Origin of the sequence: Kribbella pratensis (assembly GCF_004365355.1) — a bacterium.
Classification (GTDB): Bacteria; Actinomycetota; Actinomycetes; order Propionibacteriales; family Kribbellaceae; genus Kribbella.
In genome coordinates, this window is the sequence record NZ_SODP01000003.1 from 1,059,603 (window position 1) to 1,286,780 (window position 227,178).

Consider the following 227,178-nt stretch of genomic DNA (forward strand, 5'->3'; position numbering starts at 1 on the left):
GTGTCGAGTACGACGTACTCGGCGTGCGTCTTCAGGGCGCGACCGAGCAGGACAGCCACTCCGACCACAGTCTGCGCTGGTGCTGACGTGTTGGGGCCGACGGCGTCCACGATGCCGGCGACGTCCCAGCCGAGACCGAACTGCTCGCGAGCAGCCGTGAGCCCGGCCTTCACCAGGACTCCGGTGCTGATGGCCACGTCCACCGGGTTGACCGCGGCAGCAGCGACCTTGATGCGGAGCTGGCCCTCGGCGGGCTCGGGTACGGCGGTCTCGATCAGCTCGATCGCGTCCGGCCCGTCGAGGCGGCGAGCGACTAGTGCGCGCATATCGTTTTCTCTCCTTGCGTATGGGTTCAGGACCCACTGTGGGAGAGTTACTCTCTATCGGGAAGTACGCACTTGAGGGTGCCTACCGTACGACGAGGAGAGTCATGCCCACCCGCACCGCAGCCGAGCTCCGCGAAGAGGCAGCCCGCGAGTACGACGCATTCCTCGCGACCTGCCCGGCCCGGCAACTCCTCGACCGCATCAGCGACAAGTGGGTGACGCTCATCCTCACCGCCCTCGCCGACGGCCCCCAGCGGTACTCCGACCTGTCCCGCCGCATCGCCGGCGTCAGCCAGAAGATGCTGACCCAAACGCTGCGCTCCCTCGAACGCGATGGCCTGCTCACCCGCTCGGTCACGCCGTCCGTCCCGGTCCGCGTCGACTACGAACTCACGCCCCTGGGCGGCACTCTGATGCCTCTCATCGCCTCCATCAAAACCTGGGCCGAAACCCACATGCCCGAGGTGCACGAGGCGCGCACCTGCTACGACAACGTGAGCACCCCAGCGTGACCGGCGACCGGCGGGTTGTCGTTGTCGTCGTACCGGCCGCAGGCACCTGGGCGCCGCCCGGCCGCGATCCTGAAGCGTGGCGGTTGGCGTTGGCCGAGGACACCTACGAGGTACTCGCGGGCCTGGATCGCGTCGAGGTAGCGGTGGCGGTCGCAGGCGGCGACGAGGAGGCGGTCGCCGAGGTCAGTGCGCTGACGTGGCCGGGCACACCGACGTACGCCGTGGATCCGGATCGCCCTGTCCTGCACGCGGTGGAGCTTGCCGCTCCGGCGGCCACCGTCGTTGCGGTGTCGCACGACGTACCGGATCTGCCCGGCCTGCTGATCGGCAAGCTGTTCCGCGCCCTCAGCACCGCCGACATCGCTGTCACTCCGGCCGAGGACGGCACCCTCGCGGCGATCGGCGTCAACGTGCCGACGGCCGGCTGGGTATCCGAAACCGCACCGACCTTCGACACCGCGCTGTCCGAACTCGAGGCCCGAAAGCCGCGGCGGCACGCTGTCGCGATCGGTCCCGGCTGGCATCGGCTGCGATCGGCTGCCGACATCGCGCGGCTGGATCCCGGTCTGGAGGGCTGGGACGCGACCAGGTCGCTGTTGCGCCGTTCCTGAGGCTTGTCGGTAGAACGACCGACAGCTGTCGGTCGGGTGGCCCGGGACGTCGGGCGTTCACCCGCTGTGACGCGGGGCTTGCAGAGGCGAGTCTTTGACGCGGCAGCAAGCATCATCCGGGGGGATGTGTGAGGCGGATCCGGCTGGATTTACAGGGGTCGAGCTGGGTCGTCGTTCGCGGCTGCCGCGCCCGGAAGACCCCGTCTCCGTCGCTTGCCGGAGCATCTGTAAGGGAAAGCAGCATGAACTACCCGCTCCGGGCCCTCGTCGCCCGAACAGTCCGGCGTGCCCGCAACCGCACGACTCAGACCCGCAGCAGAAACCAGTCCGGCTTCACCCTGCTCGAGCTGCTCGTGATCGGCATCCCGGGCGTGCTGTCCGGGGTCGTCGTCTTCGCGGTCTCCGTACGTCGAGCGGCTGTACGAGAAGCTCGAGGTGTCGAACCGGGCGCAGGCGATCGTGACGGCACTCCAGCGAGGGCTGATGAGCCGAAGTCGTGAGTCTTTCGAAACTTTTTCATGTCTGACCCGTCACCTTCTCGCCGGCGGCTCGTTTCACCATGCGGCGGGCGACTTCGGGGGAAGTCCAGCTGATAGCCGATGCCGTTCAGGGGCGGCACCCGACATCAGCCCACTGCCGGCCGCACCCGGGGGGATGCGGCCAGCCTCGGCAGTGGGAGCAGTACGACGGGGATCGCACGGGGGATGAACACAGCGGGACAAATCACGGGGACACAGGAAACAGCTGTATCCACCGGGTCCGGGGGGATCACGGGGAACAGCTGTGCCAGCGGGGGGCTCACGGGCCTGGGGACACGGGATACGACGGCTGTACCCACGGGTCCGGGGATCACGAAGAACAGCTGTATCAGCGGGGGACTCATGGGTCCGGGGGCACGGGGATCTGGGGGATCACGGGGGGACCGCAGCACAGGTGGACGCAGTACGGGCGGGGAAACCGGGATCGCAGTACAACGGGGGCATTGCGAACGGGGCGCAGTACCGAGGGGATCGCAGCACCAGCGGGGATCGCAGTGGCAACGGGGGATCGCAGTAGCAACGGGGGATCGCAGTACCAAACGCGGGACGGGGACTGGTGCACCGGCGGGGATTGCGGGGTTTGGTGCGAGGGATAGCTGGGCGGGGGGATGTTGATGCCCTGCTGTGGGGAGGTGGGCCGGCCACTCGGGTCGGCCCACGGGTTCTGCTGAGCTGATTGCGGATGCTTTGGTCCGTCAGGTGCGGGAGAGTTGGTGCCGGGCCCGGGCCGCGAGCTCCTGGACGGAATGATCCGTGTCCGCGGGGAGCTCATCGAGCGGGAACCACGCAAGATCATGCGATTCCTCGCTCACGACGTACTCCGTGCCGGCGGTCGCGGTCACAAGGAACTGCACGTCGAGGTGGTACGCACCCGCGCACCCGCCACCAAGCAGCAGATGCCGCGAGAGCTGGAGCGGCTCCCGACCGATCGTCAGACCCGGCAGACCTGACTCCTCCGTCGCCTCCCGCAGCGCCGCACCCGGCAACGTCGTGTCGCCGGGCTCGCAATGCCCGCCGAGCTGAAGCCACCGCCCAACGGTCTTGTGCAACGTCAGCAGCGTGTTCTGCCCCGCAGCGTCAACCACCAGCGCACTAGCCGTCACATGCTCAGGCCGGCAGCTCCGCCACATCCCATCCGGATGCGCCGCGACATGCCGCAGGTAGTGCGCCCGCAGCTCCTCCTGCTCCGCGTCGGGCGCACTCCAGCCCTCTAAGACCTCAACCGCATTCCCAAGAAGCACCCCGCAAGTCTCCCCGCGACCCGGGAAGGATCACTTGGTGGGGTTGTCGCCGTCGTCGTCCGAGGTGGAGTCCGTCGGCTTGTCTTCCTCGGTCAGGAAGTCGGAGATGTCGATGTTGGAGAGCTCGCCCGCGTGCTGCGCGAACCCGATCGGGTCATCAAGGTCAGCAGTGCTGGGCATCAGGTCAGGGTGGGACCACAGGTTGTCGCGACCGTCGACGCCGCGAGCGTCACGAACGGCCGCCCACAGGTTGGCGGCATCGCGCAGCCGGCGCGGCCGAAGCTGAAGACCGACCAGAGTCGCGAACGTCTGCTCGGCCGGACCGCCCGCCGCCCGACGGCGCCGTACAGTCTCAGAGAGCTGGACCGCCGACGGCATCCGGTCCTTCGTCGCCTCGCGTACGACGTCGTCCACCCAGCCCTCGACCAGCGCCAGTGTCGTCTCGAGCCGGACGAGCGCGGCCTTCTGCTGCTCGGAATCCTCGGGCTCGAACAGGCCGCCTGCGAGGGCCTCCTGCATGGCCTCCGGGTTCTGCGGGTCGATGTCGGCCATCGCACGCTCGATCTTGCCGGTGTCGACCTCGATGCCGGCCGCGTAGTCGGCGACCGCGGCCAGCAGGTGCTGCCGCAGCCACGGGACCCCGGCGTACAGCCGCTGGTGCGCCACCTCGCGCAGCGCCAGATACAGCCGAACGTCCTCGTCGGTCAGCCCGAGCCCTTCGGCGAACTTCGCGACGTTGTCGGGCAGCAGGATCGCCTGGCCGGTCGGGCCGAGCGGCAGTCCGATGTCGGACGAGCTCACGACCTCGCTGGCGAGCTCCCCGAGCCCCTGGCCGACCTGGGCTCCGAAGACAGAACCGCCCAACTGCCGCAGCATCCCGGCCATCGGGCCCGCGAACTGCTGGGCCTCGGCGGGCAGCGCATTGCCCATCGCGCCTGCGACGTGCTCGGCGACCGGGTCGACCACTGTCTGCCACACCGGCAGCGTGTTCTCGACCCACTCTGCGCGGCTCCAGGCCGCAGAGGTGGCGGACACCTCGGGCAGCGTGGTCGCCTCGTCCAGCCAGTGCTCGGCGAGCCGGACCGCGTCCGCGACACGGTCGCCGTCCGCGGTCGTCATCGACCGGTCCCCGGCCGTGGCGACGGTCTTGCGGGCGATGTCCTTGGCCAGGTCCCAGTTCACCGGCTTGCCGTCGGTCGAACCGCTCAGCAACTGCTGGACCTGGGCGAAGATCGCGTTCAGGTCCGGGGCGCCGCCCGCGCCGGCCGCACCGGAGAACTGCTGGAACATGGCCTCGAACGGCGTTCCCTTGAACGGGTTGTCCGGGTTGTCCGGTTCGTCGCTCATCGGAGGACCTTCCTGTGCGGGTGGGTCGTACAACTCCAACGTACTGGTTCCGTCCATGAGTTCCTCCACCGGCGAACGCATCACCGCTCGTGTTCGCCGGTAGGTGAGGAAGGCAACAGTCTCTCCGGGTGCGCGGCGCACCACGCACCGCAGCCCGCGGTACGCCGAAATGTAGGCCAGGAGGGGAGGGGATGTGTGGAGAGAGGCCTCGGGAGGGAGAATTGCGCGACGGGGGATGGGATGGTGTGCAAGTGAGCCCGAGGGACCGGCGGGAATGAGGGACGGATGAGCGACGCGATCAGGCTGCTGGACATACGGGAGAGCCCGTTGTCGAGCGACGAGGTGCTGGCTGCTGTTGCTGACCCGACGGCGGGTGGAACCGCGATCTTCATCGGCACTGTGCGCAACCACGACCACGAGAAGCCGGTCGACAAGCTGGCCTACGAGGCGCATCCCGACGCGCTGGAGCACCTGCGGAAGGTTGCGGAGCGTATCTGTGACGACCCCGCCGTGACCGCGCTGGCCGCCGTCCACCGGACCGGGGACCTGAAGATCGGTGACGCGGCCGTGATCGTCGCGGTGGCGGCGTCGCACCGAGACGTCGCCTTCGCCGCGTGCCGGCGGCTGATCGACGACCTCAAGGCCGAGGTCCCGATTTGGAAACACCAGCACTTCATCGACGGTGGCAGCGAGTGGGTCGGCGCTCACTGACCCGTACGCTGGGCGCATGAAGGTGGCCGGATGAAGGTTTTGGCGTGGCTGGCGTTCCCGCTGATCGCCACGCTGCTGGCGATGTGCTGGGCGGGCTGGCGTGGGTGGCGCAGCCGCGAGCGGCGCCGGTCCGGCGGCGCCTTCGCCTCGGTCGAGGACTTCCGCCGCTTCAACGCCGCAATCGCCGCGCCCGGTCCGCGGGCCACTCCGGAACGTCGCCGGGGCCTGGGTCGTCGTAATCATCAGCAGGCCTCCACCAAGATCGCAGGGCAGGGTTCGTGACACGTCGTACCGCCACATTGGTCACCTCGATCGTCGTGCTTCTCGTCTCGCTCGGGCTGGTGACCGCGTTCCCGGTGCCGTTCGTCTCGTTCAGCCCGGGTCCGGTCAAGGACACCCTGGGGTCGTCGAAGAACAAGCCCGTCATCGAGATCAGCGGGCACGAGACGTTCCCGACCACCGGGCAGCTCGACCTGACCACGGTGTCCGTCACGTCGCCCGACCGTCAGCTGACCCTGCCGCAGGCGATGCGCAACTGGCTCGACCCGCACCACGACCTGTTCCCGCGCGACATCATCTATCCGCCGGACCAGAGCGCCGACCAGGTCCAGCAGCAGAACACCGCCGAGATGACCGGCTCGCAGGACAGCGCGGTCGCGGCCGCGCTGCAGGCGGCGAAGGTCCCGTTCCACACAAAGGTGTCGACGGTCGCGGACAAGTCGCCGGCCCAGGGCAAGCTGAAGCCCGGCGACATCGTGCTGGCTGTCGACGGCCAGACGGTGACCCAGGTCCCGCAGGTTGGTGACTTCGTCCGCAAGCACAAGGTCGGCGAGAACGTCGTCTTCCTGATCCGCCGTGGCACCGAAGAGCAGACCGTCCAACTGAAGACCGCCGCGACTCCCGGTGACGCGACCCGCCCGATGGTCGGGATCACGATCGGCGTCGACTCGCAGGTCAAGGTCACGGTCAACCTCGGCCAGGACATCGGCGGCCCGAGCGCCGGCACGGCGTTCGCCCTGGCCATCTACGACAAGCTGACCCCGGGCCCTCTGCTGAACGGCAAGCACGTCGCCGGCACAGGCACGATCGACGCACTCGGCGAGGTCGGTGCGATCGGCGGCATCCAGCAGAAGATCGCCGGCGCCAGGAACGACGGCGCCACGGTCTTCCTGGTCCCGGCGCCGAACTGCGAAGCCGCGCTGCACGCCGATGTGAAGGACATCCGACTGGTGAAGATCAGCACCCTGACCGGTGCGATCAGCGCGCTGCAGGCAGTCGCCAGCGGCAAGGGAGATGTCCCGTCGTGCAGTTGATGAGCGAACCGTACGTCCCGGTGACCCGAAGGGAAGACCTGCCGGCATGGAATCCGTAGGCACGCTGCCTCCTGACGCGCTCAGCCGCGCGGTCATCGAGATCGAGAAGCACGTGAGCAGCGCGGGCTGGGACCAGCCCGCGCAGTTGTTCGCGCTGGTCCCGACCGAGGAACTGCTCCGCGCCGAACCGCAGTTGGCAGCGCAGCTCGGCGCCGACGACGCCTCCCAGCCGCTCACCCCGGTCGCCCAGGGTGAGCTTCCCGGCGGTCTCGAGGACGACAACCTGGCCGATGCGCTCGGCCGGATCGAATGGCCCGACGGAGTCGCCGGCTGCGCGCTGGCGATCGAGCGAATCGTGCTCCCGGCGTCGGCGGAGGCAGGTCTGTCCAGCGTCGAGTCCGACTCCCAACTGGCCCAGCTGGCCGGTAGCGACCCGCGCCGGCACGAGGTCCGGATGGTCGCAGCGGTGCTCCGGGACGGCGGGCGGTTCGGCGCCGTCCGGCTCCGTGAGCACGACGAGGACAGTGCGGTGCTTTCCGGCGTCGACTTGGTCCCCACGCTGTGCGAAGTACTGTCATTGACATTCGAGCCTTCGGTCGGCAGCCGGCCGGGCGATGGTTCCGAGGTCGACGGCATGAGTGACGACGAGGAGAAGCGACGATGAGCGACGGCGTCTACGACATGCCGGAGGAGCCGGCCCGCAGATCGCGGCGAACAGGCGGACGTCCCCGGGCCCTGCTGCCGACGATCGCGACCCTGATCGTCCTCTTGATCCTCTTCAGCGTCTTCACAGATGTCTGGACCCAACGGCTCTGGTACCGGTCGGTCGACCTCGGCTCGGTCTTCAGCACCGTGCTCGGGACCCGGGTGCTGCTGTTCGTGGTCGTCGGTCTGCTGATGGCCGGCGCCGTCGTCGCGAACATCATCGTCGCCTTCCGCACTCGTCCCCGCGTCGCGTTGGCACCGTCGCCCAGCCCCGGCTTCGAGCGGTACGGCGACCTGCTGCAGCAGCACGGGAAGATCGCGGTCGGCGTGGTCGCGACCCTCATGCTGGTCTTCGGTGGCTCGGCTGCGTCGGGGGAGTGGAAGGTCTTCCTGGCCTGGAAGAACCGCAGCCCCTTCGGCGTCACCGACAAACACTTCAACAAGGACATCGCATTCTTCGTCTTCGACTACCCGTGGCTGCGCGTCCTGCTCGGTTTCGGCTACTCGATCGTCCTGCTCTCGCTGGTCGCCGCGATCATCACGCACTACCTGTACGGCGGCTTCCGTCCGTCCGCGAAGGGGCAGAAGGCATCTGGCGCGGCGCAGGTGCAGTTCTCCGTCCTGCTCGGTCTGCTCGTGCTGCTCAAAGCCTTCAGCTACTGGCTGGACCGCTTCGGCCTGACAACCTCGGACAGCCGGCTCTTCACCGGTATCTCCTATACCGGTGACAACGCGATCCTGCCCAGCAAAGAGATTCTGGCTGTCATTGCGGTCCTGTGTGCCGGTCTGTTCTTCGCCAATGTGGTCCGCCGGACCTGGCTGCTGCCCGGTGTCGGCACGGTCGTGCTGATCCTGTCGGCGATCCTCCTCGGCGCTCTCTGGCCCGCCGCTCTCCAGCAGCTGCGGGTGCGGCCGAGCGAGCCGGTGAAGGAAGGGCCGTACATCACCAAGAACATCGAGGCCACGCGTGATGCCTACGGGCTCGCCGCGACCGAGATCACTGACTACCCGGCAAAGACGACGGCGACACCGGCCGAACTGGTGCAGGACACCGAAGTGCTGCCAGGTATTCGGCTGATCGATCCGAGCGTTGTCGGGCCGACCTTCGAGCAGCTCCAGCAGGTGCGTGGCTTCTACTCGTTCCCGACCGATCTCGACGTCGACCGGTACAAGATCGGTGGCAAGGTCAACGACACGGTCATCGCGGTCCGCGAGGTGCAGGTCGACCGGCTGCCGGCCGGCCAGCGCAACTGGAACAACGACCACACCGTCTACACCCACGGCTACGGCGTCGTCGCGGCGAATGGGAACCAGCGGGCCCCAGACGGTACGCCGGTCTGGACCGAGAAGGACCTGCCGCCGACCGGTCAGCTCGGAGACTACGAGCCACGGATCTACTTCGGCGAGCAGTCGCCGGACTACTCGATCGTCGGTGGCCCAGAAGGTGGACAGCCGGTCGAGCTCGACACGCCGGAAGGCAAGAGCGGCGGCGACCCGACGCTGAACACCTACCACGGCAAGGGTGGTGTCTCGATCGGGTCGTTCGGCAACAAGTTGCTCTACGCAACCAAATTCCGGGACGCGAACATCCTGCTGTCGAGCCGGGTGAACTCCGACTCGAAGATCCTCTACGACCGCACCCCGCGCGAGCGGGTCGAGAAGGCGGCCCCGTGGCTGACACCGGACGGTGACCCGTACCCGGCGATCGTCGACGGGCAGGTCGTCTGGATCGTCGACGGCTACACCACCTCGGACAACTACCCGTACTCCGAGAAGGTCGCCCTGGACGTCAGCACCCGTGACACCACCACTGGACGCGGCACGATCGCGCAGCAGCCGAGCGAGAAGATCAACTACATCCGCAACTCGGTCAAGGCCGTGGTCAACGCCTACGACGGCTCGGTCGAGCTGTACGCGTGGGACGAGAGCGACCCGGTCCTCAAGACCTGGATGAAGGCCTTCCCCAACACGGTCAAGCCGCGCTCGGCGATCTCGCCGGACCTGCTGTCGCACCTGCGGTACCCCGAGGACATGTTCAAGGTGCAGCGCGATCTGCTGGCGAAGTACCACGTCACCGACGCCACCACCTGGTACCAGAACAGCGACCTGTGGCGCGTCCCGGACGACCCGACCGCGGTCTCGTCCGGCGGCGACTCCACGACTCATATCAGCCAGCCTCCTTTCTATCTTTCGTTGCGGATGCCCGATCAGACCGATCCGAAGTTCTCGCTGACGTCGGTCTATGTCCCGAACGCCGAACGGGAGAACCTCACTGCCTTCATGGCCGTCGATTCCGAGGCGACGTCTCCGGACTACGGCAAGTTCCGAATACTGCGATTGCCCGGAAACCTGCAGATACCTGGGCCGGGGCAGGTCTACAACAAGTTCCAGACCGACGAAGGCATCAGACAGGCCTTGCTCCCGATCAACCAGCCGAGCAGTGGCGCCAGAGCGCAGTACGGCAACCTGCTGACGCTGCCACTCGGCGGTGGTCTGCTCTATGTCCAGCCGGTCTACTCGGTGCGGACAAGTGGGCCAGGTAGCTATCCCGTCCTGCGCTACGTCCTGGTGTCGTTCGGTGATCGCGTCGCCTACGGCTCCACGCTCCAGGAAGCCCTGGGCAAGGTCTTCAACACCAACGTCGACACGGGCGAGCAACCACCGGGCACGAAGACACCGCCGGCAAACCAGCCGAACCAGACCGTCAAGCAGGCGCTGGCCGACGCGCAGGCTGCGTACACCCGGGCGCAGGCTGCCCTGACGAAGGGTGATCTCGCGGGCTACCAGGACAACGTCAACCAGATGAAGGCGGCACTCGACAAGGCTGCGGCTGCTGCTGCAGCGACGACGAGCCCGACGCCGACACCCACCACGAAGCCGTCCGGGAGCCCGTCGACACCGGCGACTCCACCGGCATCGACACCAACAAGCCCACCGACTTCGCCGTCAGGCTGAGTCGCAGGGAGCTCCCCGGGGCGGCGACACCGACACCAAGTCGGCGTCGCCGCCCCGTTCCGTTGCTACCAGTTGCCTAGGGCATCAGGTTGTGGACTCCGGATGGAAGCCGGCCGCGGTGTCGAGCACGTCCTCGTCGGTGAAGCGGTCGTGGTCGATCGTCACTTCGGCCGCGACGCCCGGCGCGATGAAGTAGAACACCTCGTCGCCGGAGAACAGACCGTCGTACCCACCGACCTTGACCGGGGTCAGCTGCCACGATCCCGGTTCCTTCTCCTCGTACTCCACCAGGAAGTCGTGCAGGGCCTCGAGGTCGGTGAGCTTCTCGCCGCGGATCGTCTTGACGGTGAGATCGACCTTGTACGCCCCGTCCGGATCCGGGCCGGTCTCCCAGACCCGGCTGTGGAAGGACACGTCCTCCCACTCGTACTCGAAGTCGCTCGGCGTGCCGATGCCGTCGGGAAGGTTCTCGATCACGAAGCCGTCCAAGGTGCCAGCCCTCTGCTCGGTCGATGGAGATGACATGGAGTACGTCGAAGCTGCTGAGGCAGGAACGGTCGCCGAGAGCCCGAGTGAGGCCAGGACGACCGCGCTCCCGATCACGATACGACGGGCGGAAGGCGCGACTCGGGAACGAAGTGGTGAACGCGACATGACTGCCTCCTGGGGAAGGGGGCGCCTCGCCTGCTGCGAGACGCCTTACGCCCAAGAAGATGCAGCGATCGACCCGCGCCGGAACACGCGAATTCGATTCTGTGGACAACCAGGAATCAGTGACCGATCAGCCGGTGCAGCCGGTGGAACGTCTGCCGGAACCCGAGCCGAGGCCACGCCCGCGACGACAACAGGTTCGTCACCCGCCAGTCGGTCACGACCGAGGTGTAGCCGGTGTCGGCCGACCACTGCAGCACGGCCTCGCCCAGCGCGCGTCCGGCGCCGCGCCCCCGCGCCGACGGCAGCACAGCGGCGAACCCGAGGAAACCGGCGTTGTCCGGCTTGGCCAGCCCGTTGTGCGCGCTCGACTTGTCCAGAGAGCAACCGATCGCAGACCCGATGGCCTGACCGCTGTACTCGGCAACGAAGGTTACGTAGTCCTGGTCGTCGATCGACTCCTCCCAGTCCGCCACTGCTTCCTCGAGCGTGGGGATCCCCCCGGACGAGAACACCGGAGACAGGGCCTGATGCTGCGGCAGCACGAGATCAAGCTCCGCGAGCACAGGGATATCCGCGCGGGCGGCACGGCGTACGACGAGATCGCGTGCCGGGGGCAACGGAGTGTCGGGCACCGGGCGGACCGCGTGCGCGTGTTGCGAGCCGAAGGCCAGGCGGAACCAGGCGTCGATCAGCTCGGCGTCGTCGGGCACCAGCACGTAGTGCGCGATGCGGCCGTCCTCGACCCACTGGGCGGCGGCAGCGCCGTACAGGTCGCGGATGTGCTCTGGCTCACGAACTGCGTGGCCGGCTGCCTCGACCCAGATGTTCGGACCCCAGACCGCCGACGGCTTAGGCGCTGCGAGCAGATAGCCGGTGACTTCGCCACCCTCGACCATCACGGCGCCGGACGCACCCTCGGTCTCCCAGGCCCCGGTCACCTCGACCAGAGCAAGTCGCTCGTCCTCGTAGTCCGCCGGAAGCAAAGGGTGACGCTTGCGGTGCACCCGATGCCGCTGGGCGAGCAGACTGGCGGCGGCTGCCAGATCCGCCTCCTCGAACGGACGGATGACGTGTCGGGACATACTCGGAAGGTACGCCGATCCGCCTCCGACGAACACGGGATTTCGGCACTCCGGGAACCGATTTGGTTGCTCAGCCCGGATCCTCTAAACTAAAGACACAACGGCGCGGGGTGGAGCAGCTCGGTAGCTCGCTGGGCTCATAACCCAGAGGTCGCAGGTTCAAATCCTGCCCCCGCTACCACAGAAGGCCCGGACCATCAGGTCCGGGCCTTCGTTTTGTTGTGGGGGTTAGTGGGTGTTGGTGATGATGACCTTGAGGGCTTCTTGTTCGGAGGCGTTGGAGAACGTGTCGTAGGCCTCGTCGAACTGGTCGTAGGTGAATCGGTGGGTGACGAACTTCTCCGGGGCGATGGCTCCTGACTTGATGCTTTCGAGGAGTTCGGGGGCGGTGGTGGCGTTGACCAGGCCGGTGGTGATGGTGAGGTTGTTGATCCAGTGCCGCTCGATCGGGAACTCGACGCTCTCGCCGTGCACGCCGACGTTGGCCACATGACCGCCGGGGCGGACCGACTCCAGCGCGGTGCCGAAGGTTGTGGGCAGGCCGACCGCCTCGATGGCGACGTCGACGCCCAGCCCGTCGGGAGTGAGTTCTCGCAGCGCGGCCGCAACGTCCTGGCCGGAGCTCACCTCGAGAGTCTCGGTCGCCCCGAAATCACGCGACTGGTCGAGCCGGAACTTGTTGGTGTCGACGGCGATGACGGTCGCGGCGCCGGCCGTACGGGCGGTCATGATCGCGGCGAGCCCGACCGGTCCGGCGCCGATGACGGCGACGATGTCACCGCTCTTGACGGCGCCGTTCAGGACGCCGATCTCGTAGCCGGTGGGAAGGATGTCGCTCAGCATGGTTCCGGCTTCGGCGGAGACTCCCTCGGGCAGCGGGATCAGGCCGTTGTCGGCGTACGGCACGCGCACGTACTCGGCCTGGGTCCCGTCGATGAGGTGCCCGAAGATCCAGCCGATGCCGCCGAGCGTCTTGCAGTGTGAGGTCAGGCCGGCCTTGCAGTAGTCACATGTCCCGCACTTGCTGATGCAGGAGATGATCACCCGGTCGCCGACCTTCACGTTCTTGCAGTCGGGGCCGACCTCGGTGACCACACCGACGCCTTCGTGGCCGAGGATCCGGCCATCGGTCACGGCGGGAACGTCGCCCTTGAGGATGTGCAGGTCGGTACCGCAGATCGTGGTGGCCTCGACCTTCACGATCGCGTCGGTCGGGTCCTTGATGGTGGGGTTCGGGACCTCTTCCCATGCCTTCCGGCCAGGTCCGTGGTACACGAGAGCCTTCATCTGTACTCCCATTCTCGTCGGCCACGCGGGTGACTCGATCGGCACCGAGGAGCGCGCACCGGCACCTAACGGATCGTCACACCGCCGCAGGCCCGCGCGGATCTCATCTTGAGACGCCTCCGCTGAGCGCCGGGCGCGGTGCCTCCCGAGTTTCATCGTGGGATTGGTCGCGCTCGGTCTCGTACTCGTCGGCTACGTGCCCGCGGCGGTTACGGCATGCTCGTCCTGGGGCTGGCGCACAACTGCTTCGGCATCGTTGCTGCGGATGCCCTTCATACACAGGGCTTGTACCTGATCTCCCGGCTGGTGGTATCGGCACGCTGCAGCAATCGGCCGGCGTGCTGAAGGTGGCCGGCGTAGTCGTGTTCGTCTTCGCCGCGGTGGGTGTGTACCTGTTCTTCAGTTCGGGTTCGCAGGCGACCGGCGGCAAAGCAATTCCACTCGGTCACCCTACGCGGTCGAGACGCTACTTTACGGCGAGTTCGCCGAGCTCGGACCAATCGTCCTGGGGGACCTTGAAGTTGACGATTCGGGGCGTCTCGACCAGGTGGGGCGGGAGGTGTTCCTGGGCCGCTTTGAAGTGGGCCGAGGTGACGTGGTGGGTCGCCGCGTCGTCGTCGGCGAAGGCTTCCACCAGGACGTACTCGTTCGAGTCGTCCAGGGAGCGGGACCAGTCGAACCACAGGCAACCCGGCTCTGAGCGGGTCGCGGTGGTGAAGTCGGCGGTGATGGACGGCCAGTTGTCGGCGTGTTCAGGCTTCACCCGGAACTTGGCGGTGATGAAGATCATCAGGCTTCCTCCGCTGGATCGATGGGACCGGGACCGATGCTAGCGGTCGCGGTACCGGTGCGCGGTCGCAATCTGAGATCAGCGCAGCGTGAAGCCGGTTCCCAGCGGGTCGCGGGGATCGAGGGTGAAGGTGGCGGTCCCGGTGCGATAGGCGGACCCCGTGACCTCGGTGATGACGCCGGCCTCGGTCTGCTCCACGACCCGGCCCAGGAACGTGGTGCCGACGATGGAGTCATGGCGGAGAACCTGATCGGGGCCGAGGCGTCCGTCGTCGTGCAGGAGGGCCAGGCGGGCCGACGTACCTGAGCCGCAGGGCGAGCGGTCTGCCTCTCCGTCGGCGAAGACTGCGAGATTGCGCTGGTGTGGACCGCCGTCGACTGTCCCGAGATCGTCGTACAGGATCGTGCCGTACAGACCGCTCAGCCGAGGATCGTGAGGATGGACAGCGAGCGGGTCCAGCGCCCACTTGATCTCGCGGCCGACGGCGATCAGGTCCGCGTAGTACTCCGGCGTCACGGACAAGCCGACCGACGAGGCAGGCACGGAGGCATAGAACGCGCCGCCGTAGCTGATGTCCGCCAGCACATGCCCGCGAGAGGTCGACAGCGGCATTTCACGTTTCAGCACGTACGACGGAACGTTGCGGAAGGCAACTCCTGAATCATCCACGCGCGCAGTGACCCGCCCGGACGGCACATCGATGACAACGTCAGGCGCTTGGACCAGACCGGTGGCGACCGCCCACGTCGCCAGCGCGATCGTCCCGTGTCCGCATGCGGTCGAGTACCCGTCCTTGTGCCAGAACACCACGCCGAAGTCAGCGCCGTCGTCATCAGCCGGTACGACGAACCCGCCGTACATATCCGCATGCCCGCGCGGCTCGTTCACCAGCAACCGCCGTACTGCGTCGATCTCTTCGGACGACTGCGCCGCGACCCGGCGTTCGGCCACTGATGCGCCCGGAATCTCCACGGACGTCACGATCCGGAACGGCTCGCCGGCCGTGTGGTAGTCCACAACGCTGACATCATCCACGCGAACACCTTAAACACGAGAAAGCCGCCGTCCGCCCCGAACAGAGGGGCAGGCAGCGGCTCGAGCGGCCTGGGACAGGTGGTCAGGCTGCTTGCAGGGCGCGGTTCCGGGCGGCCCAGACGGCTCGCCGCAGCTGCGCTTTGTCCGGATAGCCGGCTTCTCGACCGACTGCGTAGACGTCGTGGTTGCGCATCTTGACCATGCCGGCGACGTACCAGACCGGGCTGCCCTCGGCCAGCATGTTGATGATCATGTTCCGGGTGTCGGTGGTGATGTTCATTCTGACCCTCTCCCTTGGTCGCTCTTACTGATACGTCGAGCCGGGAGGGACGGATTCGACACCGCCTCGGAGAAAAATCCGGAAAAACAAAGCGCCCCGATCAGTGATCGGGGCGCTCGTCCGTGTGGGTCCCGGGGGGAGTGGGACCACCACACGTTGGGGGGGACTTTGACGTTAACTCGCCCAAGGGGTCACGCTCGGCAGTTTCAACGCGCACCGTTCGCCGAACGGTACAAGTCCTGCGCTCAGCGGCTGTTGCGTCTGCGGTACAGCGAGGTCGCCAGGACCACCGAGAACAGGAGCAGACCAGAACACCACGCCAGAGCGATCCGACCGCTGTTGCCCATCGGTGTCCCGATCAACAGGCTGCGGATCGTTTCGATGACCGGAGTGACCGGTTGGTGCTCGCTGACCGGCTGCAGCCACGAGGGCATCGACTCCGGCGGTACGAACGCGCTACTCAGGTACGGCAGGAACAGCATGAAGAAGCTGAGAGTGCTGGCCGACTCCACCGACTTGGCGATCACACCGAGACCGGCAGCCAGCCAGGACAGAGCGACGACGTAGAGCAGCAGCAGGCCGGCAGCCGCGAGCCAGTCGACCACTCCGCCACCAGGGCGGAACCCCATAGCCAGCGAGGCGACGATGACGATCGCCGTCGACGCCGCATTGCGCGCCACACTCGCCACCACATGTCCGGTCAGTACGGCGAAGCTGTGGATCGGCAGTGATCGCAGCCGGTCGATCATCCCGCTGTTCATGTCGTCGGCGACCACCATCGCCGTCGACGCGGCGCCGTACCCGGTGGTGAGCAGCAGGATCCCCGGTACGACGTAGTTCACGTACTCCGTGCCGGTGTTGATCGCGCCGCCGAACACATAGACGAACAACGCCATCATCAGCAACGGCAGCAGGATCGAGGCGAACAACGTGTCGACGTTGCGCCGCGCCAGCCGCACGCTGCGATCGATCATGGTCGCGGCGTCCGAGCACGCGGCGACAACTCCCTGGTGTGACATCAGCAAACCCCTCAGGCCGTCAGAGCGAGAAACACGTCGTCGAGCGTCGGCCGGTGCGACGAGACCCGCTCCGGCTCGAGTCCGTTGTCGCGGAGTACGTCGAGCACGTGGTGCAGGTGCGCCGCCGTACCGTCGGACGGAACGTTCAGCACCAGCTCGTCGGCGACTCCGTCCAGTACTCCGGTCGCTTTCAGCAGCTGTACGTCGTCGGCGAAGCGCAACTCGATCCGCTCGCCGCCGATCTGGGCCTTCAGCGAATCAGCCGTACCGCTCGCGACGATCCGGCCGTGGTCGAGCAGCAGGATCCGGTCTGCCAGCCGGTCCGCCTCCTCCAGGTACTGCGTGGTGAGCAGGATCGTCGTACCGTCGCGGACCAGGTCGACGATCGCGTCCCACATCGCCGATCGGCTCGCCGGATCGAGTCCGGTCGTCGGCTCGTCCAGGAAGATCACCTGCGGCCGGGCGATCAGGCTCATCGCCAGATCGAGCTTCCGTCGCATGCCGCCCGAGTACGTCTTCACTCGCCGGTCCATCGCGTCAGTCAGCCCGAACTGCTCCAGGAACTCGGCCGTACGACGCTGCGCAGCACGCCGGCCCAGGTGCATCAGCCGTCCGACCATCACCAGGTTCTCCCGACCGGTCTGGTTCTCGTCGACCGCGGAGTACTGCCCGGTGAGACTGATCGCGCCACGGACCCGAGCCGGCTCGCGCAGTACGTCGTACCCGGCGACGGTCGCCGTACCGGAGTCGGGTCTGGTCAGTGTGGTCAGGATGCGTACCGCAGTGGTCTTGCCGGCGCCGTTCGGACCGAGCAGGGCGAGCACCGACCCCTCCTCGACGCTCAGGTCGACCCCGCTCAGTACGTCGTTCGCCCCGTACGACTTCCGAAGCCCGATTGCCTCGATGATCATCGTCCCCTCCTTACTGCGTATCCAGTACGCTAAATAGCGTAGCATCTACGCAGTGTCGCGCCGCAAGCTCTAAACTGACCCGGTGGAGAACGACGAGCTGCCGGCCGATGTCGCGGCGATGTGGCGGTTGCGGGAGACCCCGCGGCGCGGGCCGAAGCCGTCGCTGACGCTCGACGACATCGTCGGGGCCGCGATCGAGATCGCCGACGCGGAGGATCTGGCGGCTGTCTCCATGGCTCGCGTCGCGGACCGGCTCGGCAACTCGACGATGGCGCTCTACCGGCACGTGAAGAGCAAGGACGAACTGCTCGTGATCATGTCGGACGCGGCGCTCGAGCGTCCGGACCCGATGCCCGAGGGTGTCGACTGGCGGACCGGGCTGACGTTCTGGGCGGACGGCGTACTCACGGCGATCCGTCGGCACCGGTGGTACGCGAAGGTTCCGATCTCTGGGCCGCCGGCCGGTCCGAACAACCTCGCCTGGTTCGACTCCGCACTTGGTGTACTGAAGGACACCGGCCTGCCGGAGGAGGCGAAGGTCGGCGTGGTGATGGGGCTCATCACCTACGTGCAGGGCGAGATCCGGATGGCGTTCGACCTCGCTGCCGGGTACGCGGACAACCCTGATGCCTTTCAGCGGTTCGGCTCGACGTTGCGGCGGGTCGCGGATCCGCGGGTCTATCCGGCGGTCGCGCGAAGTGTCGAGGCCGGCGTGTTCGACGAGGTCGGGAGCTTCGAGGAGGACAACGAGGCCGACTTCGACTTCGGTCTGCAGCTCTACCTGGACGGTGTCGCCGCGTTCATCGACCGGGTGTGCGTCAAGGGTGAATGATCGCGTCGGCCGCTGATGCGGTCGCGGCGATCAGGTGGGCGTTGCGTTCGTCGGAGCCATGGGTTCGCTCGTGCGCTTCCTCGGGCGATCTGCCGAAGGCACGATGCCGGGCTTCGAGTCGCTCATGGCGCACCGGCTCGGGCACCTCGACGTACAAGCACTGATCGAGCAGCGTGCGGACGATCGTCCATGGCGGCTCGTCGAGGAGCAGGTAGTTGCCCTCGGTGAGAACGAGGGTGACTGAAGGTGCGACGCCGATGCTCGCGGCGATCGAGTCCTCGATACTGCGGTCGAAGCGCGGCGCCCAGATCTGCTCGTCCGGCGATTCCTTCAGTCTCTTCAGCAATGCGACGAAGCCGTAGCCGTCGAAGGTGTGCGGTGCGCCCTTCACGTCAGCGAGCCCAAGGTCTTCCAGCACCGACTGCGCGAGGTGGTAGCCGTCCATCGGCACCAGCGCGACCTGATGGCCGTCAGCGGCGAGTTTCGCGGCGAGTTGCTCGGCGTACGTCGATTTGCCGGCCCCCGGCGCCCCGGTGATCCCCAAAATCTGCCGCCGCCCCCGCGTCGCCAGCTCGACGGCACGATCGTAGGCGGCGGCTGAGTCCAAGGTCTGCACCCCGGGATCCTAAGCGAGGTCGGCCTACGGACAGGCGGGTCACCGACGAGACCGCGATCGACACCCTCACCGACCTGCTGCACCACGGGCTGGTAGGCGGCTGAGGCGCTGACGCACGGCGTACCGGATGTGCACAATGTGAGCATCTGGTGGGGGAGGAATCGTGGCCGAGATCGAATCCGCACGACGCAGAGTTCCGCTCGGCCGCAAGGTGCGCGCCGGACTGGGTGCGTTGCTGGCGCTGCTCGTGATGGTGACCGGGGTGGCGATCGCGCTCGTCGTCAATCTGAGCCAGGGCGAGGCCCGGGTGAAGGACGACGTGCCGTACTCCACCGCGATCGCCTCCGCGTCGCTGGACGCGAAGAGCGTGGCCAACGACCAACGCGGCTTCCTGCTGACCGGCGACGCGATGTACCTGCGAGAAGCCGACCAGCGTGTGGCCGCGGCACGCCTGGACTTTGCGGCCGCGGTACAGGCCGCCATCACGGACGAGGAACGCAGCGCGGCGAGTGACTCGAGTGCGGGCTTCGAGCGTTGGTGGACGGCGACGCGGCCGAGTTCGCGACGTACAAGGCGGGCGATAAGCAGGCGGCGATCGCGGCCTCGGTCGGCGCGGATCGGGCGCTGCGCAAACAGTACGAGGACTCGCTGCAGCAGACCCGGAGTCTTGGCCAGAGCTCACTGCAGTCCGCGACGAACTGGCTGCCCAGCTCGGCGACGCGGGCAGTGGCGATTCTGATCGGGTGTCTGCTGGTTGCACTGGCGGCCGGTGCGGTCATCGCGTACTGGCTGCTGCGGCAGATCACGCTGCCGATCTTCAAGCTGGCGGCGTTGCTGAGCGCGGAACCACTGTGACTGCTACTCGTCCTCCGGCGGCGCTTCGGCACCTTCCCGTTCGTCGCGTTCGGCCCACTCGATCAGGGTCTCTAGGGAGTAGACGTTGTCGTCGATCGTCGCATGCAGATCGCCGAGTTCGGCGTACCGTGCCGGGACGGTCTCGATGGTGAAGTCCTTCGGGTTCACGTCGTCGATCTCGTCCCAGCGGATCGGGGTCGACACGGTGCCTTCGGGGTTGCCGCGGACGGAGTACGCACTGGCGATCGTGTGGTCGCGGGCGTTCTGGTTGTAGTCGACGAAGAGCTTCTTCGGGTCGCGGTCCTTGCGCCACCAGGTCGTGGTCACGTCGTCCGGCGCACGCCGCTCGACCTCACGGGCGAACGCGAGCGCAGCACGCCGTACGTCGGAGAAGCCGTACGCCGGCTCGACGCGAACGTAGATGTGGATCCCCGAACCGCCGGACGTCTTCGGATAGCCGACTGCACCGAGCTCCTCGAGCACTTCGTGGGCGACGTGCGCGACCCGCCGCACCCGGTCGAAGGGGCAGTCGGGCATCGGGTCGAGGTCGATCCGCCACTCGTCGGGCTTCTCGGTGTCGGCGCGCCGAGAGTTCCACGGGTGGAACTCGACCGTGGACATCTGCACCGCCCAGACGACGTGCGCGATCTCGGTGACGCACAGCTCGTCGGCGGTCCGGTTGTACCGCGGGAACTTGACGCGGACCGTCTCCATCCAGGGCGGCGCACCGTGCGGCAGCCGCTTCTGGTGGACCTTCTCGCCTGCGACACCCTCCGGGAACCGGTGCATCATGCAGGGGCGCTCGCGGAGCGCGTTGACGATGCCGTCGCCGACGGACAGGTAGTACTTGACCAGGTCGAGCTTGGTCTCGCCACGGGCAGGGAAGTACACGCGGTCCGGGTTGGAGATCCGGACCGTCCGCTCGCCGACTTCGAGCTCGATCGCCGGAGACTTGCCCTTGGACTCGGCCATGGTGCCAACCTAACCGGCGCCGGGGACAAACGGCATCAAGCCAGGCGCGTGAGCCAGCCGCGGGTGTCGGGAGTGCGGCCGTACTGGAGGTCGAGCAGCGTGGACCGGATCTTCGCGGTGACGGGTCCGACGCCGTAGTCGACGGAGTGGTCGCCGATGGTCAGATCGCCCTCGGGCCACGCGACTCGGCCGATCGGGGTGATGACTGCGGCAGTGCCGGACGCGAAGACCTCGGTGATCTCGCCGTTCTGTACGCCGTCGCGCCACTCGTCGGCGGAGATGCGGCGCTCCTCGACCGGGTGGCCGAGGTCGGCGGCGAGCTCGATCACGGAAGCGCGGGTGACGCCTTCGAGGATCGAGCCGTTCAGCTCGGGCGTTGCGATGCGGCCATCGGCGTACACGAAGAACATGTTCATGCTGCCGATCTCTTCGAGCCACTTGTGCTCGACCGCATCGACGAACGCGACCTGCTCACAGCCGTTGGCCACTGCCTCGGCCAGACCGGCGAGGCTGGACGCGTAGTTGCCGCCGCACTTGGCCGCGCCCGTCCCGCCCGGCGTCGCGCGGATGGTGGAGGTCGTCAGCCAGATGGAGACCGGCTTGGGGCCGGTGTTGAAGTACGGGCCGGCTGGTGATGCGATGACGCCGAACAGCACCTCGTGCGACGGCCGGACGCTCAGTGCGGCCTCGGTGGCGATCATGTACGGCCGGAGATACAGACTGGTCTCGCTGGCTTCGGCTGACGGCACCCAGGCCTCGTCGACGGTCACCAGTGCGCGCAGTGCTGCGACGAACTCGTCCTCCGGCACCTGCGGCAACGCCAGCCGCTCAGCGCTCGCAGTGAACCGGGCTGCGTTGCGGTCGGGGCGGAAGGCCCAGACCGAGCCGTCCGGGTGCCGGTAGGCCTTGAGCCCCTCGAAGATCTCCTGCGAGTAGTGGAAGACGGCGGCTGCAGGGCTCAGCTTCAGCGGTGCGTACGCCGTCACCTTGGCGTCATGCCAGCCCTGATCCAGCGACCAGTTGGCAACCACCATGTGGTCGGTGAACGACTGCCCGAAGGCCGGATCCGCGAGCACGGCCGCCCGAGCCTCTGCGCCGGCTGGATCACTGCGCAGTTCGACTGCGAAGTCCCACTTGTCTGCCACTGCCGTTGTCCGCTGTTCACCTGTCACCCACCGCACGCTACCCCTGCGCTCACCTCCAGCTCGACCCACTGCCCACACTCCGGCCCTCGGTCCCCAGCAGTCTGCGCAGCTCGACTGCACCGCGCTCGCTCTCGGGCACGACGCGGAGCACGCGATCGGCAGCGTCGTGCACCCAGAGGTCGCGCCACTCGTCCGGCAGCTCGACCAGGACCCGCAGAGCCGTGGCCAGGCCGGCCGGGACCTCTCCGGCAACAGCCAGACTCTCGGCAAGGGCCAGGTCGATCTTGGCGCGTTCGCCGATCCAGCGCTCCGGGCAGAGCTGTCTCGCCCGCTCAAGCAGGATGCAGCCCGGTACGCCGAACCCCAGCCGCGCGCACACTCGTCCCTCGGCCCAATGCAGCTGGTAGGGCATCCAGTCCGCCGGCCGCGCGGCGAGGGTCTCTTCGCCGATGCCCACAAGCACTTGCAGCGACCGATGTGCCTCCTCGCTCCGCCCGAGCTCGGCGAGGACCAGCGCCCGCGCCGCATAGGACAGCGCGGTTGGTGACTGGTGCGCCAAGGCTTTGTCAGCCAGCTCCAGCAATGGCGCCAACGGACGCCGCTCGGCAAGACCGCTGATTGCCTCTCTCGCACACACCAGCGCCTCTCCGGCACCGACTGCCGATGCATGGGCGGCCAACCACCAGCGCCTCGCCGAACGTCGCTCGCCAAGCCCGGTGAGGGTCTCTGCGATCAGGATGCTCAGCCCGACCGTCTGCATCTCGTCACCGCCCCGGGCCTGCAGAAGCTGCAGCTCACTCACCAGATCGGGCAGCAGTGCACCCGGCGGCGTGCTGCGGAAGTCGTCGAGCGCGATCGCCTGGTCCGCAACACCGGCAGCTGCGATCAGGCCTTGCCGGGCCGGCTCCGACGGGTCGGCTGTTTGCCCCGGCCGCTCGGTGCGGGAGGGCCTTCGCTCGAAGGTGACAGTCAGCTGGTCGCCGGTGCCGAGCTCACGGTCGCAGAGCCGCGCCAAGTCCGCAGAGCCCGGCCGCTGTCCGCGCTCCACCTGCGACAGGTAGCTGTGGTCGTACCCGACGCGGGCTGCCAGTTGCCGCAGGCTCAGGCCGGCCGCCTGCCTGGACTGCCGCAAGTGCGTCCCGAAGGCACTGCTTGCCTCAGTAGTAGATGTCTCGGTCACAGGACCACCCCGTTCACGCTTCGAGCTCATGTGGTGCGTGCCGCGACGCTACAAGCCCTCGCCGACAAAAACCGTGAAAAACAAGGGCATGTGGGCTGTGGGCTGTTCCCACAGCCCACAGCCCACACCTGTTGTACGCAGCCCCCTCTGGGCAATCTGAAGAGGTGAACACACTGCAGCGACAGGCTCGCCTCTTCCACCTGGTCCACCAAACCACCACCCTCGCCGAAGGCGTCGAGTGGTCCGACGGCACGGCAGCCCTACGCTGGCGCGCCCCTCACCCAAGCACCTCCACCTGGGACGGCGGCGTCCAAGCACTACTGGAAGTCCACGCCACAGCCGACCACACGACCCTCCACTGGCTCACCACGACACCAGACGTCAGAAGATCATCCCCACCGCCACCAGCCGACCCGGTCAAGACAGTCTGGCTGCCGGTCTCCACCCCAGACGGCCTCTGCTCCCGCTGCGGCCAACTCTGGCCCTGCCTCAGCTGCGGTCCTTAGTGTCCTGAGTCGGACACCAGCTGTCCGGGCAGGTTCGTCGTGTTTGAGACAACGCTGTCAGGGATTACTTGACGCGGTTTAGTGTGAGGGGGTTTTGGTTGGGTTGGTGAGGGGTGATCCGGGTGGTGGTAGACCCGCTGGATGAGTTGGATGCTCAGGTGGCCCGGCTTCGGTCGGTGGCGGACGAGTTGCGGTTGGCCCGGGCGAATCCGGTGCTGAGTGGGGACCAGGTCGAGCTGATCGAGGACGGGCCGACGCTGCTGGCGGCGTACGAGGAGATGCAGCGGAGTTGCCGGGAGCAGATCCGGGCGCTCGACCGGGGACCGTACTCGGCGCCGCCGGCGTCGCAGCAGAAGCTGGAGCTGGAGCGGTTGGGCGACGGTCTGGTGTACCGGGCGATCTACGGGTTCGAGGTCTTCGAGTCCGAGGAGGTCATGTCGGTGCTGCCGGAGCTGCGGTCGGCGGGTGAGCAGAGCCGGGTGCTGCCGCAGATGCCGATGAAGATGGTGCTGGGCGACGACAACATGGCCCTGGTCGCGCTGACGAAGCGGGCGCCGGCGGAGTGCCATCTGCTGATCCGGTCGACCGGTCTGCTTGACGGTCTGATCGCGACGTTCGAGATGCTGTGGGGACTGGCTGTACCGATGCCGGAGCTCGACGCCGCCGGTGAAGTGGCGGCACTGCGAGCACCGGACCGGGACGTCCTGATGTTGCTGGCCGGCGGAGCGACCGACGACATGATCAGCCGGCGGTTGCGGATCAGTCCCCGGACGACCCAGCGCCGGGTCCGCGCGCTGATGGATGCCCTCGGCGCGCAGACCCGGTTCCAAGCGGGCGTTCAAGCCGCCCGCCGCCGCTGGATCTAGTTGATCGTCACCACCGTCCCGGCCCGGTTCGGGAACTCGACGAAGCCGGTGGAGCGCTTGTCGGTCGGCAGGCCCGACCAGGACGCGGTGACCTGGAAGGGCTTGAACGCGGCCGGAGCCACCGGAGGCGACACCTTGAGCGTGCTGCCCGACGACGCGGTCACGACGTTGGTCTGCATCGTGTACTCCGTCGTGTCCGCACCGGGCGGGTTCGACAGTGTGATCGCGAGAACACCCCAGACGCCGGGAGCAGGTGCAGGCACACTGGCAGACGCCTGGTTCGAGCCGTCACCGACGAACGACAGGAACTGCTTCTGGCCGTTCACGACCTTGTAGAGCACCAGCCAGATGCTGCCGGCCGGGTCCACGGTCTTGATGTTCCACTGCACCGCCTTCGTCTGCGCGGTCGCCGTCACCGGGTAGTCCGGCAGATCCGCGTCCGCAGCACCTGCAGGCACCGCACCGGCCACGAGAGGAGCCGACACCACGCCGTACGAGCGGATCGGTGCGCCGGATTTGCCGGAGGTGGCAGTGAACGACACCGAGCCGGCAGCGCCCGACCCGGACACTGCGGTCGGAGCGAGCACGGACGTCGGTACGGCGACGATCGGGCTGCGGACTGTCTTCCCAGCGCCCTGCCAGGTCAGCCAACCGTTGGTGGTCGTACCGGAGTCACCGGTGTCCAGAGTGAGCTTCACCTTGAAGGTCTTGGTCTGACCGGCCTCCGTGAAGTTCAGGATCGACGGGGTCACCACGGCCTTCATCCCGGGTACGGAGACCGTCGCCCGGTACAGGCCCGGAGTCACGGCGGTCACGCGCCGGGTGATGGTCTGAGTGCCCAGCAACTGGCCGACCGCGATCGACGGAGCGTTGTAGTCGCTCGGGTTGATCGCCGGGACGCCGGTGCCGGTGTTGACCCCACTGCCCTCCAGGTAGCCCAGCCAGTCCGCATCACCCGAGTCGTAGATCAGACCGGGGTCCAGCATCTTGGAGGGCTGCACCTCGCCGGCACCTGCATCGAAGGGGTTGGTGTCGACAGTTCCGCTAGCGGTGAGCACACTTCCAGCGGTGGTCATCAGGGCCGACTTGACTGCCATCGGCGACCAGTCCGGGTGCTTCGAAAGGTAGAGCGCTGCCAACCCCGCCACATGCGGTGCGGCCATCGACGTACCGGAGAGGAACGCGTAGCTCTGTCCGTTGTTGGTGGGCGGTGCGACCGCAGCCAGCACGTTCACGCCAGGTGCAGCGAGGTCGGGCTTCAACAGGTTGCCGTGGCTCGCCAGAGAAGGACCGCGCGAGGAGAAGTCAGCCATCTGGGGGTACGGCGTCTTGGTAGTAGTTGTGTTGCCCGGCACGAGTTCAGCTGTTGCACCAGCCTGCGCAGCGTAGGCCTTCACCGACAGCGCGTCCGGTGCGTTGAGGTGCACGGTCGGTACGGCGTGAGAGTCGCCGACCACGTCCTGCGGGAACAGGTTGAGCAGCACCATCCCGACACCACCCGCCCGCTTCACCTCGGTGGACTTGTCCACCCGGGCGTTGACGCCCCGCTCGCAGGCGACGATCTTCCCGGCCGTCTTGCTCGGGTCCAGAGTGTTCGCCATACAGAGCAGTGCGTCGGCGTCGCTGACGCCCGCGTTCTTGACCGCGGCAGGGCTGACCAGCGGCTTGCTGCCGGTCGGCATCGCCACCGTCGTGCTGAGGCCGGCGTACTTCTGGCCGTTGCCAAGCACGACGGTCCCTTCGTACGGCGCGACTGTGCTAGCGCCGACCGTGGTCACCCAAGGGGAGGTGTTGTCGAGCGTGGACGCGTCCGGACCGGAGTTGCCGGCGGCCGCGGAGACGAACACACCCGCCGACGCGGCGGACAGAAATGCCAGCTGGATCGGATCGGTGTGCTCGGACTCGAAGATCGAGCCGACCGAGTAGTTGATGACGTCGACGCCGTCCGCGACCGCCTGGTCGATGGCGGCGAGGATGTCGGAGGTGAGCCCGCCGGAGTTCTGTCCGTCCTTGCCGGACCAGAGCGCCTTGTACACAGCGATCTTCGCGGCCGGAGCGACACCTGTGACCGTGCCGAAGCCGACACCACCGACCGAGACGTCCACGTTGGCTCGGCCGGCCGCGGTGGTCGCAGTGTGGGTCCCGTGACCCTCACCGTCGCGCGGTGAGACGTAGTCGGCCCGCTGGTCCGGTGGGACCAGGTTGAGCCAGCCATCGCCGAAGTACTTCGCACTGATCAGCTTGGTGTTGCACTGGTCGGCGGTGAAGTCCTCGCCGGCCTCGCAGCTACCTGTGAAGGTGCTGCCGTCAGCCTTCTCCATGATCGTCGTCGTACCCGACAGGTACGGGCGGTACGGGTCTGCCGCGGTCGGCGGCTGCGTACCGAGCTTGGGGCCGGACAGCGAGGCACTTTCCGGCCAGATGCCGGTGTCGACGACGCCGACAACGACACCCTGGCCGGCGGTCGCCGTACCGCCGAGTGCGTTCCAGACGCCGGTCTGGCCGGATAGCTTGAGGAAGTCGGTCGGCTTGCGGTCGTCCAGAGCGACATGCAGCTGGTCAGGTACGACGGACACGACACCAGGCGTCTTGCTGAGCTCGTTGACCTGCTTGGAGGTCAGAGAAGCGGCGAAGCCGTTCAGAGTGGTCGAGTAGTCGTGGTCGACCTTGGCCCCGACCTCTGCAGCGACCTGTGCGTGCTTGCCGGTCAGGAAGGAGCGGTACGCCTTCGCGTTGCTGCTGTTGACCTCGACCTTGCGACCAGCCGCCGGCTTGGTGGCCTTGAGCCCGGTAACGCCACCCTGGTACGTCGCCAGCGGTTTGTCGGCCAGCGTCACGACGTACCGGCCGGGGGCGAAGCTCGACCGGCCCTGCGGCGTGGGGGGAGGTGTTGCCGATCCTGGTGGAGCCACCAAGGCGGTGGTGATCAGCGCGGCGCCTGCCAAGAGTGCGGCACGCCTGCGCAGGTTGGGATGGTTCACGTGATGCCTCCACGGCATGTTGTCCTGGCCGTGGGCTGTAGCCCCGGCCGCCCGCCCCCGAGCCCGGACGCGGAAGAGCCTGCCAATTGGCTGCTCCGACTACACCGTTTTGGCTCCAACTGGCCGCTGGCGAAAACCTGCCACTCAGCGGGTGGCTGTTGCGAGCAGGTACTGCGCTGGAAGGCGGACCTGACCGCTTGCGTCGGTCCAGTTATCGGCCAGGGTCTGCAGGAAGCGAGTGCGGACCTCGTCCAGGCGGCCTGCTCTCTCGAGGAGTGGGAAGGTCGTGACGCCTAGTGGGTGGTTCGCGATTCGCGTTTCCCAGTAGTGCTCCGGGGTGCTGGCGACGACGGAGAGTTCCAGGGTGGCTGTGGTGACCTGGTAGCCGTGTGGGGACAGTAGGGCGGACAGTGTGGCCGGGTCGTGCCAGTTGGTGGCGCCGTTCGCGGAGGTCTGGCCGGTGACTTCCTGGACTGCGCTGAGGACGACGCCGACGAGTTTGCCCATCACTCCGGGGAGCCAACTGGTGAGCAGGATGCGGCCGGTCGGGGCTGCGACGCGGGACAGCTCGGCGATTGCGGCGGCGGGGTCGGGCGCGAAGATCACAGCGAAGTTGGACAGGATCGCGTCGGCCGATCCGTCGGTCAGTGGGATCGACGCCGCCGTACCGTCGACGACGGTCAGGTCACGGGCGCCTGCGGTTTCCTGGATGACCTCACGGAGGCGGGCGGCCGGTTCGACGGCGGTGACGCGGGCGCCCAGGTCGGCGGCGAGCAGGGCGACGTTTCCGGTGCCGGCGCCGACGTCGACCACGTGTTCACCAGGTGATCCGCGCCGCGTCCACCAGTTCGCGGGCCGCCGGCCACAGGTCGGCCGCCGTCGCTTCGTACGTCCCCTGGCCCCAGTCGATGTCGCTCACCCGGGTCAGCCTAGGCCGGATCCCGACAGCGTCGGGTTCCCGCCGTGGGTGATGCATTGACGTGGATTTATGGAGGCTCTCTACTAAATCCATCCGTCAAGGAGGTTTCATGCGTGCACGGTGGCTTGCTGTGGTGGTTGGGGTGTTGCTGGCCGGGGTCACGGTGCCGGCGCAGGCGGCGAACATTCTGAGCAACCCGGGGTTCGAGACCGGGTCGTTGAGTGGGTGGAGCTGCTCGGGTGGATCGGTGGTCAGCAGTCCGACTCGCAGTGGTGGCTATGCGTTGAACGGCGCGGTGACGAGCTCCGACTACGCCCAGTGCAGTCAGACGGTGTCGGTGCAGCCCAACACGGCGTACACCTTGTCGGGCTGGGTGCGCGGCTCGTACGTGTACCTCGGGGTCACGGGTGGTTCGTCCACCTGGACGCCGTCGGCGGCGAGCTTCACGCAGCTGAGTCTCTCGTTCACGACTGGAGCGAGTCAGACGTCCGCACAGATCTACGTGCACGGCTGGTACGGGCAACCGGCGTACCAGGCGGATGACTTCAGTCTGGATGGTCCAGGCGGTACGCCGGGTGCCCCGAGCGCTCCTGGTACGCCGTCTGTCACCAGTGCGACCAACTCCGCCATCGCGTTGAGCTGGCCGGCTGCGACAGGCACGGTCACGGGCTACCGGGTCTATGAAGGCACCAGCGTCGTCCAGACCGTCACCGGAACTTCAGCCACCATCAGCGGGCTCCAGGCGTGCACTAGCCACAGCTACTCGGTGGCGGCATACAACAGCGTTGGTGAGTCGCCCCGGTCAGCAGCTACCAGCGGTACGACGGGCGGCTGCACCAGCACTGGTCTGGCGAAGCATGCGCTGATCGGCTACTTGCACGCGAGCTTTGCGAACGGATCCGGGTACGTGCGGATGGCCGACGTGCCGGACCAGTGGGACATCATCGATCTGGCCTTCGGAGAGCCGACCAGCGTTACCTCGGGAGACATCCGGTTCAACCGGTGCCCTGCAGCGGAGTGCCCGAACGTCGAGAGCGATGCGGAGTTCGTCAGCGCGATCCGGGCCAAGCAGGCCGCCGGGAAGAAGGTGCTGATCTCCCTCGGCGGTGCGAACGGACAGGTGCAACTCACCACCACAGCCGCCCGCGACGCGTTCGTCAGCTCTGTCAGCGCGATCATCGACCGCTACGGGCTGGACGGGCTCGACATCGACTTCGAAGGGCACTCGCTGTACCTCAATGCCGGTGACACCGACTTCCGCAACCCGACCACTCCGGTGATCGTCAACCTGATCTCGGCGTTGAAGACACTGAAGGCGAAGTACGGGTCCGGCTTCGTGCTGACGATGGCGCCGGAGACCTTCTTCGTGCAGGTCGGCTACCAGTTCTACGGCGGCGCCAGTGGCGGCGACAACCGGACCGGCTCGTACCTGCCGGTCATCCATGCGCTGCGGGACTCCCTGACCGTCCTGCACGTCCAGGACTACAACTCCGGTCCGGTGATGGGGCTGGACAACCAGTACCACACCATGGGCGGCGCCGACTTCCACATCGCCATGACCGACATGGTCAAGGCCGGTTTCCCGGTGGCGAACACCGGACAGACGTTTCCGGGACTGCGCGACGACCAGATCGGTATCGGGCTCCCGGCAGCAGTCAGCGCGGGTAACGGCTACACCGCCCCGGTAGCCGTGCACCAGGCGCTCGACTGTTTGGTGAAGGGCCAGAACTGCGGCGGCTACAGCCTCCGCGGCGGCGCTTCACCGGGCTTCCGCGGGCTGATGACGTGGTCGATCAACTGGGACCACTACTACAACTGGGAGTTCCAGAACAACCACGCGCCGTACCTCGACTCCCTCCCGTAGGCCGCCCCTCGCGCCCGGTTCGCGAATCAGCCCCTCGCGAACCGGGCGTGGGCCTGTGGATTACCGATCCCGATTTGTGGTCTTCCGCTGGTATGAAGGAGGCATGACAGCGTCAACGACCCGCGCGGTGATCCTCACCGTGGACGACGATCCCGGCGTTTCCCGGTCAATCGCCCGTGACCTCCGCCGTCGGTACGGCGAGGAGAACCGCATCGTCCGGGCGGAGAATCCGGCGCAGGCGCTGGACGCCCTGAAGGAGCTCAAGCTCCGCGGCGAGCCGGTCGCCCTGCTGCTGGCCGACTACCGGATGCCCCAGATGTCCGGCATCGAGTTCCTCGAGGCCGCGATGGACCTGTTCCCGCTCGCCCGCCGCGTGCTGCTGACGGCGTACGCCGACACCGATGCGGCGATCCAGGCCATCAACGTGGTCGACCTCGACCACTACCTGCTCAAGCCGTGGAACCCGCCGGAGGAGAAGCTGTATCCGGTGGTCGACGCGATGCTCGAGCTGTGGAAGTCGACCCCGGAGCCGTCCGGCGACGAGACGCGGGTGATCGGTCACCGCTGGTCGGCGCCGTCGTTCGCGGCCCGCGACTTCCTCGCCCGCAACGCGGTGCCGTACCGCTGGCTCAACGTCGACGACGAAGAGGCAAAGCGTCTCCTCGACGCGGCCGAGGTCGACGGCTCGACGCTGCCGGTCGTGATCACTCCGGACGGCACGGTGATGGTCGCGCCGTCCGAGACCGAGCTGGCCAACAAGGTCGGGCTGTCGACGGCGCCGGCCAAGGACTTCTACGACCTGGTCGTGGTCGGCGGCGGCCCGGCCGGCCTGGGAGCAGCTGTGTACGGCGCCAGCGAGGGCCTGCGGACTGTGCTGGTTGAGCAGTTGGCGACCGGTGGCCAGGCCGGGCAATCCAGCCGCATCGAGAACTACCTCGGCTTCCCGGACGGGGTGTCCGGTGCCCAGCTGACGGACCGGGCCCGGCGCCAGGCAGTCCGGTTCGGTGCGGAGCTGCTGACGACCCGTCAGGTCGTGGGGCTGGAGACGCTCGGCAACGCTCGGCGGCTGCGGTTCGCCGACGGCAGCGAGATCTCGGCGCACTCGGTGATCCTGGCGACCGGTGTCTCGTACCGGACGCTGCAGGCACCCGGGGTCGACGATCTGTGTGGCCGCGGCATCTACTACGGTTCGGCGACGACCGAGGGTCCGGCGTGTGCCGGCATGGACGTTTACATCATCGGCGGAGCCAACTCCGCCGGTCAGGCGGCGGTCTATTTCTCCAGGCATGCGAAACGCGTGCATATGCTGGTAAGAGGACCATCGCTCACCGCGACGATGTCGTCGTACCTCATCGACCAGATCGACGGGATCGACAACATCGAGGTGAACACCTGCACGCAGGTCGTTTCCTGTATGGGCTCGGAGCACCTGGAACATCTCACCTTGCTGAACAGCGAGACCGGGGAGAAGCGCGAGGTGGACACGGAATGGATGTTCGTGTTCATCGGCGCGGCCCCACGGACGGACTGGCTGCCCGGTGACCTGCTCCGCGACGATCGAGGCTTCGTCCTCACCGGACCGGACCTGCCCGGCAGACCGCCGGGCTGGCCGCTGGAGCGGGAGCCGTACCACCTGGAGACGAGCATGCCCGGCGTGTTCGCCGCGGGTGACGTGCGGGCCGAGTCGGTGAAGCGGGTCGCCTCGGCGGTCGGCGACGGAGCGATGGCCGTGACACTGGTGCACCGATACCTGGAGATGCTCTGATGACCGATCAAGCTGTGGAGCCGCGACGGCTGACTCCCGACGAGCTGCGCACGCTGTTCCTCTTCGAGAGCCTGACCGACGAGCAGCTTCAGTGGCTGTCCGAGGCCGGGTACGTCGAGAGCTGGCACGACGGGATCGTCTTCAACGAGGGTGACGAGGCGACCTGCTGCTACGTCCTGCTCTCCGGTGAGATCCGGCTCTGCAAGCTGTCGCACGGCGAACTGGTCGAGATCAACCGGACCAGCCAGCGCGGGGTGTACTCCGGGGCGTTCAACGCGTTCTTCGGTGCCGCCGACCACAAGTCCTACACGGCGACGATGCAGGTGACGCAGCCCGCGGAGTTCTTCGTCATCGGCGCGGACACGATGGCGACGATGATGAACACGTGGTTCCCGATGGCGGTGCACCTGATCGAGGGCTTCGTCATGGGCATGCGCCGGACCAACGAGACGCTGGGGGAGCGGGAGCGGTTGCTGGCCCTCGGTTCGTTGTCCGCCGGCCTGACTCACGAGCTGAACAACCCGGCCGCCGCTGCGGTCCGGGCCGCGGCCACGCTGCGGCAGCGGGTCTCCGGGATGCGGTCGAAGCTGGCGATGCTCGCCGACGGCACGCTCGACGCGACCAAGCTGCACCAGATCGTCGCTCTGCAGGACGACGCGGTCGAGCGGTTGGACAAGAACAAGGACAAAGACGTTCCGCCGATGGAGTTGTCCGACCGCGAGGACGCGCTGACGGACTGGCTGGACGACCACGACGTGCAGGCCAGCTGGGACATCGCACCGGTGCTGGCCGCCGCCGGGCTGGACGTGCCGTGGATGGAGAACGTGCTGACCGCCGTCGGGCCGAAGTACCTCGAGGGTGCGGTGCGGTGGTTGATGTACACGATCGACACCGAGTCGCTGATGAACGAGATCGACGACTCGGTCACCCGCATCTCGACACTTGTCGGCGCCGCCAAGCAGTACTCGCAGATCGACCGCGCGCCGTACCAGACCGTTGACCTGCGGGAGTTGCTGAAGTCGACGCTGGTGATGATGTCGGGCAAGCTGCAGGGCTACGAGGTCGTGAAGGACTTCGATCCCGAGCTGCCGCCGATCCCGGCGTACGCCGCGGAGCTCAATCAGGTGTGGACCAACATCATCGACAACGCGGTCAGCGCGATGGGTGGATCCGGGACGCTCACGCTCCGGACCCGCCGGGACGGCGCCTACGCGGTCGTCGAGATCGGCGACACCGGTCCGGGTATCCCGGAAGAGATCCGGCGCCGGATCTTCGAGCCGTTCTTCACCACCAAGCCGATCGGCGAGGGTACCGGCCTGGGGCTCGACATCTCGTGGCGCATCGTCGTGAAGAAGCACCACGGCGACCTCCGGGTCGAGTCCGAGCCCGGCCGGACGGTGTTCAAGATCGTGCTCCCACTCGACCCCGAACGCGAACTGGAGTCCGACCCGGCCCTGCTGTCCTGAGCCGCCGTCACCTGGTCTTCGTCACCTGGTTGCCGAGAGCAACCAGGTGACGATGGTGTCGACGGCCTCCGGATCCACGTGCCCCGGGACCGCGTAGTCGGCGATGCTCGACGGGCCGGAGCCGGCGATGAACACGTGGTTGTCGGCCTCGAGGATCTTGATCGTCGCGTCGGGAAGGCCGTCGCGCCACGCGGGTAGGTCGTCGGCGACAGTGGTCTGATAGTCGCGACCGCCTTGCAGGACGAGGAGCGGTACGTCGAGTTTCGCCGCGGTAGCGACCGCGTCATACTCGCGGAGATCCAGCCAGAACGACGCCGGCAGACCGAACGGAAGCTCCGTCGACGGGGTCTCCGCGGACAGACCGGGATCGTCGACGACCTCGGCCTGTTGCTGGAAGGCGGCGACTGTCTCAGGCGGAACCGCACCCGTCTCCGCGAGATAGCGCACGACGCGGACGGCGGAGTGGTGCATCGGCTGGGTGTCGCCGGCCATGATCACCAGGCCCGCAACCAACGGTTCTTCCGCGGCGATCTTCGGCGCGACCTTTCCGCCCATGCTGTGGCCGACGATGAAGACCTGGTCGACGTGTCGGGCGAGTGCGCGTACGGCGGCGATCGCGTGCGGCACGTACTCCGCGGTCATTGTGTAGCCGGGCGCTGCCATCACTTCGGGCCGATTCGCGGTGAGTTTGTCGAAGCGCACTACTGCGATGCCCTGTGTGGCCAGGCCCCAAGCGAGGTCCTTCAACGGCTTGTTCGGTCCAGCGGTCTCGTCGCGGTCGAACGGTCCGCCGCCGGCTAGCAGTACGACGCCGATCGAGGCCGCCTCGCTTGGGAGCGTGAGGGTGGCGGGCGCGGTCTGATCGGAGGCCTCGAGGACGAGGTCCTGCTCGGTGAAGGAGGTCGGGTCGGCGTACGGAGGGGGAGTCCAGGCGGTCATCCAGCTACCTTTCTCAATGTTTGAGAAAGGTAGCACGACGTGAGATCGTTACGCCATGGATCCGTTGGAGTTGCTCGGACATCCGGTGCGGTTGCGGATCGTCCATGCGCTGCGCGGCGGTCGGGAGCTGACGACCGGCGAGCTGGGGGAGCGGATCGCCGATGTTTCGAAGGCGACCCTGTACCGGCATGTCGAGCTGCTCGCCGAGGGCGGGATCCTCGAGGTCGCGGAGGAACGCCGGGTCCGCGGGGCGGTCGAGCGCCGGTTTCGGTTGCGCCAGGAGCGTGCGTCGATCACGCCGGAACAGATGGCGCAGTTGACGGTCGAGGATCACCGGCGTGGGTTTTCCGTCGCGATGGCCGCGCTGGTCGCCGAGTTCAACGCGTACCTCGAAAGCGAAGGGGCCGATCCGGTCGCGGACCTCGTCGGCTACCGCCAGCACGGCATCTGGCTGACCGAGGCCGAGCTGCACCAACTGATCGAGGGCATGCGAGCAGCAATCCTCCCGGTCCTCACGAACGAACCCACGCCCGGCCGATCGCGGTACTTGCTCAGCCCGATCCTGTTCCCGGTCGAGAACGACACCTGATCCCCCCGGACCGGCAATGATCAGGGGCCCGATCAGGATCCAGTGCCGGGGGATCAGGATCGGTAGAGCTCAGCCTCTAGCAGGGCGGGGTGATTGCGGGCCTCGATGGACTCGAGGGATTCGGTGCGGCGCCAGAGGGCGTGCGCGATTTCGGCGTACGGGCGGACCGCGGTCGGGGTCCAGGTGTCGGGTTTCCAGGTCCGCGACCGGGCGAACGACTTCGGGCAGTGGAAGAACGCCTCTTCGACGTGTACGACGAGCGCGAGCCGCGGGCGGTGGGAGCGCACAATCATGTCGTCGAAGAACGGGCCGTCGGTGACGATGCGGGCGCGGCCGTTGACGCGGAGGGTCTCGGGGCGTCCGGGGATGACGAAGAGCAGACCGGCGTGCGGGTTCTCGAGGATGTTGTGGAAGCCGTCCATCCGCCGGTTGCCCGAGCGTTCCGGGATGGCGAGCGTGACGTCGTCGAGGACCTTCACGAATCCGGGCGGGTCGCCCTTCGGTGAGACGTCGCAGCGACCGTCGAGCGAAGACGTTGCGACGAAGACCAGGGGCGTGCCCTCGATCCACTCCCGATGTGCGTCGCTCAGCCGCGGCTCGACCTTGTCGCGAGGGATCGGGTCCGGCGTACCGAACCCCTCGAGCTCGGCCACGCTGCGCACCTCGGGCAGCTCGTCCCACCTACTCACGTCATACCTCCCACTCGAACCAGTACGTCGGGACTAAGACGATCCGGCGCCTTCGGGCGTGACATGCAACTTGGCGGTGAGGAACGCCAGGATCTCGTCCCGGGCTCGGACCGTGGGGTGGCCGGCTTCGTCAACGAAGTGGGCCGTCACGACGCTGTGCGCGCACCCGACGACGTCCCGGAAGAACGGCGGTGGGTCCGGGTTCGCGGCCTCCGCGGGCAGGACGCGTCCGAGGAAGGCGTCACCCAGGAGTCGCTGGTACGCCGCGAATCGTTGCCCTGTGCACCAGCGGTCGCCCTGGAACCGGTACGCGAGCACCTGCAGGTCTTCGCGGCGGAACCGCTCCGCCAGCGCGTCCGCGTCGACAGCCGAGAGCTCGAGCTCGCCCGGGGCGTCCAGCGGAAGCGACGGGTGGTTGACGACAGGCGCGATCACCGCCGGCTCGAGAGCCATTGTCAGAGCGAAGTTGCCGGTGAAGCAGAGCCCGATCGCGCCCACACCCGGTCCACCGGCTTCGTCGAGCGCGACCCGGGCGAGACCGCGCAGCCATGCACTCACAGGACTCGTCCCACCGCCCGCGAACGCGCTGAACTCCGCGCTCACACAGGCTCTCCGGATGATCGCCTCGCCCTCCTCGGCGGTCGGGTAGGCGCCGTCCACGCCAAACAACGAAGGCACGAACACGGTGAAGCCGGCATCCCGCACCCACCGCGCAAGCCGCGCCACATCCGGGCTGATCCCCGGCATCTCCGGCATGACCACAACAGCCGGCCCGGAGCCGGTGACGTGGACCGTCTTCGCAACCCCACCAACCTCCACCACCCGATGCTCAAAGTCATCGAGAGAATCGTCCAGAGAGCTGCCGCCGGAGCGGTTGGGGGAGGTGGTGGTGGAGGCGCCTGTCGGCTGTTCGGATGAGGTGGGGAGGGAGGCGTCGGCCGGGTTGTCGCGGGTGTGGCGGGCTTGGCTCATGCTCGAGGATTTCGCCGCAAGCGTTGGATGACGACTGGCGGGATCGCCAAGGAGGTGGTTAATCTCGCCAGGTGGTCGCGCTTCGGGTCTCGGTGCTTGCTTATCCGGGGTGTTTTGCGTCCGAGGTGCATGGAGTTCCGGATCTGCTGACGATGGCCACGCGGGTCGCGCAGGTGCGTGGGACGCTCGAGCCGGCGTACGACGTGCGGATCGTGTCACCTCGGCGGCGGGTGCTTGCCTCCGGAGACGTGCGGATCGATGTCGGCCCGCTGCGGCCGTCGGACGTGCTGGTCGTGCCAGGGTTCGAGGTCGGACCGGCGGTCGATGTGGACTGCGTCCTGGCCCGTCTCGGCCCGGAGATCGCGGCCATCCGCGCCTTCGCGGCCGGTGGCGGCGCGGTCGTTTCGCTGTGCATCGGCGCCTTCCTGCTCGCTGAGGCAGGTGTGCTGCACGGCCGCAGCGCCACCACCTCCTGGCTGTACGCCGACCAGCTGGCGTGCCGCTATCCAGAGGTGGAGGTCCGAGCCGATCAACTGGTGGTCACCGATCAAGGTGTGACCACGACCGCCGCGTTCAGCGCGATGTACGACTTCGCCCTCACGCTGATCCGCCGTCACAGCGGGGAGTCCATCGCGCGGGCGACGGCCCGGATCGCGCTTGTAGACGACGCCCGGACCTCGCAGGCGCCGTACGTCGACCAGGCGATCCTTCCGGCCGCGGGCTCGACCTTCGCGGACGACGTGAAGCGCTGGCTGGACCAGCATCTCAACGCTGCCTACGACCTGGAGCAACTGGCCGGTCAGCTTCATGTCAGTTCCAGGACTCTGCTCCGCCGGTTCGGCGAGACCACAGGCACGACGCCGCTCGAGTATCTGCAGGCGGCTCGGATACGCCGAGCCGGGCGACTACTGGAGACGACCGGTCAGACCGTGGCCCGTATCGCCGGTGAGGTGGGGTACAAGGACCCCGCCTCGTTCAGCCGTCTGTTCCGGCGGCACACCGGGAAGGCGCCGGGCGAGTACCGCTCGCAGTTCCGCCGCTCTCCGGCAGACAGTGGGTGACCTCAGCGCAGGGCGGTGCCCTGGGAGTGGGCCAGGAGGCTGAGGTCTTCGCGGGTGGGGAGGGATTCCCAGTCGCCGTACGCAGTGACGCAGAAGGCGCCGGATGTGGTGGCTCGCTCGAGCCGGGATTCGGTGGAGAGGTTGTCGAGGGTGGCGGAGAGGTAGCCGGAGACGAAGGCGTCGCCGGCGCCGATGCTGTCGACCACGGTGACGGGGAGAGCGGGGCGGTGGATGGTGTGCACCTCGGCCGGCCCGGCGCTCTTGGTGTGGGCCCATGCGCCCTTCCCGCCGGCGGTGACTACGAGGGTTTCGACGGTCTTGAGGAGATCGGCGACCGGATTGCTCGCGTCGGTGAGGAGGTCGAGTTCGTCGTCAGACGTGAAGACGGTGTGGATGTGAGGCAGGAGCTCGCGGACCGCGACGGATGCCTCGGCGCGAGACCACAAGCGGGCCCGGTAGTTCACGTCCAATGAGACCTGGATGCCCGCCGCAGATGCCGTGCGTACAGCGGTCAACGTCGCGGCTCGCGCGGTCTCGGAGAGCGCCGGTGTGATGCCGGTGACGTGGAGCAGCCGCGGGTTTGCCGCAGTAAGAGCCGCGGTGATTTCCGAGGCGGTCAGCGTGGACGCGGCCGAACCGCGACGGTGGTAGCTGACCCGGGTGATGTCGTGCGACGGCTGGTCGAACGCGATGAAGCCGGTGAACAAGTCGTCCGAGAACCGCAGGTACGTCGTATCGACGTTCTCGGCACGCAAGGTCCGCTGGATCAGCCGACCCGGCTCATCGTTGCCTACGGCACTCAACCAGGCGGCATCGTGACCGAGCCGGGCGACCCCGATCGCCACGTTGCTCTCGGAGCCGGCGACGGACAGGTGCGCGTCGCCGCCGAGACACATCGGGCGAGCGGTCCGCACCGAGACCATCGTCTCGCCGAACGTGAGGAGGTCCGTCATCAAGTACTCCGCGAGGTCGGGTGGGCGTGAGTCGGTCAGACGTCGAGTCAGACGTCGAGTTCGGTCCGGAACGTGCTCGCGCGGATGGCGAGTTCGGCCAACGAGCCGCCAGTGCCCGCGTCGCCCAGCAGCGGAGAACCGACACCCACCGCAAGCGCTCCCGCAGCCAGATACCGGGGCGCGGACTGGGCGTCGACCCCGCCGACGGCGATCAGTGGCGCGTCGGGGAGCGGGGCGAGCAACTCGCTGAAGTACCCGGGACCGTGCAGCTTCGCCGGGAAGATCTTCACCGCGGTCGCACCGAGATCTAGCGCGGCGACGACCTCGGTCGGAGTGAGCGCGCCGCACAGCAGCGGCAGACCGAGCTCAACCGCGCGATGAGCGCCACGCGTGATCGCCGGAGTGACGACGAAGCCGGCGCGAGCCGCGGCGACCTCGTCGGCCTGAGCCGCGGTCACAACGGTGCCGGCCCCGATCAGGATGTGCGGGTCGTACTGCGAACGCGCCTTGGCGATCGCCTCCACACCGCCGGGCGTGGTGAGCGAGATCTCGAGCGCGGTGACCCCGGCCTCGACAAGCGTCTCGACGCAGGCGAGCGCGGTATCCGCCCCATCGGCGCGGATGATCGCGAGCAGCTTCCGGGTGCGGAGTTCGGCAAGCAGGTCCATGGTCTCCAACCTAGGTGACGACTTCAGGGATAGGACGTCCTATGAGCTCTAGTGAAGACGGCAGATCTGTGGCTAAATTACCAAGTGAACAACCGCCCCGTTGTTTACTTTCAGGAGGCATCCGCCATGCCCAAGCTCAAACTCGTGCTGCCGGCGCTGGCGCTGGTCGCGCTCAGCATCCCGACGACTCCAGCGCAGGCCGCCATCACCCAAACCGTGCTGTTCAACAAAGGGGACGCCGGCTACGGCTGCTACCGCATCCCCGCGATCGTGAAGACCAAGGCGGGCACGCTGCTTGCCTTCGCCGAAGCCCGGCGTACGTGGTGCGCGGACTCCCAGGAGATCGACCTCGTGCTGCGCCGCTCCGAGGACGACGGCCGGACCTGGTCGGCGACCCAGACCGTACTGTCCGGCACCGACTCTGATCCCGATGCCGTCGCCACCCGCGGCAACCCCGCCCCGATCGTGGACTACGAGACCGGCCGGATCGTGCTGCTGTCCACGATGGACCCCGGCACGACGAGCCGCCCGCGGACGCCGTACGTCCAATTCAGTGATGACGACGGGAAGACGTGGAGCAAGGCCGAGAACATCGGCGACCAGATCGACGACCCGGCCTGGGGCTGGTACGCGACCGGTCCGGTGCACGGCATCCAGCTCACCCGCGGCGCCCACGCCGGTCGGCTGGTCGCAGGCACCAACTACGACAACGGCGCCGGTCAGAACGCCGGCCAGCTCGTCTACAGCGACGACCACGGCCAGACCTGGCACAAGGGCGCGACCGATCTCCGGTCGGACGCGACACCGCAGGAGATCAGCGTGGTCGAGAAGGTCGACGGGGGCGTGTACGCCGGCGCCCGCAACAACGCCGGTACGTCGGGCGCGAGCCGGATGGCCGCGGTGAGCAACGACGGCGGGCAGACGTTCGCGGCGCCGTTTGCCACGATTGCGGGGCTGACGACGCCCGTCGTGCAGGGTTCGTTGCAGAGGATGCGAGCCGTCGATCAGGGCGACAAGTACAACCGGATCCTCTTCGCGGCCCCGGCGGATCCGGATCGCCGCCGGTACATGACGATCCGCTCCAGCTTCGACGAGGGAAAGACCTGGCAGACCGTTGCCCAGGGCACCCGAATTACCAGCGACTGGTCCGGGTACTCCGACATGGCCATCCTCGACACCGGCGAGATCGGCCTGCTGTACGAAGGCGGTACGGTCGACGCGCGCGACCAGATCCGCTTCGCCCGCTTCACCGAGAACGACATCGGCCACCCCGACGCACCGCTCGGCGCCACCACACCCGACATCAGCGGCCTGCACAACGACAGCTACCTGCGCGGCGGACCCACCACGACGACGGGCAAGTTCGGCCAGGCCAGAGACTTCGACGGCGTCGACGATGCGCTCCAGCTCCCGTACGCCGAGTCGCTCGCGGTCGGGGCGGGCGATTTCACCGCGATGGCCTGGATCAAGTACGGCGCCAGCACGACACCGCAGGCGATCTTCTGGGGCTACAACATCAACGAGTTCTCGCAGTTCTGGCTCCGGGCCGAACCTGCGGACGGGCGGATCCGCGGCCTGATCACGACGGGCGGCAACACCGCGGCCGTTCAGACGACGAAGGCCTACAACGACAACGCCTGGCATCATGTCGCGTTGCAACGCAAGACCGGCACGCTCTCGATCTGGGTCGACGGCACTCAGGCCGCGAGCGTCACCGCACCGAGCGGCTCGGTCAGCCCTGGCCGCCCGTTCAAGATGTACGTCGGTCAACGGCTGGACGGCGCCCATCATTTCGACGGCTCGCTCGACGAGGTCCGTCTCTACAAACGTGCCCTGACCGCGACGGAGATCAACAGCATCCGCACAACCAACAGCACGACGGTGCCGAACGTCGTACTCGATCTGCCGCTCGGGTGACATCACACTGGCCTGGCGGACAGCGTGAGCCGCCAGGCCAGCTCACCACTCGCCGGCACGACCACGGCGTCATCAGGCCCGGCCTCCGCGAGGTCGAACACTCGGCCGAGCATCGGCTCTACTCCGAGACTCCGGTACGGCGCATCGGCAGGGAAGCCGCCTTGGTTCCGCCACAACGCGGTGGAGACTGGTTGCCCCGGGCAACTCAACGTCACCGTGAGCTCGGCGCCGCGATCCCGCACCGAAACCGTTGGGCAGTCCACCAGAACCGCACCCACGGCGGTCCCGTCGGAGTCGCCGTAGACGGCCAGATCCAGCGGAGTCGGCCACACGGCTGTGACCCACGGTGCGTCGTCCGGCCAGGCCCATGGGAGCAGAGCAGCGGCCTCGGGGTACAGCCGGCATTCAGTCCCGGGCGGAGGCGAGATGAGTGCACCTGCGGCACAGTCGAGCAACGCGTGCGCGGCCCAGATGAACCGATAGCCCGGGACTGCTTCGAGGTGGTAGTCGACCGTGAGCGTGTCAGTTCCGGGAGTGAAGGCGCGAGTCAGCACCGCGCCGTCGTACTCGACGGAGCCGTCCCACGGCTGGTTCCACAGGGCGCCGTGGTCGGGTGTGCCGCGCACCGTGGGGAAGCATTCGTCGAGGCCGCCGGCGTCGATGAAGGTGGCCAGGCCGGCCCGCGATCCGGTCACGAGGCCGGGCCCGTGCCAGAGCCACTCCCGCCCAGCCAACTGTAGAGAGGTCCAACGACCACCGTCGGTCGGGTCGACGGTCACGAGCCGGCCGGCGGCGTACTCGGTCACCATTCGGCGAACGAGCCGTCTTCGTGGGTCCACACCGGGTTGCGCCAGGTGTGACCGATCTTGTCGGCGGCCCGCACGGCGGCCTCGTCGACCGTGATCCCCAAGCCGGGCAGGGGATTCCACTCCGCGTGCCCGTTCACCCAGGTGAACGGCGCCGGATCCACGACGTACGAGGTGAGGTCGTTCGACAGGTTGTAGTGGATACCGCGGCTCTGCTCCTGGATCAGGAAGTTCGGCGTTGCGAACGACACCTGCAACGAAGCCGCCAGTGAGATCGGCCCGAGCGGACAATGCGGCGCAAGCATCGCGCCATGCGCATCCGCGAGTACGGCGATCCGTCGCAACTCGGAGATCCCGCCCGCATGGGACACGTCCGGCTGTACGACGGCGACGCCCGCGTTCAAGGGCGCCATGAACTCGGCGCGGTGGTACAGCCGTTCTCCGAGCGCGACCGGGATCGTCGAGGTTTCCACCACCGAGGACAGATGTGCCATTTGCTCAGGCAGCACCGGCTCCTCGACGAACATCGGCTGCAGGCCCTCGACCGCGTGCAGGATCCGCCGCGCGCCGGCAACACCGACGCGACCGTGCAGATCGATGGCGACATCACGGGAATCGCCGAGCACCTCGCGTGCTGCGGCGAGCCGGGTGACGATGTCGTTGACCTCGGCAACCGATGGCGACGTCTGGATCTGACCGCTGGCATTCATCTTCACGGCCGTCATACCGGCCGCGACCTGCTCCGCGACGGCGTCACCGATAGAGGCCGGCTCGTCCCCGCCGACCCACGCGTACACGCGAACCCGATCACGGACCCGTCCCCCGAGCAGTGCCGCGACAGGAGCGCCGTACACCTTCCCGGCGATGTCCCACAGAGCATGGTCGAGGCCGGCGACCGCGCTGCTGAGCACCGGGCCGCCGCGATAGAACCCGCCTTTCGTCAGCACCTGCCAGTGCCGCTCGATCTGCAGCGGGTCCTGGCCGATCAGGTACTCCGCGAGCACGTCGATCGCGGCCCGCACAACTTCCGCGCGGCCCTCGACGACAGGCTCGCCCCAGCCGACGACGCCGTCGCTCGTCTCGACCCGGCAGAACAACCAGCGCGGCGGGACGAGGAACGTCTCGATCTTCTCGATCTTCACCGGCGCCGCCGACGGGTCGATCCGCGTACTTCGGTGAGGTCCTCGGCCGCCTTCGCCAGCAGCTCGCGCATCGCGAGCTCGGCGCCCTCGGGGTCGTGCGCGCGGATCGCGTCCACGACGAGCCGGTGGCTCGGGATCGGATCGTCCGACGGCTTCACCGTGTGCACCAGCCGGTCGCGGTCGGCGAGCCCGGTCTCCATGATCACTTCCATCTTCGTCAGCAGTTCGTTTCCGGTTGCTGCCAGCAACGCCCGGTGGAACGCGAGGTCCGCGGCCGCCGCGGCGAGGTTGTCGTCCGCCGATTCCATCCCCGCGAGTGCCTCGTCGAGTGCCGCGAGGTCAGAGTCGTCCGATCGCAGCGCGGCCAGCCGGGCCGCGGCAGGCTCGACGATCCCGCGGACCTCGTGCAGCTCCTCGAGCAGCTCTGGCCGGGAGTCGGCATCCTTGAAGTGCCAGCGGATCATGTCCGCGTCGAGCAGGTTCCAGTCCGACCGCGGCCGGACGAACGTGCCGCGCTTCTGCCGCGCGTCGACCAGGCCCTTCGCGGTCAGCACCTTCAACGCCTCACGGATCGCGGTCAGGCTGACGCCGAGGTCGGACTGCAGCTCGGTCACGTTGATGGTCGCGCCCTCCGGAATCTGCCCGGACAGGATGCGATCCGCCATCACTTCGACGATCTGCCCGTGCAAACCACGCGACACCCCACGCTGAATCCCCGTCACACCGCTCTCCCTCACGCCGAGTCCTTTACCGCGGACCATCCGCCGTCGACCAGCAGGCTGGCCGCTGTCACGAACGACGCCTCCGACGACAGCAGGAACGCCACCGCCTGAGCCACCTCGTCCGGCTGGCCGAGCCGCCCGAGTGCCGTCGCCTGCGCACTGCGCTCGCGCCCCTCGGCGTCGACGCGGTCCCACATCGCCGTCACGACCGGGCCCGGAAGCACGGTGTTCACCCGGATCGAGCGACCGTACTCGACGGCCAGCTGACGTCCGAGCGAGATCAGTGCGCCCTTCGTCGCGGCGTACGCCGGATGACCGGGTAGCCCCGCGATCGCGTGCACGGACGACACCAATACGACGGAGCCGGCGTTCGCGGCGAGGTCGTCGTACAGCGCCTGGAAGCCGAGGAAGGATGCGCTGAGGTTGACGTCGAGTTGGCGTTGCCACGACGCCGGGGACAGTTCGTGGGCCGGCTTCACGTCGACGACGACCGCGTTGCTGACCAAGCCGTCGATCGGGCCGAGTTCGTCGCGGCCGCGGGACCGGACCTCGGCCCAGGTGTCCGGCGACGCGACGTCGCCGACCACGCTGACGGCCTTGCCCGGCAGCTCCTTGCACGGGTGGATGTCCACCTGCACGACCTGCGCACCCTCGGTCAGCGCCCGTTCGACGCAGGCCGCGCCGATCCCCGACGCAGCCCCGGTCACCGCGATCACCCGTCCAGCCAGCCGCACCCGCGCCTCCTCACGTCACCCCTACCCAAGCACGCAGGCAGGCCCGTTCCAACGATGAACGAGCCATCAGTTGACCGTGACGCCGCTGTCCCGTCAAGCGATTTGCTCGTAATTTACGAATTAATATTGACACCTGGGATCGTCCGCCGCAAGATCGTCCGCAACACACCACTTACTCGACTGGCATCGCCGGTCGGGCAGAGCTCAGGAGTTTCGGCATGACGGGTCTGGCAGCAGATCGGCGGACGTTCCTCAAGGGACTCGGGCTACTCGGGGCGGCCACTCTGGTCCCCGGATGCGCGACCTCGACGAAGAGTCCGGGCAGCGGCAGCGCGGCGACTGGTGAGCTCTCGCTGCAGTCCAACCTCTCCAGCGAGCAGGCCAAGGCCGCGATGGAGAAACTCGTTGCCGCGTACAACAAAACCGGCGGGTCGCAGGTCAAGCTGAACACGGTCGCCGCGGAGATCTTCCGGACCCAGCTGCCGACGTACCTGACCTCGGCGAACCCGCCGGACGTCTACACCTGGTACGCCGGGTCGGTCGCGGACTCGTACGCGAAGAAGGACCTGCTGCTCGACGTGACCAGCGTCTGGGACAGCATGGGCAACTACTCCAAGGCGATGCAGTCGCTGTCGACGAGCAGCGCGGGGCAGAAGATCTTCGTGCCGACCAGCTACTACTGGTGGGGCATGTTCTACCGGAAGTCGAACTTCGCCAAGTGGGGCGTGACGCCGCCGAAGACCTGGGCCGAGTTCGTTGCCGTGTGCAAGACGATCCAGAGCAAGGGCATCCCGCCGATCGGGATCGGGCTCGGTGACACGCCGTGGGTCGCGTCGGCCTGGTTCGACTACCTGAACATCCGGATCAACGGCGCGCCGTTCCACCGCAAGCTGCTGGCCGGCGAGGGCGACTTCACCGATCCGAAGGTGAAGGCGGTCTTCACCAAGTGGCGCGAGGTGCTGCCGTACTTCGACCCGAAGGGCAAGTCGTTCCCGTTCCAGGAGGCGACGTCGGCGCTGCTCGCGGGCAAGACCGGGATGTTCCTGATCGGGACGTTCTTCGCCGACTCCGCTCCCAAGGACGCGCTGGACGACATCGACTTCTTCCAGTTCCCGATCATCGATCCCGCTGTGCCGGTTGCCGAGGAGGCGCCGACCGACGGCTACTTCGCCTCGAAGAAGGTGAAGGATCCGGAGGGTACGAAGAAGTTCCTCACCTGGCTGGCGACGCCGGAGGCGCAGAACATCTACGTGCAGAGCTCCTCCGGTACGGCGATTCCGGCCAACCCGGACGGGAAGTCCGCCGACACCGCGCTGGTGAAGAAGGGCAAGGCGATGATCGAGGGCGCCGCGGAGATCACGCAGTTCTTCAACCGCGACTCGAGCGACGCCCTCCAGCCCACGGCCGACGCCGCCCTCACCAAGTTCCTCGACAAGCCAGACCAGATCGACAAGATCCTCGCCGACTGGCAAGCCGCAGCCCAGAAGGTCTTCAAGGCGGGAGCATGATGTTGCTGGGCAAGAACTCCTGTGCGCTTGTTCCCGCCGCGCCCTGCCTCCGGCGGGGCGCGGCGGGAGATAAAGACGGAGCGAAGCCAAGGGGCGTTGGCCGCCGGGCTGGGAGCGGCTCGGGTGGAGCCGGATGCGCGGAGGTGGTCGGATGACGTCCACCGTGGCGGAGGCGGCGCAGCCGGTTGCCCGCTCCGGCGACCAGGCAGGCGGCGGAGCCCGCCGTCCTCGCCGGACTGGCCCACGACGAGTCTCGCCTCTCATCCTCGCCTTTGTTCTCGTCCCGTTTGTGATCGAAGCGGTGTGGGTGTTCTGGCCGGCGTTGCAGGGGTTCTGGTTGGCGTTGACGAGTTGGGACGGGTTGTCGGCGCCTCGGTTTGTGGGGTTCGGCAACTTTTCTGACATGGTGTCGGATCCGATCTTCCGGACCGCGTTGAAGAACACGGCGATCTGGCTGGTGTTGTTCGGTGGGTTGAGTGTGATCGGCGGGTTCGGGATGGCGTTGCTGTTGCAGCGCGAGCGTCGCGGGGTCGGGATCTACCGGGCCGCGCTGTTCACCCCGGTCGTGTTCTCGCTGGTCGTCACCGCGCTGATCTGGCGTGTCTTCTACCAGCCGGATGGACTTGTCGACACGGTGTTCCGGACCGTTGGCCTGGGCAACTTCGTCCGCCCGTGGCTCGCCGACCCCGACACCGCGCTGTACGCCGTGATCGTGCCGGCGCTCTGGCGACAGATCGGGTACGTGATGGTGCTGTACCTGGCCGGCCTGAAGGCGGTCGACCCCGCACTGTACGAAGCGGCGAAGGTCGACGGCGCATCGGCCTGGCAGCGCACGCGGTATGTGACGATCCCGCAGCTCAAGGGCGTGAACTCCGTCGTCCTGTCGGTGATCGTGATCGACTCGCTGCGATCCTTCGACATCGTCTGGTCGATGACGAGGGGCGGGCCGTACCACTCCTCCGAGCTGCTCAGCACGTACATGTACTCGACCGCGTTCCAGTCCACGCAGCTCGGCTACGCGTCGGCGCTCGCTGTGGTGATCTTCCTGCTCGCCCTGGCCGTGATCCTCGGCTACCTGATCCGCGCCTTCCGGGAGGAATCGTGATTCGCCGTACCGGGTACCACGTGGCGATGTCGATCGTGTCGTTCCTGTGGGTCGCGCCGATCCTGTGGGTGGTCGTGATCTCGTTCCGCAGCTTCGACGACGTCGCCGCGAACGGACTGGGATCGTTGCCGCATTCGTTCACGTTCTCGACGTACAAGTCGGCCTGGGAGGACGCGGACGAGTTCCGGGCGCTGATCAACAGTCTGCTCGTGACGATCCCGGCGGTGCTGCTGAGCCTCGGGCTGGCCTCGATCGCGGCGTACGGGCTGGCGCGCTACTCGATCCCGTTCCGGCGGACGATCCTGTTGCTGATGTTGATGGGCAACCTGTTGCCGCCGCAGATCCTGCTGATCCCGATCTCCCGGTTCGTGGAGTTGATCGGGTACTACGACACGCTCATCGCGCTGATCGCCGTCCATGTCGGGTTCGGGCTCGGGTTCTACACGTTCGTGCTGCACGGCTTCATGCGGGACCTGCCGCGCGAGATCCAGGAGGCGGCGACGATCGACGGCGCGGGACCGGGTCGCATCTACTCGAGTGTGATCCTGCCGTTGACGCGGCCGGCGCTGGCCGCGCTCGGTGCGCTGTCGTTCACGTGGATCTTCAACGATCTGCTGTGGTCGATCACGGTGATCCGCTCCGGCGAGAAGATGCCGGTCACACCGGCTCTGCTCGGTCTGCAAGGGCTGTTCGTATCGTCGTGGAACGTGATCGCCGCCGGCACCGTGATCGCGGCCGTGCCGACAGTGGCAGTGTTCCTTCGTTTCCAGAAGCACTTCGTGGGCGGGCTGGCGATCGGAGCCGTGAAGTGAGGACGTGGACGCTACGCGGTACGACGACGTCGTACGTCGTCGGCGTCCCCTCGCATGGTCAGTGGGCGCAGCTGGTTGCCTGGGGCCCGCATGAGGGTCTGGCACCCGTCGAGATCGTCGGCACGGAACACTTCGTCCCCCGCGCGGATGTCGAGCCGCTGGAGTACGCCGTCCGCGGGGTCAGGTACACGGCGCCGGTGGACCTGGTCGTGTCCACTCCTGGGGGAACGGACGAGTTCCGGCCTGTCTTCGTGGAGGCTCGTGAGGACGACCACCTCGAGCTCGAGTTCGTCGAGACCATCCGGCTCGTCCTGCATTACCGGATGGTCGGCGACGTGCTGGAGCGCTGGGTCTCGGTCCGCAACGACGGGACCGACGAGCTGACGCTTCATCGGCACGACTCGGCCGGGTTCGTGGTGCCCGGTGAGAACACGGTCAAGTACCTGTGGGGCGAGTGGAACAGCGAGTTCCGGCAGGCTTCGGTGACGTTGCCGCGGGGCCGGTTCACGATCGGAAGTGCGCAGGGGATCACCGGGCACTCGTACTCGCCGTTCCTGGCGACCGAGGGGGACGTCGCGTACGGCGTACAGCTCGCGTGGTCCGGATCGTGGGAGATGTCAGCCGACGTCGACACCACCGGACTGCTTCGAATCCAGGCAGGGCGCGTGTCGTCGAGCCAGGGGATCGCGCTCGCGCCGGGGGAGACGTGGGAGTCGCCGAAGGCTGTCGGGGCTTGTAGCGCGGAAGGCGCCGACGGACTCGCGCGCGCTTTCCACGACTACGAGCGCGCGGGGTCGCGGACGCGGATGCCGCATGTGTTGTACAACTCGTGGTTCGCGACCGAGTTCGACATCCGGGCAGAGCATCAGCTCGAGCTGGCACGGCGGGCGGCGAGTATCGGCGTCGAGACCTTCGTGGTGGACGACGGATGGTTCGTCGGGCGGTCGGACGACACAGGTGGGCTCGGTGACTGGGAGGTCGACCCGCAGAAGTTCCCCGAGGGGCTGGACGGTTTCATCACCCGACTGCGCGGGTTGGGTCTTGATTTCGGTTTGTGGATCGAGCCTGAATCGGTCAGCCCGAAGGCGCAGCTGGCCCAGGATCATCCAGAATGGATCCTGCGGACGGACGGCTTGGAGCCGGTGCTGGTGCGGAACCAGTTGCTGCTCGATCTGAGTCGGGACGATGTCCGCGAGTTCATCTGGAGCACGCTGGACCGCCTGTTGTCGACGTACGACATCAAGTACCTGAAGTGGGACGCGAATCGGCCGCGCTTGGACTCCGGCGATCAACGCCGCGATCTCGACGGCCGGGTAGTGGCGAATCTCTACGCGATCCTGGATCGGTTGAGGGACCGGCACCCGTCGGTGTACGTCGAGGGGTGTGCCGGCGGCGGGGCTCGGGTCGATCTGGGGATGGCCTCGCGCGTCGACACGTTGTGGCCGAGTGACAACACAGCCCCGCTGGATCGGCTCAGGATTCAGGAGGGTTTCCGGACCGGGTTCGCGCCGCACCTGATGAGCTCGTGGGTGACCGATGCCATCGGCACCCATGACGGTCGCGAGCGCTCGCTCGACTTCCGGTTCCATGTCGCGATGGCCGGCGTACTCGGGATCGGCGCTGACCTGTCCCGGTGGACCGACGAGCAGTTGAAGACGGCAACTCGTCATATCGAGCAGTACAAGGGCTTTCGAGAGTTGATTGCCAATAGCAAGGTCTATGGGCTGTCGGCCGGCGTGCAGTACGTCGGCACCGAGCTGTCCGTGGTGTTCCTGTGGGAGACCGGTGACGGCAATGTGCGTGGCACGCTGCCGACCCGGCCGCGGCGGGTGCCGCTGGCCGGGCTGGATCCGGCGAAGAACTACCGGGTGGGATCGGAGACCTACCCGGGCAGCTACCTGCTGCAGGTCGGGGTCGCGTTCGACGGCCCGGCCGACTCGCAGTGCCTGATCGTCGAGGCACTGGACTGACCCCCGTTCCGCTCAACGACAGTGCTTTCTCTTGAAGGGGACAACTGATGAGGCGATTCCTGGGTGGGGTGATCGCGGCGGCACTGGTGGCCGGCGCGTTCGCGGCCACCACGACCCCGGCTGTGGCGGCTCAGGCCACAGCTACAGCTACCGCGCCAGCCGCCGCACCAGCCACAGTGCTCAGCCCAACGCCGTACATGGGCTGGAACACGTACTACGGTCTCGGCGGCGACTTCACCGAGGACACGATCAAGTCCGTAGCGGACTCCCTCGTGAGCCGCGGTCTCGCGAAGGCCGGCTACGACATCGTCTGGCTGGACGGGGGCTGGCAGGCCGACCAGTCCCGCAGCGCGGCCGGTGACCTGGTCCCGAACCCGGCCAAGTTCCCGAACGGTCTGAAGCCGCTCGTCGACTACATCCACAGCAAGGGCCTGAAGGCCGGCATCTACACCGACGCCGGTCCGTACATCCCGGGCAAGTGCGGTCTCGGCAGCGGCGGCTACTACCAGCACGATGCCGACACCTTCGCGGCCTGGGGCTTCGACGCGGTCAAGGTCGACTATCTGTGCGGCATCGCGGCCCACCTGGACCCGAAGACGGTCTACACCGAGTTCGCCCAGGCGCTGCGGAACAACGCGAGCCACCGGCCGATGATCTTCAACCTCTGCAACCCGGTCACGTCGCCGGACTGGGGCAACTACCCCGAGTCCCAGCAGTCGATCAACTCCTGGTCGTACGCGCCGGCGATCGCGCAGTCGTGGCGCACGTACACCGATGTCGGCTTCCAGGGTGACATCAAGTTCAAGGACGTACTGCGCAACTACGACGCGAACGCGCGGCACCCGGAAGTCGTCAAGCCGGGCGCGTTCGGTGACCCGGACTACCTGGCTCCCGAGCTTGGGATGACCGACGAGGAGTTCCGGACGCAGCTCACGCTGTGGGCCGTTGCGGCTGCTCCGCTGGTCGTCGGCAGCGACATACGGAAGCTGTCCGCGACGACGATCGGGATGCTGACGGATCCTGACGTCGTCGCGATCAACCAGGACAAGGCCGCAGTACAGGCGGTCCGGGTCGGCGCGGCTGGCACGACGGAGACATGGGTCAAGCGGCTCGCTGATGGCGGTCGCGCTGTCGTACTGCTGAACCGGGGCGACAGCGCGAAGACGCTGACCACGACTGCGTCGGCAGTCGGTCTGCAGGGCTCGCGGTTCACGCTGAAGAACGCATGGACCGACAAGGTGACCGAGAGCGGCGGCGTGATCAGCGCGGCGGTCCCGGCGCACGGTACGGCGCTCTTCCGCGTCGAGCCGGCTCGCGGCGTACCGGGGGTGCCGCACGTGACGGCCGGGATTCCACAGGTGACGAAGGTCGGCACGGATGCTCAGCCGGCGGATGCTGCTCCGGTTGTTGCCGGTGGCGACGAGTTGACGGTTCAGGTCAATGTCCGCAATGACGGCGTACTGCCGGTATTCCAGCCGACCGTCACTGTTGCTGGCGGCAACGGGTGGACCGTCAAGCCGTTGTCCGAGGCACCCGCGGTCCTTGCTGGTGGCGAGCAGGCGAACTTCACCTTCACGGTCAAGCTGCCCGCCGGTGCGACTCCCGGCACGGCGAGCGTCACCGCGCTGACGGCATACCAAACGGTATTGTATGGAGCGCAAAAGCAGACGACCGCGCTGTCGTCAATCGTGATTGCGCCGGCGCCGCCGAGTGGGACCGTGCCGCTGTCGCACCACGACTGGATCACGGCGACCAGCGGTTGGATGTCGCCGACCATCGACCAGAGCGTCGGCGGCGGTAATCCGATCAAGCTCACCGGGACGACGTACCCGACCGGTATCGGCGTCGCCTCCCCGTCGCTCATTCGCTACTACCTCGGCAAGTCGTGTTCGCGGCTGACCGGTGTGGCGGGCATCGACGACGTGGTCAGCAACGTCGACACGGCGGGCGGCACGTCCACCTTCCAGGTTGTCGGCGACGGCAAGGTCCTGTTCGACAGCGGCACCGTCGACCGCTTCACCCCGAAGCAGTTCGACGTGGACCTCACCGGCGTACGCGTCCTCGACCTGGTCGTCGGCGACGCAGGCGACGGCGGCTACAACGACCGCGCCGACTGGGCCGCACCAACCGCAACCTGCTGATGAGGTGGGTGGACCGGCAACGGTCCACCCACGCCTCGGACGTGTGGCACTGACCAAAGTCCCTCTCACCCGCCCGCCCACGCTCAGCACGGGCCCGGCGACGGCCCACCGGCCGCGTTGGTCAGTGTCACAGATCCGCAGCTTCTCAGCGCCAGTCGACTTCGGTCGACCGGAGCCAGGTCCAGGTGCGGTTCCGCCAGGCCGGAGATTGTTGTGCGAGGCGTGCGGAGTACTCCGGCCAGTCGGTGGCGGTTTGGTGGGACCACGCCTTCTCGGCGGCGCCGGGGAGGCGGGGGAGGAGCATGAGTTCGAGGTCCTCCGGGCTGGTGATGCTTTCGCACCAGATTGCGGCCTCGACGCCGGCTATCTGGTCGGCGGAGTCGATGCCGGGCAGGCCGTCGACCGGATCCCACGAGACGCCGTGCTCGATCGAGGCGGCGCCGTAGAACTCCAGCCCGAGACGCTTGCGGGCCTCCTCCTGGTCCGGGTCCGAGGACGCGTCGGCGTGCGGACGGTCGAAGTACAGCCAGGTGACCGGGGAGACGATCAGCTTGGTGCCTTGCTCGAGCGCCTTCGGGGCGTCGTACTTCGCCTTGCGCAGACCCTCGACCAGGATCGGCAGCAGGTCCTCGGGCGGCGTCGGGAGGTCGGGGTTCTGCACCATCGAGTCGACGTCGAGGTCCAGCCAGTACTGCACGACGTCCGCGGAGTCGAGGTCGGCGCGGGCGATCTCCTGCCACCCGACGACCTTCTTCCCGCGGGCGCGGACAAGCGCGGCAGCCTTCTCGACGAACGCCACGTGGTCCTCGTCGGACATCCCCCACGTCTCGTCACCGCCGATGTGCACGTACGCACTCTGCGGGAACTGCGGGATGACAGCATCCAGCACGTCCTCGACGAACGCCCACGTCTCGTCGCGACCGGGGTCGAGCGTGTTCAGCTGCAGACTGTCGCCGTTCCCCAGGTCAACGCTACGAATCTCGTCGGGCCCGAGCTCCGGATAAGCCTTGAACACCGCAGAAGTGTGCCCCGGCATGTCGATCTCCGGTACGACGGTCACGTAGCGGTCAGCGGCGTACTGCACGAGCTCGGAAAGCTCTGCCCGCGTGTAGTAACCACCCGGCCGATCCCCGATCGCTCCAGCCGCTCCCACCTCGGTCAACAACGGCCGCGACGGCACCTCAACCCGCCACCCTTGATCGTCCGTCAGATGCAGGTGCAGCACGTTGAGCTTGTACAGCGCGAGCATGTCGATCACCCGCCGCACCTCGTCCGGCCCGTGAAAGGCCCGCACTACATCAAGCGACAACCCACGCCACGCGAACCTGGGCCCGTCGATGACGCGGGCGGCCGGCAACACCGCCGTACCGTCTGCGGCTGCGGTCGAGATGAGCTGGCGGAGCGAGGTGAGCCCACGGTGCACCGCCTCCGCCGTCGGGCCCCAGACGCGCACGCCTTCGCTGGTGATCTCGAGCCCGTAGCGTTCGTCGGCGCTCGCGTTGCCGTCGGCCCGAAGACCCGCGGCCGGGGCCAGGCCGTCGATGCCGTCGCTGTCGATCAGCACGGTGATGCCGGCCGATCCGGGGAACAGCGCGATACCGGCGTCGACCTGGACGTCGGCGACGAAGCGCTCGGCGAGCCCGGCGAGTTCAGGAGACTGGACAACGACGCCCAGACCGTCGGTCACGACGAAGGTGCCGTCGTGGGTGGTCGTCGTCGCGGGTGCCGGGATGAGCGGGAGGTTCATGAGACTCCTGACGGATGCGGGGTCAGGCGGATGTGTGTCCGCAGCGTACTTCGCGGCGCCGGCGGATTCTTTGCGGCCTTGACGCCGGCATCGCTCGACCGGGTGACGCAGGAAGGCAGACCCGTCATAGTCGATGTGTGGTGCTCGCGTTCGGCGGCGACCTGGAGTTCGACCCGGCCTTGTTCGAGGTACGCCGGGGCGGTGTTCCGGTGCCGCTGGAGCCGCAGGCCTTCGACGTGCTGGCCTATCTCGTCTCGCACCGTGATCGGGTGGTGTCGAAAGCGGAACTGATGGACGGGGTGTGGGGCAGCCGTTTCGTCAGCGAGACGGCCGTCACCAGCCGGATCAAGCAGATCCGGCGGGCGCTCGGCGACGACGGCCACAGTCAGCGGATGATCCGGACCCAGCACGGCCGGGGCTACCGGTTCGTCGCGCCGGTCGAGGCGCAGCCGGTACTCGGGGCGGGCGAGCCGATCCGCTACACCGTCAGCGACGGCCTGCACATCGCCTACCAGGTGACCGGTGGCGGCGAGCTCGACATCGTGCTGATCTCGGGGTTCGTGTCCCATCTCGAGCTGGACTGGGCCGACCCGCGGCACGCCCACTTCCTGGATCGGCTCGGGTCGTACGGCCGGTTGATCCGGTTCGACAAACGGGGCACGGGGATGTCGGACCGGCCGACCGGTATCCCGGACATCGAGACGCGGATGCACGACGTCCTGTCCGTGATGGATGCCGTGGGTTCGGAGCGGGCGGTGCTCGTCGGGTACTCCGAAGGCGGGCCGATGGCGATCCTGTGCGCGGCGGCCCACCCCGAACGCGTCGCCGGGCTCGTGCTGTACGGGACGTACGCCAAGCGAATGTGGTCGGAGGACTATCCCTGGGCGCTGAAACGGGAGTACTGGCAGGCCTACACCGAGGAGCTCGTCGGTCGCTGGGACTGGGAGGCGGACATGCTGATGCGCTGCCCTTCCGCCGACGAGCAGATGCAGCAGTGGTGGGGGCGACGCATGCGCGCTGCGGCGACGCCGTCGACCGTACGGGCGTTGATGGACATGAACGCGCTGGTAGACGTCCGGGACGCGCTGCCCGCGGTGCGGGTCCCGACGCTGGTGCTCCAGCGGCTCGGGGACGCGCTCGTCGATCCCGAGGGCGCCCGGTTCCTCGCGGACCGCATTCCGGGCGCCCGGCTGGAGTTGATCGAGGGAGAGGACCACTTCGTCTCCGGCGATCCCGATCAGATCCTCGATGCGATCGAGCCGTTCCTGCGCGGGCTGCCCGGACCGGAGCATCGCCCGTCGGCGCTTGCCGCCGTGGCGGCGCCGGCCGGGCCAGGAGCCGAGGAGGTGGCGGCGGGGCTGGTCGCGGCCGGTGGTCGTCCGTGCTCAGGTCCGGCCGGCCGGGTGGTGGTGCTGTTCGACGGACCCGCGACGGCCGTTCGCGCCGGACTCGCTCAGCTTCGGGGAGCCGCCCGACTCGGTGTGACCATCGCCGAGGTGCCGCGCGATGAAACCGAGCTCGACGCGTACGGCGTAGTGACCGCGATCGCACTGGCCGACCAGGCGGCGCCGGGCTCGTTGTGGCTGACATCGGCCGTGCGCGACCTGCTCGCCAGCTCCGGTGTCGTGACCGAGTTCGCCGGCGAGCAGGTGGTTGGTGGCGTGGAGCCGCAAGCGGTGTTCCGCGCCCTGTGATCAGGCGGTCGCGACGTCGATCGACACCGGGACGCCGTGGGTGATCACGTCGTACACGGCCGAGCGGTTCCTCGACTGCTCGACCAGGCCCTTCAGCTTCTCCGCCTCGGCGTCGCCCTTGACGTGGAAGACGACCCGGATCGCTTCGTACCCGTTGCGGACGTCCGGGTCGAGGCCAAGGATGCCGAGCAGGTTGATGTCGCCTTCGACGGTCGAGGTGACTTCCTCGAGATCGATGCCCCGGGCCGCGGCGATGTTCGCGAGACCGCTGGTGAGGCAGGCGGCCAGCGCGTGCAGCAGGTGCTCGGCCGGTGTCGGGCCGTTGTCGCCGCCGACCAGCACCGGCGGGTGGTCGGCGTCGAAGGTGAAGTCCGCCGGACGGGTGTTCTCCTGGCCCGCGCCGTAGAACGCGTTGATCGTGCCGCGGTTGTGCGTGCCGCTGATCCACCGGTTCGTGGCGCGGAACTGGAACCGGGCGATCTCCGGCTGGGCCTTGACGGCGTCGAGAGTTGCGAACAACGTAGCGGTGTCGACGCCGTTGCGGTGGCCGTCGGTCGTGGTTGCGGTCATGATGCTCGTCCTTTCAGGCAGCAAGGTTTGCTCTGGGGCCGGGAAATCCGGCGAGCTGGTCGGCCTCGCGCTCGAGTGCGTCGCTCAGCTCGAGCTGGAGTTCGACGAAGCGCGACGGTGGTGGAAAGGCGGTCAGCGCACGCGTCAGGTCGAACACCTCGCGCCCCATCGCGTCACGGCTTTCCTGGTACGACGTCAGTGCGGCCCGCTCACTCGTCGGCTCACGGAGACTCCGGTCGATCGCGGTCGCCAGCAGTTCCGCGTCCCGGAACGCGTCGGTGATGCCGTGACCGGTGATCGGGTCCCGGTGGTACCCGGCGTCACCGACGAGCGCCCATCCCGGGCCATGCGCCCGGCGACGGTAGTTCGGCAGATTCGCCGTACCGCGCAGCCGCGCGGTGATGCGGCCGGCGCGCACCCGGCGACCGAGGTCGGGGACCAGGAGCTCCAGCTGTTCAACGAAGACTGTCGAGCGCTCGGCGCCCGCGGTCCGGATCGGTTCCAGCAGCGGAGTCGGGCGGATCAACCAGACACACGCCTCGCCGTCGTTGGTCGGGAAGACCCCGGCGAAGGCGTCGGATGCGATGTGGAACTCATACGTGTCCCGGCGGAGACCGGTCACATACGTGTAGAAGACCGCACAGGGTGAGGTGAACCGCTCCAGCATCTCCGCACCGAGGAAGCCGGCCATGCGTGACCCGCGCCCATCTGCGCCGACGACCATCCGGGCGGGCAGTTCAATGTAATCGCCCCTCGTGGTGAGACCGGCGATTCCGTTGACTCTTCCGTCGTCTGTCCTCAGCACACCGATCGCGGTCACACCGCTCTGGAGTCGCGCGCCGGCTTCCCCCGCGGCGTCGGCGAGCAGGCTGTCGAGCACCCGGCGTCGCGGTGCGACCAGCATGTCCACACCGGCGCGCTGCTTGATTCGCCGTACCTTCGGATCGCCCTCGATGTCGAACAGGACCTGTGTGATCGGCGGCGCGCCACTGCCCAGGACGCGATCGAGCAGCCCCCACCGGGAGAGTTGGACGACGCCTCCGCGGATCAGACCGTGCGTCGACAGCGTGTCGCTCGGCAGCGGCGTCCTGTCGACCATGAGGACGTCGTGGCCCATCCCGGCCAGCAGTCTCCCGGTCGCCGCCCCGGCACACCGTGCCCCCACCACCACGACGTCGTACATTTCGGCCCCATCTCTCAGTTCTGATGGGACGACTCTGCGCGCGACGGTGGTCAGTTACTTGGAGACGGCATGGAGGACGGGTGGAGGCCGGATCTCCACGACTTCTCCACAGTCCCCGCTGAACTGGTTAGCGTAGTCGTAGGGCCATTCGGAGGTTGTCCATTCAGGACCGGCGAGGTAGCAATTTGACTGGATCAGAACGCGTCGTGTTCGAGGACGAGCGGGTTGTCGAGGTCTGGGAAGGTGGCGATCCTGCGGGGGCGCCGGTGGTGTTTCAGCCTGGGACGCCGTCTGGGCGGTTGCAGGGGGTGTTGGGGGATGCGGCTGCGAAGCGGTGTGGGGTTCGGTTGATCTCGGTTAGTCGGCCTGGGTACGGCGGGTCGACGTACACGTCGCCGAGTTTGGCGTCGGTTGGCCACGACACTCTGCTCGTTGCCGATGAGCTTGGTGTTGGTGAGTTCGCCGTACTCGGTGCTTCGGGTGGTGGGCCGTATGCGATCGCCACCGGATTGGCGGATCCTCAGCGTGTGAAGGCCGTTGGGCTTGCGGGTGCGGTCGGACCGTGGCGATTGATCGAGCCGCCGGACCCCGATGACCCGGACCTGCCGCTGCTCGCGTTGGTGGACGCGGGTGATGTCGCCGGCGCGTTGGACGGCTTCCGGCGGCAGGGTGCGCAGGCCTTCGACCGGATGCTCGCGCTCGACGACACCGCGATGATCGACACGTTCTTCGAGGGGGCGCCCAGCGAGGACCTCGGCTGGCTGGATGCGGAGGCTCGGGTGGTGTGGGCGGCCGATGCGCGGGAGGCGCTGGCGTCGTACGACGGTTATGCGCGCGACAACGTGGCGTGGGGAGGCGCGTGGGATGTGGATCCGACGCGCCTCACTGTGCCTACGTGGTTGTGGTACGGCGAGGCGGACCGGATGGTGCCGCCCTCACAAGCCCGTTGGCTGGCCCAACGGATCCCGCGCGCCACGCTGATCGTGCGGCCAGGCGAAGGCCACGGCCGCACGATCTTCGGGCATTGGGCCGAGATGTTCAGCGCGCTCGGTGCTGGGCCGCCAGCTCCTTGAGGTACGCCGCGCTGGCCTTAGGGATGCGTTTCTGCGTGTCGTAGTCGACTCGGACGATGCCGAAGCGTTTGACGTAGCCGTAGGCCCATTCGAAGTTGTCCAGCAGGGACCAGGCGAGGTAGCCACGGATGTCGGCGCCCTGGGCGATGGCGTCGGCGACGGCGGTGAGGTGGGACGTGAAGTACGCCGTACGGTCGGTGTCGTCGACGAAGCCGTTGGCGTCGGGGACGTCCTCGAAAGCCGAGCCGTTCTCGGTGATGACCATCGGGAGGCCGGGGTAGTCGCGGGCGATGCTCAGCAGCAGATCCGTGAAGCCCTCGGGGACGATCTCCCAGTCCATCGCGGTGCGCGGCTTGCCGAGCGGTACGTCGCGGCTGATGGGGAGACCGTTCGCGTCGACGGTGCTGCCGTCCTCGGCGTACCCGGTGAACTTCTGGCTGAAGTAGTAGTTCACCCCGAGCACATCGATCGGCGCCGAGATGATTTCCAGATCGCCGTCCACGATCGGCAACTCGACACCCTCGCGGGCGAGATCGGCCACCACATCGGCGGGGTAGTGGCCGTGCACCAGCGGATCGAGGTAGATCCGCCGGCCCATCCCGTCCGCACGGCGCGCCGCGTCGACGTCCGGCTGGGCGTCCGATGCCGGGTACGCCGTCGCGACGTTCAACGTGATGCCGAGATCCAGCGGTCGTGGCGCCGCCTCCCGCAGCTGCGACGTCGCGAGCCCGTGCCCGAGCAGCAGATGATGGACGGCGGCAATCGCGGCCGGGTACTCGCGCCGACCCGGGGCATGTGCGCCGTACGCATACCCGAGCATCGCCGAGCACCACGGCTCGTTCAGCGTGGTCCAGGTGCCGACCCGATCCTTCAACGCGTCGAACACCAGCATCGAGTACTCCGCGAACCGGTACGCCGTGTCGCGCACCGGCCAGCCGCCCGCGTCCTCGAGCTCCTGCGGCAGGTCCCAGTGGTACAGCGTCACCCACGGATCGATGCCCTGGGCAAGCAGCTCGTCGACCAGCCGGTCGTAGAAGCCGAGACCGGCCGGGTTCACCGGACCCTTGCCGTGCGGCTGCACCCGCGGCCACGCGACCGAGAAGCGGTACGTGTCGAGACCGAGATCCTTGATCAGGGCAACATCGGACGGCATCCGGTGATAGTGGTCGCAGGCAACATCCCCGGTGTCGCCGTTGTCGATCGCACCGGGAACCCGGCAGTACGTGTCCCAGATCGACGGCGTGCGGCCGTCCGCGGTGATCGCGCCCTCGATCTGGTACGCCGACGTCGCGACGCCCCAGCGGAATCCGGGCGGAAGTCCCGCGACCAGGCCGGCCGCCCCCGAGACAGACGTTGTGCTCATGTTCACCTTTCGACAGAGATCGGAACGCGGCCCGGAAGCCAGCAGGCGACGGATCGGTTGGAGTAGTTGCGTGCTGCCGGGATCCCGAGAACGGGAATCTCCGTGGAGCAGCGGTCGAAGGCCTGCGGACAGCGCGGATGGAACGAGCACCCGGAGGGCATTCCACGAAGGTCCGGCGGGGAGCCCGGGATTCCGGCGAGCTCCCGGCGTTCGCCGCGCAGCGCCGGGAACGACTTGAGCAGGCCTTCGCTGTACGGATGCAACGAGTCCTTGTACAGGTCGACGGAGCGAGCCTGCTCGACGATTCGGCCGCCGTACATGATCGCGATCCGGTCGGAGAACTCGACCAGCAGGGACAGGTCGTGAGTGATGAAGAGGATCGAGAAGCCGAGGCGTTCCCGCAGTTCCACCAGCTGCGCGAGGATCTGTCGCTGCATCACCACGTCGAGTGCGGTGGTCGGCTCGTCCATGATCACGACCTGGGGCTCGAGGACGAGCGCCATCCCGATCATCACGCGCTGCCGCATGCCGCCGGACAGCTGATGCGGGTACGCGTCCATCCGGTCGGCCGAGATCCCGACGAGCTTCAGCATCTCCTGCGCCCGGGCGACCCGTGCCGAAGGAGACAGTTGCGGCTCGTGGGCCTTGATCACGTCGATCATCTGGGTGGAGATCTTGTGCACCGGGTTCAGCGAGTTCATCGCGCCCTGGAACACGATCGACGTCTCGGCCCAGCGGAACTTCCGCAGCTCCGCGTCGGTCAGCGCCATCACGTCGTACGCGTCGCCGTTCGGCGGGTGGTAGATGACCGAACCGCCGCTGATCACGCCTGGCGGCGGCAGGAGCCGCGTCACGCCGTACGCCAGCGTCGACTTCCCGCTGCCGCTTTCGCCGGCCAGGCCGAGCACTTCGCCGCGGTGCAGCGTCAAAGTGACGTCGCGAACAGCCTGCACAGCTTCGGAGCCAAGGCCGTAGTCGACATGGAAGTTCTTGATCTCCAGCACGGGCGCCTTCACGCGACCTCCTCCTCAGCACGACGCCGTACGACGGGCGTCACCGGTTCGCGCGACGACGACAGAACCGGCGTGAACCCGACCCGCATCCGCACCGAGTGCCCGTCCTTCGTCTTCACCTTCGTGTGACCGCTCGACCGCAACCGCGGGCTGACGAACTCGTCGATCCCGAAGTTGATCAGCGACAGCGCCGTACCGAGGACCGCGATCGCGAGGCCGGCCGGAACGAACCACCACCACGCACCCTGGGCCAAGGCCTGCTGGGACTGCGCCCAGAACAAAATCGTGCCCCAGTTCCAATCGGAGATCGTCGAGATGCCGATGAACGCCAGCGTGATCTCGGACATCACCGCGAAGATCACCGTGCCGACGAAACCGGACGCAATGATCGCCGTCAGGTTCGGCATGATCTCGAACGTGATCAACCGCCACGTGCTCTCACCTGTCGCCCGCGCGGCCTCCACATAGTCCCGCCGTCGTAGCGACAACGTCTGCGCGCGAAGCACTCGCGCTCCCCAGGCCCACGAGGTGAAACCGATGACCAAGGCAACCATGAGGTCGCCGGCCGAAGGGATGGTCGAAGCAACGATGATGATCAGCGGCAGGGCCGGGATCACCAGGAAGACGTTCGACAAGGCGGACAGGCCGTCGTCCGCGGCGCCGCCGAGGAAGCCCGCGCTGACGCCGATCAGGATCGACAACGCGGTCGCGACCAGGCCGGCCAGCAGACCGACGAACATCACTCCGCGCGTGCCGACGAGCACCTGACTGAAGATGTCCTGGCCGAGGTGCGTCGTACCGAACCAGTGTTTGCCGGACGGCGGCTGGATCAGGTCACTGCTGCGAGCGGACGGATCGTACGGCGCGATCCACGGGCCGATGATCGCGATCAGACAGAAGAACGCGAGCACGACCAGGCCGGTGGCCGCCTTCGGGTTGGCGATGAACCGCAGCCGGCGGCGCTTGGCCGGAACACCTGGGTTGCTAGGGACCTCCGGCCCCTCCGGTGTGACCGCGGTGATGGTGCTGGTTGGTGCGGACACGTCAGCCCTCCTTCCGGGTACGCGGGTCGAGGAGCAGGTACGCGACATCGGCCAGCAGGTTGGCCACGAGGACCGAGAGCGTGATCACCAGGAAGACGCCCTGCATCAGCGGATAGTCCTTGGCGCCGACCGCCTGGAACAGGTTGTAGCCGATGCCCGGGTAGGAGAAGACGATCTCGACCAGCAGCGTGCCACCGACGATGAAGCCGAGCGACAGCGCGAAGCCGGACACGTTCGGCAGCAGGGCGTTGCGGGCGGCGTAGCTGACCATCACCCGTCGCTCGGACAGACCCTTCGCGTGCGCGACGGTGATGTAGTCCTCCGACGCCACCGTCACCATCATGTTCCGCATGGTCAGGATCCAGCCGCTGACCGACGAGATCAGGATCGTCAGCGCCGGCAGCAGACTGTGCTGGATCGCACTGCCGATGAACGACCCGGTCCAGCCGGGCACCAGGCCGGGCTCGTACCCGCCGGACGACGGGAAGAAGCTGTCCGGACCGGCCAGCAGCGTGATCGCCAGCAGACCGAGCCAGAAGTACGGGATCGACGACAGGAAGGTTGTCACCGGCAACAAGCCGTCCATGATCGAACCCCGACGCCAGCCGGCGACGACGCCGAGCGACGTACCGATCATGAAGCTGGCGAACGTCGTGATGCCGACCAGCGCGATCGTCCACGGCAGGCTCTGCTTGAGGATGTCCGCGACCGGAGTCGGGAAGAACGTGAACGACAACCCGAGGTCCCCGTGGAACACCTGGCCCCAGTAGTCGACGTACTGACTCCAGAGCGACGCGTTCTTGTCCAGGCCGAACAGCACGTACAGCGAGTTGATCGCCTCGGTGCTCATCTGGCCCTGGAACTTGTTGATCAGCGAGGTGACCGGGTCGCCCGGGATCAGGCGCGGGATGAAGAAGTTGATCGTCAGCGCGGCCCATGCCGTGAAGACGTAGAACGCCAGCCGTTGCAGAAGGAACTTCATCGAGCAGCCCCCTCCGTCCGATCAGGATTGGCCTCGTAGAGCCAGCACGCGGCCCAATGGCCTGGCACGGGCAGGTCGAAGCGGGGTGGCAGCTCGGTCGAACACTTCGCCATCGCGTGCACGCAGCGCGGGTGGAACCGGCAGCCGGTCGGCGGTGCGATCAGGCTGGGTGGTTCGCCGCCGGCCTGGTCCTCCGGCGTACTGAGCTCACCGAGTCGGTCGGGGTCAGGCGCGCTGTCGATCAGCAGTTGCGTGTACGGATGCGCCGGGTTCTGCGTGACAGTTTCCGATTCGCCGCCCTCGACCAGGCGGCCGGCGTACATCACCAAGGTCTCGTCGGCGAAGTAGCGCGCCGACGCGATGTCGTGGGTGATGTAGAGGATCGCGAGGTTGAGCCGTTCCTTCAGATCGCGCAGCAGGTTCAGTACGCCGAGTCGGATCGACACGTCGAGCATCGAGACGGGCTCGTCCGCGAGCAGCGCCTCGGGATCGGCGCCGAGCGCCCGGGCGATCGAAACCCGTTGCCGCTGGCCACCGGACAGCTCGTGCGGGAACTTGTCGAGGTAGCGCTCCGGGGGCGTCAGTTGCACCTGCTCCAGCAGGTTGCGCAGGTTCTGCTCAAGGTCGCCCTCGCGACCGTGAATGCGCAGCGACCGGGTCAGGTGGTACCGCACGGTGTGCGTCGGGTTCAGCGAGGCGAACGGGTCCTGGAAAATCATCTGGACGCGGCGCGCGTACGCCCGGAACTTGCGGCCGCCGCGCACCGTTACGGTCTCGCCGTGCAGCCGGATGTCGCCGGCCGTGCGCCCGTACAACTGGGCCATCAGCCGCGCGACCGTCGACTTCCCCGATCCGGACTCGCCGACCAGCGCGGTCACCCGGCCCCGGCGGAGCGTGAGCTTGATGTCGTCGACCGCGTGCACGACCTTGTGCTCGCGGGACAGCAGGTCGCGGACGCGCCGGCGTACCGGGAAGTGCTTGGTGAGGCCCTCGGCCTCCAGAACAACCTCGGTCTCCGTGACCGTCATAAGTCTCCCCTCAGGGGAACCGCGGCGCCGGCCGGAGCCGGCGCCGCGGTCCGTGAGTCACTGGCTGCCGGCGGGCTTCAGGTTGAGGATGATCTGCAGAGCGTTCTGCTGGGTCGGCTGCGCCGGCCCGTACTGGTTCTGCTCGTCGGGCCAGCCGACCCAGTTCTTCGTGCTGTAGAGACCGCCGACGTTGGACGCCGAGGTGGGGATGATCGGCATCTGCTCGACCATGATCTTCTGCAGCGTGTTCAGCGCGGTGGTCCGGGTCGCGTCGTCCGCGGCGTTGGCGTACTGGTCCAGCGCCTTGGTCGCCTCCGGGCTGTTGAACCGGCCGTAGTTGCCGCTCACGCCGCCCTTGCCGACCGGCTTCAGGATCTTGCCGTCCATGATGTTCTGGTAGATGTCGAACGGCGTCGCGCCGCCGTTGGTCCAGTGCATCGCGGCGTCGAAGTTGCCCTCGTCGATGTTCTTGAACCACGCGTCCTGGTTGGCCTTGTCGACCGTCGCCTTGATGCCGATCGTGGACAGGTTGTCCTTGATGATCTCCAGGTCGGTGATGTAGTCGGACCAGCCGGCCGGGTCGGTCAGCGTGATCGTCACCGGCTTGCCGGTCGGGTCCTTCAGCACGTCGCCCTCGAGCTTGAAGCCCGCGTCGGTGAGCTCCTTCTTCGCGCCGTCGACATCGACCGCGTGCTTCTTGTCCTTGTACTCCGGAGCGATGAACGAGTCACCGGCCGGTGTCGGGATCCCGGTGATCGACTCGACCTTCGGGTAGAAGTACCCGGCCTCGCCCTGGTTGAAGATGTCGTCGCGGTTGATCACCAGGTTCATCGCGCGCCGCAGGGCCGGGTTGTCGAACGGCTTCTTGGTGGTGTTGATCCACAGACCGTGGATACCGAGGTTCGCCGGGAACCAGAGCTTGTGGTTCTTCGGGTCCTTGTCCTGGTAGACGGCCTTCACGTTCGGGACGAAGACGAAGCTCCACTCCGACGAGCCGTTGGCCAGCGCGGTGGTCTGCGCGTTGTTGTCGTTGTACGACGTGTACCGCAGCTCCTTGACCTTCGGCAGGTCCTGCCAGTACGAGTCGCGCAGCGTCAGCGTGGTGGTCTGCGGGGTGAACGACTTGACCGTGTACGGGCCGGTGCCGATCGGGTTCTTCAGCGTGTCCTGGGTCGGGTCCTTGAGCGTGGACCACTGGTGCTTCGGGACCACGAAGACAGTCAGGATCTTGTTCTGGTTGGTGAACTGCGACCGGGTGAAGGTCAGGTCCACCTTGTTGCCGGAGGCGGTGATCGTGCCGTACGGGATCGCGTCCTGGTTCAGGCCGTCGTACTTCTTCCGCAGCTCGAACGAGTACGCGACGTCGTCGGCGGTCATCGGCTGGCCGTCGGAGAACTTCACGCCGTCCCGGATGGTCAGCGAGAGCTTGGTGTAGTTGGCGTCCCACTTCCACTCGGTCGCCAGCCACGGCTTGCCCGGCTCGGTCGGCTTGATCCCGTTGATCATCACCAGCGGCTCGAAGATCATCCAGCGGTAGCCCAAGGAGGCGCCGGCGGAGGAGCCGAGGAACGGGTTGTGGTTCTCGGTCTGCGGCCCGTTCGGCATGCCGATGTTCAGTACGGTCGCGCCGCTGCTCGACCCGCTGTTCTCGGTCTTCCCGTCCCCGTTACTGCAGGCAGCCAGCGTGGCTGCCGCGAGCAGGCCCGTGAGGGCCAGCGCGACGGTACGTCGTGCTCGCATCGGTTCCTCCTGTGTATCTGTTGGCGGATGCTCACGCCTGAGCCGCGTGAGCAGGTGCATCGTGGCGTGAGAACGCTCTCATGGGAAGAGCGGACGCCTTAACGGATAGATATCGGGGGAGTACGCCGGCGGCGGAACAGGGGCAGCTGCCCCGCCGCCGGAGCTTTCAGTGGGACCGGTGTTTCGGGGCGGGTCTGGTCCTTGATGTGACCTTCGGGGCGGTTGAGCTGCGGACGATCAGTGTCGTCGGCAGCACGTGCGGGGTATCCGGCAGCGGCGTACCGCCGAAGTACCCCATCAGCATCCGGGCCGCGGCCTGACCCATCTGGCGCATCGGCTGATGCACCGTGGTCAGCGGCGGCTCGGTGTGTTCGGCGTACGGGATGTCGTCGAACCCGACCACCGACACGTCGTTCGGCACGTTCCGCCCGGTCTCCCGGACGGCCTGGATGGCGCCACCGGCGGACAGGTCGTTGTGCGCGAAGACCGCGTCGAAGTCGAGTCGTTCGTCCAGTGCGTACTGGACGCCGCGGCGTCCGCTCTCATGGGTGAAATCGCCTTCGAACACGAGTCTCGGGTCGAGCTCGGTACCGGCGGCCGCGTAGGTGTCGCGGAAGCCGTCCAGGCGTTCGTGGGTGCAGCCGAAGCGCTCGACGCCGGTGATCACCAGTGGCCGGCGGCGACCGAGCTCCAGCAGGTGCCGGGCGGCGGACTCGCCGCCGGCGTAGTTCGTAGTGGCGACGGACGGGAACTGCGGGCGCTTGTCGCGGTCGTCGATCAGGACCACCGGCAGACCACGCGCATGGAGTTGCTCGATGAAGGTGAGTGTGCCCTCGGGCTCGATCACCAGCAGGCCGTCGAACGACTGCGACGAGACCTGGGAGGCGAACTGCTGCATGGATTCCGCACCCCGGTTGAAGGTGAACAGCAGCAGGCCGTACCCCTCGCTCTCGACCACGTCGACCGCGCCCTGCAGCACCTCGCCCATCCAGGGCCAGGTGAGCGACGGGACCAGCATTCCGACGATCCGGGTCCGGCCGCGGGCCAGGCCGACGGCACGGGCGCTCGGCACGTACCCGAGCTCCTCGATCACCTGCCGGACCCGCTCGGCCGTCCGCAGGTCCAGCTCGCCCTTGCCGTTGAGGACACGCGACACGGTGGTCTTGCTGACACCGGCGCGGGCCGCGACATCGGCGATGGTGATGGACACGCTGAATCTCCCCTCGGGCGGTCGGGGGTGCTGGGCGGATTTCCGGTCGGAACCGGTTTCGGAAGCGGTTCCGTAGATCAAAGCGGAGACCGCAAGTCACCGTCAATCACGGAGCGGTAACGAATCGAGTCTTAGTTCACGACCTGGAAGAAGGGAGCTCTTCCGTGCGCCGGGGCGGCATGATGGACTCGGACCGAATGGCCCGCCCGGGGCCGGGCAGGGTGAGGTAAGGATGGAAGTACGCCGGACCACGGTGCGTGACATGCGCCGGTCCAACCGCTCGGTGATCCTCACCAGCATCTACCGCGAGGGTCCGCTGAGCCGCCAGGAGCTGACCGTGCGGACCTCGCTCAGCGCCGCGAGCGTGAGCAACCTGGTCGCGGAGCTGATCGCCGAGGGCGTGGTCGAGGAGGCCGGCTCGGTCGAGTCCGAGGGCGGGCGGCCACGCGTTTTGTTGCGGGTCGCGCCGACGTTCCGGTACGTCGTAGGCGCCGAGGTCGGCGAGACGCGCGTCCGGGTGGAGCTGTTCGACCTGGCGATGAACGTGCTCGCCCGCGCCGACCATCCGACCAGCGCGCCAACCCCGGCAGAGGTCGTGAAGCACGTACTGGAAGGGCTTTCGAGCGTCATCACGGCATCCGGCGTGCAGCCCCAGCAGGTGCTCGGGCTGGGTGTCGCGGTCGCCGGTGTGGTCGAGGACAACGCGGTCGTCGACGCGCAGACGCTCGGCTGGGAAGCTGTTCCGCTCGCCGAGATGCTTGCTGAGGGCACCGATATTCCGGTGCACGTCGACAACGGTGCGAACATGCTCGGCCAGGCCGAGATGTACTTCGGCGCGGGCCGCGGAGCGACCGATGCGGTCGTGGCGCTGGTCGGCTCCGGTGTCGGCTCCGCCCTTGTCGCCGGTGGATCCAGCTACCGCGGCACCCGCAGCAGTGCAGGCGAGTGGGGCCACATGACCATCGTGTACGGCGGCCGCCAATGCCGCTGCGGCGCGCTCGGTTGCCTCGAGGCCTATGTCGGCGCGGAAGGCGTTCTCGATCGGTATCGCGAGGCCGGTGGGCTGGTCGAGGGGGACGAGGAGACCGCCTTCGTCGCGCTGCTCTCGTCGACTTCGGAGCCGGCGGCAACCATCATCGCGGACACGATCGGCTACCTGGCCGCGGGATTCGCGAACCTGGTCAACCTCGTGAACCCCGAACGGATCGTGCTCGGCGGCTGGGCCGGTCTGGCGCTCGGTGAGAAGCACTTGGACGAACTGCGCGCCGAGGTGGGCAAGCACGCTCTCCGGCGGCCGTACGCTCAGGTGTCCATCGTGCTGTGCGAGCTGGGCCGCGACGCCGTAGCACTCGGCGCCGCGACCCTTCCCGTGGTGCGTTTGCTGCGCGACGGCGGCGCGCTACCCAACCGGCGCTGACCGTCTGGTGGGTATACCCACGAGAAGGTGGGTTGGCCAACCGGAATCCGGTTGGCCAACCCCGGGTCTGGTGGGTATACCCACCAGACCCCGGGGACGCAAGGTTGGGGTTAGACGGTCCACTTCTGGTTTGCTCCGCCGGTGCAGGTCCAGATCTGCGTCGGTGTCGAGTTGGCGGAGTTGTTGCCGGTGACATCGAGGCACTTGTTCGCGTGTGGATTCACCAGGTCGTGCCCGCCTGTGTAGGTCCATTGCTGGGCCGCATTGCCGTTACACGTTGCCAGCTGGACTCTGGTGCCATCGGCAACGCCGGCGTTCGCGACGTCGAGGCATTTGCCCAGAGCCCGGATCGTGCCGTCACCAGGGCGGCTCCACTGCTGGGCGTTCGTGCCGTTGCAGTCGTACAGCTGGACTGTCGTACCGTCTGCGGAGTTCGCGCCGGCGACATCCAGGCACTTGCCGGCCAGGCCGGTGATCTGCGAGCCGCCGCCGCCGGAGCTGCCGAGCGTGGAGACGCGGACGTAGTCGACGGTCATGGTCTGCGGCATCACCGTGGAGCCGTCCGGGTTGCCCGGCCAGCCGCCGCCCACCGCGACGTTCATGATCATGAAGAACGGGTGGTTGAAGACCCAGGTGTTGCCGTTCAGGTCCGCCGGGGTCCGGCGCTCGTACTGGACGCCGTCGACGTACCAGGTGATCGAGTCCGGTGCCCAGTCGACGGTGAAGGTGTGGAAGTCGTCGGCGAACGACCAGCCGTTCGGATGGTTGTACGCGGCACCGATACCGCCGGCGCCGGAGTAGCCCGGTCCGTGGATCGTGCCGTGGACGGTGGCCGGCTCCTTGCCGATGTTCTCCATGATGTCGATCTCGCCGTCGTTCGGCCAGTTGCCGCCGCCGAGCATCCAGAAGGCCGGCCAGAGTCCTTGGCCGCGGGGGATCTTGATCCGCGCCTCGAACCGGCCGTACGTCTGGGTGAAGGTCTGCGCGGTGAGCAGCCGGGCCGAGGTGTACTGGCACGGGCCGTACCAGCACTGGAAGCCGCCGCTCTCCTTGCGGGCGGTGATGACCAGATTGCCGTTGCCGTCGAGCGCGGAGTTGCGAGTGCTGTTGGTGTAGTACTCGAGTTCGCTGTTGCCCCAGCCACCGCCGCCGGTGTCGTAACGCCACTTGTTGGGATCGGGGGCTTGGCCGGATGGTCCGTCGAAGTTGTCCTCCCAGACCGTCGCCGTGGTTGCGGCGGCGGCCTGCTGATGCGCTGTGGCAGCAGGCTGGAGGAGGGCGGTGCCGGCCAGTGCGGCACCGATCGCGAGGAACGCGAGCATGCGGGGACGCTTCATGAGTACCTCATTTCCGGGGGGCGTCTGAATGAGGGCAGGAATTGGACCGCAGCGTGCCGTGAGAACGCTCTCAGGTCAACCCCGGGACTAAATAAAAGATCTGAAAAAAGTCTCGGTTTCGGCGTTGACACCGGTGTGCACGGATGGTTACCTCTTGCTGACCACCTGTTGCGGCGCGGGCAGACGCCGGCAACTCCACCGCCCCAAACTCCTTTATACAAAGGGAGAACCGCCCCATGAAACGCTTCCTGCCGCTCGTGGTCGCTGCGCTCTGCGCGGCCGCCGCCGGCCTCGGCATCGGCACCGCTCCACCGGCGCAGGCCGCCGGCGAGCAGGTCAACATCTGGCTGACCACCACCAACGACAGCGCCGGCCAGAACGTCACCCGCGGTCTGCAGCAGCAGACCCCGGTCAGCTTCGGCCCGGCCGGCGGATCGGCCAACCAGACGATCACGGTCAACGAGAACACGACGTACCAGTCCTTCGAAGGCGGCGGCGCGTCGTTCGCCGACAGCTCCGCCTGGCTGCTGAACAGCAGCAACACGATCTCGGCCACGACCCGCAATCAGGTGATGAAGGACCTGTTCGACCCCGTCGACGGGATCGGCCTGGCCTTCATCCGCAACCCGATGGGCGCCTCCGACCTCGCCCGGTTCAACTACTCCTACGACGACACGTGCTGCGACCTGAACGACTTCAGCATCCAGCACGACCTGGCGGACGTCGTACCGCTGACCAAGCAGGCCCGGCAGCTCAACCCGGCCGTCAAGGTGATGGGCTCGCCGTGGAGTGCGCCGGCCTGGATGAAGGACAACAACGACTTCGTCCACCGCGGCTGGCTGAAGGCGCAGTACTACCCGATGTACGCGCAGTACTTCGTCAAGTACCTGCAGCAGAACGAGGCCCAGGGCAACCACATCGACTACGTCTCGGTGCAGAACGAGCCGACCTGTTGCGGCACGGACAGCACCGGGTACGCGTCGATGAACTGGAACGGCTCCGGGTTGCTGGAGTTCACCAAGAACAACCTGATGCCTGCGCTGCACGCCGCCGGGTTGACGACCAAGGTGCTGATCCTCGACTACAACTGGGGCAACTACAACGACCTCGGTTCGGTCCCGATCGCGGACGCGGCGCTGCGCAACGATCCGAACTTCGGCGGTATCGCCTGGCACGGGTACGGCGGTGACGTGAACCTGCAGACGCAGATCCACAACCAGTACCCGAACGTGAACGCGTACATGACCGAGCACTCGGGCGGCACCTGGATCGCGAACCAGCAGGTCGAGGACATGAACAACCTGATCGACTACACCCGCAACTGGGACAAGTCGTGGGTCAAGTGGGGTATCGCTCTGGACGAGGACCACCTGCCGTTCGTCGGCGCCGGCTGCAATGTCTGCACCGGACTCGTCACCGTGCACCGCAACGACAGCCTGCGCGGCCAGGTCACCAAGACCGTCGAGTACTACACGATGGGCCACCTGACCAAGTTCGTGAAGCCGGGCGCACTGCGGATCGACTCGACCGCGAACAGCTCGGTGAAGAACGTGGCCTGGAAGAACCCTGACGGTTCGAAGGCACTGATCGCGTTCAACACCACCGGTAGTTCGCAGTCGGTGCGGGTGAACTGGGGCTCGCAGTCCTTCACCTACACGCTGCCGACCAAGACCTCGGCGACCTTCACCTGGTCCGGCACGCAAAGTGGCGGCGGTGGCGGTGGCGGTCAGATCACCGGCCTGGCCGGTAAGTGCATGGACGTCGCCGGCGCGAACAGCGCGGACGGTACGGCGGTGCAGCTGTACGACTGCAACGGTACGACGGCACAGCAGTGGGACCGTCCCGGTGACGGGACGATCCGTGCCCTCGGCAAGTGCCTCGACGTCAACGCAGGCTCCGTCGCCAACGGGGCGAAGGTGCAGCTCTATTCGTGCAACGGCAGCGCCGCCCAGCAATGGACCTACACGAGCGGGAGAGATCTGGTGAATCCACAGGCGAACAAGTGTCTCGATGTCACGGGCAACAACTCGGCGAACGGTACGCCGCTGCAGCTTTGGAGCTGCACCGGTGCCGCGAACCAGAAGTGGACCGTGTCATGAAGCGCGTGGCGGCGGCAGCCGGGGCTCTGATGCTCGGTTCCGGTCTGTTGATCACGGCAACGCCCGCGCAGGCGGCGACCGGAGCGATCACCGGCTTGGCCGGTAAGTGCGTGGACGTGGCGGCTGCGAACAGTGCGGACGGTACGCCGGTCCAGCTGTACGACTGCAACGGAACCGGCGCGCAGCAGTGGAGCCGTTCGAGCGACGGCACAGTGCGTGCCCTCGGCAAGTGTCTCGATGTGTCGGGCGGCTCGGTGGCCAACGGCGCTCGCGTCCAGCTGTGGACCTGCAACGGGTCGGCCGCCCAGCAGTGGACGTATACCTCCGGCCGGGATCTCGTGAACCTGCAAGCGAACAAGTGTCTCGATGTCACCGGCAACAACTCCGCGAACGGTACGCCGCTGCAGTTGTGGAGCTGCACAGGAGCGGCGAACCAGAAGTGGAATGCCCCGGCCGCCGACGACGGGCCTCCGCCGACGGGTGGTGCGCCGATGGCGGCTGCGCCGTACCTGTATGAAGGCTGGGGCGACCCGCCGAACCCGGCGACCGTGATGAACGCGTCCGGGGTGAAGTGGTTCACGATGGCCTTCATCCTCTCCAACGGGTACTGCAACCCGCAGTGGGACGGCGGGCGTCCGCTGACCGGTGGCGTGGACCAGCAGGCGATCAACACGATCAGGTCGAACGGCGGTGACGTCGTGGTCTCGATCGGCGGCTGGTCGGGCAACAAGCTCGGTCAGAGCTGCGGGTCGGCGAGCGAGCTCGCGGCGGCGTACCAGAAGGTGATCAACGCGCTGTCGCTGAAGGCGATCGACATCGACATCGAGGACCAGGAGATCGCTCAGGCTGGTCCGCGGCAGAAGGTGATCGACGCGCTGAAGATCATCGAGCAGAACAATCCCGGGATCACGACGTACCTGACCTTCGGGACGACCACGTCCGGTCCGGACGGGAACGGTCAGGACCTGATCCGGCGCGGTGCGGCGTCCGGGCTGAACCTCGACGGCTGGGTGATCATGCCGTTCGACTTCGGCGGCGGCACCACCAACATGGGCTCGCTGATGGTGCAGGCGGCCGAGGGCCTGAAGAACCAGGTGAAGGCGGCGTACGGCCTGAGCGACGACGCGGCGTACCGGAAGATCGGCATCTCGTCGATGAACGGCATCACCGACAACGCCGAGCGGGTGAACGTCTCCGACTTCGAGACGATGCTGTCCTACGCGTCGCAGCACCACCTGGCGCGGTTCACCTTCTGGTCCGCGAACCGCGACCGCCCCTGCACCGGCGGCAGCGCCGACAGCTGCTCCGGCATCTCCCAAAACCCCTGGGACTTCACCAAGGTGATCGGCCGCTACCGGGGATAGCGGATCTCCAGGCCATCACAATCGGCCCGCGACGGCGCGCGTTGATGTGCGCTCGTCGCGGGCCGATGATTGTGATGGCCTGGAGATCCGGTTTGACCCTCCGGTTACCGGAGGGTGGAAGCTTGGGGCATGACGGCGACGGTGACGGTGGGGGAGTTTTCCCGCCTGACGCATCTGAGCGTGAAGACCCTGCACCACTACCACGAGATCGGCCTCCTCGCCCCGGTGTCGGTCGACGCTTCGTCGGGCTACCGGCGGTACAGCACTGCGCAGGTCGACACGGCCCAGTTGATCCGGCGGCTGCGCGAGCTGCGGATGCCGCTGGCCGACGTACAGGCAGTGGTCGATGCCGATGACGGAGCGGCGCGGGAGGAGCGGCTGCGGACGCATCTCGAGCGGATGGAGCAGGAGCTTCAGCACACGCGTGACGTGGTCGTGTCACTGCGCGAGCTGCTGACGCCCGGGCAGCCCGTGCTCGACGTCGAGTACCGCTTCATCCCGTCGTTCCGTGCGTACGCCGTCCGTGGTCAGGTCGTGCGCGACGAGATCGGGCCGTGGTGCGAGTTCGCCTTCGGCCGGCTGGACGAGGTGGCCGGCGACATCCGCGCGACCGCGGGAGCGACGTACAGCGACGAGTTCTTCACCGACGACGTGGGGGAGGTCGTCAGCTTCCTCCCGGTCGCGCCCGACCAGGCGCCCGCCGACGGGGTGGAGCTCGTCGACCTGCCCGGCGGGTACTTCGCGATCGCCGTCCACGCGGGCCCGATGACCGACTTCGACCGCACGTACGGCGGGCTCGGAAGCCACGTCGCGGAGTACTGCGAGGTCGCACCCGGCCCGATCCGTGAGTTGTACCCCATCGGCCCGGGCGACGTGCCCGATCCGGCCGACTACCGAACCGAAGTCTGCTGGCCGATCCAGCGGATCCCTGTGACCGGGGCGGTGGGGCGGGAAAAGAATCCAACACTGAAAGGCTGAAACGTGTCTATTTCCCTTGAGAACATCGCTTTCGACTGTTCCGACGCGGCGACCCTGGCGGCCTTCTGGGCCGGCGTGCTCTCCACCGAGGTCGATGCTGATGGCAACGAGTTCTTCGCGACCGTGAACCGCGCCGCGGACGGGCCGACGCTGATGTTCCTGCAGGTCCCCGAGCCGCGCAACGGCAAGAACCGCCTGCACGTCGACCTTGCCGCCACCGACTGGGCCGCCGAGGTCGACCGCCTGGTCGGGCTCGGCGCCAAGCGCGTCGACGAGCACACCGAGTACGGCACCCACTGGATCACCCTGGCCGACCCGGAAGGCAACGTCTTCGACGTAGCCGAGCACTAGGCCGGGGTCGAGTGACCCTCGGCTCCATCTCAGGGGTGGTTGAACGAGTACCGGGTGCCGTCAGATCTCGCCCGGCCGTTCTCGGCCAACTCGTCCAAGCGGGCTCGTGCGTGCGCAACGGGCCAGCGGAAGGCGCGGCCGAGCTCGCCTGGCGTGGTCTGCAGCATCGTGGCCAGGAACTGCTCGGTTGCGAGTGCGTGGTCGGTGCCGCCGCCGACCTCGAACTGCTCGCAGGTCAAGGCGATCAGCGCCGCGGGCCAGCCGGAACCGCTCTCGTGGACGCCGGCCGTGGTGACCAGCAGATTGCGCTGGAGCTCGGTGATCGCGCGCTGGTAGCGGCTCCGATCGCCGATCAGTGCTCGCAGCGTTGCGCTCGGCAATGGTTCGTCGGCGATGGCTTCGGCGATCTCATGGGCGGCCGGCGACAGCTCCAGCGACTGGTGGTCACCCGGGTGGCCCGCGGCCGGGTAGAGCGCGGTGAGAAGGTTCGGCGACAGGAACGTTCCACGCCCGCCGAGGTACGCGCCGTACCAGGCGAGGCCGCGGCGCGGCAGTTCGTCCTTCCAGGTCCAGACCCGTTGCTCGTTCTTCCCCATCCCCGAACGGAACGGCTCCTCGTCCTCGCCGGCGACCGCCTCCCACAGTGACGGTACGACGGCGCGCGGTGCCGGAAACAACAAGGCGAACCCGACATCGTCGATGAACGCGCCCGCCCGCTCGATCGACCCGATCCGTCGTCCCCGCACCCACCAGCGCGCGGCCCGCGCCCGCCCGAGTTCCGTCATCGGGACAGTCAATCACTGGCCCCTTGCGTCGGTGGCTCGGGCGGAGCAACGTGGAGTCCGACCGGTGGCGTCACCGGGGCGCCGCCCTGAGGCAAAGGGGGTGGATCGTGTACGCGCGTTCCACCACGATCAACGCCAGGCCGGAGTCGATCGACGCCGGCATCACGCAGCTGCGTGACGAGGTGATGCCCATGATCCTGGAGCTGGACGGCTGTATCGGCTTGTCCATGCTGGTCGACCGGGAATCCGGCCGTTGCATCGCCACCAGCGCCTGGCAGTCGGAGGAGGCGATGCGGGCCACCGACGAAGAGCTCCGTCCCGTCCGCGACCGGCTGGCGGATCAGATGGGCAGTGGCAGTCCCAAGGTGGAGGAGTGGGAGATCGCCGTACTGCACCGTGACCACCGCTCCGCCGAGGGTGCCTGTGTCCGCGCGACCTGGATGAAGGTCGACCCTGCGAACCTCGAGCGTGCCATCGACGTCTACAAGATGGCCGCACTGCCGAGGCTGGAGGACCTGGCCGGGTTCTGCAGCGCCAGCTTGCTGATCGACCGCGCCTCCGGCCGGTGTGTTTCCTCGGTGTCCTACGACAGTCTGGAGGCCATGGACAACAACCGCGAAGCCGCCGCCTCGATGCGCTCCGCCACCACCAAGGACGCAGGCGCCGAAGTTGTCGATGTGGGCGAGTTCGAGCTCGCTCTCGCCCATCTCCGCGTGCCCGAACTGACCTGACCCGCTGAAGCGATCAGCCCCAGGCCCTCCAGTGAGCGCGGGGCACCCCGCCGGTCGCGGGCTAGTCCATCTGGTCGAGGTGTGCCTCGAGGGCGTCGAGGCGGTTGCGCCACAGGTCGCGGTACGGCGCCAGCCAGGCGTCGACCTCGGCCAGTGGCGCCGGGCGGAGGCGGTACCAGCGGCGCTGGGCGTCGTGACGGACCTCCACCAGCCCGGCGTCGCGCAGTACCTTCAAATGCTTCGACACCGCAGGCTGGCTGAGGGACAGCGCGTCGACAAGCTCGCCCACGGGCCGCTCACCGGCGCGCAACAGATCGAGGATGTCCCGCCGCCGAGGCTCCGCCAACACCTCGAACGTAGTTGCCATACCAGGAATATAACCCGATCTCTCACTTTTCACGCGTGTCAGGGTGCGTGGCCGAAGACGGCCGTGAAGGCTTCGCGGTAAAGGTCCGGGAGGTCGGCGTCGCCGTTGTCGGCGGCCCAGCGGAGCAGGGCGGTGTGGGTTATTCCCAGGCAGGCGCTCGCGGCCGCGCGGGCGGCGTACTCGAGGGTCGGCTCGTCGGCGCAGATCGCTTGCACGAACGCCTCCTGCAGGCGGAACTGGCTGTCGAGGTGACGGGCCTGGAGGGCGGGGGTCGAGATCATCAGCCGGAGCCGGACGAGGAGCACGTCCGTGTTCGCGCGCTCGATGGTTGCCAGTACGGCGCGGCCGATGCGATCGGTGAGGGAACCGGTCGAGGGGAGTTCCGCGATCGACGCCGCGGCCTGCTGGTCGAAGTCGTCGTACAGGACGAGGTCTTCCTTGGTGGGGAAGTTCCGGTAGACCGTCATCGCCGAGACGCCGGCCGCGTCGGCGACCTCGTTGACCGTCGTCGCGTCGTACCCCTGGTCGGCGAACAGGCGGAGTGCCTGTCGCTGGATGCGTTGCCGGGTGTCGGCGCGCTGGCGGTCCCTCAAGCTCATGTGGTAGATACTACCAATATGATAGTTTCTAACATGAGCGATAGGGTCGCGCTGGTGACGGGCGCGTCGCGTGGCATCGGCCGGGCGATCGCGGAGCGGTTGGCCGCCGCGGGGGTCTCCGTGGCGGTGCACTACAACCAGGACAAGGCTGGGGCCGAGGAGACGCTCGAGCGGATCGGCGGTCGTGGGTTCGTGATCGGGGCCGAGCTCGGTGTGCCGGGTGATACCGGCGCGGTGGTCAGGCAGTTGACTGCGGCACTGGATGGCCGACGGCTGGAGGTGTTGGTGAACAACGCCGCGGCGCCGCCGGCCGGTCCGATCGGAACGGACTCGGAGGAGGCGTTCGACCGGTTGATGGCGGTGAACGTACGGGCGCCGTACTTCCTGATCCAGCGCCTGCTGCCGGTGCTCGCCGACGGCGGCCGGATCATTTCGGTCTCGTCGGTCGCGACCCGGATGGCCAACCCGGCGCAGACCTCGTTCGCGATGACCAAGGGCGCGGTCGAGACGATGACGCGCACGCTGGCACAGGAGCTCGGCCGGCGAAGCATCACGGTGAATGCGGTGGCGCCCGGCGCGACACGGACCGAGGCGAACGGCGCGATCTTCGAGACTCCGGGGCTGTCCGAGTTGGTCGTCGGTCACACCGCACTCGGCCGGCTGGGTACGGGGGAGGATGTCGCCGAGGTGGTCGCGTTCCTTGCCTCACCCCAGGCTCGGTGGATCACGGGGCAGGTCGTGGACGCCTCCGGCGGTCTACACCTCGGCGTCGGCTGATCCGGTGTCAGATGATTCCGTGTCCAGGAAGAGTTGTACGTCGGCGTGCGTGCGTAGCGCCGTGCCGGGATAGTCGGGGCTGATCGGTTGCGTGAGGGAGTCGCGGACGGCCTGTCGCTTGACTGAGCCGGGGACCGATCCGATCAGCGCATGCGCGTTGAGCAGGCGGGGGATCGTCACCGTGACGGCGTGGGTGGGTACGTCGTCCATCGCGGCGAAATTGCCTTCGTCGACCTGTTGGCGGCGGCTGGTTTCGTCCAGCGCGACGACCTTCACGGCGCGTGGGTCGTCGAAGTCGGCGGGCGGGTCGTTGAAGGCGAGGTGGCCGTTGACACCGAGGCCGAACAGGACGAGGTCGAACGGCTCGTCGCCCATCAGTTCCGCGTAGCTGTCCGGGCCTGCTTCGGGCGCCAGCGGGTGGAATGTTGCCTGAGGCACCTGATCGAGGAAGTTGCGGTGCAGCCAGTTCCGGAACGACTGCGGGGCGTCCGGCGACAGGTCGACGTACTCGTCCATGTGGAAGCACTCGACGCGGCTCCAGTCGAGGTCCGGCTCCACGGCGAGCGCGGCCAAGGTCGCGGCCTGGCTCGGTGCGGCGGCGAGCATGATCCGCGCACGTCCGGTGGTCGCGATCGCCTTGCGGATCTGCTCGGCGGCGGCGCCGGCCGCGGCCCGGCCGAGCTCCTCGCGCGACGGGTACGTGCTGGTCCGGGGGGCGTGCTCGACTGTCATCCAAAACCCCTTTCTATTGGTGGCAAATGCTCGCACAACGGGGTTTTCCCCCGGTCTGTACGGTGGGTGGCTCCAGTGTGTGGGGCATGTCCGCGGACCTAGCGTCGCACCCATGATGACGACGACGAATCAGGTGATGATGACCGCGCTGCAGGCGACGCAGGAGCCGACCGGCGGAGTGGCCGGGTGGGCGACCGATCTGATGGAGCGGATGGGTCCGGCGGGTGCGGGGCTGGCGGTCGCGCTGGAGAATCTGTTCCCGCCGTTGCCGAGCGAGGTGATCCTGCCGCTGGCCGGCTTCGCGGCGGCCCGGGGTGATCTCGGCCTGATCAGCGCGATCGTGTTCACCACGCTGGGGTCGGTCGTCGGCGCGCTCGCGTTGTACGGCGTGGGCGCGGTGCTCGGCCGCGATCGCACTCGCGCGATGGCCGGGAAGCTGCCATTGGTGAAGGTGGCCGATATTGACAAGGCCGAGGAGTGGTTCCTGCGACACGGTGCCAAGGCGGTGCTGATCGGGCGGCTGGTCCCGGTCGTGCGGAGCCTGATCTCGGTGCCGGCCGGGGTCGAGCGGATGCGGGTTGCGCTGTTCGTGCCGCTGACCGCAGCCGGGAGCCTGGTGTGGAACTCGCTGCTGATCCTGGCCGGTTACCAGCTCGGTGAGCGGTGGCATCTGGTCGAGTCGTCGGTCGGGGTGTTCCAGAAGCTGGTGATCGCCGGTGCGGTCGCCACCGTGGCGTGGTTCGTGGTCGTGAAGCTGCGCGGGCGTTCAGATCCTGAGAAAGTCAAGTAGCGCGCTCGACTTTGACTACGCTCGAGGTATCACTGCCGATGCCTCAGGAGTTGGGTCAGATGCCCTCAGTCGCGTTCGAATCGCAGGTCGCGCCCCAGGCCGTGTCACAGGATGGGCCGGTCTGGCCCCAGTCCGTGGTCACGGTGGTCGGCAATCCACGCGCGGGTTCGCGGACGGCGGCCGCCGCGGCGTCGGTCGCGGAGTTGCTGGCCTCCGAGCTCGGTGCGCCGTACCGGATCGACGAGCTGATCGACCTGGTGACGTTCGCGCCGGCGATCTTCGAAGGTGACCGCGCCAAGGAGCATCCGGCGTTGGAGAACGCCATCGACCTGGTGTCGTCGGCCTCGGTGATCGTGATCGCGACCCCGGTCTACAAAGGCAGCTACACCGGCCTGCTGAAGAGCTTCCTCGACGTACTGCGGCCCGGGGCGCTGGCCGGCGCGGTCGTCGTACCGGTCACCGTCTCGGCGGCCCCGAGCCACAAGTTGCTCGCCGACCATCATCTCCGCCCGGTCCTCGCGGAGCTCGGTGCCAGCGTCCCGGTCCCCGGCGTGATCCTCGAGGAGCGTGACCTGGAAGACCTCCAGGTCGTCCTCTCCGCTTGGATCCGCGCCAACGCCGGCATCATCCAGGCCACCACGATCGCCCTCCAGCCGGTCGCGGAGCCTACGCCGGCCCGATAGCTCCGGCGTAGCTTCTTAGTCGTTGTAGCTCGGTTGGGTGGGGGCGTGGCGCAGGGTCGTGGTTGCCGGGAGCAGCGTCGAGCCGAAGGTGAGGATGGTGGCGGCTGCGACGATGACTCCGTAGATCCACAGCGGTCCGGTGGGCAGCGCACTGGTCGAGACCTTCGCGGAGTACGGGAGCAGGCAGGCGAGGGCTACCGCGGTGCCCAGCGTGACTCCGGCGAGGGTGACCAGAGTGCTCTCGGTCCACAACATCCGCAGGATCTGCAGTCGGGTCGATCCGGTCAACCTTTGCAGGGCGAACTCCCGGCGCCGGCGCAGGGTCGACGACACCAGCGTGTTGACGACCGAGACCGCGGTGTACGCGATGAGCATTCCGACGAGCATGTAGTTGACCCACGCCTGCGTCTGCAGATCTTCGGCGTTGGCGGCGACCAACGTACTGCGGTCTGCGACCTGGACGGTCGGATGCGCAGCTGCCAGCTTGGCCAGCCCCGGTCGTACGTCGGCACCCGGTGCGGCGCGCACGAGGATCTGCTTGGTCAGACCGTCCGTGGTGTGAGCGGCGACCAACGACGCGGGCATGATGATCGTCTCGTACCCACGCTCCGCCGCGAACGTCGCGACCACCCGCAGCTTCACCGGGGTCCCGTCGCCCAACGTCATCGTGATCTCGGACCCCACTCCGCGGCCGGTCTTCGTGGCCATGTAGTCCGGGATCGCGACAGTCGAACCAGTAAGCCCGGCGAGCGATCCGTTCGTGAGCCGGACCGGGGCCGTACCGTCCGCGCCCTGGGCGTCCACGCCGATCACCGGCGCACCGTCCTCGTCGAACGGCGCCTTGCGCGGGTCGTCGACCGCACCGATGCTCCGGACGTACGCCGACGCGCTCGCAACGCCCGGCATTGCGCGGACCTGCTGGAGCAGTGCCTGCGACAGGCCGGCGTCCGAGACCAGTACCGCGTCTGCGCGCAGATCCCGCGTGAAGGCCTCGGAGGACGCGTGGACCTGTGTGGTCTGCATATACAGGTTGGCGGTCGAGATGCCGACGGCAAGCATCACTGGCATCACCGCGGCGGACATCGCGACCGATCGCGCGGAGAGATTACGGATCGCGAGACGACCGTTGACCCGGGTCAGTGCCTGCACCGGCCACCGCCAGAACGCCAGCACGGCCTTTGTCCAGAAGGGGCCGAGTAAAGCGACACCGATTGCCCAGCAGAGGATCGACGGACCGGCAGTCGAAGCAGCGAGCGGTCCGGTCATCACCGTGGCGGTGACGATCAGCAGCGCGAGTCCACCGCCGAGGAACAGCAGACCGAAGAGCAGCCGCATCCAGCTGAACCACTTCCGCTGGAGCGAGGCCTCGACCAGCGCCTCGATCGGGCGGATCTTCGCGGACTTCCGGGCCGCGATCAGTCCCGCTCCGATCGCTGCGAGGACGGCGGCACCGGCGCCGGCCGCGAAGGGGATCCAGCCTTGTGAGAACTCGATCACCGAGGACGCGACGCCGTGGGTGCTGAGCTGGTCGAAGAGGAATCGTCCCAGGAAGGTGCCTGGGATGACGCCTACCGCTACCGCCGGCAGCGAGACCATGAGCGCTTCGCCGAGGATCATCCGGCGGACCTGCCCAGGCGTCGTACCGATGCCGCGGAGGAGCGCGAACTCGCGCTCGCGGTGCTGGGCGGCCAGGGCCAGGGTCGACGCGACGACGAACATCATCGTCATGGTTGCGATGCCGCCGAACGAGCCGGCGACCGCGATGAGAGCTGTTTTGTGGGACTCGGCGTCGGGGTGTTCGGCCAGGCCGCGGTCGACACCTCCGCGGACCGTGAGGTTCCTGTCGATCGCCTTCAGACGGTCCTTCACGTCGTCGAGGTTGGTGCCCGGGGCAATCAGTACGCCGACGTCGGCGAAGCGCTCCGGGTTACGGACCAGCTGGGCTGCGTCGTGGTCGGAGAAGAACGCGTTGCCGGCCGCCGTGGGGGCGATTCCGCTGACGGTGAAGGTCTTCGGGTCGCCGTTGATGATGAGGGTGAGGTGATCGCCTGGCTGGCCCGACGAAACGACGACCTGACCGGAACGTGGTGCGTGCCCGGTGCTGAGGTGGTAGGGAGCCAAGGAGGCGCTGGACCAGTTGTGGCCTTCGGCAACCGATGGACCGACGGTGGGGAAGGTGTAGTCGCCGATGGCGGAGGAGACGCCTTCTGTGGAACGGATTTTCGCCAGTGCGTCCACCGGGACGCCGACGCGTTCCGGCAGGGGAGTGGCGTCTTCCTCGCCGGGGCGGAGGTGGGATTGTTTGCCGGTGACAACCAGTGCGGTGCCGGCCAGGCGCTGGGGTTCGACGTTGGAGCGGACGCCGGTTTCCAGCAGGCCGCCGCAGGCCATCACGATCGCCGTACCGAAGACGACCGCGACGAAGGTGGCGATGAATCCGCTCTTGCGGTGCCGCAAGGTGCGGATGGCTTGGCGCATCATCCTGCCACCACCTGCAGGTTGGACCGTGCGCCGAGGTGGGTCATCCGGTCGGCAACCTGCTCGGCCGTCGGTGCGGTCAGGCTGCCGGCGAGGACGCCGTCGGCCAGGAAGACGACCTGATCGGCGTACGACGCCGCGACCGGGTCGTGGGTGACCATCACGACCGTCTGTCCCTGCGTGCGAACGGGCTCGCGAAGCAGCTCGAGTACGTCGGCCGCGGTCTGCGTGTCCAGTGCGCCGGTCGGCTCGTCGGCGAAGATGACCGCCGGACGGGCGACGAGTGCGCGGGCGATCGCCACGCGCTGCTGCTGACCGCCGGATAGCTCACCCGGGCGACTCCTCTGCTTGTCAGACAAGCCGACGCGCTCCAGGACCTGGCGGACCGCGGCCTTGTTCACGCGCCGGCCGTCGAGCTCCTGCGGCAGGCAGACGTTCTGCCGGACGGTCAGTGCGGGCAGCAGATTGAAGGACTGGAACACGAATCCGATCCGCTCGCGGCGGAGCTCGGTCAGCTTGCGCTCGCTCAGCCCGGCCAGCGGCAGGCCGTCGATCAGCACCGTGCCCGACGTCGGCCGGTCGAGCCCGGCCGCACAGTGCAGGAACGTGCTCTTGCCCGAACCCGACGGACCCATCACCGCGGTGAAGGTGCCGGGGGCGAATTTCATCGAGATCCCGTTGAGGGCGGTGACGGTGTTCCCGCCACGGCCGTAGACCCGTCGTACGTCCTGCAGGACGACCGAGTATCCGGTCCCGTCGACTGCTTCCTGCTTCGGCTTTCTCATGCCGTCGACGCTACGGAGCATCGGCGTACCGCCCCATGGTGCTGGACCACCGGACGGGGTGGGTGAAACTCCACCCCGTACGAGCGCCTTATGAGCCCCTTATGAGCCCTTTATGAACGCAGCAGCGCGCGCAGTCCGGCCTTGTAGGTCGCCGGAGTGATGTCGCCGATCAGCAGCCGCTGCAGGACGAAGCCAGGGATCATGCTGAACATGACCTGCGCGACGTGCTCGGGATCGACGTCCGGGTCGAGGGTGCCGTCGGCCTGCGCGCGGCGGGCGATCACCAGGAAATGGTTGCGGAGCTTGCAGTACTTGCCCTTCGCGATCTGGCGGATGTCCTCGTTCCGAAGGGCCTCGGCCCAGGCCTGGACGGCGATCCGGGTGACATCGCCGGCGGGCGCACCCGCGACCCGGACCACTTGGTCGACGGTGGCTTCCAGTGCGGCCAGCGGAGTGAGCGGCTCGTCGGAGGCGAGCAGGTTCTCGAAGAGCTCGTCGACCGTGCTGAGCGCGTCCTCGGCGATCGCCGCGACGATCTCTTCCTTACTCTTGAAGTAGCCGTACACGGCGCCCGCGGACAGCTCGGACTCGCGGATCACGTCGGCCATCGTCGTCTTGTGGAAACCCTGCGCGTTCATGCAGACGCGCGCCGCCGCGACGATCTGCTCGCGGCGAGCCAGGCGGTGTTCCTCGGTGACCTTCGGCACGCTCGCAACATAAAACGAATGTCCGTTCTTGACAAGTCGCCGAGCCCTGAGGAGTCTATAAAGAACGGACATTCGGTTTTCTTCGTCGAAGGAGTTCCCGCCATGACCACTGAGGCGCACGCGGCCGAACGTCGCCGGCCGCCCCTGATCGCCGTCATCGTGCTGTTGACCGCGGTCCTCACGGTGTTCCTGATCGCCTTCGCCTGGCCGTCCGCGCGCTCCGCGCCGCGGGACGTCCCGATCGCGGTGTCCGGTCCGACACCGGCCGTCGAGCAGGTCAAGGGCCGGCTCGCCCAGGCGGTGCCGGGCGGCTTCGACATCACCGCCGTGCCGGACCGGCAGACGGCCGTGCAGCGGATCGAGGACCGGGACGTGTACGGCGCGATCGTGCTGGACTCGGCACAACCCGAGGTGCTCACGGCGTCAGCGGGCGGACCGGTCGTGGCGCAACTCCTGACGCAATTGGCCGGTCAGCTGGATACGCGGGCAAAGGTCACCGATATCGTCCCGCTGCCGAAGGACGATCCGCGGGGCGCCGGCCTGGCCGCGGGTGCGCTGCCGCTCGTGCTCGGCGGGATCATCGCGGCCGCCGCTCTGACCCAGTTGGTGAAGCCCGGGGTGAAGCGGGTGATCGGCGCTCTCACGTTCGCGATCACCGGTGGGCTCGCGCTGGCCGCCGTACTGCAGTTCTGGCTCGGCTCGTTCGAGGGCAGCTACCTCGGCAACGCGGGCGTGATCGCCATGTCCATCGGTGCGATCAGCGTCACGCTGCTCGGACTCGAATGGCTGATCGGCACGGCGGGACTCGCGCTCGGCGGCGCGACGATGATGCTGCTCGGCAACCCGCTGTCCGGGATGACGAGTGCACCGGAGATGCTGCCGAACGGCTGGAGCACGCTCGGGCAGTTGCTGCCGCCCGGAGCCGCGGGTACGGCGCTACGGTCGGTGAGCTTCTTCGACGGCGCCGGGGCGGCCAGACCACTCGTCGTACTGGCCTGCTGGTTGGCCGGCGGATTGGCGCTGTGTGCGCTCGGATCGGTCCGCACGCGGGGACGCGCCGTGCCGGCTCGACACGAGGCCTCCACCGTCGCAGCCTGACAAAGTGAAGGTATGACAGCGGGGTGACCGGATCGTTACAACCCGGTCACCCCGGTTCCGCCTTACTGCTGCGACAACGTTGTCTGTCAAGCATTGACTTCGGTTGCTCGAGGCTCCTACGGTCGCGGGAAGCCCGCAGGGTTTGGGCCGTGGTACCGGGATGACAACGATTGCCCGAAGGTGGACCTGATGGTGACAAGGAAACGTTTCATGGCAGCGGCCGCCGCGGGCGCGCTGCTGCTGGGGGTCTCAGCCTGTAGTCAAGGCTCGACGACCAAGCAGCCGGAGGCCGGCAGCTCACAGAGCTCCGGACCCGCGCACATCAAGATCGCGTACCAGCAGTGGGGTCCGGGCGTGGTGATGAAGAACTTCCTCACCGGCGTCAAGACCGAGTACGAAGCCGCGCACCCGGGATCCCAGGTCGAGATCGTTCCGGTCGTTGCCAGCGAGAACGACTACTACACCAAGATCCAGTTGATGATGCGGTCGCCGAACACGGCGCCGGACATCGTCTACGAGGACACCTTCCTGATCAACTCCGACATCACCGCCGGGTACCTGAAGCCGCTGGACGACTACATCGGCAAGTGGGACCAGTGGAGCCAGTTCGAGGACACGGCCAAGGGCGCGGCGCGGGGCCAGGACGGCAAGACGTACGGCGTACCGGACGGCACCGATACCCGGGCGCTCTGGTACAACAAGCAGATCTTCGCGAAGGCCGGCCTGCCCGCCGACTGGCAGCCGAAGACGTGGGACGACGTGCTCAGCGCCGCGCGCACCATCAAGCAGAAGGTGCCGGGCGTGATCCCGTTCAACATGTACTCCGGTAAGCCGATGGGTGAGGCCTCGGCCATGCAGGGCTTCGAGATGCTGCTCTACGGCACCAAGGACACCCTGTACAACTACGACCAGAAGAAGTGGGTCGTCGGCAGCCAGGGCTTCAAGGACTCGCTGAACTTCGTCAAGACGGTCTTCTCCGAGGGCCTCGCGCCGTCGCCGAAGGACGCCCTCAGCCCGAACATGGGCAGCAAGGTCGGCACCGAGCTGCTGCCGCAGCAGAAGCTGGCGATCGACCTGGACGGCTCCTGGATCTACGGCAACTGGCTGAAGTCCGGCGCCAAGCCGTGGCCGCAGTGGAGCACGGTGCTCGGCCAGACCGCGATGCCGACGCAGGACGGCGGCGGCAAGGGCAAGGTCAGCCTCTCCGGCGGCTGGACCTGGGCGATCCCGGCCAAGTCGAAGAACCCCGACGCGGCCTGGGACTTCATCAAGACCCTGCAGACCCAGAAGAACGCGGCGAAGTACGCCACCGACGGCGCGCAGATCGCGGTCCGCAAGGACGTTGCCGCCGATGCGGCGTACAAGTCCTCCTCGGCGAGCACCCAGTTCTTCACCGACCTGGTCTCGGTCACCGTCTACCGGCCGGCGCTGCCGGAGTACCCGAAGGTCTCCAACGAGATCATCACCGCGATGGAATCGGTGATGACCGGGCAGTCCCAGCCTGATGCGGCCGCGAAGAACTACGACCAGGCGGTCGAGGGCATCGTCGGCGGCAAGGACAGTACGACGACGAAGAGCACTGGCCAGTAGCTCGGAGGATTCTCCCCTGTGACGACGACTGTCGCTCCTACCTCCACGGCCGCCGCTGGTACCCCCAGCCGGCGGCCGCGGGGGGCCAAACTCGTCCGGATGCTGCCGCTGTCGCCGGCCATCGGACTGATGCTGGTCTTCCTGGCCGGCCCGATCATCTACTGCGTGTACGCCGCGTTCACGAACATGGCGCTCACCGGTACCGGCGCGGCGAACGTGAAGTTCGTCGGCCTGGACAACTTCCGCAAGGCGTTCTCCAGCGGCGCGTTCACGAACTCGATCTGGCTGACGCTGGTGTTCACGGTGATCTCCGCGATCATCGGCCAGAACACGCTCGGTCTCGGCCTTTCGCTGCTGATGCGCCGGTCGACGAAGGTCGTGCGTAACTTCGTCGGTACGGCGGTCATCGGCGCGTGGGTGCTGCCCGAGGTCGTCGCGGCGTACCTGCTGAGCGCGTTCTTCAACGACGACGGCACGCTGAACGTGATGCTGCACGCGGTCGGCCTGCCCGGACAGGACTGGTTGTACGCGGCGCCGATCATCGCGGTGTCGCTGGCCAACATCTGGCGCGGTACGGCGTTCTCGATGCTGGTGTACTCCGCCGCGCTCAGCGAGATCCCCAAGGAGATCGAGGAGTCCGCGGAGATGGACGGCGCCGGCGGCTGGCGGCGGCTGATCTTCGTCACGCTGCCGATGATCACCCGCGCGATCATGACCAACCTGATGCTGATCACGCTGCAGACGCTGAGCGTGTTCGGCCTCATCTACGCAATGACCCGCGGCGGCCCCGGGACCAAGAGTCAGACGCTGCCGCTGTACATGTACGAGCAGGCGTTCAGCTTCTCCCAGATCGGCTACGGTACGGCGATCGCGTTGGTGATGCTGGCGATCGGTGCGGTCTTCTCACTGATCTACCTGCGTGGCCTGAACTCGGAGGCAGCATGATTGCCCGCGACCGGATGAGCAAGCTCGCGTCGAACCTGGTGCTGCTGGCCATCGGCGTACTGTTCGTCCTGCCGTTGCTGTGGGTGCTGTTCGCATCGATCAACCGGACGGCGGGGCTGCGCGTCGAGTTCCCGACACATCCCACGCTCGGGAACTTCAGGGCGGTGCTGAACACCGACACGACGTACCGGCCTGTTCTGAACGGGATCATCCTGTGCGGCGGGGCGGCGTTGCTGACGATGGTGTGCGCGGTGCTGGCGGCTTATCCGTTGTCGCGCTTCAGGACGCGCTTCAACCGGCCGTTCCTGCTGACCGTGTTGTTCTGCACGGGGTTGCCGATCACTGCGGTCATGGTGCCGGTCTATGGGCTGTTCGTGCAGCTGAACCTGGTGGACACGCTGGGCGGCACGATCATGTTCATGGCGACGGCGTCGTTGCCGTTTGCGATCTGGCTGACCAAGACGTTCATGGACGGCGTACCGCTTTCGCTGGAGGAAGCGGCGTGGGTTGATGGCGCCGGGAACATGCGCGCGCTGTGGGCGATCGTGCTGCCGCTGATGTGGCCGGGGATCGCGGTCGTGCTGATCTTCACGTTCATCGGCATGTGGGGCAACTTCTTCGTCCCCTTCATGCTTCTGCTGTCGCCCGAGCGGCTGCCGGCCTCGGTCAGCATCTTCACGTTCTTCGGCCAGTACGGCGAACCGAACTACGGACAGCTGGCGGCGTACTCGCTCATCTACACCACGCCCGTCCTGCTCCTGTACCTGCTCCTCAGCCGCAAGCTGGGCGGCGCCTTCGCCCTGGGCGGCGCCATCAAGGGCTGAAATCAACTAGTCGGCCGCCGCGAACCCGGTTCGCGGCGGCTGTCTCTCGTCCGGCCTCGTCGCGGCGCACACGGTACGGCGGGCGCCGGGCGGCGGGCGCGGATCGTCCGTCCGTTTGCGGGGTTGACCCCTGAGGTGGTCGGTTGGCTCCTGAGAATCTGGGTGGACAACCGACAATCTCAGGGGTCAACCCCTCACATGGGGCGACCCCTTAGTGGGCTGCGGCTTCCTTCCACGTGGCGAGTTTTTGGTCGAAGGTGCGGTCCCATTGGGGGTCGGGGAGAGCCTGCGCGTAGCGGTCCAGGGCCAAGGGCGCCAGGGTGGCGGTGGTTTCGGGGGAGTTGGTGGTGACTACGGCCAGGCGCACCACGAAGGTGACCAAGCGGGTGAGCTTTGAGTGGTCCTTGGTGGATTCCAGCTCTTTGAGTTGGGAGCGGAGTTGCTTGATGGTGCGCAGAGCGGCGCGGTGCTCACCTCGGCCGGGGGCCTGGGTGAGGTCGTCGGCGGGGATACCCAGGAGTGCGGCGAAGGGCTCCAGGTCCGCGTCGTCGGAGGACGTGGCGGCGGACTTGCCGAAGCGGCGCGGTTTGTCGGCCTGGAGGCGGTTGGCGAGTTGGTCGAGTAGTTCGTCCAGGCGCTGGACGACCTGGGGGAGGACACCGTCGGCGGTTCTGCGACGGTTGGTTGCCAGCGCGGTGACACGGTCGTGTTCTGCTTCGACGGTCGCGCGCAGCGTGTCGGGCCAGTCGTCGAGACCGGTCAGCTCCTCCTGCGGGGGAGCGGACGCGTTCAGGTCACCCGCCTGCAACGGCTTGGCGCCGGAGCGGGCCGCGTCGATCTCCTGCTCGAGCTTCTTCTGCGGACCCGGAACGATTGAGCTCACACGTCCAGCTTAGTGTCTCGCAAGCGCTGTAGCTCGACGCTATCGGCGCCCAGGCACGCACCTCGCGGCACTTGAGCAGCGCCCACGATGCTCCGCATCGAGGCCACTACTCAAGCACCCCGATGCACGCACCTGGACACCGCTATCGCTCGAGCTACAGCGCTTACGAGACACGACGCAGGTTCCAGACGGAAGGGACGACCAGCGTGAGCACGGTGATCAGGACGAAGAGGGCGGCGCCGTACAGTTCGACGGCTTTGACGCTGACCACCGCAGCGACGTATCCGACGGTGAGCTGACCCACGGGACCGGCGATGAACGAACCGAGCATGTCGTACGACGAGACGCGGGAGAGCTTCTCGATCGGGACGTGCTGGCCGAGGGCGGTCTCCCAGCTGATGCCGAAGATGTCGAAGCCGACGCCGAGGAGGAACGCCGCGATCGCCATCGCCCAGGTGTAGGGCAGGAGCGCCAGGCACAGCATGACCGGGACCGTGAGCAGCATGCCGAGCATGCCCGTGCGGAGCGGACGGCGTGGTTTGAGGCGGAGCATGATGATGCCGCTGGCAACTAGTCCGGCGCCGAAGCACGCGCTGACCACGCCCCAGCCGGTTCGCCCGAACGTACGGTCCGCGATCACCGGGCCGAGCGTCTGGTAGCACGCGGTGAAGATCAGGTTCAGCAGGCCGAACGCGAGCACGATCACCCAGATCCATTGCCTGGAGACGAACTCGCTCCAGCCGTCGCGCAGGTCGGTCAGCATCGAGGTGGCCGCGCGTTCGATCCGTGGGATCGTCAGGCGGGACAGCAGCGCGGCGGCGATCAGGAACGTCGCGGCGTCGACCGCGAGCCCGACGCCGGGACCGGTCAGCCCGACGATCACACCCGCGACCGCGCCGCCGCCGATCATCGCGCTCGACCGGGCGAAGCCGGCGATCGCGTTCGCCTGCGGGAGTTCGCTGCGGTCCACGATCGACGGGAGGATGCCGGTCATCGCGGGCATCACGAACGCGGCCGCGATCCCGTTGACCGCCTCGATCGCGGCGAGTTGCCAGATGGTCGCGTGCCCGGAGAGGACCAGCGTTGCGGCGAGTCCCTGCGTGAGTCCGCTGACCGTGTTGGCGACGACCAGTACGAGGTGGCGGGGGAGCCGGTCGGAGATGACGCCGCCGATCAGCAGGAAGACGATGTTCGGGATGCTGCGCGCCGCGAGCACGATGCCGACCGCGCTCGCGGAGTCCGACACATCCAGTACTGCGAACACCAGCGCCACGGGCGCGATCGTCGAGCCGAGGATCGAGATGAACCGCGCGGAGATGAACAGCCGCACGTCCCGATGCCGCAGTACGGCCAGATCCTGCCGGAACCCCACAACGCCCCCTCCGTCATCCCGAACCCGCTGATCCTACGGCCGGCCGGTCCGACCTGGCGGTCAGTTTTCGCAGGGCAGAGCGCGCTAGCCGTCGGCGAGCCGCATCTCGAGCTCGACCTCCCACTTGGTCTTGCGCGGTTCGGTGCGGGGATCGGTCCGGAACGCCTCGTACCTGCACCCGAAGAGATCGCCCTCGGGGACCTCGCGGCGATCGAGGGCCAACTGCTGGTCGGCGATCCAGTCGAGCAGGGCGCGGTTGGCCCGGAGCGAGTGGTTACGGTACGTGAGCGTGGCGTACCGCCCGGCCGGGAGCGTCGCCGGGCGCACACGGTCGTCGCCGGGCAGCGGCTTCGGAGTCATCATGCCTACTTCAAGATCCATCGGCCCGGCCATGTCGATCACGTGCAGCCGGAGGAAGAACATCCCGGAGTCGTCGACGCCCGCCGTACGAAGCCAACCGAACAACTCGTCGAGCAGTTCGTTGCGCTTGGCCAGCATGCCGCGGAACGGCGTGATCACCCGGATGCCGAGGTAATGCTGCTCCGGTCGCTCGACCACCCGCGGTGCCTCGAGTAGGTCCACGCTCGTCTCCTCGGTCGCTCGACTATATGCAGGCTGCGTAGGTAATTCTCTACACCTACATGTCCTTCGTTGTCACTGGGTGTGATGGGGCGAATGCCGTTACCTTGGGGTATTGGTCCTCGATCTGCAGGAGGCTCCGTGAAGATCAACGACGTACTGCGTGGCAAGGGCAATCAGGTCGTCACCATCTCCCCAGAAGCCACTGTCACCGAGCTGCTCGCCCTGCTGGCCGAGAAGAACATCGGCGCGGTGGTGGTCAGCGCGGACGGGTCGACGGTGTCCGGGATCGTGTCGGAGCGTGACGTGGTGCGGCTCTGGAACGGTACGCCGGACGCGGGCGACGTGCGCGTGAGCGCGATCATGACGGCCGAGGTACACACCTGTACGCCGGACGACCTGATCGACAACCTGATGCGACTGATGACGGACCGCCGGATCCGGCACGTCCCGGTCGTTGTCGACGGCAACCTTGCCGGGCTGGTCAGCATCGGCGACGTGGTCAAGTCCCGCATCGGCGAACTCGAGTTCGAGAGGGAACAGCTCTCCAACTACATCAGCAGCTGATCGGGCCGGGCTGTTCCTCCACCCGGACGAGTGCCGCGCGGAGGAACAGGTGACCCGTCAGCTCAGGTCGATCAGGTCGCCGAGGTCGAGGCCCTCGAGCTGCGGCCGGACGTCCTTGGCTTCCCCGACGACGACGACCAGCAGGCCGTCGGTCCCGACGTACCGGCGGTAGGCGTCGGTCGCCTCGGCCGCGGTGGTCGCCGCGATCTGACTCAGATAAGTGTCGGCGAAGTCGACCGGTACGCCGTTCGCGATGTTGCTGCCGACCTGCTGGGCGACCGAATCGGCCTGCTCGTAGCGCAGCGGAGCGGTGCGGATCAGGCTGTCCTTCGCCTCCTGGACCTCCTGCTCGGTGAGGCCGTCGCGGGCCTCGCGCAGGATGCGCAGCGCGTCACCGATCGCTGCGCCGGTCACCTCGGTCCGTACGGCGCCGCCGAGGCTGAACGTCCCGCCCTTGCGCGGCGCGGCGAAGCTGGTCCGCGTGCCGTACGTGTACCCCTTCTCCTCACGCAGCACGGTGTCCACGCGGGAGGTGATCGTCCCGCCGACCACGTGGTTCGCGACCGCGGCCGAACCCCAGCCCGGGTCGCGGCGATCCGGACCCGCGCAGCCGATCAGCAGTTGGCTCTGCACCGAGCCGGGCCGGTTGACGAGCACGACGCGATTGCCCGGAATGTAGATCGGCTCCGGCGTCTCGAGCGCCGTCCCGGCCGTGGACGTCCAGTTGCCGAACGCTTCGTCGATGATCGCGGCCGCGTCGACACCGGTCGCGTCGCCGGCGAAGAGGATCTCCGCCCGCTCCGGCCCGATGTTGCGGCGGTAGAAGTCGGCGACCTCGACGTTGGTCAGCGGCCGGATCGTGTCCGGCGTACCAGCGGTCGGGCGGGAACGACGGGTCGACGAGTCGAACAGGTGCGACGCGAACGCCTCGCGCGCCCGGTACCCGGCGTTGGCGCGTTCCTGGTTGATCTCGCCGAGCCGGATCGTCACGTGCCGTCCGACATCGGCCTGGTTGAACGCGGGCCGCGTGATCGCCTCGGCGAGCAGCGCGACGGCCGGCGCGAGATGCGACACCGGTACTGAGATCTCCACGTGCAGCGCGTCCGAGCTGACATCCACGCCGTACGCCGCTCCGTGCCGCTCCAACGCGGCCGCGAACTCGTTGGCCGAATGCAACTCGGTGCCCTCGTCGAGCGTCCGCGACATGATCGTCGCGACGCCCTCGAGCTCACGCGGCTCGGCGATCAGCGGCATCGCGATCGTGACGCGCACGGTGGCGACGTACTGCCCGGGGCGGTCGAAGACGTGCACCGGCGTACCCACGCTGGTCCGCGTGGTCACCGCCTCCGGGAACCTCCACGGACGCGGTGCGCCGACAGCCGGTGGGGTGGTCAGAACCTGGCTCATTCCTGCTCTCCTGCCGTCTCTGCCATCTCTGATTTGGCCTCCTGACGGCGGTAGCTGACCTGCACCCGTCCGGCCGCACGGATCCACTTGGCCGCGGCCGCCTGCACCTGCTCGACGGTCACGGCCTGGACCTGGTCGATGCGGGTGTTGATCCGGTTCGGGTCGCCGAACAGCAACGCGTAGTGCGAGATCTCGTCGGCCCGGCCGGCGCACGTCGCCAACTGCTCCAGCCAGTCCCGCTCGGCCTGCGCCTGCACGGTGGCCAGCTCTTCCGAGGACACACCCTCGGTTGCAAGCTTCTCGATCTCCTCGAGCAGCGCGTCCTCGACTTTCTGCAGGTCGACGCCGTCCGACGCGATCCCGGTCAGCGTCCCGAACGAGACGCCGCCGATCAGCGGCAGCGCGCCGCCGGACACCGACTGCGCGATCTGCTCGTCGCGGACCAGCCGCCGGTTCAGCCGGCCGCTCTGCCCGGCCGCGAGGATGTCGAGCGCGAGCCCGGCCGCGTCGAGCTCCGGAGTACCGTCCACCGGCAGCCGGAACATCATCGTGATCAGGTCGGACGGTACGTCGGACTCCACGTCGTCACGCTGTACGTCGGTCATCGGCCCGATCGTCCCGTCCGGCGCCGGCGGCGGCGTGGGGATCGCGGGCAGGTGGCCGAAGTACCGCTTGGCGGCGTCGAACGCGTCGTCCTCGGACACGTCGCCGACGATCGTCAGGACGGCGTTGTTCGGGCCATAGTACTTGCGGAAGAACGCGTGCACGTCCTCCAGCGACGCCGCGTCGAGGTCGGCCATCGAGCCGATCGTCATATGCGCGTACGGGTGGCCCTCGGGGAACGCGAGCCGGACGAGCCGCTCGTACGAATCGCCGTACGGGCGGTTGTCGTAGCTCTGTCGCTTCTCTTCCTTCACCACGTCGCGCTGGTTGTCCAGGTTCTCCTGGTTGACCGCGTCGAGCAGGTAGCCCATCCGGTCCGCCTCGAGCCAGAGCGCGAGGTCGAGACCGCCGCTGGGCAGCGACTCGAAGTAGTTGGTGCGATCGAAGAACGTGCTCGCGTTCAGGCTGGCGCCGGCGGTCTCCAGCAGGCTGAAGTGCTGACCGGACGCGACATTGCGCGACCCCTGGAACATCAGGTGCTCGAAGAGGTGCGCGAACCCGGTCAGACCCGGTGGTTCATGGCGCGATCCGACGTCGTACCAGAGGTTGACGGCGACGATCGGGACAGCGCGGTCCGAGCTCACGACGACCCGGAGGCCGTTGTCGAGCGTCTGCTCCGCGATGGGGTACGTCAAGGGCATACCGGCCACCATACGTGCTCACGAAATTCGCGGCAGGTCGTGTCGATTCCGGCCCGGGTCGCGCATCGGAGTGGTAGATGCTGTAACCGGCAGCGGACGAGAGAGGTGACCCCCAGTGGGCAAGTACCTGGTGATGATCTACGACGACGAGGCGAAGTGGGCCGCGGACGACGGATCGGTGATGGAGCAGAACCACAAGAACCATCAAGCGTTTGCCGAGGCCAATGGCTCCGCGATCCGCGGCGGCGGGCAGCTCGACGGGAGTGAGACCGCGACCTCGATCCGCGCGGACGGAAACGGCGGGTACGTCGTCACCGACGGCGTCTTCGCCGAGACCAAGGAAGTGATGGGCGGGTACTACATCATCGAGGCGGCCGACCTGGACGAGGCGCTCGCGATCGCGAAGCAGGTGCCGTCGCCGACGGGTGGTGTCGAGGTCCGCCCGCTGGTCAACGGTGGCTGACCTGGACACCCAGGAAATAGCGCAGGCGGTCGCGGAAGCCCACTCGACCGAGTGGGCCTCCGTGCTCGCCGCGACCGCACGCGTCGCCGCCGACCTCGATCTGGCCGAGGACTGCGTGCAGGACGCGTACGCGAAGGCGCTGGTGCACTGGCGGGAACAGGGTGTGCCGCGCAAGCCCGGCGCGTGGTTGACGACCGTCGCCACGCGGCGGGCGTTGGAGCTTCGGCGGCGAGCTGATGTTGCTCGCCGGAAGCTGCCGTTGCTGGTGCCGGTCGAGGACGTTCCGGACGGGACGTTTCCCGATGACCGGTTGCGGTTGGTGTTCACGTGCTGCCACCCGGCACTGGCGCAGGAGGCGCAGGTCGCGCTGACGCTGCGGCTGGTGTGCGGGTTGTCGTCGGCGGAGATCGCGAGAGCGTTCCTGGTGAAGGAAGCCACGATGCAGGCGCGCATCACGCGCGCCAAACAGAAGATCTCGCGGACCGGCATCCCCTACCGCATCCCGCGCGCCGACGAGTTGCCGGAGCGCATCGAGGCCGTGCTCGACGTGGTTCACCTCGTGTACACGGCAGGTCACACAGCAGTGGACGGCGACGGGCTGAGCCGGCCGGACCTCGCCCGCCGGGGGATCGACCTGGCGCGGATGATGCGGATGCTGCTGCCGGACAGCGCGGAGACGGCGGGTCTGCTCGCGCTCTTGTTGCTCACGCAGGCGCGGGAGGCATCGCGGGTCGAGGCCGGCCGCTTGGTGCTGATGGAGGATCAGGACAGATCACGATGGGATCAGGGACTGATCGCCGAGGGGCTGGAGCTGGTGCCGGAGGCCCTCGCTGGCCGGCCGGACGTGGGTGCGACGGTCGGGCGGTTCGCGGTGATGGCCGCCATTGCCGCCGTCCATGCGGAGGCGGGGCGGTGGGAGGACACCGACTGGGGCGAGATCCTCGGCCTCTACGACGTGTTGCTGGCCCGTTGGCCGTCGCCGGTCGTCGCCTTGAACCGGGTGGTGGCGCTGAGCTACGTGGCCGGACCGGATGCGGCGCTGCGGCAGCTGCCCGACGACCCGGCGTTGGCGACGTACCCGTATCTGGCGTCTACCCGCGCGGAGTTGCTCTGGCGCACCGGGAGAACAGAAGAGGCGCGGGCGGCGTACGAGGAGGCGCTGGCGTTCACCAGCAACCCGGTGGAGGCCGAGTTCCTGCAGCGCAGGATCACTCGAGGCGCTTGAGTACTTCGTCGTGGAGGCGGCCGTTGGTGGCGACCGCGTTGGGCCCGTTGGGGCCCGGGGCGCCGTCGACCGAGGTGAACCTGCCGCCGGCCTCGTCGACGATGATGGCCAGCGCGGCCATGTCGTAGAGGTTGAGCTCAGGCTCCGCGGCGATGTCGACCGCGCCCTCCGCGACGAGCATGTACGACCAGAAGTCCCCGTACGCGCGGGTCCGCCAGACCGAGTCCATCAGGTCGGCCCACTGGTTCTTCTTGCCGAGCTTCTCCCAGCCCTTGAGCGACGCGTACGACAACGAGGCGTCCTCGATCCTGCTCACGTCGCTGACCCGGCACGGCTGCGACGAGTGCAGCGCGCGGCCGGTCCAGGCGCCGTCGCCGTACGACGCCCACCAGCGCTTGCCGAGCGCCGGCGCGGAGACCACGCCGACGACGACCTGGTCCTCGATCATCAGGCTGATCAGCGTCGCCCAGACCGGGACGCCGCGGATGTAGTTCTTGGTGCCGTCGATCGGGTCGACCACCCAGCGGCGGACGCCCCAGCCGCTGGTGCCGTCCTCCTCGCCCACGAACGCGTCCCGCGGACGGGCCCGGGCGAGCGTCTTGCGCATCACATCTTCGACCTTCTTGTCCGATTCGCTCACCGGGGTGAGGTCGGGCTTGGTGGCCACGTGCAGGTCGAGCGCCTTGTAGCGGTCCATCGTGGTCGAGTCCGCGTCGTCGGCCAGGATGTGGGCGAGCCGCAGGTCATCCGTGTGCGAAGGCATGCCGGAAGGCTAGCCTGAGCACCGCTCCAGCGGGCCGGCCGTCCGCGAAGTGTTGCGGATCGGTTGCGGCCCAGATTGAACCGAACGCGGTCGTTGAACGTGCCATTAGGGTCTGACCACGTCGTTACGACTCCCATGGAGGCTGTCCATGTTCGAGCGCTTCGGGGACCTGCCGCTGCACGTGCTCGTGATCCATCTCGCAGTAGTGGTACTGCCGGTGGCCGCGCTCACCGCGATCGTCTTCGCGCTGGTGCCGAAGTGGCGCTGGTTCCTGCGCTGGCCGGCCCTCGTGCTCGGCCTGGGTGCACTGGTGTGCGCGTTCGTCGCGAAGAAGAGCGGCGACGCGTTCGTGGCCGCGATCCCGCAACTGGCCAAGCTGGTCGACCTGCACAGGTCCCGGGGAAACTTGCTCCTGTGGTTCGTCCTGGCGTTCGCCGTGGTGGTGGTGGCCGCGTTCCTGCTGCTGAGTGGGCCGACGGCGCTGGCGAACGGAAAGGGTGCGAAGGCAACCACGAGCCGTCCGCTCGAGCTGGTCGTCACCGCGGCGGTCGTGGTGCTCGGGGTCGTCGTGATCTACCAGACCATCCGCACCGGCGACGCCGGCGCCCGGGCCGTCTGGAGCGGCACGCTGCCTAAGAAGTAGCGTCCGGCTCGGGGGTGGCATCGTGCTGGGTCTCGCGGCCTTCCCGGCTTGCCAGCAGGCGACGGAAGGAGGCGACCCGATCGGCGTCGGCCCGGCCCGCGGCGACAGCCTCGTCCAGCGCGCAGTCGGGGGCGGTCTCGGTGTGGGTGCAGCCACGGGGGCAGTCGGCGGCGATGTCGGCCAGGTCGGGAAACGCGCCGATCAGCTTGCCGGGGTCGACGTGGGCCAGGCCGAAGGAACGGATACCCGGGGTGTCGATGATCCATCCGCCCTCGGGCAGGCGCAGTACGAGCGTGTTCGTCGACGTATGACGCCCGCGGCCGGTCACCTCGTTGACGACGCCGATGGCCCGGTCCGCGCCCGGGATGAGGCCGTTGACCAGCGTGGACTTGCCGACCCCGGAGTGGCCGACGAGAACGCTCGTCCGGTCGTCGAGCTGCTCCCGGAGTTTGCTCAGGTCGCCACCCTGCTGGGTCGCCACCGACTCGACGCCGAGCGGGCGGTAGATCGACAGCAGCGGATCCGGGTCGGCCAGGTCGGTCTTCGTCAGGCAGAGCAGTGGCCGCATGCCGGCGTCGTAGGCCGCGACCAGGAAGCGGTCGATCAGTCCGGTCCGGGGCTCCGGGTTCGCCACCGCGACGACGATGACGAGTTGGTCCGCGTTCGCGACCAGGGGGCGCTCGACCGGGTCGTCGTCATCGGCGGAGCGGCGCAGCAGCGTCGTACGCGGGAGAACCTCGACGATCCGGGCCAGCGAGCCCTCGTCACCGGTGGCGTTGCCGTCCAGCTTGACCCGGTCGCCGACGATCACGCCGGTGCGGCCGAGCTGACGGGCCTTCATCGCGGTTACCTCGCGACCGCCGTCCGGACCGTCGACCCAGCAGGCGTACCGCCCGCGGTCGCGGGTGAAGACGAACCCGATCACGGCGTCGTCGTACGAGGGGCGGTCCTTGGTCCGCGGCCGAGTCCGGCGCTTGGGCCGGTCGTACTTGGCCTCCTCGTCGTACCGCGACATCAGCTCACGAGTCCCGACCACATGTCGGGGAACTCGGGCAGGGTCTTCGCTGTGGTTCCGATGTTCTCGACCTCCAGGCCGTCGACGAGCAGGCCGAGTACGGCGGCGGCGTGCGCCATCCGGTGGTCGTTATAGGTGTGGAAAAGCCCGCTGTGCAAGGTCTTCGGCCGGATCTCCAGCCCGTCCTCGAGCTGCGTGACATCCCCGCCTAGCGTATTGAACTCGGTCTCGAGCGCCGCCAGCCGGTCGGTCTCGTGGAAGCGCAGGTGCGCGATACCCCGCAGGTACGACGGACCGTCGGCGAAGGCCGCGACCGCAGCAATCACGGGCGACAGCTCGCCCACGTCGCTCAGGTCGAGGTCGACAGCCGCGACACGGCCCGTGCCGCGAACCGTCAGGCCGTCTGCCGACCGAGTCACCTCCGCGCCGAAGCGAGTGAAGATGTCGCGCAGCTGATCACCCGGCTGCGTGGTCTGCGTCGGCCACCCGGTCACGGTCACCGTCCCGCCGGTGATGACGGCCGCGGCCAGGAACGGCGCCGCGTTCGACAGGTCCGGCTCGATCGCGGTGTCCAGCGCGCGAATGGGGCCCGGGGCAACGACCCACCGGTTCGGCTCGGCGTCGTCGACCTGGACGCCGCGCTCGCGCAGCATGCCGACCGACATGTCCAGGTGCGGCTGGGACGGCACCGGCTTCCCGTCGTGCCGGATGTCGACGCCCTCGTCGTACCGCGCGCCGGCCAGCAGCAACGCCGACACGAACTGGCTCGACCCGGACGCGTCCAGCGTCACCTTCCCGCCCCGCACCGAGCCGGTGCCCGACAGCGTGTACGGCATCCGCCCGGTGCCACCGTCGTCGATCTGTACGCCGAGGGTCCGCAGCGCGCCCAGGATCACGCCCATCGGACGCTCCCGCGCGTACTCGTCGCCGTCGAAGGCGACCAGACCGTCAGCCAGCGCGGCGACCGGCGGCACGAACCGCATCACGGTGCCGGCGAGACCACAGTCGACGGTGGCCGGGCCCTTGAGCGAGCCAGGGGTGACCGTGACCGTCGTACCGCTCTCAGCGATGCCTACGCCGAGCGAGACCAGGGCGGACCGCATGAGGGTGGTGTCCCGCGCCGCCAGCAGCCCGGTCAGGTGTGACGGACCGTCGGCGAGTGCGGTGAGGATGAGGGCACGGTTGCTGATCGACTTCGACCCAGGAACCGTGACCGTACCGCTCACGGCTCCGGTGGCCCGCGGCGCCGGCCAGCCCTGCAACTCGCTCATCCCACTCCCTCGACTCAGGTATCTCAGATATCTCAGGTATCTACAGCCCTGAGCCTAGGGCATGGCGAATCAGCCGAGGTGGAGTTCGGCCTTCGCGAGACGAGCAGCTTGCTTGGCCTCGCGGGCCAACTGCTTGGCCTCGCGCTTGGCGGCGTTCGCACCGCGCTTGGTCTCACGCTTGGCGGCCTTGGCACCGCGCTTGGTCTCACGCTTGGCGGCCTTCGCGCCGTGTGTGGCGCGCCAGGCGACGCCCGGCTTGCCCTCGGTGTCGACGGCGGCGAGCAGCAGACCGCCCATGATGCCCAGGTTCTTCATGAACTGGATGCGCTGCTGGTAGCGGACGGTCTTGTCCTTCTCCAGCCAGAACGGGTGGCCGGCGAGCGTCGTCGGCACCAGCGAAGCCGCCAGCAGGGACGCTCCGAGGCGACGGCCCTTGCCGGTCGCCAGGGCGAGGCCGCCGAGCACGTGGACCGCGCCGTTCAGCCGGACCAGGTTGGCGGTCGTGTCAGGGAGCCGGTCGCTGACCTGCGCCGGCGCGACCCGCTTCACCATCGGCACCAGCCGGTCGGTGACCGGCTGTGCCTTGGGTACCAGCGGCTCGGGGTTGCGGATCGCGTTCGCGCCCTGCGCGACGAAAATGACGGACAGCAACGGCCTGGCCAATGCGCGCACGACAGTCATGCCTCCTTCATACACCACGGTTTGTACGACTTCCGGTACCCACCGCTGATGCGGATGCTCAGATCGGGCAGCCATCCGGTCCGCAGGCGGCGTCACCGTCGGTCGTCGCGCCGGGTGCGGTAATGAGAGTTACCGGCTTCCGGTCCGCGTTCGCCCGGCGCAGTGCTTCCTGGAAGACCTCTACAGGCTGCGCCCCGCTCACGCCGTACTTCTCGTCGATGACGAAGAACGGAACGCCGTTCGCGCCGTACGCCAGGGCCTGTGCCTGGTCCGCGGCGACGTCGTCGGTGTACGTCGTACTCGCGAGGACCTCACGCACCTGCTCGGTGGGCAGACCGGCCTCGGTGGCCAGCTCGGTCAGCGTGGCGTGGTCACCGACCGGGAGGCCGTCGGTGAAGTACGCCTTGAGCAGCCGCTCCTTGAGGCGGCCCTGCGTCTCCGCGGGCACCTCACCGGCCTCCTCGAGCTCGCGAGCGAGGTGGAGCAACCGGTGCGCGTCCACGGTGTTCGCCGGCTTCGCCTGGTCGAGGTGGTACTCCAGACCGACCTCTGCGGCGATGTCGGTGACCTGTGCGTTGGCCTGCAGGGCCCAGTCGCGGCCGCGGCCGTACTTCTCGGCCAGCCGCGTGGCCAGGTCCCGCGGGTCGTCGTTCGTCGACGAGGGGTCAAGCTGGAAGCTGTGCCAGACGACCGTCGCGGTGTCGCCACTGGCAGCCAGGGCCTCTTCGAGCCGGCGCTTGCCGATGTAGCACCACGGGCAGACGACGTCGGACCACACATCAATGCGCATAACTGTCGCAACTGAGCACTTTCCGCACCTATTCCCAACCAGGTACCGGTGTGACGCGTCTGACGCTCCATGGACGACGAACTCGTGCGGACCCTCCTGAAGGATCAGCACCCGGACCTGGCGGACCTCGAGCTGCAGGAGGTCGTCGGGGGCTGGGGCAACCAGATGTGGCGCCTCGGTGAGGACCTGGCGGTCCGGATGCCCCGCACCCACGGATCGCCCGAACAGCTCCGGAAGGAGCACCGCTGGATGCCTGGCCTGGCCGCTCGTCTTCCGCTGCCGGTCCCCGCGCCGGTCCGCCTCTGTGAACCGTCGGACCGCTTCCCCAACCCGTGGCTGATCACCACCTGGGTCCACGGAGTACCCGCGGAGCACACACCGATCACGAACCCGGCCGCAGCCGACGTGCTGGCCGACTTCCTGCGGGCACTGCACACCGAGGCACCGGCGGACGCACCGGTCAGCGACCGGACCGCTCTGCCGCAGGGCCTGGGCTTCCCAGAGGTCCAGGAGTACGTCGGCCGCCACGACGCGCTCCGTGCGGTCTGGGAGGACGCGGCCGCGGCGCCGGCGTGGAGCGGGCCGCCGCTGTGGGTACATGGTGACCTGCACCCTGCCAACGTGGTCGTTGCCGATGGCACGCTTGCGGGCGTCGTCGACTTCGAGGAGCTGGGCTCAGGGGATCCGGCAACCGACCTCGCGTCCGCCTGGGTCCTGCTCCCGGACGGAGCCGCCGACCGCTTCTTCGACCGCTACCGGGCGGACGAAGCGACGGTACGGCGAGCTCGCGCGTGGGGTGTGATCCGTGCGCTGTTCCTGATCGCGATGGGCATCAACGGCGAGAAGGGCATCCCCGGCGGCAAGGCCCACTGGGGACCGGCTGGGCAGGCGGCACTCGAACGCCTGCTGTAATACCGCTGCAGAAATACGCCTGCTGCAGTACGGGATCCGGCGAAGGGCTGAGGGTGCGCGATGAGTTGGCGGGGCAGCTGTCACAGCTGCGGGACCTGACCGGCCGGAGCCTGCGTCAGCTCGCCCAGGACACCGACACGAGCAGTTCGTCCCTGTCGCGGTACTGCTCCGGGCAGGCCGTCCCGCCCTGGGCGGCTGTCGTGGCACTCTGCAAGGCGGCCGGTCGCGATCCGCGACCGCTGCGCGAGGTGTGGGAGCGCGCCAAGGACGGACCGGAGACGGCACCGCCCGCTGCTGTGAGCGTCCGGAACGACCTGCCGCACGACGTCACCGCCTTCACCGGACGCCGGGCCGAGCTGGACGTGCTCCTGGCCGCTGCAGAGACTATGTCGGCCGTAGCCATCGACGGTATGGGCGGAGTGGGAAAGTCGGCGCTGGCGGTGCATGCTGCGCACAGGCTGACCTCGCAGTTCCCCGACGGACAGTTCTACCTCGATCTTCACGGATTCACGCCGGGACGGGAACGAGTCGAACCCGCTGAAGCGCTACGCGTGCTGTTGTCCGCACTGGGGTTACCGCCAGGCCGGATTCCGGATCTGCTGGCCGAGCGGGCGGCGCTGTGGCGGTCGGAGCTCGCGACCCGGCGCGCGATCGTACTGCTGGACAACGCGGCAGATGCAGACCACGTACGAGACCTCCTGCCCGGTGCCGGGCAGATCTTCGTCGTCATCACCAGCCGGCGACGCATGGTGGAGCTGGACGGCGTACAGCCCGTCTCACTCGACGTTCTGCCGAGTGAGGACGCGGCGCGGCTGTTCGTCGAGTCCGCGGGCGGAGCCCGCCCGGGCGACGTGGACGAGGTACTGCGTCGTTGCGGGAACCTGCCACTAGCTATCAGGGTCGCAGCGGCCCGGCTGCGGCACCGACCGGCGTGGACGCTCGACACCCTGGTGGAGCGGCTGCGCGAGGGCGAGCTGGCGGTGTCGGACGTGTTCGAGATGTCACTGCGCCAACTCGACCCTGCGCAGCGGCGGATGTTCCGCCTGCTCGGCCTGGTCCCCGGCGAGGACATCGACGCGTACTGCGCGGCCGCACTCGCCGGGATCCCGCTCGCCAACGCCCGCTCGCTGCTCGAGGATCTCGTGGACGTCCATCTGGTCCAGGAGCCTGCTGCGGGCCGCTACCGGATGCATGACCTGCTCCGACAGGCCGCCCGCGCGGACGACCCGACCGCCGATCCGGTGCCGGCGGTCGCCCGGCTGGCCGACTACTACCTCAGCTGCATGCTGGTGGTGAAGAAGCAGATCCAGATCCTCATCCCGTTGCCGGTCACCGTGTCGCAGCCGCCGTCGGCGGTTCCCGAGCTCGACGGGCAGGACAGGGCCGTCGGCTGGCTCGATACCGAATGGGACAACCTCAACGCGACGTTTGCGCTGACCGTGCGGCTGGGCATCGACGTAGCGGCGGTCGGACTCGCACAGCTCGCCACGATGGCTCATGCGCGACGCGGTGGTTCCGTGCAGTTGCGCGAAGATCTCGAGGTCACCCTGCCCGCCGCCGAACGGCTCGGCGACCGTCGGCTGCTCGCCTCCCACCGGTATCTGCTGGGCAGCTTGCTGCTGCGCATGGGCCGGCTGGATGACGCGATGTCGGAGCTCGAGAAGGCCAGTGTGCTGATGGCAGCGGAAGGCGATGCCGTCGGCGAGGCCATGTCGCTGTTCCAGCAGGGCGAGGTCCAGGAGGAACTCGGGAACGCGGAGCGCGCAGTGGAGCTCCTGGAGCGCGCGGTGGCCGTGGTGCCGCCGCACGAGGTCGCCGTACGCGGGCGACTGCGCAGCAGCCTCAGTCATGCCCTGCTGAGCCTCGGTGACTATGCCGCGGCCCGTGAGGTCGCTGCGGACGTGTTGGAGACGGCTCGGGAGACCGACCGGCAGACCGCCCGGATGTGCCTGGAGGTGCTCGGACAGGCGGCACTGGGCCTCGGGGACGCCGAGACTGCGCTCGACCTCGCCGAACAGGCCGTAGTACTGAATCGGGTGACCCACCACGCGTTCTTCGAGGCAATCAGCCTCGCGGACGTAGCTGTGGCATTGCTCCACCTCGGGCGCATGGAGGAGGCGGCAGACCGACACGCCCAGGCGGTCGCGATGCTCGAACTGGCCGGTGAGCCGGACCGACTGGCCCGAGTCCACCTCCAGTTCGCAAAGGCCTGCCTGGGCACCGGCGACCGGGACACGGCTGCTCGGCACTTCCAGGAGGTCCTGGACCTCGCCACTGCTCACGGACTCGACTACCTGGCGCCAGAGGCGCGTTCCGGCCTGTCCCGCGCGTCCTGAGCTGTCCCGTCCCGTCCCGGGACAGCCGTACGACGAGGCAAAAGCGCAGGTCAGGCTCGGATTCAGCGTCCCGGACCCACTGGCACGGGTAGTCCGCGGACCTCGGGGCCGGTCAGGATCTCGGCCATGGACACGACGCCTTCGCTGCTCGCCCAACTGGATGCGTTGCCCGTGCTGTGGGAGGTGCGAGGCACCGTCCCCGCACCCGTCGGGTCAGTCGCCGACTTGTTGCTCGCCGTCGGCGAGGGACGCGTCGGCGACGACAACCTGCTCGTGCTGGCCCGGGCTTCGGCGGCACGACGGGGCGCGATGACGGTCGTCGGTACTGCGGGCAGGTACCGGGCCGAGCTCGCCGGCCAGGTCGAGCCGGTGGCGATCGAGGTGGACGACGCGCGGCTCGCCGTACAGAGCTGGTACGCCGGCGTCCACACCGCCACAGCGAGCGCTGAAGGAACCCTGGTGAGCCATCGCGTCCACCGGGTTCTACCCGACCACCCGGGGTTCGCGCCGGGGATCGCCGAGCTCGGTCTGCGGGCCCGGATGGCCCGTGATCTGGCCCAGGTCCTGGATGTCATCGCCGACCGTCTCGGCTGCTGACAGGCAGGGACGCCGGATGTCAGAGGCCGTGTCAGCAACGCGGCGGTCCGGTGTCAGGGCGGTCTTCGAAGCTTGTCCCAGTCGAACAACTCAACGAATCCGAAAGGTACGACAATGTCTACTTTCAACACCCCCGAGCCGATCTCCGCAGTCCTCGACATCCCCGCCGGCCGGATCGAGCTGGTCGCCGCCGACCGGGCCGACACCGCCGTCGAGGTGCGGCCCGCGGACCCCTCCAAGAGCCGTGACGTCAAGGCCGCCGAAGAGGCAAAGGTCGGGTACGCCGACGGCGTCCTGCGGGTCGAGATCGCCGCGAAGAAGCAGTACTTCGGACCGTCCGGGTACGTCGCGGTGAAGGTCGAACTGCCCGCCGGCTCCCAGGTCGAGGTGAAGGTCGCCAGCTCCGAGCTCCGGTCCACCGGGCGTCTCGGCGACGTGGCGATCAACAGCGCGCACGGCTCGATCGACCTCGAGGACGTCGCGAGCGCCCGCCTCACCCTGACCGCCGGCGACGTCTCGATCGGCCGCCTCAACGGCTCCGCGGAGATCCGGACCAGCAAGGGCGACGTCCGGATCGCCGAGGCCGCCGCCGGCGCGCTCGAACTGCGCACCGACGTCGGCGAGATCGAGGTCGGCGCCGCCGCCGGTGTGTCGGGCTCCCTGAACGCCGGCACCACCACCGGCCGGATCGACAACGCACTCAAGAACGCCGAAGGCGCCGGTGCGCAGCTGACCATCCACGCGACCACCACTGTCGGCGACATCGTCGCCCGCAGCCTCTGAACCTCACCTCACCTCACCTCCGATCGAAGGAGTACGCCACGATGTCCACCTCCAACGGCTTCACCGAAGCGGGCCTGCGCCGGCTGCACGACGTACTCGCCCGGCACGTCGACTCCGGGAAGATCCCCGGGGTCGTCGCCCTGGTCAGCCGGGGCGACGGGGAGCCGCACGTCGAGACGCTCGGGACCATGCGCCACGACGGCGGCGCCCCGATGCAGCGCGACACCATCTTCCGGATGGCGTCGACGTCCAAGCCGGTCTCGATCTCGGCCGCGATGGTGCTACTCGACGAGTGCCGGCTGCGGCTCGACGACCCGGTCGAGCCGTGGCTGCCCGAGCTCGCGAACCGTCAGGTGCTGAAGCGGATCGACAGCCCGGTGGACGAGACCGTGCCGGCGAAGCGGCCGATCACGGTCCGGGACGTGCTCACCTCGACGTTCGGGCTCGGCATGGACATGACGATGATCGGTACGCCGATCATGGCCGCCCTGTTCGAGCAGGGCATCACGCCGAACGGACCGGTGCCGATGCCCGAGCAGGACGAGTGGATGCGCCGGCTCAGCACGCTGCCGCTGATGTACCAGCCCGGCGAGCGGTGGCAGTACCAGATCAGCAGCGACCTGGTCGGCGTCCTCGTCTCCAGGGTCACCGGTCAGTCGTACGACGACTTCCTGCGCGAGCGGATCTTCGAGCCGCTCGGGATGAAGGACACCGGGTTCTGGGTGCCGGCCGACCAGATCGACCGCCTGCCTCCGCTGTACGCGCCGGACCCGGCGACCGGCGAGTTCCAGGTGTGGGACGAGGCGGAGGGCGGCCGGCACAGCGCTCCGCCGGCGTTCCAGGGCGGTGGCGGCGGGCTGAACTCCACCGCCGACGACTACCACGCGTACTTCCGGATGCTGCTGAACCACGGCGTGCACAACGGCGAGCAGATCCTGTCCAAGCCTGCAGTCGAGCTGATGACCAGCAACAGCCTCACACCGGACGTACTGGCCGCACGCGAGACGCTGGCCCGGGACAACGTGCACATCTCCTTCGGCCAGGGACAGCAGGGCGGCTGGGGCCTCGGGATGGCCGTCCGCACCTACCGGGGCGACTATGCGCCGATCGGTCAGTTCGGCTGGGACGGTGGCGCGGGTACCTCGACGTACGCCGACCCGGTCAACCAGATCGTCGGCATCCTGCTCACCCAGGTCGGTACGACGGTGCCGTCCGCGGTGCAGCTTGCCGGCGATTTCTGGACCACCCTCTACCAGGCCATCTGACCAACCGGCCGGACCGCTGAAGTCAGCGGTCCGGCCGACGGCTGTTCAGCTGTCATGCCCGAGCGCGCCGGTCACCGGCGTACCGCTCCAGCACCGCCTGGATCCGCCGGGCCGGCGCGGTTGCCCCGAGAGCGATCAGCCTGTCCAGTGCACGCTCCAGCGCCGGGACACCGGTCTGACGGTCGCCGGCCTCCAGAGCGGCTCGGCCCAGGCGTTCCTCGGCCAGAGCGAGCAGCAGGGGTCGGTTCGCAGTACGTACCACTTCAACAGCCTCCAGTTACCTCAGCCGCAGCGACGGACGGCGAGGACGGCGTAGGTGCGGGCAGCGTGCAGTACGTCGGCCAGCAGCACGTGCTCGTCCGCGGCGTGGGCGTACCGGACATCGCCAGGCCCGTACTGCAGCGTCGGGATGGCCGCGCCGGCGTACAGCCGCAGATCCGAACCGTATGGCGCGCCCTGGACTTGGGGGGCCGGCTTATCTGTGTCGATCACAGCCTGCACGGTATCGGTGAGCAGCGGGTCACCGTCCGGCAGGACCCCAGACGCGAATGCACCGCCCGGCCAGCTCACTTTCACCGGGTGATCGCGCAGCCAATCGTCCTCGATGCCGGCGACCGCGTCCTCGAAAGCCTTGCGCGCCGCATCGACCGGCTCACCGAGGCGTACGCCGTACCTGCCCTCGGCGATCAGGCGGTCGGGCACGGTGCTCGCCCAATCGCCGGCCGCGATCGTGCCGACGGAGAGAGGGTTCGCGAGGTCGAGGTGCGCGAGCAGCGGATGCGGATCAGAATTGCGCGCGGCCTCGAGCTTCTGCAGCGCGGTCTGGATCACCGTGAACTTCTCGATCGCGCTCACCCCGCGACTGCGTGTCGAGCCGTGCGTCGCCAGCCCCGGTACCTCCAGCCGGAACGTCAGCGAGCCCGCATTGGCGGGGATCACCGCTCCGGCTGTGGGCTCCGCGATCAGGCACGCCTCGCCACGATGACCGCGACGCAGTGTCGCGAACGCACCGAGTCCGCCGTCCTCCTCGCCGATCACCGTGTGCACGGCCAGCGGCTTGCGCAACTGGATGCCGGAGGCAACAATCGCCGCCACCGCGCCGAAGATCGCCGCGACACCGCCCTTCATGTCGCAGGTCCCACGCCCCCACATCACGCCGTCCTCGATCCGCGCGTCGAAGGCATCACCCGGCACCACATCCACATGCCCGTTGAAGATCAGCCCCGGCGTCCCATCCCCACCCAGCACGCCGACACAACCCCACGCCTCGCCCCGCTCGACCTCCATCCCCGGGAACTCCGGGTCGGACGTCAACCCCTCCAGGTCCAGCTGCCAGTGATCAACCGACGCCCCAAGCGCCCCCAGCCGCTCAGCACACCACGCCTGTACAACGTTCTCGGCCGCGGTGCCGTCAGCGCTGGGAATCCGCACCAGCTCGCGCAGCTCCGCGACGATCCGCTCATCGTCGATCGCCGCCAGGACGGCCTGCTCGGTCTCGTAAGTCACGCCACAGGAATACCACCGATCGGCCGACAAAGACTGACCGATCGGCCGACAGAATGTCCGTGCCGGTGCTGACAGCATTCCTCGGGAGACGGCCCGATCCGGGCCGGGGGGAAGGGAAACCGCAATGCACCGCAAGAAGAAGATCATCATCGCCGCCGCAGCCACCCTTGTGATCGGCGCCGGCTCGGCGTTCGCCTACTGGAGCACGACCGGCTCCGGCAGCGGCTCCGCGACCACGTCCGCCGGCGCCAGCAACCTGGCGATCGCGCAGACCAGCACGATCGCGAACATGTACCCCGGCGACAGCGCGCAGACCATCAGCGGCACCGTCACGAACAACGCGTCGAACAGCGCGTACGTCAACTCCGTCACGGTGAGCATCGCCAGTGTGACCCAGGCGTCGGGCGCCGGCGGCACCTGCGACGCCTCGGACTACACGCTGGCGAGCCCGACGATGTCCGTCGCCGCCGACGTCGCGGCGGGCGGCTCGGCGAACTTCACCGGCGCGACGATCAAGTTCAACAACAAGGCCTCCAACCAGGACGGCTGCAAGGGCGCGACGGTCAACCTGTCGTACGCCAGCAACTAGTTCGCCGCCGCGGTTTCCCAGGCCTGGGCGGGGCGCCCCCTCGACCCAGCGCCCCGTCCAGGCCGGGACCGCACGAACTCCGGGGGGAGTGAGCAGTAGATGCGAGGCACGCGCAGCGGCCCGTTCCGGGTGATCAGGTTCCTGGTCGCCGGACTGTGTCTCCTGCTTGCCATGGCCGGTCTGTCGTACGCGGCCCAGCCGGCCAAGCCCGGCATCAGTTTGGGTGTCACCCCGGCCGGCCAGTCGGTGACCCGAGGCCAGACAGCGACGTACACCGCCAGTGTGACGTCGACCGGCGGGTTCACCGGGGCCGTCTCGTTCGAGGCCACCGGCGGACCGGGCAGCGGGTCGGCCTCCTTCAGTCCGTCCTCGGTGACCCTGAGCTCCGGCCGTACGGCGACCACGACGCTGAGCGTGCGGACCTCGTCCACCACGCCGACCGGATCGGTCACGCTGACCGTTCAAGGACGTGGCGCGAAGGTGAGTGCGACCGTCACTGCCGGCCTGGTCGTGAACGCTCCGATCGCCAGCTCGCTGTCGATGACCGCAACCCCTGCGTCGATCACCCAGTCGCCCGGCGCTACTGCGGTGTTCGCCGTACAGCTGAACCGGACAAACCTTCCGGGACCTGTCACCCTGGCGGTCATCGGGGTCTTGCCTCTCGGCGCGAAGGCCACCTACACACCCGATCCGGTGACGGGGAACAGTTCGGCCCTGCAGATCACCACTCCGGCGACTGCTGCTGACGGCAACTACTCGCTCTATCTCACCGCGATCGGCAAGGACCCGGCAGGAGTGCTGCGATTCGCGAACGTCACTGTGACGCTCGTCGTACAGCGCAACGGCAAGGACTTCGCGATCAGCGGCAACCTGTCCGGTCAGTTGGCGCCCGGAGTCTCGCGACCTCTCGATCTGATGCTGACGAACCCGAACAAGAAACCCATCTCCGTGACGAACCTGACCGTCGCGCTGACCTCGGTCACGCGGACGCAGTACGCCGTAGCTCACAACCTCCCGTGCGGGCCGGCCGACTACAGGATCACGCAGTACGCCGGAACGTATCCGCTGACCGTGCCCGGCGACGCGAGTGCCGCACTCTCGGGACTGCACGTACCGCAGTCGGCCTGGCCGCAAGTGGCCATGCTCAACACCGCGTCGAACCAGGACGGCTGCAAGGGCGCGACACTCAAGCTCACGTACTCAGGCAGCGGGAGCGGATCATGACTCGCCGCCTGTTCCTCGTCCTCGGCGTCGTCGTCCTCGTGATGACCGGCGGCCAGGTCGCCTGGGGATTCTGGACCGGAGCCGGCACCGGCTCGGGCTCCGCATCGACCGGGACGCTGGCCCTACCGGCGCCAGTGACGGCCTCGGCCCCACCAGGTGGTCAAACAGTCAGCGTCAGCTGGACAGCTTCGGCACGGGCCACCGGCTACGTCGTGACTCGAGTGCGCACCAGCGACGGTGTGACCGCGGCAGCGTGCAGTACGACGACTGCCACGTCCTGCGCCGACCTGAACGTCACCGACGGCACGTACCACTACCTCGTCACTGCGCTCTCCGGCAGCTGGACCGCGACTGCGTCGAGTGCGGACGTGGTCGTGCATAACGCGCGGCCGGTGGTCACCGTCAACCAGGCCACTGGGCAGGCCGACCCGGTCGCGACGTCACCAGTCAACTTCACCGTGGTCTTCAGTGAGGCTGTGGGCGACTTCACCAGTGCGGACGTCTCCGTCGTACCGGCCACCGCGACGGTCCTGGTGTCCGGCAGTGGTACGACGTACAACGTCGCTGTCAGCGGATTGACCAGCAGCGCGGTCAGCGTCTCGATTGCGGCGGACACAGCGCATGACTCGGGCGGTGCCGGCAATACGGCGTCGACGAGCACGGACAACACGGTGACGTACGACGCGACCGCACCGACGGCCCCGGCACCCACGGTCGCAGCAGCTCTGACCTTCGGGAGCTTTGTCGGCAACACGGCGGTGACGCTGTCCGACGCGGCCACCGACGACTTCTCCGGCGTCCGCTCGGTCACCTACTACCGCTGCATCGGCTCCACCGGTAGCTGCACGGCGGCGAACTGGACTGCCCTCGGATCGTCCACCTCTGCAGGCTTCTCGCTGACGAAGAACGCCCCCTTCGCCGCCGACGGTGGCTATCGGGTCGTAGCCGTCGCAACCGATGCCGCCGGCAACGTCAGTGCACCGAGCGCGGCGACGGCCATCACCGTGGACACGACCCCACCGACCGTCAGCCGCCCAGCAGTGAACGGACACTCCTGATGAGCCTCAAACGCATCTGCCTGGCCGCACTCCTTGCGTTGCTCGTCGGCGCCGGCATCCTCACCGGCCCGGCGGCCTTCGCAGCCAACGGAGTAAGCAACGTCACCTTCAACGGCTCGTCCCTGGTGGGTGGAGCGACAGCCGCCTGGACGATCGGATTCACCACCAGCAACGGCGCCGGTGGCGCGCTCGGCCCCGGCAGCACGATCGTGGTCACCTTCAACACCAGCTTCGCTGAGCCGTCCAGCCCGGCCGTGACCCTCGGCACGGGGTTCACCGGGTGTACGGCGACGGCGTCAACCGCAAGCAGCACCGACGTTGTCACGGTGACCCTCGCCGGCTCGAGCTGCGCACTTCCGAAGAGCACCGCCGCCGCTCTCACGATCGCCGGGATCACCAACGCGCCGGTCGGCACGTATCCGGCGAGCACCTTCACGGTGTCCACGTCCAGCGACACCAACGTGGTGTCGTCGGGCGCCGCGATCACCCTGACAGCAGGCGCGGCAAGCAAGCTCGCCTTCGTCCAGGGACCGGCCAGTGGATTCGCAGGTACGGCGTTGTCGCCGGCGATCACCGTCCAGGTCCAGGACCAATCCGGCAACCCGGTCAGTGGATCCGGTCGGACCGTCACGCTGACGCCTTCGGCGGGAGTGATCGATGCCGGTGCCTCCGCGAGCACCGACAGCAGTGGACGAGCCACGTTCAGCGGCGTGACGATCAACACGGCCGCACTCGGCCTGACCCTCACCGCATCCGCCTCCGGTCTCACCACGACCGGCCCGTCGGCGGTGTTCAACGTCACCGTCGCGGTCAGCAGCGGCGCGACGCTCACCGACACCACGTCCGACGACTCCGGCTCCGGAGTGAAGTCAGTGGCGTACTTCTTCTGTGCCGGATACTCCGGGGCCTGCACGAGCGCCAACTGGACGGCTATCGGTTCGTCGACCAACGCAGCCACCAACTACCTGGTCAGCTGGACGTCGCAACCGGCCGGCGGCGCATACCGGGTCGTTGCCGTCAGCACCGACAACGTGACGAACGCGAGCCAGCCGAGTAGCAGCACCCCGGTCACGGTCGGAAGTTAGCCCTCGAGCAACTCCAGCATCCGTCGGGCGCCGTGCTCGATCAGTTCGGCCGATCCCACCCGGTCATGGACGAACTCGGCAATGCTCACGTACGCCGCCCCGGCGCACAGCGCGACCGTTGCCCGGCCGGCGGCGCGCAGCGCTGCTTCCACGAACAGCTCGTCGACACCGGGTGCCGCGCCGTCCCGCGCCGCCGATGTTGCGAGCGAGATCAGGTCGTACGCGCGGGAGCCCGCGCCGGCCGCCTCGATGTCGACGATGCCGGTGATCCGCCCGTCCTCGACGATCAGGTTTCCGAGGTTCAGATCGCCGTGGACGAAGTCGTTGTCCGGCAGCACCTCGTCGCGGTACGGCCGGCACAGCAACTCGTAGCGGCGGAGCAGCTCGTCCGTCTCACCGCCGTACTTGCTGACGCGTTCCCAGATGCCGTCCCAGCCCTCCAGAACCACGCCGCGGGACCACGACGACCAGCTGATCCCCGGCTCCGGCACCAGATCGCGCTGCAGCTCGCACACGGCGATCAGCTCGCGGGCAAGTGCCTGGTCGACCACCGAGTAGTCGCGGACCGGCGTACCGGACACGAACTCCTGCAGCTGGTACGGCGACCCCGCGGCCGTCGTACCCACAGTCAACCAGGCGGGCGTCGGATAGCCGACCGCACGGGCGCGACGGACGAGCTCGGCCGCCCGCCGTACCCGCGCTGCCCAGCCGGGGTCGTCGGTCCATTTGAGGACGACCCCGCCGGTCAGCTCGAACGCGCCCGACTGGAACCCACCGGTCAGTTGCCGGACCAACCGATAATCGGTGCCTAGGGCAACATTCAGCTCGGCGACAACCGACTCGGTGGTATCCATCAGGGCGTGAGGCGGTGCAGGTCGCGGGGGAACAGCGTGACCTCACGGACGTTCTCCGCGCCGGTCAACCGCGCGACGAACCGCTCCAGCCCGATCGCGAACCCGCCGTGCGGAGGCATCCCGTGCTTGAACGCCTGCAGATACGAGCTGTACGCCGGGGCGTCCGCCGACTCGCCACGTGCCTCGAGAGCCGCGACGTAGGCGGAGTACCGGTGCAGACGCTGGCCACCGGTGACCAGCTCGACCCCGCGGAACAGCAGGTCGAACGAGTTCGACCACCGCGGGTCCGACGGCTGCGGATGCGTGTAGAACGGCCGCTTCACCATCGGGTAGCCCTCGACCGCGACGAACTCGCTGCCGTGCTCGCGCCGCGCCCACTCGCCGATCGCACGCTCGTCGGCCGGTGCCAGGTCCGGCTCGTCCGGGTCCGCGCCGGCGATCTTCAGCGCCTCGCTGAAGTGCACCACCGGTACGTCGACCGGGATCTCGGGCAACGCAACGCCCAGCCTCTCCAACGCGCCCGCTGCCCGCTCACCCACTGCTTCAAGCATTCCGGCAACCGCCGAGCGCAGCATGACCAGCACGTCCCGGTGGTCGCTGATGAAGCCGAACTCGGCGTCGAGCGACACGTACTCCGCGAGGTGCCGGACCGTGTCGTGCGGCTCGGCCCGGAACACCGGACCGACCTCGAAGACCCGCTCGAACACCCCGACCATCTGCTGCTTGTAGAACTGCGGCGACTGCGCGAGGTACGCCGGTCCGCCGAAGTAGTCCAAGGCGAACACGTTCGCGCCGGACTCGGTCGCCGTACCGACGATCTTCGGCGTCTGGATCTCCGTGAAGTCCTGACCGCTCAACGCCTCGCGGAACCCGTGCATGGCGGCCGCCGCGATCTCCCACCCGGCCCGGACGACCGGATGCCGGAGCGCGACCGGTGCGTTGTCCAGTACGACGGGAAGCCCCGCGCCGACCGTCGGCCGCCAGAGCTCGATCGGCGGCGTCGCGGCCGGTTCGGTCAACGGCTCGATCACCGGGTCGACGATCTCCGCGCCGCCGGGAGCCTGCGGGTTGGCGGCGACCGTACCGGTCACCTGAACGACCGTCTCTTCACCCAGCTCGTCCAACTGCGCCTGTACGTCAGGTGCCTTCACGACGATCTGGGCCAGGCCGGACCGGTCGCGCAGGATCAGGAAACTGACGGCTGCGAGCCGTCGTCTTCGGTGCACCCAGCCGGCCACCGTGACGGACTGGCCTACTGCTGAGGGGATCTCATGGCTGAGAATGCGCATTGCTGTTTCACCTCCAGGTCTGTCTCGAACCCCGGAGGTGTGGGCGAAGGGGAATCTCGCGGTGCCACCACACCTTCACCGGATCCCTGGATGTCGCAGCGATCCGGCCTCTTGCACAACATCCGCTCGGGAGTGTCTTCGCCACCGCTCCACGTGCCGCCTTCACAGCTACCGGCGACTCTCTCGGACGTGGTGTACGGCGCTACTCGGTTCCGTCAGCGCGAACAAACCCAGAATAAGGGATCGAGCAACCCCATTTCACCAGCAGCACTGTTCACCGACGGGACGACGTCGGCGGGATCTGGACGCTGTCGGTGTCCTCGCGGCCGCCGAGCCGGGCGTGCACGGTGATCGCGTTGTTGGACCCGGTGCCGGGCAGCCAGGCGTTCCACTCCGAGTTGAGCGGCTTCTTGTAGTTGTTCGTCCAGCAGGTCGCGCGCCGGATGTCGCTGGTCCGGTCACACGTCCACCCGGGACTCCAGACCGGCAGCAGCGTGAGGTTCTTGCCCCAGGAGATGTCCAGGGTCACCTTCCGCCCGGTGGCGCCGTTGACCTGCAGGAACCGGTTGTAGACGAACGGGTTCGGGTCGGTCTGCGGCGTCGGGGTCAGGATCTGCAGCAGCGACTCGTCCTGCTGGACCTCCGGCAGGACCTCCGAGTCGGTGTCGCTGACCAGGTCCGCGGTCGCGGCGACGGTGAATGTCCGCGCCGCGGTCGACGAGTCATCGGGTACGTCGAAGTTCGCCGGCAGCGCTGCGGGACGGTCCGGGTTCAGCGCCGTACACGTCCTGGTCGACGACGAGCACTTCCAGCCGGCCGGGTTGGCGGCGATCGGCCACTCGAGCTCGGAGCCGTAGCTGAGCTTCAGTGTCACCTTGGTCCGATCGGTGCGTGGGGCAACGGTGATGATCCGGTGGTGGACGTCGGGGTCCGCCTTGCCGTCGAGGATCTTCAGCAGGTTCTCGTCGGTGCTCGGCTGGGCCTGCACGGTCGCCGAGTCGTCGTCGTACAGCCGGCCGGTCTTGGCCGAGACGGTGAACGTACGGTCCGGGGCCGTGCCACCGGTCGGGGCGTCGAAGGTCACCGGCAGCGGCGACGGCGCGGCCGGGTTGCTCGCCGTACACGTGCCGGCCGTCGGGTTGCACGTCCAGCCCGGCGGGTTGCCGGTGAGGGGCCATTCCAGCTCGGCGCCGTACTTCAGGCCGATCACCACCGGGTTCGCGTTCGCGGCCGGGGTCTTGATCGTGATCACGAACCGGATCCCGTTGGCAGCGCCCGCGGTCTCCCGGTAGGCCGGGCTACCGCCGCCGCCCGGCATGCTGATCGTCACCAGCGCCTCGTCGAGCACCGGAGTGGTCGGCGTCGGCTTTGTGGGCGTCGGAGTCGGCGTCGTCGGGACCGGTGTGGTCGCCGTCGGCGTGGGAGTCTGGCCGGGTTGCGTCGGGGCCGTCGTGGGCGCGGTCGTCGGGGCAGTGGTCGGAGCCGTTGTGGGGTTGGACGCCGGCGGCTTGGTCGACGGGGGTTTCACCGACGGCGGCACGACCGGCGGGACCGTCGGCTTCTGTCCAGGTGGCTGTGTCGGCTGCTGTGTCGGCGGCTTCTCGATCGCCGCCTGAGGCTTGTCGTTGGCGGTCAGTGCCATTGCGGCGAGTACGGCGGCGATCGCGACGACCACCACAGCACCGGCGCCGACTGCGGTGCGGGTGCTGTTCTCGGTGGCCTTCTTCCAACCGGTGACGAAGAAGCCGACCAGTCCGACCTTCGCACCGGACGTGGCGGCCAGGTAGCCGAGGCCCGCGGTGCCCAGCAGGGCCGGGGCGAGCAGCGCCGGCAGAGCGCTGTTGACCTCGACGAGCTCGAGGTACACGGCGGTGCACTTCGCGCAGTCGTCCAGGTGCTCGCGGACGTTCCGGTTCTCGCGCTTGGTCAGGCCGCCACGGACGTAGGCGCCGAGGCGCTCGGTCGTCCAACGGCAACGGTCGCCGGCGACGTCGGCGAGGTGCTGCTGCAGGTACGCCTGGCGTAGACCTTCACGGGCCCGATAGGCCAGCGCGGACACGCCATTCGCGGTCAGGCCGAGCAGGGGAGCGATGGCGGCCGGCTTCTCGCCCTCGACCTCGGTGTGCCAGAGAACGGCCTGCCAGCGCTCGGGCAGGCTGGCGAACGCCTTCGCCGCCGCGCCGCTCTCGAAGCCGGTGACAGTCGGGTCGTCGAACGTCTCCGGCTCACGCTCGTACGACGCGATGTCGTCGGTGGACTGCACCTTCTTGCCAGAGCGGATCCGGTCGACGTGCACCCGCCGTACCGTCGTCAGGAGGTAGGCGCGGAACGAGATGTCCGGTCCGCCGCCGGCCCGGAGCGCGTCGAGGACCTTGGCGAAGGCGTCGCTGGCCAGGTCGTCGGCGTCGTTGGCCGGGACGAGCTGCCGGGCCATCCGCTCGGCGGCGTGGTGATGCCGCGCGTAGAGCTCGCCGTACGCCTCCAGGTCGCCGTTGCGGACGCGCGCGATCAGTTCGGCGTCGCCGGCAACGTCCGGCCGGCCTGGCGGCGTGTCCATCGATCTCCCCGTGGGTTCTGACTGTCTGTTCGGCAACGTGACGGTCCGTCACTTTGTTGCCGGAGACAAGGCTCCCACGAGAGACGGGCTGTGCGCACTATTTGGTGCACCCTTCCTGACGCGGAACCGTGCTCCTTCTCTGACGAGATGCTCCGCCGGAAGTTACGCGAAAAAACTTCTGCGAATCCGCGTCATGAACCGCTCACGAGTCTGTCTCTTCGGCGTACGACGCTTCCGGCCGGCCGGTCGGGAGACTGACGGGGCTGTTTCGAGGAGGGCCATGTCGCTGTTCGCGGATCTCCGCAGACGCTTCGACCTGCGTCCGGCCAAGTCCCTGAACCTGGCGGGGTCGCCCGCCCGGACCCGGCCGGAAGCGTCGTCCAAAGACACGGGGGACTTCACGGGGGTGGAACCGTGCGGAAGGAGGGAGCCGCACGGCACAGACGGCACCGACCACAGCGCCTACCTCGCAATCGCGGAGGCGCTGACGGACGGAGCCGATGTCGTGCCTGCATCGGACGAGGTCGGACGTCAGTTGGCGACCGACGGAGTCTCGCTGGTGGAGGCACTTGATGGGCTGAGTGCGTTGTACCGCTCGATCGCCGGGGGCGAGCCGGCTTTCGATGCGGTACGCGCACTCAGTTCCAGCTGGGCCGAGGCCTCGCTGGTCTACCTGCACGCGCTGTCCTGCGAGGACCCGCTGACCGGGCTGTCCAGCCTGGCGCACCTGCGGTCCCGCCTGGGAGAGCTTTACCGAGAGGCGGAGTTCCGTGGAACTTCCGTACCGCAAACCCATGCACTGGTGGTTGTCGAGCCGCTCAATCCCGCGGGTACGTCGCCGTTCGACCGCGAGCTCCGGCTCGTCGACGTCGCGGAATGCCTGCGGATCGTCTTCTGCGGCGGTGACGTACTGGGTCGCGTCGGCTCACGCCGCGCGGCGGCGCTCGTCGGCCGCGAGCCGAACCTGCCGGAGCAGGTCGCGACGGTACGAGCCCTGATCACCCAGTGGCGGCTGGACACCGACGTACCCCAGCTCGCCCGGATCTGGATCGAAGGCCTGCCCAGCACCGACGAGATGGCCGGGAGGTTGCTCGACGAGCTCGCCAGACCCTGAGACCTGCGTCCGGGCGCCAACAGGGGGGCGACCGGGCGCATCAGTCCGACGGTGGATCGCCTAACACGGGGTGGGCGATCCACCGTCGCTTGCCCGCGCCTACTCCGGTACTGCGTTCATTCGGGTACTGCAGCCGTCGCCGGCTGGGCCACCGCTTCCGGCTCCACGTAGATGTAGCGCGGGCCGCGGAACAACGAGGCACAGGCTGCGATCAGGGACATGGCGATGGCTATGGAGAAGACGATGACCAGGCCGTGGTGGAAGGGTTGTGAGATCAGCTGGGGGAAGTAGGCCTTGCTGGTCAGGGTGCTTACGTCGGCGCCCTTGACGGCTGAGGTGGGGAGGGCGCTGAGCGCCGTGCCGATCGGGTTGTAGCCGAGGAAGGCGGCGAAGAGGCTGCCGACCGGCGGTTGGTTGCCGATGGCCACTGCTGCGGCCTGCGAGACGCCATGGGACCGCAGGCCCTCGGTCAGCGTGCGGGGCAGGGTCTGTGCGAGGCCGATGATCATCAGCGTGAAGAAGACGCCGATCGACAGCGACGTACCCGAGTTGAGGAACGTGCCGATCATGCCCGACGCGGATCCCCGCCGGTTGGCCGGAACGCTGCTCATGATCGCGCTGGTGTTCGGCGCGGAGAACAGTCCGGAGCCGACACCGTTCAGCACCAGCAGACCGGCGAAGGCCCAGTAGCTGAAGTCGGTGGGTAGCAGCATGAAGCCGAGGAAGCTGAGTGCCACGAGCAACAACCCGAGGGTGGACAAGGTGCGGGCGCCGAGCCGGTCGGAGAAGTAGCCCGACAGCGGACCCGCGAGCAGGAACGCCATCGTCAGCGGCAGTAGATAGATGCCGGCCCACAACGGCGTACTGGAGAAGCTGTAGCCGTGTAGGGGAAGCCAGATGCCCTGCAACCAGATGATCAGGATGAATTGCAGGCCGCCGCGGCTGATCGACGCCAACAGGCCGGCCAGGTTGCCCGCGGAGAACGCCTTGATCCGGAACAGCGACATGTCGAACATCGGATCGACCGTGTTCGCCTCGACCAGGCAGAACGCGATCAGCAGGGCGACGCCGCCGATCAGCCCGCCCAGCACCCACGGACTGGTCCAGCCCATGTTGTGCCCGCCGTACGGCTGGATGCCGTAGGTGATCGCCACCAGGATCGCCGTCACGCTGACCGCGAACAGCCCGTTGCCCCACCAGTCGATCTTCGCCGCCGATCGGGTGCTGGTCTCGCGCAGGCTGCGGTACGACCAGACCGTGCCGAGCACACCGAACGGGACCGACACGAAGAACACCAACCGCCAGTCGACCGGCGCCAGCACGCCGCCGACGATCAGCCCGATGAACGAGCCGCCGATCGCGGCGACCTGGTTGATGCCGAGCGCGAAGCCCCGGCGGTCGACCGGGAACGCGTCGGTCAGGATCGCCGTCGAGTTGGCGAACAGCATGGCGGCGCCGACGCCCTGGACGATGCGCCACAGGATCAGCCAGAGCGCGCCGCTGCTCTGCGTCAGCGGGTCGAACACCAACGCGATCGACCCGATCGTGAACACCGCGAAGCCGAGGTTGTAGATCTTCACCCGGCCGTAGATGTCGCCGAGTCTGCCCAGCGTCACCACGAGCACCGCCGTGACGACCAGGAAGCCCATCAGCATCCAGAGCAGATAACTGACGTTGCCGGGACGGAGCGGATCGAGCTTGATGCCGCGGAAGATGTCCGGCAGCGAGATGATCACGATCGACGAGTTGATGGTTGCCATCAGCACCCCGAGCGTCGTGTTGGACAGCGCCACCCACTTGTAGTGAGGGTGATCCTTCTCGACCGCGAACCGGGACGCCGGCCTGTTGCCTGCACTCACAAGGCACTTCCCCACGGGATAGATTTCGTTAGCAAAACTAACTGTATCTCGCTACCGGAGGTGGCCCTCCGGCCCCGTCAGGGCACCACCACGACGACCGGTGCGTCCTTGCGGCAGGTGAGCCGGTGGCCGAGCGAGCCGGTCAGGCGGTGCCATCGTTTGGCCGACCGGCCGACCACGATGAGGTGGGCGTCGACGGTGCGCGCAATCTCGGTGAGGGTGCCGATCGCGTCGCCGTACTCGCTGACGAAGCTCATCGGTACGCCGGCATCGCCGGCCCGGCGTACCGCGTCGGCCTTGATCTCGTCGGCGAGCTCCTGCCTGCTGCTCGCGGCTGCGCCGTACGCATATGGCGCGGCGAGGATCGCGGTCGGTTCGGCGTACGGCATGACGTAGACCGCGACGAGGTGGCCGTGGGTGCGGACGGCTTCTCCGGCCGCCCAGGCGAACGCGTCCCAACTGGTGGCCGACCCGTCGATCCCGACCACGATGGCCGGTGTTCCGGGGGCCTTTTCCTGGCGGAGCCGGATGCGCCGCTCTTCGGCGTCGTAGTTCATCTGGTCACCTCTTCGGCAACGGGGTACGGCTGTCCTGACTTTCGCCGGCGAGCTCCATCAGGCGGAGGAGTGCGGGCAGGGCCGCGGTGAGCGTCTCGGTGTCCCGGTCGTCGAGCTTGCCGATCAGCTCGGTCAGTGCCGACGCCCCCGCTGCGCGGATCGCCCGGAGCTGCCGGCTCCCAGCCTCGGTGACGGCGACCAGGACCACGCGGGCATCGCCGGGGTAGCGCCGGCGTTCGGCGAGGCCGAGGTCCGTCAGCTGCTTCACGAGCGCCGTCATCGACGGCTGCGTGACCTCCTCGCTGACGGCCAGGTCGGTCAGGCGCCGCGGGCCGGTGCGCTCCAGGGTCGACAGCACGGAGATGGCGGTCAGGCTCAGGGTGCGGTCCCGGCGCCTGATCGCCACGGCGGCGAGCCCGAACAGGGCCTCGCCCACGGCGTCGTTGCCTGTGGTCATGCGATAAGTATAGGCCCGTCTATATAGATCTGGTGATGAAACGCGGGTTTTTGTCGCCGTCGATCACTAGGCTGCTGGTATGTGCGGTAGATACGCGTCCGGCCGGGCCCCGTCCGATCTCGTCGAGGAGTTCGAGATCGAGGCGGGTAACGTGCGCGAGTCCGTCGAGGAGCTCGGCGAGAACTACAACGTCGCGCCGACCAACCAGGTGGTCGCGGTGGTCGAGCGGAAGAACCGCGAGGTCCCCGACGAGACGATCCGGAAGCTGACCACGGTCAAGTGGGGGCTGGTGCCGTCCTGGGCCAAGGACACCTCGATCGGGAACCGGCTGATCAACGCCCGGATGGAGACGGTCGCGGAGAAGCCGGCGTTCAAGAAGGCGTTCCAGACCAGGCGCTGCATCCTGCCCGCGGACGGGTACTACGAGTGGTACACCGCCGAGGAGAAGGTCAACGGCAAACCGGTCAAGCAGCCGTACTTCATCCATCCGCCGGACGGCAGCATCCTCTCGATGGCCGGGCTGTACGAGATCTGGCGCGACAAGTCGGTCGAGGACCCGGACTCCGACGACGCGTGGTTGTGGACCTGCACGGTCCTGACCACCTCGGCGACCGATGACCTCGGCCGGATCCACGACCGGATGCCGCTCCTCGTCGAGCGCGAGCGGTACGACGCGTGGCTCGATCCGCTGTCGTCCGACCCCGACGAGCTGCTCGACCTCCTGGTCCCCGCGGCACCCGGCCGGCTCGAGGCGTACGCCGTGTCGAAGGCGGTCAGCTCGGTGAAGAACAACGGCCGCCATCTGCTCGATCCGCTGCCGCCGGACGGTGTGGACCCGCTGGACAAACCACAGGCGCCCGAGGAAACCACGCTGTTCTGAGCTGTTCTCGGCTGTTCTGGGCAGTTCTGGGTTTCCTGTCCACCGAATCCGGTCGCTGATGACAGGATGGGGCGGGTGACCGACGAACGCATTGTGGGGACGCCGCACGGGGAGGCCCGGATCGTCGCGTACCGGGCCCGTCGGCCGGTGGCGACGTTGGCTCTCGGTCATGGCGCCGGGGCCGGGATCGAGTCGGGTGACCTGGCCGCGCTGGCCGGCCGGCTGCCGAAACAGGACATGAACGTGTTCCTGATCGAGCAGCCCTGGCGCCGCGCCGGCCGCAAGCTCGCGCCGGCGCCGAAGGTGCTCGACGAGGCCTGGATCGCGATCATCGGGCAGTTGCGGGTGCGTACGCCGCTGGTGATCGGCGGCCGGAGCGCCGGCGCCCGGGTGGCCTGCCGTACTGCGAGCAGCCTGGGGGCGTCCGGCGTACTCGCGATGTCTTTCCCGCTGCACGCGCCGGGGAAGCCGGAGAAGTCGCGGGTCGACGAGCTCCACCAGGCCGGGCTGCCGACGCTGGTCGTCCAGGGGGAGCGGGATCCGTTCGGTACGCCGGAGGAGTTCCCGCCGCTGACCGAGATGGCTGTCGTGCCGGACGCGGACCATGCGTTCAAGGTGCCGAAGCGGGCGGAGCTGGATCAGCAGGAGACGTACGACCTGCTGGTCGAAGCCGTGTTCGAGTGGGTCACCCGCGAGGTGTCCGGATAACGGTCGGCGCTCGGGAATGACCCCGCGACCGGGCGCGTTGTGACGAACATGATGGCGACGAGAGTGGCTCCGGAGCGGAGTACTGGGAAGTCACCGGTATTCTCGATCACGATGCCGACTCCCACCACGACCGAGACACCCGAGCAGCGCACCGCGCGGTTCGAACGCGAAGCGCTGCCGTTCCTCGACCAGATGTACGCCGCGGCGATGCGGATGACCCGTAATCCGTCCGACGCCGAGGACCTGGTGCAGGACACCTTCGCGAAGGCCTACAGCTCGTTCCACCAGTTCACGCCGGGTACCAACCTGAAGGCGTGGCTGTACCGGATCCTGACCAATACCTTCATCAACGGTTACCGGAAGCGCCAGCGTCAGCCGACGCAGTCGCCGACCGAGGAGATCGAGGACTGGCAGCTCACCGCTGCCGAGTCGCACACTCCCGGCGGGCTGAAGTCGGCCGAGGCGGTCGCTCTCGAGCACCTGCCCGATTCCGACGTCAAGTCGGCCCTGCAGTCGATCCCGGAGGACTTCCGGCTGGCTGTGTACCTGGCCGATGTCGAGGGCTTTGCCTACAAGGAAATCGCCGAGATCATGGGCACACCGGTCGGCACCGTCATGTCGCGGTTGCACCGCGGCCGGCGCCAGCTGCGTGACCTGCTGGGTGATTACGCACGGGATCGCGGCTTGATCCCGCCCCCGGCCGACAGTGTGGACGAGAGTACGGACGCGACCGCGGCGAGCACCGACGCGGACGCGGAGAAGGAGGAGTCGTGAGCTGCGGCGAGCACCACGACGTCGACTGCGGAGAGATCCTGCAGCGGGTCTACGTCTTCATCGACAACGAACTCGAGGACGCCAGTTCCGACCAGATCCGGCAGCACCTCGAAGAGTGCGCCCCCTGCCTGGACGAATACGACCTGGAACGCTGCGTCAAGAAACTGGTCCACCGCTCCTGCGGCTCCGACCACGCCCCCGACGCCCTCCGCCAGAAAATCCTCCTCCGCCTAACCCAAATCCAGGTAGAAACCACCATCACCACCACGGACTGACCTTGTCAGAGGGAATGGGCCGTGAAGGTATAGGTGAAGGGCCTCCCGGATTCCAGCTCCGCCAGGAGCGCCCGCGCATCGGCGGCCTGAACCGCTGAAGTCCCGTTCAGGATGGCAATGGCTCGGCGCAGGTTGTCGATAGCCACTCGCCGCTTGCCGTCGGCAGCATCAATTCTGGCGAGTTCCAGGTAAAGACGTCCTTCGCGAATTGCGTCCCGGCGGCGTCGTGCCAATTGCAGTCCGGCCCCGACATGACCGCGGGCCTGCTCGTAGTCGCCCATGGATGCAGTGGCGAGGGCGAGGAGATGGTGCGCCTCGGACTGGGCGATCAGGTCCCCGAGCAAGCCGGAGATCCGCAGGCTCTCGGTAACGGTCAGTGCGGCGTCCTCGAATCGGCCGACCCTCAGATGGGAGAGCGCTGCGTTGATGTAGCGCTTGGAAGCCGAGCGTGTGTCGCCGGTCTGCTCGGCCAGCGCCACGGCATCAGCGAACGCCTGATCCGCGCTGACGTAGTCACCCTTGTGGTCGTACAGTCCACCGACGGCCGTGAGAGAGACACCCTCGAGCGTGGTGTCCTTGATCAGTCGGCTGAGCCGGAGGGCTTCCTCCGCGTATTCCAAGGCTTCGTCGAGCCGGCCGAGCAATCCGACCAGATAAGCGAGCGACGAGCAGCATCGGGCCTCACCGAGGAGATCGCCGATCTTGCGGAACATCGCCAGCGCGGTGGTGATCTTGTCGACCGCGGTGGTGACGTCACCGTTCTCCGCCTCCGGTATCGCGCTGTCGTGCTGGAGCCAGGCTGTCGCCGCGTCGAGCCGCCGGTGCTGCGTGGCGACGAGCGCACCCTCACCGAGCTCGCTCATCTCGTTCCAGCGGCGCCGGGCCTCGTGGTAACCGAACATCGCCAGCGCAAGCTCCGGAATGAGCACAGTCCCGGACAAAGGCGTCTGCTTCGCCTGCCGGAACCGGTCCATCAGGTTGCGCAGTTCGTCGTCGAGCCAGCGCAACGACTCCTCGTCGTCGCGGAATACCGGAAGGTGGTCGTCGTGAATCGTGGCCAAGGGCAACCTAGGACTGCCTGGATGGGTGATCGCCTGGCAGGCCCAGGCGGCGGCGATGTAGAAACGAAGCACCCTGGCCAGACCTTCATCGCGTTCAGCCGAGGTCAAGGTCTGCTCGGCGAGCTCGCGGGCGTAGGCACGGATGAGGTCGTGGAAACGGTAGCGGTCGGGCGCGACCGACTCGAGCAGACTGACATCGACGAGGCGTTCGAGGATCGTGCCGGTACGGCGTACCGGGAGGTTGAGCAGCCGGGCGGCGACCGCCGTCAGCAGGTCGGCCCCGTCCGGAATGCTCAACAACGGGAGGGCTTGCGCGGCCTCGCGATCCAGGTCCCGATCGCTGGTCTCGAGGAAATGCACAGAGCTCGCGATGCTGGCCCGTACGCCGGTCTCGTCGGAGCCCAGACTGTCGAGCCGGCGGCCCTCGTCCTTGAGCAGGTCGACGAAATGCCGGATCGGCCAGGTCGGCCGGGTCGCCAGCCGGCCACCGATCAGCCGGATCGCGAGCGGCAGCCGGCCGGAGTACTTGGCGAGCGTCTCCGTCGCTTCCGGCTCGGCGGCAACGCGGTCCTGTCCGATGACGCCGCTGATGAGCTCCACGGCCTCCGACTCCGACAACGCGTCGAGACGGATCTGCCGTGCTCCCGGCAGGTTCACCAGTGAGCCACGGCTGGTGATGATCGCCGCCGCGCCCGCGCTACCGGGAAGCAGCGGGAGGATCTGCGCGACATCTGTGGCGTTGTCGAGCAGCAGCAGAACCCGTCGGCCGGCGAGCTGGGACCGCAACAGGGCAGCGGCTTCGTCGACATCCTCGGGAATCGAATCACCGGCCAAACCGACCGAGCGCAACAGTTGCCGCTGCGCATCGGCCGTTGTCATCGGCGCACCGGGACCGTAGCCGCGCAGATTGAGATAGAGATTTCCGTCGGGGTAGCTGTCGGCCAACTTGTGCGCGGCTTGGACTGCCAGCGTGGTCTTGCCGATTCCGCCCATCCCGGTGACCGTGACGATCGCCACCGCTGGGCGTCCGGCGCCCTCCGGGCTGCGGAGCACCGAGAGGATAGCGTCGATCTGGGCTGCTCGGCCGGTGAAGTCCGGGGCGGCCGGAGGTAGTTGCCACGGTGTCGGGACGGCCTCTGTCGCCGGATCGGACGGGGTACTGGGTGGCCGGGGATGGGCGCCCTTGCCGCGGGCAACAGCCAGGAACTGGTCTGCCTCGGCCGGTGTGAGATCAAGCGCTTTGCTGAGTCCGCGGATGGTGTCCATGCGGGGACGGCTGCGGGTGCCGCGTTCGAGGACGCTGATCGCCTGTTCGCTGAGGCCCGCCTTCTCGGCAAGGGCTGCCTGCGTCAGGCCGGCCCGGGTGCGGAAGGTGCGCAGCAGTTCGCTCAGCGTCAGCGCCGACGGCTCGGACAGCGCGGTCACCTCCCTCACTCTTCGGATCCGCTGGGGATACGGTCAGTACCGGAAACCTCCGGAGCCAACTCTAAGCGGATCCGCCGACGAGCGGTCGCCGTTATCCACAGCGTTGCCAGACGAGGGAGCCAATTACCCAACGATCGTTTGAAAGATCGCAATCAGTATGCGGGCAGAGACTCTCCGAATACAGGACCTCTGACAAAAGTGGTCTGCTGTAAAGCTGTGACCAAATCGCAAAGACCCCGGATTTCTCCGAGGTCCTCGCTGTCTGTAGCCGCCTGGGATCAGGCGTTCGGGCGCTTGCCGTGGTTCGCGCCCTTCTTCTTGCGTGCGCGACGCTTGCGGCCGGTCTTACCCATTTCTAAGCCTCCTTGAAACAACTGCAAAGAGTCACAGTCTCTCATATGGCGCCGTCGGCTTCGCGCTCGGCGGCGGGTCACGGTTGGGCTTACAGTGTTTCGCGGCGCCCCTGCCGAAGCAAAATGATCAAGAGTCAGCGTTGTGCTGTCTGCCCCCCTGTGCTCCGCCGTCGGCTGGGCACAAGACTGCGACCGCTGATGGGAGGTGACGTAAGATGCTGGCCGACCAGTGGGAGTGGTGACTGCAATATTCCATTCGTTGCCGTCGTCGTGCGGGTCACCTGGTCCCCGACAGCGGCCGATTCAGGTTTCGGGCTTCAGTGGCGGCGTCGTGCCGGCCCCACCAAGCCTGCGTCCGACCTCACAGCGGCGCCGCTGAGTTATGCGGCAGTCCAGTGACTGCGCACCGGACCTACCTAGCAGTGTGTTGTCCTCGGTCGGTTCTTGACGTTACGATACGGCGTCGCGGCTGTCATCACCGTACCTGAGTGCTATCAGCTCAGAACGAACCCCCGGCCGGAGTGCTGCACTGACGTGCGCGGTTGCGAGGTAACTTGATGCGTATGCGGATGCTCCGCCTGTTCGTCGGCGCGATCGTGCTGGCTGCTGTCGTAGTGTTTGCCGTGTCGTCGACATTCGTCTCCGATTACGGCCGCGTGTTGTTGCTGTGCGCATACATGCTCGTCGGCGGCTCGCTGCGGTCCCGGCTGGACCAGCAGAACCGGACGTCCCTCGACACAGTCATTCTTGTTGCTGTGTACCCGCTGGCCGGCCCGGCCGCCGCGGTGGTTGTGTCCGCGGCCAACTCATTGGTTCAGCGGCGTGGTATTCCGCTGATGAAACGCGCCTTCAACGGTGCCCAGTTCGTGCTGTCCGCGGCCGTCGGTGGCCTGGTGTACGACCTGGCCGGCGGTCCTGTCGGGGCTCCGATTCTGGAGTCTCCCCAGCGAATGGTCCTGGCGGGAACCCTGGCCTGCCTGGCGACCTTGGTTGTCAACGCGCTGCTGATGTCGACTGTCCTGCTGCTCGATCAGGGGGTCTCGCCGCTGAAATCGATGCGGTACGCGGCGGCACCGACGCTTCTGCCGCTGCTCGGCTATGGCTGCCTGGGTCTGCTGCTCGCCGTGGTCTGGATCGGTGGCATGGGATTCGCGGCCGGACTGCTGATTCTCGTGCCGCTGGTGGTCGCGCGCTGGGCACTGTCGCAGTACGAGGCCGAGAAACAAGCGCAGGCAGCCACAATGCGCGCATTCATCGAGGTGGTGGAGGCGAAGGATCTGTATACCCGCGGACACTCCGAGCGGGTGAGTGCAGGCGTCGGTTTGCTGGGCAAGCATCTGCAGTTGAGCGCCGATCGGCAGACCGCGCTCCAGCATGCTGGTCTGTTGCACGACGTCGGCAAGGTCGGCGTGCCGACCAGCATCATCCGGAAGCCGGGCAGGCTCGACGACAGCGAGATGAACGCGATCCGGCTGCACCCGGCCCGCGGCGTCGAGCTCATCGGGAACATCCCGTTCCTCGAAGAGGTCAAGTCCGCGGTCCTGCACCATCACGAGAAGTACGACGGGACCGGGTACCCGGCCGGACTCAGCCGCGAGAACATTCCGTACTTCGCCCGGATCATCGGGATCGTCGACGCGTTCGACTGCCTGACGTCGACGAGGTCGTACCGTCCGGCCCGCAGTGTCGACGAGACCCTCGCGATTCTCGTCCAGGACAAGACGACGCATTTCGATCCGGAGTTGGTCGATGCGTTCGTCGAGGTCATCCGATCCCAAGGCTGGAAGGCCGCGGCGGCCGATCAGCCGGCGCCTGACGGCAGCGTTCAGGCCATCGACCACGATGATCTCAGCTTGGGAAGCAGCGGTGGCGCCTCCGGTTCGGCGGCCGGACCGGTATGAGCCAATCCAGCGAGCTCGACGAATCACGTCGTCTCGGCAGCGGGATCGTGCTCGCCGCGGCTGGTTGCGCCATCGGATTGGTCGCGGTGTTTCTCACCGCCCGCCGCGGAGTCACGGAGTGGCCGTTCGCCGCCGTTTTCGGGCTCCTGATCGCAGTCGGCGAGACGGTTCAGTTCCGGGTCGACGGCACGCGCAACCGTGCGCCTATCGCAACGAGCGCCGCACTCGGGTACGTCATGTTGCGCGGTCCTGCGCTACACGCTCCACCCGAGGTGGCGCAGATCGTGGCGGTCACCGGGCTGGCGACGCTCGCCGGCGTGTTTCCCCGCGCGATAGCCGGCCTCCCGTGGGATCTGGTGATCTCGAGTCGAAGGGTGCTGTCGGTCGCCTGTGCGGCGATCACATTCGTCCTGATCACACCGGAAGACTTTGCCTGGAACGGCTCGTGGACACACGCGATTGCGTTGACCGGTGCGATGCTGCTGGGTGTCCTGTCCGCCGGAGTTGTTGATGCCCTGGTCGGGGCGGGTCAGGACACGGAGAAGTTCAACCGTCCGTTCCCCTCGGCACTTCGCGACGAGCTCGTGGTGATGACCCGGATTGGCCTGGCGATGGGTATCAGCGGGATGCTGCTGGCTGCCGGCACGTCGCTGATCGGACTGTGGGCCGTGCCCCTGGTCGTCGTACCGTTGTTGCTGACGCAGTTCGCGTTTCGGCGGTTTGCCTCGGCGCAGCGCACCTATCGGGCGACGGTGCGGTCGATGGCTCGGAGTACGGAAATTGCCGGGTTCAGCAGTCCCGGGCAGAATGCGCGGACGGCGAGGCTTGCGGTTGCTATCGGCAATGATCTCGGGTTGACGCCGGCCAGGATGGAGGCGTTGGAGTATGCGGCGTTGCTGTCCGGGGTGGGGCAGTTGGCGCTGGCGGATCCAAGTCCGGGTGGGGCTTCGTTGCTGCGGACGCGGGAGGAGCGGCAGCGGGCGGCGGAGATCGGGGCTTCGGTGATCGAGCGGTCGGGGGTGCTGGATCATGTGGCCGAGATCGTCAGGCACTCCAACGATCCGTACCGGCAGGGGCGGGCCAACAACGCCGACATCCCGGTCGAGAGCGGGATCGTGAATGTTGCGCTGGCCTACGAGCAGCTGGTGGGGGAAGGGTCGGGGCAGTCGCCGGACAAGGCGATGGAGTCGGTCGGGTTGGGCATCGGCGCGGAGTACGACCCGGTCGTGGTCGAGTCACTCCGGCGCGTGATCGGTCGCGGCTTCCGCTTCTGAGCAGGCCTCGGGCGACAGCCTGAGCAGCGTGGGGGTTCCGGCGCAGGGTTCCAGTTCGTCCCAGACCGGGGCGGTTGTCGCGCGCACCCGGCCTGAGGCGCCCATTCCGGCGTACAGCAGGAGACCGGCGCCGGCGGCGATCAGTACGTCGCCCGGGCTGACGGCCTGACCGAGCCCGGGAAGGGCGACTGGTACGACGTCCCCGAGCCACCGCAAGCGCGTCGCGGCGTCGGACAACTCGTGCCGCGGATCGGTGACGACAGCAGAGCCCACGCCCGCGCGCGAAAGCGCCGCGAGGGACACCGGCATGGCGCCGTTCAACGCGACCACGAGCGCGTTGCTGAAGAACCCCAGCGCCAGCAGGCCGACGCCGGGATGGCGGACATTGAGCCGGAGGAAGACCGCGATGCAGACCGCTGAGCCGATCAGCCCGACCGGGTAGACCGTGCCCCCGAAGGCCGAGCCGAGCAGTTGCCCGATCGCGGCCGCGGCCAGCCAGTGCACACCGGTCAACGTGTTGTTCGCGAGCCGTCCGAAACCGCCGCCGGTCGCGAGCGCCGCCCCGGCAGCGAGCACCATGACGAGGAGGACCAGCAGCACGTGTGCGATTCTGCCGAACCTGCGGCCCGAAACCGGGCAAGCTGACCCCGCAGCGTGTCGACTTAACTTCAAGAAGTGACGGTGCCGCATAACGGTGACGGCGGCCCCGAAGGACCGCCGTCACCCGGACTGCTTCAGGACTTGGCGGTTGCGGCTCCGCCGTCGTCGAGGATCTCCGGCAGGTCCTTCACACCCGGGTCGCCGCGGTCGGCGAGGTAGTCCGTCGGGTGCGTGGTGTCCTGACCGTCCGGCACCTTCAGGGCCCGGAACAGGACCGTCAGCACGATCACGACAAGCACGTTCAGCACGAACGCGGTCAGCGCGATGTACGCCGGTGTGTTGGTGAACGGGATGTTCGCCAGCGATCCGCCGAAGTGCTTCTTGGTCGCCGGGTTCACCACGTTGTACGCCGACACCGTGCCGAACACCATCGCCACGGCCCAGCCGGTCAGCAACGCATACCGGTGGAACCAGCGTGTGTACAGACCGACCACGATCGCCGGGAACGTCTGCAGGATCCAGATACCGCCCAGGAGTTGCAGGTTCAGCGCGATCGTCTTGTCCATCGCGAGCACGAACACCAGCGCGCCGACCTTCACCAGCAGCGACGCCAGCTTGGAGACCTTGGCCTCCTCGGCCGGTGACGCCGACGGCTTGATGAACGCGCGGTAGATGTTGCGGGTGAACAGGTTCGCCGCCGCGATCGACATGATCGCCGCCGGCACCAGCGCACCGACCGCGATCGCCGCGAACGCGATCCCGGCGAACCAGGACGGGAACTCCTGGTCGAACAGCCGCGGGATCGCCAGCTGCGGGTTGGCCAGCCCGTCCAGCCCCTTCACGTTCACGTTCGCCTTGATCGCCATGAAGCCGAGCAGGGCGAGCAGCCCCAGCAGCAGCGAGTACGCCGGGAGGATCGCCGCGTTCCGGCGTACGACGTTGCGGGTCTTCGTCGACAGCACCGCCGTCACCGAGTGCGGGTACATGAACAGCGCCATCGCGGACCCCAGGGCCAGCGTCCAGTAGGACACGTAGCCCGCGTTGCCGGGGATGAACGATCCGGTCGGCTTGCCCGTCACCGGGTTCGGCTTGGCCATCTTCTCCTTGGCCGCACCGAAGATCGAGTCCCAGCCGCCGAGCACGTGCGGCAGGTAGAAGATCGCGACCAGGATCACCACGTAGATCAGGAAGTCCTTGACGAACGCGATCATCGCCGGCGCCCGCAGCCCGGAGGAGTACGTGTACGCCGCGAGTACGGCGAACGCGATCAGCAGCGGGAGGTCCTTGGCGAGCGTGTTGTTGCCGCCGAGCCCCATCGTCTCGAAGACCGCCTGCATGCCGACCAGCTGCAGCGCGATGTACGGCATCAGCGCGAGGATGCCGGTGACTGCGACCGCCAGCGAGAGCGCCTTACTGCCGTACCTGCCGCTGACGAAGTCGGCCGGGGTCACGTACCCGTTCCGGTGCGAGACCGACCACAACCGGGCCATGAAGATGAACACGATCGGATACGCGACGATCGTGTACGGAACGGCGAAGAAGCCGCTGATCGCACCGGTCGCGTACATCGCGGCGGGCACCGCGATGAACGTGTACGCCGTGTACAGGTCGCCGCCGAGCAGGAACCAGGTGACGAACGTACCGAAGTTGCGGCCGCCCAGACCCCACTCGTCGAGGTTGTCGAGATGACCGGCGCTCCGCCAGCGGGACGCCATGAAGCCCATCACGGTCACAGCGCCGAAGATGACGATGACGATGATCAGCTGCACCCAGTCGACACTTGTGTTCACTGGTCACCCTCCTTCACCGGAGCATCAGCGGCATCAGCGGCCTCAGGGTCACCAAGGCCCTGTGCCGCCCGTCGCCTGCGCTCCTCGGCGCGGAGCAGCCGGTAGCTGATGCTGACGAGGATCGCGGAAAGAAAGACCCACATCAGTTGGTACCAGTAGAAGAACGGGAAACCCCACAGGTGGGGATCCGCCTTGGCGTACGTCGGCACGAGCAGCGGTACGACGACCGCCACAACCAGCAGCACACCGGAGATCCAGTACGCGGGTCTGACCGCGGACAATCGAGACACTGCAAACCTCCTCGGGACACAGCAGGCGCAACGGAGCACGCTACCGTTCGTCAGCACAAGCGACTAGACCTTCAGGTTGGTGCATGGATAACGAAAAGGCATGGTTCGTCCGGCGAGTCGTGCTGTCCGTGCTGTTCCTCGTCATCGTTGCCGTGCCGCTGTATCCCGAACTGTTCGGTCTGGACGAGGTGACCCCGTTCGCCCAGCTGGCCGCGTTCCGTCCGCAAGGCCTGGTCGTCGTACTGCTGCTGGCCCTCCTGATGCTGGTACGCCGGGGGTGGCGCATCGCCGCCGTGCTCGTCGCCTCGCTCGCCCTGGTCGGCGGCGCGCTGGTCGCCCCGCGCCGGTTCTCCGACGCCAGGCCTGCTCCGGCAGGCTCCCGGGTGCTGACGATCATGGTCGCGAACGTCCTCGGCGGCGGTGCCCGCGCCGCGGATGTGGCCCAGGTGATCCGGGACCGGAAGCCGGACCTGGTTTCGTTGCCGGAGGCACAGGTCGACGTGCGCGAGGAGATCCGGGCGCAGCTGCAGGACCAGCAGTACAAGGGTTATACGGCCCAGCCGAGCAAGGCGGTCGAGAGTGCGACCAGTGTGCTCGCGTCGTCCTCGCTCGGGAACGTGTCGTTCGGGTCCGAGGCCGGGACTACCTTCGGCAACATCATCGTGACCGGCGGCAACCTCGGCCCGATCCGGCTGATCGCGTACCACGGCTTCCCGCCGCTGACCGACTCCGTCACCACCTGGAAGAGCGACCTCCTGCACGTACGCCGGTGGTGCGCCCAGGACGCGCCGACGATAGTTGCAGGGGACTTCAACGCGACCCTCGACCACGCCGACTTCCGGAACGCTCTGGGCGGCTACTGCCGCAGCGTCGGACCAACCGTCGGAGGTGGCCTGCAAGGTACGTGGCCGGCCGACCAGCCGGCGTTACTGCGAACGCAGATCGATCATGTCGTGGTGACGCGGCAGTTCGAGCCCGGGCGGTTCACGACATACCCGATCGAGGGGACGGATCACCGGGCCGTGGTCGCGACGGTCGCGCTCAGGACGGATTAGTCGCCGGGCGGTAGATGTAGGGCTGCGAGGCCTGGACGGCTTCGGTCAGCATCAGCAGCAGATCTGCGCGGGCCTCGATCGGCCGGCCGAAGAGCTCGTCGTCGCCGGGGATCGGGAACCCCTTCACGCCGATCGCGAGCTGGCTCAGCAGGACGTGCAGGACCCCGCGGGCGTTGAAGACCGCCGGCGTCGGCCACTCCGGCAGCGTCTCGTGCATCAGCGGCTGCTGGCTCGCGGTCGCCGCGATCGGCTTCAGCCAGCGCTCGAGCTCGTCGCTGCTCAGCATGTTCCGGTGCAGGACCGTCATCACCGCATGCGCGACCCGGTCGTGCTCCTCGTGCACCCAGCGGTACGGCGTGTCCTTGACGATCCGGTCCGCGAGTACGTCGAGCAACGCCCGCAGTACGCCGGCGTCGCAGTGCCGGGACCGGGCCAGCGCGCCGATGGCGTCGGCGCCGTGGGCAACGGCATGCGCCCAGCCGCAGTCCTTCACGAACCCGCGCAGGTCGCGCTCGCGCAGCAGCCAGGTCGCCAGCCGGTCGCCCCAGCGCATCACGACCTCGTCGTGGACCAGGAACTCGGCGTTGTCGCGGTGGATGACCTCCGCGAGCGTCAGCGCGGTGAAGGAGCGGCGGAACACGGTGTCGGTGCCATCCTCGCCGAGCCCGTAGTTCAGTCCGGCACAGAGCCCGTCGCCGAACCCGGGTAGCAGGTCGTCGTACACCCCGCGCTCCAGCCAGGTGGCGAGCGTCGGGTAGGCCAGGGCGTCACGCACCTGCGGGTTGGTGCTGGCCAGCCCGCGGACAAGCTCCTCGGTGAGCTCGGTCAGCGTACGGTCGTGCGGGACCGCGTAGTCCGCGGCCATCACGTCCTGCCAGTACGTCGACTCCACCCGAGCATCCTTTCATCTGTGCTGAATCAACTAACACCTGTCTACACCACGTTGTCGAGCGGACCACTCCGAGTGCTGGTCCACACACCCTCACGACCGTCGGTAGCATCGAACCCGTGCCGTCTCTGACCGACGTGGCTCGAAACCACACCACCCTGGACCAGCCCGACCTGGACCGCCTGCAGCTGCTGATCTCCGACTGGCAGATGCTGGCCGACCTGTCGTTCGCCGATCTCGTGCTCTGGCTGCCCGACACCGAGGGACTCGGGTTCTGGGCCGGCGCCCAGATGCGCCCGACGACCGGCCCGACGGCGTACCTCGACGACATCGTCGGCAGCTTCATCCCGCGCGGCCGCCGGCACCTGCTCGACCAGGCGTACGACGGCGGCCGGATCTGCCGCGAGGGCGATCCCGAATGGCGCGACGACGTCCCCGTCCGGGTCGAGACGATCCCGGTACGGCGGGGCACCCGGGTGATCGCGGTGATCGCGCGCAACACCAACCTGCTCGGCGTCCGTACGCCGTCGCGGCTGGAGATCGCCTACCTGCAGAGCGCGACCGACCTGGCCCGGATGATCACCGACGGCGTCTTTCCGTACGGCGGTGAGCGGCTGCTGTCCACCACGCCACGCGTCGGTGACGGCTGCATCCGGGTCGATCGGCACGGCATGGTGACGTTCGCGAGCCCGAACGCGTTGTCGGCCTACCGGCGGATGGGGCTCGTCACCGACCTGGTCGGCAGCCGGCTGAAGGACATCACCGCGGAGTTGCTGCATTCCGGACACAAGGTCGACGACGTGCTGGCGTCGGTGGTCACCGGGCGCGCGGCCAAGGAGATCGAGATCGAGAACTCCGACGCAACGCTGTTCCTCCGGGCGATCCCGCTGCGGGCCGACGGCGCCCACGTCGGAGCGCTGATCCTGCTCCGCGACGTCACGGAGCTGCGGAGCCGGGAGCGGGAGCTGGTCACCAAGGAGGCGACCATCCGGGAGATTCATCATCGCGTCAAGAACAACTTGCAGACGGTCGCCGCGTTACTCCGGATGCAGGCCCGAAGGATCACCGTCCCGGAAGGCCAGGCCGCGCTGGCCGAAGCGGTCCGCCGGGTCGGGTCGATCGCGATCGTCCACGAGACCCTGTCGGAATCGTTCGACGAGCACGTCGACTTCGACGACGTGGCCGACCGGGTCGGTGCGATGGTCGCGGATGTGTCGACGGTCTCGACCGCGGTGGAGACGCGACGGAGCGGGACGTTCGGCGTACTGGACTCCGAAGTCGCCACTCCGCTGGCGATGGTGCTGACCGAACTGATGCAGAACTCGGTCGAGCACGCCTTCGGCGCCCGGGACGGGGGAGAGGCGAACGGCAGGATCGAGCTCACCGCCGAGCGGTCGGTCGGACGCCTGCACATCAACGTCATCGACGACGGCAAAGGGTTGCCGACGAACTTCGACTCCGAGCTGTCCGGCAACCTGGGCCTGTCCATCGTCCGCACCTTGGTGATCGGGGAGCTGGACGGGACGCTCGAATTCGGCAACCGCCACGACGGAAAGCCCGGCACGCAGGTCACCTTGGACATCCCGGTCAAGGACTAGGGGGCTGGTGAAACACAAAGGCCCCGCGGTGATTTCCGCGGGGCCCCGAGAGGACTTACTCAGGCGGTGCGGATGCGCTGGCGGGCGTTGCGGCGCTTGAGAGCGCGGCGCTCGTCCTCGCTCAGACCGCCCCAGACACCGTGGTCCTGGCCGGCTTCCAGAGCCCATGCCAGGCACTGCTCACGCACGTCGCAGCGTCGGCACACCTGCTTGGCTTCCTCGATCTGCATGATCGCGGGGCCGGTGTTGCCGATGGGGAAGAACAGTTCCGGGTCCTCGTCGAGGCATACGGCCCGGTGGCGCCAATCCATGGCGGATCCCATCTCTCTCAGTAGTTGACGTAAGCTGACGGGAAGGTCTGTGCCCAATCAGCGGTGCTGTACTCGTCGATTCGTTTCGCACGGGGGGTTTTTAAGTGCGATGCGTTGTGAACGCATTCACGAACGAGACCATGTTCCCAATCTTGGCGGATCGAAACAAGGGTTATGGAGTTGTCGATCCGATCACAACGCTTCCTTAACACTCGGAACTGGCGCAGCGTCGTACTCCCCATCCGGTTATCGGACGGAGCCGCTCTTCCGCAATCACCCGTTCACTGCAGGTAACCGTTCCAACCTTCTTTTGGTTACGCACAACCCTCAAATCCCTGTAGGGCCTCGGGTCCACAAGCCGCCCCAGGACATGGCGGCACTAAGCTGGCGCAGTGCCGACCGACTCCCCAGCTGCCGCCGTCCCGAGACCGCTCAAGCTAGCCGCGGCAGTGGTCGCTTTGGAAGGCCTCGCACTGATCGTTCTCGGAATTGGCGAAGGCTTGACGATTCATGGCGATCGCTTGGTGCTCGGTCTGACCACGGCCGGCTTCTTCCTCGTGTACGGCGTGGCGCTGGGCTTCGTCGCCCGCGGGTTGTGGAGGGCCGTGCGCTGGAGTCGTGGACCGACGGTGTTCACCCAGTTGATCCAGCTCCTGGTCGCGTACAGCTTCTGGGGCGGATCGACCAAGGCCGTCGCCGTCGCGCTCGCCGTCGCGGCCCTCGCCGTACTGATCTGCGTGTTCCAGAAGGCATCCACCGACGCCCTGGCCGGTGGCGAGGCCAACGATCATCCGGTGCTCTAGGCAGCTATTCCTTCAGCAAGCCGGCGCGGAGCTCGGTCAGTGTCCGGGCCAGCAGCCGGGAGACATGCATCTGCGAGATCCCGATCTCCTCGGCGATCTGGGACTGCGTCATACCGCGGAAGAACCGTAGCGTCAGGATCCGCTTCTCGCGCGTGTCCAGCTGTGCCAGCAAGGGTTTGAGCGACTCCCGGTACTCGACGCTCTCCAACGCCTCGTCCTCGCCGCCCAGGCCGTCCAGGACCGTGGTCGCGTCGGTCTCGTTCTGGTCGGGAGCGTCCAGGGACAAGGTGTTGTAAGCGTTCGCGGACTCGAGCCCTTCGATCACCAGATCCGGCGACAGCCCGAGCCGGTCGGACAGCTCAGCCACGGTCGGCGCCCGGCCGAGCTCCTGCGTCAGCTCGGCCGTGGCCGCGGTCAGTGACAACCGCAGCTCCTGCAGTCGCCGCGGCACCCGGATGGCCCAGCCCTTGTCCCGGAAATACCGCTTGATCTCACCCAGGATCGTCGGCGTCGCGTACGTCGAGAACTCGACACCGCGATCCGAATCGAAACGGTCGATCGCTTTGATCAGACCGATCGTGGCCACCTGGACCAGGTCGTCGTACGGCTCGCCGCGGTTGCGGAACCGGCGGGCCAGATGCTCCACCAGCGGCATGTGCAGCGCGACCAGGCCGTCGCGCGCCGCGGTGTGCGCGGGGTCGCCCGGCCCCGCGGCGGCGGCCATCCGCTGGAAGAAGTCCGCCGTCCGGGTACGCAGATCCGTAGACTCCCGAGGCTCGCTCGGGATGTGCTCGTCTGTCACGCCCGCGCCTCGCCGGCGCTCGGCTGCGGGGAGACAGGCCACTGTGCTGTGCTCATCGTCCGCTCGCTGCACTTGCTCACAGGCTCTCCGTCGCGGTGGCGGTAGCCGTCACGGTGATGGTCAGACGCCCGTCGATCGTCTCCGCCGCGGCGGACTCGACCAGCGCGGTCAGGACGGTCCAGCCGAACGAGTCGGTGTCGGGCATCCAGCCGCCCGGCACGACGGCGCTCGCGCGCACCGTCAGCTGCGGCGGGTCGATCTCGAACACGCATTCCAGCACGCCGTCGGCCGCCTCCGGCAGCAGCAGCGCGCAGGCCTCGTCGACGGCGATCCGCAGGTCGTCGATCGCGTCCAGGGTGAAGTCGTTGCGGGCAGCCAGGTTGCCGACCACGGATCGCGGTACGGCGATGTAGGCGCCGTCCGCCGGGATACTCAGGCGGACCTCGGCGGCTCGTCCCGTGCTGCTCACATCGTCTCCTGTGCTGTCGGCCGGGCCTTCGGCACCGGCGTGGTCATGGGGCTCCCTCCGCTCCTCAGTCCAGGCCGGGAGGGCCCCATGACCGTGCGCGGCACCTTGTGTGGGACTCGTATTCCGACCGTACCCGAACTCAGGGGTGTTCGTGCTCCGAGCGGAGTCGGGAGAGGAACGCCCGGGTGCGGGAGTGTTGCGGGTTGCCGATGACGTCCTTCGGGGGACCGGCCTCGACGACCACGCCGCCGTCCATGAACACGACCGTGTCGGCGACCTCGCGGGCGAACGACATCTCGTGGGTGACCACGATCATCGTCATCCCGTCGAGCGCGAGCTCCCGCATCACCGCGAGCACCTCGCCGACCAGTTCGGGGTCGAGCGCCGACGTCGGCTCGTCGAACAGCATCAGCTTCGGCTGCATGGCCAGTGCCCGCGCGATCGCGACCCGCTGCTGCTGACCGCCGGACAGCTGCGCCGGGTAGGCGTTGCAGCGGTCCGCGAGGCCGACCCGGTCGAGCAGCTTCATCGCCCGCTCCCGCGCGGTCTTCTTCGACTCACGCTTGACCTGCGTGGGCGCCTCGACGATGTTCTCCAGCGCGGTCATGTGCGGGAACAGGTTGAACCGCTGGAACACCATCCCGATCTCGCGCCGCTGCGCCGCGATCTCCTTGTTCTTCAGGCGGTACAGCTTCCCGTCGCGGTCGGCGTACCCCATCAGTTCGTCGTCGACCCAGATCCGGCCGCCGTCGATCGTCTCGAGCTGGTTGATGCAGCGCAGGAACGTCGTCTTGCCCGAGCCCGACGGCCCGAGCAGACACACGACCTGCCCGGCATCGACATCGAGGTCGATGCCCTTCAGGACTTCGTTGTGGTGGAAGGACTTGGTCACATTCACCGCATGAACCAGTGGCATCAGGCGCCTCCCGCTCCGGCCGGCCGCGCTGCCCGCGGTGCCTTGGTCCCGAAACCACGGCCGAAGTGCCGCTCGAGGAAGTACTGGCCGACCATCAGCACGCTGGTCGCGGCCAGGTAGTACAGCGTCGCGGCGACCGCGATCGGGAACGTCTTGTAGTAGGTGCTGCCGATCGACTGCAGCTGGTAGAACAGCTCGCCGATCACCGGTACGGCGAGCAGCAGCGAGGTGTCCTTCAGCATCGCGATCGTCTCGTTGCCGGTCGGCGGCACGATCACGCGCATCGCCTGCGGCAGCACGACCCGGCGCATCACCTTGCCGCTGCTCATCCCCAGCGCCTCGGCCGCCTCGGCCTGGCCCGGGTCGACGCTCATGATGCCGGCGCGGGCGATCTCGGCCATGTACGCCGCCTCGGACAGCCCGAGACCGATCACACCGGCGACGATCCCGGTGAAGATCTGATTGGCGTCCAGCGTGTAGAACCGCCAGTCACCGGACAGCCCGAGCCAGTCGATGATCTTCCAGTCGAACGGGACCCCGAACGCGATGCCCTGCTGGAAGAGGATCCCGAGCGTGCCCATCGTGAACAGCAGGATGTACCGCGGGATGCTCCGGAAGAACCAGGTGAACACCCACGACACCCCGGCCAGGATCGGGTTGTCGGACAGCCGCATAACAGCCAGTACGACGCCGCCCCCGACGCCGATGATCATCGACAGCACGGTGACCAGCAACGTGCCCTTGATGAAGCCGTTGATCACCGGCTGCTGGTTCATCGCCTGGAAGACGAATCTCCAGTCGAAGGCCTTGTTCGACAGCAGCAGGTGCAGCAGCATCGCGGCCAGGATCACGATCACGGCGATCGCGATCCAGCGGCCGGGATGCCGGACCGGTACGGCGTTGATGGCACCCGGCCGATCGGGGCTTGCATCCGTCGGCCGGGTCTCGGTGGCGTCAGTGCTCATGGGAGCCTCACGGGTTCACGGCGAAGTCGGTGAGCGCACCGGAGTCGTTGTTCCACTTCTGCAGCGTGCTCTTGTAGGTGCCCTCGGTGTTCAGGGCCTTCAGCGCCTCGGTGATCGATTGCGCGAACGCCGTCTCCGCCTTCGGGATCACATAGCCGTACGGCGCGGCGTCGTAGATGTCGCCGAGCTGCTCGAGCTGACCGTTGGTCTGCTTGATCGCGTACAGCACGACGGGGGAGTCGGCCAGCATCGCGTCGGCCTTCCCGCCGACCAGGTCCGCGGTGGCCTGGTCCTGCTTCTCCCGGACGACCAGCTTGATCTCGGGCTTGCCGGCGGCCTTGCACGCGGCCTGCCGCTTCGGCATGTCGTCCTCGAGCTGCGTCGTGCCCTTCTGCACCGCGACGGTCTTGCCGCACGCGTCGTCGGGCTTGACACCCTTCGGGTTGCCCTTCGCGGTCGCCCACAGCGTGCCGGCATTGAAGTAGCTGACCATGTTGACCTGCTGCTTGCGCTTGTCGTTGATCGTGAACGACGAGACGCCGACGTCGTACTTGCCGCTCTGGACACCGGTGATGATCGTGTCGAAGCCGGCCGGCTGCCAGTCGACCGTGACGCCGAACTTCTGCGCCACCGCGTTGAACAGGTCGACGTCCATGCCGACGACGGTCTTGCCGCCCTGCAGGAACTCGTTCGGCGGGTAGCTGGCGTCCACGCCGACGACGATCTTCCCGGCCGACTTGATCTTCGGCGGCAGCGAACCACTCAGATCCGGGCCGCTGCTGGACGGACCGCTCGAGGGAGCGCTGGAGGGGGCGCTCGACGGTGAGGTGGACGAACCACCTTCGAGAGAGTTCGAACCGCAACCGGCGGCGGCGAGAACCAGGACACCGGACAAGGCCAGCGTCCTACGCAGGACAGACATCTAGGTCCTCCAAACCCGGGCACCGGTCGGCCCCGGTGCCATGTGTCCGCATCTTGACACAACGACCTGTGGACAGCGCACGGACCAACCGGGAAAGGAGACCTATTCGTGTCGTCATCGCTCGTGACGCTGCGGCCCGTCGATCACCCGGGCACGCAGCGTGACGATCAGGACGGTTCGACGTGCGTCGGGTCGAGGACGCGACGGAGGAAGGTACGAGTGCGCTCCTCCGTGGGACTTCCGATCACGTCCGCGGGCGGGCCCTGCTCCACGATGACACCGGCGTCCATGAACACGACCCGGTCGGCCACCTCGCGGGCGAAGGCCATCTCGTGCGTGACGACGAGCATCGTCATACCGTCCAGGGCGAGTTTGCGCATGACCGTCAGGACGTCGCCGACGAGCTCCGGGTCCAGCGCGGACGTCGGCTCGTCGAACAGCATCAGCGCCGGGTCCATCGACAACGCCCGCGCGATCGCGACCCGTTGCTGCTGACCACCGGACAGCTGCGCCGGATACGCATCGATCTTGTCGCTCAGCCCGACCCGCTCCAGGTTGGCGCGGGCGATCCGGTCTGCGTCCTGCGGCCCGCGCTTCAGAACGGTGCGCTGGGCAACGGTGCAGTTGGCCAGCACCGACAGGTGCGGGAACAGGTTGAACTGCTGGAACACCATCCCGATCTGCTGCCGGGCCGCGTCCAGGTGGCAGTCCGGGTCGGTGATGTCCTCACCGCGGACGATCACCTGTCCCTGCTGTGGTTTCTCGAGCAAGTTCACGCAGCGCAGCAGCGTCGACTTGCCCGATCCGGACGGGCCGATGACACACACCACCTCGCCCTGCTCGACGGTGAAGTCGATCCCGCGCAGGACGTGGTTGCTGCCGAAGGACTTGTGCAGGTTCTTGATCTCGACCAAAGCCATCAGCGCGTCCTCGCAGTTCGTGCTTCCAGCCGGCGGGCCAGGATGCCCAGCGGCAGCGTGATCAGCAGGTAGCAGAAGCCGCAGACCACGATCGGCGTCAGGTTCGAGTACGTGTTGGCCAGATCCCGGCCGAAGCCGGTGAGCTCGTACCCGTCCGCGGCGACGCCGATCATGAACACCAGCGACGAGTCCTTCACCAGCAGGATCAGGTCGTTCGTCAACGGAGGCAGCACGATCCGGAACGCCTGCGGCAGAACGATCTTCCGCATCGCCAGCCCGGGTGGCATGCCGAGCGACCGGGCCGCCTCGACCTGTCCCTTCGGCACGGCCTGGATACCGGCCCGGATCACCTCGGCCATGTACGCCGATGCCACGATCCCGAGCGCCAGCCACACCACGCCGTACGGATCCCAGGGGATCGTCATGCCCGGGAACGCCAGCGGCAGCAGGCTGAACGCGATGAACACCACGATCGCGGGCAGTCCGCGGAAGAACTCGATGTACGCCGTCGCGATCCACCGGTACGGGCCGACCTGGCTGAGTTTCATCAACGCCAGCAGCGTGCCGCCGGCCAGACCGATCACGAAGGCGCCGGCCGTGTACTCGAGCGTCTTCACCAGGGCCTTGAGCACGCCGTCGGTGAACGTGGACTTGATGAACTCCGGCTTGAAGAACACGCTGCCGATCTGGTGCCAGTTCGCGACGAACACGGCGACCAGGACCAGCACGACGAGCACGGCGTACTGGATCAAGCGGGAGCGCTGGGCCCGCCGGCGCGGGCTCAGCCCCTTCCGCTCAACGGTTGTCTGAGTCCCGATTTCTGGCGAGGTACTCACTTCTTCGGCTCAACCCCGAACCACTTCTTGTAGATCTCGTTGTACTTGCCGTCGGACTTCGCCTTGGTCAGCAGCTCGTTGAACTTCGACACCAGCTTCGGGCCGCTGCCGTCCTTGAGCGCGCCGAAGCCGTACTGCTCACCGGTGTTGAACTCGGCGACCACGGCCATGTCCGGGTTGTCCTTGACGAAGTCGTACAGCACGCCGTTGTCGTTGATCGCGGCGGCGACCCGGCCGGACTTGACGTTGTTCTCCTGCAGCGCGAGGTCGTTGAACGGGATCACCGTGTACCCGTTCGCGGCGGCGTTCTCGTCGGCGTACTTCTTGCCGGTGGTGTCGGCCTGCGCGCCGAGCTTCTTGCCCCGCAGGTCGGCCAGCGACGAGATGCCGGAGTCCTTCTTGGCCATCAGCACCTGGGTGGCGTCCATGTACGGGTCGGTGATGCTGATCGCGGCCTGACGCTCCTTGGTGATCGTCATCGCGCCCATGCCCATGTCGCACTTCTTCGCCTGGAACGCGGCGCCGGACGTCACCTGGGCCCACTCGATGTTCACCACGTCCTGCTTCACGCCGAGGTCGTCGGCGACCAGGTTGAGCAGGTCCACGTCGAAGCCGACGACGTCGGTGCCGTCCTTGTACTGGAAGGGCTTGTACGGCAGGTGGGTGCAGACGGTGAGCTTGCCGGGCTTGACCAGCGTGATGCCGGCGGCCTTCGCCTTGTCATCGGAACTGCCGCCTCCGGAGTCGTTGCCACAGGCGGCCAGGGACAGTCCGAGGACGGCTGTCAGCGCGACAGCTGCTCGAGTCTTGCGGAATCGGAGCTTGGGGAGAGTGGGGACGAAATTCATCGCGAGTTCTCCTCGACAGGGGTTGTGAATCCACGAATCCTGGCACACGAGAGGGCATGTGGGGCCCCTCACAGCAGACCAGTGGCCTGTGTGGTTTACTCGTTGCCCCACGGGTGACCCCCTTTGCACAGCGCCGTTCGACCGAACGCCCACTCAACTCCGCACGCACTTCCCTGAAGGGTCCCCGCATGGTCGCCCAGCCTTTTTCGCCCGAGATCTCCGATCCGTTCGCCGGTGATGCTGTCTTCGAACTGCACCGCGGCGGCAAGATCGAGGTGACGTCGTCGATCCACGTCCGCGATGCCGATGATCTGTCCAAGGCGTACACGCCCGGCGTCGCGCGGGTCTGCACCGCGATCGCCGAGGACCCGTCGCTGGTACGCCGCTACACGTGGAAGTCCAACGTGGTGGCAGTCGTCACCGACGGCACCGCCGTTCTCGGGCTGGGCGACATCGGTCCGGCCGCGTCGCTGCCGGTGATGGAGGGCAAGGCGTTGCTGTTCAAGGAGTTCGGCGGCGTCGACTCGGTGCCGATCGCGCTGGACTGCACCGATGTGGACGACTTCGTCGAGACGGTCGCGCGGATGGCGCCGACCTTCGGCGGGATCAACCTCGAGGACATCTCCGCCCCGCGCTGCTTCGAGATCGAGCGCCGGCTCAAGGAGCGGCTCGACATCCCGGTCTTCCACGACGACCAGCACGGTACGGCGGTCGTCGTACTCGCCGCTCTTCGTAACGCGCTCCGAGTCACTGGCAAGTCGATCGAGGACATCCGGGTGGTGATCTCCGGCGCCGGTGCGGCCGGGGTGGCCTGTGCGCGCATCCTTCTGCAGGCCGGCGTCGGCGACCTCGCGGTGGTGGACAGCAAGGGCGTGCTGCACGAGGACCGCGCCGACCTCAACCCGGTGAAGCTGTCGCTGGCCCGCGACACCAACACCGGCGGCCTGTCCGGCCGGCTGGTCGACGCGCTCGAGGGCGCGGACCTCTTCCTCGGCGTCTCCGGCGGCACCGTGCCGGAGGAGGCGGTAGCGAAGATGGCCGCAAACGCGATGATCTTCGCGCTGGCGAACCCGAATCCCGAGGTACACCCGGATATCGCTCACCGGCACGCCGCGGTCGTCGCAACCGGCCGCTCGGACTTCCCGAACCAGATCAACAACGTACTGGCCTTCCCGGGCATCTTCCGCGGGGCCTTCGACGCCAACGCGTCCCGGATCACCGAGGGCATGAAACTGGCCGCCGCCGATGCGTTGGCAGGTCTCATCGCGGCCGACGACCTCCGCCCCGACTACATCATCCCCTCGCCGTTCGACCAGCGCGTCGCACCGGCGGTCGCGTCCGCCGTCGCCGAAGCCGCAGTGAGCGACGGCGTCGCCCGCGGGTGAACTCGGTAACTGACTTGGTGCGGACCACCGCCTAAGGTGGTCCGCATGCTTGCTGCTTACGCCGCCAAGTTCGACGCCGACAACCCGATCGCCGCGCTGGAGGTCGGGGAGCGACCGGAGCCTGAGGTCCCCGAGGGTTGGGTGACCATCGATGTGAAGGCGACGGCGCTCAACCATCACGATCTCTGGTCGTTGAAGGGTGTCGGGCTGGCCGAGCAGAACCTGCCGATGATCCTCGGCTGTGACGCGGCCGGCGTGGACCCGGACGGGAACGAGGTCGTCGTGCACGCGGTGATCTCGGATCCCGCGTGGAAGGGCGACGAGACGCTCGACCCGAAGCGGTCGCTGCTGAGCGAGCGGTACCAGGGCACGCTCGCCCAGAAGGTCGCAGTGCCCGCGCGGAACGTCGTGCCGAAGCCGGCCGGGCTGACCTTCGAGCAGGCGGCCTGCCTGCCGACGGCGTGGCTCACGGCGTACCGGATGTTGTTCACGCAGTCGGGCCTGAAGCCGGGCGACACCGTGCTCGTGCAGGGTGCGGGCGGTGGCGTGGCGACCTCGCTGATCACGCTGGCGCGGGCCGCGGGGATGCGGGTGTGGGCGACGAGCCGGGACGAGGCGAAGCGGGCCAAGGCGATCGACATCGGTGCGCACGAGGCGTTCGAGTCCGGCGCGCGGATGCCGGAGCGGGTCGACGCGGTGATGGAGACGGTCGGGCAGGCGACCTGGTCGCACTCGCTCAAGTCGCTCAAGCAGGGCGGCACGCTGGTGATCTCCGGCGCGACCAGCGGCCAGGCGCCGAAGTCCGCCGAGCTGAACCGGATCTTCTTCCTCCAGCTGCGCGTCCAGGGCTCCACGATGGGCACCCGCACCGAGCTGGCCGAGCTGCTGCAGTTCATGGCCACCGCCGGGATCTCGCCGCACATCGACTCGATCTTTCCGCTCGCGGACGCCCGCGACGGCTTCGCGAAGATGAACGCGGGCGACGTCTTCGGCAAGATCGTCTTTACTGTCTGAGTGCAACCCGAGATCCGCCCCGTCACGCCCGAGGACGCCGAGGCCGCGGCCTGGTGTCACCTGCTCTGCTGGCGGGAGGCGTACGCCGGGCTCGTGCCGGCCGACCTGCTCCTGGAGCGTACGTCGAACCTCAAACGCCGGATCGAGCGCTGGAGCACACCCCTGGGTGAGGGCCGGCGCCGCTGGATCGCTGTGAACCCGGATCCGGACGCGCCGGTCCAGGACCGGGTCGCCGGTTTCGCCGGGATCGGCCCCGGCCGCGACGAGGACGCGCCGGTGCCGTTCGAACTGGAGGCGATCTACACCCGGCGGGCGTTCTGGAAGACCGGGCTCGGCACCCGCCTGCTGGATGTTGCCATCGGCAAACAGCCGGCGTTCCTCTGGGTCTTCGAGGGAAACGAGCAGGCGCTCGGCTTCTACCGGCGGCACGGGTTCGCGCCGGACGGCGTCGGCAAGCACGATCCGTACTTCGATCTGCGTGAGATCCGCCTCGTCCGGAGCTGACGTTTCATGCCGGAAACATGGCCGTCGCACCGGGGCAACGCGACGGGTTCAGTCTGTTCCTACCGATCCGCCCGATCGATGAGGAGCGATGAGCCCATGAGGCCTACTTTGACGGTGATCGTTGACCCGGCAGACCGCTGGATGACGAAGGCCGCGTGCGTCGGACAGGCGCCGTCGTACGACGAGACCGCGACCCAGTGGGAGCAGCGGAAGGCGCAGGCGATCTGCCTCACCTCCTGCCCGGTGATCGAGGAATGCCGGGAGTGGGCCCGCCGGACGAAGTTCACCGGCACCGCCGCCGGCGAGAAGTTCCTCTACGGCCGCCGCCGCGGCCGCCCGGGCCCGCAGGAGCGCCGCAACCGGCCCCCGCTGACCGCAGAGGTCATCGGCGAGCAGCAGGCTTCCTGACCCACACCGTGAGCCCGATTTGATGGGTCCACCCACCAAATCGGGGGTTTGTGACCCGGAACCGGGGTGAGGAACCCCCGGTTTGGTGGGTCCACCCACGAAATGCGGTTGGGGCGGGCAGCGGCGGGGTTGGGGGACGGGGGTCAGACGTTGACGAGCTCGTCGGCGCGTTCTGCGTCGGCGGGCTTTTCCGTGCGGCGGAACGGTGAGGTGATCGTCCGCAGGACCTGGTCGCGGTTGTGGATCGCCGCGCCGATGGCCAGCACGAGGTAGACCGCGCTGATCACGTAGCGCCCGGTCTGACCTGGTACGGCGAACTGAACCGCGAACAGGCCCAGCAACGTCCAGGCCGCCCAGCGCGGGAAGCGCAGGTTGAGCAGGATCGCGATCCCGAGCAGCGTCTGCGTGGCGGTGAGGAGGAACTCCTCGATCTGCCGCCCGTCCATGTGCAGCGCCGCACCGCCGCCACCGATCCCGTAGGCGATCGGGAGGCTGCCGATCAGCAGCGTCCACTGGTTCACCTTCGCCGAGATCAGCAGGCCCAGGGCGGCCGCGCCCTTGCCCCGCCAGGCGAACAGGATCGCCACGATGAACTCCGGTGCCTCGGACGCCAGCGGCGCCAGCCACTGGACCAGCAGGAACTGGTCGATCCCCAGCGCCCGGCCGCCCTGCACGAGTGAGTCCGCGAACGGCTCCGCGGCCGCCAGGATGATCCCGGCCGAGACCAGGAACATCGCAGTCACGGTGATCCGCCGCTGCAGTTTCGGCAACCCGCCGATCGTCGCGGCCGGGCCGATCAGGTCGGGCTCGTCGTCATGCTCTGACGTGGCCGCGCGATACAGGTAGTACGCGAAGAAGGCGAGCAGCAGGATCCCCAGCACCAGGTGGATCTGGCCGGTCACCGGGATCACGAACGCGACCAGGCCGGCAACTGCGAGGAAACCGAGCTCCCGGCGGTACCCGGACTCGAGCACCAGCGCCTTGACGGACTGCCCGCTGCGCCGCGAGGCGACGTACAGGCTGATCAGCACGACGCTGGACCAGCCGAGGCCGAGGAGCAGCCGGTTCGAGCCGGTCATGTTGGCGGCGGCGTACTGCACGTAGTCCGGGTTCGAGCCGGCGGTGTGGGCGAAGTACAGATCGACGGCGTACTCCGGCAGGACTGCGATGACCGCCAGGAGTGCGATGGCCAGACCGCCCGAGATGTCCATCTCCGCCGCCTCGGCCGCCCAGGCCAGGACGAAGGACGCGGCGACCACGGCGAGGCCGAAGATCAGCATCGAGGCCAGTGCCGGGGGATGTGTGCCGGTGAGCCGGAGGGCGACTGCGGGGATCGCCACCAGGAACAGCAACAGCACAGGGCGGAGTGCTCGGAACATGGTTCCAGCCTGCCACCGTTTCGATACTTTCGCAATTGCGAAAGTATGAGACCGTCGTCACGACGGCCCGGCGAGCTGTCCGCAGACCGGTCTACCGGTCACAATGACTGCGCGATGACCAACCCTGAACCGACGAAGGCTCAGCTCGATTCCGCCGCGGGCACCTTCGCCATGCTCTCCGCACCCGTCCGGCTGCACCTGGTGTCGCTGGCCGCGCAGGGGGAGTACGACGTCGGCACCCTGGCGGAGCGCGTCGGCGTGAGTATCGCCACCGCGAGCCAGCACCTCGGCAAGCTGCGGCTGGCCGGGATCATCACTGCCCGCCGCGAGGGCCGGCGGCACATCTACACCGTCGACGACCCCCACGTCCTGAACCTCGTCGACCAGATCTTCGAGCACATCGCCCCCGACGGCTCCCTGGCCCCCGATCCACCCCGCCGCACCAGGCCGCCGCATACCGACTGACCATCGGGGACTGCGTCACGGGTCGGTAAGGTGCCGGGGGTTTCGCCCGGGTCCGCCGCGTCCTACCTTCAGGGCAGGGGGAGGTAGCGATGAGGGAAGCCTGGGAGTTGTTGACCGCGGGTCCTGACGATGCCGAGCGCGGGGTGCTGCTGTTACCCGGCGGAGCCAACGCGGCCCGCTCGTTCGACCTGGTGATGGCGGAGCCGGCGCTGGCCGGTGTTCGTCTGGTGGCCACGACGCTGCCGGGCATGGCGGGTGCCCCGGTCGTGGGTGACGTGTCCGTTCCGGGCCTGGCACGGCGGGCCGGCGAGTTGGCCAAGCTGCACCGGTGCGACGTGGTCGTCGGCTTCTCGCATGGCGCCACAGTCGCCGTGGAGATGCTGCTGGGCGGTCATTTCCACGGCCCGGTCGTGCTCTTGGGTATCAGCCTGACGACCGAGGACGAAGCCGGATTCTTCCGCGCCGTCGTGTCGGCGTCGCAGAAGGTGGGCAGCTGGCCGATGGCCGTCCTGTTCAAGCTGCTTCCGCTGATGGCCAGGTCTGCCAAGACACCGGGCTCGCACAAGCGGGAGCTGATCGAGGACCTCAAGCAGAACAGGGCCGGCGATGCGCTTCGGCTTCTCGGCCCGTACTTCGACTACCTCGCCGCCGACCGTGACTATGCCGCCGAACTGGCCGCGTCAGGCTCCCCGGTGTGGGTGGTCCACGCCGAGAAGGGGGACGGCAGCCTCAGCGCCGCCGAGCGGGCCACTCTCGAGGCGGCCGCCAACGTGACCGTGGTGACGATCCCTGGCGCAGTGTTCTTGCTCCCGGACGAGGCACCACAACAGACCGCCGCCCTGGTCGCCGACGCGCTCGCACACGTCAGCTGGACTGGATGATGTGCCGCAGGTACCTCTCCGGGGCTTGCAGGTAGGCCTTCCAGTTCTGGACGAGTTTCAGGTCCTCCCACGTCGTACGGCGGATGCCCCAGTCGCCGACCTCGAGGATCGTCGCGCCGGGGAGGGCGGCGATGACGGGGGAGTGGGTCGCGCACAGCACTTGTGAGCCGCCTTCGGCGAGACGGTTGAGTACGCCGATCACGGCGAGGCTGCTGGAGAAGGAGAGCGCGGACTCGGGCTCGTCGAGGCAGTAGAACCCCGGCCGGCTGAACCTGTCACTGATGAGGTTGAGGAAGCTCTCGCCGTGGCTCATCTCGTGGAAGACCGGTTCCGGTGGGCCGGACGGCTTGGGGTTCCGCTCCAGATAGGAGTAGAAGCCGTGCATCGTCTCGGCGCGGAGGAAGAAGCCGGCCCGCTTCGCGCCGACGCCGCGGGTCAGCAGCAGGTCGTCGGCCAGCGGTGACTCGGTCGCCCGCGTGGTCAGCCGGGCGCCGGTCGAACCGCCCTCGGGAGACAGGCCGAACGCGACGGCGATGGCCTCGACGAGCGTCGACTTGCCGGCGCCGTTTTCTCCGACCAGGAACGTCACGCCCGGGTCGAGGTCGAGGCCGTCGGTCAGGAGCTGGTGGACCGCGGGGATGGTGTGCGGCCAGTGTCCGGACGGACGAATGCCCTCCGCCGCGGCAACCCGGCGTACGGGATGCGAGGCGAAGGGCATTCGCTCAGAATAGCTACTCGTCTTCGTCGTCCAACCGAGCCAGCCAGGTGGCGAAGCGTTCGATCGGAGTCTCGAACTCGGGGTTCAGATCGACGAACTCACGTAGCCGTTCGGCCACGAAAGCGAGCGTGACATCCTCCTCGCCACGCCGCTTCTCGAGCTCCTCGATCCCACGGTCGGTGAAGTACACGTCAGCTGAACGCCTGCTTCAGCAGCGTCGTCTGCTCGGTGCCGTGGACACCGTGCGAGCCGACCGCCGGGGCCGCCATCGCCGGCCGGGACACCCGGTAGAACGGCTTGCCGCCCAGGTGCTCGGTCAGGTTCAGCGCCATGAACGGCCACGGACCCTGGTTCGCCGGCTCGTCCTGCACCCAGCGGATCTCGGTCGCGTTCGGGTACTTCGCCAGCTCGGCCACGATCTCCTCGGCCGGCAGCGGGTACAGCTGCTCCACCCGCAGTACCGCCGTGCTGATCTTGTCCGGCTCGACCTTCTTGCGCTCGGCCAGCAGGTCGTACACGATCCGGCCCGAGGCCAGGATGACCCGCTCGACGGTCGCCGGGTTCGCCTCGGCCTCCGCGTCGTTGATCACCGGCCGGAAGGTGCCGTGGGTCAGCTCCTCCGGCTGCGACACCGCCTCCTTGCGCCGCAGCAGCTGCTTCGGCGTGAACACGACCATCGGGTTGTGCTCCTCGCCGAGCGTGTGCCGGCGCAGCAGGTGGAAGTACGACGCGGGCGTCGACGGCTGGGCGACGGTCATCGCGTTCTCCGCGCACAGCGCGAGGAACCGCTCGATCCGGGCCGAGGTGTGGTCCGGGCCCTGGCCCTCGTAGCCGTGCGGCAGCAGCAGCACGACACCGGACTTCTGGCCCCACTTCGCCTCACCGGACGAGATGTACTCGTCGATGACCGACTGTGCGCCGTTGACGAAGTCGCCGAACTGCGCCTCCCACAGGGTCAGCGCCTCCGGCCGCGCCACGGAGTACCCGTACTCGAAGCCGAGGGCGGCGTACTCGCTGAGCAGCGAGTCGTAGACGTAGAAGTTCGCCTGACCCTCGTCCAGGTTCTGCAGCGGGACGTAGTCCTGGCCGTTGACCCGGTCGATGATCGCGGCGAACCGCTGCACGAACGTCCCGCGGCGGCTGTCCTGACCGGCGAGCCGGACCGGCCGGCCCTCGAGCAGCAGCGAACCGAAGGCGGTGATCTCCGCGCTGGCCCAGTCGATCGGGCCCTCGGTGATCGCGTGCGCCCGGCGCTGCAGCTGCGGCATCACCTTCGGGTGCACGGTGAAGCCGGCCGGCAGCGTGGTGTGCGCGTCGGCGATCTTCTTCAGCACCTCGGGCGTGGTCGCGGTCGCGTCCGGACCCTCCGGCTTGTCCGGGTAGACCGGAGCCGTCACGTACGGCGCCGGCGTGTCCGGCTGGTTCTTCGCCTCGCGAACCTCGGCGAACACCCGCTCGAGCCGGTGCTGGAAGTCCATCATCGCCTGCTCGGCCTCTTCGATCGTGATGTCGCCACGACCGATCAGGGCCTCGGTGTACAGCTTGCGGACCGAGCGCTTCTGCTCGATCAGGTCGTACATCAGCGGCTGGGTGAAGCTCGGGTCGTCGCCCTCGTTGTGACCGCGGCGCCGGTAGCAGACCAGGTCGATGACGACGTCCTTGTTGAACGCCTGCCGGTACTCGAAGGCCAGGTCGGCGACCCGGATGCACGCCTCGGGGTCGTCGCCGTTGACGTGGAAGATCGGCGCCTGCACCATCCGCGCGACGTCGGTGGAGTACATCGACGAGCGGGACGAGGCCGGCGAGGTGGTGAAGCCGACCTGGTTGTTCACGATCACGTGGATCGTGCCGCCGGTGCGGTACCCGCGCAGCTGGGACAGGTTCAGCGTCTCGGCCACGACGCCCTGGCCGGCGAAGGCCGCGTCACCGTGGACGAGCACCGGCAGCACCGGGAAGGCCGCGCCGCGGTCCAGGATGTCCTGCTTGGCCCGGACGATACCCTCGAGCACCGGGTCGACGGTCTCCAGGTGGGACGGGTTCGCCGCCACCGACACCTTGATCTTGTCGCCGAACTCCGACACGAACTCGCCCTCGGCGCCCAGGTGGTACTTGACGTCACCGGAGCCCTGCACGGTCCGCGGGTCGATGTTGCCCTCGAACTCGCGGAAGATCTGGCCGTACGACTTGCCGACGATGTTCGCCAGCACGTTCAGCCGGCCGCGGTGCGCCATACCGATCGCGACCTCTTCCAGGCCGGCGCCGGCCGCCTCCTCGCAGAGCTCGTCGAGCAGCGGGATCGTGGTCTCCCCGCCCTCGAGCGAGAATCGCCGCTGACCGACGTACTTGGTCTGCAGGAAGGTCTCGAACGCCTCGGCCTCGTTCAGCTTGGCCAGGATCCGCAGCTGCTCCTCGCGCGGCGGCTTGGTGTGCGGCCGCTCGATCCGCTCCTGCAGCCACTTGCGCTGCTCGGGGTCCTGGATGTGCATGTACTCGATACCGGTGGTCCGGCAGTACGAGTCGCGCAGGATGCCGAGGATCTCGCGCAGCTTCATGAACCGCCGGTCGCCGCCGAACGAGCCGGTGGCGAACTCGCGGTCCAGGTCCCACAGCGTCAGGCCGTGGGTGGCGACGTCGAGGTCGGGGTGGCTGCGCTGCTTGTACTCCAGCGGGTCGGTGTCGGCCATGATGTGGCCGCGCACCCGGAACGCGTGGATCAGCTCGAGGATGCGGGCCTGCTTGCTGATGTCCTCCTCGTGGCTGTGCGGGAGGTCGGCGGCCCAGCGGATCGGCTCGTAGGGGATCCGCAGGCTCTGGAAGATCTCGTCGTAGAAACCTTCCTGGCCGAGCAGCAGCTGGTGGATCCGGCGCAGGTACTCACCCGACTGGGCGCCCTGGATGATCCGGTGGTCGTACGTCGAGGTCAGCGTCATCACCTTGCTGACCGCGAGCTTGGCCATCGTCTCCTCGGCCGCACCCTGGTACTCCGCCGGGTACTCCATCGCGCCGACGCCGATGATGCAGCCCTGCCCCGTCATCAGCCGCGGCACCGAGTGCTGCGTGCCGATCGTGCCGGGGTTGGTCAGGCTGATCGTCGTGCCCTGGAAGTCGGGCAGGGCGAGCTTGTTGTCGCGGGCCCGGCGGACGATGTCCTCGTAAGCCATCCAGAAGTCGGCGAACGTCATCGTCTCGGCGGACTTGATCGACGGCACCAGCAGCTGCCGAGTGCCGTCCGGCTTCTGCATGTCGATGGCCAGGCCGAGGTTGATGTGCGCCGGGTGGACCAGGGTCGGCTTGCCGTCGGTCTCGTCGTACGACGCGTTCATCTCCGGCAGCGTCTTCAGCGCCTTGACCAGCGCCCAGCCGATCAGGTGCGTGAAGGACACCTTGCCACCACGGGCACGCTTGAGGTGGTTGTTGATGACAATGCGATTGTCGATCAGCAGCTTGACCGGGACCTCGCGGACGCTGGTCGCGGTGGGGACCGTGAGGCTGGTCTCCATGTTCTGCGCCGTCCGGGCCGGGGCCCCGCGGAGGATCTTCCGCTCGGCCTCGTCGGCCGCGGGCTGGGCCGCCTGGGGCTCGGCCGTCTTGGGCTCGGCCGTCTTGGGCTGGGCTGCCTTGGGCTGCGCCGGCTGTGCGGGTGTCGGCTGGTTCACCGTGCCTCCGGTAGGGGCTGCCTGCTGGGGTGCGGCGGCCTGCGCAGGGGCCGGCGTGGCGGGGGACTGTGTCGCGGGGGACTGCGCCGCCGCAGCCGCGGCGGGAGCGTTCGAGGCGGGCACGGTCGGCGTCGTACCGCGGCTCGGCGCCTCGGGGGTCTTGTTGTCGGACACCGCGTCGGGCCTGGGAGCGTCGGCCGGGGGAGTCGTCACCGGCTTCGCGTCGCCATCAGGGTTGTACGTCTTGAAGAAGTCGAGCCACGCCGGATCCACCGAATTCGGGTCCTGCTGGTACTTCTCGTACAGCTCGTCGACCAGCCATTCGTTCGCACCGAAGGCTGCTAGGGGGTTGGTGTCTGATGGCTCGGTGGCCACTTGGCAGTTCGCCTCTTCCGATTCGGGTCCGGTAGCACGGTTAATTCAGATGTTATGGGTGGTGTCCCATGCAAAGGCTAATAGCACCGCGACCACTTCCACAGCCCGGGACCACCGGACCAGTGTGTCGAGTGGTCGGGCTCCGGCGAGTCGATCGACCGGCGCCTGAAACACTGCTGACAAAGGTGTTTCAGGCCACACGCCCTCGTCTCACCACCTGTCGGTGCGGAGAGCAACGGCAGTGACTCCGGGACCCCTTGCAGATGTGGCTTTCCGGCGTCTGTCCCGACCGCCCGGTCAGGGGGTCGTCGAGCGTGGACGCCCACTGTATGCAGTTGTCCACTCGCCCGCGGTGATGATCACAAGCGCGCAAAAGTGTGGCCAACGTCACGCTCCGAATCAGTCCACCTGGGAATGATTGGCCTTCATCGGTTGGTCAGCCGCCGGACCAGCTTGAGACCCGACCAGGTCGCGTCGATCGCGCAGACCTTCACGTCGACGACGCCGAGCGGGAGGGCCAGCTCGCGGATCCCGTTCTCGTCGAGGTCGGTCGCGACCCCGGACGATCGCTTCGGCCAGGCGGCCCAGATCATGCCGGCCGTCACCGTCTTCTCCAGCAGCACGGGCAGCCGCTTCGCGAGCCGCGAGCGGTCCGGGCAGAACATCAGCACGACGTCGTACGACGAACCGCTCGCCCGGCGCGCGACCGTCGTACCGGCCGGCAAGCCTTCGATCGTGAAGCCGTCCGGCGCGTTGTCGAGCAGGACCAGGTGCTCGGGCTTGATGCCGAGTTTGGCAGCCAGCGGTTTCCCCGAGTAACCGGATGTGGTCATGAGGGGATGGTAGGGCGGCATACTGACTGGATGGCGTTGACGGATGAGGCGATCGTCAAGATCAAAGAGATGATCACCTCGGGGGAACTGGGTCCGGGGGATCGACTGCCGAAAGAGGCGGATCTGGCCGCGCGGTTAGGCCTGTCGCGGAACTCGCTGCGCGAGGCGGTCAAGGCGCTCACGCTGGTCAACGTGCTGGACGTCCGGCACGGCGACGGCACCTATGTCAGCAGTCTCGACTCGGCGCATCTGCTCGACGCGCTCAACTTCATGGTCGACCTGCACCGCGACGACTCGGTCCTGCAGTTCTTCGAGGTACGGCGGTTGCTCGAGCCGGGGGTCGCCGCGCTGGCCGCCACCCGGATCAAGCAGGAACAGGTGATCGAGCTCCGGCTGCTGACCAGCGACCTCACGCCCGACGCGGATGTCGAGGACCTGGTCGCGAACGATCTGCGGTTCCATCGCGCGATCGCCGAGGCGACCGGGAACCAGGTCGTCTGCTCGCTGCTCGACGGCATCTCCGGCGCGACCCAGCGAGCCCGGATCTGGCGGGGTGTCACCCAGGCCGGCGCGGTCCAACGCACGCTGGCCGAGCACGCCGCGATCCTCGACGCGATCGAGATCGGCGACGCCGAGGCAGCCCGCGCGTGGATGACCGCTCACATCGCCGGCGTCGAAACCTGGCTGCGCAAGGCCCCCTAGCCATGGCCTTCGAACCGCCGCCACCGCGCAGCGCGCTGACGCTGCGGATCGTGTTGTCGGCGTTCGGGGTGGTGCTGTTCGCGGCGGCCGTGGTGCTGTCCGTCGCCTACGATCTGCCGGCGGGCTGGGTGATCACCTTCGGGGCGCTCGGCGTGGTAGCCCTGGTGGACCTGGTGGTTGTTGCCTGGCGCAAGCGTTCGGAAAAGTAGTTGATGGTCCGTGCGCCGGCCCGTATTCTGGGGGACGTCTCATTCCCGGCGTCAGGGGTCTGCGTTGTAACTCCGAGGTCTTTTCTTCAGTCGATCGATCGCCACCTGTCTGGTGCGCGGTCTCGTCCGAGACCTCGTTGGGAGTGCAACGCCTATGAGTTTTTCCCTGTCCTGCACCGACCTCTTCTTCGCCTGGCCTGACGGCGAGGTTCAGTTCGACGGCCTGACCTTCGTCGCCGGGCCGGTCCGCTCCGGCCTGGTCGGCCGTAACGGCGCCGGCAAGTCGACGCTGCTCCGGCTGATCGCCGGCCGGCTCACCCCGCAGCGCGGGGCGATCCGGGTCAGCGGCGAGCTCGGGTACCTGCCGCAGGACCTGACCCTCGACACGTCCCTGCGGGTCGACCAGGCGCTCGGCATCGAGGCCGTCCGGAAGGCGATCGTCGCGATCGAGTCCGGTGACGCCTCGGAGCAGAACTTCACGATCGTCGGCGACGACTGGGACGTCGACGAACGCGCTGAGGCGCTGCTCGGCAAGCTCGGTCTCGGTGCGATCGGCCTCGATCGCAGCGTCGGCGAGCTGTCTGGCGGCGAGACGATCCTCCTCGGCCTCGCGGCGGAGCTGCTCCGGCGCCCCGACGTACTGCTGCTCGACGAACCGACGAACAACCTCGACCTGCGGGCGCGGCGGCATCTGTACGACGCCGTCGACCAGTTCCGCGGTGCGTTGCTGATCGTCAGCCACGACCGGGAGCTGCTCGATCGGGTCGATCAGATCGGCGACCTCCGCAAGGGCGAGGTCACCTGGTACGGCGGCAACCTGACGGCGTACGAGGAGGCTGTCGCGGTCGAGCAAGAGGCGGCCGAGCGGATGCTGCGCGCGGCGGAGGCCGACGTACGGAAGCAGAAGCGCGACCTGGTCGAGGCGCGGATGAAGATGGATCAGCGCCGCGCCCGCGGGCAGCGGGCCTTCGAACAGGGCGGGATTCCGAAGATCATCGCCGGTGGGTTGAAACGGTCGGCGCAGGTGTCGGCCGGCAAGCACCTCGGGATGCAGTCCGAGCGGCTCGATTCCGCGCAGGAGGCGTTGGCCGATGCGGAGGAGAAGGTCCACGACGACGACACGATCCGGGTGGACCTGCCGAAGACCGCCGTACCTGCTGGTCGCGTGGTGCTGCGGCTCGAGGATCATGTACTGCGCACCGGCGCGCACGTCGACCTGGAGATCCGCGGGCCCGAGCGGATCGCGCTGACCGGGCCGAACGGCGCCGGCAAGACGACGCTGCTGCAGTCGATCGTTTCGGGGGAGCTGCCGGCGGTGCCGTTCCGGTACCTGCCCCAGCGACTCGACCTGCTCCGCGACGACCTGTCCGTCGTCGACAACCTGGCGCTGCTGGCCCCGAGCACGGAGAACCAGGAACGCCGCTCGCGCCTGGCCCGCTTCCTGTTCCGTGGTCGAGCGGCCGACCAGTTCGTCAGCACGCTGTCCGGCGGCGAACGCTTCCGGGCGACGCTGGCGGCGCTGTTGCTGGCCGAGCCCCCGCCCCAGTTGCTGATGCTGGACGAGCCGACCAACAACCTCGACCTGTCCAGCGTTGCCCAACTCAAGGATGCGTTGGCGTCGTACAACGGCGCCCTCGTCATCGCCAGCCACGACGTGCCTTTCCTCCGCGACATAGGCATAACCCGCTGGCTGGAGCTGACTCCGGAAACCCTCACGGATATAGAACCGCTGTAACCCCGCACCACCCAACGCCCGGCCGGCGAACCCGGCCGGGCGTTCCTTTGTGCCCGGATGCCCGCCGGATTTCCGGGAGGGGTTGAAGATTGATACCCCCTAGGGGTATGTTCTGCGGCATGGACGAGCACGGTGGACAGATGGATCACGTCGGGCAGATGGATCACGGCGGGCACGCGGGCCACGCGGAGCACAGTGAGCACGGTGAGCACAGTGGGCATGGGGCGCACGGGGAGCACGCTGGGCATGGCGGGCACGGGGATCATGCGGCGCAGTTCAAGGACCGGTTCTGGATCAGCCTGGGGCTGGCGGTGCCGGTGGTCTTCTTCAGCGCGATGTTCGCGGATCTGCTGGGGTATACGCGGCCGGACTTCCCGGGTGCGGGGCTGATTGCGCCGGTGCTCGGGACGGTGATCTTCGTGTACGGCGGGCAGCCGTTCCTGACGGGTGGTTGGAGCGAGCTGAAGTCCCGTCGGCCCGGGATGATGCTGCTGATCTCGATGGCGATCACGGTGGCGTTCGTGGCGTCGTGGGTGACGACGCTGAAGCTCGGCGGGTTCGACCTGGACTTCTGGTGGGAGCTCGCGCTGCTGATCGTGATCATGCTGCTCGGCCACTGGCTGGAGATGCGGGCGCTCGGTGCCGCATCCGGTGCGCTCGATGCGCTGGCAGCCTTGCTGCCGGACGCGGCCGAGAAGGTGGTCGACGGCGAGGTCGTCGAGGTGTCGCTGCATGAGTTGCAGGCGGGTGACGTCGTACTCGTCCGGTCCGGTGGCCGGGTGCCGGCGGACGGGACGGTCGTCGACGGGCAGGCCGAGGTCGACGAATCGATGATCACCGGGGAGTCGCGGCCGGTGTCGCGAGCCGTGGGCGACGCGGTGGTGGCGGGAACTGTTGCCACCGACAACGCTCTGCGGATCGAGATCACGGCGGTCGGCGATGACACTGCGCTGGCTGGGATCCAGCGGCTGGTCGCCGAAGCGCAGGCATCCTCGTCGCGTGCGCAGGCGCTGGCTGATCGGGCGGCGGCGTTCTTGTTCTACTTCGCGTCGATCGCCGGGCTGATCACATTCGTGGTGTGGGCGTTGCTCGGCAAGGTCGACGAGGCCGTGACGCGGACGGTGACCGTACTGGTGATCGCCTGCCCGCACGCCCTCGGCCTGGCGATCCCACTGGTGATCGCGATCTCCACGGAGCGCGCAGCGAAGGCCGGCGTACTCGTGAAGGACCGTCTCGCACTCGAACGGATGCGGACGATCGACGCGGTCCTGTTCGACAAGACGGGCACGCTGACGAAGGGCGAGCCGGCCGTTACCGGGGTCGCCACGGTCGGAACCGTCTCGCACGATGAGCTGCTGAACCTGGCCGCCGCGGTCGAGGCGGACAGCGAACACCCGCTGGCAAAGGCCATCGTCCGCGCGCACGCCGATCGGGTACCTGTCGGCGGACGAATGGTCGCGTCGGAGTTTCGCTCATTGACCGGGCGCGGTGTCCAGGCGGTGGTCGACGGTTCGGAGGTTGCCGTCGGCGGACCGGCGTACTTGCGGGAGAGCGGGTTGGAGGAGCCTCGCGAGTTGGATGCAGAGGTTGCGGAGTGGAAGACGCGGGGCGCCGCGGTGCTGCATGTCGTGAGGGACGGGCGGGTGCTCGGGGCTGTCGCGCTTGAGGATGAGGTGCGGGAGGAGTCTCGGCAGGCGGTGGATGCGTTGCACCGGCGTGGGGTGAAGGTCGCGATGATCACCGGGGATGCGCATCAGGTGGCCGACGCCGTGGCGAAGGAGCTCGGGATCGACGAGGTGTTCGCCGAGGTGCTGCCGCAGGACAAAGATGCCAAGGTCGCCGAACTGCAGGCCCGCGGACTGAAGGTCGCCATGGTCGGTGACGGAGTCAACGACGCCCCGGCCCTGGCCCGCGCCGAGGTCGGCATCGCGATCGGCGCCGGCACCGACGTCGCCATCGAATCCGCCGGCGTCGTCCTCGCCGCCGACGACCCGCGCGCCGTGCTCTCGGTGATCGAGCTGTCCAAGGCCAGCTATCGCAAGATGTGGCAGAACCTCATCTGGGCGACCGGCTACAACGTCATCACGGTCCCGCTCGCGGCCGGCGTCCTCGCCTTTGCAGGCATCGTCGTCTCCCCGGCCGTCGGTGCGCTGCTGATGTCGATCTCCACAATCGTCGTGGCCCTCAACGCCCAGCTGCTGCGCCGCCTCAACCTCTCACCGGCCCGCCTCGCCGCGTAGTCCGGTCAGCACGACCGCCACCAGGCGCCGTACCGCAGCCTTCGACGGTACGGCGCCGGCCGCGCCCAGCGCATGCACGCAGTACGTCGCCAGTTCCTTCGGCGGAACGTCGTCGCGTACGTCGATCATCAAACCGGCGAGGAATTCGACCAGGTGCTCCTGCGCTCGCGCGACATGCTCCGACCGGTGCAGCGACGCAGCCGGCTCCGACGACGGATGCTCGTGGCAGATGAACGCATAAGCCTCCAGCACCGCCTCGAGTCGCCCGGTGCCGGTCCAGATCTCGGTGAGGTGCCGCAGATGATCGCCGACCTGCCGCTCGTGCCATGCCGTCAGGATCGACTCGACGTCGGGGAAGTACTTGTAGAGCGTCGCCCGGCCGACCCCGGCCCGCTTGGCAACCTCGGACATCGTGACGCCGGTCAACCCGCGCTCGGCGACCAGCGCGGCGGTCGCATCGAGCGTCGCCGTCCGCACGGCGTGGCGATGCGTCGCGATGCTGTCGTCCCACAACTTCGGCACGGCGCTGATCTTACCTGGACATATTGTTAGTATGCGAGACACTATGTATTGAAAAAAGGAGATCGGGATGCCGGTTGTCGAGGGGTACGCCGAGACCGCGCGGGCGGCGCGGTACGTCGAGCAGTTGAGCAGCCACTTCGGGCACGAGCCGGGTGGGATGAAGGTGCTGGCGAGCGAACCGGGCCAGTTGGTCGTCGACCTCGGCGGCGCGACCTGGTCCCTTCGCGCCGACCCGGCTGGCCTGACGCTCCGCGTCGAGTCCGCCGATGCGAGCCTGCTGACCCGACTCAGCGCCCGGGTCGCGGAGCGCGTCGAGCAAATCGGCCGCCGCGACGGACTCACCGTCCACTGGCAGCCGGCGACCAGCTCCTAAGGACAGGAGGTAGTGGCTGCGGAGCGCACCTAGCGGCTGGTCTCCAGCGTGCCGAGTGCCACCGAGGGCCGACACCTCCTGTCCTTAGGGCGGTTTCAGCTGCCGAGCAGCCGTCGCATGGTCGTGATCTCGCTGGTCTGGGCGGTGTCGATCTTCTTCGCCAGAGCGATGGCGGCAGGGTCCTTGCCGGTGGTCTGCTCGGTCTTCGCCATGGCGACCGCGCCTTGGTGGTGCTCGATCATCTTCTGCATCCACATCCGGTCGAACCTCGAGCCGGACGCCTTGGACAGCTCGGCCAGCTCGTCGGCGCCCATCATGCCCGCCATGCTGTGACCGCTGTGTTCACCGGGCGTCGGGACCGGCCTGCCCCACGCGGCCAGCCATCCGGACAGCTGCTTGATCTCCGGGTCCTGGGCGGCCTTGATCGCGGTCGCCAGGTTCTTCACCTCCGCGGTCGTTGCCTTCCGCAACGCCAGGTCGGCCATCTCGACGGCCTGCTGGTGGTGCGGGATCATCTGGCTCGCGAACGTGGCGTCCGCGTCGTTGAACGCGGCGGCTGCCGACGTCGAAGGCGACGTACCCGGACTGTCCGAGCCGCAGGCGGTCACGCCGAACACGGCAACAAGAAGAGCGGCCGAAGCCGCGGTCGTACGGTAGACGTGCGTCATCACAATCCTTGGGTGTGTGTAGAAATCAGGTACGGGGAAACAGGCGCACGTCGGCCTATATCCGCAGTACACCCAAGGAGGAGAAATCCATCGTCGGTGGAGACCGCTCACCTGCTGCCGGCCGCTCGAGCACCGACGGCAGCGCTACTGCTCGCCACACCAGCAGGCTGCGAAGCCCCAGCAGCAACGCCAGCAGCAGGACGAGCCCGGTCAGAACTGCGAGGCAGGCGCTGCCCATGTCGTGCATCTCGTCGGCCGGGGCTACGTGCACTCCGGCCGGCTGAGCGTGCGCCATCACCATCGGCGCGTCGGGCTTGGCCATGGCCGCATCGTGGTGGGAGGTGAGGCCGTGCATCGCGAAGACCCCGGCGACTACCGTGAGTACGCCGAGTACACCGAGCAGTCGCGCTCCGCGTTCGTGTGTGCGACCAGGCATCCCGACAAGAGTAGCGAGCTGGGCTGGTTGCACAGCCAGCACCCGCCGAGTGTGCACACTGGACGGTGAGACCGCCCGCCGGGAGTCGTACGTTCGGTGAAATCCCAGGGCTGGAGGTTTCGATGGCCGGTACATCTGTAGGTGCGGACGATTACGCGCTCGCCCGCGTCCCGGAAAACGCGCGGTACTCCTGGTGGTCTGTCGCGACCCAGCGGTTCGGGCAGATCTCGGCGCTGAGTCAGTTCCTGCTCGGCGCGACGCTCGGGTTCGGGATGAGCTTCTGGACCGCGTTCTGGGCGCTCACGCTCGGCGCGGTGATCCTCGAACTCGTCGCGATCCTGATCGGGGTCATCGGCGCCCGCGAGGGTCTGCAGACGTCGGTGATCGCACGCTGGACCGGGTTCGGCCAGGCCGGCTCGTCGCTGATCGGGCTCGCGATCGGGATCAGTCTGATCGGGTGGTTCGGGATCCAGTCCGCGGTGTCGGCGGCCGGTCTCAGCCAGCTGATCGGCGTACTCCCGACCTGGGGCTGGTCGCTCGTCTTCGGTCTCGCGGTGACGCTCGTCGTACTGCGTGGCTTCCACTCGATGGCCTGGGTCGCGTATGTGACGGTCCCGGCGTTCCTGGTCCTGGTCGGCTGGTCGATCATCAGCGAGCTGTCCGACCACAGCTTCGGCTCGCTGGTGAACTCCGCGCCACCCGGTCCACATCTGAGCCTGCTGGAGGGTACGACGCTCGTCGCGGGCGGATTCATCGTCGGGGCGGTGATCACGCCGGACATGACCCGCTTCAACCGCAGCGTCGGCGACGTCGTCAAGCAGACCGTCCTCGGCATCACGCTCGGCGAGTACGTGATCGGCCTGGTCGGCGTGCTGCTCGCTCACGCGGTCGGTTCGGCGAACGTGATCACGATCGTCACCTCGTCGGTCGGCTGGGTCGGCACGCTGGTGATCATCCTCGGCACGATCAAGATCAACGACTGGAACCTGTACAGCTCCGGCCTCGGCATCGTGAACTTCATCGGCACCGTCTTCGGCCGGCACGTCAACCGGGCCGTGGTCACGCTGGTCGTCGGCATCCTCGGCAGCGTGCTCGCGGCCGGCGGGATCCTGGACAAGTTCACCGAGTTCCTGACCGTGCTCGGCGTCGCGTTCCCGCCGATCGCCGGGATCATGGTCGCGGAGTACTTCGTGGTGAAGCGCTGGCGCCCCGACCTGGACGCGACCAGAGCCGCGGGCACCCTGCCCGCGACCGCGCCGACCTGGGTACCGGCCACGATCGTGATCTGGATCGGCGCGGCCCTGATCGGCAAGTACGTCGGCTGGGGACTGCCCAGCATCAACTCGCTCGTCGTCGGCTTCCTGGCGTACGTCGTGGCGGGCAGGCTCGGTCTGATCCGGGGCGTCGGGACCAGCCGCACCATGGACAGCGAGCCGACTGAGATCAGCACCGTCGTACAACCTGGGAGGATCTGAATGCGTATCGGCATCGATGTCGGTGGCACCAACACCGACGCCGTGCTGCTCGACGGGACGAGCGTGCTGGCCGCGAACAAATCGGCGACCAGCGCGGACGTCACGGCAGGCATCATCGACACCCTCGACCGGCTGCAGGCGGAGCGATCCTTCGACCCGGCGCAGGTGCAGGCCGTGATGATCGGCACCACGCACTTCATCAACGCTCTTGTCGAGGCGAGGCGGCTGGCCCCGACGGCGGCACTCCGCCTCGGGCTGCCCGCCACCGCGTCGCTGCCGCCGCTGGTCGACTGGCCGGAGCGGCTGGTCGAGGCGATCAGCGGGCGCAGCTACCTGGCGCACGGCGGGCACGAGTTCGACGGCCGGCACATCGCTGAGCTGGACGAGGACGAGCTGCGCCGGCATGCGGGCGACATGGTGGAGCACGGCGTCCGGTCGGTGGCGATCTCGTCGGTGTTCTCGCCGGTGAGCAACGAGTTCGAACTGCGCGCGGCGGAGATCCTGCGCTCCGAGCTCGGTGACGACGTGGCGATCTCGCTGTCGCACGAGATCGGCCGGATCGGCCTGCTGGAGCGGGAGAACGCGACGATCATCAACGCCGCGCTCCGCGAGCTGGCCGCGAGCATCGTCGACGGACTCTCCGGTGCGGTCGCCGGCCACGGCATCTCCGCGCCGCTGTACCTGAGCCAGAACGACGGCACCTTGATGGACGTCGACTTCGCCCGCCGGTACCCGGTCGCCACGTTCGCGTCCGGTCCGACGAACTCGATGCGCGGTGCGGCGCTGCTGTCCGGCCTCGACACCTGCGCAGTCGTCGACGTCGGCGGCACGACGAGCGATGTCGGCGTACTGACGCACGGCTTCCCGCGCGAGGCGACCACCGAGGTCGATGTCGCCGGGGTGCGGACGAACTTCCGGATGCCCGACGTGCTCAGCATCGGGATCGGCGGCGGCAGCTTGGTGGCCTCGGGCAACGATGTGGTGACGGTCGGGCCGCGGTCGGTGGGCTACCGCCTGACCGAGGAGGCGTTGGTCTTCGGCGGTAAGACGCTGACGGCAACGGACATCGCGGTCGCGGCCGGCCGGGCCGAGGTCGGTGACACTTCGGCGGTCTCCGAGCTGGATCCGACGCTGGTGAAGGCGGCTCTGGCTCGGGTGGCGGCGGACATCGCGGACGCGGTCGAGCGGATGCGCACGTCGCCCGACCCGCTGCCGGTGGTGGCTGTCGGCGGTGGATCGATCCTGCTGCCGGACGATCTGCCCGGCAGCCTCGCGGTCCATCGGCCGGATCACTTCGCGGTCGCGAACGCGATCGGGGCGGCGATCGCGCAGGTCGGCGGCGAGGTCGACCGGGTGTACGCGATCGATCCCGGCCGCCGTGACGCCGTGGTGGACGAGGCGCGCCAGGAGGCGATCGACCGTGCGATCGCGGCTGGCGCCGACCCTGCGGCCGTGCGGATCGTGGACTTCGACGAGGTGCCGATCCCGTACCTGCCCGGCAACGCGACCCGCATCCGCTGCAAGGCCGTCGGCGACCTGCGCCTCGGGGAGGCATCATGAGCGCCGCCATCCCGCCATACCAAACGGTTTGGTATGGCGGCGGCGATGGAGCTCCATACCAAACGGTTTGGTATGGCGCCGGTGGCCTCCGAGCTGGGGTGGAGTGGTGGCGATGAAGCTTCGTGCTGAGGACCTGGGGTCCCTGGCCCGCGGTGCCGCTGTGCTGGGCACCGGGGGCGGAGGGGATCCGCACATCGGGAAGCTGCTCGCGCAGCAGGCCGTGCGTGAACACGGGCCGGTGGAGATCGTTGCTGTCGGCGACCTTCCGGACGATGCCTGTGTGTTGCCGGTGGCAATGATGGGCGCGCCGACGGTGATGGTGGAGAAGCTGCCGTCCGCGGACCAGATCTCGGTCGCGGTGCAGACCCTGGCGAAGTACGTCGGGAAGACGCCGACCCACCTCGCCTGTATCGAGGCCGGCGGGGTCAACTCGACCGTCCCGGTGATCGCCGCCGCGCAGCTCGGGCTGCCGCTGGTGGACGGGGACGGGATGGGCCGCGCGTTCCCCGAACTGCAGATGGTGCTTCCGACGCTCGCCGGGATCGAGGCGACCCCGATGTCGATCGTCGACGAGAAGGGCAACCGCGGCGTCTTCGACACGGTCACCAACGAATGGGCCGAACGGCTGGCCCGCTCGGCGACGATCGACATGGGGTGTTCGGCGATCGTCTCGCTGTACGCAATGACGGGCGCCGAGATCCGCGGCGCGTTTGTCGCCGGGACGCTCAGCAAGTGCGTCACGATCGGCCGGGCGATCGAGCGGGCCCAGCGTGAGCACGCCGACCCGGTCGCGGCGGTCGTCGGCGAGCTCGGCGGACGGCTCTTGCACGTCGGCAAGGTCGTCGACGTACAACGCCGTACGACGACCGGCTTCGCCCGCGGCGATGCGACTGTCGACGGGCTGGACGCGTCGCACGGTCGGGTGATGGTGCTGCGCTTCCAGAACGAGCATCTGGTTGCGGAGCTGGAAGGTACGGCGGTTGCCACCACGCCGGACCTGATCATCGTGCTGGACACCGAGACCGGCGAACCGATCACCACCGAGGCGCTGCGGTACGGCCACCGGGTCAGCGTGCTGGCCGCCCCGGCGGACGAACGCTGGCACTCTCCGGAAGGCATCGAGCTGGTCGGCCCGCGGTACTTCGGCTACGACCTCGACCCGATCCGCGCGCTGGAGACCGTATGACCGAGCGGAGCGAGGGAATCAAAAAGCACGGTGCGATTCGTGCCTCATGTCCGCCCGGAGCGAAGCGAGGACGAACATGAGCTGGCAATTGGACATCGACCACCTGAGGGATCTCGCGCGCGGTGCGGCGATCCTCGGGACCGGTGGCGGCGGCGATCCGCTGATCGGGCGGCTCCTGGTCGAGCAGGCGATCCGCGAGCACGGGCCGGTGACGGTCCTGGACCCGGACGAGCTGGACGACGACGCGTTCGTCATCCCGACCGCGCAGATGGGCGCGCCGACCGTGATCGTGGAGAAGATCCCGCGCGGCAGCGAGCCGGTCGGCGCCCTGCGCGCGCTCGAGAAGCACCTCGGCCGGACCGCCGACGCCACCATGCCGATCGAGTGCGGCGGCATCAACTCGATGATCCCGCTGCTCGTTGCCGCCCGCACCGGTCTGCCGGTGGTCGATGCCGACGGCATGGGCCGGGCGTTTCCGGAACTGCAGATGGAGACGTTCTCGGTGTACGGCGTACCGGGGTCGCCGATGGCGATCGCGGGCGAGCACGACGAGACCGTGGTGATCGACACCGGTACGGACAACAAGCAGATGGAGTGGCTGGCGCGCGGGATCACGATCCGGCTCGGCGGGGTCGCGCACATCGCGGAGTACTCGATGACGGGCGCGGAGGTGAAGCGCACCGCCGTACCGCGGACGCTGTCGCTCGGACTGTCAATCGGGCGGGCGGTCCGGGAGGCGCGGTCGGCGCACCAGGATCCGGTCGAGGCGATCCGGGCCGCGCTCGCGCCGACGCTCTACAGCCACCTGCGGGTGCTGTTCCGCGGGAAGGTGGTCGACGTGGAACGCCGTACGCTCGAGGGCTTCGCGCGCGGGCGGGCGCGGTTCACGGGGTTCGACGGGACGTCGGAGCTCGAGCTGCGCTTCCAGAACGAGAACCTGGTCGCGGAGGTCGACGGCGAGGTGGTCTGCACGGTGCCGGACCTGATCTGCGTGCTGGAGGCGGACACTGCGGAGCCGATCACGACTGAGGGCCTGCGATACGGCCAACGGGTCACCGTGGTCGGCATCTCGACGCCGGACCTGATGCGGACGCCGGAGGCGCTCGCTGTCTTCGGCCCGGCCTGTTTCGGGCTCGACGTGGAGTTCGACCCGGTCGAGCTGCGCGGCGATCTCGTCACCATTCCCTGACTCTCGGCCCGCCGTGCTGACCCCTCCGCGGCGGGCCGAGATCCCACCCGGACGTCCGCCACTGACCAACCTCGCGGCTTTCGCGACCGGCACGCTCAGGCGGCGGCCGGATCGGCCGGTCTGGCGAGTTTGGTCAGTGCCGCAGGTCCGCCCAGTGGCAGGATCGACACCATGACGACAGTCATCCGGGAGCAGGACCTGGAGGCGCTGGTTGTCGGCGTCACCCTGCTGGGCTCCGGCGGTGGCGGCGACACCGGTGCGTTCGGGCGGATGCTGCGCCGGCGGCTGGGTGACGGCGAGCTGGTACTGCGGGACGCCGCCGACATGCCGGATGCGCTGGTGAGTCCTATCGGCGTGGTCGGGGCGACCAGTGTGTTGATGGAGAAGCTGCCGAGTGGTGGCGAGTTCGACACCGCGGTACGGGCGGTCAGCCGGTGGGCCGGTGCGGACGTCACCGGGCTGATGCCGCTGGAGGCCGGCGGGCTCAACGGGCTGACGCCGCTGATCGCTGCGCTGGACCTGGGCCTCCCGGTGGTCGACGCCGATCTGATGGGCCGAGCGCTACCGCGGCTGGATCAGTTCTCGTGGGCGGTGGCGGGGCGTTCACTGACGCCCTGCGCACTCAGTGAGCCGAGTGGTCAGGTGATTGTCGTCGACAACGTCGACGCAGCCGGGCTGGAGCGTGCAGTGCGCAGCTTCGTCGCGCACACCGGCGGCTGGGCGGTGCTGGCGCTGGCGCCTACTGCGGTGGAAGCTGCGGCGGCTGACGCGGTGAAGGGGAGTCTGACGCGGGCTCTGGCGCTCGGCCGAGCTCATGCTGCTCTGGAGCCGTGGGCTACGCCGGCTGATATCGCTGACGGTCTGGGCGGTCGGCTGCTCGCGAGCGGGCGGGTGGAGCAGGTTGCCCGGCACCTGATCGCTGATGGTGGCGCTGCGTTCGGTCGCGGCAGTGTCTGCGTGGTGGACTCCACCAGCCGGGCAGTGATCCGGATCGAGACGGAGAACGAATACCTCCTCGCACTGGTCGACGGCACGCCTGCAGTCACCACACCGGACCTGCTGTGCCTGCTGGACCGCCGCACGCTGCAACCCATCGCTGTAGATGCCATCCGCACCGGCGACAAGGTGCTGGTACTCGCACTGCCAGGACCTACGTGGTGGCGCCGGCCCGACCGCCTCACCCACGTCGGCCCTCAAGCCTTCGGCCTCGCCTGCGCACCCCAGCTGCTGGAGGCATCATGACTACAGGGCGGCCGGGACTGTCTCCATCGCTGGCGGCCATGCTCACTTCACCCGGCTGGTCGGATGTCGTAGTGCTCGGTGGCGGTGGGGATCCTGGGACGCGGCTGACGGGGTCCGTGGTGGCGTTGGAGGTGTCAGTCCATCCGGAGCCGCTGGACGGCCAGGTGCTCGTCGTACTGCTCGCGGGTGATCACACCGACTGGCGGATCGATGCCCTGATCAGCCGAGCCTCGGCGGCCGGAGCCGGCGCCGTGTTGCTGGCCGGTGTCGAGCCACTGGGACGTGGGGCTCAGCTGCTCGCAGAGAGGTTGCAACTGCCGGTGCTGGGATCGCCGGACCCGCTGGCGGCACATGAGCACCTACGACGCGTCACGGCTGAGCCGGAGATCGTGCGGTCGGACCTGGTGCTCCGGGCAGTCTCGGCGCTGCGCCGGGCTAACGGCGACCTGACGTCAGTACTGCGGACCACCTCACATGTCCTGGAACGACCCGTCACGTTGGCAGGGGTCGACGGCGGCACACTCGCCGGTGAACCGCTGGAGCCCGCCGAGCGGACCGCTTTGGTCGCCGCGTTGCCTCGCGTGCCGGTGGGGTGGGCTGCGCCTTACCGGGTAGACCTGGCCAGTGGTGCTGTGCTGATCGCCGTTGCAGTGCTGGGGGTTGGGCCGGTGTGCTGGTTGGTGGCGCGGTTGCCCGCTGTGGTGCCGGCCGAGGTTGCCGCCGTACCTGAGGTGCTGGGTGTGGTTGCCCCGGCGGTGGGGGAGCGGTTGGCGTTGCGGCGGTTGGAGTTGGAGCGGGATGCGCGCCAACGTACGTCGCTGCTCGGTGAACTGCTGCAGGGTGAGCCGTCGGAGGCTACGCGTCGACGCGCGGTGGATCTTGGCTGGCAGCTCGACGGGTGGCACACGGGCATCCGGATCGGCGCGGACGGACATCTGGATGTCGCAGGTCGGCGTACCGATGTGGTGGAGGCGTTCGACGCCGAGGGTCTGCAGGCGGTCGTCGTGGAGCAGGGTGATGGGTGGTCGGCGTGGATCACCGCGGTGAGTGAACCGACCGCGACCGAGGTGCAGGAGCAAGCGGCGACGATCCGGCGGGTGCAGCGTCGGTTGGTGCAGACGGTTGATGCGTACGTCGGTGTCGGCCGCGTGCAGGCTGGTCCGAGCGGTATCGCCACCACGCTGGCCGAAGCCGGTGATGCGGCCGGGCTGGCGCGCGGACGTGCGGAAACTGGTCGCTTCCTGCACGTTGACCGGCTGGGGCTCGCTCAACTGCTGCTGGCGTGGACCCGCACCGACACCTTCCAGCCCGCTGCCCAGGCTCTCCTAGCCCCGATCAGGGATCAGCCCGGCGATCTCGTCACCACGCTGGCGGTCTACCTCGACACAGAGTCCTCCGTCGCCGAAACCGCCGCAGTACTAGGCATCCACCGCAACACCGCGGCCGCCCGAATCCAGAAGATCCAGCACCTTCTCGGCGTGGACCTCACCAACCCCGACGAACGCCTGGCGCTGCATCTCGCCTCCCGCACCACTCCTGCGGAGTAGTGCGGGAGGAGCGGGGCGGGCGACAAGGCGAGCGGCGGCCCGGCGCCTGCGACCCGCGGAGCGCGGGCACCCGGCCTGCGACCCGTAGCGGAGCGCGGGCACCCAGTCCTGCGACCCGTAGCGGAGCGCGGGCACCCCGGCCTGCGACCCGTTGCGGAGCGCGGGTGCCCCGCTACGGGGTCGGGGCGTCTTCGCGGAGTAAGCCTGCGGCCTTCAGGTCCGACCAGAGGGTGCTTGGGATCTTGGCGCGGGACAGCGCTGCGTTGGTGTGGACCTCTTCGGGAGTGCGGCAGCCGACTGCGATGCCTCCGACCGCGGGGTGGGCCAGCGGGAAGGCGAGCGCGGCGGCGGGCAGCGTCGTACCGTGTGACTCGCAGATGTCGGCGAGTTTGTTCGCCTTGTCGAGCAGGGCCTGTGCTGCCGGCTCGTAGTTGAAGGTGGCTCCCGGCACCGGACGCGGCTGCGACAGCAGACCCGAGTTGAAGATGCCGACGGCAACGACCTGGACGTTGTGCTCCAAGCATGCCGGGAGTACGTCGTCGAGCGCGTCCGGGTCGATCAACGTGTAGCGACCGGCGAGCATGATCACGTCGATGTCGATCTCCTGGACGAACCGGGTCAGCATCGCCGACTGGTTCATCCCGGAGCCGATCGCGCCGATCACGCCCTGTTCGCGGAGCTCGATCAGCGTCGGGAAGGCGGTCGCGGCCGCCTCCTCGTAGTGATCGTCCGGGTCGTGCACGAACACGACGTCGAGCCGGTCGGTGCCGATCCGCTGCAGCGAGTCCTCGATGCTCCGCAGGACGCCGTCCCGGCTGAAGTCCCACCGCCGGCGCCGGGTCGTGTCGACCGCGAATCCCTCGTCGTCGGTCGCCGCCTCGTCGGCGTGGTAGATGATCCGCCCGACCTTGCTCGACAGCACGTACGCGTCGCGCGGCTTGTCCCGCAGCCCGGCGCCGAGCCGCTCCTCGGCCAGGCCCAGACCGTAGTGCGGCGCGGTGTCGAAGTACCGCCAGCCCTCGTCCCACGCCGCGTTCACGGTGGCGATGGCTTCGACGTCGCTGACCTCGCCGAGCAGGTTGCCAAGCGGCGCACCGCCGAGCCCGACGCGCTGGTCGTCCGGGAAGAGCTTCATCAGCGCACCGCCGGCAGTCGCAGGTTCTGCATCCCGCCGTCGACGGCCAGCGCAGTACCCGTGGTCGAACCCGACAGCGGGCTGGCCAGGTAGGCAATCGCGTTCGCGACCTCGTCCGCCGACACCAGGCGACCCATCGGCTGCCGGGCCTCGAGCGCGGCCCGCTCGGCCTCAGGGTCGGACGCGACGTCGAGCAGCCGGCCGACCCACGGGGTGTCCGCCGTACCCGGGTTCACGCAGTTCACCCGGATGCCTTCGCGGACGTGATCCGCGGCCATCGCCATCGTCAGCGCGAGGACGGCGCCCTTGCTCGCGGAGTACACCGCGCGGTTCGGCAGGCCGGCAGTCGCGGCGACCGAGCAGGTGTTGACGATCGCGGCCGCCTCCGACTTGCGCAGGTGCGGCAGCGCGGCCCGGGTCACCCGGGCGATCCCGACCACGTTCACGTCGAACACCCGGTGCCACTCGTCGTCGTCGTTCGCGGCGACCGTACCCTGCGCGCCGATCCCGGCGTTGTTCACCACGATGTCGATCCCGCCGAGCTGCAGCGCCGCGGCGGCGACCGCGTCCCGGATCGAGCCGTCGTCGGTGACATCCGCGGCGATCCCGGTCAGCGGCGCGTCGACCTCGGGCTTCAGATCGAACACGACCACCTGGGCGCCGCGGGCCGCGAGCAGCTTGGCCGCCGCCAGGCCGATGCCCGATGCACCGCCGGTCACCACGGCCCGAAGGCCGGCGAAGTCCGTCACTTCTTCTCCTCTGTCAGGTCTGTCCAGATCTTGCCACCCGGGAACCGGAAGTCGGTCAGCGTCTCAGCGTCCATCTCGGCGCCGAACCCGGGCCGCACCGGTGCCACGTAGTGCCCGTCCCGGATCACCACGGGATCCAGGAAGTGCTCGTGCAGGTGGTCGACGTACTCGATCACCCGGTCCTGCATCGATCCGCTCACCGCGACGTAGTCGAACATCGACAGGTGCTGGACCAGCTCACACAGTCCTACCCCGCCGGCGTGCGGGCACACCGGTACGCCGAACTTCGCGGCGAGCAGCAGGTTCGCGATGTTCTCGTTCACGCCGGCGACGCGGGCCGAGTCGAGCTGCAGCACCGAGAGCGACCCGGCCTGCAGCATCTGCTTGAAGATCACCCGGTTCTGCACGTGCTCACCGGTCGCGACCTTGATCGGCGCGATCGCCCGCGCGATCGTCGCGTGCCCGAGGATGTCGTCCGGGCTGGTCGGCTCCTCGACCCAGTAGACGTCGTACGGCGCCAGCGCCTCGACCCAGCGGATCGCCTCGGCGACGTCCCAGCGCTGGTTGGCGTCGACCGCGATCCGGATCTCCGGCCCGACCGCCTCGCGGGCCAGCTGCATCCGGCGGATGTCGTCGTCGAGGTTCGCGCCGACTTTGAGCTTGATCTGGGTGAACCCGTCGGCGACCGCCTCGTGACACAGCCGGACCAGTTTCGCGTCGTCGTACCCGAGCCAGCCGGGCGTCGTCGTGTACGCCGGGTAGCCGCGCTCCCGCAGTACCGCTTCCCGCTCCGCGCGCCCGGGCTTCGCCTGCCGCAGGATCTCCAGCGCTTCGTCCGGCGTCAGCGCGTCGGTCAGGTAGCGGAAGTCGACCAGGTCGACGATCTGCTCCGGGGTCAGGTCGGACAGCAGCTTCCACAGCGGCACGCCGGCGCGCTTGGCGGCCAGGTCCCAGACCGCGTTGACGACCGCGCCGATCGCCATGTGCATGACGCCCTTCTCCGGGCCGAGCCAGCGCAGTTGCGAGTCGTGCACGAGCGACTTCCAGAACCCGCCGAGATCGCTCAGCGTCGCGTCCAGGTCGAGCCCGAGCACGTGGTCGCGGAGAGCCTCGATCGCCGCGGTCTCGACGTCGTTGCCCCGGCCGATCGTGAACGCGAAGCCGTGGCCCTCCAGCCCGTCACCGGCGTCGGTCCGCAGGATCACGTACGCCGCGGAGTAGTCCGGGTCGGTGTTCATCGCGTCGGAGCCGTCCAGGTCCAGCGACGTGGGAAAGCGGACGTCGTACGTCTCGAACTCGGTGAATCGTGGCATCGAGGACCCGATCTGCAGCGGTGGGCGGACTGTCGAAGGGAATCCTATAGGATATGTGGCCAGCGCGGCACCTGTCGGGGCGTGAGAACGACGGCCCCCGTTACAGTCGGTGGCGTGACTGGCGAGCGCGACGGGGTACTGCGGCTGGGCAACCGGTCGTTCGCGGTGGGTGAGTTCGCCCTGATGGCGATCGTCAATCGGACGCCGGACTCGTTCTTCGACCGCGGTGCGACGTACGCGACGGACGCGGCGTACGAGGCGATCGACCAGGCGGTCGCGGACGGTGCCGACCTGGTCGATATCGGTGGCGTGAAGGCCGGGTACGGCGAACCCGTCAGCGAGGACGAGGAGCTTCGCCGGACCGTGGAGTTCGTGGCCGGTATCCGGGCGCGCCACCCGTCGCTGGTGATCAGCGTGGACACCTACCGCAGCGGGGTCGCACGCCGGGTCGCCGAGGCCGGCGCGGATCTGCTCAACGACACCTGGGCAGGCGCCGACCCCGAACTCGTGTACGCCGCCGCGGAGGCCGGGATCGGGCTGGTCTGCAGCCACGTCGGCGGTCTCTCGCCGCGCACGGACCCGCACCGGATGGCGTACGACGACGTGGTCGCCGACGTGATCCGTACGACGACCGCGCTGGCCGATCGCGCCGTCGCAGCCGGCGTACGGCCGGACGGGATCCTGATCGACCCGACGCACGACTTCGGCAAGAACACGCTGCAGTCGCTCGAACTGACCCGCCGCCTCGACGAGCTCGCCGCGACGGGCTGGCCGGTCCTGGTCGCGGTGTCGAACAAAGACTTCATCGGCGAGACGCTGGAGTTGCCGCCGGGGCAGCGTGGCAACGGGACGCTGGCTGCGCTGAGCGTCTCGGCCTGGCTCGGCGCGCGGGTCTTCCGTGTGCACGACGTACCAGCGGCTCGCCAGGCGCTCGATTTCATCGCCGTACTGCGGGGCAGTGCGCAGCCCGCCGGAACCCGAAGGAGCCTGGCCTGATGCGTGGACTCGAGGAACTGTCCGACGAGGAACTGATCGCCGTCTACGAGGTCGAGGACCGGTCGGCGCCGCACCTGCGGGCGAACTTCGTCAGCAGCCTGGACGGCGCGGTCGAGATCGACGGGAAGTCGAAGGCGCTGTCGAGCGACTCGGACAGCCGGGTGTTCAGCATGGTGCGGCGGCTGGCGGACGTGGTGCTGGTCGGCGCCGGGACGATCCGCGAGGAGGGGTACAACCCGCTGCGGTTGTCGAAGGCGGCGCGGGAATGGCGTACAGCTGCGGGACTCGCGGAGAACCCGACGCTGGCGATCGTGTCGTCGCGGCTCGAGTTGAGCCCGGTGAACCCGGTGTTCCAGTCCGCCGTACGGCCGATCGTGGTGACGCACGAGGCGTCGCCGGCGGAGCGGCGGGAGGCGCTGGGGGAGGTCGCGGACCTGATCGTCCTGGGGGCCGGCGAGGTCGACCTGCAGGCGGTCGTCGACGAGTTAGCGGCGCGGGAGATGCCGCAGATCCTTTGCGAGGGCGGGCCGCACCTCTTGGGTGCGCTCACCGAGGCCGACCTGGTCGATGAGCTGTGTCTGGCCTTGGCTCCGCTCCTGGCGGGTCCGGGCGCCGGGCGCATCACAGCAGGTCTTCCGACGACCCTCACCCGCCAGATGAAGCTCCGGACCACCCTGCAGGCCGAGGACGACTACCTGTTCTTCCGCTACACCCGTGAGGCCTGACCCATGCCCGCTGATCGCCGGGAGGCCTAGGTCGTGCCCGTTGTCGCCGCTGCTGTCTGCCCGCATCCGCCGCTGCTCGTGCCCGAGGTCGCTTCCGGCGCAGCCCCCGAACTCGACGACCTGCGCACCGCTTGCCTGGCTGCGGTCGACGCCCTCTCCACCGCATCCACGATCGTGGTCATCGGCTCGGCGGCGCCCGCCGTACCATACGGTTTGGTACGGTTCCCGGCCGCCGCGGGCGGCTCGTTCGCGGCATATGGGGCGCCCGGAGTGCGGATCGGCAGCGGCGACCCCGTGCTCCCGCTGTCGCTCGCGATCGGCGGGTGGCTGCTGGAGCAGTCGAAAGCGACCGGGTTGCCGCGCACGTACGTCGCCGTACCGACCTCCGCGACGCCCGACGAGTGCCTGGGTCTGGGGCGGGAAATTGCTGCAGGCAACGACCGTGTCGGCCTGCTGGTGATGGGCGACGGCTCGGCCCGCCGCAGCGAGCACTCGCCGGTACATCTCCACCCGCGCGCGGAGATCTTCGACACCACCGTCGCATCCGCCTTGCAGCACAGGGATCTCGACGTACTCGCAGCCCTCGACCCCGACCTGGCGACGGAACTGCAGGCCGCCGGCCGCGCCCCTTGGCAGGTACTCGCCGGTGCTCTCGAAAGCGCTACGCTCACGCCCGACCTGACCTACAACGTCGCGCCGTACGGCGTCGGCTACCTCGTCGCAGCGTTCACCTAGATACTGACCGGGTGACTGAGGAACGGACGGGGTACCGGCGATCGGTGAAGTCGCCGCGCGGTGAGGCGCGGCGCCGCGAACTGCTGGACAAGGTCGCGGACGAACTCGGGACGAACGGCCTGGTCGACTTCTCGCTCCGGCGCGCGGCGCGGGCGGCGGGTACGACGCACAAGGTGCTCCTGTACCACTTCGACGGCGCCGAGGATCTGCTCACGCAAGCAGTCCTGCAGCTCCGCCAACGACGCATCACCCGCGCGCTCGCCGCCGCATCCGAAGGTCCCGGCGACCGCTCGCTCGCGGACCGGGTGCGCTCCATGTGGCCGACACTCATCGGCGAGGAGTCGTGGGTCCTCGACCAGGCGATCGGGCTCGCGATGTACGACGCCCCGCGGTACGCCGATCTCGCGCGGACCGCCTCGCGCCAGTACATGCCGACGCTGCTGTCGCTGTGTCCGGAGTCGTGGTCGGAGCAACGCCGGCAGGAGGTCGCCGAGTTGATCCTCGCCACCCTCCGCGGCTTCCTGATCGAGTGGCGGACCAGCGGCGACGCGGCCGGGATCGAGGCGGGGCTGGCGGCACTGACCCGCGCGCTGGAGCGTGAAGAACAGGCCAACTAAGGCTCCTGGACAGTTTGCGAACCACGTGGTTCACTTTTCTCATGCGCGAGAAAGTGAGCTTCATCAGCGGTGGGGTCGCGTGTGCGGCCTGGCACTACCCGGGAACCAACGGTGGGTGCGTGGTGATGACCGGCGGCTTCGCAGTGACGAAGGAGCCGGGGACGGACCGCTTCGCGGAGCGGTTCAACGCGGCCGGGTTCAGCGTGCTGGCCTTCGACCACCGGAACTTCGGCGAGAGCGCGGGCGAGCCGCGCCAGGTCGCCCGGATCCCCGACCAGCTCGACGACTGGCGGGCGGCGATCGCCTACGCCGCCGCGCTTCCGGGCGTCGAGCGGGTGGCGATCTGGGCGTTCTCACTTCCCGGCGGCTACATCCTTCAGCTCGCCTCGGAGGACCTCGGTATCTCCGCCGCCATCGCCCAGTCACCGAACGTAGACGGCCCGACCGTCACCCGGAACGCCTCCCGCTACCAAACCCCTGGCGCCGCCCTTCGCCTCGTAGGCCGCGCCATCCTCGACAACCTGGGCGCACTGGTCGGCCGCAAACCGCGACTGGTAGCGCTGGCCGGCCCACCCGGCACAGTCGCCCTGCTCAACACCCCCGACGCCCAGCAGACCGATGAGGCCCTGGACCCCGACAACCGCTACCGCGACTGGCAACAGACGCTCGCCGCCCGCTCCGTCTTCCCAGCTGCCCTCTACCGCCCCACTAAGTACGCCCCGAACGTCCGGTGTCCGCTCCTGTACGTCGTCTGCGAAGCCGACCAGTCAGCCCTGGCAGCCCCCGCGGTAGCCGCAGCCAAGCGCACCCCGACCGCAGAGCTCCTTCAGGTCCCCGGCGGCCATTACGCGCCGTTCCTCGACGCGCACGAGCAGGTCGTCGAGGCCGAGCTGGCTTTCCTCACCCGGCACCTTTCCGGAAAGAACCAGTCACCCAGCGCCGATAAGTCACCGCAAACCGCTGCTTAGCGCTCGATCGGAACGTCCGGCCAACGGGCCGAGGTCGCGGCCAGGTCATCGCGACCAGCTGCCCGCAACTGGTCGATCAGCTCGGTGCGGGCCGCTTGTACGACGGCAGCCGCGGCGTCGGCCGACTCGTGTGGACCGGACCAGTTGCACACGGCGTCGCCTGCGTACCAGTCGCCCGACGCGGCACGTCGTACGTGAGCTGTCGCGAGCCGGGACGCCGGAAGGTCGACACCGGCGAGCTCGACAACCGCCTCGACTGCGACCACCTCGGCGTCGAGGTCGAGCAGCGGCCGCAGCTCCAGTGCGTCGGTCAGGACGAACTCGTAGCCGTCCGGCGCACGCTCAGCCAGCCAGGCAAGGGCTTGCTGAGCGGTGTCCTCGAGGAGCCGGGCGTTGGATGGATCAGCCAGCGTGTGTACTCCGACCAGCCGCGTGTGGGTCGGGCGCAGTTCGTTCTGCCAGAGCCGCACCTGCAGCTCGTCCCGACCGGACAGCCGACGGCCCAGGATCCGCGCCAGCCCGACCACATCAAAGTTCAACTCGTCCGGTGTCCGCTTACGGCCGGGCTCGAACGGCTCTCCGGGGCGAGTGCCGCGAGTGGTCCAGGGGCCGACATGCCACCGAGTCAGAACTGTCACACCCAGACCCTAACCAAGCCTGGCCGCGGGCCTTCCGACGTCATTTCGCTCAGGGCGAAATCGGGTGTCCTGATCCGGCCGGAAAGTGTCGGTGGCCTCGGGAAGCATGCTGTGCATGAATCGACAGGCAGTGCAGACGTCACCGATGGGTAATTCCTTGTCGGTTGTCCAGTTCTGGGTCCGGAGCTAGGTTCGCTGACGTGACCTCGCCCGGTGGTTCTCCGGCGACGACTCCGATCGGCTCCCGGGCCGAAGCGGAGGGGTACGTCGCGATGGTCTGTTTCAAGCACGGTCCACCTCGGCTGTACGGCGTCGAGCTCGAGTGGACGGTGCATCACGCGGATGATCCGCACCGGCCCCTCGACGCCGGCCGGTTGAGCAAAGCCCTGGGGCTGCATGCCCCCGCGACCCTGGTGAGAGGCAGTCCGCAACTGCCGCTGAGCCGGGGCGCCCTGGTCACCGTCGAGCCCGGCGGCCAGGTCGAGATCTCAGTACCCGCGGCGGAATCGATTCCCCGGTTGATCGACGACACCGCCGCCGACGCCGCCGAGCTCACGGCGCTCCTCATGGACGCGGGCCTGATTCCCGGCGCCTACGGCCTGGACCCGTTCCGCGCACCCCGCCGCATCCTCACCGTCCCGCGCTACGCGGCGATGGAACACGCGTTCCAGCGGCTCGGACCGCACGGCCCGCGGATGATGTGCAGCACGGCGGGCCTGCAGATCTGTCTCGACGCCGGCGAACAGGACGAGACCGCAGTGCGCTGGCGCGCCCTGCACGATCTCGGTCCCGCCCTCGTCGGTCTCTTCGCCAACTCCCGCCGTCGCGCCGGTTCGGACACCGGGTGGGCCTCTGCCCGGACCGAGGCGACCTTCGGGACCTGTGCCCCGTTCACCGAGCCGCCGCCGTTGGACGGCGACCCGGCTGCGGCGTGGGCGCGGACGGCGATGGAGGCGCCGGTGCTGTGCCTGCGGCGCGGCGACACCTGGGACGCACCGACCGGCCTGACCTTCGGCGCCTGGGCGGACGGACTGGCGGACGGACAGGTTCCCGGCGGCCGACCGACGTACGACGACCTGGACTATCACCTGTCCACGCTGTTCCCGCCCGTGCGACCGCGCGGGTACCTCGAGGTGCGGTACCTCGACGCGCAGGCGGGGGACGGGTGGATCGCCCCGACCCTGCTGCTCACCGCACTGATGTCCGCGCCGATGGACCAGGTCCTGGCCGCGGCCGAGCCCGCGGCGGGTCGCTGGTTCCCGGCGGCTCGTGAAGGGCTGGCGGACAAGCTGGTCCTGCAGGCCGCGCGAGACGTGGTCGACCTCGGCACCGAGGTGCTGGACCGGACCGGTGCGGATCCCGAACTCATCGCTGCCGTCGCAACCCGGCTGCAGCGCATCGTCGACGACACCCACGGAAGGCGAGCTTCGTGAATCACCAACTATCAGACCTGTCACCGGAAGGCCTGCGTGCCTTCGTCGGCGAGCAGCTGGAGCGGTCCCGGTCGCGGACCGTGCAGCTGACCGACGCGGTCGACACCGACGACCTGGTCAAGCAGCACTCCAAGCTCATGTCGCCACTGGTCTGGGACTACGCGCACATCGGCAACCAGGAGGAGCTCTGGCTGGTCCGCGACGTCGGCGGCCGTGAGCCGCTGCGTCAGGACATCGACGAGCTGTACGACGCGTTCCAGCACCCGCGCGCGGAGCGGCCGGCATTGCCGCTGCTCGGCCCGTCCGAGACCCGCGCGTACGTGACCGAAGTACGCGACAAGGTCATGGACGTGCTTGACCACGTGAAGTTCGACGGCGGACGTGAGCTCGTCGACAACGCGTTCGCGTTCGGCATGATCACGCAGCACGAGCAGCAGCACGACGAGACGATGCTGGCCACGCATCAGCTACGTGCCGGTGCACCCGTGCTCGACGCGCCACCGCCGCCGCAGGGACGGGAGCTGCCCCGCAGGGAGGTGTTCGTTCCGGGCGGTGTGTTCGAGATGGGTACGTCGATCGAGCCGTGGGCGCTGGACAACGAGCGACCGGCGCACGCGGTGCACGTTGCGCCGTACGTGATCGACACGGTCCCGGTGACGAACGGCGACTACTTGGGCTTCGTGCTCGCCGGCGGGTATCAGGACCCGCGGTGGTGGTCCGACGCTGGATGGCAGCACGTGCAGAAGGCTTCGCTGGTCGCGCCGCGGTTCTGGTCGCACGACAACGGGGAGTGGTCGCGTCTCAGGTTCGGGCACCGGGAGCAGCTGCCGTTGGACGAGCCGGTCATGCACGTCTGCTTCTACGAGGCCGAGGCGTACGCGAAGTGGGCCGGGAAGCGGCTGCCGACCGAGGAGGAGTGGGAGTTCGCGGCGCGGTTCGACCCGGCCAGCGGCCGGACCCGGCGGTTCCCGTGGGGCGACGAGTCGCCGGGCCCGCAGCATGCGAACCTCGGCCAGCGCCACCTCAGGCCGGCACCGGTCGGTGCCTACCCGGCGGGCGCGTCGCCGTTGGGTGTCGAGCAGTTGATCGGCGACACCTGGGAGTGGACGTCGAGCGACTTCCACCCCTACCCCGGCTTCCGCGCGTGGCCGTACGACGAGTACTCGCTGGTGTTCTTCGGACCGGACTACAAGGTGCTCCGCGGCGGCTCGTTCGGAACCGACGAGGTCGTTGCCCGTGGCACCTTCCGGAACTGGGACTACCCGATCCGCCGGCAGATCTTCGCGGGCTTCCGCTGCGCCCGCGACCCGCGACCCGAGGAATTGCACACCGAGGAGCTGCACGACTGATGTGCCGCCATCTGGCCTACCTCGGCCCACCGGTCACGCTGGCGTCACTCGTCCTCGACCCCGACCATTCGATCTACGAACAGAGCTGGGCCCCGGCCGACATGCGCGGCGGGGGCTCGGTCAACGCCGACGGCTTCGGCCTGGGCTGGTACCCCGAAGGTGACGTCACCGTGTCCGGCGGCCCGGTCCGGTACCGGCGGAGCGTGCCGATCTGGACCGACGAGAACCTCCCCGGTCTGGCCGGCTCGATCCGCTCCGGCGCCGTGATCGCCGCCATCCGGAACGGGACCGTCAACATGCCGTACGGGCAGGCAGCGGTCGCGCCGTTCATGCGCGGCAACTGGCTGTTCAGCCACAACGGACGGATCCCGGGCTGGCCGGACTCGACCCTGAAGCTGGCCGAGCGCCTCCCCGTCGTCGACCTGCTCCGGCTCGACGCATCGGTCGACTCCGCGTTGCTGTGGGCCCTGATCCACAACCGTCTCACCGAAGGTGTTCCGCCGGCGGACGCGGTGGCAACCGTCGTACAAGAAGTCGAAGCGGCTGCGCCCGGTGCCCGGCTGAATGTCCTGCTGACCGACGGCGAGCAACTCGTCGCCACGACGTGGACCCACTCCCTGCACGTCCACCGGACGGCCGATTCAGTGACCGTCAGCTCCGAGCAGTTCGGTCCCCACCAGTGGACCGAAGTACCCGATCGTTCATTGCTGGTGGCTACCGCCACGACCTTGCACATCACCCCGATGGAAGGACAAGAGTGACCCTCATCGACGTACATCTGACCCCGGACTACGTGGCACGTGCGCTGCGGGAGGACGTTCGGGCGGGGTTGTCGGCGACGCCGAAGTGGTTGCCGCCGAAGTGGTTCTACGACGCGCGGGGGAGTGAGCTGTTCGAGGAGATCACCCGCCTGCCGGAGTACTACCCGACGCGGGCCGAGCGGGAGATCCTGCGCGCCCGGGCCGGCGAGATCGCGGCGATCACCAAGGCGCACACGCTGGTCGAGCTCGGATCCGGATCGTCGGAGAAGACCCGGCTGCTGCTGGACGGGCTGCGCGATCGCGGCACGCTGACCAGCTTCGTGCCGCTCGATGTGTCCGAGTCCGCGCTCCGGGAGGCCTCCGACGCCATCAACGTCGACTACCCGACGATCGACGTACGCGGTGTGGTCGGCGACTTCACCGCGCACCTGGACAAGCTGCCTGGCGAGCCGCCGCGGATCGTCGCCTTCCTCGGCGGGACGATCGGCAACCTGATCCCGGCGGAGCGCGAGGCGTTCTACACCTCGATCCGCGACGTCCTCGAGGCCGGCGAATGGCTGCTCCTGGGCACCGATCTCGTCAAGGATCCGGCCACCCTGGTCGCGGCGTACGACGACGCGGCCGGTGTCACCGCGGAGTTCAACAAGAACGTGCTGCGGGTCATCAACCGGCAGCTCGGCGCGGACTTCGACGTCGACGCGTTCGAGCACGTGGCGATCTGGGACGCCGACAACGAGTGGATCGAGATGCACCTGCGAGCCACCCGCGCGATGCAGGTGCTGATCCCGGAGATCCACCTCGAGGTCACGTTCGACGAGGGCGAGGAGCTCAGCACCGAGATCTCCGCCAAGTTCCACCGCTCCGGCGTCGAGGCCGAACTCGACAAAGCGGGCTTCACCCCGGCCGCATGGTGGACCGACAGCGAAGCCCGCTTCGCCTTGTCACTCTGGCAAGCCGTCTAGCTCCACCCCAGTCCACCCCAGCGACCCCCCCGACGCCTCCGTCCCGCGCATCCAGGCCCCATTTCCCTGGCCGACCAGCCAATTTGGCTGGCCGACCCAGCAAATGAGGGGTTCTACACCCCTACTACGGGTGTAGAACCCCTCATTTCGTGGGTCAACCAGGCAAATGCTGTCGGCATCGCTCAGCTGGGAGGAGCGAGCCGGGTGCGGGGTGGTGTCAGCCGCCCTGCTTGATCAATCCGTTGATCTTCTCGATGTACGCCGGGAGGTCGCTGACCGGCTTCTTGCCGCTGAGGATCGGCTGGTAGTTGGCGGTGGTGAGGTCGCCGACCTGCTGGGCCCACTGGGTGGTGAAGCGGACGCCGACCGTCTTCTCGGCGCCCAGGTCCGCCTTCACGGTGTCGGCGACGGTGCTCTGCTGGGCCTTGGTGAGCGCGTCGAAGTAGCTCGCCTGGGCCGGCTTGTACGCGGGCGGCGCCACCGGGGAGGCGGGCAGTACGGCGTCCCACACCTTGGTGTTGATGTATGAGAGCACCTTGAACGTCGAGTCCTGGTCCTTCGTGTACTGCGGTGTGCAGATGCCGACCGAGTCGTACAGCGTGGTCGGCGTCTGCACCTGCGGGAACGGCGCGAACCCGTACTTGACCTTCGGCTTGTCGGTCTGGAACCCGGCCGCCAGCCACTGCCCGCCGAACGTCATCGGCACCTTGCCGGCCGCGAACAGCGACTGCACGTTCGAGGCGTCGTACCCGGGCGGCGCGACCGATCCGTTCTTGATCGCGGCGACCAGCTTCTGGACGCCTTCCGTGTACTTGTCGTCGGCCTCGGCCTTCGTCGGGTGGTTCACGTTGTCGGTGAACGGCGCACCGCCGGCGGACACGGCGTACATGCTCATCGTGAACGGCCCATCCGGCGACGTGAGCTGATCGGCGACCAGTCCGTACTTCGCCCCGTTCTTGTTGGCGAGCTTCGCGGCGTCGGCGTACATCTCGTCCCACGTCCAGCCGGCCTTCGGCAACGGGAGGCCGGCCGCGGTGAAGGCGTCGGCGTTGTACCAGACGCCGTACGTGTTCATCAGTGACGGCAGCCCGCCCATCTGGCCGTCGGCGGTCTTCCAGTTGTCCATCGCGGACGACACGAAGTTGTCCGACTTGAAGTCGCCGTCGCCGTCCTTGATCTTGTCGGCCCAGTCGACCAGCAGGCCTTGCGAGGTGTACTGCTGCTCGGTGTCGTTACCGCACCAGAACAGGTCCGGCAGCTTCTTCGCCTGGGTCAGCGAGGCGAGCTTGTCGCCGTACTGGCCGCTCGGTGTGTCGAGCAGCTGGACGGTGATGTTGTCGTCCTTGAAATCGGCCAGCGCCTTCTTGATCGCGGCGTTGGTCTCGGCCGACTCCCACGTCATCACGGTCACGGTGACCGGTCCGCTGCTGGAGCCGCCGCCGGAGTCCGAGCCGCTGCAGGCGGTTGCCGCCAGCAACCCGGCACAGGCCAGGGCGGTCACACCCAATGTCCTCTTCACAGGAAATCCCCTCTATTTCTGGTTCGTGCTGCCGAGAGCGCCGAGGCCCTGGATGAAGTAGCGCTGCGCGGCGAAGAAGATGATCAGCGGCGGCAGCATGTACAGCAGGTTGGTGGCCATGTAGTAGCTCCAGTCCGGCGTCTTCCCCGCGAACGGGGAGACGAACGCCGCCATACCGACCGACAGCGGCCACTTGCCGGACGAGTACAGGTAGACCAGCGGATTCAGGTAGTCGTTCCAGGACGCCTGGAACGCGAGGATCGCCATCGTCAGCCAGGCCGGCCGGGTCAGCGGCAGCATCACGCTGACGAAGATCCGTAGGTGTCCGGCGCCGTCGATCTTGGCCGCTTCATCGATGGAATAGGGGATCGCGAGAAAGTACTGGCGGGCCAGGAAGATGAACAGCGGGTTCCCGCCCAGGAACGCCGGCACGATCAGCGGCAGCCAGGTGTCGTACCAGCCGATGCTCTTGTAGAGCTGGAACAACGGGATCAGCCCGACCACACCCGGCAGCAACATGCTGCCGACGAACAGGTAGAACCACAGCTTGCGGCCCGGGAACCGCAACCGCGCCAGCGCGTAGCCGGCCATCATCGCGGTCAGCACGCCACCGAACACACTGAGCGCGGTGATGATCATCGAGTTGAGGAACAACCGCGGGAAGTGGATCGCCTTCGGCCCGTTGACGAAGTTGCTCCAGGTCCACTCGTGCGGCAGCAACTTCGGCGGGATGTCGAAGACCGCGGTGCGGCTCTTCAGGCCGATCGTGATCATCCACAGCAGCGGCACGATCATCACCGCGCAGATGAAGATCGCGACGACGTACCACGACGTCGTACCGATCAGGCGGGGTTTCTTGCGAGCGGGCGCCCTCGTCGCCGGCTCGGTGCCGGCCGTCAGCGCGGTCGCCTCGGCGGCCTCAGTCGGAAGTGTCACTGTACGTCCAGAGCGATGAGAACTTCGCGGTCAGGGCGATCACGGCGATGATGATCACGAACAGCACCCACACCTGCGCCGAGGCGTACCCGAGCTGCGGGATCCGGCCCAGGGTCGGGAAGCCGTTGTTGTAGATCGACAGCATCAGCACATTGGTGCTGAATCCCGGCCCGCCGTTGGTCAGGATCTTCGGCTGGTTGAACGTCTGCAGCGCGGCCGTCGTCTGCAGGATCACCTGCAGCAGCATGATCGGGCTGATCATCGGCAGCGTGATCCGGAAGAACACCGACCACGGGCCGGCGCCGTCGACGCGCGCGGCCTCGTACAGCTCGGTCGGCACCGATTGCAGCGCGGCCAGGAAGATGATCATCGTCGCGCCGACGCCCCACAGCATCACCAGCACGACCGAAGGCATCGACGTGTTCGCGCTCTGCAACCACAGGCTCGTCGGCAGCCCGAGCCGGTCGAGGACCGTGTTCAGCAGTCCGACCTGCGGGTCGAGGATGAACTTCCACAACGTGATCGTCGCGATCGCCGGCAGGACGACCGGTAGGTAGGCGAGCGTCCGGACCACGCGGACCCCGGCGAACCGCTGGTTGCAGAACATCGCCAGCGCCAGCCCGAGGATCAGCGACAACGGGACATACAGGACCACCAGGTACCCGGTTGCCCGTAGCGCCGGCCAGAACGCCGGGTCGGTCGTGAACAGCCGCCGAAAGTTGCCCAGGCCAACGAAGACCGGGTCGGTCAGCCCGTTGTACTTCGTCAGCGCCAGGTAGAACGACCGGACCAGCGGATATCCCACGAAGACGAAGAACCCGATCATCGCCGGTGCGATGAACAGGTACGCCGCCTTCACGTCGGACCCGGCGTTCCGGCTCATGCCACCGCGGGCGGACCGCCGACCGACCGAAGTCTTGGCGGCAGAAACTCTACTCATGCTCCCCTCGCACTGCTCGGGAGGAATTCACCCAGCCTCCTGGACGGTAACGTTTCCAACGTTTTACTGTTGGGTGACGATGCCGTGTCGCGAAAAGGAAGTCAACCCCGTGTCCGAAACGTTTCCAACCAAGCCGGAGGTACCCCGGCCGACGATGATCGACGTCGCCCGGCGGGCCGGTGTCGGGCTCGGCACGGTGTCCCGGGTGGTGAACGGCGGGCACGGCGTCCGGGACGAGACCGCGCAGCGGGTCCGGGCCGCGATCGACGAGCTCGGGTTCCAGCGCAACGAGGTCGCACGGGCGCTCCGGCCGGGAAAGAAGTCGACGTCGCTGGCACTGGTTCTGGGTGACCTGACAAACCCGTTCTACGCGACGATCGCGAAGGCGTCGCTCGAGATCGCGGGGCAGTCCGGGTTCGCGGTCGTGCTGGGAAGTGTCGACGAGGACCCGGAGGGCGAGAAGCGCGCCATCCAGGAGCTGGTCAGCCGGCAGGTCGCCGGCCTGATGATCGTGCCTGACCAGGGCGATCACGCCTTCCTGGAAGGCGCCGGTGTGCCGGTGGTGTTCGTCGACCGCCCGGCGACCGGTATCGACGCGGACATCGTGATGGTCGACAACGAGGGCGGCGGGCGGCTCGCGACCGAGCACTTGCTGGCGCAGGGGCATGAGCGGATCGCGATCATCCTCGCCCCGTCGTACTACACGATCGGACGCCGTCTGCGCGGGTTCCGGCGGGCGCACCGGGCCGCGGGGATCGACGTCGACGAGTCGCTGGTCATCCAGTTGCCCGAGGGCAACGCGGAGGCCGCGGAGAAGGCGACCCACGAGGTGATGCTGCGGCCGGATCCGCCGACCGCGATCTTCGCGTCGACGAACTTCCTCACCGAAGGTGTACTGCGTGCGCTCGGCGAGCTCGGCAGCGAACTCGAGAGTGAGCCGGCGGTTGTCGGGTTCGACGACTTCCGGCTGGCCGACATGCTGCCGACCCCGGTCACGGTCGTTGCCTCCGACATCGCCGAGCTCGGTCGCAGCGCGGCGCGGCTGTTGCTCGACCGCGCGTCCGGCGCCGACACCCGTCCGCCGCAGCGGATCGTGCTGCCGTGCGGGCTGATCAAGCGCGGGTCCGGCGAACGCCCACCGGATTCTGCTGCCAAGAGAAAGCCTCGATGAACCGCGGACGCGCTCGCTAGGGTCGGCCTGTGTACTACGAGTCTTTCGGTGCGGGCCGTCCGATCTTCTTCCTGCCCAGCTGGGGCGGCGATGCCGGTGAAGGTCGCGACGTCCACGAGCCGGTCTTCGCGGACCGAGCGGGATGGCGGCGGATCTACGTCGATCCGCCCGGCACCGGGAAGTCGCCCTCCGTTCCGTCGATCACCGACCAGGACGGGATGCTCGACGCGATCGCCGCGCTGGTCGAGGACCTGTCCGGCGGCGAGCCGTTCGCGTTGGCGGGCACGTCGGCCGGCGGGTTGCACGCCCGCGGCATCGTCCGCCGCGACCCGACCCGCATTCTCGGGTTGTTGCTGAGGGCACCGGGCATCGTCGTCGATCGCGCCAAACGCACGCTTCCGACCGACGAACATCTCGTCCCGTCACCTGATCGGCAACGTCAGCACCAGTACTACGACGCGGCAGAGACCGCCGCGGACCTGGCCTTCCTCGGCCACATCCAGCGCGACTTCACGACGTACGCCTTGCGTGAGGATCCCGCGGCCCGCTTCGAGCGTCCGACTCTGATCGTGACGGGTCGCCAGGACACAACGGCTGGGTACGCCGACTCGTGGGCGATTCTCGAGGACTATCCACGCGCGACCTTCGCCGTACTGGACCAGGAGGATCACCTGCTGCCTGGGCCTGGTCTGGCTGTGTATCGGGCGTTGGTTTCGGACTGGCTGGACAGGGTCGAGCACCCGGACGCGTGAGGGGCGGAACGCGCGTCCGGGTGCTCGCGATCAGAAGTTGGGCCAGGCCCAACCGAGGTAGCTGTTGAAGTAAGGCAGTGCGCGCGTGCCGATCGCGCCGCTCACGCTGGTGGCCCAGAAGGTGCCGTCTCCCTTCGCGACTCCGACGTGGCCGTACGGCGCGGCCAGGTCCCAGAACACCAGGGCGCCCTTCGGCGGGTTCAGGTCGCCGCGATGCGCGACCCCGCGGGCCACGGCGTCGTTCCAGTCGGCCTTGGCGGAGGCCCAGATCGCGGTCTTGCCGTACGAGTTCTCGGCGGCCATCTCGCAGTACCCCTGGTAGGCGGTCGAGCCGCTGCGGGCGGCGTACCAGGCGATCGCGTTGTCGGCGCGCGGGTTGCTGGTGCAGAGCGGAGCGATCAGGCCGTTGCTGCCGGTGTTGACGTAGGAGTCGGTGATGTAGCCCTTGCCGGGGATGTGGTCCCAGACCAGGCTCCGGCCGTACTTGCCGGTGACGGGTTCGCCGTAGATCTGGCAGTCGATCTCGACCGGTCCGTTGGGCTGGGTGCCTACCGAGCCGAAGCTGGTCGCGTTCCCGGATCGGATGGCGACGCCTTGGCCGCTGTCGGTGACCACGGTGCCGGTGGCGGCACTGGCCGTCAGGGTGCCGGTGCCGAGGGCGGCGGCGGTGGCCAGCACGGTGGTGAGGGTGATGCGCAGGAGGGCGGTACGCATGATGTTGGTCCTTTTCGCTGGGCGACTGGCGAAGTGGCACTGATTTACAGAGAATCAGAGGGTTACCGTGTTGTCGCAGTGGGCAACGATCGTCTTGCAGGACCGGGGAGTCCGCCGTGAGGCCAGCACAGGCTCGCTTTGTGATCGGCTCCCGGATGCGCGAGCTCCGGGAAGCGTCCGGTGTGCCCTTGAGTCGCGCCGCGGCGGAGTCCGGCTGGGACAAGGGGCATCTGTCCCGCGTCGAGCGCGGCCACACCAAGCCCAGCCGCGAGCTGACCGAGTGGTACGACGCCTCGTTCGGCGCCGGCCAGTCCCTGGTGAACCAGTTGATGGAGCTCGACGCCGCCGTACGCGCCGGCCGCGACATGTCGCAGCGGGACATGCGCCGCCATGTCCAACCTGTGCTGCTCGGTGGCTCCGTGCCGATCGACCACCACCCCGACGACCGCGCCGAGTTGGTCGGGGAGACGGTCCCGGACGGCACGCGGGTCTGCCGCGATCAGCCCTTCGAGAAGACCTGGGAGATCCGCAACAGCGGCGAGCGCCCGTGGCGGGACCGCTGGCTGACCCGCCAGGGCGCCGCGGGCACGCCCGGCTGGCTCCGCTCGCCCTCCCGCTCGCGCGTCCCCGACGCCGAACCGGGCGAGACCGTGATCGTCACAATGCGCCTACAAGCCCCACCCCAGGTCGGCGCCTCAACGGCGTACTTCAAAATCACCGACGAGGCCGGCCGCCTGTACTACCCCGGCCTGGAATCCCCACCCATCTACTGCACGATCTTCACCATCTACGAGTAGGCGGCCCACTCGTGGCCGTGAACAAGGTGTGGTGGCCGAGAACAGGAAATAACCTGTTCAGGGCCTCCAGTCGGTGGTGCATGTCCCCAGACTCGTCCTCAGAGCGCGCCGAGGATCCGCTCGGCAAGGGCGTGCGGCTGGTCCAGGTCGGCCCAACTGACCCGGATGACGCGGTAGCCGCAGGCGCGGAGCCGGTCCTCGCGCCACTTCTCTGCCAGCACGACGTCGCCGATTCCGCCGTACTTCTCGGCGCCGTCGAACTCGACGATCAACCGGCCGGCCACCAGGAAGTCGACCCGGCCGATCAACCGCCCGCCCTCCTCGCGGATCTCTGCCTGCAACACCGGTGGCGGTACGCCGTGGTTGGCCATCAGCACCCGTAGCCGCGACTCGCCGACCGACTCGCTCAGCCCGTCGGCGAACCGCGCCGCCGCTCGCGCCGCCGGCGAGCCCGCCCAGAGCCGGTGGCGGTCCGCCGTCAGCACGAGCGACTCCGGAGTAACCAGACGTCGGTGAAGCGCCGCGTCTCCGAGGACGACGCCGACTTCGTACGACGACGCGCAGGCCGTCTCGGCTATGGCGCGGGCCGGTGAGACCACTCGAAGGCCGTCTACCACCGTGACCTCACCAGGCTCGAACCGGGAGCGGTGCACGTCCGTCACGAGGTCGGATCGGGCCCGGCCGGCCGGTTTGGTCACCTGGACTTTGGTCAGATCAAGACCCCAGCTGGGAAGGCCGTGCAGTACGGCGGCGGACTGATGGCTGACAACCGCTCCGCTGCCCATCCTGTCCGCTACGGCGCGAGTCCGCAGTAGGTGCATTCGCACGGCCCGGTCCCACGACTGTTCGCCGACAGGCCAGGTGCCGGGTTCGACGTACACGTCTCGGCAGAGGCGGGACCACTGCCCAGCCCGCAATCGGCGCCGCAGCTCGCTGTCGGTGTAGCCGGCCGCGAGCGCGTCGGCCCGGCTGAACCAGCCGTGTCTGGCGGCGGCGAGCACACTCAACTTCGGATTCATGCCCGTGAACATGCCGTTGATCCAGCCGTCGGACCGAGGCGAATCTTCTAGCTGTGGACAACCACAACTCGGGGCGGCGCACACCAACCGGGGGCGCAGAACAGGAAATAGCCTGTGCCAGGCCCCCACACCCTGTTCAAGCCCACCACGATCGGTGTGGCTGCCGAGGCCCCCCCACGCTGTGCAAGCCCACAACGATCGGCGTGGCTACCGGTCGGGGGAGTTGTAGTCGGCGTCGATTTCGGCGTCCAGCTCGGCTTTGCGTTTGATCCAGCGTTCGCTGAGGCCCTTCACTTCTTCGCCGATGAAGTCGATGAAGCCGAGTGAGATGCGGATGCGGCGGTGGGCGTCGGAGCCCTCTCCGGCGGCGTCGAGGACCTTGCGGAGGGACTCCGACCAGCGTGCGAGCGATGCGTCCTCGCTCATCATCGTCTGGTACCAGGCGTCGTCCTGGACGACATACACATCGCGGCGGGTGCCGGGCTCGCGCTCGCGGGTGGCCAGGCGCAGCTGCAGCAGGTAGTTGACCGCGCCGGAGACTGCGGCGGGGCTGGCCTGCAGTTGGTCGGACAGCTCGGCGGCGGTCATCCGGCCGGACACGCTGGACAGGATCGCGGCGAACACCCGGGCCGCCATCCGCGGCCAGCCTGTCTCGGCGAGCAGGTTGCCGAACTGCTCGGTGTACCGCTTGACGGCGTCGTCGTCTCGATCTGCACTCACCGCCCCATCATCCCCTCTGAGCCGTCAGGAATCCGTTAGGAAGATTCACAATCTTCTGAACGCAGTGTACGTTATGAATCATGACATCAGCCATCGTGGTCTCCGGACTGCACAAGTCGTACGGAAGTACGCACGCGCTCGATGGTCTCGACCTGGAGGTCGCGACCGGTGAGGTGCACGGATTCCTCGGCCCGAACGGCGCCGGGAAGTCCACCACCATCCGCGTCCTGCTCGGCCTGTTGCGGGGTGACGCCGGTGATGTCTCGCTGCTCGGTGGCGACCCCTGGCACGACGCTGCCAAGCTGCACCGGCGGCTCGCGTATGTCCCCGGCGACGTCAACCTGTGGCCGAACCTGACCGGTGGTGAGGTGATCGACCTGCTCGGCCGACTCCGCGGCGGGCTGGACGAGAAGAAGCGCGACGACCTGCTGCGCCGGTTCGACCTCGACCCGACCAAGAAGGGCCGGACCTACTCCAAGGGCAACCGGCAGAAGGTCGCGCTGGTGGCGGCGCTCGCGTCGAATGTCGAGCTGCTGATCCTGGACGAGCCGACCTCCGGCCTGGACCCGCTGATGGAAGAAGTGTTCCGGCAGGTCATCGAAGAGGACAGGCGCGAGGACCGCACCGTGCTGCTGTCGAGCCACATCCTGTCCGAGGTCGAGGCGCTGTGCGACCGGGTCAGCATCATCCGTCGCGGCAAGGTGGTCGAGACCGGCACGCTGTCCGACCTCCGCCACCTCACGCGTACGTCGATCCACGCCGAGCTGGCCGCCTCGCCGAACGGGCTCGCGCAACTGCCCGGCGTCCACGACCTGGATGTCGAGGGCAACCGTGTGCGGTGCGAGGTCGACACCGCACAGCTCGACGCAGTGATGCGACAGCTGTCGGCGAGCGGGATCAAGAGTCTCGTCGCGCAACCTCCGACGCTGGAGGAGCTGTTCCTGCGCCACTACGAGGACGACGTGCCGGCTGAGTCTGAGGCGGCCGTGCGGTGAACGACTTCGTCGGCACCGGGACGCTGGTGCGGCTGGCGCTGCGCCGGGACCGGTTGCTGATCCCAATCTGGATCGTCGTGTTCGTCATCTCGGCGGCCGGGTCGGCCAAGGCGTCGATCGACCTGTACTCCGACCAGAACGCGCTGGTCCAGGCCGCGCGTACGTCGAACGCGTCGCCCGCGCTCGTGTCGCTGTACGGGCGGATCTTCGACGAGTCCTCGCTCGGCGAGGTCTCGCTGTTCAAGCTCACCGCATTCGGTGCTCTGCTGGTCGGCCTGCTCGCCGGCATGCTCGTCGTACGGCACACCCGCACCGAGGAGGAGAGCGGCCGGCTGGAGTTGCTGAGCGCCGGCGTGCTCGGCCGGTACGCCGCTTTGACCGCGGCGCTGATCGTCTCCGCAGGCACTGTCATCGTCCTCGGTCTGCTCACCGCACTCGCTTTGATGGGGAGCGGGCTGGACACAAAGGGCTCGTTCGCGTTCGGGCTGATGTGGGCCGGTGCCGGGCTGGCGTTCGCCGGTGTGGGCGCTGTGACCGCACAGGTCACCGAGAGCGCCCGTGCCGCGAACGGACTGACTGCGGTCGTCCTCGGCGTCGCGTACGTGCTGCGAGCGATCGGTGACTCGTCGGCCGACGGTAGTACCCAGTGGGTGTCGTGGCTGTCGCCGATCGGGTGGTCGCAGCAGGTCCGTGCGTACGCCGGTGACCGGTTCGTCGTACTGCTGATCCCGCTGGTGTTCCTGGTCGTGCTGATCGCTGCCGCGACCGCACTGATCCGGCGGCGCGACCTCGGAGCCGGACTGGTTCCACCACGTCCCGGTCCGCCGCGGGCAGCCGCGTCACTTCGGTCGCCGCTCGCATTGGCCTGGCGGCTGCACCGAGGCTCCTTCTACGCCTGGGGATTCGCGTTCCTGCTGCTGGGCTTGCTGGTCGGCAACATCGCCAGCAACGTCGACGGGTTCGTCACCAGCGACAGCGCGAAGGAGATGGTGCAGAAGCTCGGCGGCGTGGAGGGCATCACCGACGCGTTCCTGGCGACGGAGATGGGCGTCATGGGTCTGCTCGCGTCGGCGTTCGGCATCCAGGCGGCGCTCCGGCTCCGCTCTGAGGAGACTGCGCTGCGCGCCGAGCCGCTGCTGGCCACCGACGTCACCCGATCGCGCTGGCTCGGCAGCCACGTGCTGATGGCGCTGCTCGGGACCGGCGTACTGATCCTGGTCGCCGGACTCGGCTCGGGCATCTCGAGTGGTGCGTCGCTCGGCAACATGGGTCGCCAGGTGCCGCGGATGCTCGGCGCGGCCGCCGTACAACTGCCTGCGATCTGGCTGGTCACCGCGCTGGTCGTCGTCCTGTTCGGCTTCGCGCCGAAACTCGTCACCGGCGGCTGGGCCCTGTACGGCGTGTTCCTGCTGATCGGTCAATTCGGCGAGATCTTCAACCTGCCGCAGTGGATGATCAACCTCAGCCCGTACGGCCACACCCCACGCCTGCCCGGCGGCGACTTCTCCGTCACGCCGGTCCTGTGGCTGACCGCGATCGCCGCCGCTCTCACCCTGGCCGGCTTCGCCACCTTCCGCCGCCGCGACATCGGCTGACGCCCGTTGACGTCAGCTGACTTCGGCTGACTTCGGCTGACTTCGGCTGACACGGACCGCGCTGGTCTGAGGGGTCCAGCGCACCACGGCCCGCCCGGCACCTCACCGGGCGGGCCGTCTTGTCTACGATCGGTGGGTGTTGAGTGAGCGACTGGCTGAGTTCTGGGCCGAGCGGCATCTGTGCGTGCTGAGTACCGTCCGGGCGGACGGAACCGTGCACGCGACGCCTGTCGGGGCGACGCTGGACGTCGAGGCGGGGCTCGTGCGGGTCATCTGCTCGGGTACGTCGTACAAGGCGCGCGCGATCCGGCGGCTGAGGGAGGCTGCGGTCGCGGTGACGCAGGTAGACGGCCGGCGCTGGAGCACGCTCGAAGGGCGGGCTGTCGTGAGCGACGACCCCGAGCGCGTACGTGATGCCGAGCGCCGCTACGCGAAGCGCTACAAGGAACCGCGAGTGAACCCGCAACGCGTGGTCATCGAGATCACGATCACCAAGGTCCTCGGCAATGCCTGACCCTGACCCGATCACGGTCGTCGGCATCGGCGCCGACGGCTGGCAAGGCTTGTCACCCGCAGCCCGCGCCGCCGTTGAGTCGGCCGACGTCGTCATGGGCAGCGCCCGCCAACTGGCCCTCGTCCCGGACGGCTTGCATGTTGCCTGGCCTTCGCCCCTGTCCGAGGCGCTGCCAGGGTTGCTTTCGCAGTACGCCGGGCAGCGGATCTGCGTGCTGGCAAGCGGCGATCCGACGTTCCACGGCATCGGCACGACCCTCGTGCGGCTGCTCGGCGCTGACGCCGTAGAGATCATCCCGCATCCGTCGAGCGTCTCGTTGGCGTGCGCGCGACTTGGCTGGCCGCAGGATCAAGTGCAGGTGGTGAGCCTGGTCAACCAACCGGTCGAGCGCGTCCACCCGCACCTCCAGCCCGGTCGACAGCTGCTCATCCTCAGCCGAGGCGCCCAGACTCCGGTCGAGGTCGCCCAGCTGTTGGTTGCCCGCGGCTACGGCTCCAGCGAGTTCACCGTCCTTGAACAGCTCGGCGGACCGACCGAGCGCGTACGACGGTCGCGCGCCTCCGAGTGGTCCGAGGACGTCGACGCGCTCAACGTGATCGCCGTCGGCTGTGAAGGTCCCGTCCTCTCGACCGCACCGGGCCTGCCCGATGACGCCTACGAGAACGACGGTCAGCTCACCAAGCGCGAAGTACGCGCGGTCACCCTGTCGCGACTCGCGCCCGCACCCGGGCAACTTCTCTGGGACGTCGGCGGCGGCGCCGGCAGCATCGCGATCGAATGGTCCCGCCATCATCCGTCCTGCCGGGCGATCGCCATCGAACGCGACTCCGATCGCGCCAAGCGACTGGAACGCAACGCCGCCGCACTCGGTGCGTCAGTCACTGTCGTCGAAGGGGCCGCACCCGCAGCCCTCGACGGCCTCGAGGCCCCGGACGCGATCTTCATCGGCGGGGGAGCGACCGCGGTCGGCATGTTCGACGCCTGCTGGAATGCACTCAAACCCGGCGGCCGCTTGGTGACGAACGGTGTGACGCTCGAGACCGAGTCCCTCATCGCCGACTGGTACAAGTCCCACGGCGGCGACCTGGTCCGTCTCTCCGTGCAACGCGCCTCCGCCGTGGGAACCATGACCGGCTGGCGCCCAGCCATGCCGGTCACGATCTGGAGCGTGGTGAAGTGACCGTTCACTTCATCGGGGCCGGCCCGGGTGCTGCCGATCTCATCACCGTGCGCGGGCGCGACCTGATCGCGGCGTCGCCGGTCTGCTTGTACGCCGGCGCGCTCGTCCCCATCGAACTCCTGGAGCACTGCCCACCCGGCGCCCGCAAGATCGACACCGCGAACCTGACCCTCGACGAGATCATCGCCGAACTCGCCACCGCCCACACCGCCGGCCAGGACGTCGCCCGCCTCCACTCCGGCGACCCCTCCGTCTTCAGCGCAATGGCCGAACAGATGCGCCGTCTCGACACCCTCGACATCCCGTACGACGTGACGCCCGGCGTGCCCGCCTACGCCGCCGCGGCAGCATCCCTCGCCCGTGAACTGACCGTCCCCGAGGTCGGCCAAACGGTCATCCTGACGCGTATCGGCGGCAGCGCGAGCGCCATGCCCGTCGGCGAAGACCTCCCGAGTCTCGGCGCCAGCCGGTCGACTCTCGTCCTCCATCTCGCCGTCCAACAGATCGACCGGGTCGTCGACGAACTGATCCCGAACTACGGCCGCGAGTGCCCGGTGGCCGTCGTCGCCCGCGCGTCCCGCGACGACGAACTGATCCTCCGCGGAACCCTCGCCGACATCGCCGGCCAGGTGAAGTCAGCGAACATCCGTCGTACCGCCGTCATCATCGCCGGAAAGGTGCTCTCAGCAACGACTTTCCGTGACAGCCATCTCTACTCGGCAGACCGGACGCGATGAAGGTCCTGCTCCTCGGCGGCACGGGTGAAGCGCGGACCCTTGCCGAGCTCCTGACCGCCGAGGGCATCGATGTCGTGTCCTCGCTGGCTGGACGTACGACTGACGCGCGGCTGCCTCTCGGCGAGGTCCGGAAGGGTGGGTTCGGCGGCGCCGACGGGCTCGGCGACTGGCTTCGCGAGCATCGGGTCGACGCGATGATCGACGCTACGCATCCGTTCGCCGCGACGATGACTGCGCACGCAGTCGCCGCGAGCCGCGACACCGGCGTACCGCTGGTTGTTCTTCGCCGTCCGGGCTGGACGCCCGGTCCTGGCGACAACTGGCACTGGGCCGAGTCCGCGACCGCTGCGGCTGGGCTGCTTCCGGATCTCAGGATCAAGCGCGTCTTCCTCACGATCGGACGGCAAGGCCTCGACGCCTTCGCGACCACCGGGCTCTGGACGCTCGCTCGCTGCGTCGACCCGCCCGAACCCCGCCCCACCTGGTGCGCGCTGGTCCTCGCGCGCGGTCCGTTCACGCTCGCCGACGAGCTGGGGCTCCTCCTCCAGCACAACATCGACGTCCTGGTCACCAAGGACAGCGGCGGCCCGGCCACCTCGGCCAAACTCGACGCCGCCCGCGAGCTCCACCTCCCGGTCGTCGTGATCCGCCGCCCACCGCTTCCCACCGACCTCACGACCGTCGAGTCCGTCGACCAAGCCGTCGAGTGGGCCGTTCAGCGGGCCGTTTAGCGGGCCGTGCACGCGCGGTGCGGTGAGGGCCGTGCATGCGCGGTGCGGTGAGGGCCGTGCATGCGCGGTGCGGTGCGGCGTGCGGTGGCCGTTCAGGGGGTCCTGCGGCCCACCTGGCGGCAGCGGGGCCGAGCCTCGGTAGATTGACGTCCATGGGGATTCAGATCGCGCCTAGCATCCTGACCGCCGATTTTGCCCGCCTGGCTGACGAGGCTGCTGCGGTGTCGAACGCGGACTGGCTGCATGTCGACGTGATGGACAACCACTTCGTGCCGAATCTGACTCTCGGGATGCCGATCGTCGAGTCGCTGGCGAAGGCGACCGACTTGCCGCTCGACTGTCACCTGATGATCGAGGACCCGGACCGCTGGGCGCCCGGGTACGTCGAGGCGGGCGCTGCGAGCGTCACGTTCCACATCGAGGCCTGCCGGGCGCCGATCCGGACCGCGCGGGAGATCCGATCCAAGGGAGCGCGGGCTGCAATGGCCCTCAGGCCCGCGACGCCGATCGAGCCCTACGAGGACCTGCTGCCGGAACTCGACATGATCCTGATCATGACTGTCGAGCCCGGCTTCGGCGGCCAGAAGTTCCTCGACATCTGCGTACCCAAGATTCGCCGCACCCGCCAACTGCTGGACAAGCACGGCCTGGACCTGTGGATCGAGATCGATGGCGGTGTCTCGGCCGACACCATCGAGCGGTGCGCCGAGGCGGGCGCCGACGTGTTCGTGGCCGGCTCGGCCGTCTACGCGGCGGACGACCCCAACGCGATGGTCGACAACCTACGCACGCTCGCTGAGCAATCCACCGGCCGGTAGCTCCGGCCCGACGGGCGCCGTTGACTCCGCCGTCGACTCCGCGTCCGAGTGTCGCCGCGCCGGCGATTCCGCCCCTGAGTCCGACACTGAGTCCGACACGGAGTGCTGCGCCGGCGGCACGCGGAGCAGCAACACCACCGACGCGCCGGCGAGTACCGCGGCCAGCAGCCACACGTACCGCACGCCGAACCCCTCGATCACCGCACCCGAGACAGCGGCCCCGATCGCCGCGCCGCCCATCGCCGCGCTGCCCATCCAGCCGAACACCTCGGTCCGCGCCACATCCGGCGTCAACGCACCGAGCCGCTCGTACAGGGCGCCGATCGCCGGCGCCAACGTCAGCCCCGCCACAAACAACGCAATCCCCAACGACACCGACGACCAAGTCGCGAACACGCACAACAGCATCCCCGCCGCCACCAGAGCAGCCCGCCGCCACAAGTACGACGTACGCCGACCAGGCAATGCACCCGCGACAGCGCCACCGACGAGGCTGCCGAACGCCCAGACGGCCTCGAAGATCCCGGCGATCAGCCGTTGACCGTGCTCGTCCGCGAACGCGACGATCCCCAGCGAGATCCCGTTGAACGAGGTCACCCAGAGGCCGAACGCGAGGATCAACGGCAACCGATACCGATGCCAGAGCAACTGCCGCGCAGTCACCTTGGTGTGGTGATCGTGCGGGATCGGCTTGGGTTGTCGAAGCGCATACCACCAGATGAAGACCGCTGACATCGCCGCCGCGAGGAGCACGCCGAGTCGTGGACTGGCCACGCTCACAGCCGTCGCGCCGAGCATCGGCCCGACCATGAACAGCAGCTCCTGCGCCGTCGCATCCACGGAGTACGCCGTCCGCAGTGCCGGGCCCTGCACCACCCGAGGCCAGGCAGCGCGCAACGTCTGCATCACCGGAGGCACCAACGCACCCGCGACCACCGCCAACGCAGGCAGCAACCGATGCAGCCCGGCCGGTAGCAACGCGATCGCGACCAGCGCCACACTCCAGGCGATCCCGGTCACCAACAGCACGCCCCGCGGCCCGCGCCGATCCGCGGCCCGCGACCACATCGGACCGGCAATCGCCGTGCCGATCGAGTACGCCCCGGCCACCACACCGGCCCAGCGGAACGAGCCACTGGCGTCCTTGGCGAGAAAGGCGATCGGCACCATCGTCGCGAGCATCGGCAGCCGCGCGAGCAGCGAAGCCACCAGCAGTGACATCACGCCGCGTGCTCGCCACAACTCTCGGTACCCGGACAACTCCATGCCCCGCATTCTTGCCGCCTCCACCGACAGTTTCCGCCCGGCCACTACGATGAGCCGGTGAGCGAGCACAAACCGGTCGAGAGCTGGCTGACGGACATGGACGGCGTGCTGGTGCACGAGGAGCGCGCGATCCCCGGAGCCGGCGAGTTCATCGCGGCGCTGCAGGCGTCCGGGAAGAAGTTCCTCGTCCTCACCAACAACTCGATCTTCACGCCGCGCGACCTCCATGCCCGTCTGCTTGCCGCCGGCATCGACATCCCGGAGACGGCGATCTGGACCAGCGCGCTCGCGACCGCCCAGTTCATGGACGACCAGCGTCCGGGCGGCACGGCGTACGTGATCGGCGAGGCGGGCCTGACGACCGCGCTGCACGAGATCGGGTACGTCCTGACCGACCGCAACCCCGACTACGTGGTCCTCGGCGAGACCCGGACGTACTCGTTCGAGGCGATCACCAAGGCGATCCGGCTGATCACCGGCGGCGCGCGATTCCTCGCGACCAACCCCGACCCGACCGGCCCGTCGCAGGAGGGCCCGCTGCCCGCGACCGGCTCGGTGGCCGCGCTGATCACCCGGGCGACCGGTGTCGAGCCGTACTTCGTCGGCAAGCCGAACCCGCTGATGATGCGCAGCGCGCTGAACCGGATCGAGGCGCACTCCGAAACCAGCGTGATGATCGGCGACAGAATGGACACGGACATCATCAGCGGACTCGAGGCGGGCCTGCGCAGCGTGCTCGTGCTGTCCGGTTCGACCGGCGAGCACGAGGTCGAGCGGTTCCCGTACCGCCCGACCCGGATCGTCGAGTCGATCGCCGACGTCGTACCGCTGGTGACCGCCCTGGCTTAGGGCCCTGGCTTAGGGCACTGAGTCGGACTAGCAGGTCAAGGTGCGGAAGCCGTACCCCTGCGCCTTGAGGGTCTTGAGGATGAGCGGCAGCGCGGCGATGGTCTGACTGCGGTTACCGCCGCCGTCGTGCATCAGGATCACCGAGCCGCTGTGGACGTTCTTGATCACGCGCTGGACGATGGCCGTCGTGCCCGGCTTGGTCCAGTCGCGCGAGTCGACGGTCCACACGACGAGGTCCTTGCCCAGCGCCTTCGCCCGTTGCTGGACGGCTGCGTTCACCGCGCCGTACGGCGGTCGCAGGCAGCCCGGCGTACTGCCGATCTGTGCGCGGATCGCCTGGTCTGTCGACATGATCTGCTGCCGGAACGCAGTTGCGCTCAGCTTGCGCAGGTCAGCGTGTGTCCAGGTGTGGTTCTCGACGCTGTGGCCGGCGTCGTGGACGCGCTTGGTCAGCTCGGGATGCTTCTGGATGTTCTGCCCGACCTCGAAAAACGTCGCCTTCGCGTCGTACTTCGCCAGGATCTCGAGCACCTTCGGGGTGTACTCGACATCGGGGCCGTCGTCGAAGGTCAGGACGACGTACTTGGTGGGTAGCGGAGTCTTGGTCGGCGTGGCCGTGGCTGTGGCCGTCGCCGGGGCCGCGGCAGGCGGTGCGGGCGTGGCTGGTTTGGCGGGTGACTTCGCGGCCGCGACCACGACCGTGCCGATCACCGCGCTCACCAGCATCATCATCGCCAGACCGATCATCCGGTTCCCGGCGCGCGTCAAGCGAACATCCATGCGTCCCCCAGGGCGGTGGGTGGCTCACTCCTCCCGTCCACCCTGGGCACGATCCCGCCGAAAGCCAGCGCCCACGCCGCTGCCGCGTCAACAAGTAACGAATACCGGACGCCTGTCAGTGACACCACAACGGGTAGAAGAGATATCCCCGCGCTTTGAGCACCTTCAGGATCTTCGGAAGCGCAGCGACGGTTTGACTCCGATTGCCGCCGCCGTCGTGCATCAGGACCACGGATCCGCTCCGCACCTTCGCCAGGACCCGGCGCACGATCACCGATGTACCGGGCCGGCTCCAATCAGCCGGGTCAGCGGTCCAGAGTGTGAGCTTCTTGCCGAGCATGGCAGCTCGTTTCGCGACCACGCGGTTCGTCGCGCCGTACGGCGGTCGCAGGCACCGCGGGGTGTAACCGGTCTGTGCCCGGAGGTAGCGGTCGGTCGTGCGGACCTGGTACTTGAACGTGGCCCAATTGACCTTGGTGAGATTCGGGTGCGACCAGGAGTGGTTCTGCACGCTGTGGCCGAGCTGATCGACCCGCCGGGTGACGGCCGGGTACCGCTTGACGTTCTGGCCGACCTCGAAGAACGTCGCTCGGACGTGGTAGGCCTGAAGGATCTTCAGGATCTGCGCGGTGTAGCGCGCGCTCGGTCCGTCGTCGAAGGTCAGATAGACCCACTTCGGCTTCACCGCCTGCCTCGCCGGCTGCCTTGTCGCCGTGATGTGTGCGGTCGGGGCGGGTGGTGGCTCGGTGCTCACCGTCAGGCCCAGCATCGCTGTCAGCCCGACGGCGAGCACCGCCGAGATCGTCGATCGAGGATGTCTCACCATAACCCCCAGCCATGGTCGGCCCGGCCGCCGGGCCCGACTCCATAGTGGCCCTCGGCAACCATTTACGCCAGGCCCCGCGGCCCGCGCGATCGCGACCCGCTCAGCCGTGATGTTGTTCGTAGTGGGCCACGGCGTCCGCGGTTCGGCCGGTGCCGTAGGCCAGGAGTAACTCGGCCAGGGCCGGTGACTCCGGAGCGATGGCGGCGGCTGCCCGCTGGAGCTCGTCGGTCGACGCGACCTCGCGCAGCAGGTCCTGGATCGCTCTCACGATGGTCCGGGCCGGGACGGCGCCGTCGTTGGGTGGCATCACGGCCGCGGCGGGCCAGGCGGATTGCGTGCCGGACGCAACATGCGCCCCGGCGACCCCTGGCGGCTGAGCTCCGAGCCCTGGCGGAGTCGCGTACGGCGGTGTGCCGCCTTGGGCCGGCGACTGCGTGGTCGGTCCGGAGGTGGTGAGCGCGCCGTTCGTCGCCCGGATCCGGTCCACCGCGTCTGGAATGTCAAACTCCTGGATCTCATGGGTGATCACCAGGTCGGCGAGCTCCGACGCGGCGCGCAGCCGTGACATCACCGCCGGGTTGCCGATCTTGACCCGCTGGGCGCTGACCAACTGCGACAGCATCGGCGCTGACAGTCCGATCACCTGCGCGAGCCCGCCTTGGGTCAGCCCGAGCGGAGCCAGCACGCGTCGTACAGTCTCCCCGAGCGGCTCGCCGTACAGCTCGATCTGCTGCTGGATGTTGTGCGCCGTCTGGTCCATCGGTCTACCCCTTCCACCGCTATCGCATCGCGATTGCAAACATCTTCGCACTTGCGAACAGAGATTTCCAGCCAGGATTCGACTTGACATTTGCAATCGCAAACTGTCAGGGTTTGCGGCAGCGAATTTCACTGGAGGACACGATGACGACTCACCAGGGACACCGCCGCCGCCCCGCGGTGTGGGCGCTCCTCGCCATCACACTGACCGGCGTGCTGGCCGGGCTGACGACCGGATCCGCCGTGGCCGACCCTGCTCCGTCCGGCGGCAAGCTCGTCCTGGTGCTCGACTCGTCCGGCTCGATGAAGGAGCCGGCCGGCGACGGGCAGACGAAGATCGCCGCAGCCCGGACCGCCCTGACCCAGGTGGTGACCAAGCTCCCGACGGCCGCCGAGGTCGGCCTGCGGGTGTATGGCGCGACCGTGTTCAAACGCACCCAGCCCGGTGCCTGCACCGACACCCAGCTGACCGTCCCGATCGGCACGAACAACCGGCCCCAGCTGCAGGCCGCGATCGCGAAGTACAAGCCGTATGGCGAGACTCCGATCGGCTATGCGTTGCAGCAGGCGGCCAAGGATCTCGGCCCGGTCGGCCAGCGCACCATCGTGCTGGTGTCCGACGGCGAGGCCACCTGTGCGCCGGATCCCTGTGTGGTGGCGCAGTCGATCGCCAAGCAGGGCATCGAGCTGAAGATCGACGTGGTCGGGTTCCGCGTCGCCGGGAAGGCCCGCACGCAGCTGCAGTGTGTCGCTCGTGAGGGCCGCGGCGACTACTACGACGCCGACTCGACGCTCGACCTCGAGGCCGGCCTGGATCGGCTTTCCACCCGAGCCTTCCGCCCGTTCCGCATCTCCGGTACGCCGGTCCACGGCGGACCGCAGCAGGAGGGCGCGCCAACTCTTGCCCCGGGCCACTACTCGGACACCTTCGGCAACGACCAGACCGCGAAGTACTACCTGCTCAAGCGGACGATGGCGAACTCCACGCTGCGCGCTGGAGTCAGCTTCCGGCGGCCTTCGGGCGGCAGCTTCGTGCTCAAGGCCGAGGTTTTCGTGAAGACCATCGGTGGTGAGAACTGTGGCTGGAGCTATCCGCTCGCGTTCGACGGGGATCAGGGCATCGCGACCGGCGCCGCCTCCAGTTGGACCGGTGACTACCCCAAGGGCTGCTCCACCGACGATCAGTTGGTGCTGACGGTCTCCGCCGGTGACGCCTTCCGCGAGATGAAGGGCGTTCCGTACGAGCTGCGCGTGGACGAGGAGCCGCCGGTCGAAGCCACCACTCAGCTGCCGCCCGAAGCCGATGACCCGACCTGGACGCCGATGCCGGGTGTCACTCCGCGGGCGATCGTTCCAGGCTCGAGCTTCGCCGATGCGCCGCTCATCACCCCGGGCAGCTTCAAGACGACGCTGATGCCCGGCGAGGTGCAGCTCTACCGGATCAAGGCCGACTGGGGCCAGCGCATCCAGGCGCAGGCGACGGTGCCGAAGCTCGGGGCGGCGACCGCGAAGGCGATCGACGGGATCCGGTACCTCGACATGGGGCTGATCTCACCGCTGGGCGAGGACGTCATCGCCACGTTCGCCAAGCAGGTGCCGGGCAACGTCGGCCGGCGTGGGGTGCTGACCAAGGACGGGGTCGTCAAGGCGAACACGACCAAGGAGATCCGGTACCTCAACCGCGACGGCGCGAACACCATGGACAAGGGCACGGCGGTGCCCGGTGAGTACTACATCGCGCTCTCCGTGACGCGCAAGGACGACGACAAGCCGTTCGCCATCCCGATGACGCTGACCGTCGCCCTGGAAGGCACGGCCGGGACGGGCAAGCCGACATACGTCGACGGCGCGACTCCTGTGTCGGGCGACTCGATCACACCGACGCCGACTGCGCAGCCATCGGCCTCGGAGACGCCCGGTGACGGCAACAAGACTGAAGCCGGCGGTCCGATCCAGGGCGGCGCGGACTCAGGCGACGGCACTCCCGTCGGCCTGATCGCGGGCCTCGGTGGCGGGGGCGTGCTCCTGCTGCTGATCGGGGTGCTCGTCGTACTCCGTCTCCGCGCGAAGCCTGCCGCCGCGCAGGCCACCGGGACCTCGCAGCACGGGCAGCACCAGTACCCATCGCAGTACCCGAACCAGGGAAGCTACCAGCAGTATCCGAACCAGGCTGGCCAGCCGCAGTACCCGAACCAGGGTGGCCGGCAGCCCTACCCGAACCAGGGCGGCCAGCCGCCGCAGCAGCCGCCGCACCGTTAATCCAGTGCATGCCCGCCCGGATCACCGCTTGGTGTTCCGGGCGGTGGGTTTCCGGGCGTGGGCGGTTGGGGCGGTAGGTTCTGGCGGGTGGAGGCGTTCGCCGGGCGGTATCAGCTGATCGACCTCGTCGGGACCGGAGGCATGGGTTCGGTCTGGCGGGCGTGGGACCTGCGGCGGGCCGCGTACGTGGCGGCGAAGGTGCTGGGACAGCACGATGCGGCGACGCTGCTGCGGTTCGTGCGGGAACAGTCGCTGCGGATCGAGCACCCGCACGTCGTGGCTCCGCACGGATGGGCCGCGGACGACGACAAGGTCGTGTTCGCGATGGAGCTGGTTCGGGGCGGGTCGGTCGCGACGCTGCTCGGCGATCATGGTCCGTTGCCTCAGTCGTACGTCGCCGTGCTGGTTGATCAGCTGTTGCACGGGCTGTCCGCGGTGCATGCGGCCCGCGTCGTACATCGGGATGTGAAGCCGGCCAATCTGCTGCTCGATGCCACTGGTACCGGACTGCCGCGTCTGCGCCTGTCGGACTTCGGCGTCGCCGGCCTCCTCGACGAACCGCGCATGACCCGCCACAGCACGATCCTCGGCACGCCCGGGTACCTCGCTCCGGAACAGGTGGCCGGCGCGGACCCGGACCCCCGCCAGGACCTGTACGCCGTCGGCGCCGTCACAGCCGAACTCCTCACCGGCGAGCGCCCCGGCACAGCTGGCCAACTTCCGGACCTCGACGGGGCCCTGGGCGAGTTCGTCCGTCGCTTGACGGCGAAGAACCCATCCGAGCGCCCCGACTCCGCAGCCTCCGCCGGGCGCCTGCTGGCCGCGACCGGCGCCGTACCTCCCCCAGGAACCGAGCCATGGGCCCGAGACCCCGACGCCCCCGAGGTCTTCGACCAGCTCCCACCCCTCCCACCGAACTGGACCTCCTCCGGCTCACGCACGCACCAACCACCCCCAACACCCAGCACCTCGAACTGGACCCCTGGCAGCCCCCGCGCCCACCAGCCGTCGCCAACACCCAGCGCCTTGAGCTGGACCCCCGACAGTTCGCGCGCCCACCAGACGTCGCCAACACCCAGCACCTCGAACGCGGGATCCGGGCAAGCGGCCGCGCAAGCCGCTACGCGCGGTGTCGCCGCACCCCTTGTGGGCGAAGCTTCCACCTCCCAGCCGCCGGCTGACGAGCCACCGCTGCACCCGTCTGGAGCCCCCGCGGCGGGGACGCGGCTGCGTTCGTCTGGTGCTGCCGCGGCGGGGACGCCGCTGCGTTCGTCTGGTGCTGCCGCGGCCGGGACGCCGCTGGGCTGGTCTGGTGCTGCCGCGTCAGGGATGCCGGTGGGGTCGTCTGGAGCCGCTGCTGCCAGGGCACCTGCGAGCTCGCCTGCAGCTGGCATGCCTGCTTCTGTGGGTGAGGTCGCTTCTGGTTCCTCGGAGAGGGTTGTCGCTGCCGGTGTGCCGGCACGCGTGAATGCAGTCGCGTCGGCTCCTGCTGGGGCGCGGGTTCTGCGGGTGGTTGCGGTTGGGTGTTTTGTGGGGGCGGTCGCGTTGTTGGGGAGTGCAGCCTGGTTGCTGTTCCGGTGAGGGGTAATTCACGGGAACAGGTCGGGTGGGGCGTGGAAGACTGTCGGTGATGGGTTCGACAGTGGTCGCTGGGGCGAAGAGTGACCGGGTGCGGCTGATGGTGGCTGCGCTGGCGATCACTACGACGGTTGGGTACGGCGTACTCACCTATGCATTCAGCGCCCTGCTCGGGCCGATGAGCGCGGAGCTGTCCATCTCCACCACCACGGCGGTTGGAGCGTCGACCACCGCAGTACTTGTGAGCGGTCTGATGTCGATACCAGTTGGGCGTCGGCTGGACGTGCGGGGTGGGCGCGGGCTGATGTCGAGCGGCTCGGTGCTGGCTGCCATCGCCGTACTGGGGTGGTCGCAGGTCCAGGACGTCGCTCAGTTGTACGCCGTGTTCGTGGTGATCGGCGTTGCCTGCGCGATGGTCTTGTATCCGCCCGCGTTCGCCGTCGTGGTCGCCGTCGCCGAGCCCGCCAAGCGGACGAACTCCATCCTCACGATCACGCTGGTCGGCGGGTTGGCCAGTTCGATCTTCCTGCCGCTCACCGGGTACCTCGCCCACGCGCACGGCTGGCGTACGGCGCTGATCATCTTGGCCTGCACCCTCGCCGCGATCACCGTCCCGCTCCACCTCCTCGCCATCCACCCCGGCCCACCACGCCCTGTCGACCGCCCTGTCGACCGCCCTGTCGACCGCCCTGTCGACCGCGCCGCCGACCGCGCCGCCGACCGCGCCTTCGACGGGCCAGCCGACAGTGCGGAGCTCGGTGCGAGGCGGGCGGGTTCGCCCCGCAGGGTGCTTCGGGATCCTGGGTTCTGGGTGCTTGCGGGAGGGTTCGTTGTGCATAGTGGGGCGCTGGCGGTTATCTCCGTGCACCTGGTGCTGTACCTGGTCAGCCTCGGCCACCCGCCGGCTCGAGCGGCCAGCCTCGCGGGCCTACTTGGGCTGATGTCGGTGACTGGCCGCCTGGTGACCAGCGTGTCCGCGCGGTGGTTGCCGATGGCGACGATCACTGCGCTGATCCTGTCCATCCAGGCAGTCGCGATCGCTCTGCTGCCGGTCGTCGGGCGCCAGGTCGCGGGGGCGATCGGGTGCCTGGTGCTGTTCGGGCTCGGGTTCGGGGTGTCGTCGATCGCGACACCGGCGATCCTGCTCGAGCGGTACGGCGCGGCCGGGTTCGGGACGATCGCCGGGATGCTGGGTACGCCGACCACGATCGCGAAGGCGCTCGGACCGCTCGGCGGCGCCGGGCTGGCCGACGCGTTCGGGTACCGGCCGCTGGTCCTCGCCGTCGCGGTGGCGTGCGCGGTGGCAGCGGGCGCTCTGGCCCTCACCCGGCGGATCGCGCCGAGCCGGCATCAGGTGGAGGAACGGACCACGATGTGACCTGGGTCGTGGTGCGGGTTGCGGGGAGGGGCATACTTGAACCACGAGTGAACCCACTCGCGTGCTCCGGGGTCGGTGTAATTCCGAGCCGGCGGTGATAGTCCGCGACCCGGCTGCTGCAGTTCGGCAGCTGGTTGACCTGGTGGAATTCCGGGACCGACGGTGAAAGTCCGGATGGGAGGCGCACGCGGTCGGCGGGTGTGCTCTGACGTCCGGTCGGGACGTGCGCGAGGTGGCGGCGTACGGCGAAGCCCGGGTGGCGGAGCGTGGTCGCCGGTCGTCACGAGACCCCGGTAGTGCGTCCGTGACGACGAGGGACCGAAGAGCAGTGAGCAACGCTTCGCCGATGGATGTCGCGTGGATGCGGCGTGCGGTCGAACTGGCCGCGAAAGGTGTCGGCAGCACCCATCCGAACCCGGTCGTCGGTTGTGTCATCACCGGCCCGGACGGGCATCCGGTCGGTGAGGGCTTCCACGCCGTTGCCGGTGGTCCGCATGCCGAGGTCGAGGCGCTCCGAATGGCCGGAGCGCGGGCCCGTGGCGGTACGGCGTACGTCACGCTCGAGCCCTGCAACCACACCGGCCGGACCGGCCCGTGCGCCGACGCCCTGATCGAGGCCGGGATCGCGCGCGTCGTGTACGCCGTACCGGACCCGAACCGTACTGCGGCCGGCGGCGCCGACAAGCTGGCGAGCAAGAGCATCGAGGTCGTCGAGGGCGTACTGCGGGACGAGGCCGAGGCGGTCAACCAAGTGTGGCTGCACAGTGTTCGGACGGGTCGCCCGTTCGTCACCTGGAAGTTCGCGACCACGCTCGACGGACGCTCCGCGGCCCCGGACCGGACGAGCAAGTGGATCACCGGCCCGATCGCGCGCGCCGACGTACACCGGCATCGGGCGGAGTGCGACGCGATTGCCGTCGGCACCCAGACCGTGCTGGACGACGACCCCGAACTCACGGTCCGCGACGAGACCGACGTACCGGCGGCGCGACAGCCGCTGCGGGTCGTCGTCGGCGACCGCGAGATCCCGCCGACCGCGCGGGTCCGCAACGACCGCGCGGCAACGTTGCTGCTGCCGACCCATGATCCCGCCGAGGTGCTCCGGCAGCTGGACGACCGGCAGATCCGGCACCTGTGGCTCGAGGGCGGCCCGACGCTGGCCGCGGCGTTCGTACGCGCCGGTCTGGTCGACGAGATCATCGCGTACGTCGCCCCGGCGGTCCTCGGTTCCGGGTTCGCGGCGGTCGGCGATCTCGGCGCGGAATCGATCGACCACCTTCGGCGGTTCAAGCTAGCGGACGTCAGCCGGCTGGGTGACGACGTCCGGCTGACCCTGGTTCCTCTGGGAGGAAAGTAGATGTTCACCGGCATCATCGAAGAACTCGGCACGGTCGAGTCCTTGGACCTGCTCGACGGCGACGCCGCGAGGCTCACGATCCTCGGGCCGAAGGTGACCGAGGACGCCGGCCACGGCGACTCGATCGCGGTCAACGGCTGTTGCCTGACGGTGGTCGAGTACGGCGACGGTGTGTTCACCGCGGACGTGATGCGCGAGACGTTGCAGCGCACCAGCCTCGGCGGCCTCGACAAGGGCTCGTCGGTCAACCTGGAGCGTGCCGTCACCGCACATGCGCGGCTGGGCGGCCACATCGTCCAGGGGCATGTCGACGGCACCGGCACCATCGCGAGCCGTACGCCGGGGGAGCACTGGGAGGACGTCCGGATCGCGACGACGCCGGAGATCCTCAAATACATCGCCGAGAAGGGTTCGATCGCGGTCGACGGGGTCTCGCTGACCGTGACCGACGTCGACGACGCGTCCGGGACGTTCGGGATCAGCCTGATCCCGACCACGCTCGAACTGACCGTTCTCGGCCGGAACAAGGTCGGCGACACGGTCAACCTCGAGGTCGACGTGATCGCGAAGTACGTCGAGAGACTAATTGCTGGAGGCAACAAGTGAACCCGATCGACTGGCTGTTGCACTCCCAGGTGACGATCGCCGGCTCGCCGGTGCTCGTCCGGGAGATCGTCGGCAACGTGTTCGGTCTGGCCAGCGCGCTGTTCGGCATGCGCCGGCTCGTCGCCGCGTGGCCGGTCGGCATCGTCGGCAACGTGCTGCTGTTCACGGTCTTCGTCGGCGGGATCTTCGACACCCCGCAGGACAAGGACCTCTGGGGCCAGGCGGGCCGGCAGGTGTTCTTCGCGCTGATCAGCCTGTACGGGTGGTACCGCTGGTACCAGACCCGTCACCAGGGTGCTGCGAAGGGCGTGCAGCCGCGCTGGGCGACCACGCGCGAGCGGATCGAACTGCTCGGGCTTGCGGTCGTGCTGTACGCGATCTCGTACTTCGTACTGCGTGAGCTCGGCTCGTGGGGGCCGCAGTGGGATGCGTGGATCCTGACCGGTTCGATCCTGGCTACGTACGGGATGGCCCGCGGGTTCGTCGAGTTCTGGCTGATCTGGGTCGCGGTCGACGTGGTCGGCGTACCGCTGCTGGTGCAGGCGAAGTTCTATCCGTCGGCGACGATGTACGTCGTGTACGGACTGTTCTGCGTGGTCGGATTCGCGTCGTGGTGGAAGATCCAGAACCGGGAGCGGGTTGCTCCGCCGGAACCAGTGGTGGTGGGCTGAGATGGGTAACGTCTTGAAACTCGACACGATCGAGCATGCGATCGACGAGATCCGCGCCGGGCGACCGGTGATCGTGGTCGACGACGAGGACCGCGAGAACGAGGGCGACCTGATCTTCGCCGCGTCCAAGGCGACGCCGGAATTGCTGGCGTTCCTGATCCGCTACAGCTCCGGCGTGGTGTGCGTGCCGATGGAGGGCTCGGAGCTCGATCGGCTCGGGATCCCGTTGATGACGCCGCACAACCGCGAGCGGATGCGGACGGCGTACACGATCTCGGTCGATGCGCGGGACGGGATCAGCACCGGTATCTCGGCGGCTGACCGGGCCCGGACGATCCGGGTACTGACGGATTCGGCCTCGGAGTCGTACGACCTTGTGCAGCCGGGGCACGTGTTTCCGTTGCGCGGGCGCGAGGGCGGCGTACTCGTGCGGCCCGGCCACACCGAGGCGTCGATCGACCTGGCGCGGCTGGCTGGACTGACGCCGGCTGCGGTCATCTCGGAGATGGTGAACGACGACGGGACGATGAAGCGCGGCGCGGAGCTGCGGGCGTTCGCCGACGAGCACGGTCTGGTGCTGGTCTCGATCGACGACCTGATCCGGTACCGGCGTCGTACGGAGTCTCAGATCGAGCGCGTCGCGACCACGACGCTACCCACGCAGTACGGCGATTTCGTTGCCCACGGCTACCGCAACACGGTGGACGGGTCGGAGCAGCTCGCGTTGGTGCGCGGGGCGATCGGCGATGGTCCGACTCTGGTGCGGCTGCACTCGGAGTGTCTGACCGGGGACGTGTTCGGGTCGCTGCGGTGCGACTGTGGGCCGCAGTTGGACGAGGCGATGCGACAGGTCGCGGCCGAGGGTGGCGTGGTGGTCTACCTGCGCGGTCATGAGGGGCGTGGGATCGGGTTGCTGCACAAGCTGCAGGCGTACGAACTGCAGGACGCCGGCCGGGACACGGTCGACGCGAACCTCGACCTCGGGCTGCCCGCCGATGCTCGCGATTACGGCACTGGAGCGCAGATCCTGGCCGATCTGGGCGTGACTTCCGTGCGGCTGCTCACCAACAATCCCGACAAGCTCGCGGGGGTCCAGGGCTACGGCATCGACGTGGTCGAGCGTCGTGGGATCTTGATCGACCCGACCGAGCACAACCTGCGGTACCTGCGGACCAAGCGCGACCGGATGGGGCATCACCTGCCGGGCGGCGTACTCACGGAAGAGAACGGAGCCGGCTGATGTCGGGCAGTGGAGCACCAACCATCGAAGCCCCGCGGGTCGACGGCGCCCGCGTCGCCATCGTCGCGGCCCAGTGGCACCCGAAGGTCACCGACGGCCTACTCGCCGGCGCCGTGCGTGCGTTGGAGGACTCTGGGGTGAGCGACTACACGGTCATCCGCGTGCCCGGTTCCTTCGAACTGCCGGTCGCTTCGTTGCATGCAGCAAAGTCCGGGTACGACGCGGTGGTCGCGCTCGGCGTGGTGATCCGCGGCGACACCCCGCACTTCGAATACGTCTGCCAGGCGGCGACCGACGGTCTGATGCAGGTCGGCGTCACCACGGGGATCCCGGTCGGCTTCGGCGTACTCACCTGCGACAACGACCCGCAGGCCCTCGACCGCGCCGGGCTCCCCGACAGCCGCGAAGACAAGGGCTACGAGGCAACCCAGGCCGCTCTCTCGACCTTGGCGGCCATCCGCAAACTGTAGCCGCGGAGTTTGCGGAACTTTTCTGCCGCCCAGCGACCATTCGTTTCCACAAAGACGGGCTGCCCGCCGGGTCGGCTCGCCGTCACAGGGACAGCAGCGTCGGGAAGTCACTCGGCTCCGGCGAGGACGCCCGTGATCCGTCCACGTGCACACGGACCAGCCTGGATTCTCAAACCAGGTAGCCAGCCGATCCACCTCGATCCAGGCACCCGCCGCCACATGGCAGTCGCCCGCGAGCGCCAGCGAGCACCGCGGGCGGTAGCCCGCAACTCCCGGCGGCAGCCGGGCACTTCCGGCGCCAAGCCGGCACCCCGGCGGTAGCCGGGCACTTCCGGCGCCAAGCCGGCACCCCGGCGGCAGCCGGGCACTCCCGGCGATAAGCCGAAAGGATGCACCGGCGGTAGCCGGGGGTGGGTGGGTGCGTGTGGAGCGGGCGCGGTGAGGAGCGGAGCGACGAAGGTAGCGCCCGCGTAGCACGCGGGGGTGTACCTCACGCAGTACGTCACCCGATCCGGGTGTGGTTCATGTGCCAGTTGGCGGTCCAGGTCTGACCGCCGTCGGTGGAGAAGGACTGTTCCCACGAGGCCTTGTCGACGCCGCGGGTCCACAGGAAGCGGACGTCTATCGGTTGGCCGTTGAGTTCGTCGGGGCCTTCGAAGGTGCCGGTGTCGCCCTTGAACGAGCCGATGACGGGGGTTTCGAGGTGGCCGCGTTGGCTGTTGATCCAGTGGATTGCCCAGGTGCGGGACGTGGGGTCATAGAGGCGGAATGTCGCACCCCGGAAGCCCTCGGTGGGGTACCAGCCTTCGTCGACGCTGATTGCGCCGTCGAAGTACGTCGTACCTTCCAGTTCGGCGTCGAACTCGTGCCACTCGAAGGGCTCGCCGAGCACCGGACGGCGGCGGAGGTTGTGGAACGACCAGCGGCCGACCAGGAAGTCGAAGTCGTCGGTGAGCTTCGGTACGTCGAGGGCGGGCGGGGGATCGGCGCGCCGGGTGAAGTCCATGATCCAGTTGGTTTCCCAGGTCTTGCCGCCGTCGCTGGAGTACGCCTGCTCCCAGTGCGCCGTTTTCTCGGTGATGTCCGACCATTCGTAGCTGCACAGAATCGGGAACCCGTCGAGCGAGTCCTCGCCGACGAGCCGGCACGAGGTCCCGTCCTCCGACCAGCCGCCGTGCACTGGTGGATAGAGCTTCATCGTCCGGCTGTCGACCCACCAGATGCTCCATTGACGAGCCTCCGGGTCGAACACGCGCAGCGACAACCCGTACGACCCCTTTGTCGGGAAGCGCATCTCGTCGATGCTGATCTGTCCGTCGAAGTACGTGTGGGCGGTCGTGGTCCCGTCGTACTCGAGCCACTCGTCGCAGTTGGCGAAGGCCTGTTTCAGCGTGCGGTGGTGGACGTCGAAGTACCCGTTGAGGAAGTCGAAGTCGCCGGTGACCTTGTTCCATGTCGTCATGCACCCAAGCCTGCCGGTCATACCTGACAGTCCATGGCAGTGTTCGCGGCTAACCTGAACACGATGCGTTCGAGCCGGCTGTTGTCGATCCTGCTGTTGCTGCAGACGCGCCGGCAGCTGACGGCGCGTGAACTCGCCGATGAGCTCGAGGTGTCGCTGCGCACGATCTACCGCGACGTCGAGGCGCTCGCGGCGGCCGGGGTTCCGGTGTACGCCGATCAGGGGCGGGCCGGCGGTTATCGACTCGTCGACGGCTATCGCACCAAGCTGACCGGACTGACCGAGCAGGAAGCGGCCGCACTGTTCCTGGTCGGTATGCCGGGCGCGGCCGCGGCGCTCGGGCTCACCGCCGAGACCAGCGCGGCCGAGCTCAAGCTGCTCGCCGCCCTGGCGCCCGATCAACGCGACCGTGCCGGCCGGCTCAAGAACCGCTTCCACCTCGACCTACCAGCCTGGTATCAGGACGCCGAGGACTCACCGCATCTCGCCGGCATCGCCGACGCCGTACTCCACGACCGCCGCATCAAGGTCCTGTATCGCCGCTGGGAGGAACCCCGCGAGGTCGAGCGCCTCCTCGAGCCGCACGGCCTCGTCCTGAAGAACGGCAGTTGGTACGTCGTTGCCGCGACGCCTCGGGGCCTCCGGACGTACCGGGTCTCCAACATTCTCGAGCTGACGCCGACCGAGGACAGCTTCGAGCGGGACCCGGACTTCAACCTGACCCAGTTCTGGCAGGACCACCTCCAAGGGTTCGACCGCGTCCGGTACACCGATGAGGCCGTCGTACGCGTCTCCGCGCGACTCGCCGCGAGGATGTACGACGTCTCGTTCCCGAGCCTGGTGAAGGCGGTGGCGGCCGCCGAACCGGAGCCCGACGGGAGCGTCGTGGTGACGATCCCGATCGAGTCGGTCGGAAACGCGGCAGCCTCACTGAGCCGGTTCGGCGCCGAGGTTGAGGTGCTCGAGCCCGCCGAGCTACGAGCCGAACTCGCCGACCTCGGACAGGCGCTCCACGACCTCTACTCCTGAGCCAGCTCTCCGTTGGCCCGCTGACCGGCCTCGGTGCTGCGGCGCAGGAAATCCGCGATCAGTGCAAGTTCCTGCTCGCTGTACTCCGCCAGTACGTCGTCCATCGCGCCGATCATCGGCTGGTACAGGCGGAACACCTCCATCCCGCGATCCGGCAGTACGCGGATCGTGACGCTGCGGCGGTCCGCCCGCGCGCGGTCCCGGGCGATCCAGCCGGCCTTCTCGAGCCGGTCGAGGATGCCGGTCAGCGTGGCCGGATGCAGGCCCGCCTGCCGGGCCAGCGCACTCGGCGTCAGTGGTCCACTGCGGGCGAGCACGTCGAGACAGTCCAGGTCGACGTCCTTCAGCGCCAGCTTGCCGCCGACCTGGTGGTTGAGCAGGGCGAGCTGGATCCGCAGGTCGCGGAGCGCGGCCTTGATCTCGTTGCCGGTACGCCGGTGGTGGCGTGCGTCACTCGGTTCTGTCTTTTCCATATATTATGGTTCCCGTACTATATGAGTTACAGATCAGATTTACGATAGCGCAAGGAGACGCGCGATGAGGATCACGGTGTTCGGTGCGACGGGTGGGATCGGCGGTCACGTCGTACGGCAAGCGCTCGATGCGGGTCACAAGGTGACCGCGGTGGTGCGGAAGTCGTCGGCGTTCGAGGTGGAGCATCCGTCCCTCGAGGTGGTCCGGGTGCTGGGTCTGGATGCCGCCGAGCCGCTGCGCGAGGCGCTCGACGGGAGCACGGCGGTCGTGTCCGGGGTGGGCGCCCGCGGTCGCAAGGACGGGCCGGTCGCGTCGAACAGCACGCGGTCGATCCTGACGGCCATGGAAGCCGCCGGAGTACGGCGGTTCGTCGCGATCAGCGCTGCGCCGCTGGGACCGGTGCCCGACGACGAGAGCTTTCTGAATCGCCGGGTGATCTACCCGATGATCAACGCCTTCGCGGCCGACGTCTACGCCGACCTGCGGCTGATGGAGGCAGCGATCATGAGCAGCGCCACGGACTGGACGGTCGTGCGCCCGCCGAAACTCAACAACAAGCCACTCACCGGTCACTACCGCACGGTCGTCGGCGGCACAGTCACCAGGGGGTACTCGGTCTCGCGGGCCGACGTCGCGCATCTGATGCTTGCGGTGCTGGATGACCCGGCGACGATCGACCAGCCGGTTGGGGTGTCGTACTGATGACGCGATTCGTGCGGTCAGCGAGCTTGCTGTTCAGCGGCGTATTCGCTGGATTTCTCGTGTGTGTGCTGGTGCTCGAGAACTCGTTACGCGGTTTCGATGCGGCGGTCTACACGCAGACGCGATTGGTCGAGCTGGACTCGCTGGACAAGTTGGCCTCGGCAACGTTGATCCCGGCAATGATCACCACCGTGGTGCTCGCGATCCGGGCTCGGGGCAACGATCGGCGGGTCGTGCTGGTGGCGATCGCGTTGCTGGTCATCGTGTTCGCGACGACGTTCGCGATCAATCTGCCGATCAACTCGGACCAGTCCGCGTGGTCGGTGCAGAGCCCGCCGTCCGACTGGGCGAGCGTCCGCGATCGATGGCAGGTCGCGCACGCGATCCGCACAGTCGCCGCCGTGCTCGCCTTCGGGCTGCTGATCGTGACAAGTCAGGTCAACGCGACGGCGCAAAGTCGCGTGCGTCGCATCTCGCAGCTGACTATGTCAGGCCGCGGATGAGGTCGTGGGGTACGGCGTGAGCGGTGTGGCCGCGATGACCTGTGGTGGTTCGGGCCATCGTGAGGGAGTTGAGGAGCGCTTCCTCGACTGATTCTGTGACGGCCTGGAACGGGCCGCGGAGATCGCCGTCGGCGTAGCCCGGCGTGCGGTTGCTGGTGAAGGCGATCGCATAGTCGCCGCTCCCGGGCGCGAAGTCCGAGCCGACGCGGCCCATCGCAAACACTGCTCGCCGCGCAAGCCGCCCCAGCTGGCGAGAATCAAGCGGCAGATCGGTCGCAACCACGATCATGCAGCTGTTCCCGTCCGCGTCGATGGGCGTTGCGGGGATCGGATGACCGAGCACAGTCAGCAGGCCGGAGAAGTTCGCCTGAACCAGAACTCCAACCGTGTTCCCGTTGAGGGTGCGGGAGGCGGTGCCGATGCCGGCCTTGAAGCCGAGGGCGGTGGTACCGGTGCCGGCGCCGGCGCAGCCTTCGAGGGGGAGGGATGACGAGGCTGAGTCCAGGGCGGCGTGGACGTGCTCGGGAGTTATGGGGCGGCTGCGGATGTCCGAGAGGTAGCCGTCGTTGGTCTCGCCGACGATCGGGTTCAGGCTCGTGGCGCGAGGGTTGCGGTCGAGGAGCCAAGTGACCAGGGCGTCGGCGACGCGGAACGTGCTCAGGGTGCCGGTGAGGAGGATCGGCGTCTCGATCACGCCGAGCTCGTCGACCTGGGTCGTGCCGATGAGCTTGCCGTATCCGTTGCCAACAGCAACAGCTGCCGGAAGGGTCTCGGCGTACCCGTCGGGGACGATCGCGGTGACGCCGGTGTTCAGGCCGTCGCCGGTGAGCGTGGTCTGCCCGACGCGGACCCCGGGGACGTCCGTGATCGCGTTGAGCGGACCGGTGGGCAGGGTGCCGACGATGACGCCGAGCTCGCGGACTCTCCGGGGATTCTGCACACGGCTATCGTCGGCCACATGCTCGAGCACCTCGCCGGCCGGGTCTGGATCTACGGACACGACCCCGACCCGGACGCTATCCGCCCGTCCGTCGCCGTCATCGCGGACAAAGCTGGATCCGTCCTCGTCGACGCCGGCAACAGCCCGGACCACGCCCGAGCAGTCCAAGCAGCAATAGCAACTGCCGGACTGCCCAAGCCGAGGTGGCTCGTCTACACCCATCATCACTGGGACCACACCTGGGGCGCGTGCGCCTGGGACGACGTCACCGTCGTCGCCCACGAGTCAGCGGTCCCGATCCTCACCGGCGAAGCCCAGAAACCGTGGAGCCACCGCTACCTCCGCGACCAGGTCGAGGCCAACCCCAGACTCGGACCGAGCTTCCGCGCGCGTGCGCTCGCCGTACCCGACTGGTCCGGCTTCCGCATCGTTCTCCCCGACGAGACCTTCGACGACACCCTCACCCTGCCGACGGGCGTCGTACTGCGTCATGTCGGCGGAAACCACGCCCCGGACTCGCTCATCGTCGTCGCAGACGGTGTCGCCCTGCTCGGCGACGCGTTCTACCCGCCGCCGTACCACCTCCGCACGCCCGACGACGCCCTCGACTACGGCATGGTCAAGCGATTCCTGTCCGAGCAGCACGACTGGTACGTCGACGCGCACTCGGCGCCGCGGAGCAGATCAGCCGCGCTCGCTGGGTCCTAGCGGCGACCTGTCGCCGACGAACCACAAGTGGCCGAACGGGTCCAGGAACGAGCCCTGCCGGTGCGTCCCCCAAGGCACCTCGTGATCGCGGACCGGGTCGAAGCTCCCGTCGGCGCCCGCCTCGACGGCGCGCTGCACGAAACCGTCCGGATCGTCCACGAACATCTCGACCCGGACCGTCGGAGCACCGGTCTCCGCGGGCGTCTTCCAGATGTTGTTCCCCGGCTCGCCGAGGAAGACCGGAGCACCGTTCACGCTCAGCCCGATCACGCTGCCGAGGTTCCAGAGTTCGACCGCGCCGAGCGCCTCGGCGTACCAGGACGCGGCAGCCGGCGCGTCTTCGACAGCGAGCATCACGGAGATCTGTGCGAATCCGTCCATTCCGTCCATCTGCCCAGTAACCCACACATCAGGGCCGGGCCGGTCCGATCGGCGGACCTGGGGGCGGTAGGTGCCGGCGGGACCCCGTAGGCTGGGCGCGCGATGAAGAGTTTTGAGGAGCTGTTTGCCGAGCTGGGTGAGAAGGCGGCGACGCGGCCGGAGGGTTCCGGGACCGTGGCGGCGCTCGATGCCGGCGTGCACGCGATCGGCAAGAAGCTGGTCGAAGAGGCCGCCGAGTCATGGATGGCAGCGGAGTACGAGGGCAAGGAGCGCGCCGCGGAGGAGCTGTCACAGCTCTTCTACCACGCTCAGGTGATGATGCATGCCCTCGGCCTCGACCTCGAGGACGTGTACCGACATCTGTAGGAGCCCCCTCCCACAGATCACCGGTTCACACCCCCAGAAAGGGCAGTCGCCATGCTGCGCGTCGCAGTACCGAACAAGGGCTCGCTGAGCGAAGCCGCCACCGAGATGCTCGTCGAAGCCGGCTACAAGCAGCGCCGGAGCACCAAGGACCTCACGCTCACCGACTCGGCCAACGAGGTCGAGTTCTACTACCTCCGTCCCCGCGACATCGCGGTGTACGTCGGCGAGGGCACCCTCGACGTCGGCATCTCCGGTCGTGACCTCGTGCTCGACTCGCACGCCGACGCCGACGTGATCATGGGTCTCGGGTTCGGCTCGTCCACGTTCCGGTTCGCCGGGCGGCCCGGGGTCGCGGACTCGATCAAGGACCTGGCCGGGAAGCGCATCGCCACCTCGTACGCCGGGGTGCTCCAGGACCACCTGGCCGAGAACGGCGTCGACGCGTCCGTCGTCCGCCTGGACGGCGCGGTCGAATCGGCCGTTCAACTCGGGGTGGCCGACGTGATCGCCGATGTGGTGGAGACCGGTACGACGCTGCGCCAGGCCGGACTCGAGGTATTCGGCGAGCCGATCCTGAAGTCCGAGGCCGTGCTGATCAAGCGGCACGGCGTCGAGAACCCGCCGAACGGCATGCACCAGTTGATCCGCCGCCTCGAAGGCGTCCTGATCGCCCGGAACTACGTGATGATGGACTACGACATCCGCGCCGAGGACGTCGACGCGGCCACCTCGGTCGCGCCCGGCCTGGAGTCGCCGACGATCTCTCCGCTGCACAAGCAGGGCTGGGTCGCCGTCCGCGTGATGGTGCAACGTGCCGAGGCGCAGCGCCTGATGGACCAACTGTGGGAGGTGGGCGCCCGTGCCATCCTCACCACAGACATCCACGCCTGCCGGATTTAGAGGGCATCGTGAACCCCTGCACCTACTGCGCGGCACTCGGCGGGCACCTCGCTGCACTGGAGGCAAGGCCACGATGCTCCGCATCGAGACCTCGCCTCCAGCACACCGAGGCACTCCGCCGAGCACCTGCTCGCGACGGCGCAGGGGTTCACGATGCCCTCTGAGATGTCCGCCGACAGGCTCTTCACCTTCCATCCGCGGATTCTCGCGCTGATGGCAGGCGTGATGGGCCTGTCGCTGCTGGCGGTGTTCGGGGTGATCTGGATCCGGCTGCCGGCCGATGCCAGGGACTCGTTCAGCTGGTTCCAGCGGCTGACGTTGATCGCGTTCTTCGGCGCGGTGTTCTGGATCCTGTACCGGATGACGACGCTGCGCGTGACGGCGTACGCCGACGGGCTCCGGGTGCGGAACGTGTTCAAGACGTACATGCTGACCTGGTCGGAGATCAGCGGACTGCGGTTCCGGCCGGGGGACGCGTGGCTGCAGCTGTTCGATGCCGACGGCAACCGGATCGGCATCCTCGCGGTTCAGGCCGCGGAGGGAGCGCGGGCGAGCCGCGCCGCGAAGGAACTCGCGGCGGTGGCTCGCGACCATGGCGCCGGCGCTAAACGGCCACCGAAAAACTAGTCGTGTGCGACTCGCCGGGCTGCAGGACGACCAGGTCCTGCCCGGTGATGAACGCGTCCGGCGGACAGGTCATCGGCTCGACCGCCAGCGCAGTACGTCCGACCGCTTCGCCCGTGAACAGCTGCATCCAGGGCGTGTCGCTGGTCAGCGCCGACCTCGCGCCGGAGTCGGGATCCGTCAACGAGACCGTCCACGTGCCGTCCAAGCCGGTGAAGGCGTTGTCGATCGAGGTGGCTCCGATGACGCGTCCACCGCTGAAGTCGTACTCCGAGCCGGCGACCGGTGTGAGTCCCACGGGCTGCATGCGGTCTGCGGACACTTCCAGCCGTTGGGAGGCGGTGAACTCGAGTACGCAGTCGTCGATCGAGCGTCCAACGCTGAGATAGGGATGTGCTCCGTAGCCGTAGGGCGCGGCGGTCCTACCGATGTTGGTTGCAGTGGCGGTGACGGTCAGCCCGTCGGCCAGGCGGTAGTCGAGGCGCAGGTCCAGTTGGTGCGGGTAGCCGGGTTGACCGTGGAGACGGTGGCCGGCGACCAGCGCGGCGGGGTCTGAGCCGTCGTCCACCCGGAGCCAGTTGGCCCAGCGGGTCAGGCCGTGGATGGCGTTCAAGCGGGCCGGCTCGGTCAGGTACAGCTGCTGCTCGGCGCCCTCGAACGTGTACTTCCCGTCGGTGATGCGATTCGGCCACGGGAACAGATGCTGCCCGATACCCGCATGCGCCGCCTCGTCCTCGCCGTACCCGAGCAGGACCGGGCGGCCGTCGTACGTGAGCCCGCGCAACCCGCCGCCGACGCTCACCACCGTCGCCTCGTACCCGCCGCCGCGGAGGACCCACTGCTCACCCGATGGCAAAACATTCATGGTCCAATCCTGACTGACCTGTCCATCGAGGGCGAACCCGTTCGTGGTCATGCTGTAAACACGCTCCCAGGAGGTACGACGTGAAGTACATGCTGCTGATCAACGCCGGCGAGCTCGACACGGAGAACGCGCCGGTCGGGTGCGAACCGGAGGACTGGATGCGGTTCGACAAGGAGATCACCGACTCCGGGGTGGTGGTCGCGTCGGAGTCGCTCGCCGATCTGGTCACCGCGACCCGCGTTCAGGTGGCCAACGACGGCAAGCGGACCGTGACCGACGGTCCGTTCGCGGAGACCCGCGAGGTGCTCGGCGGGTTCTACGTGATCGACGTACCGGATCTGGATGTCGCGCTCGATTGGGCCGCGAAGTGCCCGGGGTCGCGGGCCGGCGGCTCGGTCGTGGTTCGGCCGGTCGCGGACTTCTGACGATGGATCAGGTCGAGGCGGTCTTCCGCGAGGAGCGCGGGCGGCTGCTGGCCGCGCTCGCCCGGCGGTTCGGGGACCTCGACCTGGCCGAGGAAGTCACGTCGGAGGCGATCGAGGCGGCGCTGGTGCGCTGGCCGGTCGACGGCGTACCGCCGAACCCGGGCGGTTGGCTGATGACGACCGCCCGGCGGAAGGCGGTCGACCGGCTCCGGCGCGACCAGGTGTACGCCGCCAAGCTCGCCGTACTGCAGGTCGACATGGACCGGGCCGCGCCGCAAGCGACCGGGGAGGAGCTGCCGGACGAACGGTTGCAGCTGTTCTTCACCTGCACCCACCCCGCGCTCGCGGCCGAGGATCGTGGTGCGCTGACGCTCCGCTGCCTGGCTGGTCTGACCACGCCAGAGGTTGCGCGGGCGTTCCTGGTGCCGACCGCGACGATGGCGAAGCGGATCGTGCGGGCGAAGCAGAAGATCCGTGATGCGCGGATCCCGTTCCGCGTGCCCGGTCCGGGCGAGTTGCCGGAGCGGCTGCCCGGCGTACTGCAGGTCGTCTACTCGGTCTTCACCGAGGGGTACGCCGCCAGCTCGGGACCGTACCTGCAGCGCCTCGACCTCGCCGAGGAAGCGATCCGGCTGGCCCGGATCCTGCACCGGCTCCTCCCCGCCGAGCGCGAGGTGACGGGGCTGTTGGCGTTGATGCTGCTCGTCCATGCTCGCCGCGACGCCCGCAGTGGTCCGGACGGGCGGCTGGTGCTCCTCGAGGACCAGGATCGTGCCCGTTGGGATGCGGAGCTGATCGCCGAGGGGCGCGGCCTGGTCGTCGCGGCGCTCACCGGCGGCGCCGGACCGTATGCAGTGCAGGCTGCGATCGCGGCGTTGCACGACGAGGCGGCCGACTTCGCGGACACCGACTGGGCGCAGATCGTCGCGCTGTACGACGTACTGCTGGAACTCGACCCCTCGCCGGTGGTCGCGCTCAACCGGGCCGCCGCGATCGCGATGCGCGACGGCGCCGAGGCCGGCCTCGCGCTCCTGGACGAGCTGGCCGACGAACCACGGCTGCGCGACTACCACCCGTTCGCCCTCGCCCGGGCCGATCTGCTGCACCGCCTCGGACGCTTGCCCGAGGCAACCGCGGCGTACGAGCGTGCCCTTCGGCTGGCGGGTTCCGAACCCGAGCGGGCGCACGCACGTGACCGGATCGCGTCGATGGAGCAGACTTGAGCGCCATGGAGACCGTTTACGAAGCGGCGGGTGGGTCCGAAGGCATGCTCCGGCTGGCGCAGGCCTGGCACGAGCGGGTGATGGCCGACGAGGTTGTCAGTCATGCGTTCCACGGTGAGATTCAGCCGGATCACATCGAGCGGCTGGCGGCGTACTGGGCCGAGTCGCTCGGCGGGCCCGAGGGCTACACCGGTGTTTATGGCGACGAGGCGTACGTCGAGCGGCGGCACAGCGGGAACGGCGAGCACGACGAGATGAACCGGCTCGCGATCGAGCGCTTCGACGAGGCGATGACCGACGCCGGGCTGACCGATCCGAAGCTCCGCCAGGTGCTGCACGACTACTTCGCCTGGGCGACGTTCACCACGATGTACCGCCACAACACGGCCGACGTCGCCGACGACCTGACGATCCCGCGCTGGTCCTGGGATGGCCTGCAGACGTGACGGACCGCCTCTCGAGGCTCGCCCGCAGCTGGGACGAGGCGGCCGAGGGCTACGAACAGTACTTCGTGCCGCGCTTCGCTCCGTGGGTGCAAGCCGCGGTTGACGCTGTCCATACCATACCGTTTGGTATGGTCGTCGTGCCCTGCTGCGGGACCTTCCCCGAACTCGAACTGCTCGCCCCGTGGTTCCCCGACCGGCGAATCGTCGGCATCGACCTGTCCGCCGAAATGGTCCGCCTGGCCAACCTCCGCGCCGCCAGCCTCCGCGCCGCCAGCCTCCGCGCCGCCAGCCTCCGCGCCGCCAGCCTCCGCGCGGACGGGGTTCGCGCCGGTGGGGTTCGGGCCGACGGGCCTGGCGCGGGCGGCCTTGGCGCGGATGGGGTTCGTGCCGACGGGCTTGGCGCGGGCGGGCTTGGCGCGGATGGGGTTCGTGCCGACGGGCTTGGCGCGGATGGGATTGCGGCCGATGGGGTTGGCGCGGGCGGGCTTGGCGCCGGTGGGCTTGGGGCCGGTGGGCATGGGGCCGATGGGCTTGGCTCCGACGGGGGTTCGCTTGTTGAGGTGGTTCAGGGGGATGCTGCCGCGCTTGATCCGGCTTGGGGCGCGGCGGCGGTCGTGTCTGTTTTCGGACTTCAGCAGTTGCCTGATCCGCCTGCCGCGATCCGGTCGTGGTACGACGCGCTTCGACCGGGCGGCCGGCTCTGTGTCGTCTACTGGCCCGAGTTTGCCGAGGAGACCGGTCCGTTCGCGCTGCTGGACGAGGTGATCGACGGCCGGCGCGACCGCTCGTGGGAGGACGCGCTGATCCCGGCGCTCGACGGTGCGGTGATCGAGCGGGACGAACTGCGGTCGTACCCGATGGTGCATCCCAGTGCAGCGGCGTACTTCGATGCGGCCGACCGCTCAGGCCCGCTGCGTGCGACCGCGTTGGCACGTGGTGACGAGTACATCGCGGAGCTGCGGGCGAACTACCTGGCGAAGGCGCCGGCGGGGGAGTGGGTCCACCATCCGCAGGCGCGGTTGATCAGCGCTAGGAAGCCGCTGAGTCGTGCGGAGGCAGCGCCACCGACTTCGTGACAAGCTCCACCGCAGGGTCGAACGGGATGGCCGGATCGCCGTCGACGATCACATGGGCTCGCGAACGAGTGGCCTGCTCGGCGAAATGGTCGCGCTCCCAGCGCATCCACTCGAGCCAGTGGTCACGGAGGGGCTCGCCGTCGCGCTCGATGCCGCGCTCGAGGCGAACCTCGTTCGACGTCTCGACCCAGAGCCGCAGCGACTGCCAGTGCGCCGAGTCCCGGTCGCAGGCGGTGACACCCTCGACGATGAGCAGATCCACAGTGCTCGGTACGACGTGCAGCTCGGCGTAGGCGCCGACGTACCAGTCGTAGCGGCGGTAGCGGCCCTCTCGACCCTCCGCAAGGCGCTGTAGTACGTGGTCGCGGAGCAGACCGAATCCGCGCTCGGCTCCGGTCCAGCCGTCGTACAGGTCGTCCATGTGGATGACGTAGGTGTTCAGGTCGCGGGCCTCGGCCCGCGCCTGCAAGTGAGCGGCGACAGTCGTCTTGCCGGATCCGGCGGGACCGTCGATGCCGATCAGTCGAGTCCGGCCCAGTTGAGGCGAGCCGGCCTGGACATTGTCGAGCAGCGAGTCGATGGTCAGGGGTGAGCCGTGGTCAGCGGCCTTGTCAGTTGATTCCATGGCGCTTCAGGATGTCCTCGATCTCGTCGAACTCCGACGAATCCTGCTGCTTCGCCTTCCCCTTTGACGGCTTGGCAGCTTTGGCGGTGCTGGCCGAGGCGGGCGCCGGGCCCGTCGCAGTCAACTCTCCCGCGGGCGAGGCGGGCTTGTTCTGTGCCTTCAGTGACTTCTCCGCCTTCTGGTTCCCTCCACGCCCCCGGGCTACACCCGACACGACGTAGAGCACCACCGAGACGCCGAACAGCGCGACCCCGGCCCAGACGGTCGGCGAGAAGATCAAGTGCGTGACCCAGCTCACCGTCGAGCGGACCACGTCCCAGACCAGCTCCAGCAGACCGGTCAGGTACAGCGAGACCGGCAGCAGGGACCAAGCCACGCCGCGCGTGCCGGCCGCCACCCCGCGTCGCCGCCAGGCGAACCACGAGCCGATCAGACCGAGCAGCGTGAGGCCTACGCAGAACGGCAGCAGCGTCAAATCGTTGAAATCAGGCACATACCCAGGCTCGCACAGTCCCCGCCGGAACCAAGGGGGGAAGTGCCCTGACGTACCCCTGAAACCGCGCCCCGGATCCCCAGGCCATCACGATCGGCGCCCGCTCCTCCGCCCGAGCGCGCCCCCGCCCTGCGCGGGCAATTGTGATGGCCTGCGGATCCGGACCTCCGCCACTGACCAAGCTCCGGCTCGCCGCCGGCAGCCCGCCTGGGCGAGCGGCCCGCGCGGCGAACCGGTGGGGTTGGTGAGTGGTGGCGGTCCGGGTCCGGCGAGAATGCAGGCATGCAACCAGAGCGGCGGCTAGCGTTCACCGGGTTCGACAACGACGACGGTACGGCGGATCCCGCGCTCGCGGCCGCGCTTGCGCAGGGTGACGACGGCGCGATGCTGGCCGCGCTGACCAGGGCACGGTTGCTGGTGCCCGTGGTGGCGATGCTCGGCGAGGTCGAGTACGACGAGAACGGGCTGGCGCACGACAAGACCTCGGACATGGCGGTCGCGCTGCTCCAGGGGCAGGACGGGCGGAACGCGCTGCTCGCGTTCACCGGCACCGAGAGCCTGGCCCGGTGGAGCCCGGAGGCCCGGCCGATGCCGGCCCAGGCGCAGTTGGTGGCTACCGCGGCGATCCAGGAAGGCGCGGCGGCGATCGTGCTGGACATCGCCGGGCCGGCCGCGGGTGTGATCGAGACCGACGACGTACGCCGATTGGCCGCCGGCCTCCAGGTCGTTCGCCTGGAAGACGGCGGCTACGGGTGGATCGAGCCGGCCCGCTGAGCCTTTCCGGAAAGAAACAGCCGTGGAGCGCCGACTTCTTTCCGGAAAGCGGATCAGCCGACGGGTGAGCTGAGCGCGTCCATCGGCTTGGGGCGCATTGCGAGGCGGCCGGTGATCGCGGTGGTCGGGAGGACCAGCAGGAGGACTACCGCGACCCAGGCGATGAGGACCCAGACCGGGCCGGACGGGATCGGCCAGCCTCGGGTGGCCATCGCGATCGGGAGCACGGTGAACGCCGCTGTGATCAGCCCGCTGACGAGCCCGAGCGCTGCGATGAGCAGACCCTCGAGGCCGAGCATGCGCGAGACCTCGCGGCGGGTCGATCCGGTCAGGCGCTGAAGGCCGAACTCGCGGCGTCGGTCGAGTACGGCGACCGCGATCGTGTTGACTGACGCGATTGCGGTGTAGGCGACCGCGATCGCGGCCAGCAGGTAGCCGATCCAGGCGTCGACGCCGAGGCCGGTGTCCAGTCCGTCGGCGAGCAGTTCCCGGCCTCCGATCGTCGTACCGGGCCATTTCGAGAGGTCCAGGTGGAGCTTGTCGGTGGTCTTCAGGACCAGCTGGCTCGGCAGACCGGTCGTGGTGTGGGCGGCCAGGAGTTGCGCGGGGAGCAGGAGGGATTGGTACCCGGACGGGCCTTCTGCCAGGGCGACCACCTTGACCTTGACGAGAGCGTCGTCGCCCAAACGCAGGCCGATCTCCGAACCGACGTCGACCTTGAGCCTCTTCGCCGTACCCGGCGGCAAGGCGATGGTGTTGCCGGTCAGGTCGTCGAGCGATCCCTTGGTGACTTTGTCCTTGTAAATAGGGCCGCTCAGGCCGAGGAGGGGCCAGGCGTCGCTGGTGTGGGAGGCGTCGTACGGCTGCTCGATCCAGCCTTTGCTGCGGACGAGTTCGGACGATGCGGTGACGCCCGGGAGTTCGCCGGCGGCCTTGGTCAGGGAGGCGGGGATGCCGCCGGTGATGACGACGTCGCCGGCCAGGTTGCTGGTGAACGCTTCGACGGCCGCCTTCTGCTGGGTGGTCTGCGAGTAGATGTTGCCTACGGCAATTGCTGTCGCGATCGTGATCGGGATCAGGATCGCGCCGAACTGCACTGCCCGGACGCGGAGATTGATGACCGCGAGAACTCCGCT

Annotated in this window: 224 protein-coding genes, 1 tRNA gene and 1 riboswitch (2 of these 226 running past the window's edge); of the genes, 118 read left to right on the plus strand and 107 right to left on the minus strand. The window is 68.2% G+C overall.

Going from position 1 to position 227,178, the window contains the following annotated elements; all coding sequences use genetic code 11:
• Positions 1–326: the beginning of an NADP-dependent oxidoreductase gene (locus tag EV653_RS33055; protein WP_134108767.1), read on the minus strand. Its footprint begins 595 nt before the window's first position; only the first 326 of its 921 coding nucleotides appear in the window; the start codon lies at positions 324–326; the stop codon falls past the left edge of the window.
• A 104-nt stretch (positions 327–430) separates the two neighbouring features.
• On the opposite strand from EV653_RS33055, the gene EV653_RS33060 reads away from it, so the two are divergent.
• The 3 genes from EV653_RS33060 (at position 431) to EV653_RS33070 (ending at position 1,949) form a co-directional block, all read left to right on the plus strand.
• Positions 431–838, plus strand: coding sequence for a winged helix-turn-helix transcriptional regulator (locus EV653_RS33060; RefSeq protein ID WP_134108769.1), 408 nt, complete (start codon positions 431–433; stop codon positions 836–838).
• Entirely contained in the window at positions 835–1,449 is a 615-nt protein-coding gene (locus EV653_RS33065; protein WP_134108771.1) for a DUF2064 domain-containing protein, read from the plus strand. Before EV653_RS33060 ends, EV653_RS33065 begins: the two co-directional genes overlap by 4 nt.
• 242 nt (positions 1,450–1,691) lie before the next feature.
• Positions 1,692–1,949, plus strand: a complete 258-nt coding sequence (locus EV653_RS33070) for a type II secretion system protein (RefSeq protein WP_134108773.1) — start codon at positions 1,692–1,694, stop codon at positions 1,947–1,949.
• Between the two features lie 734 nt (positions 1,950–2,683).
• Here EV653_RS33070 and EV653_RS33075 read toward each other — a convergent pair.
• The gene (locus EV653_RS33075; RefSeq protein ID WP_134108775.1) at positions 2,684–3,229 is read right to left on the minus strand and encodes an NUDIX hydrolase; all 546 of its coding nucleotides are present in this window, start codon (positions 3,227–3,229) and stop codon (positions 2,684–2,686) included.
• Between the two features lie 30 nt (positions 3,230–3,259).
• Positions 3,260–4,576, minus strand: a complete 1,317-nt coding sequence (locus tag EV653_RS33080) for a zinc-dependent metalloprotease (RefSeq protein ID WP_134108777.1) — start codon at positions 4,574–4,576, stop codon at positions 3,260–3,262.
• 285 nt (positions 4,577–4,861) lie between these two features.
• Between EV653_RS33080 and EV653_RS33085 the strand changes: the two genes are divergently transcribed.
• The 5 genes from EV653_RS33085 to EV653_RS33105 are packed head-to-tail and all read left to right on the plus strand — an operon-like array spanning position 4,862 to position 10,260.
• Positions 4,862–5,287 (plus strand): molybdenum cofactor biosynthesis protein MoaE, encoded by a 426-nt coding sequence (locus EV653_RS33085; protein WP_134108779.1) that lies wholly within the window; start codon positions 4,862–4,864, stop codon positions 5,285–5,287.
• Between the two features lie 30 nt (positions 5,288–5,317).
• Complete coding sequence (locus tag EV653_RS33090; RefSeq protein ID WP_134108781.1) at positions 5,318–5,569, plus strand: hypothetical protein; 252 nt, start codon at positions 5,318–5,320, stop codon at positions 5,567–5,569.
• Positions 5,566–6,600, plus strand: coding sequence for a YlbL family protein (locus tag EV653_RS33095; RefSeq protein ID WP_134108783.1), 1,035 nt, complete (start codon positions 5,566–5,568; stop codon positions 6,598–6,600). Before EV653_RS33090 ends, EV653_RS33095 begins: the two co-directional genes overlap by 4 nt.
• A gap of 46 nt (positions 6,601–6,646) precedes the next feature.
• The gene (locus tag EV653_RS33100) at positions 6,647–7,264 is read left to right on the plus strand and encodes a PPA1309 family protein (protein ID WP_202871932.1); all 618 of its coding nucleotides are present in this window, start codon (positions 6,647–6,649) and stop codon (positions 7,262–7,264) included.
• Complete coding sequence (locus EV653_RS33105) at positions 7,261–10,260, plus strand: UPF0182 family membrane protein (protein ID WP_134108785.1); 3,000 nt, start codon at positions 7,261–7,263, stop codon at positions 10,258–10,260. The genes EV653_RS33100 and EV653_RS33105 overlap by 4 nt, the downstream gene beginning before the upstream one ends.
• Positions 10,261–10,344: 84 nt before the next feature.
• Here EV653_RS33105 and EV653_RS33110 read toward each other — a convergent pair whose 3' ends face one another.
• Positions 10,345–10,737 carry a hypothetical protein gene (locus EV653_RS33110; protein ID WP_238160591.1) on the minus strand — a complete coding sequence of 131 codons (393 nt, stop codon included), beginning with the start codon at positions 10,735–10,737 and terminating at the stop codon, positions 10,345–10,347.
• A gap of 293 nt (positions 10,738–11,030) precedes the next feature.
• The gene (locus EV653_RS33115) at positions 11,031–11,996 is read right to left on the minus strand and encodes a GNAT family N-acetyltransferase (RefSeq protein WP_166679647.1); all 966 of its coding nucleotides are present in this window, start codon (positions 11,994–11,996) and stop codon (positions 11,031–11,033) included.
• Positions 11,997–12,100: 104 nt separating this feature from the next.
• On the opposite strand from EV653_RS33115, the gene EV653_RS33120 reads away from it, so the two are divergent.
• Positions 12,101–12,177 (plus strand) — tRNA-Met (locus EV653_RS33120).
• A gap of 47 nt (positions 12,178–12,224) precedes the next feature.
• On the opposite strand, the gene EV653_RS33125 is transcribed toward EV653_RS33120, so the two are convergent.
• From EV653_RS33125 to EV653_RS33150, 6 genes are all read right to left on the minus strand, one after another.
• A complete protein-coding gene (locus EV653_RS33125; RefSeq protein WP_134108789.1) occupies positions 12,225–13,283 on the minus strand; it encodes a zinc-dependent alcohol dehydrogenase family protein in 1,059 nt (352 codons plus the stop codon).
• 466 nt (positions 13,284–13,749) lie between these two features.
• On the minus strand, positions 13,750–14,073 hold the full coding sequence (locus tag EV653_RS33130) for a putative quinol monooxygenase (RefSeq protein ID WP_134108791.1): 324 nt from the start codon (positions 14,071–14,073) through the stop codon (positions 13,750–13,752).
• A 78-nt stretch (positions 14,074–14,151) separates the two neighbouring features.
• Complete coding sequence (locus EV653_RS33135; RefSeq protein ID WP_134108793.1) at positions 14,152–15,108, minus strand: proline racemase family protein; 957 nt, start codon at positions 15,106–15,108, stop codon at positions 14,152–14,154.
• An 82-nt stretch (positions 15,109–15,190) separates the two neighbouring features.
• Complete coding sequence (locus EV653_RS33140) at positions 15,191–15,388, minus strand: hypothetical protein (RefSeq protein WP_134108795.1); 198 nt, start codon at positions 15,386–15,388, stop codon at positions 15,191–15,193.
• A gap of 245 nt (positions 15,389–15,633) precedes the next feature.
• The gene (locus tag EV653_RS33145; RefSeq protein ID WP_134108797.1) at positions 15,634–16,407 is read right to left on the minus strand and encodes an ABC transporter permease; all 774 of its coding nucleotides are present in this window, start codon (positions 16,405–16,407) and stop codon (positions 15,634–15,636) included.
• A gap of 11 nt (positions 16,408–16,418) precedes the next feature.
• Positions 16,419–17,318 carry an ATP-binding cassette domain-containing protein gene (locus EV653_RS33150; protein WP_134108799.1) on the minus strand — a complete coding sequence of 300 codons (900 nt, stop codon included), beginning with the start codon at positions 17,316–17,318 and terminating at the stop codon, positions 16,419–16,421.
• An 82-nt stretch (positions 17,319–17,400) separates the two neighbouring features.
• On the opposite strand from EV653_RS33150, the gene EV653_RS33155 reads away from it, so the two are divergent.
• Positions 17,401–18,150 (plus strand): TetR/AcrR family transcriptional regulator, encoded by a 750-nt coding sequence (locus EV653_RS33155; RefSeq protein WP_238160592.1) that lies wholly within the window; start codon positions 17,401–17,403, stop codon positions 18,148–18,150.
• On the opposite strand, the gene EV653_RS33160 is transcribed toward EV653_RS33155, so the two are convergent.
• On the minus strand, positions 18,137–18,766 hold the full coding sequence (locus EV653_RS33160) for a nucleoside/nucleotide kinase family protein (protein ID WP_134108801.1): 630 nt from the start codon (positions 18,764–18,766) through the stop codon (positions 18,137–18,139). The genes EV653_RS33155 and EV653_RS33160 overlap by 14 nt on opposite strands.
• Before the next feature lie 537 nt (positions 18,767–19,303).
• Between EV653_RS33160 and EV653_RS33165 the strand changes: the two genes are divergently transcribed.
• The gene (locus EV653_RS33165; protein ID WP_134108803.1) at positions 19,304–19,621 is read left to right on the plus strand and encodes a hypothetical protein; all 318 of its coding nucleotides are present in this window, start codon (positions 19,304–19,306) and stop codon (positions 19,619–19,621) included.
• A gap of 3 nt (positions 19,622–19,624) precedes the next feature.
• Here the strand turns inward: EV653_RS33165 and ligD are convergent, their stop codons facing one another.
• Genes ligD through EV653_RS33180 form a run of 3 tightly spaced genes read right to left on the minus strand, consistent with a single transcriptional unit; the run spans position 19,625 to position 22,918 of the window.
• Positions 19,625–20,593, minus strand: coding sequence for a non-homologous end-joining DNA ligase (gene ligD / locus EV653_RS33170; RefSeq protein WP_134108805.1), 969 nt, complete (start codon positions 20,591–20,593; stop codon positions 19,625–19,627).
• Between the two features lie 35 nt (positions 20,594–20,628).
• Positions 20,629–21,765, minus strand: coding sequence for a branched-chain amino acid aminotransferase (locus EV653_RS33175; protein ID WP_370359070.1), 1,137 nt, complete (start codon positions 21,763–21,765; stop codon positions 20,629–20,631).
• Positions 21,766–21,787: 22 nt separating this feature from the next.
• Positions 21,788–22,918, minus strand: a complete 1,131-nt coding sequence (locus EV653_RS33180; protein ID WP_166679648.1) for a helix-turn-helix domain-containing protein — start codon at positions 22,916–22,918, stop codon at positions 21,788–21,790.
• 628 nt (positions 22,919–23,546) lie between these two features.
• On the opposite strand from EV653_RS33180, the gene EV653_RS33185 reads away from it, so the two are divergent.
• Positions 23,547–24,290 (plus strand): hypothetical protein, encoded by a 744-nt coding sequence (locus tag EV653_RS33185; RefSeq protein ID WP_238160593.1) that lies wholly within the window; start codon positions 23,547–23,549, stop codon positions 24,288–24,290.
• Here the strand turns inward: EV653_RS33185 and EV653_RS33190 are convergent.
• Positions 24,287–27,271 carry a S8 family serine peptidase gene (locus tag EV653_RS33190; protein WP_202871933.1) on the minus strand — a complete coding sequence of 995 codons (2,985 nt, stop codon included), beginning with the start codon at positions 27,269–27,271 and terminating at the stop codon, positions 24,287–24,289. The two genes, EV653_RS33185 and EV653_RS33190, sit on opposite strands and share 4 nt — an antisense overlap.
• Positions 27,272–27,415: 144 nt before the next feature.
• A complete protein-coding gene (locus EV653_RS33195; RefSeq protein WP_134108814.1) occupies positions 27,416–28,084 on the minus strand; it encodes a class I SAM-dependent methyltransferase in 669 nt (222 codons plus the stop codon).
• 215 nt (positions 28,085–28,299) lie between these two features.
• Here EV653_RS33195 and EV653_RS33200 point away from each other — a divergent pair, with 215 nt between their 5' ends.
• The 3 genes from EV653_RS33200 to EV653_RS33210 all read left to right on the plus strand — a co-directional run bounded on the left by EV653_RS33200 (position 28,300) and on the right by EV653_RS33210 (position 33,285).
• Positions 28,300–30,054 (plus strand): chitinase, encoded by a 1,755-nt coding sequence (locus EV653_RS33200; RefSeq protein WP_134108816.1) that lies wholly within the window; start codon positions 28,300–28,302, stop codon positions 30,052–30,054.
• Positions 30,055–30,157: 103 nt separating this feature from the next.
• Positions 30,158–31,819 carry an FAD-dependent oxidoreductase gene (locus tag EV653_RS33205; RefSeq protein ID WP_134108818.1) on the plus strand — a complete coding sequence of 554 codons (1,662 nt, stop codon included), beginning with the start codon at positions 30,158–30,160 and terminating at the stop codon, positions 31,817–31,819.
• Positions 31,819–33,285: an ATP-binding protein gene (locus EV653_RS33210; protein ID WP_134108820.1), complete on the plus strand. Its 1,467-nt coding sequence runs from the start codon at positions 31,819–31,821 to the stop codon at positions 33,283–33,285. The genes EV653_RS33205 and EV653_RS33210 overlap by 1 nt, the downstream gene beginning before the upstream one ends.
• 21 nt (positions 33,286–33,306) lie before the next feature.
• Here the strand turns inward: EV653_RS33210 and EV653_RS33215 are convergent, their stop codons facing one another.
• Positions 33,307–34,224 carry an alpha/beta hydrolase family protein gene (locus EV653_RS33215; protein ID WP_134108822.1) on the minus strand — a complete coding sequence of 306 codons (918 nt, stop codon included), beginning with the start codon at positions 34,222–34,224 and terminating at the stop codon, positions 33,307–33,309.
• A 55-nt stretch (positions 34,225–34,279) separates the two neighbouring features.
• Between EV653_RS33215 and EV653_RS33220 the strand changes: the two genes are divergently transcribed.
• On the plus strand, positions 34,280–34,813 hold the full coding sequence (locus tag EV653_RS33220) for a helix-turn-helix domain-containing protein (protein WP_134108824.1): 534 nt from the start codon (positions 34,280–34,282) through the stop codon (positions 34,811–34,813).
• A 53-nt stretch (positions 34,814–34,866) separates the two neighbouring features.
• Here the strand turns inward: EV653_RS33220 and EV653_RS33225 are convergent, their stop codons facing one another.
• Entirely contained in the window at positions 34,867–35,502 is a 636-nt protein-coding gene (locus EV653_RS33225) for an MSMEG_1061 family FMN-dependent PPOX-type flavoprotein (protein ID WP_202871934.1), read from the minus strand.
• Positions 35,503–35,535: 33 nt separating this feature from the next.
• A complete protein-coding gene (locus tag EV653_RS33230; protein ID WP_202871935.1) occupies positions 35,536–36,321 on the minus strand; it encodes a dienelactone hydrolase family protein in 786 nt (261 codons plus the stop codon).
• A 224-nt stretch (positions 36,322–36,545) separates the two neighbouring features.
• Between EV653_RS33230 and EV653_RS33235 the strand changes: the two genes are divergently transcribed.
• Positions 36,546–37,535, plus strand: a complete 990-nt coding sequence (locus EV653_RS33235; RefSeq protein ID WP_202871936.1) for a GlxA family transcriptional regulator — start codon at positions 36,546–36,548, stop codon at positions 37,533–37,535.
• Positions 37,536–37,537: 2 nt separating this feature from the next.
• On the opposite strand, the gene EV653_RS33240 is transcribed toward EV653_RS33235, so the two are convergent.
• Positions 37,538–38,488 (minus strand): sugar kinase, encoded by a 951-nt coding sequence (locus EV653_RS33240; protein ID WP_134108828.1) that lies wholly within the window; start codon positions 38,486–38,488, stop codon positions 37,538–37,540.
• A 47-nt stretch (positions 38,489–38,535) separates the two neighbouring features.
• Positions 38,536–39,156, minus strand: coding sequence for a bifunctional 4-hydroxy-2-oxoglutarate aldolase/2-dehydro-3-deoxy-phosphogluconate aldolase (locus tag EV653_RS33245; RefSeq protein ID WP_134108830.1), 621 nt, complete (start codon positions 39,154–39,156; stop codon positions 38,536–38,538).
• 126 nt (positions 39,157–39,282) lie between these two features.
• On the opposite strand from EV653_RS33245, the gene EV653_RS33250 reads away from it, so the two are divergent.
• A complete protein-coding gene (locus EV653_RS33250) occupies positions 39,283–41,073 on the plus strand; it encodes a sialidase family protein (protein WP_134108832.1) in 1,791 nt (596 codons plus the stop codon).
• 2 nt (positions 41,074–41,075) lie between these two features.
• Here the strand turns inward: EV653_RS33250 and EV653_RS33255 are convergent, their stop codons facing one another.
• From EV653_RS33255 to EV653_RS33270, 4 genes are read right to left on the minus strand one after another with little or no spacing between them, the layout of a single operon-like run.
• A complete protein-coding gene (locus EV653_RS33255; RefSeq protein ID WP_134108834.1) occupies positions 41,076–41,882 on the minus strand; it encodes a hypothetical protein in 807 nt (268 codons plus the stop codon).
• Positions 41,876–43,021, minus strand: coding sequence for a galactonate dehydratase (gene dgoD, locus EV653_RS33260; protein WP_134108836.1), 1,146 nt, complete (start codon positions 43,019–43,021; stop codon positions 41,876–41,878). The genes EV653_RS33255 and dgoD overlap by 7 nt, the downstream gene beginning before the upstream one ends.
• The gene (locus EV653_RS33265; RefSeq protein ID WP_238160594.1) at positions 43,018–43,743 is read right to left on the minus strand and encodes a FadR/GntR family transcriptional regulator; all 726 of its coding nucleotides are present in this window, start codon (positions 43,741–43,743) and stop codon (positions 43,018–43,020) included. Before EV653_RS33265 ends, dgoD begins: the two co-directional genes overlap by 4 nt.
• An 11-nt stretch (positions 43,744–43,754) precedes the next feature.
• Positions 43,755–44,477 (minus strand): SDR family NAD(P)-dependent oxidoreductase, encoded by a 723-nt coding sequence (locus EV653_RS33270; RefSeq protein ID WP_134108840.1) that lies wholly within the window; start codon positions 44,475–44,477, stop codon positions 43,755–43,757.
• Between the two features lie 218 nt (positions 44,478–44,695).
• Between EV653_RS33270 and EV653_RS33275 the strand changes: the two genes are divergently transcribed.
• From EV653_RS33275 to EV653_RS33295, 5 genes are all read left to right on the plus strand, one after another.
• Positions 44,696–45,985 (plus strand): ABC transporter substrate-binding protein, encoded by a 1,290-nt coding sequence (locus EV653_RS33275; RefSeq protein WP_134108842.1) that lies wholly within the window; start codon positions 44,696–44,698, stop codon positions 45,983–45,985.
• A 151-nt stretch (positions 45,986–46,136) separates the two neighbouring features.
• Positions 46,137–47,090 (plus strand): carbohydrate ABC transporter permease, encoded by a 954-nt coding sequence (locus EV653_RS33280; protein ID WP_238160595.1) that lies wholly within the window; start codon positions 46,137–46,139, stop codon positions 47,088–47,090.
• Positions 47,087–47,902 carry a carbohydrate ABC transporter permease gene (locus EV653_RS33285; protein ID WP_238160596.1) on the plus strand — a complete coding sequence of 272 codons (816 nt, stop codon included), beginning with the start codon at positions 47,087–47,089 and terminating at the stop codon, positions 47,900–47,902. Before EV653_RS33280 ends, EV653_RS33285 begins: the two co-directional genes overlap by 4 nt.
• The gene (locus EV653_RS33290; protein WP_134108844.1) at positions 47,899–49,872 is read left to right on the plus strand and encodes an alpha-galactosidase; all 1,974 of its coding nucleotides are present in this window, start codon (positions 47,899–47,901) and stop codon (positions 49,870–49,872) included. Before EV653_RS33285 ends, EV653_RS33290 begins: the two co-directional genes overlap by 4 nt.
• Positions 49,873–49,919: 47 nt before the next feature.
• Complete coding sequence (locus EV653_RS33295) at positions 49,920–52,013, plus strand: NPCBM/NEW2 domain-containing protein (protein WP_134108846.1); 2,094 nt, start codon at positions 49,920–49,922, stop codon at positions 52,011–52,013.
• Positions 52,014–52,158: 145 nt separating this feature from the next.
• Here the strand turns inward: EV653_RS33295 and EV653_RS33300 are convergent, their stop codons facing one another.
• Positions 52,159–53,760 carry a beta-N-acetylhexosaminidase gene (locus EV653_RS33300; protein WP_134108848.1) on the minus strand — a complete coding sequence of 534 codons (1,602 nt, stop codon included), beginning with the start codon at positions 53,758–53,760 and terminating at the stop codon, positions 52,159–52,161.
• Between the two features lie 137 nt (positions 53,761–53,897).
• Here EV653_RS33300 and EV653_RS33305 point away from each other — a divergent pair, with 137 nt between their 5' ends.
• Complete coding sequence (locus tag EV653_RS33305; protein WP_166679649.1) at positions 53,898–55,454, plus strand: alpha/beta fold hydrolase; 1,557 nt, start codon at positions 53,898–53,900, stop codon at positions 55,452–55,454.
• Here the strand turns inward: EV653_RS33305 and EV653_RS33310 are convergent, their stop codons facing one another.
• Positions 55,455–56,024 (minus strand): OsmC family protein, encoded by a 570-nt coding sequence (locus EV653_RS33310; RefSeq protein WP_134108852.1) that lies wholly within the window; start codon positions 56,022–56,024, stop codon positions 55,455–55,457. It lies immediately after the preceding gene.
• Positions 56,025–56,037: 13 nt separating this feature from the next.
• Entirely contained in the window at positions 56,038–57,207 is a 1,170-nt protein-coding gene (locus EV653_RS33315) for an NAD(P)/FAD-dependent oxidoreductase (RefSeq protein ID WP_134108854.1), read from the minus strand.
• Positions 57,208–57,392: 185 nt separating this feature from the next.
• Between EV653_RS33315 and EV653_RS33320 the strand changes: the two genes are divergently transcribed.
• A complete protein-coding gene (locus EV653_RS33320) occupies positions 57,393–58,280 on the plus strand; it encodes an alpha/beta fold hydrolase (RefSeq protein ID WP_166679650.1) in 888 nt (295 codons plus the stop codon).
• Here the strand turns inward: EV653_RS33320 and EV653_RS33325 are convergent.
• The 7 genes from EV653_RS33325 to EV653_RS33355 form a co-directional block, all read right to left on the minus strand.
• Complete coding sequence (locus tag EV653_RS33325) at positions 58,246–59,643, minus strand: GH1 family beta-glucosidase (RefSeq protein WP_134108858.1); 1,398 nt, start codon at positions 59,641–59,643, stop codon at positions 58,246–58,248. The two genes, EV653_RS33320 and EV653_RS33325, sit on opposite strands and share 35 nt — an antisense overlap.
• Positions 59,644–59,645: 2 nt before the next feature.
• Positions 59,646–60,659: an ABC transporter ATP-binding protein gene (locus tag EV653_RS33330; protein WP_134108860.1), complete on the minus strand. Its 1,014-nt coding sequence runs from the start codon at positions 60,657–60,659 to the stop codon at positions 59,646–59,648.
• Positions 60,656–61,699, minus strand: coding sequence for an ABC transporter permease (locus EV653_RS33335; protein WP_202871937.1), 1,044 nt, complete (start codon positions 61,697–61,699; stop codon positions 60,656–60,658). Before EV653_RS33335 ends, EV653_RS33330 begins: the two co-directional genes overlap by 4 nt.
• A 1-nt stretch (position 61,700) precedes the next feature.
• Positions 61,701–62,681, minus strand: a complete 981-nt coding sequence (locus EV653_RS33340; protein WP_134108864.1) for an ABC transporter permease — start codon at positions 62,679–62,681, stop codon at positions 61,701–61,703.
• A complete protein-coding gene (locus EV653_RS33345) occupies positions 62,678–63,709 on the minus strand; it encodes an ABC transporter ATP-binding protein (protein WP_134108866.1) in 1,032 nt (343 codons plus the stop codon). The genes EV653_RS33340 and EV653_RS33345 overlap by 4 nt, the downstream gene beginning before the upstream one ends.
• A gap of 57 nt (positions 63,710–63,766) precedes the next feature.
• Positions 63,767–65,449 carry an ABC transporter substrate-binding protein gene (locus tag EV653_RS33350; RefSeq protein WP_134108868.1) on the minus strand — a complete coding sequence of 561 codons (1,683 nt, stop codon included), beginning with the start codon at positions 65,447–65,449 and terminating at the stop codon, positions 63,767–63,769.
• A gap of 166 nt (positions 65,450–65,615) precedes the next feature.
• Entirely contained in the window at positions 65,616–66,659 is a 1,044-nt protein-coding gene (locus EV653_RS33355; protein WP_134108870.1) for a LacI family DNA-binding transcriptional regulator, read from the minus strand.
• A gap of 232 nt (positions 66,660–66,891) precedes the next feature.
• On the opposite strand from EV653_RS33355, the gene EV653_RS33360 reads away from it, so the two are divergent.
• Positions 66,892–68,076: an ROK family transcriptional regulator gene (locus EV653_RS33360; protein WP_134108872.1), complete on the plus strand. Its 1,185-nt coding sequence runs from the start codon at positions 66,892–66,894 to the stop codon at positions 68,074–68,076.
• A 110-nt stretch (positions 68,077–68,186) separates the two neighbouring features.
• On the opposite strand, the gene EV653_RS33365 is transcribed toward EV653_RS33360, so the two are convergent.
• Entirely contained in the window at positions 68,187–69,413 is a 1,227-nt protein-coding gene (locus EV653_RS33365) for a glycoside hydrolase family 16 protein (RefSeq protein WP_134108874.1), read from the minus strand.
• Positions 69,414–69,649: 236 nt separating this feature from the next.
• Between EV653_RS33365 and EV653_RS33370 the strand changes: the two genes are divergently transcribed.
• The 4 genes from EV653_RS33370 (at position 69,650) to EV653_RS33385 (ending at position 74,205) form a co-directional block, all read left to right on the plus strand.
• A complete protein-coding gene (locus tag EV653_RS33370; protein WP_134108876.1) occupies positions 69,650–71,512 on the plus strand; it encodes a ricin-type beta-trefoil lectin domain protein in 1,863 nt (620 codons plus the stop codon).
• A complete protein-coding gene (locus EV653_RS42365; protein WP_134108879.1) occupies positions 71,509–72,876 on the plus strand; it encodes a chitinase in 1,368 nt (455 codons plus the stop codon). Before EV653_RS33370 ends, EV653_RS42365 begins: the two co-directional genes overlap by 4 nt.
• 129 nt (positions 72,877–73,005) lie before the next feature.
• Positions 73,006–73,854, plus strand: a complete 849-nt coding sequence (locus EV653_RS33380; protein WP_134108881.1) for a MerR family transcriptional regulator — start codon at positions 73,006–73,008, stop codon at positions 73,852–73,854.
• 3 nt (positions 73,855–73,857) lie between these two features.
• Positions 73,858–74,205 (plus strand): VOC family protein, encoded by a 348-nt coding sequence (locus EV653_RS33385; protein WP_134108883.1) that lies wholly within the window; start codon positions 73,858–73,860, stop codon positions 74,203–74,205.
• 29 nt (positions 74,206–74,234) lie between these two features.
• Here EV653_RS33385 and EV653_RS33390 read toward each other — a convergent pair whose 3' ends face one another.
• On the minus strand, positions 74,235–74,990 hold the full coding sequence (locus tag EV653_RS33390; protein WP_134108885.1) for an AlkZ-related protein: 756 nt from the start codon (positions 74,988–74,990) through the stop codon (positions 74,235–74,237).
• A gap of 107 nt (positions 74,991–75,097) precedes the next feature.
• Here EV653_RS33390 and EV653_RS33395 point away from each other — a divergent pair, with 107 nt between their 5' ends.
• Positions 75,098–75,721, plus strand: coding sequence for an antibiotic biosynthesis monooxygenase (locus tag EV653_RS33395; protein WP_134108887.1), 624 nt, complete (start codon positions 75,098–75,100; stop codon positions 75,719–75,721).
• Positions 75,722–75,782: 61 nt separating this feature from the next.
• On the opposite strand, the gene EV653_RS33400 is transcribed toward EV653_RS33395, so the two are convergent.
• Both EV653_RS33400 and EV653_RS33405 read right to left on the minus strand, forming a co-directional pair.
• The gene (locus EV653_RS33400; protein WP_134108889.1) at positions 75,783–76,088 is read right to left on the minus strand and encodes an ArsR/SmtB family transcription factor; all 306 of its coding nucleotides are present in this window, start codon (positions 76,086–76,088) and stop codon (positions 75,783–75,785) included.
• A gap of 38 nt (positions 76,089–76,126) precedes the next feature.
• The gene (locus EV653_RS33405) at positions 76,127–76,687 is read right to left on the minus strand and encodes a TetR/AcrR family transcriptional regulator (protein ID WP_134108891.1); all 561 of its coding nucleotides are present in this window, start codon (positions 76,685–76,687) and stop codon (positions 76,127–76,129) included.
• A 33-nt stretch (positions 76,688–76,720) separates the two neighbouring features.
• Here EV653_RS33405 and EV653_RS33410 point away from each other — a divergent pair, with 33 nt between their 5' ends.
• Positions 76,721–77,464: an SDR family NAD(P)-dependent oxidoreductase gene (locus EV653_RS33410; protein ID WP_202871938.1), complete on the plus strand. Its 744-nt coding sequence runs from the start codon at positions 76,721–76,723 to the stop codon at positions 77,462–77,464.
• Here EV653_RS33410 and EV653_RS33415 read toward each other — a convergent pair.
• Complete coding sequence (locus tag EV653_RS33415) at positions 77,444–78,196, minus strand: 6-phosphogluconolactonase (protein WP_134108895.1); 753 nt, start codon at positions 78,194–78,196, stop codon at positions 77,444–77,446. The genes EV653_RS33410 and EV653_RS33415 overlap by 21 nt on opposite strands.
• 112 nt (positions 78,197–78,308) lie before the next feature.
• Here EV653_RS33415 and EV653_RS33420 point away from each other — a divergent pair, with 112 nt between their 5' ends.
• On the plus strand, positions 78,309–78,986 hold the full coding sequence (locus EV653_RS33420) for a DedA family protein (RefSeq protein WP_238160597.1): 678 nt from the start codon (positions 78,309–78,311) through the stop codon (positions 78,984–78,986).
• 59 nt (positions 78,987–79,045) lie between these two features.
• A complete protein-coding gene (locus EV653_RS33425; RefSeq protein ID WP_134108898.1) occupies positions 79,046–79,669 on the plus strand; it encodes an NADPH-dependent FMN reductase in 624 nt (207 codons plus the stop codon).
• 15 nt (positions 79,670–79,684) lie between these two features.
• Here EV653_RS33425 and EV653_RS33430 read toward each other — a convergent pair whose 3' ends face one another.
• The 3 genes from EV653_RS33430 to EV653_RS33440 all read right to left on the minus strand — a co-directional run bounded on the left by EV653_RS33430 (position 79,685) and on the right by EV653_RS33440 (position 83,639).
• Complete coding sequence (locus EV653_RS33430) at positions 79,685–82,150, minus strand: ABC transporter permease (RefSeq protein WP_238160598.1); 2,466 nt, start codon at positions 82,148–82,150, stop codon at positions 79,685–79,687.
• Positions 82,147–82,932, minus strand: coding sequence for an ABC transporter ATP-binding protein (locus tag EV653_RS33435; RefSeq protein WP_134108900.1), 786 nt, complete (start codon positions 82,930–82,932; stop codon positions 82,147–82,149). The genes EV653_RS33430 and EV653_RS33435 overlap by 4 nt, the downstream gene beginning before the upstream one ends.
• 110 nt (positions 82,933–83,042) lie before the next feature.
• Positions 83,043–83,639 carry a TetR/AcrR family transcriptional regulator gene (locus EV653_RS33440; protein WP_134108903.1) on the minus strand — a complete coding sequence of 199 codons (597 nt, stop codon included), beginning with the start codon at positions 83,637–83,639 and terminating at the stop codon, positions 83,043–83,045.
• A gap of 102 nt (positions 83,640–83,741) precedes the next feature.
• Here EV653_RS33440 and EV653_RS33445 point away from each other — a divergent pair, with 102 nt between their 5' ends.
• The 4 genes from EV653_RS33445 (at position 83,742) to EV653_RS33460 (ending at position 88,096) form a co-directional block, all read left to right on the plus strand.
• The gene (locus EV653_RS33445) at positions 83,742–84,737 is read left to right on the plus strand and encodes a hypothetical protein (RefSeq protein WP_134108905.1); all 996 of its coding nucleotides are present in this window, start codon (positions 83,742–83,744) and stop codon (positions 84,735–84,737) included.
• 189 nt (positions 84,738–84,926) lie between these two features.
• Positions 84,927–86,327: an extracellular solute-binding protein gene (locus EV653_RS33450; RefSeq protein WP_202871939.1), complete on the plus strand. Its 1,401-nt coding sequence runs from the start codon at positions 84,927–84,929 to the stop codon at positions 86,325–86,327.
• A gap of 99 nt (positions 86,328–86,426) precedes the next feature.
• Positions 86,427–87,272, plus strand: a complete 846-nt coding sequence (locus EV653_RS33455; protein WP_238160599.1) for a carbohydrate ABC transporter permease — start codon at positions 86,427–86,429, stop codon at positions 87,270–87,272.
• On the plus strand, positions 87,269–88,096 hold the full coding sequence (locus EV653_RS33460; RefSeq protein ID WP_134108909.1) for a carbohydrate ABC transporter permease: 828 nt from the start codon (positions 87,269–87,271) through the stop codon (positions 88,094–88,096). The genes EV653_RS33455 and EV653_RS33460 overlap by 4 nt, the downstream gene beginning before the upstream one ends.
• 211 nt (positions 88,097–88,307) lie before the next feature.
• On the opposite strand, the gene EV653_RS33465 is transcribed toward EV653_RS33460, so the two are convergent.
• From EV653_RS33465 to EV653_RS33475, 3 genes are all read right to left on the minus strand, one after another.
• Positions 88,308–88,979 (minus strand): hypothetical protein, encoded by a 672-nt coding sequence (locus EV653_RS33465; protein WP_134108911.1) that lies wholly within the window; start codon positions 88,977–88,979, stop codon positions 88,308–88,310.
• A 163-nt stretch (positions 88,980–89,142) separates the two neighbouring features.
• Positions 89,143–90,351, minus strand: a complete 1,209-nt coding sequence (locus EV653_RS33470) for an MFS transporter (RefSeq protein WP_134108913.1) — start codon at positions 90,349–90,351, stop codon at positions 89,143–89,145.
• Positions 90,352–90,435: 84 nt separating this feature from the next.
• Positions 90,436–90,933 (minus strand): GyrI-like domain-containing protein, encoded by a 498-nt coding sequence (locus tag EV653_RS33475; RefSeq protein ID WP_134108916.1) that lies wholly within the window; start codon positions 90,931–90,933, stop codon positions 90,436–90,438.
• Positions 90,934–91,071: 138 nt separating this feature from the next.
• Between EV653_RS33475 and EV653_RS33480 the strand changes: the two genes are divergently transcribed.
• Positions 91,072–91,497: a CBS domain-containing protein gene (locus EV653_RS33480; protein ID WP_134108918.1), complete on the plus strand. Its 426-nt coding sequence runs from the start codon at positions 91,072–91,074 to the stop codon at positions 91,495–91,497.
• A gap of 57 nt (positions 91,498–91,554) precedes the next feature.
• On the opposite strand, the gene EV653_RS33485 is transcribed toward EV653_RS33480, so the two are convergent.
• Both EV653_RS33485 and EV653_RS33490 read right to left on the minus strand, forming a co-directional pair.
• Positions 91,555–92,904 (minus strand): M16 family metallopeptidase, encoded by a 1,350-nt coding sequence (locus EV653_RS33485; RefSeq protein ID WP_134108919.1) that lies wholly within the window; start codon positions 92,902–92,904, stop codon positions 91,555–91,557.
• Positions 92,901–94,208 (minus strand): M16 family metallopeptidase, encoded by a 1,308-nt coding sequence (locus EV653_RS33490; protein ID WP_134108921.1) that lies wholly within the window; start codon positions 94,206–94,208, stop codon positions 92,901–92,903. The genes EV653_RS33485 and EV653_RS33490 overlap by 4 nt, the downstream gene beginning before the upstream one ends.
• A gap of 115 nt (positions 94,209–94,323) precedes the next feature.
• Between EV653_RS33490 and EV653_RS33495 the strand changes: the two genes are divergently transcribed.
• Positions 94,324–94,671, plus strand: coding sequence for a YciI family protein (locus EV653_RS33495; protein ID WP_238160600.1), 348 nt, complete (start codon positions 94,324–94,326; stop codon positions 94,669–94,671).
• Entirely contained in the window at positions 94,664–95,896 is a 1,233-nt protein-coding gene (locus tag EV653_RS33500) for an RNA polymerase sigma factor (RefSeq protein ID WP_134108923.1), read from the plus strand. The genes EV653_RS33495 and EV653_RS33500 overlap by 8 nt, the downstream gene beginning before the upstream one ends.
• Here EV653_RS33500 and hisN read toward each other — a convergent pair.
• A complete protein-coding gene (hisN, locus tag EV653_RS33505; RefSeq protein WP_134108925.1) occupies positions 95,880–96,659 on the minus strand; it encodes a histidinol-phosphatase in 780 nt (259 codons plus the stop codon). The genes EV653_RS33500 and hisN overlap by 17 nt on opposite strands.
• Positions 96,660–96,807: 148 nt before the next feature.
• Here hisN and EV653_RS33510 point away from each other — a divergent pair, with 148 nt between their 5' ends.
• Positions 96,808–97,302 carry a DUF2231 domain-containing protein gene (locus EV653_RS33510; RefSeq protein WP_134108927.1) on the plus strand — a complete coding sequence of 165 codons (495 nt, stop codon included), beginning with the start codon at positions 96,808–96,810 and terminating at the stop codon, positions 97,300–97,302.
• Here EV653_RS33510 and rsgA read toward each other — a convergent pair.
• From rsgA to EV653_RS33530, 4 genes are all read right to left on the minus strand, one after another.
• Positions 97,292–98,317 (minus strand): ribosome small subunit-dependent GTPase A, encoded by a 1,026-nt coding sequence (gene rsgA / locus EV653_RS33515; RefSeq protein WP_134108929.1) that lies wholly within the window; start codon positions 98,315–98,317, stop codon positions 97,292–97,294. The genes EV653_RS33510 and rsgA overlap by 11 nt on opposite strands.
• The gene (aroA, locus tag EV653_RS33520) at positions 98,317–99,588 is read right to left on the minus strand and encodes a 3-phosphoshikimate 1-carboxyvinyltransferase (protein WP_134108931.1); all 1,272 of its coding nucleotides are present in this window, start codon (positions 99,586–99,588) and stop codon (positions 98,317–98,319) included. The genes rsgA and aroA overlap by 1 nt, the downstream gene beginning before the upstream one ends.
• 69 nt (positions 99,589–99,657) lie before the next feature.
• A complete protein-coding gene (locus EV653_RS33525; protein WP_134108933.1) occupies positions 99,658–100,269 on the minus strand; it encodes a DoxX family protein in 612 nt (203 codons plus the stop codon).
• A 58-nt stretch (positions 100,270–100,327) separates the two neighbouring features.
• Positions 100,328–101,059 (minus strand): DsbA family oxidoreductase, encoded by a 732-nt coding sequence (locus EV653_RS33530; RefSeq protein ID WP_134108934.1) that lies wholly within the window; start codon positions 101,057–101,059, stop codon positions 100,328–100,330.
• A 69-nt stretch (positions 101,060–101,128) separates the two neighbouring features.
• Here EV653_RS33530 and EV653_RS33535 point away from each other — a divergent pair, with 69 nt between their 5' ends.
• The 5 genes from EV653_RS33535 to EV653_RS33555 all read left to right on the plus strand — a co-directional run bounded on the left by EV653_RS33535 (position 101,129) and on the right by EV653_RS33555 (position 106,952).
• Entirely contained in the window at positions 101,129–101,971 is an 843-nt protein-coding gene (locus tag EV653_RS33535; RefSeq protein WP_134108936.1) for an aminoglycoside phosphotransferase family protein, read from the plus strand.
• 53 nt (positions 101,972–102,024) lie between these two features.
• Positions 102,025–104,307, plus strand: a complete 2,283-nt coding sequence (locus tag EV653_RS33540) for an ATP-binding protein (protein ID WP_166679651.1) — start codon at positions 102,025–102,027, stop codon at positions 104,305–104,307.
• 126 nt (positions 104,308–104,433) lie between these two features.
• Positions 104,434–104,904, plus strand: a complete 471-nt coding sequence (locus EV653_RS33545; RefSeq protein ID WP_134108940.1) for a hypothetical protein — start codon at positions 104,434–104,436, stop codon at positions 104,902–104,904.
• A gap of 114 nt (positions 104,905–105,018) precedes the next feature.
• The gene (locus EV653_RS33550; protein ID WP_134108941.1) at positions 105,019–105,687 is read left to right on the plus strand and encodes a DUF4097 family beta strand repeat-containing protein; all 669 of its coding nucleotides are present in this window, start codon (positions 105,019–105,021) and stop codon (positions 105,685–105,687) included.
• A gap of 41 nt (positions 105,688–105,728) precedes the next feature.
• Positions 105,729–106,952 carry a serine hydrolase domain-containing protein gene (locus EV653_RS33555; RefSeq protein ID WP_134108943.1) on the plus strand — a complete coding sequence of 408 codons (1,224 nt, stop codon included), beginning with the start codon at positions 105,729–105,731 and terminating at the stop codon, positions 106,950–106,952.
• Positions 106,953–107,004: 52 nt separating this feature from the next.
• Here the strand turns inward: EV653_RS33555 and EV653_RS33560 are convergent, their stop codons facing one another.
• Together EV653_RS33560 and EV653_RS33565 are read right to left on the minus strand one after the other, a co-directional pair.
• Positions 107,005–107,214, minus strand: coding sequence for a hypothetical protein (locus EV653_RS33560; RefSeq protein WP_134108945.1), 210 nt, complete (start codon positions 107,212–107,214; stop codon positions 107,005–107,007).
• Positions 107,215–107,234: 20 nt separating this feature from the next.
• A complete protein-coding gene (locus EV653_RS33565; RefSeq protein ID WP_134108947.1) occupies positions 107,235–108,458 on the minus strand; it encodes a M20/M25/M40 family metallo-hydrolase in 1,224 nt (407 codons plus the stop codon).
• A gap of 124 nt (positions 108,459–108,582) precedes the next feature.
• Between EV653_RS33565 and EV653_RS33570 the strand changes: the two genes are divergently transcribed.
• The 4 genes from EV653_RS33570 (at position 108,583) to EV653_RS33585 (ending at position 112,414) form a co-directional block, all read left to right on the plus strand.
• Positions 108,583–109,047: a hypothetical protein gene (locus EV653_RS33570; protein WP_134108948.1), complete on the plus strand. Its 465-nt coding sequence runs from the start codon at positions 108,583–108,585 to the stop codon at positions 109,045–109,047.
• A gap of 99 nt (positions 109,048–109,146) precedes the next feature.
• On the plus strand, positions 109,147–110,271 hold the full coding sequence (locus EV653_RS33575) for a COG1470 family protein (protein WP_134108950.1): 1,125 nt from the start codon (positions 109,147–109,149) through the stop codon (positions 110,269–110,271).
• Positions 110,268–111,329, plus strand: a complete 1,062-nt coding sequence (locus tag EV653_RS33580) for a hypothetical protein (protein ID WP_134108952.1) — start codon at positions 110,268–110,270, stop codon at positions 111,327–111,329. Before EV653_RS33575 ends, EV653_RS33580 begins: the two co-directional genes overlap by 4 nt.
• The gene (locus EV653_RS33585; RefSeq protein WP_134108954.1) at positions 111,329–112,414 is read left to right on the plus strand and encodes a hypothetical protein; all 1,086 of its coding nucleotides are present in this window, start codon (positions 111,329–111,331) and stop codon (positions 112,412–112,414) included. The genes EV653_RS33580 and EV653_RS33585 overlap by 1 nt, the downstream gene beginning before the upstream one ends.
• On the opposite strand, the gene EV653_RS33590 is transcribed toward EV653_RS33585, so the two are convergent.
• The 3 genes from EV653_RS33590 to EV653_RS33600 form a co-directional block, all read right to left on the minus strand.
• A complete protein-coding gene (locus EV653_RS33590) occupies positions 112,411–113,268 on the minus strand; it encodes a phosphotransferase family protein (protein ID WP_134108955.1) in 858 nt (285 codons plus the stop codon). The two genes, EV653_RS33585 and EV653_RS33590, sit on opposite strands and share 4 nt — an antisense overlap.
• On the minus strand, positions 113,268–114,557 hold the full coding sequence (gene aspS / locus EV653_RS33595; protein ID WP_134108957.1) for an aspartate--tRNA(Asn) ligase: 1,290 nt from the start codon (positions 114,555–114,557) through the stop codon (positions 113,268–113,270). The genes EV653_RS33590 and aspS overlap by 1 nt, the downstream gene beginning before the upstream one ends.
• Before the next feature lie 274 nt (positions 114,558–114,831).
• Positions 114,832–117,114 carry a sigma-70 family RNA polymerase sigma factor gene (locus tag EV653_RS33600; protein WP_134108959.1) on the minus strand — a complete coding sequence of 761 codons (2,283 nt, stop codon included), beginning with the start codon at positions 117,112–117,114 and terminating at the stop codon, positions 114,832–114,834.
• Between the two features lie 280 nt (positions 117,115–117,394).
• On the opposite strand from EV653_RS33600, the gene EV653_RS33605 reads away from it, so the two are divergent.
• Positions 117,395–118,228 (plus strand): hypothetical protein, encoded by an 834-nt coding sequence (locus EV653_RS33605; protein ID WP_134108961.1) that lies wholly within the window; start codon positions 117,395–117,397, stop codon positions 118,226–118,228.
• Between the two features lie 116 nt (positions 118,229–118,344).
• Here EV653_RS33605 and EV653_RS33610 read toward each other — a convergent pair whose 3' ends face one another.
• The 3 genes from EV653_RS33610 to EV653_RS33620 form a co-directional block, all read right to left on the minus strand.
• A complete protein-coding gene (locus tag EV653_RS33610; RefSeq protein ID WP_238160601.1) occupies positions 118,345–120,087 on the minus strand; it encodes an MFS transporter in 1,743 nt (580 codons plus the stop codon).
• A 77-nt stretch (positions 120,088–120,164) separates the two neighbouring features.
• The gene (locus tag EV653_RS33615; protein WP_134108963.1) at positions 120,165–120,644 is read right to left on the minus strand and encodes a universal stress protein; all 480 of its coding nucleotides are present in this window, start codon (positions 120,642–120,644) and stop codon (positions 120,165–120,167) included.
• A 4-nt stretch (positions 120,645–120,648) separates the two neighbouring features.
• Complete coding sequence (locus EV653_RS33620; RefSeq protein WP_238160602.1) at positions 120,649–121,101, minus strand: MarR family winged helix-turn-helix transcriptional regulator; 453 nt, start codon at positions 121,099–121,101, stop codon at positions 120,649–120,651.
• A gap of 79 nt (positions 121,102–121,180) precedes the next feature.
• Here EV653_RS33620 and EV653_RS33625 point away from each other — a divergent pair, with 79 nt between their 5' ends.
• From EV653_RS33625 to rsrA, 4 genes are all read left to right on the plus strand, one after another.
• Entirely contained in the window at positions 121,181–121,981 is an 801-nt protein-coding gene (locus tag EV653_RS33625; protein WP_134108965.1) for an SOS response-associated peptidase, read from the plus strand.
• A gap of 66 nt (positions 121,982–122,047) precedes the next feature.
• Positions 122,048–122,689 carry an alpha/beta hydrolase family protein gene (locus EV653_RS33630; protein WP_134108967.1) on the plus strand — a complete coding sequence of 214 codons (642 nt, stop codon included), beginning with the start codon at positions 122,048–122,050 and terminating at the stop codon, positions 122,687–122,689.
• Between the two features lie 111 nt (positions 122,690–122,800).
• A complete protein-coding gene (locus tag EV653_RS33635) occupies positions 122,801–123,463 on the plus strand; it encodes a sigma-70 family RNA polymerase sigma factor (RefSeq protein WP_134108969.1) in 663 nt (220 codons plus the stop codon).
• A complete protein-coding gene (rsrA, locus tag EV653_RS33640; RefSeq protein WP_134108971.1) occupies positions 123,460–123,738 on the plus strand; it encodes a mycothiol system anti-sigma-R factor in 279 nt (92 codons plus the stop codon). The genes EV653_RS33635 and rsrA overlap by 4 nt, the downstream gene beginning before the upstream one ends.
• A gap of 5 nt (positions 123,739–123,743) precedes the next feature.
• On the opposite strand, the gene EV653_RS33645 is transcribed toward rsrA, so the two are convergent.
• Together EV653_RS33645 and EV653_RS42785 are read right to left on the minus strand one after the other, a co-directional pair.
• Positions 123,744–126,233, minus strand: a complete 2,490-nt coding sequence (locus EV653_RS33645; RefSeq protein ID WP_134108972.1) for an NB-ARC domain-containing protein — start codon at positions 126,231–126,233, stop codon at positions 123,744–123,746.
• 269 nt (positions 126,234–126,502) lie between these two features.
• Entirely contained in the window at positions 126,503–126,577 is a 75-nt protein-coding gene (locus tag EV653_RS42785) for a 50S ribosomal protein bL37 (RefSeq protein ID WP_369759046.1), read from the minus strand.
• 563 nt (positions 126,578–127,140) lie between these two features.
• Between EV653_RS42785 and EV653_RS33650 the strand changes: the two genes are divergently transcribed.
• Together EV653_RS33650 and EV653_RS33655 are read left to right on the plus strand one after the other, a co-directional pair.
• A complete protein-coding gene (locus tag EV653_RS33650) occupies positions 127,141–128,478 on the plus strand; it encodes an HD-GYP domain-containing protein (protein WP_238160603.1) in 1,338 nt (445 codons plus the stop codon).
• Positions 128,475–129,752: an HD-GYP domain-containing protein gene (locus tag EV653_RS33655; protein WP_134108976.1), complete on the plus strand. Its 1,278-nt coding sequence runs from the start codon at positions 128,475–128,477 to the stop codon at positions 129,750–129,752. The genes EV653_RS33650 and EV653_RS33655 overlap by 4 nt, the downstream gene beginning before the upstream one ends.
• Here EV653_RS33655 and EV653_RS33660 read toward each other — a convergent pair.
• From EV653_RS33660 to EV653_RS33670, 3 genes are all read right to left on the minus strand, one after another.
• Positions 129,714–130,352 carry a DUF5317 domain-containing protein gene (locus EV653_RS33660; protein WP_238160604.1) on the minus strand — a complete coding sequence of 213 codons (639 nt, stop codon included), beginning with the start codon at positions 130,350–130,352 and terminating at the stop codon, positions 129,714–129,716. The two genes, EV653_RS33655 and EV653_RS33660, sit on opposite strands and share 39 nt — an antisense overlap.
• 134 nt (positions 130,353–130,486) lie before the next feature.
• Positions 130,487–132,076, minus strand: a complete 1,590-nt coding sequence (gene mctP / locus EV653_RS33665; RefSeq protein ID WP_134109455.1) for a monocarboxylate uptake permease MctP — start codon at positions 132,074–132,076, stop codon at positions 130,487–130,489.
• A 62-nt stretch (positions 132,077–132,138) separates the two neighbouring features.
• A complete protein-coding gene (locus tag EV653_RS33670; RefSeq protein ID WP_134108978.1) occupies positions 132,139–132,432 on the minus strand; it encodes a DUF3311 domain-containing protein in 294 nt (97 codons plus the stop codon).
• Between the two features lie 83 nt (positions 132,433–132,515).
• Between EV653_RS33670 and EV653_RS33675 the strand changes: the two genes are divergently transcribed.
• A complete protein-coding gene (locus EV653_RS33675; protein ID WP_134108980.1) occupies positions 132,516–133,487 on the plus strand; it encodes an endonuclease/exonuclease/phosphatase family protein in 972 nt (323 codons plus the stop codon).
• On the opposite strand, the gene EV653_RS33680 is transcribed toward EV653_RS33675, so the two are convergent.
• Complete coding sequence (locus EV653_RS33680; RefSeq protein ID WP_134108982.1) at positions 133,474–134,379, minus strand: DUF2785 domain-containing protein; 906 nt, start codon at positions 134,377–134,379, stop codon at positions 133,474–133,476. The two genes, EV653_RS33675 and EV653_RS33680, sit on opposite strands and share 14 nt — an antisense overlap.
• 116 nt (positions 134,380–134,495) lie before the next feature.
• Here EV653_RS33680 and EV653_RS33685 point away from each other — a divergent pair, with 116 nt between their 5' ends.
• A complete protein-coding gene (locus tag EV653_RS33685) occupies positions 134,496–135,974 on the plus strand; it encodes a sensor histidine kinase (RefSeq protein WP_134108983.1) in 1,479 nt (492 codons plus the stop codon).
• Between the two features lie 59 nt (positions 135,975–136,033).
• Here EV653_RS33685 and EV653_RS33690 read toward each other — a convergent pair whose 3' ends face one another.
• Positions 136,034–136,285 carry a WhiB family transcriptional regulator gene (locus tag EV653_RS33690; protein WP_130383822.1) on the minus strand — a complete coding sequence of 84 codons (252 nt, stop codon included), beginning with the start codon at positions 136,283–136,285 and terminating at the stop codon, positions 136,034–136,036.
• Positions 136,286–136,677: 392 nt separating this feature from the next.
• On the opposite strand from EV653_RS33690, the gene EV653_RS33695 reads away from it, so the two are divergent.
• A complete protein-coding gene (locus EV653_RS33695; protein ID WP_134108985.1) occupies positions 136,678–137,088 on the plus strand; it encodes a hypothetical protein in 411 nt (136 codons plus the stop codon).
• Between the two features lie 4 nt (positions 137,089–137,092).
• Here EV653_RS33695 and EV653_RS33700 read toward each other — a convergent pair whose 3' ends face one another.
• The 8 genes from EV653_RS33700 to EV653_RS33735 form a co-directional block, all read right to left on the minus strand.
• Positions 137,093–137,890 (minus strand): RNA polymerase sigma factor SigF, encoded by a 798-nt coding sequence (locus tag EV653_RS33700; protein WP_134108986.1) that lies wholly within the window; start codon positions 137,888–137,890, stop codon positions 137,093–137,095.
• Between the two features lie 76 nt (positions 137,891–137,966).
• Positions 137,967–138,359: an ATP-binding protein gene (locus EV653_RS33705; RefSeq protein WP_134108988.1), complete on the minus strand. Its 393-nt coding sequence runs from the start codon at positions 138,357–138,359 to the stop codon at positions 137,967–137,969.
• A gap of 139 nt (positions 138,360–138,498) precedes the next feature.
• Positions 138,499–139,269 carry an amino acid ABC transporter ATP-binding protein gene (locus tag EV653_RS33710; RefSeq protein ID WP_441294985.1) on the minus strand — a complete coding sequence of 257 codons (771 nt, stop codon included), beginning with the start codon at positions 139,267–139,269 and terminating at the stop codon, positions 138,499–138,501.
• Between the two features lie 5 nt (positions 139,270–139,274).
• On the minus strand, positions 139,275–140,240 hold the full coding sequence (locus EV653_RS33715; protein WP_134108992.1) for an amino acid ABC transporter permease: 966 nt from the start codon (positions 140,238–140,240) through the stop codon (positions 139,275–139,277).
• A 7-nt stretch (positions 140,241–140,247) separates the two neighbouring features.
• A complete protein-coding gene (locus EV653_RS33720) occupies positions 140,248–141,162 on the minus strand; it encodes an ABC transporter substrate-binding protein (protein ID WP_134108994.1) in 915 nt (304 codons plus the stop codon).
• 167 nt (positions 141,163–141,329) lie between these two features.
• Positions 141,330–142,082 (minus strand): amino acid ABC transporter ATP-binding protein, encoded by a 753-nt coding sequence (locus EV653_RS33725; protein ID WP_134108996.1) that lies wholly within the window; start codon positions 142,080–142,082, stop codon positions 141,330–141,332.
• Positions 142,082–142,834: an amino acid ABC transporter permease gene (locus EV653_RS33730; protein WP_134108998.1), complete on the minus strand. Its 753-nt coding sequence runs from the start codon at positions 142,832–142,834 to the stop codon at positions 142,082–142,084. Before EV653_RS33730 ends, EV653_RS33725 begins: the two co-directional genes overlap by 1 nt.
• Positions 142,835–142,914: 80 nt before the next feature.
• Positions 142,915–143,766 carry an ABC transporter substrate-binding protein gene (locus EV653_RS33735; RefSeq protein ID WP_134109000.1) on the minus strand — a complete coding sequence of 284 codons (852 nt, stop codon included), beginning with the start codon at positions 143,764–143,766 and terminating at the stop codon, positions 142,915–142,917.
• Between the two features lie 188 nt (positions 143,767–143,954).
• Here EV653_RS33735 and EV653_RS33740 point away from each other — a divergent pair, with 188 nt between their 5' ends.
• The 4 genes from EV653_RS33740 to EV653_RS33755 all read left to right on the plus strand — a co-directional run bounded on the left by EV653_RS33740 (position 143,955) and on the right by EV653_RS33755 (position 147,077).
• On the plus strand, positions 143,955–145,151 hold the full coding sequence (locus tag EV653_RS33740) for an NAD(P)-dependent malic enzyme (protein WP_134109002.1): 1,197 nt from the start codon (positions 143,955–143,957) through the stop codon (positions 145,149–145,151).
• 45 nt (positions 145,152–145,196) lie between these two features.
• The gene (locus EV653_RS33745; RefSeq protein WP_134109003.1) at positions 145,197–146,165 is read left to right on the plus strand and encodes a zinc-binding dehydrogenase; all 969 of its coding nucleotides are present in this window, start codon (positions 145,197–145,199) and stop codon (positions 146,163–146,165) included.
• The gene (locus tag EV653_RS33750) at positions 146,166–146,669 is read left to right on the plus strand and encodes a GNAT family N-acetyltransferase (protein WP_134109005.1); all 504 of its coding nucleotides are present in this window, start codon (positions 146,166–146,168) and stop codon (positions 146,667–146,669) included. It abuts the gene before it with no gap.
• A 96-nt stretch (positions 146,670–146,765) separates the two neighbouring features.
• Positions 146,766–147,077 carry a WhiB family transcriptional regulator gene (locus tag EV653_RS33755; RefSeq protein ID WP_134109007.1) on the plus strand — a complete coding sequence of 104 codons (312 nt, stop codon included), beginning with the start codon at positions 146,766–146,768 and terminating at the stop codon, positions 147,075–147,077.
• Between the two features lie 143 nt (positions 147,078–147,220).
• On the opposite strand, the gene EV653_RS33760 is transcribed toward EV653_RS33755, so the two are convergent.
• Positions 147,221–148,456 carry a sodium:proton exchanger gene (locus tag EV653_RS33760; protein ID WP_134109009.1) on the minus strand — a complete coding sequence of 412 codons (1,236 nt, stop codon included), beginning with the start codon at positions 148,454–148,456 and terminating at the stop codon, positions 147,221–147,223.
• 114 nt (positions 148,457–148,570) lie between these two features.
• Here EV653_RS33760 and EV653_RS33765 point away from each other — a divergent pair, with 114 nt between their 5' ends.
• Together EV653_RS33765 and EV653_RS33770 are read left to right on the plus strand one after the other, a co-directional pair.
• Positions 148,571–148,921 carry an ArsR/SmtB family transcription factor gene (locus EV653_RS33765; protein ID WP_134109011.1) on the plus strand — a complete coding sequence of 117 codons (351 nt, stop codon included), beginning with the start codon at positions 148,571–148,573 and terminating at the stop codon, positions 148,919–148,921.
• An 89-nt stretch (positions 148,922–149,010) separates the two neighbouring features.
• Complete coding sequence (locus EV653_RS33770) at positions 149,011–149,802, plus strand: alpha/beta fold hydrolase (protein WP_134109013.1); 792 nt, start codon at positions 149,011–149,013, stop codon at positions 149,800–149,802.
• Here the strand turns inward: EV653_RS33770 and EV653_RS33775 are convergent.
• The 4 genes from EV653_RS33775 to EV653_RS33785 form a co-directional block, all read right to left on the minus strand.
• On the minus strand, positions 149,786–150,520 hold the full coding sequence (locus tag EV653_RS33775; protein ID WP_134109015.1) for an AAA family ATPase: 735 nt from the start codon (positions 150,518–150,520) through the stop codon (positions 149,786–149,788). The genes EV653_RS33770 and EV653_RS33775 overlap by 17 nt on opposite strands.
• Positions 150,521–150,533: 13 nt before the next feature.
• Positions 150,534–150,710: a DUF6104 family protein gene (locus EV653_RS41425; protein WP_166679653.1), complete on the minus strand. Its 177-nt coding sequence runs from the start codon at positions 150,708–150,710 to the stop codon at positions 150,534–150,536.
• A 1-nt stretch (position 150,711) separates the two neighbouring features.
• A complete protein-coding gene (locus tag EV653_RS33780; RefSeq protein ID WP_134109017.1) occupies positions 150,712–154,551 on the minus strand; it encodes a multifunctional oxoglutarate decarboxylase/oxoglutarate dehydrogenase thiamine pyrophosphate-binding subunit/dihydrolipoyllysine-residue succinyltransferase subunit in 3,840 nt (1,279 codons plus the stop codon).
• Between the two features lie 425 nt (positions 154,552–154,976).
• Positions 154,977–155,384, minus strand: coding sequence for a DUF3052 domain-containing protein (locus EV653_RS33785; protein ID WP_238160606.1), 408 nt, complete (start codon positions 155,382–155,384; stop codon positions 154,977–154,979).
• A 30-nt stretch (positions 155,385–155,414) separates the two neighbouring features.
• On the opposite strand from EV653_RS33785, the gene EV653_RS33790 reads away from it, so the two are divergent.
• The 4 genes from EV653_RS33790 (at position 155,415) to EV653_RS33805 (ending at position 160,270) form a co-directional block, all read left to right on the plus strand.
• Positions 155,415–156,086 (plus strand): FadR/GntR family transcriptional regulator, encoded by a 672-nt coding sequence (locus EV653_RS33790; RefSeq protein ID WP_134109022.1) that lies wholly within the window; start codon positions 155,415–155,417, stop codon positions 156,084–156,086.
• A gap of 2 nt (positions 156,087–156,088) precedes the next feature.
• The gene (locus EV653_RS33795) at positions 156,089–156,295 is read left to right on the plus strand and encodes a DUF6343 family protein (RefSeq protein ID WP_134109024.1); all 207 of its coding nucleotides are present in this window, start codon (positions 156,089–156,091) and stop codon (positions 156,293–156,295) included.
• Between the two features lie 154 nt (positions 156,296–156,449).
• On the plus strand, positions 156,450–158,030 hold the full coding sequence (locus EV653_RS33800) for an ABC-F family ATP-binding cassette domain-containing protein (protein WP_134109026.1): 1,581 nt from the start codon (positions 156,450–156,452) through the stop codon (positions 158,028–158,030).
• 119 nt (positions 158,031–158,149) lie between these two features.
• Entirely contained in the window at positions 158,150–160,270 is a 2,121-nt protein-coding gene (locus tag EV653_RS33805) for a heavy metal translocating P-type ATPase (protein WP_238160607.1), read from the plus strand.
• On the opposite strand, the gene EV653_RS33810 is transcribed toward EV653_RS33805, so the two are convergent.
• The gene (locus EV653_RS33810) at positions 160,247–160,792 is read right to left on the minus strand and encodes a TetR/AcrR family transcriptional regulator (protein WP_134109028.1); all 546 of its coding nucleotides are present in this window, start codon (positions 160,790–160,792) and stop codon (positions 160,247–160,249) included. The two genes, EV653_RS33805 and EV653_RS33810, sit on opposite strands and share 24 nt — an antisense overlap.
• 67 nt (positions 160,793–160,859) lie before the next feature.
• Between EV653_RS33810 and EV653_RS33815 the strand changes: the two genes are divergently transcribed.
• On the plus strand, positions 160,860–161,165 hold the full coding sequence (locus tag EV653_RS33815) for a DUF2218 domain-containing protein (RefSeq protein WP_134109030.1): 306 nt from the start codon (positions 160,860–160,862) through the stop codon (positions 161,163–161,165).
• Between the two features lie 95 nt (positions 161,166–161,260).
• Here the strand turns inward: EV653_RS33815 and EV653_RS33820 are convergent, their stop codons facing one another.
• Together EV653_RS33820 and EV653_RS33825 are read right to left on the minus strand one after the other, a co-directional pair.
• Positions 161,261–161,833: a DUF305 domain-containing protein gene (locus tag EV653_RS33820; RefSeq protein WP_134109032.1), complete on the minus strand. Its 573-nt coding sequence runs from the start codon at positions 161,831–161,833 to the stop codon at positions 161,261–161,263.
• Positions 161,834–161,888: 55 nt separating this feature from the next.
• The gene (locus EV653_RS33825; RefSeq protein ID WP_134109034.1) at positions 161,889–162,269 is read right to left on the minus strand and encodes a DUF6153 family protein; all 381 of its coding nucleotides are present in this window, start codon (positions 162,267–162,269) and stop codon (positions 161,889–161,891) included.
• Positions 162,270–162,391: 122 nt separating this feature from the next.
• Here EV653_RS33825 and EV653_RS33830 point away from each other — a divergent pair, with 122 nt between their 5' ends.
• From EV653_RS33830 to EV653_RS33855, 6 genes are all read left to right on the plus strand, one after another.
• The gene (locus EV653_RS33830) at positions 162,392–163,744 is read left to right on the plus strand and encodes a purine-cytosine permease family protein (protein WP_134109036.1); all 1,353 of its coding nucleotides are present in this window, start codon (positions 162,392–162,394) and stop codon (positions 163,742–163,744) included.
• Positions 163,745–165,304, plus strand: coding sequence for a hydantoinase/oxoprolinase N-terminal domain-containing protein (locus EV653_RS33835; RefSeq protein WP_134109038.1), 1,560 nt, complete (start codon positions 163,745–163,747; stop codon positions 165,302–165,304). It abuts the gene before it with no gap.
• Between the two features lie 112 nt (positions 165,305–165,416).
• Entirely contained in the window at positions 165,417–166,490 is a 1,074-nt protein-coding gene (locus EV653_RS33840; RefSeq protein ID WP_134109040.1) for a DUF917 domain-containing protein, read from the plus strand.
• Between the two features lie 76 nt (positions 166,491–166,566).
• A complete protein-coding gene (locus tag EV653_RS33845; protein WP_134109042.1) occupies positions 166,567–167,679 on the plus strand; it encodes a DUF917 domain-containing protein in 1,113 nt (370 codons plus the stop codon).
• A gap of 171 nt (positions 167,680–167,850) precedes the next feature.
• Positions 167,851–168,921: a DUF917 domain-containing protein gene (locus EV653_RS33850; protein ID WP_134109044.1), complete on the plus strand. Its 1,071-nt coding sequence runs from the start codon at positions 167,851–167,853 to the stop codon at positions 168,919–168,921.
• The gene (locus tag EV653_RS33855; RefSeq protein ID WP_134109046.1) at positions 168,918–170,468 is read left to right on the plus strand and encodes a PucR family transcriptional regulator; all 1,551 of its coding nucleotides are present in this window, start codon (positions 168,918–168,920) and stop codon (positions 170,466–170,468) included. Before EV653_RS33850 ends, EV653_RS33855 begins: the two co-directional genes overlap by 4 nt.
• Positions 170,469–170,640: 172 nt before the next feature.
• Here the strand turns inward: EV653_RS33855 and EV653_RS33860 are convergent, their stop codons facing one another.
• The 3 genes from EV653_RS33860 to EV653_RS33870 are packed head-to-tail and all read right to left on the minus strand — an operon-like array spanning position 170,641 to position 173,665.
• Complete coding sequence (locus tag EV653_RS33860; protein ID WP_134109048.1) at positions 170,641–171,603, minus strand: aldo/keto reductase; 963 nt, start codon at positions 171,601–171,603, stop codon at positions 170,641–170,643.
• Positions 171,603–172,352, minus strand: a complete 750-nt coding sequence (locus tag EV653_RS33865; protein ID WP_134109050.1) for an SDR family NAD(P)-dependent oxidoreductase — start codon at positions 172,350–172,352, stop codon at positions 171,603–171,605. Before EV653_RS33865 ends, EV653_RS33860 begins: the two co-directional genes overlap by 1 nt.
• A complete protein-coding gene (locus tag EV653_RS33870) occupies positions 172,349–173,665 on the minus strand; it encodes an L-fuconate dehydratase (protein WP_134109052.1) in 1,317 nt (438 codons plus the stop codon). The genes EV653_RS33865 and EV653_RS33870 overlap by 4 nt, the downstream gene beginning before the upstream one ends.
• Before the next feature lie 183 nt (positions 173,666–173,848).
• Between EV653_RS33870 and folP the strand changes: the two genes are divergently transcribed.
• Genes folP through EV653_RS33895 form a run of 5 tightly spaced genes read left to right on the plus strand, consistent with a single transcriptional unit; the run spans position 173,849 to position 177,706 of the window.
• Complete coding sequence (gene folP / locus EV653_RS33875) at positions 173,849–174,661, plus strand: dihydropteroate synthase (RefSeq protein ID WP_134109459.1); 813 nt, start codon at positions 173,849–173,851, stop codon at positions 174,659–174,661.
• A complete protein-coding gene (locus tag EV653_RS33880; RefSeq protein WP_134109054.1) occupies positions 174,661–175,386 on the plus strand; it encodes a pyrimidine reductase family protein in 726 nt (241 codons plus the stop codon). Before folP ends, EV653_RS33880 begins: the two co-directional genes overlap by 1 nt.
• A 33-nt stretch (positions 175,387–175,419) precedes the next feature.
• Positions 175,420–176,121, plus strand: coding sequence for a class III extradiol dioxygenase subunit B-like domain-containing protein (locus EV653_RS33885; protein ID WP_134109056.1), 702 nt, complete (start codon positions 175,420–175,422; stop codon positions 176,119–176,121).
• A gap of 11 nt (positions 176,122–176,132) precedes the next feature.
• Complete coding sequence (locus EV653_RS33890; RefSeq protein WP_134109058.1) at positions 176,133–176,738, plus strand: TetR/AcrR family transcriptional regulator; 606 nt, start codon at positions 176,133–176,135, stop codon at positions 176,736–176,738.
• Between the two features lie 41 nt (positions 176,739–176,779).
• Positions 176,780–177,706 (plus strand): alpha/beta hydrolase, encoded by a 927-nt coding sequence (locus EV653_RS33895; protein WP_134109060.1) that lies wholly within the window; start codon positions 176,780–176,782, stop codon positions 177,704–177,706.
• Here the strand turns inward: EV653_RS33895 and EV653_RS33900 are convergent.
• Positions 177,703–178,344 (minus strand): hypothetical protein, encoded by a 642-nt coding sequence (locus EV653_RS33900; RefSeq protein WP_134109062.1) that lies wholly within the window; start codon positions 178,342–178,344, stop codon positions 177,703–177,705. The two genes, EV653_RS33895 and EV653_RS33900, sit on opposite strands and share 4 nt — an antisense overlap.
• A 200-nt stretch (positions 178,345–178,544) precedes the next feature.
• Between EV653_RS33900 and EV653_RS33905 the strand changes: the two genes are divergently transcribed.
• Genes EV653_RS33905 through egtD form a run of 4 tightly spaced genes read left to right on the plus strand, consistent with a single transcriptional unit; the run spans position 178,545 to position 182,849 of the window.
• Positions 178,545–179,777 (plus strand): glutamate-cysteine ligase family protein, encoded by a 1,233-nt coding sequence (locus EV653_RS33905; RefSeq protein ID WP_134109064.1) that lies wholly within the window; start codon positions 178,545–178,547, stop codon positions 179,775–179,777.
• The gene (egtB, locus tag EV653_RS33910; RefSeq protein ID WP_134109066.1) at positions 179,774–181,126 is read left to right on the plus strand and encodes an ergothioneine biosynthesis protein EgtB; all 1,353 of its coding nucleotides are present in this window, start codon (positions 179,774–179,776) and stop codon (positions 181,124–181,126) included. The genes EV653_RS33905 and egtB overlap by 4 nt, the downstream gene beginning before the upstream one ends.
• On the plus strand, positions 181,126–181,887 hold the full coding sequence (gene egtC, locus EV653_RS33915) for an ergothioneine biosynthesis protein EgtC (protein ID WP_134109068.1): 762 nt from the start codon (positions 181,126–181,128) through the stop codon (positions 181,885–181,887). The genes egtB and egtC overlap by 1 nt, the downstream gene beginning before the upstream one ends.
• A complete protein-coding gene (gene egtD / locus EV653_RS33920; RefSeq protein ID WP_134109070.1) occupies positions 181,884–182,849 on the plus strand; it encodes an L-histidine N(alpha)-methyltransferase in 966 nt (321 codons plus the stop codon). Before egtC ends, egtD begins: the two co-directional genes overlap by 4 nt.
• 217 nt (positions 182,850–183,066) lie before the next feature.
• Here the strand turns inward: egtD and EV653_RS33925 are convergent, their stop codons facing one another.
• Genes EV653_RS33925 through EV653_RS33935 form a run of 3 tightly spaced genes read right to left on the minus strand, consistent with a single transcriptional unit; the run spans position 183,067 to position 186,244 of the window.
• Complete coding sequence (locus EV653_RS33925; RefSeq protein ID WP_134109072.1) at positions 183,067–184,368, minus strand: extracellular solute-binding protein; 1,302 nt, start codon at positions 184,366–184,368, stop codon at positions 183,067–183,069.
• A 12-nt stretch (positions 184,369–184,380) separates the two neighbouring features.
• The gene (locus tag EV653_RS33930; RefSeq protein ID WP_238160608.1) at positions 184,381–185,304 is read right to left on the minus strand and encodes a carbohydrate ABC transporter permease; all 924 of its coding nucleotides are present in this window, start codon (positions 185,302–185,304) and stop codon (positions 184,381–184,383) included.
• On the minus strand, positions 185,288–186,244 hold the full coding sequence (locus EV653_RS33935) for a carbohydrate ABC transporter permease (RefSeq protein ID WP_202871941.1): 957 nt from the start codon (positions 186,242–186,244) through the stop codon (positions 185,288–185,290). The genes EV653_RS33930 and EV653_RS33935 overlap by 17 nt, the downstream gene beginning before the upstream one ends.
• Positions 186,245–186,353: 109 nt before the next feature.
• Between EV653_RS33935 and EV653_RS33940 the strand changes: the two genes are divergently transcribed.
• Both EV653_RS33940 and EV653_RS33945 read left to right on the plus strand, forming a co-directional pair.
• Entirely contained in the window at positions 186,354–187,415 is a 1,062-nt protein-coding gene (locus tag EV653_RS33940; RefSeq protein ID WP_238160609.1) for a LacI family DNA-binding transcriptional regulator, read from the plus strand.
• Between the two features lie 29 nt (positions 187,416–187,444).
• Positions 187,445–188,167 carry an alpha/beta fold hydrolase gene (locus tag EV653_RS33945; protein ID WP_134109074.1) on the plus strand — a complete coding sequence of 241 codons (723 nt, stop codon included), beginning with the start codon at positions 187,445–187,447 and terminating at the stop codon, positions 188,165–188,167.
• A 30-nt stretch (positions 188,168–188,197) separates the two neighbouring features.
• On the opposite strand, the gene EV653_RS33950 is transcribed toward EV653_RS33945, so the two are convergent.
• Positions 188,198–188,881, minus strand: a complete 684-nt coding sequence (locus tag EV653_RS33950) for a CHAP domain-containing protein (RefSeq protein WP_134109076.1) — start codon at positions 188,879–188,881, stop codon at positions 188,198–188,200.
• Positions 188,882–188,997: 116 nt separating this feature from the next.
• Between EV653_RS33950 and EV653_RS33955 the strand changes: the two genes are divergently transcribed.
• Entirely contained in the window at positions 188,998–189,678 is a 681-nt protein-coding gene (locus tag EV653_RS33955) for an NBR1-Ig-like domain-containing protein (RefSeq protein ID WP_134109078.1), read from the plus strand.
• Positions 189,679–189,776: 98 nt separating this feature from the next.
• Here EV653_RS33955 and EV653_RS33960 read toward each other — a convergent pair whose 3' ends face one another.
• Both EV653_RS33960 and EV653_RS33965 read right to left on the minus strand, forming a co-directional pair.
• Positions 189,777–190,697, minus strand: a complete 921-nt coding sequence (locus EV653_RS33960) for a type IV toxin-antitoxin system AbiEi family antitoxin domain-containing protein (protein WP_166679654.1) — start codon at positions 190,695–190,697, stop codon at positions 189,777–189,779.
• Positions 190,698–190,904: 207 nt separating this feature from the next.
• On the minus strand, positions 190,905–191,417 hold the full coding sequence (locus EV653_RS33965) for a GbsR/MarR family transcriptional regulator (RefSeq protein ID WP_202871943.1): 513 nt from the start codon (positions 191,415–191,417) through the stop codon (positions 190,905–190,907).
• Between the two features lie 80 nt (positions 191,418–191,497).
• Between EV653_RS33965 and EV653_RS33970 the strand changes: the two genes are divergently transcribed.
• The 7 genes from EV653_RS33970 to rpe all read left to right on the plus strand — a co-directional run bounded on the left by EV653_RS33970 (position 191,498) and on the right by rpe (position 197,987).
• Entirely contained in the window at positions 191,498–192,412 is a 915-nt protein-coding gene (locus EV653_RS33970) for an ABC transporter ATP-binding protein (protein ID WP_134109082.1), read from the plus strand.
• A complete protein-coding gene (locus tag EV653_RS33975; RefSeq protein ID WP_134109084.1) occupies positions 192,409–194,007 on the plus strand; it encodes an ABC transporter permease in 1,599 nt (532 codons plus the stop codon). Before EV653_RS33970 ends, EV653_RS33975 begins: the two co-directional genes overlap by 4 nt.
• Before the next feature lie 136 nt (positions 194,008–194,143).
• Positions 194,144–194,521, plus strand: a complete 378-nt coding sequence (locus tag EV653_RS33980; protein WP_134109086.1) for a pyridoxamine 5'-phosphate oxidase family protein — start codon at positions 194,144–194,146, stop codon at positions 194,519–194,521.
• Positions 194,514–195,701 (plus strand): precorrin-6y C5,15-methyltransferase (decarboxylating) subunit CbiE, encoded by a 1,188-nt coding sequence (gene cbiE, locus EV653_RS33985; RefSeq protein ID WP_134109088.1) that lies wholly within the window; start codon positions 194,514–194,516, stop codon positions 195,699–195,701. The genes EV653_RS33980 and cbiE overlap by 8 nt, the downstream gene beginning before the upstream one ends.
• Complete coding sequence (cobM, locus tag EV653_RS33990; protein ID WP_134109090.1) at positions 195,698–196,438, plus strand: precorrin-4 C(11)-methyltransferase; 741 nt, start codon at positions 195,698–195,700, stop codon at positions 196,436–196,438. The genes cbiE and cobM overlap by 4 nt, the downstream gene beginning before the upstream one ends.
• Complete coding sequence (locus tag EV653_RS33995; RefSeq protein ID WP_134109093.1) at positions 196,435–197,169, plus strand: cobalt-precorrin-6A reductase; 735 nt, start codon at positions 196,435–196,437, stop codon at positions 197,167–197,169. The genes cobM and EV653_RS33995 overlap by 4 nt, the downstream gene beginning before the upstream one ends.
• A gap of 152 nt (positions 197,170–197,321) precedes the next feature.
• Positions 197,322–197,987, plus strand: coding sequence for a ribulose-phosphate 3-epimerase (gene rpe / locus EV653_RS34000; RefSeq protein ID WP_134109095.1), 666 nt, complete (start codon positions 197,322–197,324; stop codon positions 197,985–197,987).
• On the opposite strand, the gene EV653_RS34005 is transcribed toward rpe, so the two are convergent.
• The gene (locus EV653_RS34005) at positions 197,952–199,253 is read right to left on the minus strand and encodes an MFS transporter (RefSeq protein WP_238160610.1); all 1,302 of its coding nucleotides are present in this window, start codon (positions 199,251–199,253) and stop codon (positions 197,952–197,954) included. The two genes, rpe and EV653_RS34005, sit on opposite strands and share 36 nt — an antisense overlap.
• A 96-nt stretch (positions 199,254–199,349) precedes the next feature.
• On the opposite strand from EV653_RS34005, the gene EV653_RS34010 reads away from it, so the two are divergent.
• Positions 199,350–200,102 carry an HAD-IIA family hydrolase gene (locus EV653_RS34010; protein ID WP_134109469.1) on the plus strand — a complete coding sequence of 251 codons (753 nt, stop codon included), beginning with the start codon at positions 199,350–199,352 and terminating at the stop codon, positions 200,100–200,102.
• A gap of 27 nt (positions 200,103–200,129) precedes the next feature.
• On the opposite strand, the gene EV653_RS34015 is transcribed toward EV653_RS34010, so the two are convergent.
• The 3 genes from EV653_RS34015 to EV653_RS34025 form a co-directional block, all read right to left on the minus strand.
• Positions 200,130–200,882, minus strand: coding sequence for a polysaccharide deacetylase family protein (locus EV653_RS34015; RefSeq protein ID WP_238160611.1), 753 nt, complete (start codon positions 200,880–200,882; stop codon positions 200,130–200,132).
• A gap of 115 nt (positions 200,883–200,997) precedes the next feature.
• Positions 200,998–201,708, minus strand: a complete 711-nt coding sequence (locus EV653_RS34020; RefSeq protein ID WP_238160612.1) for a polysaccharide deacetylase family protein — start codon at positions 201,706–201,708, stop codon at positions 200,998–201,000.
• Between the two features lie 100 nt (positions 201,709–201,808).
• Entirely contained in the window at positions 201,809–202,468 is a 660-nt protein-coding gene (locus EV653_RS34025; RefSeq protein WP_134109099.1) for a DNA-binding protein, read from the minus strand.
• A gap of 143 nt (positions 202,469–202,611) precedes the next feature.
• On the opposite strand from EV653_RS34025, the gene EV653_RS34030 reads away from it, so the two are divergent.
• The 8 genes from EV653_RS34030 to ribH all read left to right on the plus strand — a co-directional run bounded on the left by EV653_RS34030 (position 202,612) and on the right by ribH (position 212,026).
• A complete protein-coding gene (locus tag EV653_RS34030) occupies positions 202,612–204,726 on the plus strand; it encodes a VWA domain-containing protein (protein ID WP_134109101.1) in 2,115 nt (704 codons plus the stop codon).
• 87 nt (positions 204,727–204,813) lie between these two features.
• Positions 204,814–206,307 (plus strand): serine/threonine-protein kinase, encoded by a 1,494-nt coding sequence (locus tag EV653_RS42370; RefSeq protein WP_238160613.1) that lies wholly within the window; start codon positions 204,814–204,816, stop codon positions 206,305–206,307.
• A 49-nt stretch (positions 206,308–206,356) separates the two neighbouring features.
• Complete coding sequence (locus tag EV653_RS34040) at positions 206,357–207,682, plus strand: MFS transporter (protein ID WP_202871944.1); 1,326 nt, start codon at positions 206,357–206,359, stop codon at positions 207,680–207,682.
• Positions 207,683–207,740: 58 nt separating this feature from the next.
• A riboswitch (FMN riboswitch) is annotated at positions 207,741–207,872 on the plus strand.
• A 156-nt stretch (positions 207,873–208,028) separates the two neighbouring features.
• Positions 208,029–209,039 (plus strand): bifunctional diaminohydroxyphosphoribosylaminopyrimidine deaminase/5-amino-6-(5-phosphoribosylamino)uracil reductase RibD, encoded by a 1,011-nt coding sequence (ribD, locus tag EV653_RS34045; RefSeq protein ID WP_134109103.1) that lies wholly within the window; start codon positions 208,029–208,031, stop codon positions 209,037–209,039.
• Positions 209,040–209,645, plus strand: a complete 606-nt coding sequence (locus tag EV653_RS34050; protein ID WP_134109105.1) for a riboflavin synthase — start codon at positions 209,040–209,042, stop codon at positions 209,643–209,645.
• Complete coding sequence (gene pnuC / locus EV653_RS34055) at positions 209,642–210,316, plus strand: nicotinamide riboside transporter PnuC (protein WP_134109107.1); 675 nt, start codon at positions 209,642–209,644, stop codon at positions 210,314–210,316. The genes EV653_RS34050 and pnuC overlap by 4 nt, the downstream gene beginning before the upstream one ends.
• A 1-nt stretch (position 210,317) precedes the next feature.
• Complete coding sequence (locus tag EV653_RS34060; RefSeq protein WP_134109109.1) at positions 210,318–211,556, plus strand: bifunctional 3,4-dihydroxy-2-butanone-4-phosphate synthase/GTP cyclohydrolase II; 1,239 nt, start codon at positions 210,318–210,320, stop codon at positions 211,554–211,556.
• Positions 211,556–212,026 (plus strand): 6,7-dimethyl-8-ribityllumazine synthase, encoded by a 471-nt coding sequence (gene ribH / locus EV653_RS34065; protein ID WP_134109111.1) that lies wholly within the window; start codon positions 211,556–211,558, stop codon positions 212,024–212,026. The genes EV653_RS34060 and ribH overlap by 1 nt, the downstream gene beginning before the upstream one ends.
• A gap of 502 nt (positions 212,027–212,528) precedes the next feature.
• On the opposite strand, the gene EV653_RS41815 is transcribed toward ribH, so the two are convergent.
• Positions 212,529–213,488, minus strand: a complete 960-nt coding sequence (locus tag EV653_RS41815) for a hypothetical protein (RefSeq protein ID WP_202871945.1) — start codon at positions 213,486–213,488, stop codon at positions 212,529–212,531.
• A gap of 63 nt (positions 213,489–213,551) precedes the next feature.
• Here EV653_RS41815 and EV653_RS34075 point away from each other — a divergent pair, with 63 nt between their 5' ends.
• Positions 213,552–214,517 (plus strand): helix-turn-helix transcriptional regulator, encoded by a 966-nt coding sequence (locus EV653_RS34075; protein WP_134109113.1) that lies wholly within the window; start codon positions 213,552–213,554, stop codon positions 214,515–214,517.
• Here EV653_RS34075 and EV653_RS34080 read toward each other — a convergent pair.
• Positions 214,508–214,990 (minus strand): MarR family transcriptional regulator, encoded by a 483-nt coding sequence (locus EV653_RS34080; RefSeq protein WP_134109115.1) that lies wholly within the window; start codon positions 214,988–214,990, stop codon positions 214,508–214,510. The two genes, EV653_RS34075 and EV653_RS34080, sit on opposite strands and share 10 nt — an antisense overlap.
• Positions 214,991–215,054: 64 nt before the next feature.
• On the opposite strand from EV653_RS34080, the gene EV653_RS34085 reads away from it, so the two are divergent.
• A complete protein-coding gene (locus tag EV653_RS34085) occupies positions 215,055–215,693 on the plus strand; it encodes an NAD(P)-dependent oxidoreductase (RefSeq protein WP_134109117.1) in 639 nt (212 codons plus the stop codon).
• Positions 215,693–216,196, plus strand: a complete 504-nt coding sequence (locus EV653_RS34090; RefSeq protein ID WP_134109119.1) for a DUF1772 domain-containing protein — start codon at positions 215,693–215,695, stop codon at positions 216,194–216,196. The genes EV653_RS34085 and EV653_RS34090 overlap by 1 nt, the downstream gene beginning before the upstream one ends.
• On the opposite strand, the gene EV653_RS34095 is transcribed toward EV653_RS34090, so the two are convergent.
• Entirely contained in the window at positions 216,177–217,136 is a 960-nt protein-coding gene (locus EV653_RS34095; RefSeq protein ID WP_134109121.1) for a P1 family peptidase, read from the minus strand. The two genes, EV653_RS34090 and EV653_RS34095, sit on opposite strands and share 20 nt — an antisense overlap.
• 18 nt (positions 217,137–217,154) lie before the next feature.
• Between EV653_RS34095 and EV653_RS34100 the strand changes: the two genes are divergently transcribed.
• Positions 217,155–217,844 carry an MBL fold metallo-hydrolase gene (locus EV653_RS34100; RefSeq protein ID WP_134109123.1) on the plus strand — a complete coding sequence of 230 codons (690 nt, stop codon included), beginning with the start codon at positions 217,155–217,157 and terminating at the stop codon, positions 217,842–217,844.
• On the opposite strand, the gene EV653_RS34105 is transcribed toward EV653_RS34100, so the two are convergent.
• A complete protein-coding gene (locus EV653_RS34105) occupies positions 217,821–218,225 on the minus strand; it encodes a VOC family protein (protein ID WP_134109134.1) in 405 nt (134 codons plus the stop codon). The genes EV653_RS34100 and EV653_RS34105 overlap by 24 nt on opposite strands.
• 102 nt (positions 218,226–218,327) lie before the next feature.
• On the opposite strand from EV653_RS34105, the gene EV653_RS34110 reads away from it, so the two are divergent.
• From EV653_RS34110 to EV653_RS34120, 3 genes are all read left to right on the plus strand, one after another.
• Entirely contained in the window at positions 218,328–218,591 is a 264-nt protein-coding gene (locus EV653_RS34110) for a phosphoribosyl-ATP diphosphatase (RefSeq protein WP_134109136.1), read from the plus strand.
• 51 nt (positions 218,592–218,642) lie between these two features.
• Positions 218,643–219,491, plus strand: coding sequence for an ATP phosphoribosyltransferase (hisG, locus tag EV653_RS34115; protein ID WP_134109138.1), 849 nt, complete (start codon positions 218,643–218,645; stop codon positions 219,489–219,491).
• 165 nt (positions 219,492–219,656) lie between these two features.
• Entirely contained in the window at positions 219,657–220,118 is a 462-nt protein-coding gene (locus EV653_RS34120) for a PH domain-containing protein (RefSeq protein ID WP_134109140.1), read from the plus strand.
• Here the strand turns inward: EV653_RS34120 and EV653_RS34125 are convergent.
• On the minus strand, positions 220,096–220,980 hold the full coding sequence (locus EV653_RS34125) for an aldose 1-epimerase family protein (protein ID WP_134109142.1): 885 nt from the start codon (positions 220,978–220,980) through the stop codon (positions 220,096–220,098). The genes EV653_RS34120 and EV653_RS34125 overlap by 23 nt on opposite strands.
• Before the next feature lie 89 nt (positions 220,981–221,069).
• Here EV653_RS34125 and EV653_RS34130 point away from each other — a divergent pair, with 89 nt between their 5' ends.
• The 4 genes from EV653_RS34130 to EV653_RS41820 all read left to right on the plus strand — a co-directional run bounded on the left by EV653_RS34130 (position 221,070) and on the right by EV653_RS41820 (position 224,150).
• Positions 221,070–221,405 carry a YciI family protein gene (locus EV653_RS34130; protein WP_202871974.1) on the plus strand — a complete coding sequence of 112 codons (336 nt, stop codon included), beginning with the start codon at positions 221,070–221,072 and terminating at the stop codon, positions 221,403–221,405.
• A 2-nt stretch (positions 221,406–221,407) separates the two neighbouring features.
• Positions 221,408–222,628 carry an RNA polymerase sigma factor gene (locus tag EV653_RS34135; protein ID WP_134109146.1) on the plus strand — a complete coding sequence of 407 codons (1,221 nt, stop codon included), beginning with the start codon at positions 221,408–221,410 and terminating at the stop codon, positions 222,626–222,628.
• A 5-nt stretch (positions 222,629–222,633) separates the two neighbouring features.
• Positions 222,634–223,074, plus strand: a complete 441-nt coding sequence (locus tag EV653_RS34140) for a globin domain-containing protein (protein WP_134109148.1) — start codon at positions 222,634–222,636, stop codon at positions 223,072–223,074.
• A gap of 128 nt (positions 223,075–223,202) precedes the next feature.
• Entirely contained in the window at positions 223,203–224,150 is a 948-nt protein-coding gene (locus EV653_RS41820; protein ID WP_202871946.1) for a class I SAM-dependent methyltransferase, read from the plus strand.
• Here the strand turns inward: EV653_RS41820 and EV653_RS34150 are convergent.
• Complete coding sequence (locus EV653_RS34150; protein ID WP_134109150.1) at positions 224,104–224,775, minus strand: uridine kinase family protein; 672 nt, start codon at positions 224,773–224,775, stop codon at positions 224,104–224,106. The genes EV653_RS41820 and EV653_RS34150 overlap by 47 nt on opposite strands.
• Positions 224,762–225,268: a hypothetical protein gene (locus EV653_RS34155; RefSeq protein WP_134109152.1), complete on the minus strand. Its 507-nt coding sequence runs from the start codon at positions 225,266–225,268 to the stop codon at positions 224,762–224,764. Before EV653_RS34155 ends, EV653_RS34150 begins: the two co-directional genes overlap by 14 nt.
• A 282-nt stretch (positions 225,269–225,550) precedes the next feature.
• Between EV653_RS34155 and EV653_RS34160 the strand changes: the two genes are divergently transcribed.
• Positions 225,551–226,042: an SseB family protein gene (locus EV653_RS34160; protein ID WP_134109154.1), complete on the plus strand. Its 492-nt coding sequence runs from the start codon at positions 225,551–225,553 to the stop codon at positions 226,040–226,042.
• Positions 226,043–226,095: 53 nt separating this feature from the next.
• Here EV653_RS34160 and EV653_RS34165 read toward each other — a convergent pair whose 3' ends face one another.
• Positions 226,096–227,178, minus strand: the end of a protein-coding gene (locus tag EV653_RS34165; protein ID WP_134109156.1) for an ABC transporter permease. Its footprint extends 1,551 nt past the window's final position; only the last 1,083 of its 2,634 coding nucleotides appear in the window; the start codon falls outside the window, past its right edge; the stop codon is at positions 226,096–226,098.

Coding starts and splice junctions, on each gene's coding strand:
- EV653_RS34050 (WP_134109105.1), top strand. CDS start 209,040: ATGTTCACCGGCATCATCGAAGAACTCGGCACGGTCGAGTCCTTGGAC.
- EV653_RS33435 (WP_134108900.1), bottom strand. CDS start 82,932: ATGAGAAAGCCGAAGCAGGAAGCAGTCGACGGGACCGGATACTCGGTC.
- EV653_RS33790 (WP_134109022.1), top strand. CDS start 155,415: ATGGCGTTGACGGATGAGGCGATCGTCAAGATCAAAGAGATGATCACC.
- EV653_RS33445 (WP_134108905.1), top strand. CDS start 83,742: ATGACCACTGAGGCGCACGCGGCCGAACGTCGCCGGCCGCCCCTGATC.
- EV653_RS34060 (WP_134109109.1), top strand. CDS start 210,318: ATGGGTAACGTCTTGAAACTCGACACGATCGAGCATGCGATCGACGAG.
- EV653_RS33530 (WP_134108934.1), bottom strand. CDS start 101,059: ATGCGCATTGATGTGTGGTCCGACGTCGTCTGCCCGTGGTGCTACATC.
- EV653_RS33765 (WP_134109011.1), top strand. CDS start 148,571: ATGACCAACCCTGAACCGACGAAGGCTCAGCTCGATTCCGCCGCGGGC.
- EV653_RS33420 (WP_238160597.1), top strand. CDS start 78,309: ATGATGACGACGACGAATCAGGTGATGATGACCGCGCTGCAGGCGACG.
- folP (WP_134109459.1), top strand. CDS start 173,849: ATGGCGATCGTCAATCGGACGCCGGACTCGTTCTTCGACCGCGGTGCG.
- EV653_RS33345 (WP_134108866.1), bottom strand. CDS start 63,709: ATGACGGTCACGGAGACCGAGGTTGTTCTGGAGGCCGAGGGCCTCACC.
- EV653_RS34040 (WP_202871944.1), top strand. CDS start 206,357: ATGGGTTCGACAGTGGTCGCTGGGGCGAAGAGTGACCGGGTGCGGCTG.
- cbiE (WP_134109088.1), top strand. CDS start 194,514: ATGCCTGACCCTGACCCGATCACGGTCGTCGGCATCGGCGCCGACGGC.
- EV653_RS33100 (WP_202871932.1), top strand. CDS start 6,647: ATGGAATCCGTAGGCACGCTGCCTCCTGACGCGCTCAGCCGCGCGGTC.
- EV653_RS33775 (WP_134109015.1), bottom strand. CDS start 150,520: ATGCCCTTCGCCTCGCATCCCGTACGCCGGGTTGCCGCGGCGGAGGGC.
- mctP (WP_134109455.1), bottom strand. CDS start 132,076: ATGGGCTTCATGGCGTCCCGCTGGCGGAGCGCCGGTCATCTCGACAAC.
- ribH (WP_134109111.1), top strand. CDS start 211,556: ATGTCGGGCAGTGGAGCACCAACCATCGAAGCCCCGCGGGTCGACGGC.
- EV653_RS33255 (WP_134108834.1), bottom strand. CDS start 41,882: ATGGTGACCGAGTACGCCGCCGGCCGGCTCGTGACCGTCGACCCGACC.
- EV653_RS33510 (WP_134108927.1), top strand. CDS start 96,808: ATGTTCGAGCGCTTCGGGGACCTGCCGCTGCACGTGCTCGTGATCCAT.
- EV653_RS33725 (WP_134108996.1), bottom strand. CDS start 142,082: ATGGCTTTGGTCGAGATCAAGAACCTGCACAAGTCCTTCGGCAGCAAC.
- EV653_RS33570 (WP_134108948.1), top strand. CDS start 108,583: ATGCACCGCAAGAAGAAGATCATCATCGCCGCCGCAGCCACCCTTGTG.
- EV653_RS42365 (WP_134108879.1), top strand. CDS start 71,509: ATGAAGCGCGTGGCGGCGGCAGCCGGGGCTCTGATGCTCGGTTCCGGT.
- EV653_RS33545 (WP_134108940.1), top strand. CDS start 104,434: ATGGACACGACGCCTTCGCTGCTCGCCCAACTGGATGCGTTGCCCGTG.
- EV653_RS33800 (WP_134109026.1), top strand. CDS start 156,450: ATGAGTTTTTCCCTGTCCTGCACCGACCTCTTCTTCGCCTGGCCTGAC.
- EV653_RS33535 (WP_134108936.1), top strand. CDS start 101,129: ATGGACGACGAACTCGTGCGGACCCTCCTGAAGGATCAGCACCCGGAC.
- EV653_RS33715 (WP_134108992.1), bottom strand. CDS start 140,240: ATGAGCACTGACGCCACCGAGACCCGGCCGACGGATGCAAGCCCCGAT.
- EV653_RS33125 (WP_134108789.1), bottom strand. CDS start 13,283: ATGAAGGCTCTCGTGTACCACGGACCTGGCCGGAAGGCATGGGAAGAG.
- EV653_RS33450 (WP_202871939.1), top strand. CDS start 84,927: ATGGTGACAAGGAAACGTTTCATGGCAGCGGCCGCCGCGGGCGCGCTG.
- EV653_RS33210 (WP_134108820.1), top strand. CDS start 31,819: ATGACCGATCAAGCTGTGGAGCCGCGACGGCTGACTCCCGACGAGCTG.
- EV653_RS34135 (WP_134109146.1), top strand. CDS start 221,408: ATGGATCAGGTCGAGGCGGTCTTCCGCGAGGAGCGCGGGCGGCTGCTG.
- EV653_RS33655 (WP_134108976.1), top strand. CDS start 128,475: ATGAGCCAATCCAGCGAGCTCGACGAATCACGTCGTCTCGGCAGCGGG.
- EV653_RS33200 (WP_134108816.1), top strand. CDS start 28,300: ATGCGTGCACGGTGGCTTGCTGTGGTGGTTGGGGTGTTGCTGGCCGGG.
- EV653_RS33580 (WP_134108952.1), top strand. CDS start 110,268: ATGACTCGCCGCCTGTTCCTCGTCCTCGGCGTCGTCGTCCTCGTGATG.
- EV653_RS33805 (WP_238160607.1), top strand. CDS start 158,150: ATGGACGAGCACGGTGGACAGATGGATCACGTCGGGCAGATGGATCAC.
- EV653_RS33795 (WP_134109024.1), top strand. CDS start 156,089: ATGGCCTTCGAACCGCCGCCACCGCGCAGCGCGCTGACGCTGCGGATC.
- EV653_RS33140 (WP_134108795.1), bottom strand. CDS start 15,388: ATGAACATCACCACCGACACCCGGAACATGATCATCAACATGCTGGCC.
- EV653_RS33115 (WP_166679647.1), bottom strand. CDS start 11,996: ATGTCCCGACACGTCATCCGTCCGTTCGAGGAGGCGGATCTGGCAGCC.
- EV653_RS33315 (WP_134108854.1), bottom strand. CDS start 57,207: ATGTACGACGTCGTGGTGGTGGGGGCACGGTGTGCCGGGGCGGCGACC.
- EV653_RS34160 (WP_134109154.1), top strand. CDS start 225,551: ATGCAACCAGAGCGGCGGCTAGCGTTCACCGGGTTCGACAACGACGAC.
- EV653_RS34125 (WP_134109142.1), bottom strand. CDS start 220,980: ATGAATGTTTTGCCATCGGGTGAGCAGTGGGTCCTCCGCGGCGGCGGG.
- EV653_RS34110 (WP_134109136.1), top strand. CDS start 218,328: ATGAAGAGTTTTGAGGAGCTGTTTGCCGAGCTGGGTGAGAAGGCGGCG.
- EV653_RS41815 (WP_202871945.1), bottom strand. CDS start 213,488: ATGACGACATGGAACAAGGTCACCGGCGACTTCGACTTCCTCAACGGG.
- EV653_RS33370 (WP_134108876.1), top strand. CDS start 69,650: ATGAAACGCTTCCTGCCGCTCGTGGTCGCTGCGCTCTGCGCGGCCGCC.
- rpe (WP_134109095.1), top strand. CDS start 197,322: ATGGGGATTCAGATCGCGCCTAGCATCCTGACCGCCGATTTTGCCCGC.
- EV653_RS33770 (WP_134109013.1), top strand. CDS start 149,011: ATGAGGGAAGCCTGGGAGTTGTTGACCGCGGGTCCTGACGATGCCGAG.
- EV653_RS33835 (WP_134109038.1), top strand. CDS start 163,745: ATGCGTATCGGCATCGATGTCGGTGGCACCAACACCGACGCCGTGCTG.
- ribD (WP_134109103.1), top strand. CDS start 208,029: ATGGATGTCGCGTGGATGCGGCGTGCGGTCGAACTGGCCGCGAAAGGT.
- EV653_RS33850 (WP_134109044.1), top strand. CDS start 167,851: ATGACGACAGTCATCCGGGAGCAGGACCTGGAGGCGCTGGTTGTCGGC.
- EV653_RS33275 (WP_134108842.1), top strand. CDS start 44,696: ATGACGGGTCTGGCAGCAGATCGGCGGACGTTCCTCAAGGGACTCGGG.
- EV653_RS33740 (WP_134109002.1), top strand. CDS start 143,955: ATGGTCGCCCAGCCTTTTTCGCCCGAGATCTCCGATCCGTTCGCCGGT.
- EV653_RS33625 (WP_134108965.1), top strand. CDS start 121,181: ATGTGCGGTAGATACGCGTCCGGCCGGGCCCCGTCCGATCTCGTCGAG.
- EV653_RS33600 (WP_134108959.1), bottom strand. CDS start 117,114: ATGGACACGCCGCCAGGCCGGCCGGACGTTGCCGGCGACGCCGAACTG.
- EV653_RS34105 (WP_134109134.1), bottom strand. CDS start 218,225: ATGGACGGATTCGCACAGATCTCCGTGATGCTCGCTGTCGAAGACGCG.
- EV653_RS33620 (WP_238160602.1), bottom strand. CDS start 121,101: ATGACCACAGGCAACGACGCCGTGGGCGAGGCCCTGTTCGGGCTCGCC.
- EV653_RS33635 (WP_134108969.1), top strand. CDS start 122,801: ATGCCGACTCCCACCACGACCGAGACACCCGAGCAGCGCACCGCGCGG.
- EV653_RS34025 (WP_134109099.1), bottom strand. CDS start 202,468: ATGGACCAGACGGCGCACAACATCCAGCAGCAGATCGAGCTGTACGGC.
- EV653_RS33150 (WP_134108799.1), bottom strand. CDS start 17,318: ATGATCATCGAGGCAATCGGGCTTCGGAAGTCGTACGGGGCGAACGAC.
- EV653_RS33060 (WP_134108769.1), top strand. CDS start 431: ATGCCCACCCGCACCGCAGCCGAGCTCCGCGAAGAGGCAGCCCGCGAG.
- EV653_RS33585 (WP_134108954.1), top strand. CDS start 111,329: ATGAGCCTCAAACGCATCTGCCTGGCCGCACTCCTTGCGTTGCTCGTC.
- EV653_RS33340 (WP_134108864.1), bottom strand. CDS start 62,681: ATGAAGTTCCTTCTGCAACGGCTGGCGTTCTACGTCTTCACGGCATGG.
- EV653_RS33240 (WP_134108828.1), bottom strand. CDS start 38,488: ATGACGGACCTCCTCACGTTCGGCGAGACGATGGTCTCGGTGCGGACC.
- EV653_RS33830 (WP_134109036.1), top strand. CDS start 162,392: ATGGCCGGTACATCTGTAGGTGCGGACGATTACGCGCTCGCCCGCGTC.
- EV653_RS41820 (WP_202871946.1), top strand. CDS start 223,203: ATGGTCGTCGTGCCCTGCTGCGGGACCTTCCCCGAACTCGAACTGCTC.
- EV653_RS33145 (WP_134108797.1), bottom strand. CDS start 16,407: ATGTCACACCAGGGAGTTGTCGCCGCGTGCTCGGACGCCGCGACCATG.
- EV653_RS33675 (WP_134108980.1), top strand. CDS start 132,516: ATGGATAACGAAAAGGCATGGTTCGTCCGGCGAGTCGTGCTGTCCGTG.
- EV653_RS33650 (WP_238160603.1), top strand. CDS start 127,141: ATGCGGATGCTCCGCCTGTTCGTCGGCGCGATCGTGCTGGCTGCTGTC.
- EV653_RS34015 (WP_238160611.1), bottom strand. CDS start 200,882: ATGGATGTTCGCTTGACGCGCGCCGGGAACCGGATGATCGGTCTGGCG.
- EV653_RS33755 (WP_134109007.1), top strand. CDS start 146,766: ATGAGGCCTACTTTGACGGTGATCGTTGACCCGGCAGACCGCTGGATG.
- EV653_RS33845 (WP_134109042.1), top strand. CDS start 166,567: ATGAGCTGGCAATTGGACATCGACCACCTGAGGGATCTCGCGCGCGGT.
- EV653_RS33365 (WP_134108874.1), bottom strand. CDS start 69,413: ATGAAGCGTCCCCGCATGCTCGCGTTCCTCGCGATCGGTGCCGCACTG.
- EV653_RS33080 (WP_134108777.1), bottom strand. CDS start 4,576: ATGAGCGACGAACCGGACAACCCGGACAACCCGTTCAAGGGAACGCCG.
- EV653_RS33460 (WP_134108909.1), top strand. CDS start 87,269: ATGATTGCCCGCGACCGGATGAGCAAGCTCGCGTCGAACCTGGTGCTG.
- EV653_RS33970 (WP_134109082.1), top strand. CDS start 191,498: ATGACATCAGCCATCGTGGTCTCCGGACTGCACAAGTCGTACGGAAGT.
- hisG (WP_134109138.1), top strand. CDS start 218,643: ATGCTGCGCGTCGCAGTACCGAACAAGGGCTCGCTGAGCGAAGCCGCC.
- egtC (WP_134109068.1), top strand. CDS start 181,126: ATGTGCCGCCATCTGGCCTACCTCGGCCCACCGGTCACGCTGGCGTCA.
- EV653_RS33960 (WP_166679654.1), bottom strand. CDS start 190,697: ATGAATCCGAAGTTGAGTGTGCTCGCCGCCGCCAGACACGGCTGGTTC.
- aspS (WP_134108957.1), bottom strand. CDS start 114,557: ATGCGCATTCTCAGCCATGAGATCCCCTCAGCAGTAGGCCAGTCCGTC.
- EV653_RS33815 (WP_134109030.1), top strand. CDS start 160,860: ATGCCGGTTGTCGAGGGGTACGCCGAGACCGCGCGGGCGGCGCGGTAC.
- EV653_RS33130 (WP_134108791.1), bottom strand. CDS start 14,073: ATGATCTTCATCACCGCCAAGTTCCGGGTGAAGCCTGAACACGCCGAC.
- EV653_RS33615 (WP_134108963.1), bottom strand. CDS start 120,644: ATGAACTACGACGCCGAAGAGCGGCGCATCCGGCTCCGCCAGGAAAAG.
- EV653_RS34150 (WP_134109150.1), bottom strand. CDS start 224,775: ATGGAATCAACTGACAAGGCCGCTGACCACGGCTCACCCCTGACCATC.
- EV653_RS33105 (WP_134108785.1), top strand. CDS start 7,261: ATGAGCGACGGCGTCTACGACATGCCGGAGGAGCCGGCCCGCAGATCG.
- EV653_RS33430 (WP_238160598.1), bottom strand. CDS start 82,150: ATGATGCGCCAAGCCATCCGCACCTTGCGGCACCGCAAGAGCGGATTC.
- EV653_RS34090 (WP_134109119.1), top strand. CDS start 215,693: ATGACGCGATTCGTGCGGTCAGCGAGCTTGCTGTTCAGCGGCGTATTC.
- EV653_RS33280 (WP_238160595.1), top strand. CDS start 46,137: ATGACGTCCACCGTGGCGGAGGCGGCGCAGCCGGTTGCCCGCTCCGGC.
- EV653_RS33295 (WP_134108846.1), top strand. CDS start 49,920: ATGAGGCGATTCCTGGGTGGGGTGATCGCGGCGGCACTGGTGGCCGGC.
- EV653_RS33300 (WP_134108848.1), bottom strand. CDS start 53,760: ATGAACCTCCCGCTCATCCCGGCACCCGCGACGACGACCACCCACGAC.
- EV653_RS34085 (WP_134109117.1), top strand. CDS start 215,055: ATGAGGATCACGGTGTTCGGTGCGACGGGTGGGATCGGCGGTCACGTC.
- EV653_RS33090 (WP_134108781.1), top strand. CDS start 5,318: ATGAAGGTTTTGGCGTGGCTGGCGTTCCCGCTGATCGCCACGCTGCTG.
- EV653_RS33490 (WP_134108921.1), bottom strand. CDS start 94,208: ATGCCCTTGACGTACCCCATCGCGGAGCAGACGCTCGACAACGGCCTC.
- ligD (WP_134108805.1), bottom strand. CDS start 20,593: ATGGCCGAGTCCAAGGGCAAGTCTCCGGCGATCGAGCTCGAAGTCGGC.
- EV653_RS33215 (WP_134108822.1), bottom strand. CDS start 34,224: ATGACCGCCTGGACTCCCCCTCCGTACGCCGACCCGACCTCCTTCACC.
- EV653_RS33895 (WP_134109060.1), top strand. CDS start 176,780: ATGCGCGAGAAAGTGAGCTTCATCAGCGGTGGGGTCGCGTGTGCGGCC.
- EV653_RS33550 (WP_134108941.1), top strand. CDS start 105,019: ATGTCTACTTTCAACACCCCCGAGCCGATCTCCGCAGTCCTCGACATC.
- EV653_RS34075 (WP_134109113.1), top strand. CDS start 213,552: ATGCGTTCGAGCCGGCTGTTGTCGATCCTGCTGTTGCTGCAGACGCGC.
- EV653_RS33630 (WP_134108967.1), top strand. CDS start 122,048: ATGGGGCGGGTGACCGACGAACGCATTGTGGGGACGCCGCACGGGGAG.
- EV653_RS33690 (WP_130383822.1), bottom strand. CDS start 136,285: ATGGATTGGCGCCACCGGGCCGTATGCCTCGACGAGGACCCGGAACTG.
- EV653_RS33590 (WP_134108955.1), bottom strand. CDS start 113,268: ATGGATACCACCGAGTCGGTTGTCGCCGAGCTGAATGTTGCCCTAGGC.
- EV653_RS33245 (WP_134108830.1), bottom strand. CDS start 39,156: ATGGACCTGCTTGCCGAACTCCGCACCCGGAAGCTGCTCGCGATCATC.
- EV653_RS33840 (WP_134109040.1), top strand. CDS start 165,417: ATGAAGCTTCGTGCTGAGGACCTGGGGTCCCTGGCCCGCGGTGCCGCT.
- EV653_RS33390 (WP_134108885.1), bottom strand. CDS start 74,990: ATGACGGAACTCGGGCGGGCGCGGGCCGCGCGCTGGTGGGTGCGGGGA.
- rsgA (WP_134108929.1), bottom strand. CDS start 98,317: ATGTCGCGGTACGACGAGGAGGCCAAGTACGACCGGCCCAAGCGCCGG.
- EV653_RS33860 (WP_134109048.1), bottom strand. CDS start 171,603: ATGAAGCTCTTCCCGGACGACCAGCGCGTCGGGCTCGGCGGTGCGCCG.
- EV653_RS33070 (WP_134108773.1), top strand. CDS start 1,692: ATGAACTACCCGCTCCGGGCCCTCGTCGCCCGAACAGTCCGGCGTGCC.
- aroA (WP_134108931.1), bottom strand. CDS start 99,588: ATGAGCGAGTTGCAGGGCTGGCCGGCGCCGCGGGCCACCGGAGCCGTG.
- EV653_RS33745 (WP_134109003.1), top strand. CDS start 145,197: ATGCTTGCTGCTTACGCCGCCAAGTTCGACGCCGACAACCCGATCGCC.
- EV653_RS33220 (WP_134108824.1), top strand. CDS start 34,280: ATGGATCCGTTGGAGTTGCTCGGACATCCGGTGCGGTTGCGGATCGTC.
- EV653_RS33455 (WP_238160599.1), top strand. CDS start 86,427: ATGCTGCCGCTGTCGCCGGCCATCGGACTGATGCTGGTCTTCCTGGCC.
- EV653_RS33950 (WP_134109076.1), bottom strand. CDS start 188,881: ATGCGTACCGCCCTCCTGCGCATCACCCTCACCACCGTGCTGGCCACC.
- hisN (WP_134108925.1), bottom strand. CDS start 96,659: ATGCCTTCGCACACGGATGACCTGCGGCTCGCCCACATCCTGGCCGAC.
- EV653_RS33350 (WP_134108868.1), bottom strand. CDS start 65,449: ATGCGAGCACGACGTACCGTCGCGCTGGCCCTCACGGGCCTGCTCGCG.
- EV653_RS33760 (WP_134109009.1), bottom strand. CDS start 148,456: ATGTTCCGAGCACTCCGCCCTGTGCTGTTGCTGTTCCTGGTGGCGATC.
- EV653_RS33380 (WP_134108881.1), top strand. CDS start 73,006: ATGACGGCGACGGTGACGGTGGGGGAGTTTTCCCGCCTGACGCATCTG.
- EV653_RS34130 (WP_202871974.1), top strand. CDS start 221,070: ATGCTGCTGATCAACGCCGGCGAGCTCGACACGGAGAACGCGCCGGTC.
- EV653_RS33410 (WP_202871938.1), top strand. CDS start 76,721: ATGAGCGATAGGGTCGCGCTGGTGACGGGCGCGTCGCGTGGCATCGGC.
- EV653_RS33785 (WP_238160606.1), bottom strand. CDS start 155,384: ATGACCACATCCGGTTACTCGGGGAAACCGCTGGCTGCCAAACTCGGC.
- EV653_RS34120 (WP_134109140.1), top strand. CDS start 219,657: ATGTCCGCCGACAGGCTCTTCACCTTCCATCCGCGGATTCTCGCGCTG.
- EV653_RS33870 (WP_134109052.1), bottom strand. CDS start 173,665: ATGCCACGATTCACCGAGTTCGAGACGTACGACGTCCGCTTTCCCACG.
- EV653_RS33555 (WP_134108943.1), top strand. CDS start 105,729: ATGTCCACCTCCAACGGCTTCACCGAAGCGGGCCTGCGCCGGCTGCAC.
- EV653_RS34080 (WP_134109115.1), bottom strand. CDS start 214,990: ATGGAAAAGACAGAACCGAGTGACGCACGCCACCACCGGCGTACCGGC.
- EV653_RS33405 (WP_134108891.1), bottom strand. CDS start 76,687: ATGAGCTTGAGGGACCGCCAGCGCGCCGACACCCGGCAACGCATCCAG.
- EV653_RS33820 (WP_134109032.1), bottom strand. CDS start 161,833: ATGACGCACGTCTACCGTACGACCGCGGCTTCGGCCGCTCTTCTTGTT.
- EV653_RS33400 (WP_134108889.1), bottom strand. CDS start 76,088: ATGGCAACTACGTTCGAGGTGTTGGCGGAGCCTCGGCGGCGGGACATC.
- EV653_RS34100 (WP_134109123.1), top strand. CDS start 217,155: ATGCTCGAGCACCTCGCCGGCCGGGTCTGGATCTACGGACACGACCCC.
- EV653_RS34020 (WP_238160612.1), bottom strand. CDS start 201,708: ATGGTGAGACATCCTCGATCGACGATCTCGGCGGTGCTCGCCGTCGGG.
- EV653_RS33605 (WP_134108961.1), top strand. CDS start 117,395: ATGTCGCTGTTCGCGGATCTCCGCAGACGCTTCGACCTGCGTCCGGCC.
- EV653_RS34140 (WP_134109148.1), top strand. CDS start 222,634: ATGGAGACCGTTTACGAAGCGGCGGGTGGGTCCGAAGGCATGCTCCGG.
- EV653_RS33085 (WP_134108779.1), top strand. CDS start 4,862: ATGAGCGACGCGATCAGGCTGCTGGACATACGGGAGAGCCCGTTGTCG.
- EV653_RS33880 (WP_134109054.1), top strand. CDS start 174,661: ATGCGTGGACTCGAGGAACTGTCCGACGAGGAACTGATCGCCGTCTAC.
- EV653_RS33415 (WP_134108895.1), bottom strand. CDS start 78,196: ATGACAGTCGAGCACGCCCCCCGGACCAGCACGTACCCGTCGCGCGAG.
- EV653_RS33995 (WP_134109093.1), top strand. CDS start 196,435: ATGAAGGTCCTGCTCCTCGGCGGCACGGGTGAAGCGCGGACCCTTGCC.
- EV653_RS34030 (WP_134109101.1), top strand. CDS start 202,612: ATGACGACTCACCAGGGACACCGCCGCCGCCCCGCGGTGTGGGCGCTC.
- EV653_RS33720 (WP_134108994.1), bottom strand. CDS start 141,162: ATGTCTGTCCTGCGTAGGACGCTGGCCTTGTCCGGTGTCCTGGTTCTC.
- EV653_RS33205 (WP_134108818.1), top strand. CDS start 30,158: ATGACAGCGTCAACGACCCGCGCGGTGATCCTCACCGTGGACGACGAT.
- EV653_RS33825 (WP_134109034.1), bottom strand. CDS start 162,269: ATGCCTGGTCGCACACACGAACGCGGAGCGCGACTGCTCGGTGTACTC.
- EV653_RS33425 (WP_134108898.1), top strand. CDS start 79,046: ATGCCCTCAGTCGCGTTCGAATCGCAGGTCGCGCCCCAGGCCGTGTCA.
- EV653_RS33735 (WP_134109000.1), bottom strand. CDS start 143,766: ATGAATTTCGTCCCCACTCTCCCCAAGCTCCGATTCCGCAAGACTCGA.
- EV653_RS34005 (WP_238160610.1), bottom strand. CDS start 199,253: ATGGAGTTGTCCGGGTACCGAGAGTTGTGGCGAGCACGCGGCGTGATG.
- EV653_RS33525 (WP_134108933.1), bottom strand. CDS start 100,269: ATGACTGTCGTGCGCGCATTGGCCAGGCCGTTGCTGTCCGTCATTTTC.
- EV653_RS34010 (WP_134109469.1), top strand. CDS start 199,350: ATGGACGGCGTGCTGGTGCACGAGGAGCGCGCGATCCCCGGAGCCGGC.
- EV653_RS33485 (WP_134108919.1), bottom strand. CDS start 92,904: ATGAGCCAGGTTCTGACCACCCCACCGGCTGTCGGCGCACCGCGTCCG.
- EV653_RS33325 (WP_134108858.1), bottom strand. CDS start 59,643: ATGAGCACAACGTCTGTCTCGGGGGCGGCCGGCCTGGTCGCGGGACTT.
- EV653_RS33935 (WP_202871941.1), bottom strand. CDS start 186,244: ATGAGTAGAGTTTCTGCCGCCAAGACTTCGGTCGGTCGGCGGTCCGCC.
- EV653_RS33575 (WP_134108950.1), top strand. CDS start 109,147: ATGCGAGGCACGCGCAGCGGCCCGTTCCGGGTGATCAGGTTCCTGGTC.
- EV653_RS33855 (WP_134109046.1), top strand. CDS start 168,918: ATGACTACAGGGCGGCCGGGACTGTCTCCATCGCTGGCGGCCATGCTC.
- EV653_RS33310 (WP_134108852.1), bottom strand. CDS start 56,024: ATGACCGCAACCACGACCGACGGCCACCGCAACGGCGTCGACACCGCT.
- EV653_RS33360 (WP_134108872.1), top strand. CDS start 66,892: ATGGAAGTACGCCGGACCACGGTGCGTGACATGCGCCGGTCCAACCGC.
- EV653_RS33250 (WP_134108832.1), top strand. CDS start 39,283: ATGCCCAAGCTCAAACTCGTGCTGCCGGCGCTGGCGCTGGTCGCGCTC.